Origin of the sequence: Pseudomonas sp. SbOxS1, from assembly GCF_013416725.1 — a bacterium.
GTDB lineage: Bacteria > Pseudomonadota > Gammaproteobacteria > Pseudomonadales > Pseudomonadaceae > Aquipseudomonas.
This window is the reverse complement of sequence record NZ_JAAVXC010000033.1, coordinates 1-207,194: the sequence shown is the minus strand read 5'-3', so window position 1 is coordinate 207,194 and position 207,194 is coordinate 1. Positions and strand designations below refer to the sequence as shown.

The 207,194-nt window shown below is 60.4% G+C and carries 182 protein-coding genes, 3 tRNA genes and 3 pseudogenes; 102 read left to right on the top strand and 86 right to left on the bottom strand.

What is annotated here, in order from left to right; translation table 11 throughout:
• Positions 1–230: 230 nt before the first annotated feature.
• The 3 genes from HFK74_RS26525 to HFK74_RS26515 all read right to left on the bottom strand — a co-directional run bounded on the left by HFK74_RS26525 (position 231) and on the right by HFK74_RS26515 (position 3,623).
• Positions 231–1,481, bottom strand: coding sequence for an OprD family porin (locus HFK74_RS26525; RefSeq protein ID WP_180206052.1), 1,251 nt, complete (start codon positions 1,479–1,481; stop codon positions 231–233).
• Positions 1,482–1,647: 166 nt separating this feature from the next.
• The gene (locus tag HFK74_RS26520; RefSeq protein ID WP_180206051.1) at positions 1,648–3,297 is read right to left on the bottom strand and encodes a cation acetate symporter; all 1,650 of its coding nucleotides are present in this window, start codon (positions 3,295–3,297) and stop codon (positions 1,648–1,650) included.
• The gene (locus HFK74_RS26515) at positions 3,294–3,623 is read right to left on the bottom strand and encodes a DUF485 domain-containing protein (protein ID WP_008063274.1); all 330 of its coding nucleotides are present in this window, start codon (positions 3,621–3,623) and stop codon (positions 3,294–3,296) included. Before HFK74_RS26515 ends, HFK74_RS26520 begins: the two co-directional genes overlap by 4 nt.
• 391 nt (positions 3,624–4,014) lie before the next feature.
• On the opposite strand from HFK74_RS26515, the gene HFK74_RS26510 reads away from it, so the two are divergent.
• Positions 4,015–4,971 carry a LysR family transcriptional regulator gene (locus tag HFK74_RS26510; RefSeq protein ID WP_180206050.1) on the top strand — a complete coding sequence of 319 codons (957 nt, stop codon included), beginning with the start codon at positions 4,015–4,017 and terminating at the stop codon, positions 4,969–4,971.
• Between the two features lie 51 nt (positions 4,972–5,022).
• The gene (locus HFK74_RS26505) at positions 5,023–6,051 is read left to right on the top strand and encodes an AraC family transcriptional regulator (RefSeq protein WP_180206049.1); all 1,029 of its coding nucleotides are present in this window, start codon (positions 5,023–5,025) and stop codon (positions 6,049–6,051) included.
• Positions 6,052–6,133: 82 nt separating this feature from the next.
• Here the strand turns inward: HFK74_RS26505 and HFK74_RS26500 are convergent, their stop codons facing one another.
• Positions 6,134–7,006 (bottom strand): transporter, encoded by an 873-nt coding sequence (locus HFK74_RS26500; RefSeq protein WP_257230428.1) that lies wholly within the window; start codon positions 7,004–7,006, stop codon positions 6,134–6,136.
• A 105-nt stretch (positions 7,007–7,111) separates the two neighbouring features.
• Positions 7,112–8,296 carry a serine hydrolase gene (locus HFK74_RS26495; RefSeq protein WP_180206047.1) on the bottom strand — a complete coding sequence of 395 codons (1,185 nt, stop codon included), beginning with the start codon at positions 8,294–8,296 and terminating at the stop codon, positions 7,112–7,114.
• A gap of 391 nt (positions 8,297–8,687) precedes the next feature.
• On the opposite strand from HFK74_RS26495, the gene HFK74_RS26490 reads away from it, so the two are divergent.
• The 5 genes from HFK74_RS26490 (at position 8,688) to HFK74_RS26470 (ending at position 14,788) form a co-directional block, all read left to right on the top strand.
• Positions 8,688–9,929: an OprD family outer membrane porin gene (locus HFK74_RS26490; protein ID WP_180206046.1), complete on the top strand. Its 1,242-nt coding sequence runs from the start codon at positions 8,688–8,690 to the stop codon at positions 9,927–9,929.
• Positions 9,930–10,077: 148 nt separating this feature from the next.
• Complete coding sequence (locus HFK74_RS26485) at positions 10,078–11,439, top strand: MFS transporter (RefSeq protein ID WP_180206045.1); 1,362 nt, start codon at positions 10,078–10,080, stop codon at positions 11,437–11,439.
• 173 nt (positions 11,440–11,612) lie between these two features.
• Complete coding sequence (locus HFK74_RS26480; protein WP_180206044.1) at positions 11,613–12,587, top strand: AraC family transcriptional regulator; 975 nt, start codon at positions 11,613–11,615, stop codon at positions 12,585–12,587.
• Positions 12,588–12,683: 96 nt separating this feature from the next.
• On the top strand, positions 12,684–13,790 hold the full coding sequence (locus tag HFK74_RS26475; protein WP_180206043.1) for an NAD/NADP-dependent octopine/nopaline dehydrogenase family protein: 1,107 nt from the start codon (positions 12,684–12,686) through the stop codon (positions 13,788–13,790).
• The gene (locus HFK74_RS26470; RefSeq protein ID WP_180206042.1) at positions 13,790–14,788 is read left to right on the top strand and encodes a 3-hydroxybutyryl-CoA dehydrogenase; all 999 of its coding nucleotides are present in this window, start codon (positions 13,790–13,792) and stop codon (positions 14,786–14,788) included. Before HFK74_RS26475 ends, HFK74_RS26470 begins: the two co-directional genes overlap by 1 nt.
• A gap of 37 nt (positions 14,789–14,825) precedes the next feature.
• On the opposite strand, the gene gudD is transcribed toward HFK74_RS26470, so the two are convergent.
• From gudD to HFK74_RS33305, 3 genes and pseudogenes are all read right to left on the bottom strand, one after another.
• Positions 14,826–16,178, bottom strand: a complete 1,353-nt coding sequence (gene gudD / locus HFK74_RS26465) for a glucarate dehydratase (protein WP_180206041.1) — start codon at positions 16,176–16,178, stop codon at positions 14,826–14,828.
• A gap of 42 nt (positions 16,179–16,220) precedes the next feature.
• Positions 16,221–17,585, bottom strand: coding sequence for an MFS transporter (locus HFK74_RS26460; RefSeq protein ID WP_180206040.1), 1,365 nt, complete (start codon positions 17,583–17,585; stop codon positions 16,221–16,223).
• Between the two features lie 104 nt (positions 17,586–17,689).
• Positions 17,690–17,800, bottom strand: a pseudogene (locus HFK74_RS33305) (5-dehydro-4-deoxyglucarate dehydratase); the annotation flags it as partial.
• Between the two features lie 373 nt (positions 17,801–18,173).
• Between HFK74_RS33305 and HFK74_RS26455 the strand changes: the two are divergent.
• Complete coding sequence (locus tag HFK74_RS26455; RefSeq protein WP_180206063.1) at positions 18,174–18,884, top strand: FadR/GntR family transcriptional regulator; 711 nt, start codon at positions 18,174–18,176, stop codon at positions 18,882–18,884.
• A 49-nt stretch (positions 18,885–18,933) separates the two neighbouring features.
• Here the strand turns inward: HFK74_RS26455 and HFK74_RS26450 are convergent, their stop codons facing one another.
• The 3 genes from HFK74_RS26450 to HFK74_RS26440 are packed head-to-tail and all read right to left on the bottom strand — an operon-like array spanning position 18,934 to position 20,702.
• Positions 18,934–19,605, bottom strand: coding sequence for a GNAT family N-acetyltransferase (locus tag HFK74_RS26450; protein ID WP_180206039.1), 672 nt, complete (start codon positions 19,603–19,605; stop codon positions 18,934–18,936).
• Positions 19,606–19,622: 17 nt separating this feature from the next.
• Entirely contained in the window at positions 19,623–20,069 is a 447-nt protein-coding gene (locus tag HFK74_RS26445) for a GNAT family N-acetyltransferase (protein ID WP_180206038.1), read from the bottom strand.
• A 9-nt stretch (positions 20,070–20,078) separates the two neighbouring features.
• Positions 20,079–20,702 carry an FMN-binding negative transcriptional regulator gene (locus HFK74_RS26440; RefSeq protein ID WP_180206037.1) on the bottom strand — a complete coding sequence of 208 codons (624 nt, stop codon included), beginning with the start codon at positions 20,700–20,702 and terminating at the stop codon, positions 20,079–20,081.
• A gap of 90 nt (positions 20,703–20,792) precedes the next feature.
• Between HFK74_RS26440 and HFK74_RS26435 the strand changes: the two genes are divergently transcribed.
• Entirely contained in the window at positions 20,793–22,322 is a 1,530-nt protein-coding gene (locus tag HFK74_RS26435) for a PLP-dependent aminotransferase family protein (RefSeq protein ID WP_180206036.1), read from the top strand.
• Between the two features lie 31 nt (positions 22,323–22,353).
• Here the strand turns inward: HFK74_RS26435 and HFK74_RS26430 are convergent, their stop codons facing one another.
• The 8 genes and pseudogenes from HFK74_RS26430 to HFK74_RS26400 form a co-directional block, all read right to left on the bottom strand.
• A complete protein-coding gene (locus HFK74_RS26430) occupies positions 22,354–26,931 on the bottom strand; it encodes a DUF6543 domain-containing protein (protein WP_180206035.1) in 4,578 nt (1,525 codons plus the stop codon).
• Between the two features lie 217 nt (positions 26,932–27,148).
• Positions 27,149–27,229 (bottom strand): annotated as a pseudogene (locus tag HFK74_RS33300) (outer membrane lipoprotein carrier protein LolA); the annotation flags it as partial.
• A gap of 57 nt (positions 27,230–27,286) precedes the next feature.
• The gene (locus tag HFK74_RS26425) at positions 27,287–28,387 is read right to left on the bottom strand and encodes a polyamine ABC transporter substrate-binding protein (RefSeq protein WP_180206034.1); all 1,101 of its coding nucleotides are present in this window, start codon (positions 28,385–28,387) and stop codon (positions 27,287–27,289) included.
• 17 nt (positions 28,388–28,404) lie between these two features.
• Complete coding sequence (locus tag HFK74_RS26420; RefSeq protein ID WP_180206033.1) at positions 28,405–29,433, bottom strand: histone deacetylase family protein; 1,029 nt, start codon at positions 29,431–29,433, stop codon at positions 28,405–28,407.
• A 406-nt stretch (positions 29,434–29,839) separates the two neighbouring features.
• The gene (locus tag HFK74_RS26415) at positions 29,840–30,832 is read right to left on the bottom strand and encodes an AraC family transcriptional regulator (RefSeq protein ID WP_180206032.1); all 993 of its coding nucleotides are present in this window, start codon (positions 30,830–30,832) and stop codon (positions 29,840–29,842) included.
• A 64-nt stretch (positions 30,833–30,896) separates the two neighbouring features.
• Positions 30,897–31,526: a LysE family translocator gene (locus tag HFK74_RS26410; protein ID WP_180206031.1), complete on the bottom strand. Its 630-nt coding sequence runs from the start codon at positions 31,524–31,526 to the stop codon at positions 30,897–30,899.
• A 71-nt stretch (positions 31,527–31,597) separates the two neighbouring features.
• A complete protein-coding gene (locus HFK74_RS26405; protein WP_218953831.1) occupies positions 31,598–32,917 on the bottom strand; it encodes an NCS2 family permease in 1,320 nt (439 codons plus the stop codon).
• 328 nt (positions 32,918–33,245) lie between these two features.
• Positions 33,246–33,689: a MarR family winged helix-turn-helix transcriptional regulator gene (locus HFK74_RS26400; RefSeq protein ID WP_180206030.1), complete on the bottom strand. Its 444-nt coding sequence runs from the start codon at positions 33,687–33,689 to the stop codon at positions 33,246–33,248.
• An 82-nt stretch (positions 33,690–33,771) separates the two neighbouring features.
• On the opposite strand from HFK74_RS26400, the gene HFK74_RS26395 reads away from it, so the two are divergent.
• Positions 33,772–34,938 carry a PLP-dependent aminotransferase family protein gene (locus HFK74_RS26395; RefSeq protein ID WP_180206029.1) on the top strand — a complete coding sequence of 389 codons (1,167 nt, stop codon included), beginning with the start codon at positions 33,772–33,774 and terminating at the stop codon, positions 34,936–34,938.
• Positions 34,939–35,103: 165 nt separating this feature from the next.
• Here HFK74_RS26395 and HFK74_RS26390 read toward each other — a convergent pair whose 3' ends face one another.
• The 5 genes from HFK74_RS26390 to HFK74_RS26370 form a co-directional block, all read right to left on the bottom strand.
• Complete coding sequence (locus tag HFK74_RS26390; RefSeq protein ID WP_180206028.1) at positions 35,104–35,475, bottom strand: glutathione S-transferase N-terminal domain-containing protein; 372 nt, start codon at positions 35,473–35,475, stop codon at positions 35,104–35,106.
• Positions 35,476–35,579: 104 nt separating this feature from the next.
• Positions 35,580–36,125 (bottom strand): GTP cyclohydrolase I FolE, encoded by a 546-nt coding sequence (gene folE / locus HFK74_RS26385; RefSeq protein WP_008057275.1) that lies wholly within the window; start codon positions 36,123–36,125, stop codon positions 35,580–35,582.
• Positions 36,126–36,202: 77 nt separating this feature from the next.
• The gene (locus HFK74_RS26380) at positions 36,203–36,760 is read right to left on the bottom strand and encodes a Smr/MutS family protein (protein ID WP_180206027.1); all 558 of its coding nucleotides are present in this window, start codon (positions 36,758–36,760) and stop codon (positions 36,203–36,205) included.
• Between the two features lie 87 nt (positions 36,761–36,847).
• Positions 36,848–37,168, bottom strand: coding sequence for a hypothetical protein (locus HFK74_RS26375; RefSeq protein ID WP_180206026.1), 321 nt, complete (start codon positions 37,166–37,168; stop codon positions 36,848–36,850).
• Between the two features lie 131 nt (positions 37,169–37,299).
• Entirely contained in the window at positions 37,300–37,890 is a 591-nt protein-coding gene (locus tag HFK74_RS26370) for a cysteine hydrolase family protein (RefSeq protein ID WP_180206025.1), read from the bottom strand.
• Positions 37,891–38,129: 239 nt separating this feature from the next.
• Here HFK74_RS26370 and prmB point away from each other — a divergent pair, with 239 nt between their 5' ends.
• A complete protein-coding gene (gene prmB / locus HFK74_RS26365; RefSeq protein ID WP_175390601.1) occupies positions 38,130–39,038 on the top strand; it encodes a 50S ribosomal protein L3 N(5)-glutamine methyltransferase in 909 nt (302 codons plus the stop codon).
• A gap of 125 nt (positions 39,039–39,163) precedes the next feature.
• Here prmB and HFK74_RS26360 read toward each other — a convergent pair whose 3' ends face one another.
• Together HFK74_RS26360 and HFK74_RS26355 are read right to left on the bottom strand one after the other, a co-directional pair.
• A complete protein-coding gene (locus HFK74_RS26360) occupies positions 39,164–39,955 on the bottom strand; it encodes a hypothetical protein (protein ID WP_180206024.1) in 792 nt (263 codons plus the stop codon).
• A 93-nt stretch (positions 39,956–40,048) separates the two neighbouring features.
• Positions 40,049–41,047: an alpha/beta hydrolase gene (locus HFK74_RS26355; protein ID WP_180206023.1), complete on the bottom strand. Its 999-nt coding sequence runs from the start codon at positions 41,045–41,047 to the stop codon at positions 40,049–40,051.
• Positions 41,048–41,130: 83 nt separating this feature from the next.
• On the opposite strand from HFK74_RS26355, the gene aroC reads away from it, so the two are divergent.
• The 3 genes from aroC to HFK74_RS26340 are packed head-to-tail and all read left to right on the top strand — an operon-like array spanning position 41,131 to position 43,951.
• Entirely contained in the window at positions 41,131–42,222 is a 1,092-nt protein-coding gene (gene aroC, locus HFK74_RS26350; protein WP_008057266.1) for a chorismate synthase, read from the top strand.
• 7 nt (positions 42,223–42,229) lie between these two features.
• On the top strand, positions 42,230–43,393 hold the full coding sequence (locus tag HFK74_RS26345; RefSeq protein WP_180206022.1) for an MFS transporter: 1,164 nt from the start codon (positions 42,230–42,232) through the stop codon (positions 43,391–43,393).
• Between the two features lie 12 nt (positions 43,394–43,405).
• Complete coding sequence (locus HFK74_RS26340; RefSeq protein WP_180206021.1) at positions 43,406–43,951, top strand: acireductone dioxygenase; 546 nt, start codon at positions 43,406–43,408, stop codon at positions 43,949–43,951.
• A gap of 68 nt (positions 43,952–44,019) precedes the next feature.
• On the opposite strand, the gene HFK74_RS26335 is transcribed toward HFK74_RS26340, so the two are convergent.
• Positions 44,020–44,295: a DUF3509 domain-containing protein gene (locus tag HFK74_RS26335; protein ID WP_180206020.1), complete on the bottom strand. Its 276-nt coding sequence runs from the start codon at positions 44,293–44,295 to the stop codon at positions 44,020–44,022.
• Positions 44,296–44,639: 344 nt separating this feature from the next.
• Between HFK74_RS26335 and HFK74_RS26330 the strand changes: the two genes are divergently transcribed.
• Positions 44,640–46,478, top strand: coding sequence for a long-chain-acyl-CoA synthetase (locus tag HFK74_RS26330; RefSeq protein ID WP_180206019.1), 1,839 nt, complete (start codon positions 44,640–44,642; stop codon positions 46,476–46,478).
• Positions 46,479–46,574: 96 nt separating this feature from the next.
• The gene (locus tag HFK74_RS26325; RefSeq protein WP_180206018.1) at positions 46,575–47,093 is read left to right on the top strand and encodes an ankyrin repeat domain-containing protein; all 519 of its coding nucleotides are present in this window, start codon (positions 46,575–46,577) and stop codon (positions 47,091–47,093) included.
• 41 nt (positions 47,094–47,134) lie between these two features.
• Here the strand turns inward: HFK74_RS26325 and HFK74_RS26320 are convergent, their stop codons facing one another.
• The 3 genes from HFK74_RS26320 to HFK74_RS26310 form a co-directional block, all read right to left on the bottom strand.
• The gene (locus HFK74_RS26320) at positions 47,135–48,475 is read right to left on the bottom strand and encodes a phosphate ABC transporter substrate-binding/OmpA family protein (protein WP_180206017.1); all 1,341 of its coding nucleotides are present in this window, start codon (positions 48,473–48,475) and stop codon (positions 47,135–47,137) included.
• A gap of 245 nt (positions 48,476–48,720) precedes the next feature.
• Positions 48,721–49,533 carry an exodeoxyribonuclease III gene (xthA, locus tag HFK74_RS26315; RefSeq protein ID WP_180206016.1) on the bottom strand — a complete coding sequence of 271 codons (813 nt, stop codon included), beginning with the start codon at positions 49,531–49,533 and terminating at the stop codon, positions 48,721–48,723.
• A 254-nt stretch (positions 49,534–49,787) separates the two neighbouring features.
• Positions 49,788–50,867, bottom strand: coding sequence for an RHS repeat-associated core domain-containing protein (locus HFK74_RS26310; protein WP_180206015.1), 1,080 nt, complete (start codon positions 50,865–50,867; stop codon positions 49,788–49,790).
• Positions 50,868–51,217: 350 nt separating this feature from the next.
• Between HFK74_RS26310 and HFK74_RS26305 the strand changes: the two genes are divergently transcribed.
• From HFK74_RS26305 to HFK74_RS26295, 3 genes are all read left to right on the top strand, one after another.
• Positions 51,218–51,868: an N-acetyltransferase gene (locus HFK74_RS26305; protein ID WP_008057251.1), complete on the top strand. Its 651-nt coding sequence runs from the start codon at positions 51,218–51,220 to the stop codon at positions 51,866–51,868.
• A 63-nt stretch (positions 51,869–51,931) separates the two neighbouring features.
• Positions 51,932–53,659, top strand: a complete 1,728-nt coding sequence (locus HFK74_RS26300) for an autotransporter assembly complex family protein (RefSeq protein ID WP_180206014.1) — start codon at positions 51,932–51,934, stop codon at positions 53,657–53,659.
• A complete protein-coding gene (locus HFK74_RS26295; RefSeq protein ID WP_180206013.1) occupies positions 53,656–57,330 on the top strand; it encodes a translocation/assembly module TamB domain-containing protein in 3,675 nt (1,224 codons plus the stop codon). The genes HFK74_RS26300 and HFK74_RS26295 overlap by 4 nt, the downstream gene beginning before the upstream one ends.
• 157 nt (positions 57,331–57,487) lie before the next feature.
• On the opposite strand, the gene HFK74_RS26290 is transcribed toward HFK74_RS26295, so the two are convergent.
• Positions 57,488–58,240 (bottom strand): anti-sigma factor, encoded by a 753-nt coding sequence (locus tag HFK74_RS26290; RefSeq protein WP_180206012.1) that lies wholly within the window; start codon positions 58,238–58,240, stop codon positions 57,488–57,490.
• The gene (locus tag HFK74_RS26285; RefSeq protein WP_180206011.1) at positions 58,237–58,743 is read right to left on the bottom strand and encodes an RNA polymerase sigma factor; all 507 of its coding nucleotides are present in this window, start codon (positions 58,741–58,743) and stop codon (positions 58,237–58,239) included. The genes HFK74_RS26290 and HFK74_RS26285 overlap by 4 nt, the downstream gene beginning before the upstream one ends.
• Positions 58,744–58,901: 158 nt before the next feature.
• Between HFK74_RS26285 and HFK74_RS26280 the strand changes: the two genes are divergently transcribed.
• Complete coding sequence (locus tag HFK74_RS26280; protein ID WP_180206010.1) at positions 58,902–59,978, top strand: catalase family peroxidase; 1,077 nt, start codon at positions 58,902–58,904, stop codon at positions 59,976–59,978.
• Positions 59,975–60,520, top strand: a complete 546-nt coding sequence (locus tag HFK74_RS26275) for a cytochrome b (RefSeq protein WP_180206009.1) — start codon at positions 59,975–59,977, stop codon at positions 60,518–60,520. Before HFK74_RS26280 ends, HFK74_RS26275 begins: the two co-directional genes overlap by 4 nt.
• A 175-nt stretch (positions 60,521–60,695) precedes the next feature.
• On the opposite strand, the gene HFK74_RS26270 is transcribed toward HFK74_RS26275, so the two are convergent.
• Both HFK74_RS26270 and HFK74_RS26265 read right to left on the bottom strand, forming a co-directional pair.
• Positions 60,696–61,844, bottom strand: coding sequence for a carboxypeptidase family protein (locus HFK74_RS26270; protein WP_180206062.1), 1,149 nt, complete (start codon positions 61,842–61,844; stop codon positions 60,696–60,698).
• A 564-nt stretch (positions 61,845–62,408) separates the two neighbouring features.
• The gene (locus HFK74_RS26265) at positions 62,409–62,750 is read right to left on the bottom strand and encodes a DUF3077 domain-containing protein (protein WP_180206061.1); all 342 of its coding nucleotides are present in this window, start codon (positions 62,748–62,750) and stop codon (positions 62,409–62,411) included.
• A gap of 129 nt (positions 62,751–62,879) precedes the next feature.
• Between HFK74_RS26265 and HFK74_RS26260 the strand changes: the two genes are divergently transcribed.
• Positions 62,880–63,518, top strand: coding sequence for a LexA family transcriptional regulator (locus tag HFK74_RS26260; RefSeq protein WP_180206008.1), 639 nt, complete (start codon positions 62,880–62,882; stop codon positions 63,516–63,518).
• Positions 63,519–63,557: 39 nt separating this feature from the next.
• Here the strand turns inward: HFK74_RS26260 and HFK74_RS26255 are convergent, their stop codons facing one another.
• From HFK74_RS26255 to HFK74_RS26240, 4 genes are all read right to left on the bottom strand, one after another.
• Positions 63,558–65,513, bottom strand: coding sequence for an acetyl/propionyl/methylcrotonyl-CoA carboxylase subunit alpha (locus HFK74_RS26255; RefSeq protein WP_180206007.1), 1,956 nt, complete (start codon positions 65,511–65,513; stop codon positions 63,558–63,560).
• Positions 65,513–66,328, bottom strand: coding sequence for a gamma-carboxygeranoyl-CoA hydratase (locus HFK74_RS26250; protein ID WP_180206006.1), 816 nt, complete (start codon positions 66,326–66,328; stop codon positions 65,513–65,515). The genes HFK74_RS26255 and HFK74_RS26250 overlap by 1 nt, the downstream gene beginning before the upstream one ends.
• Positions 66,329–66,443: 115 nt before the next feature.
• On the bottom strand, positions 66,444–68,051 hold the full coding sequence (locus HFK74_RS26245; protein WP_180206005.1) for a carboxyl transferase domain-containing protein: 1,608 nt from the start codon (positions 68,049–68,051) through the stop codon (positions 66,444–66,446).
• 12 nt (positions 68,052–68,063) lie between these two features.
• On the bottom strand, positions 68,064–69,227 hold the full coding sequence (locus tag HFK74_RS26240; RefSeq protein WP_008031893.1) for an isovaleryl-CoA dehydrogenase: 1,164 nt from the start codon (positions 69,225–69,227) through the stop codon (positions 68,064–68,066).
• Between the two features lie 274 nt (positions 69,228–69,501).
• On the opposite strand from HFK74_RS26240, the gene HFK74_RS26235 reads away from it, so the two are divergent.
• Positions 69,502–71,196: an AMP-binding protein gene (locus HFK74_RS26235; protein WP_180206004.1), complete on the top strand. Its 1,695-nt coding sequence runs from the start codon at positions 69,502–69,504 to the stop codon at positions 71,194–71,196.
• A 682-nt stretch (positions 71,197–71,878) separates the two neighbouring features.
• On the opposite strand, the gene HFK74_RS26230 is transcribed toward HFK74_RS26235, so the two are convergent.
• The 3 genes from HFK74_RS26230 to HFK74_RS26220 all read right to left on the bottom strand — a co-directional run bounded on the left by HFK74_RS26230 (position 71,879) and on the right by HFK74_RS26220 (position 74,431).
• Entirely contained in the window at positions 71,879–72,778 is a 900-nt protein-coding gene (locus HFK74_RS26230) for a hydroxymethylglutaryl-CoA lyase (protein WP_180206003.1), read from the bottom strand.
• Positions 72,779–72,925: 147 nt separating this feature from the next.
• Positions 72,926–73,324, bottom strand: coding sequence for a MerR family DNA-binding transcriptional regulator (locus tag HFK74_RS26225; RefSeq protein ID WP_180206002.1), 399 nt, complete (start codon positions 73,322–73,324; stop codon positions 72,926–72,928).
• 177 nt (positions 73,325–73,501) lie between these two features.
• The gene (locus HFK74_RS26220; protein ID WP_180206001.1) at positions 73,502–74,431 is read right to left on the bottom strand and encodes a LysR family transcriptional regulator; all 930 of its coding nucleotides are present in this window, start codon (positions 74,429–74,431) and stop codon (positions 73,502–73,504) included.
• A gap of 154 nt (positions 74,432–74,585) precedes the next feature.
• Between HFK74_RS26220 and HFK74_RS26215 the strand changes: the two genes are divergently transcribed.
• On the top strand, positions 74,586–75,815 hold the full coding sequence (locus HFK74_RS26215; protein WP_008057192.1) for an acyl-CoA dehydrogenase: 1,230 nt from the start codon (positions 74,586–74,588) through the stop codon (positions 75,813–75,815).
• A 38-nt stretch (positions 75,816–75,853) separates the two neighbouring features.
• Here the strand turns inward: HFK74_RS26215 and HFK74_RS26210 are convergent, their stop codons facing one another.
• Positions 75,854–76,660, bottom strand: coding sequence for a TatD family hydrolase (locus tag HFK74_RS26210; protein WP_180206000.1), 807 nt, complete (start codon positions 76,658–76,660; stop codon positions 75,854–75,856).
• Between the two features lie 236 nt (positions 76,661–76,896).
• Between HFK74_RS26210 and HFK74_RS26205 the strand changes: the two genes are divergently transcribed.
• Together HFK74_RS26205 and HFK74_RS26200 are read left to right on the top strand one after the other, a co-directional pair.
• Complete coding sequence (locus tag HFK74_RS26205) at positions 76,897–78,318, top strand: transglycosylase SLT domain-containing protein (RefSeq protein WP_180205999.1); 1,422 nt, start codon at positions 76,897–76,899, stop codon at positions 78,316–78,318.
• 103 nt (positions 78,319–78,421) lie between these two features.
• Entirely contained in the window at positions 78,422–78,856 is a 435-nt protein-coding gene (locus tag HFK74_RS26200; protein ID WP_046815536.1) for a DoxX family protein, read from the top strand.
• 62 nt (positions 78,857–78,918) lie between these two features.
• On the opposite strand, the gene HFK74_RS26195 is transcribed toward HFK74_RS26200, so the two are convergent.
• Positions 78,919–80,202: an FAD-binding oxidoreductase gene (locus HFK74_RS26195; protein WP_180205998.1), complete on the bottom strand. Its 1,284-nt coding sequence runs from the start codon at positions 80,200–80,202 to the stop codon at positions 78,919–78,921.
• A gap of 183 nt (positions 80,203–80,385) precedes the next feature.
• Between HFK74_RS26195 and HFK74_RS26190 the strand changes: the two genes are divergently transcribed.
• From HFK74_RS26190 to HFK74_RS26175, 4 genes are all read left to right on the top strand, one after another.
• A tRNA-Val gene (locus HFK74_RS26190) sits at positions 80,386–80,462 on the top strand.
• A 186-nt stretch (positions 80,463–80,648) separates the two neighbouring features.
• The gene (locus HFK74_RS26185) at positions 80,649–81,041 is read left to right on the top strand and encodes a hypothetical protein (RefSeq protein WP_180205997.1); all 393 of its coding nucleotides are present in this window, start codon (positions 80,649–80,651) and stop codon (positions 81,039–81,041) included.
• A 175-nt stretch (positions 81,042–81,216) separates the two neighbouring features.
• Positions 81,217–81,293, top strand: a tRNA-Val gene (locus HFK74_RS26180).
• Between the two features lie 294 nt (positions 81,294–81,587).
• Positions 81,588–81,827, top strand: a complete 240-nt coding sequence (locus HFK74_RS26175; RefSeq protein ID WP_180205996.1) for a hypothetical protein — start codon at positions 81,588–81,590, stop codon at positions 81,825–81,827.
• A gap of 110 nt (positions 81,828–81,937) precedes the next feature.
• Here HFK74_RS26175 and HFK74_RS26170 read toward each other — a convergent pair whose 3' ends face one another.
• Positions 81,938–82,234 (bottom strand): hypothetical protein, encoded by a 297-nt coding sequence (locus HFK74_RS26170; protein ID WP_180205995.1) that lies wholly within the window; start codon positions 82,232–82,234, stop codon positions 81,938–81,940.
• 62 nt (positions 82,235–82,296) lie between these two features.
• Between HFK74_RS26170 and HFK74_RS26165 the strand changes: the two genes are divergently transcribed.
• On the top strand, positions 82,297–82,461 hold the full coding sequence (locus tag HFK74_RS26165; RefSeq protein ID WP_180205994.1) for a hypothetical protein: 165 nt from the start codon (positions 82,297–82,299) through the stop codon (positions 82,459–82,461).
• 150 nt (positions 82,462–82,611) lie between these two features.
• The gene (locus HFK74_RS26160; protein WP_008057177.1) at positions 82,612–82,806 is read left to right on the top strand and encodes a hypothetical protein; all 195 of its coding nucleotides are present in this window, start codon (positions 82,612–82,614) and stop codon (positions 82,804–82,806) included.
• Positions 82,807–82,869: 63 nt separating this feature from the next.
• On the opposite strand, the gene HFK74_RS26155 is transcribed toward HFK74_RS26160, so the two are convergent.
• The gene (locus HFK74_RS26155; RefSeq protein WP_180206060.1) at positions 82,870–83,622 is read right to left on the bottom strand and encodes a carbonic anhydrase; all 753 of its coding nucleotides are present in this window, start codon (positions 83,620–83,622) and stop codon (positions 82,870–82,872) included.
• Between the two features lie 180 nt (positions 83,623–83,802).
• Here HFK74_RS26155 and HFK74_RS26150 point away from each other — a divergent pair, with 180 nt between their 5' ends.
• Positions 83,803–84,258 carry a DUF2214 family protein gene (locus HFK74_RS26150; protein ID WP_180205993.1) on the top strand — a complete coding sequence of 152 codons (456 nt, stop codon included), beginning with the start codon at positions 83,803–83,805 and terminating at the stop codon, positions 84,256–84,258.
• Positions 84,259–84,358: 100 nt separating this feature from the next.
• Here HFK74_RS26150 and csrA read toward each other — a convergent pair whose 3' ends face one another.
• Complete coding sequence (csrA, locus tag HFK74_RS26145) at positions 84,359–84,550, bottom strand: carbon storage regulator CsrA (RefSeq protein WP_008057174.1); 192 nt, start codon at positions 84,548–84,550, stop codon at positions 84,359–84,361.
• 251 nt (positions 84,551–84,801) lie between these two features.
• On the opposite strand from csrA, the gene HFK74_RS26140 reads away from it, so the two are divergent.
• Positions 84,802–85,167 carry an SPOR domain-containing protein gene (locus HFK74_RS26140; protein ID WP_180206059.1) on the top strand — a complete coding sequence of 122 codons (366 nt, stop codon included), beginning with the start codon at positions 84,802–84,804 and terminating at the stop codon, positions 85,165–85,167.
• A 72-nt stretch (positions 85,168–85,239) separates the two neighbouring features.
• Here the strand turns inward: HFK74_RS26140 and HFK74_RS26135 are convergent, their stop codons facing one another.
• The 3 genes from HFK74_RS26135 to HFK74_RS26125 all read right to left on the bottom strand — a co-directional run bounded on the left by HFK74_RS26135 (position 85,240) and on the right by HFK74_RS26125 (position 87,446).
• On the bottom strand, positions 85,240–85,929 hold the full coding sequence (locus tag HFK74_RS26135) for an endonuclease (RefSeq protein WP_180205992.1): 690 nt from the start codon (positions 85,927–85,929) through the stop codon (positions 85,240–85,242).
• A gap of 4 nt (positions 85,930–85,933) precedes the next feature.
• Positions 85,934–86,224, bottom strand: a complete 291-nt coding sequence (locus HFK74_RS26130) for a DUF1654 domain-containing protein (RefSeq protein WP_180205991.1) — start codon at positions 86,222–86,224, stop codon at positions 85,934–85,936.
• 133 nt (positions 86,225–86,357) lie between these two features.
• Positions 86,358–87,446, bottom strand: a complete 1,089-nt coding sequence (locus HFK74_RS26125) for an asparaginase (protein WP_180205990.1) — start codon at positions 87,444–87,446, stop codon at positions 86,358–86,360.
• A 325-nt stretch (positions 87,447–87,771) separates the two neighbouring features.
• On the opposite strand from HFK74_RS26125, the pseudogene HFK74_RS26120 reads away from it, so the two are divergent.
• From HFK74_RS26120 to HFK74_RS26085, 8 genes and pseudogenes are all read left to right on the top strand, one after another.
• Positions 87,772–88,202 (top strand): annotated as a pseudogene (locus HFK74_RS26120) (hypothetical protein).
• Between the two features lie 160 nt (positions 88,203–88,362).
• A complete protein-coding gene (locus tag HFK74_RS26115) occupies positions 88,363–89,319 on the top strand; it encodes a sugar ABC transporter substrate-binding protein (RefSeq protein ID WP_180205989.1) in 957 nt (318 codons plus the stop codon).
• 54 nt (positions 89,320–89,373) lie between these two features.
• The gene (locus tag HFK74_RS26110) at positions 89,374–90,927 is read left to right on the top strand and encodes a sugar ABC transporter ATP-binding protein (RefSeq protein ID WP_180205988.1); all 1,554 of its coding nucleotides are present in this window, start codon (positions 89,374–89,376) and stop codon (positions 90,925–90,927) included.
• Positions 90,924–91,901 carry an ABC transporter permease gene (locus tag HFK74_RS26105; protein WP_180205987.1) on the top strand — a complete coding sequence of 326 codons (978 nt, stop codon included), beginning with the start codon at positions 90,924–90,926 and terminating at the stop codon, positions 91,899–91,901. The genes HFK74_RS26110 and HFK74_RS26105 overlap by 4 nt, the downstream gene beginning before the upstream one ends.
• Positions 91,902–91,904: 3 nt before the next feature.
• Positions 91,905–92,924, top strand: a complete 1,020-nt coding sequence (locus tag HFK74_RS26100) for a LacI family DNA-binding transcriptional regulator (protein ID WP_180205986.1) — start codon at positions 91,905–91,907, stop codon at positions 92,922–92,924.
• 58 nt (positions 92,925–92,982) lie between these two features.
• Positions 92,983–93,900: a ribokinase gene (rbsK, locus tag HFK74_RS26095; protein WP_180205985.1), complete on the top strand. Its 918-nt coding sequence runs from the start codon at positions 92,983–92,985 to the stop codon at positions 93,898–93,900.
• The gene (gene rbsD, locus HFK74_RS26090; protein WP_180205984.1) at positions 93,897–94,301 is read left to right on the top strand and encodes a D-ribose pyranase; all 405 of its coding nucleotides are present in this window, start codon (positions 93,897–93,899) and stop codon (positions 94,299–94,301) included. Before rbsK ends, rbsD begins: the two co-directional genes overlap by 4 nt.
• Positions 94,301–95,260 (top strand): nucleoside hydrolase, encoded by a 960-nt coding sequence (locus HFK74_RS26085; RefSeq protein WP_180205983.1) that lies wholly within the window; start codon positions 94,301–94,303, stop codon positions 95,258–95,260. Before rbsD ends, HFK74_RS26085 begins: the two co-directional genes overlap by 1 nt.
• A gap of 203 nt (positions 95,261–95,463) precedes the next feature.
• Here HFK74_RS26085 and HFK74_RS26080 read toward each other — a convergent pair whose 3' ends face one another.
• Positions 95,464–95,658, bottom strand: coding sequence for a hypothetical protein (locus HFK74_RS26080; RefSeq protein WP_180205982.1), 195 nt, complete (start codon positions 95,656–95,658; stop codon positions 95,464–95,466).
• A gap of 133 nt (positions 95,659–95,791) precedes the next feature.
• Between HFK74_RS26080 and HFK74_RS26075 the strand changes: the two genes are divergently transcribed.
• Both HFK74_RS26075 and HFK74_RS26070 read left to right on the top strand, forming a co-directional pair.
• Entirely contained in the window at positions 95,792–96,097 is a 306-nt protein-coding gene (locus HFK74_RS26075; protein WP_180205981.1) for a hypothetical protein, read from the top strand.
• Between the two features lie 166 nt (positions 96,098–96,263).
• Positions 96,264–96,581 carry an I78 family peptidase inhibitor gene (locus tag HFK74_RS26070; protein ID WP_180205980.1) on the top strand — a complete coding sequence of 106 codons (318 nt, stop codon included), beginning with the start codon at positions 96,264–96,266 and terminating at the stop codon, positions 96,579–96,581.
• Positions 96,582–96,652: 71 nt separating this feature from the next.
• Here HFK74_RS26070 and HFK74_RS26065 read toward each other — a convergent pair whose 3' ends face one another.
• Both HFK74_RS26065 and HFK74_RS26060 read right to left on the bottom strand, forming a co-directional pair.
• A complete protein-coding gene (locus HFK74_RS26065; protein WP_003179963.1) occupies positions 96,653–96,865 on the bottom strand; it encodes a cold-shock protein in 213 nt (70 codons plus the stop codon).
• 292 nt (positions 96,866–97,157) lie between these two features.
• A complete protein-coding gene (locus tag HFK74_RS26060; protein ID WP_180205979.1) occupies positions 97,158–97,457 on the bottom strand; it encodes a hypothetical protein in 300 nt (99 codons plus the stop codon).
• A gap of 373 nt (positions 97,458–97,830) precedes the next feature.
• Between HFK74_RS26060 and thrS the strand changes: the two genes are divergently transcribed.
• From thrS to HFK74_RS26015, 9 genes are all read left to right on the top strand, one after another.
• Positions 97,831–99,753, top strand: a complete 1,923-nt coding sequence (gene thrS / locus HFK74_RS26055; protein ID WP_046815517.1) for a threonine--tRNA ligase — start codon at positions 97,831–97,833, stop codon at positions 99,751–99,753.
• Positions 99,753–100,304: a translation initiation factor IF-3 gene (gene infC, locus HFK74_RS26050; protein ID WP_172435703.1), complete on the top strand. Its 552-nt coding sequence runs from the start codon at positions 99,753–99,755 to the stop codon at positions 100,302–100,304. Before thrS ends, infC begins: the two co-directional genes overlap by 1 nt.
• 60 nt (positions 100,305–100,364) lie before the next feature.
• Complete coding sequence (rpmI, locus tag HFK74_RS26045) at positions 100,365–100,559, top strand: 50S ribosomal protein L35 (protein WP_002553160.1); 195 nt, start codon at positions 100,365–100,367, stop codon at positions 100,557–100,559.
• A 28-nt stretch (positions 100,560–100,587) separates the two neighbouring features.
• Entirely contained in the window at positions 100,588–100,944 is a 357-nt protein-coding gene (gene rplT, locus HFK74_RS26040) for a 50S ribosomal protein L20 (protein WP_007905879.1), read from the top strand.
• Positions 100,945–101,053: 109 nt separating this feature from the next.
• Positions 101,054–102,070, top strand: a complete 1,017-nt coding sequence (gene pheS / locus HFK74_RS26035) for a phenylalanine--tRNA ligase subunit alpha (protein ID WP_180205978.1) — start codon at positions 101,054–101,056, stop codon at positions 102,068–102,070.
• A 26-nt stretch (positions 102,071–102,096) separates the two neighbouring features.
• Complete coding sequence (pheT, locus tag HFK74_RS26030) at positions 102,097–104,478, top strand: phenylalanine--tRNA ligase subunit beta (RefSeq protein WP_180205977.1); 2,382 nt, start codon at positions 102,097–102,099, stop codon at positions 104,476–104,478.
• A 3-nt stretch (positions 104,479–104,481) separates the two neighbouring features.
• The gene (gene ihfA / locus HFK74_RS26025; protein ID WP_002553164.1) at positions 104,482–104,784 is read left to right on the top strand and encodes an integration host factor subunit alpha; all 303 of its coding nucleotides are present in this window, start codon (positions 104,482–104,484) and stop codon (positions 104,782–104,784) included.
• Positions 104,765–105,121: a MerR family transcriptional regulator gene (locus tag HFK74_RS26020; RefSeq protein ID WP_003179985.1), complete on the top strand. Its 357-nt coding sequence runs from the start codon at positions 104,765–104,767 to the stop codon at positions 105,119–105,121. Before ihfA ends, HFK74_RS26020 begins: the two co-directional genes overlap by 20 nt.
• A gap of 89 nt (positions 105,122–105,210) precedes the next feature.
• Positions 105,211–105,287 (top strand) — tRNA-Pro (locus tag HFK74_RS26015).
• Positions 105,288–105,448: 161 nt separating this feature from the next.
• Here HFK74_RS26015 and HFK74_RS26010 read toward each other — a convergent pair.
• Both HFK74_RS26010 and HFK74_RS26005 read right to left on the bottom strand, forming a co-directional pair.
• Positions 105,449–106,408, bottom strand: a complete 960-nt coding sequence (locus HFK74_RS26010) for a zinc-binding alcohol dehydrogenase family protein (RefSeq protein WP_180205976.1) — start codon at positions 106,406–106,408, stop codon at positions 105,449–105,451.
• Positions 106,409–106,503: 95 nt separating this feature from the next.
• The gene (locus HFK74_RS26005) at positions 106,504–107,241 is read right to left on the bottom strand and encodes a TetR/AcrR family transcriptional regulator (RefSeq protein WP_368738180.1); all 738 of its coding nucleotides are present in this window, start codon (positions 107,239–107,241) and stop codon (positions 106,504–106,506) included.
• Positions 107,242–107,689: 448 nt separating this feature from the next.
• On the opposite strand from HFK74_RS26005, the gene HFK74_RS26000 reads away from it, so the two are divergent.
• From HFK74_RS26000 to HFK74_RS25965, 8 genes are all read left to right on the top strand, one after another.
• Positions 107,690–108,916: an acyl-CoA dehydrogenase family protein gene (locus HFK74_RS26000; protein ID WP_180205975.1), complete on the top strand. Its 1,227-nt coding sequence runs from the start codon at positions 107,690–107,692 to the stop codon at positions 108,914–108,916.
• A 25-nt stretch (positions 108,917–108,941) separates the two neighbouring features.
• The gene (locus HFK74_RS25995; RefSeq protein WP_180205974.1) at positions 108,942–109,448 is read left to right on the top strand and encodes a flavin reductase family protein; all 507 of its coding nucleotides are present in this window, start codon (positions 108,942–108,944) and stop codon (positions 109,446–109,448) included.
• A 109-nt stretch (positions 109,449–109,557) separates the two neighbouring features.
• The gene (mdeB, locus tag HFK74_RS25990; protein ID WP_180205973.1) at positions 109,558–112,221 is read left to right on the top strand and encodes an alpha-ketoglutarate dehydrogenase; all 2,664 of its coding nucleotides are present in this window, start codon (positions 109,558–109,560) and stop codon (positions 112,219–112,221) included.
• Between the two features lie 22 nt (positions 112,222–112,243).
• Positions 112,244–113,533 carry a dihydrolipoyllysine-residue acetyltransferase gene (locus HFK74_RS25985; RefSeq protein ID WP_180205972.1) on the top strand — a complete coding sequence of 430 codons (1,290 nt, stop codon included), beginning with the start codon at positions 112,244–112,246 and terminating at the stop codon, positions 113,531–113,533.
• A 30-nt stretch (positions 113,534–113,563) separates the two neighbouring features.
• Entirely contained in the window at positions 113,564–114,160 is a 597-nt protein-coding gene (locus HFK74_RS25980; protein WP_180205971.1) for a VOC family protein, read from the top strand.
• Between the two features lie 5 nt (positions 114,161–114,165).
• A complete protein-coding gene (locus HFK74_RS25975; protein ID WP_180205970.1) occupies positions 114,166–115,035 on the top strand; it encodes a fumarylacetoacetate hydrolase family protein in 870 nt (289 codons plus the stop codon).
• 131 nt (positions 115,036–115,166) lie between these two features.
• A complete protein-coding gene (locus HFK74_RS25970; RefSeq protein WP_180205969.1) occupies positions 115,167–116,075 on the top strand; it encodes a transporter in 909 nt (302 codons plus the stop codon).
• A gap of 123 nt (positions 116,076–116,198) precedes the next feature.
• The gene (locus tag HFK74_RS25965; RefSeq protein WP_180205968.1) at positions 116,199–116,576 is read left to right on the top strand and encodes a nuclear transport factor 2 family protein; all 378 of its coding nucleotides are present in this window, start codon (positions 116,199–116,201) and stop codon (positions 116,574–116,576) included.
• A gap of 50 nt (positions 116,577–116,626) precedes the next feature.
• Here the strand turns inward: HFK74_RS25965 and HFK74_RS25960 are convergent, their stop codons facing one another.
• The 4 genes from HFK74_RS25960 to HFK74_RS25945 form a co-directional block, all read right to left on the bottom strand.
• Positions 116,627–117,523 (bottom strand): alpha/beta hydrolase, encoded by an 897-nt coding sequence (locus tag HFK74_RS25960; RefSeq protein ID WP_180205967.1) that lies wholly within the window; start codon positions 117,521–117,523, stop codon positions 116,627–116,629.
• An 83-nt stretch (positions 117,524–117,606) separates the two neighbouring features.
• Positions 117,607–118,965 carry an outer membrane beta-barrel protein gene (locus HFK74_RS25955; RefSeq protein WP_180205966.1) on the bottom strand — a complete coding sequence of 453 codons (1,359 nt, stop codon included), beginning with the start codon at positions 118,963–118,965 and terminating at the stop codon, positions 117,607–117,609.
• 58 nt (positions 118,966–119,023) lie between these two features.
• Entirely contained in the window at positions 119,024–120,358 is a 1,335-nt protein-coding gene (locus tag HFK74_RS25950) for an MFS transporter (protein ID WP_180205965.1), read from the bottom strand.
• A 109-nt stretch (positions 120,359–120,467) separates the two neighbouring features.
• Positions 120,468–121,043 carry a nuclear transport factor 2 family protein gene (locus tag HFK74_RS25945; RefSeq protein WP_180205964.1) on the bottom strand — a complete coding sequence of 192 codons (576 nt, stop codon included), beginning with the start codon at positions 121,041–121,043 and terminating at the stop codon, positions 120,468–120,470.
• A 112-nt stretch (positions 121,044–121,155) separates the two neighbouring features.
• Here HFK74_RS25945 and HFK74_RS25940 point away from each other — a divergent pair, with 112 nt between their 5' ends.
• Positions 121,156–122,064, top strand: a complete 909-nt coding sequence (locus HFK74_RS25940; RefSeq protein WP_180205963.1) for a LysR substrate-binding domain-containing protein — start codon at positions 121,156–121,158, stop codon at positions 122,062–122,064.
• 16 nt (positions 122,065–122,080) lie between these two features.
• On the opposite strand, the gene HFK74_RS25935 is transcribed toward HFK74_RS25940, so the two are convergent.
• The 6 genes from HFK74_RS25935 to HFK74_RS25910 form a co-directional block, all read right to left on the bottom strand.
• A complete protein-coding gene (locus HFK74_RS25935) occupies positions 122,081–122,854 on the bottom strand; it encodes an ABC transporter ATP-binding protein (RefSeq protein WP_180206057.1) in 774 nt (257 codons plus the stop codon).
• Positions 122,855–123,266: 412 nt separating this feature from the next.
• The gene (locus tag HFK74_RS25930; protein WP_180205962.1) at positions 123,267–124,523 is read right to left on the bottom strand and encodes an MFS transporter; all 1,257 of its coding nucleotides are present in this window, start codon (positions 124,521–124,523) and stop codon (positions 123,267–123,269) included.
• 54 nt (positions 124,524–124,577) lie between these two features.
• A complete protein-coding gene (locus HFK74_RS25925) occupies positions 124,578–125,939 on the bottom strand; it encodes an outer membrane beta-barrel protein (protein ID WP_180205961.1) in 1,362 nt (453 codons plus the stop codon).
• Positions 125,940–126,007: 68 nt separating this feature from the next.
• Positions 126,008–127,615 (bottom strand): bifunctional 3-(3-hydroxy-phenyl)propionate/3-hydroxycinnamic acid hydroxylase, encoded by a 1,608-nt coding sequence (locus tag HFK74_RS25920; protein WP_180205960.1) that lies wholly within the window; start codon positions 127,613–127,615, stop codon positions 126,008–126,010.
• A gap of 112 nt (positions 127,616–127,727) precedes the next feature.
• On the bottom strand, positions 127,728–128,648 hold the full coding sequence (locus tag HFK74_RS25915; RefSeq protein WP_180205959.1) for a VOC family protein: 921 nt from the start codon (positions 128,646–128,648) through the stop codon (positions 127,728–127,730).
• 80 nt (positions 128,649–128,728) lie between these two features.
• Positions 128,729–129,562, bottom strand: a complete 834-nt coding sequence (locus HFK74_RS25910; protein ID WP_180205958.1) for a fumarylacetoacetate hydrolase family protein — start codon at positions 129,560–129,562, stop codon at positions 128,729–128,731.
• Positions 129,563–129,738: 176 nt separating this feature from the next.
• Between HFK74_RS25910 and HFK74_RS25905 the strand changes: the two genes are divergently transcribed.
• Entirely contained in the window at positions 129,739–130,446 is a 708-nt protein-coding gene (locus tag HFK74_RS25905; RefSeq protein ID WP_368738179.1) for a GntR family transcriptional regulator, read from the top strand.
• Here HFK74_RS25905 and HFK74_RS25900 read toward each other — a convergent pair.
• On the bottom strand, positions 130,378–131,061 hold the full coding sequence (locus HFK74_RS25900; protein WP_180205957.1) for a TetR family transcriptional regulator: 684 nt from the start codon (positions 131,059–131,061) through the stop codon (positions 130,378–130,380). The two genes, HFK74_RS25905 and HFK74_RS25900, sit on opposite strands and share 69 nt — an antisense overlap.
• A gap of 12 nt (positions 131,062–131,073) precedes the next feature.
• Positions 131,074–131,850: an IclR family transcriptional regulator gene (locus tag HFK74_RS25895; RefSeq protein ID WP_180205956.1), complete on the bottom strand. Its 777-nt coding sequence runs from the start codon at positions 131,848–131,850 to the stop codon at positions 131,074–131,076.
• A gap of 233 nt (positions 131,851–132,083) precedes the next feature.
• On the opposite strand from HFK74_RS25895, the gene HFK74_RS25890 reads away from it, so the two are divergent.
• Genes HFK74_RS25890 through HFK74_RS25880 form a run of 3 tightly spaced genes read left to right on the top strand, consistent with a single transcriptional unit; the run spans position 132,084 to position 137,799 of the window.
• Complete coding sequence (locus HFK74_RS25890) at positions 132,084–133,214, top strand: efflux RND transporter periplasmic adaptor subunit (protein ID WP_180205955.1); 1,131 nt, start codon at positions 132,084–132,086, stop codon at positions 133,212–133,214.
• A 32-nt stretch (positions 133,215–133,246) separates the two neighbouring features.
• Positions 133,247–136,387, top strand: a complete 3,141-nt coding sequence (locus HFK74_RS25885) for an efflux RND transporter permease subunit (protein WP_180205954.1) — start codon at positions 133,247–133,249, stop codon at positions 136,385–136,387.
• Positions 136,384–137,799: an efflux transporter outer membrane subunit gene (locus tag HFK74_RS25880; RefSeq protein WP_180205953.1), complete on the top strand. Its 1,416-nt coding sequence runs from the start codon at positions 136,384–136,386 to the stop codon at positions 137,797–137,799. The genes HFK74_RS25885 and HFK74_RS25880 overlap by 4 nt, the downstream gene beginning before the upstream one ends.
• A gap of 230 nt (positions 137,800–138,029) precedes the next feature.
• Here the strand turns inward: HFK74_RS25880 and HFK74_RS25875 are convergent, their stop codons facing one another.
• From HFK74_RS25875 to HFK74_RS25865, 3 genes are all read right to left on the bottom strand, one after another.
• On the bottom strand, positions 138,030–139,361 hold the full coding sequence (locus HFK74_RS25875) for an OprD family porin (RefSeq protein WP_180205952.1): 1,332 nt from the start codon (positions 139,359–139,361) through the stop codon (positions 138,030–138,032).
• Positions 139,362–139,424: 63 nt separating this feature from the next.
• Positions 139,425–140,969 carry an MFS transporter gene (locus tag HFK74_RS25870; protein WP_180205951.1) on the bottom strand — a complete coding sequence of 515 codons (1,545 nt, stop codon included), beginning with the start codon at positions 140,967–140,969 and terminating at the stop codon, positions 139,425–139,427.
• Positions 140,970–140,978: 9 nt separating this feature from the next.
• Positions 140,979–142,187 carry an aspartate transaminase gene (locus HFK74_RS25865; protein WP_180205950.1) on the bottom strand — a complete coding sequence of 403 codons (1,209 nt, stop codon included), beginning with the start codon at positions 142,185–142,187 and terminating at the stop codon, positions 140,979–140,981.
• Between the two features lie 399 nt (positions 142,188–142,586).
• Between HFK74_RS25865 and nac the strand changes: the two genes are divergently transcribed.
• From nac to HFK74_RS25805, 12 genes are all read left to right on the top strand, one after another.
• A complete protein-coding gene (gene nac / locus HFK74_RS25860) occupies positions 142,587–143,492 on the top strand; it encodes a nitrogen assimilation transcriptional regulator NAC (RefSeq protein WP_180205949.1) in 906 nt (301 codons plus the stop codon).
• A gap of 114 nt (positions 143,493–143,606) precedes the next feature.
• The gene (locus HFK74_RS25855; RefSeq protein WP_180205948.1) at positions 143,607–144,035 is read left to right on the top strand and encodes an acetyl-CoA carboxylase biotin carboxyl carrier protein subunit; all 429 of its coding nucleotides are present in this window, start codon (positions 143,607–143,609) and stop codon (positions 144,033–144,035) included.
• Between the two features lie 31 nt (positions 144,036–144,066).
• The gene (accC, locus tag HFK74_RS25850) at positions 144,067–145,419 is read left to right on the top strand and encodes an acetyl-CoA carboxylase biotin carboxylase subunit (RefSeq protein ID WP_180205947.1); all 1,353 of its coding nucleotides are present in this window, start codon (positions 144,067–144,069) and stop codon (positions 145,417–145,419) included.
• Positions 145,416–146,087 carry a 5-oxoprolinase subunit PxpB gene (gene pxpB / locus HFK74_RS25845; RefSeq protein ID WP_180205946.1) on the top strand — a complete coding sequence of 224 codons (672 nt, stop codon included), beginning with the start codon at positions 145,416–145,418 and terminating at the stop codon, positions 146,085–146,087. Before accC ends, pxpB begins: the two co-directional genes overlap by 4 nt.
• Entirely contained in the window at positions 146,084–147,055 is a 972-nt protein-coding gene (locus tag HFK74_RS25840) for a biotin-dependent carboxyltransferase family protein (protein WP_180205945.1), read from the top strand. Before pxpB ends, HFK74_RS25840 begins: the two co-directional genes overlap by 4 nt.
• Positions 147,056–147,067: 12 nt before the next feature.
• Complete coding sequence (locus HFK74_RS25835) at positions 147,068–147,472, top strand: biotin/lipoyl-containing protein (protein WP_180205944.1); 405 nt, start codon at positions 147,068–147,070, stop codon at positions 147,470–147,472.
• A 19-nt stretch (positions 147,473–147,491) separates the two neighbouring features.
• A complete protein-coding gene (locus tag HFK74_RS25830; protein WP_180205943.1) occupies positions 147,492–148,259 on the top strand; it encodes a LamB/YcsF family protein in 768 nt (255 codons plus the stop codon).
• Between the two features lie 157 nt (positions 148,260–148,416).
• A complete protein-coding gene (locus tag HFK74_RS25825; RefSeq protein WP_180205942.1) occupies positions 148,417–149,169 on the top strand; it encodes an SDR family oxidoreductase in 753 nt (250 codons plus the stop codon).
• A gap of 117 nt (positions 149,170–149,286) precedes the next feature.
• A complete protein-coding gene (locus tag HFK74_RS25820; RefSeq protein WP_180205941.1) occupies positions 149,287–149,988 on the top strand; it encodes an amino acid ABC transporter permease in 702 nt (233 codons plus the stop codon).
• A 6-nt stretch (positions 149,989–149,994) separates the two neighbouring features.
• Positions 149,995–150,738: an amino acid ABC transporter permease gene (locus HFK74_RS25815; RefSeq protein ID WP_180205940.1), complete on the top strand. Its 744-nt coding sequence runs from the start codon at positions 149,995–149,997 to the stop codon at positions 150,736–150,738.
• Between the two features lie 23 nt (positions 150,739–150,761).
• The gene (locus HFK74_RS25810; RefSeq protein ID WP_180206055.1) at positions 150,762–151,490 is read left to right on the top strand and encodes an amino acid ABC transporter ATP-binding protein; all 729 of its coding nucleotides are present in this window, start codon (positions 150,762–150,764) and stop codon (positions 151,488–151,490) included.
• 56 nt (positions 151,491–151,546) lie between these two features.
• A complete protein-coding gene (locus tag HFK74_RS25805) occupies positions 151,547–152,380 on the top strand; it encodes an ABC transporter substrate-binding protein (protein ID WP_180205939.1) in 834 nt (277 codons plus the stop codon).
• A 121-nt stretch (positions 152,381–152,501) separates the two neighbouring features.
• Here the strand turns inward: HFK74_RS25805 and bamA are convergent, their stop codons facing one another.
• The gene (bamA, locus tag HFK74_RS25800) at positions 152,502–154,868 is read right to left on the bottom strand and encodes an outer membrane protein assembly factor BamA (protein WP_180205938.1); all 2,367 of its coding nucleotides are present in this window, start codon (positions 154,866–154,868) and stop codon (positions 152,502–152,504) included.
• Between the two features lie 225 nt (positions 154,869–155,093).
• Between bamA and HFK74_RS25795 the strand changes: the two genes are divergently transcribed.
• From HFK74_RS25795 to HFK74_RS25785, 3 genes are all read left to right on the top strand, one after another.
• Complete coding sequence (locus HFK74_RS25795; protein WP_180205937.1) at positions 155,094–155,777, top strand: response regulator transcription factor; 684 nt, start codon at positions 155,094–155,096, stop codon at positions 155,775–155,777.
• A complete protein-coding gene (locus HFK74_RS25790) occupies positions 155,774–157,063 on the top strand; it encodes an ATP-binding protein (protein ID WP_180205936.1) in 1,290 nt (429 codons plus the stop codon). The genes HFK74_RS25795 and HFK74_RS25790 overlap by 4 nt, the downstream gene beginning before the upstream one ends.
• Before the next feature lie 91 nt (positions 157,064–157,154).
• A complete protein-coding gene (locus HFK74_RS25785) occupies positions 157,155–157,604 on the top strand; it encodes a hypothetical protein (protein WP_180205935.1) in 450 nt (149 codons plus the stop codon).
• Here the strand turns inward: HFK74_RS25785 and HFK74_RS25780 are convergent.
• Complete coding sequence (locus tag HFK74_RS25780) at positions 157,582–158,277, bottom strand: response regulator (protein ID WP_180205934.1); 696 nt, start codon at positions 158,275–158,277, stop codon at positions 157,582–157,584. The genes HFK74_RS25785 and HFK74_RS25780 overlap by 23 nt on opposite strands.
• A gap of 3 nt (positions 158,278–158,280) precedes the next feature.
• Positions 158,281–159,699: an ATP-binding protein gene (locus tag HFK74_RS25775; protein WP_180205933.1), complete on the bottom strand. Its 1,419-nt coding sequence runs from the start codon at positions 159,697–159,699 to the stop codon at positions 158,281–158,283.
• Between the two features lie 113 nt (positions 159,700–159,812).
• On the opposite strand from HFK74_RS25775, the gene HFK74_RS25770 reads away from it, so the two are divergent.
• Genes HFK74_RS25770 through HFK74_RS25760 form a run of 3 tightly spaced genes read left to right on the top strand, consistent with a single transcriptional unit; the run spans position 159,813 to position 165,549 of the window.
• On the top strand, positions 159,813–161,009 hold the full coding sequence (locus HFK74_RS25770; RefSeq protein WP_180205932.1) for an efflux RND transporter periplasmic adaptor subunit: 1,197 nt from the start codon (positions 159,813–159,815) through the stop codon (positions 161,007–161,009).
• Positions 161,010–161,011: 2 nt separating this feature from the next.
• Positions 161,012–164,158 (top strand): efflux RND transporter permease subunit, encoded by a 3,147-nt coding sequence (locus HFK74_RS25765; RefSeq protein ID WP_180205931.1) that lies wholly within the window; start codon positions 161,012–161,014, stop codon positions 164,156–164,158.
• Entirely contained in the window at positions 164,155–165,549 is a 1,395-nt protein-coding gene (locus tag HFK74_RS25760) for an efflux transporter outer membrane subunit (protein ID WP_180205930.1), read from the top strand. The genes HFK74_RS25765 and HFK74_RS25760 overlap by 4 nt, the downstream gene beginning before the upstream one ends.
• Positions 165,550–165,598: 49 nt before the next feature.
• On the opposite strand, the gene HFK74_RS25755 is transcribed toward HFK74_RS25760, so the two are convergent.
• Positions 165,599–166,501 carry a LysR substrate-binding domain-containing protein gene (locus HFK74_RS25755; RefSeq protein WP_180205929.1) on the bottom strand — a complete coding sequence of 301 codons (903 nt, stop codon included), beginning with the start codon at positions 166,499–166,501 and terminating at the stop codon, positions 165,599–165,601.
• Positions 166,502–166,658: 157 nt separating this feature from the next.
• Between HFK74_RS25755 and HFK74_RS25750 the strand changes: the two genes are divergently transcribed.
• Positions 166,659–169,712: an FAD-binding and (Fe-S)-binding domain-containing protein gene (locus tag HFK74_RS25750; protein WP_180205928.1), complete on the top strand. Its 3,054-nt coding sequence runs from the start codon at positions 166,659–166,661 to the stop codon at positions 169,710–169,712.
• A gap of 64 nt (positions 169,713–169,776) precedes the next feature.
• Here the strand turns inward: HFK74_RS25750 and HFK74_RS25745 are convergent, their stop codons facing one another.
• Genes HFK74_RS25745 through pchA form a run of 5 tightly spaced genes read right to left on the bottom strand, consistent with a single transcriptional unit; the run spans position 169,777 to position 174,359 of the window.
• The gene (locus tag HFK74_RS25745; RefSeq protein ID WP_180205927.1) at positions 169,777–170,148 is read right to left on the bottom strand and encodes a cytochrome c family protein; all 372 of its coding nucleotides are present in this window, start codon (positions 170,146–170,148) and stop codon (positions 169,777–169,779) included.
• 59 nt (positions 170,149–170,207) lie between these two features.
• On the bottom strand, positions 170,208–171,776 hold the full coding sequence (locus HFK74_RS25740) for an FAD-binding oxidoreductase (RefSeq protein WP_180205926.1): 1,569 nt from the start codon (positions 171,774–171,776) through the stop codon (positions 170,208–170,210).
• 13 nt (positions 171,777–171,789) lie between these two features.
• Entirely contained in the window at positions 171,790–172,482 is a 693-nt protein-coding gene (locus tag HFK74_RS25735; protein ID WP_180205925.1) for a hypothetical protein, read from the bottom strand.
• Between the two features lie 10 nt (positions 172,483–172,492).
• The gene (locus HFK74_RS25730; RefSeq protein ID WP_180206054.1) at positions 172,493–172,828 is read right to left on the bottom strand and encodes a cytochrome c; all 336 of its coding nucleotides are present in this window, start codon (positions 172,826–172,828) and stop codon (positions 172,493–172,495) included.
• A gap of 46 nt (positions 172,829–172,874) precedes the next feature.
• A complete protein-coding gene (gene pchA, locus HFK74_RS25725) occupies positions 172,875–174,359 on the bottom strand; it encodes a 4-hydroxybenzaldehyde dehydrogenase (RefSeq protein WP_180205924.1) in 1,485 nt (494 codons plus the stop codon).
• Positions 174,360–174,702: 343 nt separating this feature from the next.
• Between pchA and HFK74_RS25720 the strand changes: the two genes are divergently transcribed.
• Complete coding sequence (locus HFK74_RS25720) at positions 174,703–176,559, top strand: sigma-54-dependent Fis family transcriptional regulator (protein WP_180205923.1); 1,857 nt, start codon at positions 174,703–174,705, stop codon at positions 176,557–176,559.
• A gap of 62 nt (positions 176,560–176,621) precedes the next feature.
• On the opposite strand, the gene HFK74_RS25715 is transcribed toward HFK74_RS25720, so the two are convergent.
• Entirely contained in the window at positions 176,622–177,557 is a 936-nt protein-coding gene (locus tag HFK74_RS25715) for a transporter (protein ID WP_180205922.1), read from the bottom strand.
• Between the two features lie 201 nt (positions 177,558–177,758).
• Positions 177,759–178,643: a helix-turn-helix domain-containing protein gene (locus HFK74_RS25710; RefSeq protein ID WP_180205921.1), complete on the bottom strand. Its 885-nt coding sequence runs from the start codon at positions 178,641–178,643 to the stop codon at positions 177,759–177,761.
• A gap of 201 nt (positions 178,644–178,844) precedes the next feature.
• Between HFK74_RS25710 and pobA the strand changes: the two genes are divergently transcribed.
• Together pobA and HFK74_RS25700 are read left to right on the top strand one after the other, a co-directional pair.
• A complete protein-coding gene (gene pobA / locus HFK74_RS25705; protein WP_180205920.1) occupies positions 178,845–180,032 on the top strand; it encodes a 4-hydroxybenzoate 3-monooxygenase in 1,188 nt (395 codons plus the stop codon).
• A 125-nt stretch (positions 180,033–180,157) separates the two neighbouring features.
• Positions 180,158–181,435, top strand: coding sequence for an OprD family porin (locus HFK74_RS25700; RefSeq protein WP_180206053.1), 1,278 nt, complete (start codon positions 180,158–180,160; stop codon positions 181,433–181,435).
• A 77-nt stretch (positions 181,436–181,512) separates the two neighbouring features.
• Here the strand turns inward: HFK74_RS25700 and HFK74_RS25695 are convergent, their stop codons facing one another.
• Complete coding sequence (locus HFK74_RS25695) at positions 181,513–182,526, bottom strand: AraC family transcriptional regulator (RefSeq protein WP_180205919.1); 1,014 nt, start codon at positions 182,524–182,526, stop codon at positions 181,513–181,515.
• A 244-nt stretch (positions 182,527–182,770) separates the two neighbouring features.
• On the opposite strand from HFK74_RS25695, the gene HFK74_RS25690 reads away from it, so the two are divergent.
• The gene (locus HFK74_RS25690; RefSeq protein WP_180205918.1) at positions 182,771–184,450 is read left to right on the top strand and encodes an arylsulfatase; all 1,680 of its coding nucleotides are present in this window, start codon (positions 182,771–182,773) and stop codon (positions 184,448–184,450) included.
• A gap of 158 nt (positions 184,451–184,608) precedes the next feature.
• Complete coding sequence (locus HFK74_RS25685) at positions 184,609–185,430, top strand: MinD/ParA family protein (protein ID WP_180205917.1); 822 nt, start codon at positions 184,609–184,611, stop codon at positions 185,428–185,430.
• A gap of 102 nt (positions 185,431–185,532) precedes the next feature.
• Here HFK74_RS25685 and HFK74_RS25680 read toward each other — a convergent pair whose 3' ends face one another.
• From HFK74_RS25680 to HFK74_RS25670, 3 genes are read right to left on the bottom strand one after another with little or no spacing between them, the layout of a single operon-like run.
• The gene (locus tag HFK74_RS25680) at positions 185,533–186,456 is read right to left on the bottom strand and encodes a sugar ABC transporter substrate-binding protein (protein WP_180205916.1); all 924 of its coding nucleotides are present in this window, start codon (positions 186,454–186,456) and stop codon (positions 185,533–185,535) included.
• Positions 186,457–186,504: 48 nt separating this feature from the next.
• Positions 186,505–187,659, bottom strand: a complete 1,155-nt coding sequence (locus tag HFK74_RS25675; RefSeq protein WP_180205915.1) for a phytanoyl-CoA dioxygenase family protein — start codon at positions 187,657–187,659, stop codon at positions 186,505–186,507.
• The gene (locus tag HFK74_RS25670; RefSeq protein WP_180205914.1) at positions 187,656–188,504 is read right to left on the bottom strand and encodes an SDR family oxidoreductase; all 849 of its coding nucleotides are present in this window, start codon (positions 188,502–188,504) and stop codon (positions 187,656–187,658) included. Before HFK74_RS25670 ends, HFK74_RS25675 begins: the two co-directional genes overlap by 4 nt.
• A gap of 119 nt (positions 188,505–188,623) precedes the next feature.
• Here HFK74_RS25670 and HFK74_RS25665 point away from each other — a divergent pair, with 119 nt between their 5' ends.
• Positions 188,624–189,649, top strand: coding sequence for a LacI family DNA-binding transcriptional regulator (locus tag HFK74_RS25665; RefSeq protein ID WP_180205913.1), 1,026 nt, complete (start codon positions 188,624–188,626; stop codon positions 189,647–189,649).
• Here HFK74_RS25665 and HFK74_RS25660 read toward each other — a convergent pair.
• Both HFK74_RS25660 and HFK74_RS25655 read right to left on the bottom strand, forming a co-directional pair.
• Entirely contained in the window at positions 189,633–190,760 is a 1,128-nt protein-coding gene (locus HFK74_RS25660) for a Gfo/Idh/MocA family protein (protein WP_180205912.1), read from the bottom strand. The two genes, HFK74_RS25665 and HFK74_RS25660, sit on opposite strands and share 17 nt — an antisense overlap.
• Positions 190,761–190,850: 90 nt before the next feature.
• Positions 190,851–191,771, bottom strand: coding sequence for a MurR/RpiR family transcriptional regulator (locus tag HFK74_RS25655; RefSeq protein ID WP_008065817.1), 921 nt, complete (start codon positions 191,769–191,771; stop codon positions 190,851–190,853).
• Positions 191,772–192,082: 311 nt separating this feature from the next.
• Between HFK74_RS25655 and iolC the strand changes: the two genes are divergently transcribed.
• The 11 genes from iolC to HFK74_RS25600 all read left to right on the top strand — a co-directional run bounded on the left by iolC (position 192,083) and on the right by HFK74_RS25600 (position 206,369).
• Entirely contained in the window at positions 192,083–194,020 is a 1,938-nt protein-coding gene (gene iolC / locus HFK74_RS25650; RefSeq protein ID WP_180205911.1) for a 5-dehydro-2-deoxygluconokinase, read from the top strand.
• Between the two features lie 159 nt (positions 194,021–194,179).
• Positions 194,180–195,073, top strand: a complete 894-nt coding sequence (gene iolE / locus HFK74_RS25645) for a myo-inosose-2 dehydratase (protein ID WP_180205910.1) — start codon at positions 194,180–194,182, stop codon at positions 195,071–195,073.
• Positions 195,070–195,879 (top strand): 5-deoxy-glucuronate isomerase, encoded by an 810-nt coding sequence (iolB, locus tag HFK74_RS25640; protein ID WP_180205909.1) that lies wholly within the window; start codon positions 195,070–195,072, stop codon positions 195,877–195,879. Before iolE ends, iolB begins: the two co-directional genes overlap by 4 nt.
• A 30-nt stretch (positions 195,880–195,909) precedes the next feature.
• Complete coding sequence (locus tag HFK74_RS25635) at positions 195,910–197,412, top strand: CoA-acylating methylmalonate-semialdehyde dehydrogenase (protein ID WP_180205908.1); 1,503 nt, start codon at positions 195,910–195,912, stop codon at positions 197,410–197,412.
• A gap of 26 nt (positions 197,413–197,438) precedes the next feature.
• Positions 197,439–198,260: a TIM barrel protein gene (locus HFK74_RS25630; RefSeq protein WP_180205907.1), complete on the top strand. Its 822-nt coding sequence runs from the start codon at positions 197,439–197,441 to the stop codon at positions 198,258–198,260.
• 151 nt (positions 198,261–198,411) lie between these two features.
• Positions 198,412–200,343, top strand: a complete 1,932-nt coding sequence (gene iolD / locus HFK74_RS25625; protein ID WP_180205906.1) for a 3D-(3,5/4)-trihydroxycyclohexane-1,2-dione acylhydrolase (decyclizing) — start codon at positions 198,412–198,414, stop codon at positions 200,341–200,343.
• A 42-nt stretch (positions 200,344–200,385) separates the two neighbouring features.
• On the top strand, positions 200,386–201,411 hold the full coding sequence (locus tag HFK74_RS25620) for a Gfo/Idh/MocA family protein (RefSeq protein ID WP_180205905.1): 1,026 nt from the start codon (positions 200,386–200,388) through the stop codon (positions 201,409–201,411).
• A 108-nt stretch (positions 201,412–201,519) separates the two neighbouring features.
• Positions 201,520–202,569, top strand: a complete 1,050-nt coding sequence (locus HFK74_RS25615; protein ID WP_180205904.1) for a Gfo/Idh/MocA family oxidoreductase — start codon at positions 201,520–201,522, stop codon at positions 202,567–202,569.
• Positions 202,570–202,728: 159 nt separating this feature from the next.
• A complete protein-coding gene (locus HFK74_RS25610) occupies positions 202,729–203,655 on the top strand; it encodes a sugar ABC transporter substrate-binding protein (protein ID WP_180205903.1) in 927 nt (308 codons plus the stop codon).
• Positions 203,656–203,724: 69 nt separating this feature from the next.
• Entirely contained in the window at positions 203,725–205,290 is a 1,566-nt protein-coding gene (locus tag HFK74_RS25605) for a sugar ABC transporter ATP-binding protein (RefSeq protein ID WP_008063529.1), read from the top strand.
• 56 nt (positions 205,291–205,346) lie between these two features.
• The gene (locus HFK74_RS25600; RefSeq protein ID WP_008063531.1) at positions 205,347–206,369 is read left to right on the top strand and encodes an ABC transporter permease; all 1,023 of its coding nucleotides are present in this window, start codon (positions 205,347–205,349) and stop codon (positions 206,367–206,369) included.
• Positions 206,370–207,194 lie beyond the last annotated feature (825 nt).

Sequence of the window (207,194 nt, the reverse complement as noted above, 5' to 3'; positions counted from 1 at the left end):
TCGCGGCGACCCACGGAGCAATGCCGGAGTGAGGGCATGCCGAGCCCTAGCGAGGCACCAAGTGGTGGGGCAAAGCCTTTTGGTTCCTTTTTGGCGTTTGAAAAAGGGACTCGCCGTAAGGGCGAAACCATAAGTGGCCGTTACCGCAGCAATGGATATGCCCCCCCAAAATCTCAATACAACCCCATGCTTAAGTGAACACCATTACCTTTTTTGGCGGGGGGGGCGATTTACCAGAGTGCCAAGGTATAGCTGAGGATCAGGCGGTTCTCATCCAGATCACTGCCGAAATGGCTCGAACGCACCGTCGCGTTACGCCACTTCACCCCGACATTCTTCAGCGGCCCGCTCTGCACGACATAACCAATGTCGGTATCCCGTTCCCATTCCTTGCCCTCCGGACGATTGCCACCCAGATCGATGTTGTCGCCGGTGAGGTAGCGCGTCATGAAGGTCAGGCCCGGTACGCCAATGGCCGCAAAGTTGTAGTCGTAGCGCGCCTGCCAGGACTTTTCGTCCTTGCTGGCGAAGTCGCCGATCTGCACGAAGTTCACCAGGAAGGCGTCGGTGCCGTTGACGTAGGCGTAGCCGGTGTCGCCGCTCATGCCTTGATAACCCAGGCCCAACGCATGCCCGCCGAGGTTGTAGGTGAACATCGCGCCGATGGCGTTGTTATCGACATTGCTGCCGCCATCGTCCGTGGAGCGGGCGAAGCGCAGATCCGTCTTCAACGACTGGCCGGTCGTGACTGGCAAAAGGTAGGTCAGGTTGACCAAGTGCTGGCTGTAGAAGTTGTCGAGGTGGCCGTAGCTGTAGCCGGTGGCGAGGTTGCTGGTCCATTTGTAGTTCAGGCTGGCGAAATCCAGGCGGTCGCTGTCGACCTGACGTGTGGTGATGCCCTTGGCGCCGGTCCGGGTGATGCCCATGTCCTCGTAGTCCGAGGAGTCGCGCTGATTGACTTGCGACAGTCGTCCGGCATCCACGGTCAGGCCTTCGATTTCCAGCGACGTCAACTGACCGCCCTTGAAGGTTTGTGGCAACAGCCGTGAATCGTTGGCCAGTACCGTCGGCACTTTCGGCAGCAGCGTGCCGAGTTTCAGCGTGCTTTTGGAGGCGCGCACCTTGGCGGTCAGGCCCAGTTCGCCGTACTCGTCCTGCGCGCCTTTGCTCGTGTCGCGATGGCGTTTGAGCAAGCCGGAGCCTGCGCGATCAGGGCTGGAGTCGAGCTTGACGCCGAGCAGCCCGATGGTATCGAAACCGACACCGATCAACCCTTCGGTGAAGCCCGATTCGTAGCGCAGCAGGAAGCCCTGGGCCCATTCCTCTTGTTTGGATTGGGCGGCATTGGCCTGGCGATAATCCCGGTTGAAGTAAAAGTTGCGCAGTTCCAGGCTGGCCTTGCTGTCCTTGATGAAGTCCGCATGGGCCTGGGTGGCAAGGCTGCTGCCGGCGAGGAATAAACTGAAAAGGGTAGGTTTCATGTTTGTCTCTTGTTGTTATGGGCAAGCCGATCCCGCACTGGCCGGGGCCAGTGGAGGGACGACTGGTTGACGTTGCCCTGGCCGGGCGGCGCAGGGCGGGCATAAAAAGCGCGAAGCCAAGGGGCGCACTCGCGCTCGGGGCCGTTGACCCCGCAAAACTGCAGCCTTAGTGACTGCTGGCCATGGCGGCGCCCAGGCCGGTCTGGGCGCGGACGAACTGATCGGCATAGGCCGCGCGTTCACGGTCGGCGCGCTCGCTGCGGTCCAGCCTGGACACGACCACGATGACCAGGAAGGCCAGCGGCATGGAGAACAGTGCCGGCTGATCGTAGGGGAAGATCGCCTGGGCATGGCCCAGTACACCGACCCACACCGACGGCGAACCGATGACCAGCGCCAGGGCGCTGACCAGGCCGGTCAAGCCGCCGTAGAGGGCGCCGCGGGTGGTCAGGCCACCCCAGTACATGGCCATGATCAATACCGGGAAGTTTGCCGAGGCGGCAATGCCGAACGTCAGGCCGACCAGGAAGGCGATGTTCTGGCCCTCGAACAGAATGCCCAGGGCGATCGCGACAATGCCCAGGCCGATGGTGGCGATGCGCGACACGCGCATTTCCTGCTTCTCGTCGGCCTTGCCCTTCTTGAAGACTGAGGCATAAAGGTCATGGGAGATGGCCGAGGCGCCAGCCAGGGCCAGGCCGGCCACCACTGCAAGGATCGTGGCGAAGGCAACGGCGGACAGGAATCCGAGAAACAGGTTACCGCCCACCGCCTTGGCCAGGTGCATAGCCACCATGTTGCCGCCGCCGATCATCGCACCGCCGAGCTTACCGTCGACGTAGTACTGCGGGTCTGTGCCGACGATGACGATCGCGGTGTAGCCCAGGATGCAGACCACAAGGAAAAAGAAGCCGATGAACACCGTGGCGAACAGCACCGACTTGCGCGCTTCCTTGGCATTGGGCACGGTGAAGAAACGCATCAGGATGTGCGGCAGGCCGGCGATGCCGAAGACCAGGCCCAGGGACAATGACACCGCGTTGACCGGATCGGCCAGCAAGGTGCCCGGGCCCATGATCTGCACGCCGCTGGCATGCACTGCCACGGCCTGGGCCGACAGCGTCTCGAAGCTGAAGCCGAAGCGGCTCAGGGCCATCAGCATCAGGGTCGTGCCGCCCGCCAACAGCAGGACCGCCTTGGTGATCTGCACCCAGGTGGTCGCCAGCATGCCGCCGAAGATCACGTAGACCAGCATCAGCAGGCCGACCACCACCACCGCCGTGCGATAGTCGAGGCCGAACAGCAGCTTGATCAGCTGGCCGGCGCCGACCATCTGCACCACCAGGTAGCAACACACCACCGTCAGCGAACCGAGGGCGGCGAAGCTGCGCACGCGAGTCTGATCCAGGCGCAGTGACACGATGTCGGCGAAGGTGTAGCGGCCCAGGTTGCGCAGGCGCTCGGCCATCAGGAAGGTGACGATGGGCCAGCCGACGAAGAAGCCGATGATGTAGATGAAGCCGTCATAGCCCTTGGTGAACACCAGGCTCGAAAGGCCTAGCAACGTGGCTGCAGACATGTAGTCGCCGGCGATCGCCAGGCCGTTCTGGAAGCCTGTGATACCGCCTCCGGCGCTGTAGAAATCGGCAGCGGAACGCGTGCGGCGGGACGCCCACCAGGTGATCAGCAACGTGGCGAGGACGAAGACGAAGAACATGCCGATGGCATGCACGTTGAGCGGTTGTTTCTCGGCGGTGAGGGGGGCGGCGTTGGCCAGCAGGGGGCTGAGGGCGAGCAGGGCAGCCAGGCGTTTCATGCGCGGGTCTCCTGCAGGATCTGCGCGCTGAGCGCGTCGAAGCGGGTATTGGCGGTGTGCACATACCAGGCGGTCAGCAACCAGGACAGCAGGATGATTGCCACGCCAATCGGTATGCCGAGGCTCAGGTGACTGCCGTCGTACAGCGGCAGGTGCAGCCAGGCAGGTGCGAAGGCCACCACCATGATGAAGCTGTAATAGACGGCCAGGACCGCGGCGCTCAGTGACCAGGCCAGCAGCGAACGTTGGCGGGTGAGGCGCTGGAAGTTGGGATTGGCCCTGACCAGGGCGCAGATCTGGACATGGTTCGGATGGTCAGTCGTCATGGTGAGGCTCCGCTTTTTTAATTGTTGTTGTATGTCGGCCTTTTGAGGGGCGTACGGGTACCCGGGCGACGTTCCGAAGCGGAGCGTCACCTGAATGCTGTTGGAGTCGTTGCTGCCCTGGCGATCTTCCGGAGGCGAGGGGCGTTGATGGCACTCATCGGGTGCCGACAGGGTGCCCGCCGCATGAGTCCACGACGGGCGCGAATGCGACAGATTGCGTTGTCGCGCAGCTGCCTTTTTTCGCCTTGAAAACAGGCTTTTCAACCTGTATCCAGGCCGTCAGCCCTGATTGAAAAAAGGGCCTTTCCGGTTGCGAAACGTTGCTGGTAAAACCAGGCTGGATGCGAGTATATGTTGGCTAATTTCCAATAAGAATCGGCAGAAAAGCCTGATGAATATGCAAAATCGCACAACGAAGAATCATGTGAATTGGGACGATATGCGCTTCTTCCTCGAGGTCGCCCGTGCACGCACCGCCAGTGGTGCTGCACGCCGTCTGGGGGTGGACTACACCACGGTGTCGCGGCGCATCCGCGCCCTTGAACAAAGCCTTGGCGCACTGCTTTTCGAGAAGTCCCGCACGTCGGGTTTTGTCATGACGGTCGAAGGGCAGCGCCTGATCAGTCACGCTGAAGCTTTGGAAAGTACGTTGCTGGCAGCCTGCGAGCAGGTATCGGGAACCACCGGGGGGCTCGCCGGGCACCTGCGCATCGGCTGTACCGAGGCCTTCGGCTCCTGCTTCATCACCACGCAGATGAGCCATTTCATCATTCACTATCCGCACATCTCGGTGGACATCCTGCCGGTCCCGCACTTCATCAACCTGTCACGGCGCGAGGCGGACATTGCCATCACCCTGGAGCGTCCCGAGCGGGGGCCCTACGTGTGCTCGCGCCTGTGCGACTACCGCTTGCGCCTGTATGCGACACCTGCGTACCTGGCCAATCATCCTCCGATTACCCGTAGCGAGGACTTGCCGAACCACCCGTTCGTGACCTATGTCGAGGACCTGGCCTTCAGCTTCAAGCTGCTCTACCTGAACGACCTGCTGCCCGGCGCGCACAGCCGCCTGCGCAGCACCAGCGTGGTTTCCCAGTATCATGCGGCGCTGGAAGGGCGCGCGTTGGCGATTCTGCCGTGCTTCCTTGCAGGTCCCGATCCGCGCTTGTGTGAAGTGCTGCCGGATGAGGTAGAGGTCACTCGACAGTTCTGGATGTACTACAGCGAGGATCTGCGCAAGCTCAAGCGCATCACCCTGGTCGCCGATTACCTGCGCGCCTGCGCAGAACTCAATCAGCCGCTGCTGATGGGCGAGTCCCGCGCGATGGCGTACCTGCCGTCGCCCTGAGTTGCATCACTGATCCGCGGTTCACCCAAAAAAATAAAAACAGGTGTCTCCATGCTTCTCGACCATGCGTTGTTAACCGATGTCAGCGGCAAGCCTATACGCCAGCCCCATAAAGTTTTTTCAACCGAGTGGGATGAAATCAGCAACTGGTCCGATCGCGTCTACATGCCCTATCGTGTCTCCCCCAAAGGGCAAGCCATCAAGCCTCATGCGACCATGCATTCATCCAGGATCGGCGAGTTGACGCTGACTCGTTTTGCCTACGGCGTGGCGGTGAGCGTCGATGATTTTTCGCCTGAAGCGGGGAATGCATTACTGCTCACGACCATTCGCGGCAATGCCCGGCACTGGACGCAGCGTTCAGACACCGAAGATACGGCAGTGGGTGAATCCTTCATTGCCGATTGCAGTCGTGTCGATTACCGGATCGACCTCGATCCGGATCACCTGCAGCTGAACCTGACCATCCCTCATGCACTTTTGGAACGGATGGCGCAGCAGTGGTTTGGGTTCGTACCCGATGATCGGTTCTGGAGACACAAGTGCGTCATCGGCGGGGTCGGTTCGAGCTGGCTAAGTCTGCTGGAGTACACGGTGCGGTGTGTTGCCGAGGCCGGCGAACACATGGCTGAGGGACGCATGGGGGCTCATCTGGAGCAAATCCTGTGCGTTCATCTGTTGCGAGAATGGGCTGACCGCGCCGCGCAGGCTGGGCTTGATTTCAATAGTCCGATGAACCGGATTGCGCCCCGTCATGTCAGGGCCGCCGAAGCGTTCATGAGTGCCAATGCAGCGAGCCTGCCGACGCTGGCAGAGGTTGCCAGTGCGGTCGGGACCAGTGTGCGGGCATTGAGCGGGGCCTTCTCGCGCTTTCGCGGCATGACGCCCGGTGCCTTCTTGCGCGAGCAGCGGCTACAGGGGGCGCGCCGCGATTTATTGGCAACGGATCCGGAGTCGGGTACGACAGTTTCTGCCATCGCCTTTCGGTGGGGCTATCTGAACCTGGGTGAATTCGCGGGAACCTATCGCAAGCGCTTCAGTGAACTGCCATCGCAAACCTTGCAGCGCCGACAGCGCTAGCGGGTTGACGCAAAAAAAGGGCACCGAGCGTGACGTCCAAGTCACCCTCGGTGCCCCCAGAAACCCAGCCATTCGCTGCGGGTCAGAACACCCACAAGAGCCGTAGGTTGACCCGCTGTTCTTCCCTGAAGCCGTTGTCGACCGATACGTCCTGGCCATAGTTGAGCAGGGCCTGGAACGTAGGGGTCATCCAGTAGGATCCTCCGACACGGTACTTGCTGGTACCGGGTTCATCGCCCTGGTCCTGACCGTCAATGCGCGACTCGCCGCCCCAGAGTTGAGACGCACCGACGTGCACCGACAGCTTGGGTGTCACGGCGTACCTCAGGTAGGTCTGGGCTTGCCATAGCGGTTTCTGGCGCAATGTCAGGCCTTGACTGGTGAAGTCGTCATTCTTGCCAAACACGGTGACATCAGCGGTGAGGTCCAGGGACAACTTTTCAGTGAGGCCGGTCACGTAACCGGTCTGCAACGTCATCTTCCAACGGTTTTCACCGAGGTTGAGTATATCGTTGTGGTCGTAGCTACCGGTCGGTACGAACAGGTAGGGCGCAATGCCCCAGTAACGGTTTTTCACCGGATCATTCACGAGCCACAGGGTCGACGCCAGAATCAAATCACCCGTGCCAGTGGTTTTTCCCAACGCGTCGTTGTCGCGTGTTCCTTCCAGGCGGCCGAAGGGCAACAGGAACTGCGTATTGATCGTGTAGTCACCCAGCTGCTGGTAGTTGGCGACGCGCAATATGCCGATGTCCGAGTCGAGTCCCGCCTTGATCGCAACCTTGTGGCCGTCACTGTACAGCGACCGCCGTTCGGCATGCTGCAGGTAGAGCAAGGCGATATTGCTGCCGGCTGGAAGTGCAGCGGCGTATTCGCCGGCGTCTACATCGATGGCTTGGGCGTTACCCGCCAGAGTGGCGAGCAGGACACCGGCACCGATCGTTGAGGCATCCAATGCGCATGCTGTGAAGCGAGCGCGCGCAGGGGTACGCGTGGAGATCTCCATGAGTCACCTGTTTTGTTTTTGTTGGTTTTAGAGAGGGGTGAATCAGGAGCCGGCTCAGCTGGTCAGGTTGCGGTAGGCCGCCGTTTCGAAGTCCAGGTAGGCATGGGTCGATACGGGGTCTACGAATGGCAAGATCTGAGTGGCCCAAAAACCACCGATGCCATTCTTGCGATCGATCCAGTAGAAGAGATTGGCCAGTCCAGCCCACGCCAAAGAGCCCGCGGGGCGACCGGTGGGGGCGTCCTGTTCGTTGATCATGAAACTCAACGCCCACGACTTTGGCATGCCGGGGAAGAATTCCGCCGTGTGGGAAATACTTGGATTCACGCAGGGAAGGGCTTTTATTTTGAGGTTGTCGAGCCCGTTTTTTTCGGCGAAACGAATCGTCTCAGGCTTCAGGATCCGTCCGTGGTCACCCTGTCCATCGTTAAGCCAGGCGCGGATGAACAGGCAGTAATCCTTGACTGTCGAGAACAGGCCATGGCCTCCCATGTGCACTTCGGGTTCCGGCGGGAGGAGGGAGCCTTCGATTGCGCTCAGCGATCCATCCTCCTCACGCTGATGCATGCCAGCCCGCCGCTGGAACATCGACGGGGTCATGGTAAAGGCGGTATCGGTCATGCCCAGAGGCTCGAAAATACGCTGCTGCATGACGTCGCCCAGACGCTTGCCGGTAACGGCCTCGACCACAAGGCCAGCCCAATCCAGGTTGGAACCGTATTCCCACTGCTCACCAGGCTCAAACAGCAAGGGCGTCTTGAGTGCAGCCAACGACGCGCTGATGATGCTGGGTTGTCGTTGTTCCTGAACCAGCCTGTTGTAATGTTCGTTGAAAAACTCGTACCCAAGGCCTGCCGTATGAAGCAGGAGCATTCGGGTGGTGATGTGTTTTTTGGCAGGGCGAAGCCGTGGGGTGCCGTCGCTATCAAATCCGTCGAGCACCTTGAGTTCACCGATCAAAGGCAGGTAGTCCCTGGCGGGCGCATCGAGATCCAGTCGGCCTTCCTCGACCAACTGAAGCACAGCCGTGGCGGTTATCGCTTTAGTCGTGGAAAACATCGCGAAAACACTGTCGGTGGTCATTGCATCCGTTTGACCGAGCGTTCGTAGCCCCGAAGCCCCCTCGTAGAGCAAACCGTCTCGCCCGGTTATTGCCGCGACTACACCTGGGACACGTTGCGCTCCAGCGGTGACGGTATCGAGCAGTTGATTGAATGATGAAGTTGAGCCTGGATTCATTATTGTTGTTCTCCTTAAACCCCACCCTTGTGCACTTGGCGAGTGACTAGTCGGGATGTGCAGTGACAGGACTGATTGGGCCGACGTGAAGCGATGAACGTCGGGCCAGTGGAGAGTAAAAAAATAAAACCAGAGGGTTTGTCGGCCGCCGGCAGAGGGTGTCGGAATCCGGCATTTATCCAGTTACCGCACAGGTGAGCACGATATGAACGACGGCGTTCCAAAGCGCTGACCCGCACTGTTCCCGGCAGAAAAACCGGCGCCGCGACTAAGGGAAACCTTTAGCCGCACTGGAGATTTCCCCCTTTCGGATGCTGTTCATCTTGATACCGGCGCGGCGTCTACTGGCTTACCTTGCGCCTACCCATAAAAATAAGAATGGAGATGTCAGGTGAAGCAATCTTGCCGTGGGCTCGGTATTGCCAGTGTGATCGGGGTTATCTGTTCGCCATTGGCAGCGCATGCCGATGTGATTGATGACAGTCACTTCAAAGTGGATACGCGTAACTTCTATTTGCACCGCAACTACACCAACACCAATGCCCCCGTGTCTGAAGTGCACAGTTGGTCCCAGGGTTTCGATGCGCAGTTCACCTCCGGCTACACCGACACGGCCTTGGCCATCGGCCTGGATGTGGATGCGCAATACGCCGTGCGCCTGGATTCCTCGGGCAACGACGGTTCGCTGCCCTACAGCGTGAGCGATCAACAGACGGCCGATGAGTACAGCCGCGCCGGTGCGACCTTCAAGATGCGCTACAGCAAGACCGAGTTGAAGGTCGGTGACCTGCGCCCGCAATTGCCAGTGGCATTCGATGACCCCAGTCGGCAACTGGATACCATCTACCAGGGGGCCGTGGTCGAGTCCAAGGAAGTGGACGGATTGACCGTGACCGGTGGCCGATTCTGGTCTGCCGTGACGCGGGAATCTTCCAATCACGAGAAATTCTACAAGTTTGGCTCCACCGATAATCTCGACAGTGACGGCCTGGATTTTGGCGGCGTGACTTACGACTTCAGCAAGACGTTGCAAGCCAGTTATTTCTACGGCGTCTTGCACGATATTTATCAGCAGCACTATTTCGGCCTGATGCACATGGCTGACCTGGGCAATGGCTACAAACTCAAGACCGACTTGCGCTACTTCAATAACAACGAAGATGGCAACGCCTTGAACGGTCCAATCGACAACCGCTCCTACGGTGCCTTGTTCAGCCTGCTCAAGGGCGCGCACATGTTTGGCCTCAGTTACCAGCGCATGCTCGGTGACAGCGTGTTCCCGACCATGAACGGCTTTATCCCGCAACCTTACCTGGTGCACTGGTCGTCCCTGGGGTTTGTCCGCCCGGATGAAAAGTCCTGGGGCGCGCGCTACAGCTATGACTTTGCCGGGATGGGCGTGCCGGGGCTGAAGTTCTTTACCCGCTACATCAAGGGCACGAACTGGGACCGCGGCGGCAACCTGAGCGACAACCAGGAAAGCGAACGCTACCTGGGCCTCAACTACGTGGTGCAGAGCGGGGCGCTGCAAGGCCTTGGGCTGGATGTGCGCAACATCGATGTGAAACAGAAGTACGGCTACGACTACAACGAGTTCCGTGTCGCCACGACCTACACCTGGAAGTTCTGGTAAGTGCGTTTTACCCCATAACAATAAGAGGCCTGACCATGATCGAACCCTTCGTCCTTTACATCTGCCCACCCACTTGTCAGTCGGCGCCTTGTGCACCGTCACCCGACGTACTGCGCGCATGAGCGGATTCCAGAAGGAGCAAACACTAGTGAATATCCAGGTCGATAACGCGGTCCTGCAGCAGCAGAAGAAGAAAACCTACATTTACGAGTGGTACGTGGTCGGCCTGTGCATGATCGCCTACATCTTTTCATTCGTGGATCGGCAGATCCTGGCGCTGATGATCGAACCGATCAAAGCCGACTTGCAGATCAGCGACACCCAGTTCAGCTTGTTGCACGGGCTGGCCTTTTCGTTGTTCTACGCCTTCATGGGCATGCCCATCGCCTACCTGGCCGACCGCTTCAGCAGACCGAAGATCATCGCCGTCGGCGTGGTGTTCTGGAGCCTGGCGACGGCTGCCTGCGGCCTGAGCAAGAACTTCCTGCACATGTTCCTCGCGCGCATTGGCGTCGGTGTCGGCGAGGCGGCCCTGTCGCCCTCGGCCTACTCGATGTTCAGCGACATGTTCCCCAAGGAGAAGCTCGGCCGCGCCGTGGGCATCTACTCGATCGGCTCGTTCGTCGGTGGCGGCCTGGCCTTCCTGGTGGGCGGCTATGTGATCGCCATGCTCAAGGACATGAACACCATCGAGGTCGCCTTTCTCGGCGCGATGAAAGCCTGGCAACTGGCGTTCTTCATTGTCGGCCTGCCCGGCATCGTGGTCGGCCTGCTGATCTGGCTCACCGTGCGCGACCCGGCGCGCAAAGGCCTGCAGGTCGATGCCCAGGGGCGGGCCAAGAAGGTCGCGATGAGCGATGGCTTGCGCTTTTTGGCTCGCCACCGTGCCACCTTCACCTGCCACTACCTGGGCTTTTCGTTCTACGCCATGGTGCTGTTCTGCATGATGAGCTGGAGCCCGGCGCTGTATATCCGCAAGTTCGGCCTGTCGCCCATGGAGGCGGGCTACATGCTCGGCACCGTGCTGTTGCTGGCCAACACTACCGGAGTACTGTTTGGCGGATGGCTCACCGACTACCTGGCCAAGAAAGGCCATCAGGACGCCGCGATGCGCACTGGCGTGATCGGTGCCCTGGGCATGGTGGTACCCGCCGTGCTGTTCCCGCAAGTCGATCAACTGTGGCTGTCGGTGACCCTGTTGGTGCCGGCGATGTTCTTCGCTTCGTTCCCGATGCCGGCATCCACCGCGGCGATGCAGATCCTCGCGCCGAACCAGGTGCGCGCACAGGTCTCGGCGGTGTTCCTGCTGATCAGCAATCTGCTGGGGTTGGGCCTGGGCACCACGCTGGTGGCGCTGTTGACCGACCGGTACTTCGGATCGCCGGCGGCGGTGGGCTCGTCGATGTCGTTGGTGATCGCCGGGGCGTCGGTGTTGACGGTGTTCCTGCTTTGGCGTGGTTGCCGCCGTTTCCGCGAAAGCTATGCTCGGGAATATCCGACCCAGGCATGACATAAACCTTGTCCATTTGTGGCGAGGGGATTCATCCCCGTTGGGCTGCGAAGCGGCCCTCAGCGTCCGTTCAAACAGACCGAGTTGTTCGGATTTACGACTGCTCTGCAGCCGAACGGGGATAAATCCCCTCACCACAGGGGCCGAGCCGCTTCAGGTCAGGAGAGCCTCTGATGTTGAATGACGTACACCTGCTGGAACGGCACAGCCTGCTCAGCTCGGCCGATTACCGCGAGATCAAGGACAAGGTCAGCCATTACCTGTGTCCCCACAGCTTCAACGTGCTGCGTGACGAGCCGATCCATACCCGGCTCAACGGCGTCTTCTTCGGCACGTCGGCGCTGCTCGACCTGCGCTATGGCGCGCCGGTGGAGATCAGCATCGGCGACATTGCCGATCAGTACCTGTTTCGCATCACCTTGCAGGGGCAATGCGAAGTGGCCCACGGGCGGCGCAGCGCGGCGATGCAGTCGGGCTGCCTGAGCGTTTCCTCGCCGTTCGCGCAAAGTCGCATCGTCACCGACGGGCAGTGCCGCAACCTGATCCTGCGCGTCGACCGCGATGCCCTGCAGCTGCAACTGCAACGCCTGCTCGGCCGCAGCCTGCGCCAGTCGGTGATCTTCGATGTCAGCGTCGATCCCCTGGGCGCCGGCGTCGTCAGTCTCTATCACACCCTGGACTACATCTGCCGGTTGTACGGCAGCGGCGTGGACGGTTCGCGCCTCGCCAGCGGCCTGTCCGACTACCTGATGCAACTGCTGCTCACCCAGCTGCCGCATAACCACTCGGCGGACCTGTTGATCGATTCGCACGCGCCGCTGCCGCACCACGTGAAGAAGGCCCGTGACTACATCGAGGAGCACCTGGGCGAGCCGATCAACCTGGCGACCCTCAGCGAGCTCTGTGGCGTCTCGGCCCGCACCCTGCAGAACGGCTTCAAGCAGTTTCTCCAGCAAGCGCCGGTCGAGTACATCCGTGACCGTCGCCTGGCGGTGATCCACGCCTCGCTGCAGCAGGGCAATGCCGGCGATAGCGTCACCGATATCCTGTTGCGGCACGGCATCAACAGCTTCGGGCATTTCTCCAGTGCCTATCGGCAACGCTATGGCTGCCTGCCGTCGGACACGCTGCGCCGACATCAGCATTGAGACTTGTGCGCAATCGGTCAGTCGGCTGCGCAATCGGAGGAGTCCGGGGCGGTGCCGCCCGATAGCATCGAGTCTCTTACAAGAAGGAGCAACTCGATGAAGATTACCGTGCTGGGTGGGGGACATGGCTGCTACGCCGCTGCTGTCGAGATGGCTGAAAAGGGGCATCAGGTCCGCCTGTGGCGCCGCGATTCGGCCGCGCTCAAGGAACTGCTGGCCATCGGCAGCCTGACCATCAAGGACTATCGGGGCACTCGCCAATTGTCCGTCGGCCAGCAGGGCGACAAACTGTCGTTCACCGACGATCTCGCCGAAGCCCTGGGCGACGCGCAACTGGTGATCATCCCGCTGCCGTCGACTTCCCACGAAGACCTGGCCCGGCACGTGGCGCCGCATCTGCGCGACGGCCAGGTGGTGTTCCTGCCGCCAGGCACCTTTGGCAGCTACGTGTTCGCCAAGGCCATGGCCGACGCGGGCAACCAGAGCAAGGTCGCCTTCGCCGAAACCGGCACGCTGCCATATCTGGTGCGCAAGCATGGCGCCAGCGATCTGGTGATCAGTTGCTACGCCACCCGCCTGCCGACCGGCGTATTACCCAGCAATTTGTCCGAGCATGCGTTTGCGGTGTTGCGCGAGGCCTACCCGAGCGTCGAGCCGATCGAAGACGCCCTCAGCGGTGCGCTGATGAACGCAGGTCCCATCATCCACCCGCCACTGATCATGATGAACGCCGGTCCCCTGGAGCATTTCGAAGCCTGGGACATTCACAACGAAGGCACCCAGCCGTCGATTCGTCGCGTGACCAACCAGCTGGATGCCGAGCGCATGGCCGTGCGCGAAGCACTGACCTACGGCGCTCCGCACTTTCCCCTGGCCGATCACTACAACACCAGCGAAGGCGAGGAGTGGATGTACGGTCGCGGTGCCCATGGCAAGCTGACCGACAGCGGCGACTGGCGCGAAGACATCGACCTGCAGAAACATCGCTACATGCTCGAAGACACCCGTCTGGGCCTGTCCTTCCTGGTTTCGGTCGGGCGCTGGGCCGGTGTGCCAACCCCGGTTGCCCAGGGCCTGCTGAGCATTGCTTCGGTCGTCGCCGAACGTGACCTCTACGCCGAGGGTCGTACCCTGGAGAACCTTGGCCTGGCCGATCTCGACCGGGTGCAGATGAGCGAACTCCTGACCAGGGGATTGAACTGATGAACGCCGCGCTGCCCCCTGTCAGCGTGGTCGGCGCCGGGCGGATGGGCGAGGGCATTGCCCTGGCCTTCATCCATGCCGGCCTGCCGGTGACCCTCATCGACATCAAGGATCGCGCCGAGGAAGAGCGCCACGGCTACTTCGAGCGCGTGCGCAATAACATCCGCAGCGAACTGCAGATGCTGGTACGCCTCGGCATGCTCCAGCCGGAACAGGCAGACATCGCGCTATCGCGCCTGACCCTGCAATCCCGATCCCAGGCCGCCGGGACATTGAGACAGTGCGAGCTGGTGTTCGAAGCCGTGCCGGAAGTCATCGAGGTCAAGCAGCAGACCTTCGCCTGGGTCAGCGAGCATGTCCCGGCGTCGGCGATCATCGCATCGACCACCTCGACCTTCCTGGTCACCGAGTTGAGCGAAATGGTCAGCACACCTGCGCGCTTCGTCAACGCGCACTGGCTCAATCCCGCGCACTTGATGCCGCTGGTGGAGGTCAGCCGCAGCGCAGTGACCTGCCCACAGGTGGTCGAGCGCCTGCTGCAACTGCTCAAGCGCATCGGCAAGGTGCCTGTGGTGTGCAATCCGGTGGCTGGCTACATCGTGCCGCGCATCCAGGCGCTGGCGATGAATGAAGCCGCGCGGATGGTGGAAGAGGGCGTGGCCAGCGCCGAAGATATCGACACCGCGGTACGCGTGGGCTTCGGCTTGCGCTTCTCGGTGCTGGGCCTGCTCGAGTTCATCGACTGGGGTGGCGGCGATATTCTCTACTACGCCTCGCGTTACCTCAGTGGCGCGCTGGCACCGCGTTTCGAGTCGCCACAGGTGATCGCCGACAACATGCAAAACGGCCGCAACGGCTTGCGCGATGGCCAGGGTTTCTACGATTACCGTGAGCTGGACGTGGACGCCTACAAGCAGCAGCGTATCGGCGCCTTTGTGAGCAAGCTGGCGTCGTCGGGGTTGACGCCAGCGTTCGATGGGGCGTTGCGGCAGGGCTGAGCAGCAGGGCCCGGATGCCGGGCCCTGACTGTCTGGATCAGCGCACCAGGCAAGGTTGCTTGTTGTTGAAGCTCCAGCCTGGAATCAGGAACTGCATCGCAACGCTGTCATCCCGCGCGCCGAGCCCCATGCCCTTGTAGACTTCGTGGGCCTTGGCCACCGCGTCCATGTCGATGTCTACACCCAGGCCATGCCTGGTCGGAACCTTGACGTAGCCGCCTTCGATTTTCAGCGGCTCCTTGGTCAGGTGCTGGCCGTCCTGCCAGATCCAATGGGTGTCGATCGCAGTGATTTCTCCCGGCGCGGCGGCTGCGACTTGAGTGAACATGGCCAGGGAGATATCGAAGTGGTTGTTGGAATGAGAACCCCAGGTCAGGCCCCATTCGTGACACATCTGGGCAACACGGACGGAGCCCTGCATCGTCCAGAAGTGCGGGTCGGCAAGCGGGATGTCGACCGATTGTAATTGAATGGCGTGGCCCATTTCGCGCCAGTCGGTCGCGATCATGTTGGTGGCGGTCTTCAGTCCTGTGGCGCGGCGGAATTCGGCCATGACTTCGCGGCCCGAGTAACCGTTTTCCGCACCGCACGGGTCTTCGGCGTAGGCCAGGACATGATGCTGATCGCGGCACAAGCGGATGGCCTCTTTGAGCGACCAGGCGCCATTGGGGTCAAGGGTGATGCGTGCATCGGGAAAGCGCTCGGCCAGTGCCGTCACCGCTTCGATTTCTTCATCGCCGCTGAGCACACCGCCCTTGAGCTTGAAGTCGTTGAAGCCGTATTTGGCTTTTGCCGCTTCGGCCAGGCGTACGACCGCCTCGGCGGTCATGGCTTTCTCGTGACGCAACCGGAACCAGTCATCATCGGCGTCGGACTCGTTTCGGTAGGCCAGGTTCGTGGCATGGCGATCACCGACGTAGAACAGGTAGCCAAGCATTTTCACCGCATCGCGTTGCTGCCCTTCGCCCAACAAGGCCGCCACCGGAACCTCGAGGAATTGACCCAGCAAATCGAGCAGGGCGGCTTCCATGGCGGTCACGGCATGAATGGTGATCCGCAGGTCGAAGGTTTGCAGGCCGCGGCCGCCTGCATCACGGGAGGCGAAGGTGGTACGCATCTGGTTGAGGATGCGTTGGTACTGGCCGATGGGTTGGCCGATCACCAGGCTACGAGCGTCTTCGAGGGTCTCACGGATGCGTTCGCCACCCGGTACTTCGCCCACGCCGGTATTACCGGCGCTGTCCTTGAGAATGACGATGTTGCGAGTGAAGAACGGGCCGTGGGCGCCGCTCAGGTTCAGTAGCATGCTGTCGTGGCCCGCAACGGGTACCACTTGAAAACTGGTGACGACAGGCGACTTGGTGGCGTTGGCAGTATGTTCAGCGTTCATGGCAAGTTCCTATGAATAGAGGTCGTTCAGCGATCAATGGGGTCAGTGCGCCTTGACTGTCGCACCCGTTGGAGCAGCGTTCGGCGATTCCGGCAGCGGGGATGGCTTGGGTGAAGTCCTGGCAAAAAACACCAGTATCGCGGCGAGTACCGAGGTGCCGGCCAGGCCATAGAGGCCGCCTTGAATCGAGCCGGTGGTCTGCTCCAGGAAGCCGAAAGTCGTCGGTGCCACGAAACCACCCAGGTTGCCGATCGAGTTGATCAGCGCGATGACGGCGGCGGCGATACGGGCATCCAGGTAGCCCTGGGGAATCGGCCAGAACAATGAGGACGCGGACTTGAAGCCGATGGCAGCGAAGCAGATGGCGACAAAGGCGAAGATCGGTCCGCCGGTGGTGGACAAGAACATGCCGGCAGCGGCAATCAACAGGGCGGTGGCGACCCAGGCCTGCTGGAATTTGAACTTGCCCGACAGCGCCGCAAAGGAGTACATGGCGATGATGGAGATCAGCCAGGGAATCGAGTTGAAAAACCCGACCTGCACGTCACTCAGGTCACCCATCTTCTTGATGATGCTGGGAAGCCAGAAGGTTGCCGCGTAGATCGTCAGCTGAATGCAGAAGTACAGGGCGCAAAACAGCAGGATCTGACGATCCTTGAGAAGCTTGCCGATGGTTGGCTTGATGGTGGTCAGGGCTTCACGCTCACGCTGCTCCTGATCGATAGCGCTGACCAGTGCATCTTGCTCTTCACGCGTCAGCCACTTGGCGTCGTGGGGTTTGGAGTCCAGCCAGAACCAGACAAAACCGCCGATAACGACAGAGGCCAGGCCTTCGATGGCGAACATCCACTGCCAGCCGTGAAAACCAAAGCCTTCAATCTGCAGCAGGACACCCGACAGCGGGCCTGAAATCAGCGACGCAACGGCTGAACCACTGAGAAAAATGGCAATAGCCTTACCGCGCTCGACACCTGGCAACCAGCGGGTGAAATAGTAGATCACGCCAGGAAAGAAGCCTGCTTCGGCCACGCCGAGCAAGAACCGCAGAATGTAGAAGTGGGTTTCGTTCTGGATGAACGCCATCATCGTCGCGACGATGCCCCAGGTGAACATGATGCGCGTCAGCCAGATACGGGCTCCGACTTTTTGCAGCAGCATGTTGGAAGGTACTTCGAAGAGGGCGTAGCCGATGAAAAACAGGCCGGCACCCAGCCCGTAGGCGGCAGCACCGATACCGAGGTCATGTTCCATGTGCGTGCGCACGAAACCGATATTGACCCGGTCGATGTAGTTGAGGATGAACATGATCACGAAAAGCGGGAGTACATGTCTCTTCACTTTACTCACGGCGCGCGCGAGAACCGAATCATCTTCTGCAACGACAGATGCATTGTTTGAATTGTTCACAATTCAAATCTCCCACTGATTATTTTTGTGCGGGTTTGAGCGTGTCGCCGGCGGCTTGGCCGCCGGTTGTAGCGGAGCGAATTACTGGACGCCAGGCATGGTCATTCAAGGGCCTTGGCATAGGTGCCAGGAGGCAAATCGCCGGCCGCGTCGAAGTCGGTCAAGGGAAAAGACAGGAGGTCTTTCGGGAGGATGGACTTGAGTTGTTGATTCATCTGATTCGCCTGCATCGCTGGTTTTTGTTGTGATGTCTGGTGCGCTCTAGTTGATAGACATCATACAAGTGGTTTTTCTTTGCTGCAATGCGATGGTCGGTGTTTTATTTCATAACGAGGGCGTAATAACCGCTTTTTCGATTATTTCTATCAGTGTTTGCTGGGGTTTTTGGGCGGTCATGGGCGGGGCGACGCGGCATTGGCGTCTCGATCGCGTGTTGGTGAGGGGCGCTCAATTTGAGGGTTATAGGTGTGTTGTCATACAAGATATGGCCGTTTTGTAATTCAACACAGCAGTGTACGTTCGCATTTCGCCAGAGACTCCCTGGTGGGTGTTAAGCTCTCTGAAGCGAAAATCTGTGGACTCAAACCTATGCAAATTGAAAGCGGAACCCCTGTCCGTAGACGATCCAGTAATCTGGCTCAGGGCGTGGTGGAAGCACTGACCCAGCGCATCTTGCTCGGACAATTGAAGCCAGGCGAAAAGCTGCCCTCGGAATCGACCATCGTTCTCGAGCATGGCGTGAGTCGTACCGTTGTCCGGGAGGCTATCTCCAAGCTGCAGGCTTCAGGTCTGGTGGAAACACGCCACGGCATCGGCACATTTGTGCTGGAGCAACCCTCCCAGCCAGGGCTGCGCCTGCATGTGGATACGGTTGCAAAAGTCAGGAGCATGCTGGAACTGAGATTGGGCCTGGAGGTGCAGGCCGTTGCGCTGGCAGCCGTTCGCCGCACGGACGATCAGCTCGCGCGCATGCGCCAGGCCTTGAGTGATTACCAGGCTTCGTTGGCCAACAACGACAGTTGCGTCGAGGAGGACAAGCGCTTTCACCAGATCATTGCCGAGGCGACCGGCAATACGTTTTTCACGGAAATCATGCAGCACTTGGGCAATGCCATGATTCCCCGTACCCAGGTGAAGGTCGACGAGCGCGGAGGCGCCGACTTTGCGCAATTGGGGCACCTGGCGAACCTGGAGCATGAAGCGATTTTCAACGCGATCAAGCGCCAGGATCCCGATGCGGCTCGAGCGGCGATGGTGCTGCACCTGACGAACAGCCGGGATCGGTTTTCGGGAGATTGAAGTGGCTCTGAAGCCGCAATGAGGGAGCCTCCACTCCCTCACCGATGTTTTACCCTCGACACTCCGCCAACCCTTTCACCTGCCCCGAATCCGTCTGGTTTTCATCACTCAACCAGCGTTCGAACCCGGCGCCAATCGCCGGCCATTCCGAGTCGATGATCGAATACCAGGCGGTATCGCGGTTCTGTCCCTTGACCACCATATGCTGGCGGAACACGCCTTCGAAGCTGAAGCCCAGGCGCTCGGCCGCGTACTTGGAGCGGGCGTTGTCGTTGTTGCATTTCCACTCGAGGCGCCGGTAGCCGAGGGCGAACGATTCCTTGGCCAGCAGGTAGACGGCCTCGGTGCTCCTGGGTGAGCGTTGCATCGGCGCGCCGAAGGTGACGTGGCCAATTTCGATGCGGCCCTGGGCCGGGACGATCGACATCAGGCTGAGGATGCCTTGGACTTCGCCGCTGGCGCGGTCGATCACGCTGAAAAAGTAGGGGTCGCTGCTGGCGGCGTGGTTGTCCAGCCAGTCGTTGAATGCGCTGCGTTCCGGGAAGGGGCCGTAAGGCAGGTAATCCCAAAGTTTCGGATCGGCACCTGGACCTTGCAGGGCGTTGAACAAGTCGTCGCCGTGGCGCGCCGGGTCGAGTTTTTCCAGGCGGATGAAACGCCCTTCGATCAGTTGGACTGTCGGGGAAGGGACGCCTTTCCAGTCGGCGAGTGAAGTCGGCATGCTGTTCTCCTTGAACCTTAGATGGCTTTGCGAAACTGGATGAAACCCGGACGCTCGGCAATGCGCTCGTAGAGCTGGATCGCGGTGGCGTTGGTTTCGTGGGTCAGCCAATGCACCTTGTTGCAGCCGTCGGTCTTGGCCGTGGCGTAGACGAATTCGATCAGCTGGCGACCAACGCCGGTGCCACGGGATTCGGGTGTCACCAGCAGATCCTGCAGGTAGCAGGCGTTTTCAATGCTCCAGTTGGAACGATGGTAGATGAAATGCACCATGCCCACCGCCTTGCCGTCGGCCCAGGCGAGGGCGGCGTGGGTGGGTTCGTTCGAGTCGAGCAGGCGCTGCCAGGTGCTTTGGCTGACGGTGTCTGGCAGTTCGGTGTTGTAGAAACGCAGGTAGGCGTGCCACAGCGGCAGCCATGCGGCGTGGTCGTCGGCGCTGACCTGGCGGATGTCGATCTGGCTCATGTTCATTCCTTAGGGCATCAAGTGGGCGAGGGCCTGGTCGTGTGCATCAGGGCTGGCGGCCAGCCCTGCGCGCACGCCTGCGATGTCGGCGGCGTTGCGGTTCTGGCTGAGCTTGCGTTTGCCTTCCAGGCGCTGGATCGGCAGGGCGAAACCGACGATGGCCTTGAGCATGCCGTCGATGTAATCGGCGGGGGCATCGGCGACTTTCCACGGTTGCACGCGACCGGCTTCATGGCGATCGGTCAAGGCGCCGACCAGTGAGCGCAGACGCTCGGCATCGGTGAACACTTCAGCGCTGCCATAGGCATGCACGGCCACGTAGTTCCAGGTTGGCACGACTTTGCCGTCCTCTGCTTTGCTCGGGTAGAACCCGGGGCTCACATAGGCATCGGCGCCGGCAAAAATGACCAGTGCTTCGGCGCCGTCCTGCAGTGCCTTCCACTGTGGGTTGGCCTTGGCGAAATGGCCATACAGGGTGCCGTTCGGACCCTCGTCGGTTTTGAGCAGCAAGGGCAGATGACTGGCTTGCAGGCCCTGTTCGCCATGGGTAACCAGCACGGCGAGGCGGGTGCCGAGGATCTGTTGCTGCAGTTCATGCAAATCGTTGAAGGCAAAGGCGCGGGGCGTATACATGGAAATATTCCTTGGCGAATGTCTGCATCCTAGGCAGGCTATTGGTCTGTTGTAAGAGCCATTAATGACAAATTTCATAGGTCCATTACCATGACGGATGCGCCGCTGTCCCTGTCCTTCAACCCGGCAGGTATCGAGCTTGATCGCCGCCAGGGCTTGAGTCGCCAGCTCTATCAGGCCTTGCGGGTACGGGTGCTCGACGGGCGCCTGGCCAGCGGTACGCGATTGCCGGCGAGTCGGGATCTGGCGGCGGCCCTGGCGATTTCCCGTAATAGCGTGGTGCGGGCCTACGACCAGCTCTACGCCGAAGGGTTTATCGAAGGGCGGGTGGGTGACGGGACCTATGTCGCGCAATTGCCCCAGGCGCCGTTGCCGGGCAGGAAAGCAGCGCCGAAAGTGCCGCCCGGCGCCTCTGCCAAGGGGCTGGAAGTGCCAGCAGCGACCGCTAAAGTCGCTCGCAGCGGCGCATTGGCGCGGGTGGAAAACAACCATTTGCCGACGCCTCCGAGTGGTCCGCCCCGTGCCTTTCGGGTCGGCGTACCGGCATTCGATCTGTTTCCGTTCGAGGTGTGGGCCAAGCTGAACGCGGCGTTCTGGCGCAAACCGGATCTGCAGCAGCTGTGTTACGGCGCGCCCCAGGGCGATGCGCGATTGCGCGGCATGATCGCGGCGTACTTGCGCAGTTCTCGCGGCATGCAGTGCACGGCGGAGCAAATTGTCGTGACCAGCGGCGCGCAGCAAGGCATCAGCCTGTGCGCGCAGTTGCTGGTGGAGCCGGGGGATGGGGTGGCGGTTGAAAACCCCGGGTATCGGGCGGCCGGTCATGCGTTTGCGGTGGCCGGTGGGCGATTGCACGGCATCGCGGTGGACAGCGAGGGCATTGACTGCAGCGAACTGGCGCGCCTGGACGATTGTCGCCTGGCCTACGTGACGCCCTCGCATCAATACCCCTTGGGCGTGGTGATGAGCCTGGCCCGACGCCTGGAGTTGCTGGCCTGGGCCGAGCGCAGCCAGGGCTGGATCGTCGAGGACGATTATGACGGTGAGTACCGATACAGCGGCGCACCGCTGGCACCCCTGGCGGCGCTCGATCGGCATGGGCGGGTACTCTATGTCGGTACGTTCGGCAAAGTGGCCTTTCCGGCCCTGCGCCTGGGTTACCTGGTGCTGCCGCCGGCATTGGTCGAGGCGTTTGCCCAGCGGCGGGCGGTGGATGTCCGGCACTCCGAGGTGAGCACCCAGGCGGTGATGGCCGAGTTCATGGCCGCCGGACATTTTCAGCGCCACGTGCGGCGCATGCGTCGTGCCGCGTTGAGCCGGCGCAACACGCTATTGGCCCATTGGCCCGCGGACATTGCCGGTGTCGGCCAACTGCCCAGCGTGGCAGCCGGATTGCACATGACGGTGGCGGTCGACACTCAAGCCCGCGAACAAGAACTGATAGCGGCCGCGGCCAGCGTCGATGTCGAGATCAATGGCCTGAGCAACTACTGGCTGGCGGATTCGAACAACACTCCCGATCAACGCGCGGGACTTGTATTGGGGTTTGCCGCGGTGCCGGAGGAGGCGATCAGCGCGGCACTTGAACGATTGAACAAGGTCTGGCGCAGGACTCGCTGAAGGCGCGAGTCCTGGCAAGCAGGGGTGCCGTTCAGGACCCCGAAGCGGGTTGTTCGTTTGTTGACAAGAACAACTCATCCGCCAGATCTGATCTTATTTCACTGCGATAAATATTGATCAACTCATTATTGGAGACAGCTGCGCGCTTATCCACTGCACCACCGAGCAGACGTTGGGATTCAGTTTTCAGATGGGCTGCGGTCCAGGTTTTAGGAGCAGTGTCCGGGCCCGAATAGTGAAAGTGGGCGTACCAAAGCACCTTTGCCGTGCCATGTTCGCGTATCTCGTATTCTTCGAGATAATCGTTCTTGTGCCCCTTGAGTCGACGCCGGCCGGATGTCTTGGCGATGCTGATCAGTTTTTTGCTCATCAGCCATTTCACGCGAGCCGCGGTGGGGGGCTGTTCCTTGGTCATGCGGATTCGGGCCAAGCGACCTTTTTCAAAGAGCTCGGTCGCGCGCTCGGTGAGCTGTTTGGCCAGCAATGCGCCTGATGGCAGCCCGTCATCAGTCGCGTTGTTATCGGTGAGGGCGTCTTCGATCGTATCGGCCGCTTTTCGCAGGCGACCGGCTTGCTGTTGAAACATTTCCTCGATTTCCGTGGGATTGCGTCCCGCCACCTTTGAGTGACCCTCGGTTCGTTGGATGAACGACTGCAAATTATCCAGCAGCATCTGTCCCTTCTGGACGCTGGTTTGCAGATCGGGTCGCACCTGGGCAGGGGCCTGTTCTGGTGCGAGTTCATGCTCGAGCCAGGCCCCGGGTGTTTTCCTGTGGAATGTCGCGGTGACCTTGTTGGTCAGTGGCGATATCACATCGACCCATTCGGTGTTGTCGGCCGCCGTGTGGGCACGGGGTTTGCCAACCACCGTGCCTTTGTAACGGGTCTTGATGATGCGCTTTGAGGCAGGGGCAGGGCGAGAAGGGCCCGGTGTCGGTTCAAGTGACTTGCGCTCATGCAGAAGCCCGCCGAGCTGTTTCACGCTCTGCTCCTTGAATACTTCGATGCGCTGGCGCATGAGGTCCAGTGGTGTTTGCAGCAACTGCCGCGGATATTCATCAGGCAGGTCGAGTATCCGCAGGTCGAGGATGGCGAACTGTTCCACCAAATCATTGAAGCCGTCGATCCGCTCAAGCAGCGGCAGTGCATCGTCCTGCTTGGCGAGCTCCAGCGAAGACTGAATGGTCAAGCCCGTGTCCTCGGCAAGTTGTTTCATGGCTTGTCGGGCTGGTGCCGTGTCCACCGTGGCGCTGTCACTCAGGCAGAGTTCCTGGGCAAGGCTGATCTGGAACAGTTTCAGATCCTGCAGCGCAAAACGGGGCAGCGCTGCCTGGCTCTTTCGGGCCACTTCGGCCCCGGCCTTGCCCAGCCGTTTCAGCTCTTCGATGCGTGCCTGGGCAAACTCGATCTTGTCGATAAAACCCTGGGTCAGGTCACTGGTGAGCTGGTGAGTCTGGCGCGGTGTGTGTGTGCCGTCGACCGGTTCGTTGGCCTGCAACGCGAAGGATCGACGTATGCGTTCGCCAAACACGCCGTCTTGATGATCGAACCACGTCTGCGTCAGATACAACTGGTGTTCCAGGCAGTCGACCAGGACCGCGCGGTAGTTGGTGATCGATTCAATGCTGTTGTAGGTCTTGAGCTGTTCGATGAAAGTGCCGAACTCGGCCAGATGTGCATCCAGTGTCTCGATCAGGCGTTGCCGATGGGGGTCGGCCACGTCCGTGGCGGGCGCCTTCACGGCCTTCTGCGCGGCATCGAGCGCCTGCATCAGCTGGGTTTTGCGACTTTCAAACGTTGTCAGTTGCAGTTTCAGCGAGGCCTTGCGTTGCTGGTTTTGCAGTACGAGCGCTTTTCGACTGCGGCCTCCGCCGCGCAGTCGCAAACGCGTATCGATGAACCATTGTCCCTGCGCAGAATGAATCAGCAGGGGACCTGTGCGTGACGGTGTGATGCGCGAGTCGATGATTTGCACATCGCCATCGTCGTTGAGCCAGACCTCGAACCAGCGCTGGCCGACCTGGGCATACCACTTTTGCCTGAGCGGGCTCAGATAGCGGTAGGGGCCGGGTGCGCTCGACGGGTTTTCGATCCCGGAGGGCTTGGCGATCGCCAGACGGTCCAGCACGGTTGCCAGGCTCGCTTGCGGCAAAGCGCCGATGGTGTGCAGGGGTGTCGGATGGTTGTCGGGCAACTGGGGAGCGACGATATCGGGCATTTGCGTGATGGTGAGGGTCGCGACCGGTTTTTCAGGCGCTGGCGCGGCGCTCTCAAGGCGCGGGGTGCGTGGTTTGTTGCGCGTGGCGGCGTAGTGCGCCAGGACCATGCCCAGGGTCAGGAACAGGTCGGTCAGAGCGGTCCATTCATGCTCGGAATCATCCGCTTCCCGGGCCTCACTCGCCTGGTCCAGGTCGTCCATGATCTGCCAGATCCAGGCGGCAGCCGCCGTCGCTCGTCCGAGAAAGGGCAAGGTCACATTGAACAGCATCCAGGCCGCTTGTTTGAGGGTCGCCCAGCGGTTTTGCGCATTGGACACCGACTGCCGGTCGGCCAGGGTGATCAAGGCGTTGGCGTTGGCGTTGAACAGTGCCGGCAAGGCGGGTTGCGGTACCGGCGACGAGCCCAGGGTCACTGCGCCCATCATCCCCAGCACCGAGCCTGGTTCGACCAGCCATTGGGACAAGGTCCAGACGGAGGGCAACTCGCCCGGGAACACGTATTGCGAGTAGTTAAAGCGAACGTCATCGGCCAACCAGGCCAGGACCGACTGGCGCAACGCCTTGTCGTGCTTGATGGCGTACAGCAGGTTCGCTTCGCCGGGGTATTGCAACAGCGGCTGATCGAGCAGTGGCCGATATAGCAGGCATGGACCTTTTTCCACGTGTCGCGGCCCGATCACGAACATGTTGGCAACTTCGTCAGCCTGGCCGCCGTTGCGTCCGCCTGGAATGAAAGCCAGTGGACGGATGATGATTTCCAGCCCCTCGACATATCGATCCGCGGCGCTCTCCTGCAAGGCCGCGACGACATACCGATAACCCAGGTCATCGATGCCGGCTTCGCCACGGATCTTCGATTGCAGCGTTTGCAGCGGGAGTTGGATGCGCAGGTCCTCGGCGTAGAGTTGCCCGCGGCGGGCCTTTTCCTTCGGGTCGTCGAGCAGTGTGCGCTTGATCAGGCCGGGGTAGGTTTCGCCGATGTTCACGGCGCTCACCAGGCTGTCCAGATAGGCCGGCGTCAACCATGGCGCCACCGTCGAGCCGTCACTGTATTGCACGGTTTTGTTACCCCAGGGCAGGGCTGACAGGTTCTGCAACGCCAGGTCGACGAGTGTCAGCGTGACGGTTTCGGTCTTGCCCGGCACCGCGAATGTCCCGAAGATCACCGGGCGTGTGCTGCTGATTTCAACGTCTTCCAGGCGCGGCAGGGAGGCTTGTGGATGATCCTTTGTCATCTGATCTCGCAAGGCCTCAAGGGTGAATTCGCGCAGCGTAGCAATGCCATCGTTGAACGACTTTCCTGCATGCTGCTCGCGTAACAACGCCAGGTCCATCAAGTGCCGACTGTAGCGAGTGAGGTCTACCGCCGAGGCATCGAGCAGCCAGTCCTGTAGCTGATGCCGGACCTGGCTGAAACGTGTGGGCTGCTGTTGCACGAGCTTTTCGAAATGTCCGGGTGCCGCTGCGACCCGTGGGGCCAGTGTCGGTATCGCCTTCTCAGTGAGCGAGCCGATGGCCCGGATTTCCAGTGCGATCAACGCACAGGCCTGCTGGTCGAAAAAGTTCCCGGTGGGTTCGTAAAGGCGCCACTGCAGCCGTTGAGCATATGCCGATGAAGTGACACGCCCGCGAAGGGCTTCGCCCAATGCCGCCAACGAGTCGTAGTGACCGAATCCTTCGGTGATCGAATGCGTAACGACCAGCGTGCGTTCTCCCAGCGTGCCGACAATGACGGCGGTGTCCATCAGGTGCCGGTGCTCGCTGCGCTGTTGATCGAGGTCGTCGATGTCGATCAGGCAAGCCCGTGTCTGGTATTTGTCGTGGGCCTGGCGAACGGCCTGTTGCGGGTAGTCGTAGACGGTCTGGGCCAGGGCCCGTTGGTCTTCGTCCCAGTCATTGGGTTTGTCATCGTTCCACACGCCGTGCAGGGCTTCGCTGATCTGATGCCAGCGCGGTTTTTCGAGGGCGACGGTTTCATTCCAGTAGTCCAGTTGCTGCTCCTGATAGGCCACGAAAAACAGCCGGGCCAGGCGATTGAGCAGGCAGCCGATGGCATCGATCTTTACCGGGAGCTTGGTGCCCGGCTCGACACCCGGTTGCCGGGTCAGGAAGTGTTCCCCGTCGATGTAGGTGGCTGTCGCGCCGGACAGGACGAGCCGTACCAGGGCGTCGGTCAGGGATTCGAACCGGGTGCTGCCGGGCAAGACCTGGTTATCGGTGATGGTCCAGGCGGGTGTAGCCACCATGGTCAGGTTTGGATCGATGTGCAGTTGCGGATACTCGGTGTCGAGGGCGGTGCGGATCGATGTCGAGGCGACTTCCCTGATCGAGGGGCCGGTCACCAGTTGAGTCAGTATGTCGTCGGGATTGCTGGGGGGCGTATCGGGCATGGCCGTTTCCTGTGTCCGGTGAAGCGCTGACGGGACAGCGCGGGGTTCGGGCACGGTAGAGGGCGGGCGAGGGTGGGAGGTGGTAGATAGTTATTGCAGGTAAAAAAGAAGCTTGTGGGGGCCGGCTTGTTCGGGGCGCACCGACCTACTGTAGGGAGCTGGCTTGCCAGCGAAGGCGGTCTCATAGCCAACCATTCGCTTGCGGATGTACCTGATCCACTGTGGGAGCGAGCCTGCTCGCGATGAACCTGAGAGCACCGAGGGGTGTCAGGTGACCAGCATCATCGTTGACGACCATCGCGAGCAGGCTCGCTCCCACAGGATTCTGCGTTTTTTCAGTTCCCTACGTATCGTTTCAAGTCCCCGACTTGATCTTGGTCCAGGCCCGGGTGCGTGCGCGTTCGGCATCGCGCGGCAGCGGTTGCAGGGTGTAGAGCGTGCCCATCGCCGCTTCGGTCGGGTACAGGTTCGGGTTGTTGCGAATCGCCGGGTCGACCAGTTCCGTGGCGTCCTTGTTCGGGTTTGGATAACCCACGAAGTCGCTGACCGGCGCGATCACCTGGGGTTGCAGCAGGTAGTTGATGAAGGTGTAGGCGTCTTCCGGGTTCTTCGCGCCTTTGGGGATGGAGAGCATGTCGAACCAGATCGGCGCGCCTTCCTTGGGCAGGCGCATGTCGACGACCACACCGTTCTTGGCTTCCTTGGCGCGGTTGGCGGCCTGGGAGAAGCTGCCGGAATATCCGACGGCGACGCAGATGTCACCGTTGGCGATGTCGGCCATGTACTTGGACGAGTGGAAGTAGGTGATGTGCGGCCGGATCTTCATCAGCAGCGCTTCAGCCTTGTCGTAGTCCGCAGGCTTTTTGCTGTTGGGGTCCAGGCCCAGGTGTTGCAGGGCCAGGGGCAGGATCTCCGACGGCGAGTCGAGCAGGGCGACGCCGCACTGCTTGAGCTTGCTGATGTTCTCTTCCTTGAAGATCAGGTCCCAGCTATCCACCGGTGCGTTTTCACCGAGTGCGGCCTTGACCTTGTCCGGGTTGAAACCGATCAGGATGGTGCCGTACATGTACGGGACGGCGAACTTGTTGCCCGGGTCGTTGGCCTCGATCAGCTTCATCAGCTTCGGATCGAGGTGGTTCCAGTTCGGCAGCTTGCTGCGATCCAGTGGCTGGAACACGCCGGCTTCGATTTGCTTGGCCAGGAACACGTTGGATGGTACCACCACGTCGTAGCCAGAGTTGCCGGTCAATAGCTTGGCTTCCAGTGCTTCGTTGGTGTCGAAGATGTCATAGACCAGTTTGGTCTGGGGGTTCTGGGTCTTGAAATCTTCCAGGGCCTTGGGGGTGATGTAGTCGAACCAGTTGTACACGCGCAACGTTCGTTCTTCTGCGTGAGCGCCGCTACCGAGCACCGTGGCGCACAGGGCCGGAACGATAAACCGCTTGAGATTTTTCATGGTTTTGCGATTCCTTGTTAAGCGTTTTCAAAGCCTTCAAGAACGTTGACGGCGTTGATGCCGATCTCTTCTACCGCGTAACCGCCTTCCATCACGAACAGGGTCGGCACGCCAAGTTTGGCGATGCGTTTGCCCATGGCCAGGTAGTCGGGGCTGTCGAGCTTGAATTGGGAGATCGGGTCGTCCTTGAACGTATCCACGCCCAGGGACACGACGACGATGTCGGCGCCATAGGTTTCGATCTCGTTGCAGGCTTGCTCCAGCGCGGCGCTCCAGGTATCCCAGCCGCTGCCGGCGGACAAAGGATAGTTGAAGTTGAAGCCTTCACCGGCGCCTTCGCCGCGCTCGTCCTCATAGCCGAGGAAGAACGGGAACTCGGCTTCCGGGTGGCCATGGATCGAGGTGAACAGCACGTCGCTGCGCTCGTAGAAAATCGACTGGGTGCCGTTGCCATGGTGGTAGTCGACGTCGAGAATCGCGACTTTCTTGTGGCCCTGGTCGAGAAAGGCTTGCGCTGCGATGGCCGCGTTGTTGAGGTAGCAATAGCCACCCATCAAGTCGCTGGCGGCATGGTGTCCTGGTGGACGGCACAGGGCGAAGGCACTGCGGGCGCCGCGCTGGATTTCTGCTTGCGCGGTGAGCGCGACTTGCGCCGCGCTGTACGCGGCTTGCCAGGTGCCGGCGGTGATCGGCGCGCCGCCGTCGAAGCTGTAGTAGCCCAGTTCGCCGTGCAGGCTGGTGGGCTTGACGCGACGCAAGGTGCGGGCCGGCCAGGTGTAGGGCAGCAAGTCACCGTCGGTGTTGAATGCGGTCCAGCGCGCCCAGGCGCCTTTGAAAAAGTCGAGGTAGTCGCGGCTGTGAATGCGCTCGATGGGTCCCAGGCCAAAATCCTTCGGCGCTTCTACCGGGCCCAGGTTCTGCTTTTGCACACGTGACAACACATGGTCGGCACGCGAAGGCATTTCAAAGCAGGGCTTGAGTTGCCCGTCGATGAGTTCGCATCGGCCGTGGTGCAGGTGGTGATCGTCCGAGTAGATCGTCAGCATTTTATTGTTCTCCGCAGCGGGTTCGGTTGCACACAGTCTTGCGGCGCGGACGATTTCCGAGAACGGCAGGAAAGGCCAAAAGGGGATTAATGTGGCCAAAATATTTGACCGAAATTCGCCCCTTGATGATGGAATGCTGTTCGCTTTAGACAATGTTCAGGCGAACAAGAATCCTGTGGCGAGGGGATTTGTGATCGTTCCCATGCTCCGCGTGGGAATGCCGCCAGGGACGCTCCGCGTTCCACTGACGACGCATGACGTGAGCCGAGCGCAATGGTGACGCGGAGCGTCACAGGATGCATTCCCACGCAGAGCGTGGGAATGATCGGCGTATTCACTTCAAGCGTTAAACCACAATGGCCGAACGCAGGCATTGCGAAGTAGGTAAACCGGCAGGACGTGCTCTTCAGGGCCGGAACTGACTCGGCGCCACGCCACTCCAGCGCACAAACGCATGGCGAAAACTCGCGGTCTCGCTGAAACCCAATGCTTCGGCGATCCGGTAGATCGGCATCTGGTCTTCACAGAGCAACAGCTTGGCCTGCTCGAACCTGAGCTCATCGAGCAATTCCTGATAGCTGCAACCCAGATCCTTGAGATGCCGGCGCAAGGTGCGTGCTGAACAATTCATCTGCCCGGCCAATCCTTCGAGCCCCGGTGCCGCATGCAATTGTGTACTGAGCAACTGGCGGATCCGCCCCAGCCAAGCCTGGCGCCCGGTAAACTCGGTATTCTGCTTGCGGCAACGCTCGGCCATGGCCTGGTGGGTGATGGCATCGGCCAGGGGCAAAGGTTGGTCCAGCCAGCGCTTGTCGAACGCGATGGCGTTGTCCTGCGCCCCGAAATGCAGGGGGCAGTTGAAGTGATCGTAATAGGACGCTTCATAGTCGGGCGCTGCATGCTCGAAGCGTGCGGCCAACAGCGGCAGTGGGTGACCGAGCAGGTCATCGCAGGTGACCTTCAGCGATACCAGGCAGAATTCGGCGTTGAACGCCGCCAGCGCCGGACTCTCTCGATAATCAGCAGCGACAAACCAGACACGCTCGTCGTCCTCTTCCAGGCTCAGTTCGAAAAGTGTTCCCAACAGCGCCGGATAACGCATCGCCAGGCGCAATGCGTCACCGAAGGTGGCACTGGTGAGCAAGGCGTAGCCGAGCATGCCGTAGGACGAAACGTGCATGCGTCGACCCAGTTCCAGGCCGATATCGTGCTTGAGGGCGACGGCGTTGGCGCAGACCTGCATCTCTTGATTGGTGGTGATACGCGTGTCCGCCCGGGCCAGATCCGCGGCGCAGATGCCACTGCCGGCGAGCAGGGTGTCGCTGGGCAGGCCTTGGGCCTTGAAGGTGTCGAGCACCAGGGAAACGGCGTTGAGGGTGGTGAGGTGGGAGTGGAGCATGCTCGATTCCGGCGTGGGGGTGCCAGAACCGAGCAACTTGTGTGCCGCTTTGCCTCAGCAGGCTTTAATGGCTACTGAGCAGGGACGCAGCCCCGGCACCACCGAACAGCCCGGCACTGACCCGGTTGAACCAGCTCTGGCCCTTGCCACTGCGCAGATACCGCGCCGCACCATGGGCACCGAGGCCGTAGGCCAGCTTGCACAGCAGGTCGAGTACGGTCCAGGTGGCGATCATCACCAGCAGTTGCGGCAGGAACGCTTGCTCGGCGCTCAAAAATTGCGGCAGGAACGCGGCGAAGAACAGGATGTCCTTCGGATTGCTCGCGCCCAGCATGAAGGCGCGCCCGAACAGGGCGCGAAAGCGTGGCACCGCTGCGGCCTGAGGCACTTCGGCCCCGTGGGACGGTTGGCGCGACTGCTGCCAGCTCTGCCAGGCGAGGTAGAACAGGTACAGCGCGCCGACGATTTTCAGGGCGCTGAACAACTGTTCCGATGCCAGCAGCAGGGCGCCCAGGCCCAAGGCCGAAGCGCTCAACAGGCAGATCGAGGCGATCACGCCGCCGAGAAACGCCGGGTATGAACGGACCAGGCCGTAATTCAAACTGTTGCTGATCATCAGCAAAGACAGTGGCCCCGGGATCAGGATCACCATCAGCGCAGCGCCGCTGAACAGCAGCCAGGTTTCCAGACTCATCACTTTCCTCCATTTGCACAAAAGCCTCACCCGACGGGGTGAGGCTGGTTTGACGCGCGTACCGCCGAGATTTACAGGAAGATGAACTTGGCAATGAAAATTGCGCAGAGCACCCACAGGCTGACGGAGATTTCCTTGTACTTGCCGGTGCCGGCCTTCAACGCCACGTAGGTGATGAAGCCCAACGCGATGCCGTCGGCGACCGAGAAGGTCAGGGGCATCATGATTGCCGTGACGATCGCCGGAATGCTGTCGGTTGCTTCGTCCCATTCGATGTGGGCCATGCCGCCCATCATCAGCATGGCCACATAGATCAACGCACCGGCCGTTGCATAGGCGGGGATCATCCCGGCCAGCGGAGCGAAGAACATGGCTGCAATAAATAACACACCTACGGTCACTGCGGTAAGACCAGTCCGACCACCTGCCGCCACGCCAGCGGCACTTTCCACGTAGCTGGTGACGGGTGGAACGCCCACTACAGCACCAAAAACACTGGACGCACTGTCGGCTTTCATGGCACGCGAGAGGTTTTCGATGCGACCGTCAGCGCCCACCAGGTTGGCGCGCTGGGCCACACCCATCAAGGTGCCGGCGGTGTCGAACATGTGCACGAAGAGGAAGGCCAGCACCACGCTGATCATGCTGACGTTGAACACGCCGGCAACGTTCATGGCCATCCAGGTCGGGGCCAGGCTCGGTGGGGCGGACATGATGCCCTCGTAGTGCACCAGGCCCAGGCCCCAACCGGCCAGGGTCACGGTGATGATGCTGATGAGGATCGCGCCGAACACCTTGTGGTAGCTGAGGATGGCGATCATCAGGAAGCACACGGCGGCGAGCAGCGGACCAGGCTCGCGCAGGGAACCGAGCTTGATCAGGGTGGCTGGGCTATCGACGACGATACCCGCGGTTTTCAAGCCGATCAGCCCGAGGAACAGGCCCACGCCGGCGCCCATGGCGTAGCGCAGGCTGACCGGGATGCTGTTGAGCAGCCATTCGCGGATTCGCGAGAAGGTCAGGATCATGAACAGCACGCCGGACACGAACACCGCACCCAACGCGGTTTCCCAGTTGTAACCCATGGTGCCGACCACGGTGTAGGTGAAGAAAGCGTTCAGGCCCATGCCCGGTGCCAGGCCGACCGGCCAGTTGGCGTACAGGCCCATCAACAGGCAGCCCAACGCTGCGGCAATGCAGGTGGCGACGAATGCCGCGCCATGGTCGATCCCGGCGTCCGCCATGATGTTGGGGTTGACGAAGATGATGTAGGCCATGGTGATGAAGGTTGTCAGACCGGCAATCAACTCGGTCTTCACCGTGGTGCCATGCAAGCTGAGTTTAAAGATGCGCTCCAGCCAGCCATTGCGTATAGGCGGCGAGAGATCCAGCGTCGATGCTTCGGATTTGCGGCTTTCCACAGCGAGGTACTCCTCAAGAGTTTTATTTTTATTTCCAGGGCCGGACCCATGAGGGTGGCAGCGGCCCTTTGAGGCACTTGCGAATTTGTTGACCGTTAGGTCAGGAACTCGCACGAGGTGGATTATGCTTTTGTATACAAATAAAGCAAATAATGTTTTTGATTTTGTGGACGAAAAGTTTGGCAATCGGGATATATCGCCTTCGCGGGCCTCATCACCAGCAGGCTGGCTCCCACAGGTTTTGTGTACACCACAGCTCATTGTGGGAGCCAGCTTGCTGGCGATAGGGGCAGAACACTCAATCAACAGTCTGACTTTTCCCCAGTGCCAGATTCACCGCCAACCACCCATTCACCGCCGTTTCCCCAGCCTCGGCAAACACCCGCTCAAGCAATTTCACCTGCTCACGGCGCAACGACTGTTCAAAGCGCGTGCCTTCGGCGGTCAATTCCAGCAGCCGTTTACGCTTGTCGGTCTCGGACGCCACGCTGTCGACCAGATGCATTTCCAGCAGTTGGCGCAACGGCATGTTCAGTGCCTGTTTGCTTACACCGAGCAATGCCAGCAGCTCCTTGACGCTGAGGTTCGGGTAACGGGCGATGAAAAACACGATGCGCTGGTGCACGCGACTCAGGCCGCGCCGCTCGAGCATTTCATCGGCCTTGGCGGTGAAGGCCTGGTAGCCGAAGAAAAACGCTTCCATGGCCTGTTGCTGGGAAATCGGGTTTTTAAGGTCAATCATATTGACGTATCCGTTCGAGCTGTCGTAATTTCGGTCAACAAGTTTGACTCATTTTCCTCTGGCCCCGCTACCGGTGACTCCCATGGCTTTTTCCGAACGTGTCTCGCGCCTTAAAAGTTCCTTGATCCGTGAAATCCTCGCGGCTGCCCAGCGTCCGCAAGTGATGTCGTTCGCCGGGGGGCTGCCGGCCGAAGTCATGCTGCCGAAGGTCGAGTGGGACCGGATGCCGGTGACCATGGGCCAATACGGCACGAGTGAAGGCGAGCCGGCCTTGCGTGAAGCCCTAGCGGCACAGGCGCGAGCGCTGGGTGTGCCGTGCGAGGCGAGTCAGGTACTGGTGGTCAGTGGTTCCCAGCAAACCCTTGATCTGGCCGCCAAGCTCTATATCGACAAAGGCACCGAGGTGCTGCTCGAAGCACCGACCTACCTGGCGGCCCTGCAGATCTTCCAGCTGTTCGGCGCCGATTGCCTCACTGTGCCGCTGGAAGCAGATGGCCCGAACCTGGCGCACCTGCGTTCGCGCCTGGAAAAACATCGCCCGGCGTTCATCTACCTGATCCCGACCTTCCAGAATCCTTCGGCGGTGCGTTACAGCGAAGCCAAGCGCGAAGCGGTCGCGGCATTGCTGGATGAGTTCGGCGTGACCCTGATTGAAGACGAGCCTTACCGTGAGCTGACCTTTGATGGTGGCAGCGCCAAACCGATCGCCGGGCGCCTGAAAAAAGCCAGCTGGATCTACACCGGCACGGTGTCGAAAACGCTGCTGCCGGGTTTGCGCGTGGGTTATCTGATCGCCAGTGCCGACCTGTTCCCGCACCTGCTCAAGCTCAAGCAGTCGGCGGACCTGCACACCAATCGCGTCGGCCAGTGGCAAGCGCTGCAATGGATCGGCAGCGAGCCCTACCAGCAGCACCTGAGTGAGTTGCGTGGTTTTTACCGGGTGCGTCGCGACGCCTTCCAGGCCGCGCTGCAAACGCACTTTGCCGACCTGGCGGATTGGAATGTGCCCCAGGGCGGGCTGTTTTTCTGGCTGACGCTCAAGCAGCCGCTGGACACCCGTACGCTACTCGATGCGGCGTTGGCCAATGATGTGGCGTTCATGCCGGGCGAGCCGTTCTTCCCTGAGCCGGATAATCATCACGGGCATTTGCGGCTGAATTTCAGTCACATTGACCCGGCGCGGCTGGAGGAGGGGGTCAAGCGGTTGGCGGCGGTGGTGCGGCAGGCGCAGGCGGCGCTAGCGGCCTGAAGAAAAAAACCGGCTCAAGGGCCGGTTTTTTTTTGTTTGAAATTTGCAGTGTTTATGCCGGCCTCATCGCCAGCAGGCTGGCTCCCACAGGTTTTGTGAACACCACAAGTCCCCTGTGGGAGCCAGCCTGCTGGCGATAGGGCCATCCATCACACCACAAATAAATCAGGCTGCCGCGAACCGCTTATCCAGATAATCAATGATCACCTTGGACTCATACATCCACGTCGTCTGGCCATTCTCTTCGATGCGCAGGCACGGCACCTTGATCTTGCCGCCGTGCTCGAGCAGGGCCTGGCGATCCTGTTCGTTGTTTTTCGCGTCGCGCAGGGCCACCGGTACGTTCAGGCGGCGCAGGGTGCGGCGGGTTTTCACGCAGAACGGGCAGGCATGGAACTGATACAGGGTCAGGCCCTTGGCGGCGGTTTCGACCTGGGCCTGGGCGGCGGCAGGGCGCTGCTTCTTGCCTGGACGGGTGATGAAGTCGATGAAGATGATCAGTTGGCCAAGGCCAACACGAAGCGCTTTTACGAACACGTTGAAAGCCTCACGGTGCTAATGAAGAAAGGCGCGCAGCTTACCTGATTTTTCCAGGGCGAAAAAAAACCGGCGATGAATGCCGGTTCTTTTCGTGCCGCGAATTACTTGATCAAGCTGAGAAACTCGCTGCGAGTCGCGGCGTTCTCACGGAATTCGCCGAGCATCACCGAGGTGATCATCGTCGAATTCTGCTTTTCCACACCGCGCATCATCATGCACATGTGCTTGGCCTCGATCACCACGGCAACGCCCAGGGCGCCGGTGACCTGCTGGACGGCATCGGCAATCTGGCGGCTGAGGTTTTCCTGGATCTGCAGGCGGCGGGCGTACATATCGACGATCCGCGCGACTTTCGACAAGCCCAGCACTTTGCCGCTCGGGATGTAGGCCACATGGGCCTTACCGATGAACGGCAGCAGGTGGTGTTCGCACAACGAGTACAACTCGATGTCCTTGACCAGCACCATTTCGCTGTTGTCGGAGCTGAACAAGGCACCGTTGGTGACCTCTTCCAGAGACTGTTCATAACCGCGGCAGAGATACTGCATGGCTTTGGCGGCACGTTTTGGCGTGTCGAGCAGGCCCTCGCGGGAGGGATCCTCGCCCAGTTGGCCTAGGATCGCGGTGTAATTCTGTTCCAGGGACATGAAACTACCTGTGGGATTTTACGCAAAGGGCAAGGGTACGGTGGCGGACACGGCGCTGCAAGCGCGGCGCATCAGGTTTACTCGTCGCGGCCTTCCATCATGGTCCGTTTGAGCATCACATAAACGGCTCCGGCACCGCCATGCCTGGCCTGGCACGAAGTGAAGCCAAGTACCTGTGGATGCTGGCGCAGCCAGGTGTTGACGTGGCTTTTGATCATCGGCCGCTTGCCGTCCAGGCGCACGGCCTTGCCGTGGGTGACGCGCACGCAGCGAATTTCGAATTTGGTCGCTTCGGCGAGGAATGCCCAGAGGGTTTCCCGGGCTTTTTCCACGCTCATGCCGTGCAGGTCGAGGCTGCCTTCGAACGGGATCTGCCCGATCTTGAGCTTGCGCATCTGGCTTTCCTGCACACCGTCGCGCGCCCACATCAGTTCGTCTTCCGGGCCGACGTCGATGACGAACTGATCGGACAGCCCGTCAACAGTGGTGGCATCGGTGCGCACGGTGGCGGCCTGGCGCAACGTGGCGATCTGCGCGCGGTCAGCCTTGGGTTTGCCGGTTTCGGCGCGATCGTGCTTGATCGGCTTGACGCCTTGGATCGCACTTTTGAACAGGGAAAAATCGTCGTCTTGCATGTCAGCCTCCGCGAAGGGCGGCCAGTTTACCCAACTCGAGGCGAATCGGGCGCGAGAAAACGCGCGGCGTTGCGCTGCGACTTGCGCTTAGTCGTGTTTTTTCATCAGGTGCGGGGACATGGCCAGCGCGTTCGACTGGCGCGAGCGCCGGCGGCAGCGACGCCACAGCCAAATGCCCAGGTACAGCACGAACAGGCCCAAGACCAGAATCACGGCCGCGCCCGCCCGGTTGGTGTTCAACTCGCCCAGGGCCGGAACGTGGCCGAACAGGCTGGCGGCACCGGCCATCGCCAGCAGCACGCCACAGGTCGCCAGCAAGGCAGCAAAGGCTGCGCCGATTCGAAAACGCCAGTTGCTCTGGCCTTTGGGCCGCAAACGGCGAGCGTCAAAACCATCGGATAACTTCATTCCGACCTTCCTCAATGGGTATCGGCCCTTCGACCGGAAGTTGACCGGGATGTTCCTGAGGCTAAGACATTTACGGCATATGAGAGGCTTTTGCGGATGAGCGGCGGTCTAGACCGCTCATGAGCCGCCGATCAGACCAGGTCGTTGGTCAGGGCGAGGGCGGCAAAGTTGTCCGCCATGATCGCCATTTCGGTCTGCTGCACATGCTCGGCGCTCAGGACGCCGCCTTTGTACGGCAGATCGCGGGTGGCGCAGGCGTCTTCCACCAGGGTGCAGCGGAAACCCAGGTTCTTTGCCGCGCGTACGGTGGTGCTGACACTGGAATGGCTCATGAAGCCACACACCACCAGGTCCACCGAGCCCAGGTCTTCCAGGCGTTTTTTCAGGTCCGTGCCATGGAACGCACTGGGCAGGATTTTTTCGATCTTGATTTCGCCGGCCTGCGGCTCAAGCCCTGGAATGAACTGGCCACGCTCGCCGCGGGGGTCGAACAGCCCACCGACGGTGCCGAGGTGGCTGACATGCACGATCGGCCGGCCGGCCGCACGGGCGGCAGTCACCAATTTCTTGATGTTCGCAACCGCCGCATCCATGCCGCTCAGGGCCAGGGGACCGCTGAGGTACTCTTTCTGGGCATCGATGATGATCAGGGTCGCATGACTCAGTTTGGCTGCTGCATAACCGCGGCCGCTGAGTTGAAACATCGTTTGTGGAACGGACATTCTGGGGCTCCTTCGAGTGGGGCTTTTGCGACATTGTCCTCTGGCTGAGCGCTTCTGTGAATCGCTACCATCGTAGGCACCGTCGTTACTGGCGTGCAGCGTTGTCAAGTATTGAGTTTTGTTCAATAGCCAGTGAAAAATCCAGAAGAATCCTACATTGACCCCGGTGTTTTTCCTGCGTCGTCGTGACGTCGTTTGACTGGTAGAATCGCCCGTCGATTTTTCTGGAGTTTACCGTCGTGATCACTTCCCGCCTTCGTACCCTGCGTGACCATATCCGTTGGGCCGTCAGCCGCTTCCATGGGGAGGATCTGTTTTTCGGCCATGGCACCGACAACGCCTGGGACGAAGCCCGTCAACTGGTGTTGGGTGCGCTGCACTTGCCGTGGGAAATTTCCGACAGTTACCTGGACTGCAATCTGGAAGAAGACGAGTTGGTCCACCTGCAGCAGCTGCTCAAGCGCCGCATCGAAGAGCGCGTGCCAACCGCCTATCTGCTGGGTGAAGCCTGGTTTTGCGGCATGTCCTTCATCGTCGATGAGCGCGTGCTGATCCCGCGTTCACCGATTGGCGAGCTGATCGAAAACCGTTTCACACCGTGGCTGGGCACCGAGCCTGCGCGGATTCTCGACCTGTGCACCGGCTCCGGCTGCATCGGTATCGCCTGCGCCTACGAGTTCCAGAACGCTGAAGTGGTGCTGGCCGACCTGTCGTTCGAAGCGCTGGAAGTGGCGAACCAGAACATCGAGCGCCACGGCGTCGACGAGCGCGTCTACACCGTGCAGGGCGATGGTTTCGATGGCCTGCCGGGGCAGCGTTTCGACTTGATCGTGTCGAACCCGCCGTACGTGGATGCCGAGGATTTCGCCGACATGCCGGACGAATACCAGCACGAACCGGAACTGGGCCTGGCCTGCGGCGATGACGGCCTGAACCTGGTGCGCCGCATGCTCGCAGAAGCGGCGGATCACCTGACCGAGAAGGGTTTGTTGATTGTCGAGGTGGGCAACAGCCAGGTGCACGTCGAGGCGTTGTACCCGGAAGTCGATTTCGCCTGGCTGGAATTCGAGCGTGGCGGGCATGGCGTGTTCATGTTGACGGCCGAGCAGTGCCGGGATCATCAGGCCCTGTTCGCCTCCCGCGTCTGACCTGATCGCTGTGGCGAGGGGATTTATCCCCGCTGGGCTGCGAAGCGGCCCCAAAAAGAGGGACTGCTGCGCAGTCCAACGGGGCGGTGCGACGTTTCGCTGAATCCCCTCGCCACAAAAGATCGTTACCGGTGTGTCGCAATCCAGATCAGCAATCCCGCCTGAAACACCGCAAACGCCACCAAACAGGTAATGGTGAAGCGCAAACCGGCGTCTTCACGCTTGTATTTGCTGACCTTCTCTTCGTGTTTCTTCAGTTTGACTTCCTGCTCGGCCAGGTTCTGCTCGGCTTGCTGGAGCATCTGCGCGGCTTCAAGAATTTCCACGACTTGCAGTTTTTCCGTGTTCCAGTCACTCAGCAGGTCGCCGACCCGCACTTCCTTGACGCTACCCTTCAAATGTTGGGCATCGGCGTAGGCCACGTCGAAACCGTGCACGCGCAAAAAGTGATCGCGGCGCAGGCGCGTGTCTTCGTTCAGCGCGTCCTTGTTGTTGAGGTCGGTGCCGTCGACGGTGTAGCCCGGCCACCTTTTCTTCGCCCAGTTGATGCCCTGGGCGGCCATGAAGCGGCCGATGCCGCGGTTCAGCGGTTCGATTTGCAGGCCGCTGTCGGGTCCGAAATGCACGCGTTTTTCGGCGTGGTCGACCCACACGTCCAGATGATTCTGTTCCTTGCGCACGCGTTGGCCGGGCAGGGAAATGGTCATGCGCATCAGGCTGCGCAACTTGTCGTTGCGTTCGGCATAACCGAACTCGACAAAGCGCAGGGGTCGACCACCGGTATTGCGGTCAGTCTGCAACGGTGCCAGGCGGAGCATCTTGTGGTGCTCGACGTGAACGTCCGCCCAGGGCAGCTCGACCGCTGGCGGTACGTCCTTTTCAGCGGTGGTGTCGGGTGAAGTCTGGGTATCGGTCATAACGGCGAGATCCTGTCCAAGCTCAACGTGCCGCCAGCCAGTACGCTGGCGACAATGGCTTATCGGCCGTTTTCGACAAGACTGGAGCGCAAATTAACTGGAACGAAGCCCGTCGATGAATCCGAGGATGCGCGCGCCCAGTTCCGCCGCCAGTGGCAAATTCGGATCCTTGTAGGAGGCCAGCTGGCGCTTGACGTCGTTGGGCACGATGCGCATGACGTGGTTCATGCCTTCGATCAGCGCCAGTTCCGCGTCCGGTTTTGCCGCCTTGAGCAAACGGGCGTCATTGACCCCGACCTGGATGTCATTGCTGCCCTGGATGATCAGCGCCGGCATTTTCAACTTCGCGAACGCCGCAGCGGGGTCTTGGCGGAACAGGGAGATCAGGTACGGCTGCACACTCGGGCGGAAAATCACCTGCAATTGCGGTGGCACGTTGTCGTCGGTTTTCCCGGCCTTGAGGCTGTCGAGCAGCTCATTGCTGCGCTGCATCAGCGGGGGCGGCAGGCGATTGCCCAGTTGCTGGCGCAGGACCTGGTCGATCGGCCGGGCGCTGCCGGACATGGAAATCACCGCCGCCGCATCGACGCTCGGCGCCGCGAGGCTGGCGATCAACGCGCCTTCGCTGTGGCCCAGCAGGATCAGCTGGCTGAAGCGCGGATCGGTCTTGAGTTTTCGCCCCCAGGCTTCGGTGTCGGCCACATAGGCCTCCACCGACAGGTTGCGTTCGTCAGGAGTGGCCGCCAGGCTCGCCGCCACGCCGCGCTTGTCGTAGCGCACGCTGGCGATGTTGTGTTTGGCCAGCACCCATGCCAGGCGCTTGAGGCTGTCATTGCGTCCGCCTTCAGGGTTGTTGCCGTCACGATCGGTCGGGCCGGAGCCGGAAATGATCAGGACCACCGGCACCGGCGTGTCGGATTTTGGCAGCAGCATCGAGCCGAAAAGCTCACCGGTGCCAGTGTCCAGGGTAATCGGCCGTTGCAGGACGGTGGCCTGGGCGAAGCCGGAAATCAGGGTAAGGCTCAAGGCTAGAACTCGCAGCATTGTCGGGCCATCATCATCAAGGTGCCGGTTGGACTCACGCACACCCATAAGGTTCGAGGATGAACTAGTTGGATAGCCTGCGTATACTGGCGCGCATTACGTATTAAGGTTCATTTCACGGAGCGTCCTGCATGTCCGGCAATACCTACGGCAAGCTGTTCACTGTCACCACCGCTGGCGAAAGCCATGGCCCGGCGTTGGTCGCCATTGTCGATGGCTGCCCGCCGGGGCTGGAGATTTCCCTGGAGGATCTGCAGCGCGACCTGGATCGCCGCAAGCCCGGCACCAGCCGCCACACCACCCAGCGCCAGGAAGCCGACGAAGTCGAAATCCTCTCGGGCGTGTTCGAAGGTCGCACCACCGGCTGCGCCATCGGCCTGCTGATCCGCAACACCGACCAGAAGTCCAAGGACTACTCGGCGATCAAGGACTTGTTCCGTCCGGCCCATGCCGACTACACCTACCACCACAAATACGGCGAGCGCGATTATCGCGGCGGCGGCCGCAGCTCGGCCCGGGAAACCGCGATGCGCGTGGCGGCCGGCGCGATTGCCAAGAAGTACCTGGCGACCCAGGGTATTGTCATTCGCGGCTACATGAGCCAGCTCGGCCCGATCGAAATTCCGTTCAAGACCTGGGACTCGGTGGAGCAGAACGCGTTTTTCAGCCCCGATCCGGACAAAGTGCCGGAGTTGGAAGCCTATATGGACCAGTTGCGCCGTGACCAGGATTCGGTTGGCGCGAAGATCACCGTGGTCGCCGAAGGCGTGATGCCGGGCCTGGGCGAGCCGATTTTCGACCGTCTCGATGCGGAACTGGCCCATGCGCTGATGAGCATCAACGCGGTCAAGGGCGTGGAAATCGGCGCCGGTTTCGCCAGCGTCGCCCAGCGCGGCACCGAGCACCGCGATGAGATGACGCCGGAAGGTTTCCTCAGCAACAACGCGGGCGGCATTCTCGGCGGTATCTCGTCCGGCCAGCCGATCGTCGCGCACCTGGCGTTGAAGCCAACGTCCAGCATCACCACGCCGGGTCGTTCCATCGATATCCATGGCAACCCGGTGGACGTCATCACCAAAGGTCGTCACGACCCGTGCGTCGGTATCCGTGCCACGCCGATCGCCGAAGCGATGATGGCCATCGTGCTGATGGACCACCTGCTGCGTCACCGTGGCCAGAACGCCGATGTGCGTGTGAGCACGCCGGTGCTGGGCCAGATCTAACCTGACGGTGGCGGCGCTCCCGTACTGGCGGCTGTCCAGCTTTTATCTGTTCTATTTCGCCTTGCTCGGTTCGACAGCGCCTTTCCTGGCGCTGTACTTCGATCACCTGGGGTTCTCCGCGGCGCGCATCGGCGAGCTGGTGGCCATCCCGATGCTGATGCGTTGCGTGGCGCCGAACCTCTGGGGCTGGCTCGGCGACTACACCGGGCGGCGGCTGGCCATCGTACGCTTGGGCGCCGTGTGCACATTGCTCACGTTTTCGCTGATTTTCGTCAGCCAGACCTATGCCTGGCTGGCGATGGTCATGGCCTTGCACGCGTTCTTCTGGCACGCGGTGCTGCCGCAGTTCGAAGTCATCACCCTGGCGCACCTGCAAGGCCAGGCCTCGCGCTACAGCCAGATTCGCCTCTGGGGCTCGATCGGCTTCATCATCACCGTGGTTGCGCTCGGGCGCCTGTTCGAATGGCTCAGCCTGGACATCTACCCCGCAGCGCTGGTGCTGATCATGGCCGCGATTGTGCTCAGCAGCCTGTGGGTGCCGAACGCCCAACCGGTGCAGGGCGAGCGGTTGACCGGCGATGGTTTCCTCGCGCAACTGCGCAGCCCCGGGGTGTTGGCGTTCTACGCCTGCGTGGCGCTGATGCAGATGAGTCACGGGCCCTATTACACCTTTCTCACCCTGCACCTTGAGCGACTGGGCTACAGCCGTGGCGTGATCGGCATGCTCTGGGCCGTCGGCGTGGTCGCTGAAGTGCTGATGTTCATGGCCATGAGCCGGATCCTCGCGCGGTTCTCGGTTCGGCGCGTGCTGCTGGCGAGTTTTCTGTTGGCGGCGTTGCGTTGGCTGTTGCTCGGTTCGCTGGCCGAATTCCTCTGGGTGTTGTTGTTTGCCCAGGTGCTGCACGCGGCGACGTTCGGCAGCTTTCACGCCGCGGCCATCCAGTTCGTGCAGCGCAGCTTCGGCCCACGCCAGCAAGGGCAGGGCCAGGCGTTGTACGCCGCGCTCGCCGGCACCGGTGGCGCAATGGGCGCGTTGTATTCCGGCTACAGCTGGACGGCCCTCGGCGCGCCCTTAACCTTTAGTATTGCCAGCCTCGCAGCGCTGGCGGCAGCCGTTATCATTGCCACACGAATGCAAGAGGACACGCGCTCCTCCCTCTTGAACCCTTAAGGAGTTGTCCTGATGAGCAGCCTGTCCGTTTATCACGTTTCCAGTCCCGACGTACCCAACAAGGTGCTGACTCATTTCGAAGACATTGCCTCGACCCTCGCCGAGCAGGGCATACGCTTCGACCGCTGGCAGGCCGAGGCGAGGGTCCGTCCCGGTGCCAGCCACGAAGATGTCATCAGCGCCTGCCAGGCGCCCATCGACACGCTGATGACCGGGCACGGGTTGCGCGCGGTGGATGTCATCAGCCTCGACCGCGATCACCCGCAAAAAGAGTCGATACGCGCGAGCTACTTCGCCGAGCACCGCCAGGAAGAAGCCGAAGTTTTACTGTTCGCCGCGGGCAGTGCGTTGTTGTCGGTGCACATCGACGATTACGTCTATGCCGTGCTATGCGAGAAAGGCGACCTGATGGTGCTGCCGGCGGGCACCCGGCAGTGGCTGGACATCGGCGAGCAGCCCTTCGTGGTTGCTCTTCGTCTGTCCGGGACCCAGCCTTGGGTGGCCCATTTCACCGGCGACGACAGCGCTGCTCGATTCCTGGCAATGGACGACTGCTGAACAGCCCACACAACTCACGCCGTGAAGCGCAAGCTTGCACGGCCTGATGATTTACCGCGGCGCGACACTTACAGCGAATGGTAGGTCGGCAGGGCAAAGCGTTGCTGGCTTTGCAGCAGGGAAATTTGCGGCAATTCGCTGGCCTGTTCCGCCACATCGCGGCGAATGGCGCTGATGACCCACGACAGTTGATCGCCATTGTGCAGTTGCTGGTAGGAGATCGAGCGTTTGAATTCCTTACCCTCGCTGCGCAGGGTGAGCAGGATCCCGCCGTCAGGCCGGTCCTGGGTGGTGACATCGAAGTTGGAGAACAAGGAGGTAAATTTTTCTTGGATCAGGCTCATGTCTGTCAGCTCCGTTAGCTCTTGAATGGCAAGCATGGGGAGGTTGTTGCAGTGATTGTGCCAGTATTCCTCTCTATAAAATTCTTATATAAAACAACGACATATGATTTATGACGATTTTCGTATTCGTGCAATCTGCATGAATGGCTATCGTGCATCCTGCATTTTGCGGGGTCGTCGGCGCTTCGATGGAACCATTTGGCGTGCGCGCGCTCACGATTTCAAACGTCGTTGTCGCGGATACAAAACATTGCAAAAACCGCGTGTACAGCTGCAGAACCGTTGACGTATTTTCGGGGTCGATCAACGCCGGCCGACAATAAGAAAAGCCCACGGGAACAGCCATGCGCCGCACGCAGCACGACACGATCACCTGGGGCATGATGCTCCGCAAGCTGCCTTCCATTGGCAAGGCCATTCCTCGCGTGGTCAAGGGCATGAAGGTCGCCAACGTCAAGGATCCGCGCCAAACGTGTGGCCTGGGCTGGTGTTTCGAACAGGCAACCCTGCGTAACCCCGAAGGTCCGGCCTTGCTGTACGGCGAGGTGCAGTTGACGTACGCCCAGGTCAACCGTTGGGCCAATCGCCTCGCCCATCACCTGATCGAGCAAGGCATCGGCAAGGGCGACGTGGTGGCGGTCTTCATCGAGAACCGCCCGGAATTGCTGGTGACTCTCCTGGCGCTGGCCAAGGTCGGCGCCATCAGTGCCTTGCTCAATACCTCGCAAACCCGCGACGCCCTGGCCCATAGCCTGAACCTGGTGACCCCCGCAGCCATTGTCGTCGGCGCGGAGTTGGTGCCGGCCTACCTGACGGTACGCGATCGGGTGTCGATCGAGGTGGCGCGCACCTGGTTCGTCGCCGATCAGGACACCTACAGCCACCCGGGCATCGCGCCCGACGGGTTCGTCAACCTGATGACGGCCAGCATCGACGCCTGTAGCGACAATCCCGCCAGCAGCCGGCAGGTCTTTTTCGACGATCCCTGTTTCTACATCTATACCTCGGGCACCACCGGCTTGCCCAAGGCCGGGGTGTTCAAGCACGGGCGCTGGATGCGCAGTTACGCAAGCTTCGGCATGATCGCTCTGGATATGCGCCCCGAGGACATCGTCTATTGCACGTTGCCGCTGTATCACGCCACCGGCCTGTGCGTGTGCTGGGGCTCGGCCATCAGTGGGGCGTCGGGGTTCGCCATCCGCCGCAAGTTCAGCGCCAGCCAGTTCTGGAGCGATGTGCGCAAGTACCGGGCGACCACCCTGGGCTACGTCGGTGAATTGTGCCGCTACCTGGTCGACCAGCCTGCCAGCGCCGACGACAGCCAGCACGGCGTGACCAAGATGATCGGCAACGGTTTGCGTCCCGGGGCATGGGGCGAATTCAAGACGCGCTTCGCAGTCCAGCACATCTGCGAACTGTACGCCGCCAGTGACGGCAATATCGGCTTCACCAACATCCTCAATTTCGACAATACCGTGGGCTTTTCCCTGATGTCCTGGGAGTTGGCGGCGTATGACCACGACAGCGGTGCGCCGCTGCGTGGCACCAATGGCTTCATGCGCAAGGTCGGCAAGGGCGAGCAGGGGCTGCTGCTCGCCAGGATCGACGACAAGGCACCGCTGGACGGTTACACCGATCCGCACACGACTGAAAAAGTCGTGCTGCACGACGTGTTCGTCAAGGGCGATCGCTACCTCAACACCGGTGACCTGTTGCGCAACATCGGGTTCGGTCATGCGCAGTTTGTCGATCGCCTGGGCGATACCTTCCGCTGGAAGGGGGAAAACGTGTCGACCACCGAGGTCGAGAACATCCTGCTGCAGCACCCGAACATTTCCGAGGCCGTGGCCTATGGCGTGGAGGTGCGCAACACCAACGGCCGTGCCGGGATGGCCGCGATCACCCCCGCGGAATCCCTGGCAACCCTGGACTTCGGCGAGTTGCTGGCCTTCGTCCGGCAACACCTGCCGGCCTACGCGGTGCCGCTGTTCCTGCGGGTGAAAGTGAAAATGGACATCACCGGGACCTTCAAATACCAGAAGACCCGGCTCAAGGACGAAGCCTTCGACCCCGGCCGGACCGGCGATGACCCGATCTACGCCTGGTTGCCGGGCACCGACACCTACGTGCAGGTTACCGGGCAGGTGCTGGCGGACATCCAGGGTGGCAAGCACCGTTATTGAAAAGGACTATGGCCGCGCATCAGAAAAAACAAGTGACAGTGGCGCGCACCCTCGGGAAACTGTCGACTTTGCGAAAAACTGAAAGTGGAGCGTTCAATGACAGACAAAAGCCGCCAGATGACCCCGGAAGAAGCTGCCGAGTTTGCCGAACAGGTCTTCAACAAGGCGCGCGAGGGCGATGCGGCCATGATGGCTGCGCTGCTGAGCAAGGGCCTGCCGCCGAACCTGCGTAATCACAAGGGCGACACCCTGCTGATGCTGGCCGCCTACCACGGTCACGTGGACACGGTAAAAGTCCTGCTCGAACACAAGGCGGACCCGGAAATCCGCAACGACAACGGCCAGAGCCCGATTGCCGGCGCGGCATTCAAGGGCGACCTGGCCGTGATCAAGGCCTTGGTCGAAGGGGGCGCGCAGGTCGAGGGTTCGTCATTCGACGGCCGCACCGCGTTGATGATGGCCGCGATGTTCAACCGCGTCGAAGTCGTCGACTACCTGATTGGCAAGGGTGCCGACCCGAAGGCCAAGGACGCCAACGGCATTACCGCGCTGGACGCCGCCAAAACCATGGGCGCCGTCGATACCGTTGCACAACTGGAAAAACTGCTCGGCTGAAGTCGTTTCGGGCCAGGTCTGAACGGCCTGGCCTGACAGATTCAGTAAACCCAGACCTCGACCCGCCGATTGCGTATCCGTCCCTCATCCTCGCTATTGGCCGCCACCGGCATCTCGGCGCCGAAACCGCGAACGTCACGCAGCACCACGCCACTTTTCACCAGTTCGCGGCGCACGGCCATGGCTCGCAGCTTTGAAAGCAGGTCGGCGCGTGCCGGATCGAGCTTGGCGTCGCCGAACCCGACCAGCGTTACCTGGCGATCGGTTTTGTCGTGCTGCTTCATATAGTCGAGCACCCGTGACAGGTCCTGGCGGGCCTTGTTGTCCAGGCTGGCGCTGCCTTCTTCGAAACGAAAGTTCACCGTCAGGCGCATGGCGTGGCGGCTCAGTGCCTGGTAGCCCTCGGGCATCAACGCATTCGGCGAAACCGTCATGGCCTGGATCGTCTGGGCGATGAAGCCGTTGGCCGCGACGATCGCCTGGCCCTGCCGGCTTTGCGCGAAGGCCACCAGCGCTTCGGCCCAAGGGTTGTTGCGCTTGGGTGGCAGGTAAAAGAACAAACGCCGGGACAGTGGGTAGTCTTCCGTGGCAATCAGGCTGTTGAGCGGCAGCATGGCCATGGACTGGCCGTCGGCAATCGCCACGGCCTTGGCCGAGCGCACGTAGGGCAGTCCGATGAAGCCGATGCCGTGCGGGTCCTGGCTGACGGCGTCGGACAATTGTTCGCTGGACTCGAAACGGCTTGCGCTGCCGCTCAGGGTCTTGCCATGGCCACTGAGCACCAGTTCCCTGAAGGTGTCGTAGGTGCCGGACTGATCATCGCGGGCATAAAGATGGATGGCCCCGCCGTGGCCACCGAGCTCTTCCCAGGTTTTCATCTCGCCACTGAAAATGCGCGCCAGCTGCACCGTGTCGAGTGTGTTCAACGGGTTTTGCGGATGCAGGATGATTGCCAGCCCGTCGATGGCGATGACCTGTTCGGCGGCGGCGCTTTTCAGGTCGCCTAATGCTTGCAGGCTGACCAGCTCGCTGTCCTTGATCGGCCTGGAGGAGGCGGCAAGATCGGCACTTGCCGCTTTCAGCGCGGTGAAGCCGGTACTTGTGCCGTGGGCCGCCAGCTCCACTTCGACCCTGCGGCCTTGTTCGGTTTCACCGACGATACGTGATTCGTTGGGCTGCTCCGTCGCTTCGCGGTGCACCTTGAGCAAACCCTGCTCGCGCATCAATCCCTCGACCAGCGCCGGCCCCAGTGCCGCGCCAATGGTGTTGGAACCCTGGATACGCAGCACCGGACCTTGCCCGGGAATAGGCAAGGCGCTGGCCGCTACCGACAGCGGCAGCCCGGCGCAGAGTATCCACAGAAACCACCCGCGCAGCGACATGCCGGCACCTTTCAAGACCAGGGGAAGTGCCGGGAGAATAAGTCAGAAAGATTTCCGAAAGATGACAGCCCTGTAGGAGCGAGGGTGGCTGATTGATCGTTCCCACGCTCCGCGTGGGAATGCATCCTGTGACGCTCCGCGTCACCATTGCGCACGGCTCACGTCATGCGTCGTCAGCGGAACGCGGAGCGTCCCTGGCGGCATTCCCACGCAGAGCGTGGGAACGATCATCAGGCAGCGGTTTCTTAACTCAACTCCAACCAGATCGGCGCATGATCCGAAGGTTTTTCCATGCCGCGCAGTTCATAGTCCACGCCCGCGTCCTTGATTCGTGGCAGCAGGGCGTGGGACGCCAGGATCAGGTCGATCCGCAGCCCGCGCTTGGGTTCGTCTTCGAATCCGCGGCTTCGGTAGTCGAACCAGCTGAAGCGATCGGCGACATCCGGGTTGAGGTGACGGAAGCTGTCCACCAGGCCCCAGTTTTTCAACCGGGCCATCCACTCGCGCTCTTCCGGCAGGAAGCTGCACTTACCGGTCTTCAGCCAGCGTTTCATGTTGTCCGGGCCGATGCCGATGTCGCAGTCTTCCGGGGAAATGTTCACGTCGCCCATCACCACCAGCGGCTGGTCGTTCTTGAACTGGCTCTCCAGCAGCGCCTGCAGGTCGCTGTAGAAGCGCTGCTTGGCCGGGAACTTGGTCGGGTGGTCGCGGTTTTCACCCTGGGGAAAGTAACCGTTCATGATGGTCACGGGCACACCGTTGGCGTCGGCAAAGGTACCCCAGATAAAGCGGCGCTGAGCGTCTTCTTCATCGGTGGTGAAGCCTTTGTGCAGCGCCAGCGGCTCTTGGCGCGAAAGCAGGGCGACGCCGTAGTGACCCTTTTGCCCATGGAAATACACGTGGTAGCCCAGGGCCTTGATTTCATCGAGTGGAAACTGGTCGTCATGAACCTTGGTTTCCTGCAGCCCGATCACATCGGGCTGATGCTTTTCGATCAGCGCCGCCAGCTGATGCGGGCGAGCGCGCAGCCCGTTGATGTTGAAGGAGACGATCTTCATGGTCGGCAGTCCTGGCAAAAGGGCGATGCTAGCTGACATGCCGACGGGGGGCTAGTGCGCAAGCGTAATCCAGTGTGGTCTAACCTTACTCACGATAACTGACTGTCATCCAACATTGATCTTAGTGACACTCCATAATCGCGAGCAGGGTTCTACAGGTGTTATTGCCAACCTAGAACATCTAACTTGAGGCGTTCGATGTGGGGTGCACTGGTTTGTGTGGGTAAAGAAAATTAATTTTCAAAACTACAGATTTAATATTCGAAAGCTTTCTGGCTTTCATTCCTTCGAATTGAGCGATGGTGATCGTTGTACAGCTTGGTATAAAACATGGTCTTCTCCGGTTCGCGATTAAATATTTCATGTGCGATTTTGAATTGTTTATGCAATTCATAAGTCCTCTGAAAGGTAGTGCCTAATTCTTCATTAATAGTTCTCATGCTCGAGTTGATATTGATACGAGATTCATATGCTTTTTCAGGAAGACTCTGAATGTACTTGTTGAATTTACTGAGTGCGTCGCGGTCTTCGGGGAATTTCTGCTCCATCCCCTTATAAAAAACTTTCTTGCTGGTAAGGTTCGCCCTTCCATCTTCTAGGTATTTTACTGCTTCTCGGTGAATCTTAATTAGGCTTTTTCTAGAATGGTTGGAAAGGTCCATAGTTTGGAGGGTGTTGGTGGATTGATTACGAAATACTTGATTGCGGTTCGTGATGGTTGGATTGTTGTTGAGGAGTTCTGCTACAAGTTGATTTGCTTCTTTGGTCGAAATATCAATCTTTCCAAATCCAAGAAAACGGACACTGCCATTGGGGTCTATCCAGTTCACTGGGTCATTCCCACAATACGCATATGCATTAATCCCCCCTTTCCCAAACGGGCTCAATTTATCCGGGCTGTTAAATCGCATCAACACCGGATTGAACTGCCGATACCCATGACCCAAATGATAATGCCCGGTCACCAAATCCGGCCGTTCACCGTTAAACCCGAGCAGGCTCAACAAACCGCTCTCGAGCGACCGATGCCCAAACGGTGTGTAGGCAATGCGATGAGCCTGGACCGAGTCCGCCGCTGTCAACACTGAACGTTGTTGATCGGTTGCCAGCAGCGTGGTGTCCACCTTGTCGCCCCAACGATTTTGTTGCGCCAGCACATGCTCATCTTGCTGGAAGATGCTGCGTTGCGCGGCGTTCTGGATTTCCGTGGCCAGACGGTCTTTGCAGAAAAAACGCTGGAGTCCGGCCTGCCGGTCTGGTGTCCAGGTGATGGAGCGATCCAGCGCATCGTAGCGGTAGTGACACAATACTGTTTGAAGAGGTGTTGTTGTCATGGCCTGATCTCCGGGCAAGGCTCAAGAAACTGTGATGTGAGCATCGGCTAGTTTTCAGGTTCTGCCTACTATCAGAACTGCTAGTACGGTGGGTGTCATGGCAGCGCTATCGCTTCGTCGCCAGCATTGGCGGGGCGCACTTCAGGACGCCTTCGCCGGCAAGTCGGATCGCCGCACCGCGGGCTCCTACAGGTTGCGACTTGTTTAACTCAGCCGAAAGTTGGTCTATACCTTGGTAGACCCAGCAAAACCGCTGTTTTGAAATCAACAAGGAACTGTGCGCGCACCCAGAGGCTCGTACCAACAAGAGCGCCTCCGTTTTGAGCGGCGCCCCGGGGAGATAGTCCGTCATGCCCGAAACCTCGACCGCCATTGCCGATATCCACATGCTCGACAGTGGCTACTCCCGTGAAGCCCGCTCGCTGTTGTACCAGGCCTATCGCCACGAGCCGACGTTCAGCTACCTGTTCGAAGCCGAGCGTCCCGGCTATGAACAACGGGTGCGTGCCACCGTGCGTGAGTTGGTCAAGCAGCACTTTTTCCAGGAGTTGCCGGCCATCGGCTTGCTGGTCAACGACCGGCTGATCGGCATCGCCCTGATCGCGCCGCCGCAACGGCGTCTGGGCGTGACTGAAAGTTGGGCCTGGCGCCTGCGCATGGTGCTCAGTACCGGTTTTCGCTGCACCCGTCGCTACCTGGAATATCACGACGCCGTCGCTGCCTGCGTGCCGAACGACTCGGTGCACGTGCTGCCGTTGCTGGGGGTTCACCCGCAATTCCAGGGCAAGCACTTTGGCGAGCAGCTGTTGCAGGCGGTGCACAACTGGTGCGCGGTGGATGAAAACTCCCAGGGCGTGATTCTCGACACCGGCAACCCTCGTTACCTGGACTTCTATAAGCGCCAGGGCTATGAGGAAATCGGCGAGGTGGCCGTGGGGCCGATTCGCGAACACGTGTTTTTTCACGCCAATCCGCAGGTATTACATACAGCAACAGCTTGAGGTCGAACTTTCCGTGCACGCCAGGCTCTATCACGCTCCACGCTCGTGATAGCATCCGCGCCTATGAAGTTTCCAGGAAGAATTACCAGTGGCGTGCTGATGCTGATTACCAGCTGCACGGCGCTGGCGCAAAGTGAATTGGATGTGCGGATCAAACCGTCCAACGATGCACTGAAGGCCAATATAGAGGGCTATATCGGCAGTCTCGGCGATCGTGACGAAGAAGCCTTGCTGCGCTTCAGTCGTGGCGCCGAGGAACAGGCGCGCAAGGCCGCCCAGGCCTTGGGTTACTACCAGCCGCACATCGACAGCGAGGTGAAGGCGGGCAAGACGCCGCGCCTGGTGCTGACCATCGAGCCCGGCGAGCCGGTGCGTTTGCGCAACATCACGATCCGCGTCGACGGGCCGGCGGCCAGCCTCAAAGCCTTTCGTGTGCCCAAAAGCAAGGCGCTGCAAACCGGTGCGGTGCTCAACCACGGTCAGTACGAGGACGCCAAGCGTCTGATCCAGAACCAGGCCTCGCGCTATGGCTTTTTCAGTGGCCACTTTACCCGCCAGAAGTTGTCGGTCGACCCGCGGGCCGGCGTGGCCGATATCGAGCTGATCTACGACAGCGGCCCGCGCTATTCGCTGGGCAAGGTCAGTTTCGAAGGCGACACGCCGTTCGACGAAGACCTGCTGCAACGTATGGTGCCGTTCAAGGCCGGTACGCCGTATGACTCCGAACTGATCGCCGAACTCAACCAGGCGCTGCAGTCGAGTGGCTATTTCGAAGGCGTGCGGGTCGACGCGGCGCCAACCGCGTCCAAGGACGATGTTATCCCGGTGGACGTCAAGCTCGAAACCCGCAAGCCACGCACCATGGGCCTGGGCCTTGGCTACTCCACCGACGTTGGCCCACGGGTCAAGGCCAACTGGACCCGGCACTGGGTCAACCCCCAGGGCCACAGTTATGGCTGGGAGACCGAAATCTCGGCGCCACGGCAAAACGTCGGGGTGTTCTACGACATTCCCCTGGACCCGCCGCTGACCGACAAACTGCGCTTCGCCGGTGGTTATCAGAACGAAGAAATCGCCGACAAGGACAGCCTCAGCAAGTTGCTGACCGTCGGCCCTGAGTGGCACAGCAAGTTGCCCAGCGGCTGGCAGCGGGTGGTGTCGCTGAAGTGGCAGCGCGAGGAATACCGACTGGGCGACGACTCCGGCCTCAGTACGCTGCTGATGCCCGGTGTGAGCTATTCGTACCTCAAAAGCGACAACCGCATCGACCCACATAACGGTTATCGCCTGCAGTTCGAAAGCAAGGTCGCCAAGGAAGGCCTGGGTTCCGATAACAACCTGCTGTACGGCACCGCGCTGGTCAAAGGCCTGACCACGGTGTTCGACAAACACCGCTTGCTCGGTCGGGTGCAGGTCGGCGGCAGCGCCACCAACGGCTACAAGTCGATACCGCCATCGTTGCGCTTCTTCGCCGGTGGTGACCAGAGTGTGCGCGGTTACGACTACCAGAGCCTGTCCCCGGAAAACAACCAGGGTGACCGCATCGGTGGTCGCTACATGGTCACCGCCAGCGCCGAATACCAGTATTCCGTTGCAGAAAAATGGCGCGTGGCGACTTTCGTCGACCAGGGCAACTCCTTTAATACACTTGAACTGCCGAACCTCAAGACCGGGGTCGGTATCGGCGTGCGCTGGATCTCTCCGGTGGGGCCGATTCGCCTCGACCTGGCCCATGCGCTGGACGACGATGGCGGCATTCGATTGCACTTTTCCATGGGACCTGAGCTGTGAAGCGTGGCTTGAAAGTAACGCTGTTGGCCGTTCTGGCGCTGTTGATGCTGGTGGTTTTGACCCTGGCCACAGTGTTGGGCACGGCGCCGGGTAGTCGCTGGGCGCTCGGGTTTGTGCCGGGCTTGAACCTGGACAATTTCCAGGGGCGCCTGGGCGGACAGTGGAGCGCCGACCATGTGCGGTGGCAGCAGGACGCCAGCCGGGTCGAACTCGATAAGGTCATCTTCGCCTGGTCGCCGCTGTGCCTGACGCGCATGACCCTGTGCATCGAGCAATTGCAGGCTGATCGGGTCAGCCTGCAATTGCCGCCTGGCGAGGAGGAAGAGAGCAGTGGGCCGATCAGTCTTCCTGACTTGAAACTGCCCCTGGCGCTCGAACTGGGGGATATCCGGGTTGGCAGCCTGCTGTTCAACGGCAGCGAACAACTCAAGGGCTTGCAACTGGCGGCGCACTGGACCGCCAACGGCTTGCAGATCGACTCGGTGCAATTGCAGCGCGATGAGTTGAGCCTGCACCTGTCCGGCCTGCTGCAACCAACCGGCAATTGGCCGCTCAAGGCCGAAGGTAAGCTGACCCTGCCCGCACCCGGTAGCGGACCTTGGGCGCTAGCGCTGAAGGTTGACGGCGACCTGCTCAAGACCCTGAACCTGAAAGCCGACAGCAGCGGTTACCTCAATGGGCAACTCACCGGCCAGCTGCAACCCCTGGTGGAAAACCTGCCGGCCACGCTGCGCATCACCGCTGACGGCTTCAAGCCCAGCGCCGATTTACCCGACACCCTGACACTCAACCAGCTTGAGCTGACGGGCACCGGTGACCTGAAAAATGGCTATCAATTAGTCGGCAAGGCCACGCTGCCTGCCGAGCAGGGCCCGGTCGCGCTGGCGCTGCAAGGCAAGGTCGACGCCAGCGGTGCGCAGATCGCCGCGCTGGACCTGACCGCCAACGACAAGCAAAGCCTCAAGCTCACGGGGCAACTGGACTGGAGCAAGGGCCTGAGTGCTGATGCCAAAATCGCCTGGCTGGATTTCCCGTGGCACCGTCTCTATCCGCTGATCGACGAACCGCAAGTGGCCCTGCGCAGCTTCAACGGTGACGTCTCCTACACCGACGGCAAATACCTGGGGCACTTCGACGCCGCGCTGGATGGCCCGGCCGGGGCGTTCAGCCTGGCCAGCCCGTTCGCCGGCGACCTGACGAAAATCTACCTGCAACAGATCCAGCTCGTCGCCGGGCAGGGCAAGGCCGAAGGGCACCTGAACCTGCAATTCGCCGACGGCATCGCCTGGGACACTGCACTGGATCTTTCCGCGATCGACCCGGCGTACTGGGTCGCGGAACTGCCGGGCACCCTGGCCGGCCCGTTGCGCAGCAAAGGCGAGATGAAGAATGAAAAGCTCAGCCTGAGCGCCGACCTGGATCTGAAAGGCAAGCTGCGTGGCCAGCCGGCCGTCCTGCAAGCCAAGGCCGATGGCAGTGGCGAGCAATGGAATCTGAACGCCCTGCAGATTCGCCTCGGCGACAACAGCATCAATGGCAAGGGCAGCCTGCAACAAAAACTCACCGGGCAGATCGACATCAAGCTGCTGCGCCTGGCCCAGCTCTGGCCGCAATTGCGCGGCCAGGTCAATGGCCGGGTCGATGTCGCCGGCACGCTCAAGGCACCGCAAGGCAAGCTCGGGTTGCAGGGCACGCAACTGGCTTTCCAGGACAATCGCCTGCAAAGCCTGAACCTGGACGCGACACTCGACAGCGCGCAACGGGCGAAAATCGATCTCAAGGGCAGCGGCATCCAGGCGGGTGATACCTCGCTGGGCACCCTGACCGCCAGCGGGCAGGGCGACATCAGGAACCAGAAACTGAACCTCGACCTGCAAGGGCCCAAGCTCAAGCTCGCGCTCGGCCTCGATGGTGCGCTGGACAAAGGCAACTGGCGCGGGCGCCTGGCCAGCGGCGACATCCAGGCCGGCGGCCAGGACTGGAAGCTGCAGGGGCCGGCGAAATTGGAGCGCCTGGCGGACGGCAAAATCAATTTCGGCGCCCATTGCTGGGCGTCTGGCCCGGCCAGTCTGTGCGGTGAAGACCAGCGCCTGATGCCCGAGCCGAAGCTGCGTTATCACCTCAAGCAATTCCCCATCGACAGCCTCGCCCAGTGGTTGCCCAAGGATTTTGCCTGGCAAGGCCGGCTCAATGCCGACGTGCAACTGGACTTGCCAGCCAGCGGCCCGAACGGCGTGATCAGCATCGATGCCAGCGGCGGCACGTTGCGCGTGCGCGAGAAAGATCAGTGGCTGGATTTCCCCTACCAAACCCTGAAACTCACCAGCCAGCTGACGCCCAAGCGCATCGATAGCGAGCTGAATTTCGTCGGCGGCAAACTCGGCGAATTGAACGTGCAGGCACAGCTCAACCCGTTGCCGAAGAACAAGCCGCTGACCGGTACCTTTCGCTTGAATGGCCTGGATTTGTCAGTAGCACGGCCGTTTGTGCCCATGGTCGAGAAACTGTCCGGTCGCTTGAATGGCAGCGGCACGATTGCTGGTGGCCTGCTGGCGCCGCAGGTCAATGGCAATCTGTTGCTCAGCGACGGCGAGGTTTCCGGCGCCGAGTTGCCGATGGAGATTCAAGCGTTGCAATTGCAGGCGCTGATCGCCGGTGAATCCGTGCAGCTCAACGGCGGCTGGAAAAGCGGCAAGACCGGGCAGGGTAGCTTGAACGGCAACATCGCCTGGGGCCAGGCGCTGGTGGTGGACCTGGCGCTCAAGGGCTCGCAGTTGCCGGTCAGCGTCGAACCTTACGCCAAGGTCGAAGTGGCGCCGGACCTGAAAATCTCGATGAAGGGTGATGAACTGGCCATCGCTGGCAAAGTGCAGGTGCCCAAGGGCGACATCACCATTCGCGAGTTGCCGCCCTCGACGGTCAAGGTGTCCGATGACACGGTGATCGTCGGGCAGCAGACCGAGGCGGGCAAACCGCCCCTGGCGATGAAAATGGACATCGATGTGGTGGTCGGTGAAGACAAGCTGAGCTTTGCCGGGTTTGGCCTGACCGCCAAAGTGCAGGGGCATGTGCACATCGGTGACAACATGGACACCCGTGGTGAGCTATGGCTCAACGACGGCCGGTACCGTGCCTACGGCCAGCGGCTGACGGTGCGCCGGGCGCGGTTGCTGTTCGCAGGTCCCATCGACCAGCCGTACCTGGACATCGAGGCGATCCGCCAGACCGACGATGTGATCGCCGGCATCCGCTTGAGCGGCAGTGCCGAGCAACCGACCACGCAGATTTTCTCGGAACCGGCCCTGGCACAGGAGCAGGCGTTGTCCTACCTGGTGCTGGGGCGTCCGCTGAGTACCAACGGTGAAGACAACAACATGCTCGCCCAGGCCGCGCTTGGCCTGGGCCTGATGGGCAGCTCCGGCGTGACCGGCAGCCTGGCGAAAAACCTGGGCATCGATGATTTCCAGCTTGATACCGAGGGCAGTGGCAACACCACCAGCGTGGTCGCCAGCGGCAACCTTTCGGAGAAGCTCAGCCTGCGTTATGGCGTCGGTGTGTTCGAGCCGGCCAATACCATTGCCTTGCGCTACAAGCTGAGCAAAAAGGTTTACCTTGAAGCCGCCGGTGGCGTGGCCAGCTCGTTGGATATCTTTTATAAGCGGGATTTCTGATCCGGTGTAAATCCTGTGCGCCGGCCTTCGCGGTGTCAGGGCGTACGCGAACCCTGTAGGAGCTGGCTTGCCAGCGAAGGCGGCCTTCCTGTCGACAACAATGTTGCCTGACCTACCGCTTTCGCTGGCAAGCCAGCTCCTACAGGGATTGGTGGTGTCAGAATTGGGTGGTTTGCCTGAGCATCTGCGCCGTCGGCGTATTTGCCGGGCTGACCATTGCGTAGTTGTACCCACCCCCGGACCAGTACTCGGCCTGCAAGCCTCCATCACTACGGCTGCCCCTGGGCAGCAGGAAGTTCTTCGGTCCTGGCGGGCGCACGTAGAAGCTGATTTTTTGCCCGCCCTGATCCTCGTAGACCACCATCGCCGCCGGTCCTTGCTCGGTGCTGAGCAAGCGCCCGCTGGCTGGTTTGAAACCTGCGCCCGACAAGTCAGGCAGGCGATTGGCCTGGGTGAAATAACGGTCGAGCCAGCCCTGCATGTCACCGTCGTCGCCCGCGTTGTAGTCGGCCGGCAGGATGCCTTGCTGGGCAATCAGACGGTAAGCCTGCATGGCATCGGCCATCGGTTGCGCTGCGCTGAGGAGGGTCATTTCCCGGGCCTGCCAGCCGCTGACCCCACCGATGCTGACAGCGATCAGCAATACCGCGGCGCTGGCCAGGTGGCGACGGGACTGGCGCTGGAGACGCTGGCGAATGACAGTCGGGTCCAGATCGGGGTTGGCCGGCTGCTGCAAGGCGCCGCCGAGGGCTGCGCGCAGGTGCTGGGCATCCTGCTGCCAACCGCGAACCTGCGCGGCCACCTGCGTGTTGCTGGCCAGGAAAGTCTCTACCAGACGCCGGTCTTCCTCGCCGAGCTGATGGTCGACGTAAGCGTGCAGGTCGCGCTCGCTGGGGGGCATGCTGATCATTTGAGTCTCCGCAGGGAAGGGCGGTTGATTTCGCCATCGCTGAGTTGGCGCAGGGCCTGGCGGGCCCGGGACAGGCGGGACATCACGGTGCCGGTGGGCACGTCGAGAATCTCGGCGACCTCTTTGTAACTCAGGCCCTCAACCGACACCCACAGCAGCAACGCGCGCTGTTCGGTGGGCAGTCGATCGAAGGCGTTGAGGGTCGACTGGGCGATCACGGTACGCTCCACCGAAGGCTGCGCATCGTCGCGCCCGGTAAAGAATTCGAGCATTCGCGCGTAGCGGCGGGTACGGCGGTGAGCATCGAGAAACTGTCGATACAGAATCGAGAACAACCAGGCGCGCAAGTCGCCCTCGACGCGCTTGTCGCCCCAACTCGACAGCGCACGCTCCAGACACGACTGCACCAGATCGTCGGCGCTGCTCGGATTACGCGTGAGCGATACGGCGAAGCGGCGCAATCTGGGAATGATTTCTCTCAGTTGTTCGTCGATATCGTTCATGAATTTCTGGTTACTCACTACGCTTTGAACCAGGAAGACGCTTGGCGTGGGAGGTTATTCCACGCCCGGAAAAATAAATACCGGGCGATGGAATAAATCGCCGTGGGGTTCGTCTGCCTGATTCTTCTCACTTGTGGCCGATGGCCCTGGAGTCTTTCATGGTAGATCGATCATCACCGCCACCCTTGAGTGCCGCGAGCCTGACATTGCGTCTGGCCGGCATTGCCGTGGTTGTGGCCGCAGTGGCCGGGGCGTTTGCCTACGTCAACGGCACCTTTGACCCACAGCGCCTGACCCCGAAAAAACTGGTCAATGTGCTGGAAACCAACAACGGCGTGCATCCTGGGTTTCGCCGCAACCACGCCAAAGGCGTGTGCGTGATTGGCCATTTCGAGAGCAGTGGCGAGGCTCGCAGTTATTCCACCGCGCAGGTATTCAACGAGGCGCGCACGCCGGTGGTTGGCCGTTTCGCCTTGCCGGCCGGTAATCCTTACGCGCCAGACAGCGCCGTGCCGATCCGCAGCCTGGCGTTGCGCTTCACCCAGGCCAACGGGCAGCAATGGCGTACCGGAATGAACAGCATGCCGGTGTTCCCGGTGGGTACGCCCGAGGCGTTCTACCAATTGCAGCAAGCCCAGTCGCCGGTGCCTGCTACCGGCAAACCGGACCCGGCGGCGGTGCCGGCGTTCTTCGGCTCGCACCCGGAAGCCGCTCCGTTCCTGGCCTGGATCAAGACCGCTAAACCCTCGGCCAGTTATGTGACGGAAACCTACAACAGCGTCAACGCGTTTTATCTGGTTAACGCGGCCGGACAACGGCAAGCGGTGCGCTGGAGCATGGTGCCGGTGGCTCAGGACGCGCCTGGCGCCGCAGCCCCGGAAGGCAGCGATTTCCTCGAGAAAGACCTGGTTCAGCGCATCGCCGCTGGCCCGTTGCGCTTTCAGCTGAACATCACCCTGGGCAACCCCGGCGATCCGGTCAATGACGCCAGCAAAGCCTGGCCTGAGGGGCGCAAGGTATTAAACGCCGGTACCCTCGTGCTGGAAAGCACCCAGCCGCAACTCAGCGGCGAGTGCCGCGACATCAACTATGACCCGCTGGTGCTCCCTGCCGGCATCGAAGGTTCCGACGACCCGCTGCTCGCTGCTCGTTCAGCCGGTTACGCCAATTCCTACCTGCGTCGCACCAGCGAAGTCAGCCAGTTGCCCGCCGCCAAACAGGAGGCCCAGCAATGAGCACCCAACCGAACCACTTCGCTCCATTGGCGCGCCTGCTGCACTGGCTGATGGCGCTGATGATCATCGCCATGCTGTTTATCGGCGCAGGCATGGTCGCCTCGGTGTCCGAGCGTCATGAATGGCTGATTCACCTGCACAAGCCGTTGGGCGTGGCGATTCTGTTGCTGGTGATTGTGCGACTGGTCGTGCGCTTCTCCACGCAGCAGCCACCGCTGCCCGCCGACCTGCCGGGTTGGCAAGCGCTGGCGGCCAAGGCGTCCCATGTGCTGCTGTACGCCTTGATGCTGGTTTTGCCGTTATTGGGCTGGGCAATGATTTCTGCGTCGGGCGAACCGGTGATGCTCAGCAGTTCGTTGCAGTTGCCATCGATCGTGCCGGCGAATGCGCAGGTGTTCGCGTTCCTGCGCAAGGCTCATGGGTATCTGGCGTATCTGCTGTTCCTGACCGTGCTGCTGCATCTGGCCGCGGCGTTGTTTCATGGCTGGGTGCGGCGCGATGAGGTGCTGGACAGTATGTTGCGAGGCAAAGACCGCGGTTGATCCATAGAACGCAAAACCTGTGGGAGCGAGCCTGCTCGCGATGAGGGCGTCACATTCAACATACCTGCCGACTGCTACGCCGCCATCGCGAGCAGGCTCGCTCCCACAGGTTGCGTGGCTTGCACTGAAATCAAGGGGATGGCTGCACACCCGGCATGCAGCCATCCGCGATAGATCAGCGCAAGGTATCGACCATATCGGCAACGGTGGTCAACACATCCTTGGCCAACTGCTTCGAACGCTTGCCCGACCAGCCGGTCAACGGGTTCGGATGGTCGTCGTGGTCCTTGAATGGCATTTCCAGGGTCAGCGACAGGCAGTCGTACTTCTGTCCCACACTGTTGCACGCCAGGGTCATGTTCGCCTGGCCCGGTTCGTCGCGGGTGTAGCCGTGCTTGGTCTGGAAGTCCTTGGTGGTGTGTTTCAGGTGGCTGCGGAAGTGTTCCTCGAGTTCGGCGATCCGTGGCGTGTAACCCGGGTTGCCTTCGCAGCCGGCGGTGAACACGTGGGGGATTTCCTCGTCACCGTGAACGTCGAGGAACAGGTCGACGCCGTATTTTTCCATCTGCTGCTGGACGAAAAAGACTTCCGGGCTGATCTCCTGGCTGGCGCTCTGCCAGGCGCGATTCAGGTCCTGGCCCATGGCATTGGTGCGCAGGTGACCATGGAAGGCACCGTCCGGGTTCATGTTCGGCACCAGGTACAGGTCGGCGCTGGCCAGCAACTTGTTCAGCACCGGGTCGTCGTGATTTTCCAGGCGCTCGATCACACCCTCCATGAACCACTCTGCCATGTGTTCGCCGGGATGTTGCTGGGCAATGATCCACACTTTGCGCTGGCCTTCGGCACCGGTGCCCTTGCGCAGCAGCTGGATGTCGCGACCTTCGACGCTCTTGCCGGTGGCCAGCAGTTCAGTGCCAGCCTTGCTCAGTGCCTGCTCGATCAGCCAGTCATGGCGGCCACGGCTATAGGGTTCGAAGTAGGCGAACCAGGCGTGGGTCTGCGTGGCTTCGAGGCAAAAGCGCAGGCAGTCGCCTTCGAAGATGGTCGGTACCTGGAACCAGTTGACGTGATCGTAGGAGGCTCTGGCCTGATAACCATCCCAGGCCTTGTTGTACGAGGACTGGCTGGCATTGTTCAGGCGAAACCAGTGCTCCTGGCCGACATGCAGGCCGCTGGCCTTGAAGTGGAACCATTGGAAGTGGTTGCTTTTGGTATCGGGGCGGATAGCCAGCAGGGGTTTGAGCGGGTCGCTGACATCGATGACCTGGATGTTGCCGCTGTCGAAGTTGGCACTGATGTCGAGAGTTTTAGCCACGGTCAGGGTTCCTGATTGAGATTTTTATGGCGGCTACTTTACACGCAAGCGTCGAGGGCTGGCAGCGCAGATAAAACGTTTCACCGACCGCCAGGAAATCCCGGGCGATGTTGTTCGACGAGCGATCTCGGTTTCGGTTGCGGCGGGGAGATAACTTGGGGGAGTGTGGGGGGGGGCGTCTTCCTTGACGCCGTCGCAGCTTAGAGATTATGCGATTGATTCTCAAGTGCTATTTGCCATTAGTTTGCCCCAATGACTTAAGGCTTCTCTTGCCAACTAATATTGTTTTGATATGATCCGCGCCATCGAATTTGCGACACATCAAGACTTCATTAGCCTGAAGCCATAAGCCAGAAAACTGGCAAAAAAAAGACCCGGCAAAAAGCCGGGTCAAAAACCGTGATTAGCCTGATGAGGAGATAGTCCAGGAGACCGACCTAAGGTCACCTGGTCCATCGACTGATCTCGCGACCAGCTGATGCAATAATAATCATTCTCGTTTGCAAGTCAAACGATTTTGTCTGCGCGTCGGGAAAATTCTTTCCTGTCCTTCTGTCCAGCACTCTCCAATTAGCCTTTCTGGTCGCCCTCCAGGGAGCGGTTCACCATGGCCTTTGCCATGTCGATCATATGCACGGTCGAGAGCGCCAAATCCCGATCCGCACCGTGCAGGTGGCTGGCTGACTCGTAGGCGGTGGCGGCAGCACACCGTAGCAGTCCCGAAGCATGCACCAGGGCTTCCTCGATGCTGATGTTACGGTTTACGTCAAAGAGAGGCTCCTGTCCCACCTCCTCTGAAACAGCTGGTTTCAAGTAATAATCCAGTGCCCGCTGTGCGGCGGCAGAGCCTTGGGGTGAGTGGAGGGACGTATCGATTTGTATGTCGGGCAAGTCATTGCTGGGTGGATTCATGGTCAAGGCGAACTCCGTGATAAATTCAGATCCGTGAATCCATCCTAATACGTTACGTATTTATGACAATTGTATTAATACTACATTTTGTGTTTTGTCGGGCGAGGCCCGCCACGTATCGTGCCGCACATGGATAAATGGATCGCCTTGGTCAAGGCCAAGATGAGTGAGCTCAAGATCACTCAGGAAATACTCGCCGACCGCCTCGGGATGTCCCAGGGTGGCATCGGGCATTGGCTGACGAAACGCCGTCAGCCCGGCATCGACGACATGAATCGTGTGCTGCAGGCCCTGGGCCTGGACTTTCTCGAAGTGGCGCTGGTGATTCGCGAGCCTGCGCAGGAACAGGACGACGAGGTTTGCATGACGCAAAAGTACAACCCGTACTTTCGCTACCCCGTCAGTGACTGGCGGGACACCGCGCAGGTGCGCGATGGAGAGCGGGCGCCGTACCGTTTCGAACTGTCGGACTACCACGCCCGAGGCGCGGCGTTCTGGCTGACAGTGGTTGGCGATGCCATGACCGCACCCAGCGGCCCAAGCGTAGCCGAGGGCATGTTGATCCTGGTGGACCCGGATGTGGACGCGGTGCCGGGCAAGCTGGTGATCGCGCAATGGCCCGACAGCAGCGAAGCGATTTTCCGCAAGTTGAGCGAAGAGGGCGGGCAGCGTTACCTGGTCCCGCTCAATCCGACTTATCCGAAAAGCCTGTTCACCGACGAGTGCCGAATCATCGGCGTGGTGGTCCAGGCGACCGTGAAGTTCTAGCCAGGCCGGCCCGCGCCATGCGCAGGACCGGCCTTGTTATCAGGCTTCTTCCAGTTCGACCAGCGCACTGCCTTCGCCGACCATCTCGCCTTCCTGGCAATACAGCGCCTTGATCACACCGGCGTGGGGCGCGCGGATGCTGTGTTCCATCTTCATGGCCTCCAGCACCACCAGTTGCGCCCCGGCCTCAACCGTTTGCCCGGCCTCCACCAGCACCCGCACGATGCTGCCGTTCATGGGGGCGGTGAGCCCGCCGTGATGGGCGTGGCTGGCTTCAACGGCGGTAATAGGGTCGTAGGTCTCGATGCGCCGCAGTTCGCCTTCCCATTGCAGGTAGACAAAGTCGCCACGACGGATCGCCCGGTGCTGGCGACGCACACCCTCGTGCTCGGTCAGCAAGTGCTCGCCTGTGAGTCGAGCGCTGTGGGACTGGGGGTTGCCCAGCGTCAACGCACGGTCCTGGCCCTCGCAACTCAGGTGCAGGGTGATTTGCGCTGGCAAGCCGGCGCGCAGGCCGTTGCCGGTGGCCCAAGGCGAACTCGGGTCATCGCTACGCGACGTTGTGTGCAGGCTCTGGGCGAAGGCTTGGGCGGCGGCTTGCCAGAATTCGTCGCTGAGCGTCGCAGGTTGTGGCAGCAACTGTTCCTGGTAGCGGGGAATGAACCCGGTATCGAGCTCGGCCTGGGCAAACGCCGGATGGCCGATGATGCGCCGCAGGAAATTGATGTTGGTCTTGAGCCCGCCGATAGCGAACTCATCGAGCATGGCCAAGAGGCGCAAGCGTGCCTGTTCGCGGTCCTCGCCCCAGGCAATCAGCTTGCCAAGCATCGGGTCGTAGAACGGCGAAATCTCATCGCTTTCTTCGACGCCGCTGTCCACCCGGCGACCTGCACCCGGCGCGGATTCGCGATACAACTCCAGGCGACCGGTCGCCGGCAGGAAGTCGTTGCCAGGATCTTCGGCATAGAGCCGCACTTCAATCGCATGGCCATTCAGCGGCACCTGGTCCTGGGTCATCGGCAAGGCTTCGCCGCGGGCCACGCGGATCTGCCAGGCCACCAGGTCGAGGCCGGTGATGGCTTCGGTCACCGGGTGTTCGACCTGCAGGCGGGTGTTCATTTCCATGAAGAAGAATTCACCGCGCGCATCCAGCAGGAACTCCACGGTGCCGGCACCGACGTAGCCGATGGCCTGTGCCGAACGCACGGCCGCTTCGCCCATGGCGCGACGCAGCTCAGGGCTCAGGCCAGGCGCCGGCGCTTCTTCGACGACTTTCTGGTGCCGACGCTGAATCGAGCAGTCGCGTTCGTTGAGGTACAGGCAGTTGCCGTGTTGATCGGCGAACACCTGGATCTCCACGTGACGGGGTTTGAGCAGGTACTTCTCCACCAGCATCCGCGAATCGCCGAACGACGATTGTGCCTCACGCTGTGCCGAGGCCAGGGCTTCGGCCAGTTGGCTGACGTCCTCGACCACTTTCATGCCCTTGCCGCCGCCACCGGCCGTGGCCTTGAGCAGCACCGGGTAGCCGATGCGCTCGCAGGCATCGCGGAAGGTCTCGAGGTCCTGGGCTTCACCGTGATAGCCCGGTACCAACGGCACACCGGCGGTTTCCATCAAGGCCTTGGCCGCGGATTTGCTGCCCATGGCGTCGATGGCCGAGGCGGGTGGACCGAGAAAGATCAGGCCGGCGGCTTCGATGGCGCGGGCGAACCCGGCGTTTTCGGAGAGGAAACCGTAGCCGGGATGGATCGCCTGGGCACCGCTGGCCTTGGCGGCAGCGATCAGCTTGTCGATTTGCAGGTAACTGTCAGCGGCTTTGCTGCCGCCGAGGTCAACACGGATATCAGCTTCACGGCTGTGCCGGGCATCACGGTCGGTGGCGCTGTGGACGGCCACGGTGGTCAGGCCCAGGGCCTTGGCGGTGCGCATCACCCGGCAGGCGATTTCGCCGCGGTTGGCCACCAGCAGGGTAGTGAGGACAGGTGCGCTCATCAACGCGGCTCCTTGGTGGTGGTTGCGGCTTGCCAGCTCGGCGGACGTTTTTGCAGAAAGGCGCGCAGGCCTTCCTGGCCTTCGGGACTGACGCGGATGCGGGCGATGGCGTTCTCGGTGTAGCGACGCAGGGACGGGGTCAGCGTGCCGTCACCGACTTCACGCAGCAAGTCCTTGCTGGCGCGCATGGCAGCCGGGCTGTTGAGCAGCAGGTTGTCGATCCACTGTTCGATTTTCTGCTCCAGTTCGGCCGTCGGGTAACTCTCCGACAACAGGCCGAGTTCCCGGGCCCGTTGCCCGCCGAAACGCTCGGCGGTCAAGGCATAGCGTCGTGCGGCGCGCTCGCCCATGGCTTGCACCACGAACGGGCTGATTACGGCCGGCGCCAGGCCGATGCGTACTTCCGACAGGCAGAACTGCGCGTCATCGGTGCCGATGGCCATGTCACAGCAACTGATCAGGCCCAGGGCACCACCAAACGCCGCGCCTTGCACCACCGCCAGGGTCGGGATTTTCAGCTTGGCGAGGTTGTACATCAATTCCGCCAGTTCACGGGCGTCGTCGAGGTTGGTGGCGTAATCGAGTTCGGCCGATTGCTGCATCCAGGCCAGGTCGGCGCCCGCGCTGAAGTGCTTGCCGCGGCCACGCACCAACAGGAAACGCAGGTTGGCATCGCTCGCGACCTTGTCCAGGGCGAGGATCAGTTCGCGGATCATCTGGGCATTGAACGCGTTGTTCTTTTCTTCACGGCTGAGCCACAGCGTGGCAAAGCCACGGGGGTCGGTCAGCAGTTCGAGGGTATTGAAGTCGCTCATATTCATCCGTCTCCACGGTCCTTGTGGGAACTGGCTCACTTACGATTGGTGGCGATTGCTGCGCAATCGAACGGGGATAAATCCCCTCGCCACAAAAGCCCGTTCCCACAAAAAATCACATCCGGAACACGCCGAAGCGGCTCGGTTCGATTGGCGCGTTCAACGACGCGGACAAGGCCAGTGCCAGGACATCGCGGGTCTGGGCCGGGTCGATGACGCCGTCGTCCCACAAGCGAGCGCTGGAATAGTAGGGGTGGCCCTGTTCTTCATACTGGTCGAGGATCGGTTGCTTGATCTCGGCTTCCTGCTCGGCAGTGAAGCCATGACCACCGCGCTCGGCCTGCTCGCGCTTGACCTGCACCAGCACGCCGGCCGCCTGTTCGGCACCCATCACGCCGATGCGCGCGTTCGGCCACATCCACAGGAAGCGCGGATCGTAGGCCCGGCCACACATGCCGTAGTTGCCGGCACCGAAACTGCCGCCGATGATCACGGTGAACTTCGGCACCTTGGCGCAGGCCACGGCGGTCACCAGTTTCGCGCCGTGCTTGGCGATGCCGCCGGCTTCGTACTTCTGGCCGACCATGAAGCCGGTGATGTTCTGCAGGAACAGCAGCGGGATGCCGCGCTGACAGGCCAGCTCGATGAAGTGCGCGCCTTTCTGTGCCGCTTCGGCGAACAGGATGCCGTTGTTGGCGAGGATGGCGATCGGATAGCCGTGCAGGTAGGCAAAACCGCACACCAATGTGGTCCCGAACAAGGCCTTGAACTCGTCGAACACCGAACCGTCCACCAGCCGCGCGATGACTTCGCGCACGTCGAACGGTTGCTTGGCATCGGCCGGCACGACGCCGTACAGCTCGTCGCTGGCATAGATCGGGGCGATCGGCGTGCGTTGCTGCACTTCACCCTGCTTGCGCCAGTTGAGATTGGCGACGCTGCGGCGGGCGATGGCCAGGGCATGTTCATCGCTTTCGGCGTAATGGTCGGCCACACCGGAAATCTTGCAATGCACATCGGCACCGCCAAGGTCTTCGGCGCTGACCACTTCGCCCGTGGCGGCTTTCACCAGCGGTGGGCCGGCGAGGAAGATAGTCGCTTGCTCGCGCACCATGATGGCCTCGTCGGCCATGGCCGGCACATAAGCGCCGCCCGCGGTGCAGGAGCCCATGACCACGGCAATTTGCGGGATGCCCTGGGCGCTCATGTTGGCCTGGTTGAAGAAGATCCGCCCGAAGTGCTCACGGTCCGGGAACACTTCATCCTGGCGCGGCAGGTTGGCGCCGCCGGAATCCACCAGGTAGATGCACGGCAGGCGATTCTGCTGGGCGATGGTCTGGGCGCGCAGGTGCTTTTTCACCGTCAGCGGGTAGTAGGAACCGCCTTTCACCGTGGCATCGTTGGCGACGATCATGCATTCGACGCCTTCCACGCGGCCGATCCCGGCAATCACGCCAGCGGCGGGAACGTCTTCGCCGTACACCTCGTAGGCCGCCAGCTGGCTGATCTCCAGGAACGGCGAACCCGGGTCGAGCAGGCGGTTGATGCGCTCGCGGGGCAGCAGTTTGCCCCGGGAGGTGTGGCGTTCCTGGGCTTTCGGGCCGCCACCTTGTGCCACTTGGGCCAGCAGGGTGTGCAGGGCGTCGACCTGTTTGAGCATCGCCGCGCTGTTGGTCGCGAACTCCGCCGAACGGGGGTTGAGCTGGGTATGCAGGATAGCCATGGACAGCTCCGTTTAGCGGGTTTCGTTGAACAGTTCGCGACCGATCAGCATGCGACGGATCTCACTGGTGCCCGCGCCGATTTCGTACAGCTTGGCGTCACGCAGCAGGCGACCGGCCGGGAATTCGTTGATGTAGCCGTTGCCACCGAGAATCTGGATCGCGTCGAGGGCCATTTGCGTGGCGCGCTCGGCGCTGTAGAGGATCACGCCGGCGGCGTCCTTGCGCGTGGTTTCGCCGCGCTCGCAGGCCTGGGCCACGGCGTACAGGTAAGCGCGGCTGGCATTGAGTTGGGTGTACATGTCGGCGACCTTGCCCTGGATCAGCTGGAACTCGCCGATGCTCTGGCCGAACTGCTTGCGGTCGTGGATGTACGGCACGATCAGGTCCATGCAGGCCTGCATGATCCCGGTCGGGCCGCCGGAGAGGACGACGCGCTCATAGTCGAGGCCGCTCATCAGCACCTTCACGCCGCCGTTGAGCACGCCGAGGATGTTCTCTTCCGGCACTTCGACGTCGTCGAAGAACAGCTCGCAGGTGTTCGAGCCGCGCATGCCGAGCTTGTCGAACTTGTTGCTGCGGCTGAAGCCTTTCCAGTCGCGCTCGACGATGAAGGCGGTGATGCCGTGCGGGCCTTTTTCCAGGTCGGTCTTGGCGTAGATCACGTAGGTGTTGGCGTCCGGACCGTTGGTGATCCAGGTCTTGCTGCCGTTGAGCACGTAGTGATCGCCGCGTTTGTCGGCACGCAACTTCATCGACACCACGTCGGAACCGGCGTTCGGCTCACTCATGGCCAGGGCGCCGATGTGTTCGCCGCTGATCAGCTTCGGCAGGTATTTGGATTTCTGTTCGTGGTTGCCATTGCGGTTGATCTGGTTGACGCAGAGGTTGGAGTGCGCGCCATAGGACAGGGCCACGGAGGCCGAGCCACGGCTGATTTCTTCCATCGCGACCACATGCGCCAGGTAACCCAGGCCGGCACCGCCGTACTCTTCCGGCACGGTAATGCCCAGCAGGCCCATGTCGCCGAATTTGCGCCACAGGTCAGCGGGGAACAGGTTGTCGATGTCGATCTGGGCGGCGCGCGGGGCGATCTCCTTGGCGACGAAGGACTGAACCTGATCGCGCAGCATGTCGATGGTTTCACCGAGGGCAAAGTTCAGGGATGGGTAGCTCATGGGTCACCTTTTGGCTTTTTTGTTGGGCGGGGAGGGCAGTGGTTCGGCTCTCACCTTTACGTTAACGTAAACCTGTGACGAAAGGCTGTCAATCGCCCTTTACGTTAACGTCAACTTGAGCGAGAGTAGAGTCAATGAATCCTGTAGGAGTGGGCTTGCCCGCGAAGGCGTCGCTGCTGTAGACATCAATGTTGAATGTGCTGGCCCCTTCGCTGGCAAGCCAGCTCCTACAGGGACCATTTATAGCCCATCAATAAAGACAATAGGGGTCGTCATGGATCAACCCAGTGCAAGCCCGCAACGCAGTTACACCCGTGGATCCCAGGACAAAGCCTTGCTGGCGATGACCATTGGCCAGGCGTTCGACAATACGGTCGCGCAGTACCCGGCCGGGGAGGCGCTGGTGGTGCGCCATCAACAGCTGCGCTACACCTGGCGGCAACTGGCGGATGCCGTAGACCTGCATGCCAGGGCGCTGCTGGCGCTGGGCCTGCAGGCCGGCGACCGCCTCGGCATCTGGGCGCCTAACTGTGCCCAATGGTGTATTACGCAGGTCGCGACCGCGAAGATCGGTGTGATACTGGTCAACATCAACCCGGCCTACCGCAGTTCCGAACTCGAATACGTGTTGAAGCAGTCCGGCTGCCAATGGCTGGTCAGCGCCGGGGCTTTCAAGACCTCCGACTATCACGCCATGCTGCAGGGCCTGGTGCCGGAGCTGGCAGAGCAATCCGTCGGCAAATTGCACAGCGAGCGCCTGCCGGAACTGCGCGGGGTGATCAGCCTCGACGCGCAGCCGCCGAAAGGTTTCCTGCCCTGGTCGCAACTGACCGAGCTGGCGGGCAGCGTATCGGTCGAGCAACTGCAGGAGCGCCAGGGCAGCCTGCACTTCGATCAGGCGGTAAACATCCAGTACACCTCCGGCACCACTGGCTTCCCCAAGGGCGCGACCCTGAGCCACTACAACATTCTCAATAATGGCTACATGGTCGGCGAAAGCCTGGGCCTGGGCGCCATCGACCGTCTGGTGATCCCGGTGCCGCTGTACCACTGCTTCGGCATGGTCATGGGTAACCTCGGTTGCATCACCCACGGCAGCACCATGATTTACCCCAACGACGCGTTCGATCCGCTGCTGACCCTCAGCACCGTCGCCGAAGAAAAGGCTACCGCGCTCTACGGTGTGCCGACCATGTTCATCGCCATGCTCGATCAGCCGCAACGCGCCGAGTTCGACCTGTCGAGCCTGCGCACCGGCATCATGGCCGGGGCGACGTGCCCGATCGAGGTGATGCGCCGGGTCATCAATGAAATGCACATGAGCGAAGTGCAGATCGCCTACGGCATGACGGAAACCAGCCCGGTGTCGTTGCAGACCGGCCCCTCGGACGACCTGGAGTTGCGCGTGACCACCGTCGGCCGTACCCAGCCGCAGCTGGAAAGCAAGATCATCGACGAAGCGGGCAACCCGGTGCCCCGTGGCACCATCGGTGAGCTCTGCACTCGCGGTTACAGTGTGATGCTCGGTTACTGGAATAACCCGCAAGGCACGGCAGAGGCCATCGACCAGGCCGGCTGGATGCACACCGGTGACCTGGCCAGCATGAATGACGAGGGGTACGTGTGTATTGCCGGGCGCAACAAGGACATGATCATTCGCGGCGGCGAGAACATTTATCCGCGCGAACTGGAAGAATTCTTCTTCACCCACCCGGCGGTGGCCGACGTGCAGGTGATCGGTATTCCATGCTCGCGTTATGGCGAGGAGATCGTTGCCTGGATCAAGTTCCACCCCGGCCATAGTGCCACCGAGCAGGAGCTGCAAGCCTGGTGCAAGGAGCGCATCGCGCACTTCAAGACACCGCGTTACTTCAAGTTCGTGGAGGAGTTTCCAATGACCGTGACCGGCAAGATCCGGAAATTCCGGATGCGCGAGATCAGCATCGAGGAGCTCAAAGCGAAGCTGTAGGAGCTGGCTTGCCAGCGAAGGCGTCGTCTCAGTCGAGACATGTATTGACTGGCACACCGCCTTCGCGAGCAAGCTCGCTCCTACAGGGGGGGGGGGGGCGGTGTTCTGAATATTTCATGAATCGCAGACAGCACAAAGGGGAGCCGAAGCTCCCCTTTAATTTTCGTTGCGCGTGCTCTTTTTTTATTATTGAGGGGCGGTCTGTTGTTGTTTTTGGTGACCGTGGCCCTTTACCGCTGTTTTTTTGTCGATCCCCATCCGGGATCAAGAGCAAACGTATTTTTTTGAGCGCTGATCTACTTTTTCGCTGAGCGATCCAACCAGTTCGGGAGCTACCTGAAGGTAGTTTTATTGTTCTCTGCCCGGTTGCGGGTAACTCCGAAAAGCACCCTGAAAAGCACATCCTCTCCAAAAAAATCTGTTAGCTGCGTCTCTGCCGTGTTGTTTTTGTTATGTCAGAGTCGTTACGTCTTGTTTTTATTGGGTTTGCCGCAATTTTTTTATTCTTGTTATGCGATAGATATAGCAGAAGCCGTGCCAACTTTTAAAAAGCCTTTAAAAACAAGCACTTATGTTTTTGTAAGGTTTTCTGCCTCAGGGAAAACCCTACATTTTGTTTCCGTGTTACTCGCATGTGCCCACATTTCCGTGTCTGCGGTAACACCCCGACACACCCGCACACTCAGTGTGCGCTGCGGGCCTTCGCCACACGGGAACCTGTGGGGCGTCCCAGCACGCTACAAATTTGCTGGCCGGCCAGGATCAACGCATCCAGGTTGATTCCGGTGTCGATCCCGAGGCCGTTGAGCAGGTAGACCACGTCCTCGGTGGCGACGTTGCCACTGGCGCCCTTGGCGTAAGGGCATCCACCGAGACCGGCGATGGAGCTGTCGAACACCGAGATGCCTTCCAGCAGGCTGGCGTAGATGTTGGCCATGGCCTGGCCGTAGGTGTCGTGGAAGTGCCCGGCCAGTTTTTCCCGTGGCACATCGGCGGACACCACCTCGAACATCTTGCGCGTGGCGCCCGCGGTGCCGGTGCCGATGGTGTCGCCCAGCGACACCTCGTAGCAGCCCATGGCATAGAGCTCCCGTGCGACCCGGGCGACTTGCTCGGGTGCGACGTCACCTTCATAGGGGCAGCCCAGCACACAGGACACGTAGCCGCGCACGCTGACGCCATGCTGTTTGGCGGCCTCCATGATGGGAACGAAGCGCTCCAGGCTTTCGCTGATCGAGCAATTGATATTGCGCTGGGAAAACGCTTCCGATGCCGCGGCGAACACCGCGACTTCCTTGACCCCGCTGGCCAGGGCATCTTCAAAGCCGCGCAGGTTGGGGGCGAGGGCGCCGTATGTCACGCCGTGTTTGCGCTGGATCTGCGCGAACACCTCGGCGGAACCCGCCATCTGTGGCACCCACTTGGGCGAGACGAAACTGCCGACTTCTATATAGCCGAGGCCCGCCGCCGTCAGTGCATCGACCAGTTGCACCTTGTCGGCGACGCTGATGGGTTGGGCTTCGTTCTGCAGACCGTCGCGGGGGCCGACTTCGACAATGCGTACATGGGTGGGGAGGGACATGGGATTCGACCTGTGCTGATTGTCTGAATACGCTGGGAACCCTGTGGGAGCGAGCCTGCTCGCGATGGCGCCGGGTCAATCGACCTCAGTGTTGAATGTGCTACCGCCATCGCGAGCAGGCTCGCTCCCACAGGGGATTGTGTAGATCTACTGAATCGCTTGGTTCTTGATGGTTTGTTCCAGCGCCTGAACACAGCGCTCTTCCGCCGTATCAAGCTCCAGTTTCATCTGTTCGATGTCCAGCATCTGCTGTTCCAGCTGTTCCCGGCGCTCGCTGATTTTCGCCAGCATGCTGTGCAGTTGCTTGGTGTTACCGCTGGAGGGATCGTAGAGCTCGATCAGCTCGCGGCACTCGGCCAGGGAAAAGCCGATGCGCTTGCCCCGCAGGATCAGCTTCAGGCTGACCTTGTCGCGGGGTGAGTAGATGCGTTCCTGGCCACGCCGCTCGGGGCTGAGCAGGCCTTGTTCTTCGTAGAAGCGAATGGCCCGGGTGGTGATGTCGAGCTCGCGGGCGAGGTCGGAAATGCTGTAGGTCTGGCTGCTCATGGGCGCGCTCGCAAAGGGTCATGGCGCTAAGCTAATGGCAGGTTGACGTTTACGTCAAGGGGCAGGTTTTTTGTTGTCATTGCGGGCCTCTTCGCGGGCAAGCCGCGCTCCTACAGGTTCTCGGTGATCTGTAGGAGCGAGGCTTGCCCGCGAAGAACGATGACGCGGTGTTAAGTCCTATACCTTCTCCAGCCTCTTCTCCTGCGCCGTCACCTGCTGGCACAACTCGATCATCTGCTCGCGCATCCAACGGTTCGCCGGGTCCTGGTCGGTGCTTTCGTGCCAGTAGAGGTGGGTTTCCACCGGTGGCACATCGTTGACCGGCAGATAAAAGGCGTGCAAATCGTTGCGACGGGCGAAGCGTTCCGGCACGGTCATGACCATGTCGGTTTGCTGCAGCACTTGCGAGGCCATCAGGTAATGCTGGGAGCGCAGGGCGATCTTGCGCTGGATGCCCATTTTGCCCAGGGCCAGGTCGACATAACCCAGGCCGCTGCGACGGCTGGAAATGTGGATGTGGGTCAGGCCCAGGTAATCATCGAGGGTGAGTTTCTCCTTGCCCGCCAGCGGGTGCCCCTTGCGCATGGCGCACACGTAACGGTCTTCCATCAACTTGACGTGGCGCACCTGCGGGTCGGTGTTGAGCGGTGCATCCACGGCGAAGTCGAGCCGGCCGGCGGCCAGCTCCTTGGTGGTCTCGCGGCGCTTGGACAGGAAACTTTCGATGATCACCGTCGGCGCAAGGCGGCGCAGGCGCTGGAACAGCGGTGGCAGGATCACCGCTTCAGTGAGGTCGGTCATGCTGATGCGGTAGGTCTTGACCGCCTGTAATGGATTGAATATACGGCTTTCCTGCACCGAAACACGCAGCAGCGACAGCGCGTTGCGCACCGGGCCGATGATGTTTTGCGCCATGGGCGTTGGCACCATGCCCTGGGCGGTGCGCACGAACAAGGGATCGTTGAAGGTCTCGCGCAGGCGGGCCAGCGCGTTGGACACCGCAGGTTGGGTAATCCCCACAATCTGCCCGGCGCGGGTCAGGTTGGCCTCGGTGTAGATCGCGTCGAAGACGATGAAAAGGTTGAGGTCGACCTTGCTCAGATTCATTACGCGGCTCTCTTGTTTTAGGTGGGCTCGATCAGTCGATCATATATCGGTGATGAATGTTTATACACGCCGAGAATAGGCTAGGTAAATTTTCATGGCTGTTCTAGCATCGATTGCATGACCTAAACAACCTCCCGCAAGAAGGTAGCTGCCCATGGATTTCGCTTATTCGCCCAAGGTGCAAGAACTGCGTGAGCGCGTGACCGCGTTCATGGACACCTATGTCTATCCCGCCGAAGCGGTATTCGAGCGCCAGGTCGCCGAGGGCGACCGCTGGCAGCCGACGGCGATCATGGAAGAACTCAAACTCAAGGCCAAGGCTGAAGGCCTGTGGAATTTGTTTCTGCCTGAGTCCGAGCTCGGCGCCGGGCTGACCAACCTCGAATACGCTCCGCTGGCGGAAATCATGGGGCGTTCGCTGCTGGGGCCTGAGCCGTTCAACTGCTCGGCGCCGGACACCGGGAACATGGAAGTACTGGTGCGCTACGCCAACGAAGAACAGAAACAACGCTGGCTCGAACCCTTGCTGCGCGGCGAGATTCGCTCGGCGTTCGCCATGACCGAACCGGACGTGGCGTCCTCCGACGCCACCAACATGGCCGCCCGTGCCGTGCGCGACGGTGACGAGTGGGTGATCAACGGCAAGAAATGGTGGACCTCCGGTGCCTGCGATCCACGCTGCAAGATCCTGATCTTCATGGGCCTGAGCAATCCCGACGCACCACGCCATGCGCAGCACTCGATGATTCTGGTGCCGGTGGATACCCCCGGCGTGAAAATCCTGCGTCCGTTGCCGGTGTTCGGTTACGACGACGCGCCCCACGGTCACGCCGAAGTGTTGTTTGAAAATGTTCGGGTGCCGTACGAAAACGTCCTGTTGGGTGAAGGACGCGGCTTCGAAATTGCCCAGGGTCGTCTGGGCCCGGGGCGGATTCACCACTGCATGCGTTCAATCGGCATGGCCGAGCGTGCGCTGGAGCTGATGTGCAAACGCTCGGTGAACCGCACCGCGTTCGGCAAACCCCTGGCGCGCCTGGGCGGTAACATCGACAAGATCGCCGATTCGCGGATGGAGATCGACATGGCTCGCCTGCTGACACTCAAGGCGGCGTACATGATGGACACTGTCGGCAACAAAGTGGCGAAGAGTGAAATCGCGCAGATCAAGGTGGTGGCGCCGAACGTGGCCTTGCGCGTGATCGACCGGGCGATCCAGATCCATGGCGGGGCAGGGGTGTCCAACGATTTCCCGCTGGCCTACATGTATGCCATGCAACGCACCCTGCGCCTGGCTGACGGCCCGGATGAAGTACACCGCGCGGCGATCGGCAAGTTCGAGATCGGCAAGTACGTGCCTAAAGAGATGTTGCGCAGCAGTCACTAAGACGGCATGCGTTGCGCGGGCCCGAGCCGGGCCCGCGTTCAATCCACGCTGGGCAACCCGTAGAACGCCCGTGCGCAAGCCGTGGTGTGGGCCGCCAGGTCTTCCTGGCTTTCGCCGCGGTGCAAGGCCACCTCACGCAACACTTCCGTCAGGTACGCCGGCTCGTTGCGCCCGTTTTTCGGTTTGGGGCGCAGGCTGCGCGGTAACAGGTACGGCGCATCGCTCTCCAGCATCAAGCGCCCGCGCTTGATCTCCTTGACCAGCGGGTGCAAATGCGTGCCCCGGCGCTCATCGCAAATCCAGCCGGTAATGCCGATGTGCAAATCCAGGTCCAGGTAACTGAACAGGGCGTTCTTTTCGCCGGTGAAGCAGTGCACCACGGCGGCCGGCAACTGATCGCGGTAGTCGCGCAGGATGTCCAGCAGGCGCTGGCTGGCATCGCGTTCGTGCAGGAACACCGGCATTTGCAGTTCGACCGCCAGCGCCAGGTGTTCTTCGAGGACTTTCTCCTGTTGCGCCCGCGGTGAAAAATCGCGGTTGAAATCCAGGCCGCATTCACCGACCGCCACGATGTTGGTTTCCTTCAGCAGGCTGCGCAGGCGACGTGCGCTATCGGCATTCCAGTCGCTGGCTGCATGGGGGTGCACACCGGCGGTGGCGAACAGCCGCTGCGCTGTTTCGTCCAGTTGTTGGCACAACTCCAGCGCCTGCTCGCTGCCCTCGACATTGGTGCCGGTGAGCACCAATTGGCAGACCCCGGCGGCATAGGCGCGGTCCAGTACAGCCTGGTGCTTGTCGGCAAAACTGGGGTTGGTCAGGTTGACGCCGATATCGATGAGTTGCATGGTGCTACCTCGGGCCCAGGGCTGCAAAGCATACCAGAGCGCCTGATTTATAAGAAAAGCCAAGAACTACAACAGGTTATCGCTGTCTCTTAATGCCGCGAACACGTCTGGGTGGTGGTGTTGCCATCATTGTGCCAGTCTTTCGCGCGTTGCCAGCGCTTCAGGGCGCTCTGTTTCTGTCGCTTGATTGCGTGAAGCCATTCATGTGATTGACCTGAATTCTTTGCGGAGAGTGGATGATTCGTCCCTCGGTTTTGCTACTGCTGTGTTGCTCGCTGCTGCTGCCGATGCCGGCGGTTGCGCGGCTGCCCGGGCCGCTGCAAGCCGTACCGGCGGCCAAGGTCCGTGACCTCACGGATATCCGCAGCAGTCGCGTGCTGCGCGTGCTGGTCAACCAGAGCCGCAACAGCTCCGGCGAAGTCCAGGGCCAGGCCATCGGTGTCGAATACCATCGCTTGCGCGCTTTCGAGCAATACCTCAACGGCCACGCCCGCGACGGCCAGGAAATCACCCTCAAGATCATTCCCAGGGCCAAGGATCAACTGCTCGGTGCGTTGCAGCGCGGGGAGGGCGATCTGGTAGCCCCCGGCGAACTGCTCGACCTGCAGCCGGGCTTTGCCGTCAGCAGCAGTGAACCGGTTGCCAGTAACATCCCGTTGGTGCTGGTGGGGATCAAGGGCGAGCGTCGTTACACCCGTCTCGAACAACTGTCGGGTAAAACCCTGGCGTTGCCCAACGGCAGCGCCGCCGGTGACGCCATCAGCCAGATCAATCAAAAGCTGGCGTTGCACAAGCTGCCTCCCGTCAAGATCGAGTGGGTCGACCCGAGCCTGGCAGTCGAGGACGTGCTGGAGATGGTCCAGGGCGGGATCTTCCACCTGACCATCGTCGAACAACCGATTGCCGAGCGCTGGGGCAAGATCCTGCCGAAATTGCGTGTCGATCGCCAGGTGCTCATCAGCGAGCCAGGCGAAGAGTTCTGGTTCGTGCGCCGCGACGCGTCGATGTTGCGGGCCAGTATCGATCGTTTCCTGGCGGGCTATAAAAAGCCGTCGGACCAGGATGCCGCGTTTCTGCGCATCTATCGACGCCAGTACCAGGTCCACTATCCCCTGGCCAAGGCTGACCGCCAGCGTCTGGAAAAGCTGCGGCCGGTGCTGCAAAAGCACGCGAGCGCCCAGGACATGGACTGGCTGAACCTCGCGGCGCTGGCGTTCAAGGAGTCCGGCCTGCAGCCCTCGGCCCGCAGTGGCGGTGCGCCGACCGGGCTGATGCAGATCACACCATCAGCGGCGCAACGTGTGGGCGTGAGCAACATTCACGAGCTGGATGCCAACGTGCAGGCCGGCGCCAAGTACCTGGCGATGATTCGCCGCAAGTTCTTTGCCAGCCCCAAGCTCAATGAGCGCGAGCGCATGGCTTTTGTGCTGGCGGCCTACAACATCGGCCCGGAGCGGGTGCAAGGGATGCGCGCAGAAGCCCGGCGCCGCGGGTTGAACCCCAACCAGTGGTTTTTCCAGGTGGAACGCATCGCCATGGAGCAGGTGGGAATGGGACCTGTCAGCTATGTTAATAGCGTGAACAAGTATTACTTGGCGTTCGATCGGGAGCGGGAGTCGTTGGAGCCCCAGGGGCAAAAAGTTGCCCTTCGTAAATGATCGAATAAACTGATTGTTATGGCGGACTTTTTGCGCTTTTAACATGATATTTACTGATTAATATAGCGGCCAACCAACACACACTCTCTAGGGACGACACAACATGAGCACACTGATCAACAAGGTATTGTTTACCCGCGCTGGCTACGGCCTGACCGTTTTGCGAATTTTCGTCGGCATCATCTTCGCTGCCCACGGTTCGCAAAAACTCTTCGGGGCTTTCGGAGGCTATGGCCTGGCGGGCACCGCGCAGTACATGGAAAGCATCGGCCTGGCGCCGGGCTACCTGATGGCGACGCTGGCGGGCGGTACCGAGTTCTTTGCCGGCCTGGCATTGATCATCGGCTTGCTGGTACGTCCGGCGGCACTGGGCCTGACCTTCCTTTCGCTGGTGGCGATCTTTACCGTTCACATCAGCAACGGCCTGTTCATGGCCAACAACGGCTATGAATTCGCTCTGGCGTTGCTCGGCGGCAGCATCGCGGTGCTGATCGAAGGGGCTGGCAAGCTGTCGGCGGACCGCGCCATCGCCGGCTGAAGGCTTTCCAGGTAGACAAAAAAATGCCCGTATCATTGGATACGGGCATTTTTGTTTGTGCATCAGAACCCGAGTTTGTCGCGCAATCCGTAGTACCACGCACCCAATGCAGCAAAGGGGGTACGCAGCATTTGCCCGCCGGGGAACGGGTAGTGGGGCAGGTCGGCAAAGGCGTCGAAACGTTCCGCCTGACCGCGCAATGCCTCGGCCAGGACCTTGCCCGCCAGGTGCGTGTAGGTGACGCCGTGGCCGCTGCAGCCCTGGGAGTAGTAAATGTTGTCGCCCAATCGCCCGACCTGAGGAAGACGTGACAGGGTCAGCAGGAAATTTCCGGTCCAGGCGTAGTCGATTTTCACATCCTTGAGCTGCGGGAACGCCTTGAGCATCTTCGGACGGATGATCGCTTCGATGTTCGCCGGGTCCCGTGCGCCATACACCACGCCGCCGCCGAAGATCAGGCGCTTGTCGCCGCTCAGGCGGTAGTAGTCGAGCAGGTAGTTGCAGTCTTCGATGCAGTAGTCCTGGGGCAGCAGGCTTTTCGCCAACTCATCGCCCAGGGGCTCGGTGGTGATCACCTGCGTGCCGCAAGGCATCGATTTGGCCGCCAGCTCCGGCACCAGGTTGCCCAGGTAGGCGTTGCCCGCCACGATAACAAACTTGGCCTTGACCTTGCCCTGTGGCGTGTGGACGACCGGGCTGGCGCCGCGCTCGATCCGCACCGCTGGCGACTGCTCATGAATGGTGCCGCCCAAGGACTCCACGGCCGCCGCTTCGCCCAGCGCCAGGTTGAGCGGATGCATATGCCCGCCGCTCATATCGAGCGTGCCACCGATGTATTGATCGCACGCCACGACCTCGCGGATGCGGCGCTGGTCCAGCAACTCCAGCTGCGTATGCCCGAAACGCTCCCATAGGCGCTTCTGGGATTCCAGGTGGTCCATCTGTTTGGCCGTGATGGCGGCAAACACGCCGCCGTCCTTCAAGTCGCATTGAATGTTGTACCTGGCCACCCGATCACGAATGATCCGGCCGCCTTCGAACGCCATCTGCCCCAGCAACTGTGCCTGCCGGGGGCCGACACTGCGCTCGATCACATCGATATCGCGGCTGTAGCTGTTGACGATCTGGCCGCCATTGCGCCCCGACGCACCGAAACCCACCCGGGCCGCTTCCAGCACCGTCACCCGAAAGCCGTGCTCCAGCAGGAACAGGGCCGAGGACAGCCCGGTATAACCGGCGCCGATCACGCAGACATCAGTTTCCACCTCACCCTGCAAGGACGGACGCGGCGGTACCGCATTGGCCGATGCGGCGTAATAGGACTCTGGGTAAGGGGTGTTCGCCATCCTGCAGCCTCTGTTTAATAAATTTAACGAGTGTGTCGATCCTACCCGAGTTGAAAAAACGCCGCCAGCCACCGGAAAATCTTCTTCCCCACAGAAAAATTAAATATTTTGCATTTTCATAGGGTTAGCTCGAAAAAAGGTGTTGACACCCCCCCTGAATTCCGTAGAATGCCGCCTCACAGCAGGCACGTAGCTCAGTTGGTTAGAGCACCACCTTGACATGGTGGGGGTCGTTGGTTCGAGTCCAATCGCGCCTACCAAACAAAATCCGCTCTGCTGGGCGGTCTGGAAGGGCTCACCGAAAGGTGAGCCCTTTTTTGTTGCTTTGAATTTTTGCATAACGTTCACAAAGTATCGGGTTCGTTCACACTGGGCATTGTGCATGCCTTGGGCTAACTGATACCTCCCCAGTATCGAACACGTACTCGCACTCCAAGAGAATCGTCATGAAGACAGGGATAGCGGCAGTGATCGCACTGACGGCGACAACGAATGCATGGGCAGCGCAGGACTACCGTTGCACGATTGAAAGCACCGTCGCCGCAAAAGAAAAGCCGATAAACCGAATCTACATCGGCAAACAGTTCACCGTAGAACGGCGGACGGGATTAATGGCGGGTGGCCTGAAGAACTCCTACGTCACCGACCCGCAAGTCATTGACTACGGATCGACTCAGAATAGCTACAAGGCTGTAGCAACCATGCGCAAGGACCAGGGGGCTGGAGTCGGCTCAAGCATCTATGCCTTGACCGTCAACGAGTACGAAGAGGATGCCAGAAAACCATTCATCTTCCTCAGTAATGACGAAGCATTCCTGGGTTGGTGCGAGCACTTCTGACGACATAAGCATTTGCGGCTTGCTGTTCCCGACCTCTCCCACTGAATGCACGAGAGAAAAAGGGAGCTGATTTATTTTCCATTCAGTCCAAAAAAGGGAAGGAAAAATAAATCCGCCCCCTTCTCACTTTTCAGTAGACACCCTCCCGGAATTCCGTAAAATGCCGCCTCACAGCAGGCACGTAGCTCAGTTGGTTAGAGCACCACCTTGACATGGTGGGGGTCGTTGGTTCGAGTCCAATCGCGCCTACCAAACAAAATCCGCTCTGCTGGGCGGTCTGGAAGGGCTCACCGAAAGGTGGGCCCTTTTTTGTTGTCTGGTGTTTGGGGAAACTTTGGGAATATTCATCCCGCCTTTACTTCTCCTACCGCTTCGCCTTCCTCAATCCGTCGAGCCAGTCCACCGCGATCCGGCGTTCAGTCTCGCACTGGAACGGCTCGGCCGCTTTGTTTTCTGTAGGCACGGGGCGTCCTGTACCGGGTCAAGCCTCGGTGGTTGAGGGGTGGAAATCGTCTACAGTTAGGTGTTGTGCCAATGGAGGTAGATATGGAATGCCTAATTTGCGATGAGCCTGCTTCCGACATCGATGTTGGTGATGATTATCAGGAAAGATCCTGCGCGAAATGCGGACACTATCGAATTACCCATACAGCGCTTGTCTGGATGGAAACCCATGGTTGGCGATTCGACGTGAAGCTGACTCGGGCCTGGCTTGCACATCAGCAGGGCTCGGGTCTGATCCCGATTATTGATTCGCGGCAGGCTAGCATTCTGATCCAGGTTTAAGATGCCGTCATCACCTCGAAGCTGAAGGTTCAGCGTTGCTGAGGCACGTCGAGATCGGCGCAATCGGCCACATGCAAAACGCCAATTCGACGCTGTACCCCCACCTCGCATCAATGGATCTGTTTCAACCCCACCGCCTTCCTGGCCAATTTGGCGCGCTCGCTCCAGGCGATGGTGTGACTGGCCTTGTTCCATCGTACTTTTTCGATCGCGCGGCCTGTGGCTTTCTCAATGGCCTGCGCGATGAGCCGGATATTGAGCGTGCTGCCTGCGCACTCTCCGTGATGCAGCAGGGCCGCCTTCCAGGCTTCAAGGTCGCACATGCGCGAGCGCTCGATGATGATGACTTCCTTGGCTCCGCTGGCCACAAAATGGATCTCGTAACGTTCCCTCATTGATTTCGGCATCCCCGCCATTCATCTTTACATGAGAAATATTATCATTTGAGAATGCTGTTCGGGCAAGTCAAATGAAAATCAGTTCGTCCTGGGTTGAACTGCAGGCCGTCAACTGCATCAAAGCAGGACAGGCAACCGGACGTTTCGTGGATTCATTGAGGTGGGAGGTTGATGATGGGGAGGCGGGCGATGATCAAGTTCTTTGCGGCTTACCTGTCCATTTGCCTTTTGCTTGAGTGGACGGTGGTCGAGGCGTCTCCCTGGATTGCCAGCCATGTGTTGCTGCGGTGGATTTTGTAGCGGCGCATCTGCAAGTGGCGGCCGTGCCTTGATACGGTAATTGAGGCGTAAAATAGGCAGTGTTACCTCATCTGAAGGAGTCGCATATGATCTCCGACCAAATGAACAGGCAGGCATCCGATCACAAGGCTGTGTGGGATCAATATTTCTGCGCCGCGTTGATTGCCGAAAGCAATCTGACGGCACCCGTCGTAGGCGGGGCCACCCATGAAGACCGGCAGAATCTGTTGATTGAAAGGGCCAAGGCGCTCGCGGACAAGATGATGGAATGCAGGAAATAACCAGAGCCCAGCCTTCGCGCTGGGCTCTTCACATCGGCGGCGTGGCAACCGTAGCTGGATAATTCAGGCAACCAGCTCGACTTTACCTGTCGCCAGGCGATAAATGCCCCCCACTATTTTCAACTGCCCCTTGCTGAGTGCGTCAGTCAGCAAGGGCGTGGCTTGCTTGAGGCGTTCGATCGAGTTCTTGATGTTTTGCACGGTCGCGTTTTCCACCAGGTCGCCTGGCTGACTGCTGACCTGCTCGATAGCGGATTTGAGTGCATCCGTCAGTTTTGGGATTTTGCCGGGGAACACCGTGTGATCCTTGACGGCTTTCACGCCAGCCTCGATGGCGCCGCAGCGCTCATGGCCCAATACCAGGATGAGCGGTGCGCCGAGCACGGCCACGCCGTATTCAAGGCTTGCAAGGCCTTCGTCGGTGACGAAGTTGCCGGCCAGGCGTACGGCGAAAAGATCACCCCGTGCGGTATCGAAAGCGTATTCCGGGGCGATGCGCGAGTCAGAGCAACTCAGCACTGCCACGAAAGGATTCTGGCCGGAAACCAATGCTTCTCGTTCATCCTTGAAGTCGTGCGTTTCGGAGTTACCGCTGACATAGCGTTCGTTGCCCGCCATCAACCTTTTCAGGGCCTCATCCGGGCTGATGACGTTTTTGGGTTTTGGCGGCGCGGAGGTTGTCTCGGCTGCCTGGATTATTCGGCTCGGCAGGGCGCCCGCCAATAGCAGGGCACCTGCTCCCAATCCGGCAAGGCGAAGGAAACGACGACGCTCATGGATAGTTGTTGCGGAGTTTGAATCACATGATTCACACATGATTTGTGTACTCAGGTCAATTCGGTGGGAATGACTGCTTGGGGGTAGTGCCTCGAAGAGCTTCGGCACTGGAGTGATGGAGTCTAGTAGGTCTGTAACATTATGTTTTGCGGGCAAACCCTTGGTTCATGGACTACTACTGACAGGCTGATTCGACTTCGTCCTTACAGGAGTTTCCCGATGCTGGCTCATTGGTTGCTTGCAGCGATTCATCTTTTGGCGTTTGCGCTTGGGTTCTGGGCTGTCCTGGTGCGTGGCACGGCCTTTCGGCGCCTGGCTGTCGGCGCGGGAGAGGCTCGCGATGTATTGGTCGCAGACAATATATGGGGCATTTCTGCCCTTGTGCTGCTGGTTACCGGTGGCATGCGCGCCTTTGGCGGTTTCGAAAAAGGCACGGACTACTACCTGCACCAGCCGTTGTTCCATCTCAAGATGACGTTGTTGGTCCTTATCCTGCTACTGGAAATCGCGCCCATGGTGACGTTGATCAAATGGCGGGTTGCACGGTCGCGTGGCGCGGCTATCGATACCTGGCGCGCAACGCTGTTTTCACGCATCAGTCATATTGAAGCGGGGCTGGTGTTGCTGATGATGGTGGCGGCCAGCGGGATGGCGCGCGGCATCACATTTGGTTGACGGCGGGGGTGTCGGGGGAAGACGCAGGCAATAGTGCGCTGGAATCTTTAGCCAGCCGTCGTTGCGGGGCGAACGGGCTGGCTACTGACTGCGACAGGCTTCAGGTTTGTGGCTTTTCCGGAGCGGTCAGGCCGGCCTGAATGCGCTGATAGATTTCTTCGCGATGTACTGCGACGTCTTTCGGGGCGTTGATGCCAATCCGGACTTGCTGGCCGCTTACGCCCAGGATGGTGATCGTAATGTCATCACCAATGTTTATGCTTTCACCGACTTTGCGGGTGAGTATCAGCATGGTCTTCTCCTTGATTGCTTCGTGGGGCACCTGATTCGGACAGTGCAGAGGTCGGTGTTATGTATAGATTAGTGCGAAGTCTCACGCTTTGGGTGCCTCTTTCTGACGCGCAGATACAGCATTAATTCCCAAGGCGTAACTATACAGAGGCCGCCATCATGATTCTCGTTGTTTTGCGCCCATTTTGTGGCACTCGCGAAGTATTCATGAATGCTAAAATCCCCCGCTTTAAGCATTCAGAGGGAAACGCTGTGCGCAAAATGGTCTTGGCAATCGCGGTATTGGCGCTGGCGGGATGCGGTGAAGGCAAGCGCGAGGAGGCATCCAAGCCGCAGCCTGCAGCGGCGGCGACGTCGACACAGGTCACGGGACCACAGTGGGATCTCGAAGTGCGGGGTGAAACGCCCCAGGCCGTCAGCGATCTCAGCGGCTGGCTGATCGAGCACAGCTTCATGTCCAACGTGATCAGGGAAAATGGCAAGACCCGGATCCTGATGGGGCCATACAGCTCCAAACAAGAAGCCGATGCCAAGCAGGCGCAGGTGAATGCCGCACTGATCAAGGCGAAGAAGCAGAACATTGAAGTGCTGGTGCTGGAGCGCCCGACGGTTCAGTAAAGGCATAAGTGTGTGGCTGAAAAAAGAAGGCTTGGGGTGTGCAGCCCCAGGCCTTCTTTTTTCAGCGGGCGATCAACCGCAGGCTTTCATGTCGACCGGACCGACGAACTCGTTGCCACGCCCCATGACACACGCCACGCTCTGGTTGCGTTGGCGTTCCCAGGCTTGCACCGGGTAGGTCTTGTCCCAAGCCTGGTATAGCTGCTGGTCCTGTTTCGACAGGCGCAAGCCATATTGCTTGCTCATGTAGAAATAGGTCCGGGCGATCATGCCGCGGATGGAAGGGCGGGGCATGACTTTTTTCGCCTTGAAGTCGACCTGGGTCAAGCACGAGCCGTATTGGCCCGATTGCACCGGCAGCCAGCCGAAACTGAAATTGCTGCGGTCACCATTGACTTCGCCAATGCTGGGCACCAGGTTGTGCAGGTCGGCTTCGGCCTTCTGGTAGGTCGGGTCGTATCGCGTACAGTTTTTTCGCCCGCCCTCCTGCCAGCACTGGCGCTGATGCCCGATTTGCCAGGCCGGAACAATGTGTTCCCACTCGATGCGTTCGGCGCGCTTGGCGTTTTTGCGCGGCACATAACCACACGCCGCGAGATTCACCTTGTTTCCGGTGTATTTGCAGCCGCAGTAAAACTCGGTGGATTGCGGTGCATACAGCTTCCAGGCGACTTTCTTGGCTTCACTGAACGTGCGCGGCGCATCAGCTTGGGCGCCCATGGCAAACAACAGGAACAGCAAGGCAAAACAACGGACACTCATCGACTCAGTCTTCCTTCGGCACTACCCAGAAAATCTGCACGCCACCGTCGTCGCGATAGGCGAGGGTGACGTTGTCGTTCTCGTCGATTTCTTCGAGCAGGCGTTCCCATTCATCCACGGGCTCGTCCGGCAGGCGGAAGATCAGGGCCGCCCTGGCTTTTTGCGCGGTCGGGCTGTTGATGATTTTCTGTACGCGCAGGCCCATGCGCAGGTAGGTGTCTGGTGAGGCGGAAGTAGTGTCCACAGGATTATCCTTATTAAGCTGTACGTGCATACAGTATTTAACTGTAGGCATTTTCGCAACTGCTTAAAATTCAAGAGAATCGTCTGACAGTGGTTTTTGCAGATTGGTGTAGGGCGAAGTGAGTTTTTTGTAAGGCGGGAGCGGCGAGGGGTGCCCGACCGGAGTCGGTCGGGCGAGGGGCGAATCAATATTCCCAGAACATCCGTTGCAGCTCTTTGCTGTCGTTGGTCTTGGTCAGTGCGACCATCGCCAGGATCCGGGCTTTCTGCGGGTTCAGGTCATGCGCCACCACCCAGTCGTATTTGTCGTCAGGCTGTTCGGCGTTACGCAGGACAAAACCACCGGCGTTGACATGGGAAGAGCGGATGATCTGCACCCCGTCCTTGCGCAGGGTTTGCAAGGCGGGAACGACCCGGGAAGAGACCGAGCCATTGCCGGTACCGGCATGGATGATGGCCTTGGCGCCCGACTGGGCCAGTGCCTTGTAGGCGGTGTCGCCGACGTTGCCGTAGGAGTAGGCGATTTCGACGTCAGGCAGGCTCTGGATGGTCTTGATGTCGAATTCCGAGTCCGTGGTGTGGCGCTTGACTGGCTGGCGGAACCAGTAGGATTTGCCTTCGACCACCATCCCGAGGGGGCCCCAGGCGCTTTTAAACGCTTCGGTCTTGATGTTGATCATTTTGCTGACGTCGCGACCTGACTGGATTTCATCATTCATGGTCACCAGCACACCTTTGCCGCGCGCGTCTTTGCTGCTGGCAACGGCGACAGCGTTGTACAGGTTCAACATGCCGTCGGCCGACATGGCCGTGCCTGGGCGCATGGAGCCCACGACAATGATCGGCTTGTCGGTTTTTTCCACCAGGTTGAGGAAATAGGCGGTTTCTTCCAGGGTGTCGGTGCCGTGGGTGATCACGATGCCATCGACGTCCTTGCTGTCCGCCAGTTCGGCGACGCGACGGCCCAGTTGCAGCAGGTTGTCGTTGGTGATGCTTTCGGAGGCGATCTGCATGACCTGTTCGCCGCGGACATTGGCCAGTTGGCTGAGTTGCGGCACCGCGGCGATCAATTGTTCGATGCCGACTTTTGCCGCTTGATAGGTGGCGCTGTTGGCGGCGCTGGCGCCTGCACCGGCGATGGTGCCGCCGGTCGCCAGGACCACGACATTCGCCAGTTTCTGTTGGGTTTCGACTTCTTTTGCCTGAAGGGCGGCGGGCAGGAGCAGCAGGAGGGCCAAGGTGCCCGGGATAAGGTTTTTCAAAGCAGATGTCATTATTTTTCTCTCTAGTGGTGACGGTGCCGATGCAAGTTCATCTAGATGCGCCCCAAACGGATCTGAACCTTTGGGGTGCTGGAGAAAGAGCAGGACTCGTACCAGTTACAACCAGAATCATAAAAAACACTTAACCTATTGAATTGTTTAGTTATTTAAACGCTCTGTTGATCGGTGATCATCTTGTTTTGTCCGGCTTTCCGACTCTCCGTGAATTTTTCATTCGGCTTTCCGAAAGGATTACGAATCCCATTTAAATATCGGCATTAAAGAAACCTGCTGGCAGGTCGATGCTTCAGTGAAGAATCATCTACAGGGAGTTCACATGTCGTTGACGGTCGGTTTGGCGCATTCAGCGGTTGTTAATATCGGCGGGAAATCTGCGGTTGCCGTCGACACCTTGAGCGACGCGGTATCGGCGCAACAGCCCGGTGCGCCGGAGCAGGGTGAAAAGTCTGTCCGAATGGGGCGGGCGCGCAGGCGGGTGAAAGCGCCGAAGGCGCGGGTAGCCAGCAAAGCGTTGCGGTGCAATTGCTGCTCAAACGCATGCAGGAACTGCAAGAGCAACTGCGTGAGCAACAGCAACAACTGGCGGCTGCGCAAGCCGCGTCCTATCAGTCTGAGGAGGCCAAGGCCATGGCCGTGATGGCGCTCCAGTCACAGATTGCCGATACGTCATCGGCATTGATGCAGGTGGCCGCCAGCCTGGCGAAAGAGTTGACCGGTTCCGGCAGTATTGTCAGCACCTCGGCGTGACCTGGCCTTCTAATGCGTGCGCGCGCAACCTGCGAACGGGGTATGACGGTCGTTGACAAAATCCGGCAAGATTCGCATAGTCAGGGTTCGCAAACGTTTGCGACACCTCTGGATGCCGCCGCGACGTTGCTCACAATAATCATAAGATCGGAGTGAACCCATGAAGCTGCCATTCGCTGGACGTCTTCTTGCTGTCGCAATACTGGCTGGCGCGACCTCCGCGCTGCCTGTTTCTTCGGCGCTCGCCCAGACGCCTGAAAAACCTAAGGTCGCGCTGGTGATGAAGTCCCTGGCCAACGAATTCTTCCTGACCATGGAAGACGGCGCCAAGGCCTACCAGAAAGACCACTCCGGCGAGTTCGAGCTCATCTCCAACGGCATCAAGGACGAAACCGATACGGCCAACCAGATCCGCATCGTCGAGCAAATGATCGTTTCCAGGGTCGATGCGCTGGTGATCGCGCCCGCTGATTCCAAGGCCATGGTGCCGGTGATCAAAAAAGCCGTCGACGCCGGCATCACCGTGATCAACATCGACAATCAGCTCGACCCGGCCGTGGTCAAGAGCAAGAACATCAACGTACCGTTCGTAGGCCCGGATAACCGCAAGGGCGCGCGCCTGGTGGGTGAGTACCTGGCCAAGCAGCTCAAGGCCGGTGATGAAGTCGGCATCATCGAAGGCGTGTCCACCACCACCAACGCCCAGGCCCGCACCGCAGGTTTCAAGGATGCGATGGAGGCGGCGCAGATCAAGGTCGTGTCCGTGCAATCGGGAGACTGGGAAATCAACAAGGGCAATCAGGTGGCCTCCTCGATGCTCAGCGAATACCCAAACATCAAGGCCCTGCTGGCCGGCAACGACAGCATGGCGGTGGGCGTGGTGTCTGCCGTACGTGCCGCGGGCAAGGCCGGTCAGGTCCAGGTGGTCGGTTACGACAACATCAACGCCATCAAGCCGATGCTCAAGGATGGCCGCGTCCTGGCCACCGCCGATCAGTTTGCCGCCAAGCAGGCGGTATTCGGCATCGAGACCGCGCTGAAGATCATCAAGGGCGAGAAAGTCGACAGCGGCACCAACGGCGTGATCGAAACTCCGGTAGAGCTGGTTACACAGTAATTTTCCGGCGACACAATGACGCTCGCCCGTCCCGGCGAGCGCATGGAGAGATTTATGTCTGTTAGCGCCCCGCACGCTGTCCTCTCGGTCAGCGGCATTGGCAAGACTTACGCGCAGCCGGTCCTGGCCGGCATCAACCTCACGCTCATGCGCGGCGAGGTGCTGGCACTGACCGGCGAGAACGGCGCTGGTAAAAGCACACTGTCGAAAATTATCGGTGGGTTGGTTACGCCGACCACCGGCCAGATGCAGTTTCAGGGGCAGGATTACCGCCCGGGCAGTCGCACCCAGGCCGAAGACCTGGGGATCCGCATGGTGATGCAGGAGCTCAATCTGTTGCCGACCCTGTCGGTGGCGGAAAACCTGTTCCTGCATAAGCTGCCCAGCAGCGGCGGCTGGATCAAGCGCAAGCAACTGCGCAAGGCGGCGATCGAGGCCATGGCCCAGGTCGGGCTCGACGCGATCGATCCGGACACGCTGGTGGGCGAGCTGGGCATCGGCCATCAGCAGATGGTCGAGATCGCGCGCAACCTGATCGGCGATTGCCACGTGCTGATCCTCGATGAGCCGACCGCGATGCTCACCGCCCGCGAAGTCGAAATGCTGTTCGAGCAGATCACGCGCCTGCAGGCCCGTGGCGTATCGATCATCTATATCTCCCACCGCCTCGAAGAGCTGGCACGGGTGGCCCAGCGCATTGCGGTCCTGCGGGACGGCAACCTGGTGTGTGTCGAGCCCATGGCCAACTACAACAGCGAGCAACTGGTCACGCTGATGGTCGGGCGCGAACTGGGCGAACACATCGACATGGGGCCGCGCGACATTGGCGCAGCGGCATTGACGGTCAAGGGGCTGAGCCGCGCCGACAAGGTGCGTGATGTGTCCTTCGAGGTGCGTGCTGGCGAGATCTTCGGCATTTCCGGTTTGATCGGGGCAGGGCGTACCGAGTTGCTGCGCTTGATCTTCGGTGCCGACACCGCGGACAGCGGTACGGTGGCGCTGGGTTCACCGGCGAAGGTGGTGAGTATCCGTTCTCCCGTGGACGCGGTCGGGCATGGCATCGCCCTGATCACCGAGGACCGCAAGGGCGAGGGCCTGCTGCTGACGCAATCGATCAGCGCGAACATTGCGCTGGGTAACATGCCCGATATTTCCAGTGGTGGCCTGGTCAACCCTGGCGATGAGGCGAAACTGGCCCAGCGGCAGATCGATGCCATGCGCATCCGCAGTTCCGGGCCGGCGCAGTTGGTGTCCGAGTTGTCCGGTGGCAATCAGCAGAAGGTGGTCATCGGTCGCTGGCTGGAGCGTGATTGCTCGGTGCTGCTGTTCGACGAGCCTACGCGCGGCATCGATGTCGGCGCCAAGTTCGACATTTACGCGCTGCTCGGCCAGCTGACGCGCCAGGGCAAGGCGTTGGTGGTGGTGTCCAGCGACCTGCGCGAATTGATGTTGATCTGCGACCGCATCGGCGTGCTCTCGGCAGGGCGCCTGATCGACACCTTCGAGCGCGACAGCTGGACCCAGGATGATTTGCTTGCCGCCGCGTTCGCCGGCTACCAAAAACGTGATGCGCAGCTCAAAGCAGCGGCGCCTAGGGATCTTCAATGAAAACCGCATCTTCAGCCGGCCAACGCAGCGGCAATTTCTACGGGCTGGGCACGTATCTGGGGTTGGCCGGTGCGTTGCTGGCCATGATCGTGCTGTTCTCGGTCTTGAGCAGTCACTTCCTCTCCTACAACACCTTCAGCACCCTGGCCAACCAGATTCCGGACCTGATGGTCCTGGCGGTCGGGATGACCTTCGTGCTGATCATCGGCGGCATCGATCTGTCGGTGGGGTCGGTGCTGGCGCTGGCCGCGTCGACCGTCAGCGTGGCGATTCTCGGCTGGGGCTGGAGCGTGCTGCCCGCGGCATTGCTCGGCATGGCGGCTGCCGCGCTGGCGGGGACCGTCACCGGTTCGATCACCGTGGCCTGGCGCATTCCTTCGTTCATCGTGTCCCTGGGCGTGCTGGAAATGGCCCGCGGCGTGGCGTACCAGATGACCGGTTCGCGCACGGCCTACATCGGCGATGCCTTTGCCTGGTTGTCGAATCCGATCGCCTTCGGGATTTCGCCATCGTTCATCATCGCTTTGCTGATCATTTTCATCGCCCAGGCGGTGTTGACCCGTACCGTGTTCGGTCGCTACCTGATCGGCATCGGCACCAACGAGGAAGCGGTGCGCCTGGCGGGAATCAACCCCAAGCCCTACAAGATCCTGGTGTTCAGCCTGATGGGGTTGCTGGCCGGTATTGCCGCGTTGTTCCAGATTTCTCGCCTGGAAGCGGCGGACCCCAATGCCGGCTCCGGCCTGGAACTGCAAGTGATCGCTGCCGTGGTGATTGGCGGCACCAGCCTGATGGGCGGGCGCGGCTCGGTCATCAGCACCTTCTTCGGCGTGCTGATCATTTCGGTGTTGGCGGCCGGTCTGGCGCAGATCGGCGCCACCGAGCCGACCAAGCGCATCATCACTGGCGCGGTGATCGTGGTGGCGGTGGTGCTGGATACTTATCGCAGTCAGCGCGCAAGCCGGCGGACCTGAGTCATGGCAACGATCAAGGATGTAGCAGCACTGGCGGGGATCTCCTACACCACGGTGTCCCATGTGGTGAACAAGACCCGGCCGGTCAGTGAAGAGGTGCGGGTCAAGGTCGAGGCGGCGATCAAGACCCTCGACTACGTGCCCAGCGCCGTGGCCCGGTCCCTCAAGGCCAAGACCACGGCGACCATCGGCCTGCTGGTGCCCAACAGTCTCAACCCGTACTTCGCCGAACTGGCGCGGGGCATCGAGGATTACTGTGAGCGCAATGGCTACTGCGTGATCCTGTGCAATTCCGACGACAACCCGGACAAGCAGCGCAGCTACCTGCGGGTACTGCTGGAGAAACGCATCGACGGGCTGATCGTCGCCTCGGCCGGGGGTGACAGCGGGCTGGCCGAGGGCCTGGCGGGCGTGCGCACGCCGATGGTGATCGTCGACCGCGGGCTCGAAGGTGTCGATGCCGACCTGGTGCGCATCGATCATGAGTACGGCGCTTACCTCGCGACCCGGCATCTGCTGGAGTTGGGGCATCGGGACATCGCCACCATCAGCGGCCCGGCGACTACCAGCGTGGCACAGATGCGCCTGGCCGGGTTTCGCCGGGCCCTTGAAGAGGCGGGCATCCGTGTGGCGCACGGGCGCATGCTGGAAAGCGATTTCACCAGCACTGGCGGCTACAGCGCCGCCGCGATGCTGCTGGAAAAAAATCCGCCCAGCGCGATTTTCGCCGCCAACGACATGATCGGCATCGGCGTGCTGCGTGCCGCCGCCGAACGCAATATCCGCGTGCCGACGGACCTGTCGGTCATCGGTTTCGACGACATACAGATGAGCCGCTATGTCTATCCGGCATTGACCACCGTCGGCCAGTCGATCCTGCAACTGGGCGAAATGGCGGCCGGGGTGCTGCTGCGGCGGATTGCCAGGCCGGACGTGGCGACCGAGCAGCGGATCGTCACCCCCAGCATCGTCATGCGCGAATCGACCGCGCCGTTGGCCGGGGTGTTTGACCAATTTCGTTAAGCAAAAAGCAGCGCTGAATCACAAGCAGCGCAGAAACCGTCTTGATGAGTAGTAACGTATGTCAGCAAAAGTAGTGGTAGTCGGCAGCTTGAACATGGACCTGGTGACCCGGGCACCGCGCCTGCCCCGTGGTGGAGAAACACTGATCGGCCAGTCGTTCACGACGGTCTGTGGTGGCAAAGGCGCGAACCAGGCCGTGGCGGCCGCGCGCCTCGGTGCGCAGGTGTTGATGGTGGGCTGCGTGGGCAGCGATGCCTACGGCCAGGTGTTGCGCCAGGCGTTGCTGGACGAGGGCATCGATTGTCGGGCGGTCAGTGCCGTGGAGGGTAGCAGTGGCGTGGCGTTGATCGTGGTCGACGACAACAGCCAGAACGCCATCGTGATCGTCGCCGGGGCCAACGGTGCACTGACGCCGGCGGTGCTCGGCTGTTTCGATGCCGTGCTGCAGGAGGCGGATGTGATCATCTGTCAGCTGGAAGTGCCGGACGCCACGGTTGGCCATGCGCTCAAGCGCGGACGTGAGCTGGGCAAGACCGTGATCCTCAACCCCGCGCCGGCCAGTCGACCGTTGCCACAGGACTGGTTTGCGTCCATCGACTACCTGATCCCCAACGAGAGTGAAGCGGCAACGCTCAGCGGCTTGCCGGTGGACTCTCTGCAGACGGCGCAGATCGCCGCCACTCGACTGATCGAGATGGGGGCCGGCAAGGTCATCATCACCCTCGGCGCCCAGGGATCATTGTTTGCCGATGGCAAGGGCTTCGAACATTTCCCGGCGCCGAGCGTGAAGGCGCTCGACACCACGGCGGCCGGCGATACCTTCGTTGGCGGTTTCGCCGCAGCCTTGGTGGCCGGGATGAATGAAGCGCAGGCGATACGATTCGGCCAGGTCGCTGCGGCGTTGTCGGTCACCCGGGCTGGCGCGCAACCCTCGATTCCCACCCTGGCCGATGTACAGGCGTTTAAAACACCATGAAAAAGACCCCTTTGCTCAATGTCGCGCTGTCGCGGCTGATTGCCTCCCTGGGCCATGGCGACATGGTGGTGATCGGCGACGCGGGCCTGCCGGTGCCGCCAGGTGTCGAACTGATCGACCTGGCCTTGACCCAGGGCATTCCGGATTTCGTCAGCACCCTGAAAGTGGTGCTCAGCGAAATGCAGGTCGAAAGCCATGTGCTGGCGCAGGAGATCCTGGAGAAGCGGCCACCGGCACTGGCGACCCTTGACGCGCTGGAGGCCGAGGGTGCTTTGGGGCGGCGCGAACTGCTCAGCCATGAGCAGTTCAAGGTGCTCAGTCGAGAAGCCAGGGCAATCGTGCGCACCGGCGAATGCCAGCCTTACTGCAATATCGTGCTGGTGGCTGGGGTAACGTTCTGATGGGTGCCCAGTCGGCACAACCGATCGACTTGATCATTGACACCGATCCGGGTGCAGATGATGTGATTGCCTTGCTGTTTGCCCTGGCGTCGCCGCAGGAATTGAACGTGCGCGCATTGACCACCGTCGCCGGCAACGTGCGCTTGGACAAAACCTCGCGCAATGCGCGGCTGGCCCTTGAGTGGGCCGGCCGCGAAGAGGTGCCAGTGTACGCCGGGGCATCGAAACCGCTGGTGCGCACGCCCATCTATGCCGAGCACGTCCACGGCGAGGAAGGTTTGCCGGGTGTCACGGTGTATGAGCCCAGGCAAGGCCTGGCTGAGGGCAGTGCGATCGACTTCCTGATCGACACGTTGCTGGCTGCCACGCCCCATAGCGTGACCATCGCCATGCTGGGGCCGCAGACCAACCTTGCCCTGGCGCTGATGCGCGAGCCGCAAATCGTTCGGGGCATCAAGCAGGTGGTGATCATGGGCGGCGCGCACTTCAACGGCGGTAATATCACCCCGGTGGCCGAATTCAACCTGTTCGCCGATCCGCACGGGGCCGAGGTGGTGCTCAAGAGTGGCGTGGACCTGGTCTACCTGCCGCTGGACGTGACCCACAAGATCCTCACCAGTGACGCGCGCCTCGAGCAGATAGCGGCGTTGAACAACAAGGCCAGCAAACTGGTGGGCGATATCCTGCAAGAGTGCATCGGCGGTGACATGGAGCGCTACGGCATTGCCGGTGGCCCGGTGCATGACGCCACGGTCATCGCCTACCTGCTCAAGCCGACGCTGTTCAGCGGTCGTTCGGTCAATGTGGTGGTCGACAGCCGCGAAGGTCCGACCTTTGGCCAGACCATCGTCGACTGGTATGACAGTCTCAAGGCGCCGAAGAATGCCTTCTGGGTTGAAAGTGGTGACGCTCAGGGCTTCTTCGATCTGTTGACCGAGCGCCTGGCGCGTCTGCAATAGCGCTCGCCCCCAAGGGCCTTTGAATGCATTCCCCTGTAGGAGCGAGCCTGCTCGCGATGGACGACAACGATAACGCGCCCTATCTGGATGTGCGCGTTGTCTGGACGTTCATCGCGAGCAGGCTCGCTCCCACAGGGAAACGAGTACATCCGCGAAGTCAGGCTGCTTTCACGTCCAAAGGCTACGCCCAGTCATAGAGTCGCTCACTGCGAATGCCCGGCACGCGAGTGTTTTTCGAAGAGCTGGTCGATGAAAGAACGTGCCGCTTGGGTGCCCAGGTCCTTGACCAGCAGGTCAACGCCGATGATGGCCAGCTCTTCCGGGCTGCCGGGGCTGTAGGACTTATGGCCATCAGGCCACGTGATCTTGATGTCGGCTTCGATGCTAACGCTGGTCATGACAGGGCTCGGGAGTCAGGGAGAATGGTGAGTGTCGAGTTAATCACTTTACGACGCTTTTGGCACTGCGACTTAGGCATGAACCCGGGGCTGTGCGACACTTGGTCTTTGATGGCTATTGCAGGATCGTGCTGTGCAGATCGATTTGAACACTCAAGGCGCCCTGACCCTTGATGCGGTGCGCCAGCTGTTGGCTGCAGCCAGCGACGATGAACACACGCAATTGCGCGTGACCAAGGGCGGCATCGCCTATATTTCATCGGGGGTCGTGGGAGGCACCGATATCGACGGCTTGCTGTTTCGCCTCGAAACCTGGGCGAAGGGTTCCGGTTATGTTGGGCGGGTGGCGGCCAGTGACGAAGTCTGGGTCATGCAGATCTTCAATGCGTTGAAGCAGAACTGGCCAAAACCGGCCTTTGACTACATCGACGTCTACTGAATGCCGTTCATATTCAGTCACGATTGAAAGATGAAGGGTAGGGCGCAGCTCAGGCAAACTTACCGTTTGTCCGTTGTGAAGGACGGGGTGCCTGGGTTCCCCGTGAAACCAAACGCCAGAATGGCGGTCGCAAGAATTCAGCTAAATCATCGAATAAGGAGGCGTCATGCCTTGGAAGCTCGCGTCATTGGGTACTGTGCTGGCTGCTGCCATGCTGGCCGGTTGCAGCACGGGAACCACCGAGCCGACTGACCCGGCCACTACCACTGAGTCAGGTCATAGCCGTTGCGAGGCCAAAGCGGCCGAATTTGCCATTGGCAAGCAGGCTTCGCCCCAGTTGCTGGAGCAGGCACGCACCCGTGCTGGCGCGCAAAACGCACGATTCCTGCAGCCAAACGACATGGTGACGCTGGAGTACCGCTCGGACCGCCTGAACCTCAACACCGATGCCAGTCGGGTCGTCACCCGCGTCAACTGCGGCTAACCGACCAGGCTTTTGTAGCGCCCACAAAAAACCCCGTCACATGGACGGGGTTTTTTTAGTGCGCCTGGATATTACTCTGGGCGAACTTGAGCAGCTTGCATACCCTTTTGGCCTTTCTCAGCCACGAAGGAAACAGTCTGGCCTTCTTTCAGGCTTTTGAAACCGTCGCTTTCGATAGCTTTGAAGTGTACGAACAGGTCGTCACCGCCACCTTGAGGAGTGATGAAGCCGAAGCCTTTTTCATCGTTGAACCATTTAACGGTGCCGGTTTGGCGATTAGACATGGTGTATCTCCAAGAAACATATATTTTCAGTAGTACTGTGCTGCTCAGGCCAACTGGGCACACCCGAGTATCATAGTCGAAATGTTCGCTTTGGGAGCCCCCCACAGCGGTTGTTTGCCCTACAGTCGCACATTCTTTGTTCGCTGATTGGGCTGAAAGCCCCGTATTTAAAGGCTTTCAGTCCAAAGTAAAGGTGAGAAAAAAACCTGTAAAACCTGCACGATTTGTAGGAAAAAGCGTTTTCCGGAGGGTTTTCACCGGTTGAAAACGCTTTTACAGCACGTTTTTGGGCTTACTTTTTCGCCGGAGCAGCCTTGCACTTGGCTATCTTGCCCAAGGCCTCTTGTTTCAGCGCATCACTGGCCTGGTTGTTCATCAGCGCCTGCAAATCCTTGGCCGGGTAAGATTTGATCGCTTCGGCTCCGCAGGCGCAGTGGGATTTTGCCGCTGCGGCGCCGATCTGTTGTGCGGCGGCCTGGGTGCACTGTGCCATGTACTTCTCGCGTTCACCCTTCGGCCAATCGGCGTGGGCGGCCAGCGGAAGCAGCAGGACGATGGGTGCGACTACAGCGAATAAACGATTCAGACGCATGCCGGGATGCTCCTTATGGGAAATGTCTTGTTATCTGAGGGGTAAAACGCGGTTCAAGTTCAGCACTCTGGCACAAAAACGCCAGAATCGCCTCGGCGCAAGGCCTCGACGCCGCCACGACCGTTCATCTGTGCTAGCATGCCTGGCTCGGGCGTTCGCAGGCGCCGGTCGACCTTCAGTCCCGGCCGCGGCAGATGCCCGAATAACCCTGATTTGAATCCCAGTCACTCTGGTTCGATTTTCCGGTTGGCCGCAAGGCTCCTGCCGCTGTAAGGCAGGCGTTCGTCATTGAATGGCCTGGATCGGATCTTGTACTGGCTCATCCCAACCCACGTGACCTTTGGTAGGGGTCACCACTAGGAGAGGAGGCGCCATGCCAACTATTACTCTTCCCGACGGCAGTCAACGTTCATTCGATCACCCGGTTTCCGTAGCCGAGGTCGCCGCATCCATTGGTGCCGGCCTGGCCAAGGCCACCGTAGCGGGCAAGGTCGATGGCAAGCTGGTCGACGCCAGCGACACCATCAGCAGCGACGCCACGCTGCAAATCATCACGCCAAAGGATGAAGAGGGGCTGGAGATCATTCGCCACTCTTGCGCCCACCTGGTCGGTCATGCGGTCAAGCAGCTGTACCCGACGGCCAAGATGGTCATCGGCCCGGTCATTGACGAAGGCTTCTACTACGACATCGCCTTCGAGCGTCCTTTCACCCCGGACGACCTGGCCGCCATCGAACAGCGCATGCAGCAGCTGATCGAAAAAGATTACGACGTGATCAAGAAAGTCACTCCGCGCGCCGAAGTGATCGAAGTGTTCAAGGCTCGCGGCGAAGACTACAAGTTGCGCCTGGTCGAGGACATGCCGAACGAGCAGGCCATGGGCCTGTACTATCACGAAGAATATGTCGACATGTGCCGCGGTCCGCACGTGCCGAACACGCGTTTCCTGAAATCCTTCAAGCTGACCAAGTTGTCCGGCGCCTACTGGCGTGGCGATGCCAAGAACGAGCAGCTGCAGCGCGTCTACGGCACCGCATGGGCGGACAAGAAGCAGCTGGCGGCCTACATCCAGCGCATCGAAGAAGCCGAAAAACGCGATCACCGCAAGATCGGCAAGCGCCTGGGCCTGTTCCACACCCAGGAAGAGTCGCCGGGCATGGTGTTCTGGCACCCGAACGGCTGGACCCTGTACCAGGTGCTCGAGCAATACATGCGCAAGGTGCAGCGCGACAACGGTTATCTGGAAATCAAGACCCCCCAGGTCGTTGACCGCAGCCTGTGGGAGAAATCCGGGCACTGGGCCAATTACGCCGACAACATGTTCACCACCCAGTCGGAAAACCGCGACTACGCCATCAAGCCGATGAACTGCCCTTGCCACGTGCAGGTGTTCAACCAGGGGCTGAAGAGCTACCGCGAGTTGCCGATGCGCCTGGCCGAGTTCGGTGCCTGCCACCGTAACGAGCCATCGGGTGCACTGCACGGCATCATGCGCGTGCGTGCGTTCACCCAGGACGACGCCCACATCTTCTGCACCGAAGAGCAGATGCAGGCTGAATCCGCCGCGTTCATCAAGCTGACCATGGACGTCTACGCCGATTTCGGCTTCAAAGACGTCGAGATGAAGCTGTCCACTCGTCCGGAAAAACGCGTCGGTTCCGATGAGCTTTGGGATCGCGCCGAAGCGGCATTGGCTGCAGCCCTTGATAGTGCTGGCCTGCCGTACGATCTGCAGCCGGGGGAGGGGGCGTTCTACGGTCCGAAGATCGAATTCTCGCTGAAAGATTGCCTTGGCCGTGTCTGGCAGTGTGGTACCCTGCAGCTCGATTTTAACCTGCCTGTGCGTCTGGGTGCCGAATTTGTCTCCGAAGACAACAGCCGCAAGCATCCGGTGATGTTGCACCGGGCGATCCTGGGCTCCTTCGAACGTTTCGTCGGAATCCTGATCGAGCACTACGAGGGTGCATTCCCTGCGTGGCTGGCTCCGACCCAGGCAGTGATCATGAATATCACTGATAAACAGGCAGATTTTGCCGCCGAAGTGGAAAAAACTCTCAACGAAAGCGGGTTTCGTGCCAAGTCTGACTTGAGAAATGAAAAGATCGGCTTTAAAATCCGCGAGCATACCTTGCTCAAGGTTCCCTATCTCTTGGTTATCGGAGATCGGGAAGTCGAGATGCAGACTGTCGCTGTGCGTACTCGTGAAGGTGCTGACCTGGGCTCGATGCCCGTCGCCCAGTTCGCTGAGTTCCTCGCGCAAGCGGTTTCCCGGCGTGGTCGCCAAGATTCGGAGTAATTATTATTAAGCGTGAAATGAGACAAGATAAACGAACTGCACCGAAAGCCCCGATCAACGAGAATATCTCGGCACGCGAGGTTCGGTTAATTGGGGCTGAAGGTGAACAGCTCGGGATTGTGTCAATTGAAGACGCGCTTCTTAAGGCTGAAGAGGCCAAGCTGGATCTGGTGGAGATTTCCGCCGATGCAGTACCACCTGTTTGCAAACTGATGGACTACGGCAAATCGATCTTCGAAAAGAAGAAGCAGATTGCTGCGGCCAAGAAAAACCAGAAGCAGATCCAGGTTAAAGAAATCAAGTTTCGTCCAGGGACGGAGGAAGGGGATTACCAGGTAAAACTGCGCAACCTGGTACGTTTCCTGAGTGACGGGGACAGGGCCAAGGTATCCTTGCGATTCCGCGGCCGTGAGATGGCCCACCAGGAGCTGGGGATGGAACTCCTCAAGCGAGTTGAAGGTGACTTGCTCGAGTACGGTTCGGTCGAACAGCATCCTAAGATGGAAGGACGCCAGCTGATCATGGTCATCGCCCCGAAAAAGAAGAAGTAATCAACAGGGCACGGCAGGCCTTCTGATTATGTTTATCAACTGAATGCGGAGTATCCGAACATGCCAAAAATGAAGACCAAAAGTGGTGCTGCTAAGCGGTTTCTGAAAACTGCTAACGGTATCAAGCACAAGCACGCTTTCAAGAGCCACATCCTGACCAAAATGTCGACCAAGCGTAAGCGTCAACTGCGCGGTAGCAGCTTGCTGCATCCGTCTGACGTGGCAAAAGTCGAGCGCATGCTGCGCCTTCGTTAATTTTAGTCAAGAATAGAGGAAGTAACTCATGGCTCGTGTAAAGCGTGGCGTCATTGCCCGTAAGCGTCACAAAAAAATTCTGAAACTTGCTAAAGGCTACTACGGCGCACGCTCCCGCGTATTCCGTGTTGCCAAGCAAGCGGTAATCAAGGCAGGCCAATACGCCTACCGTGACCGTCGTCAGAAAAAACGTCAGTTCCGCGCTCTGTGGATCGCTCGTATCAACGCTGGTGCTCGTATCAACGGTCTGTCCTACAGCCGTTTCATCGCCGGCCTGAAAAAAGCGTCCATCGAGATCGACCGTAAGGTTCTGGCTGATCTGGCAGTGAACGAAAAAGCGGCGTTTGCTGCGATTGTCGAGAAAGCTAAAGCCACCTTGGCTTAAGTACCCCCGACAGTCACCCGGCCTCACCTCTGTGGGGCCAGGTGTTAAACGTCATAAATAGGGGAAGAGCCTTCAAGCTCTTCCCCTATTTTGTATCTGGAGTCTGTACATGGAAAACCTGGATGCGCTCGTCTCTCAAGCACTAGAGGCTGTGCAAAGCGCTGAAGATATCAATGCCCTGGAGCAAATCCGGGTTCACTACCTTGGCAAGAAGGGCGAGTTGACTCAGGTGATGAAGACCCTGGGGAATTTGCCGGCAGAAGAGCGTCCGCAAGTCGGCGCCCTGATCAACGTTGCCAAGGAGCGTGTCACAGAGGTCCTCAATGCCCGCAAGGCACTGTTTGAAGAGGCCGAAATGGCCGCCAAACTGTCTGCCGAGTCCATTGACGTGACCCTGCCTGGCCGTGGCCAGACCTCGGGTGGTCTGCATCCGGTTACGCGCACTCTGGAACGTATCGAACAGTTCTTCACCCACATCGGCTACGGCATTGCCGAAGGCCCTGAGGTCGAAGACGACTACCACAACTTCGAAGCGCTCAACATCCCAGGCCATCACCCGGCCCGGTCGATGCATGACACCTTCTATTTCAACGCCAACATGTTGCTGCGCACCCATACCTCGCCGGTACAGGTCCGCACCATGGAGTCGAAACAGCCGCCGATCCGCATCGTCTGCCCAGGCCGTGTGTACCGTAGCGACTCTGATATCACCCACTCGCCGATGTTCCACCAGGTCGAAGGCCTGCTGGTCGATCGCGACATCAATTTCGCCGACCTCAAGGGCACCATCGAAGAATTCCTGCGGGTGTTCTTCGAGAAAGAACTGGCCGTGCGTTTCCGTCCTTCCTACTTCCCGTTCACCGAGCCGTCGGCCGAAGTCGACATGGAATGCGTGATGTGCAGCGGTAAAGGCTGCCGCGTCTGCAAGCAGACCGGCTGGCTGGAAGTGATGGGCTGCGGCATGGTTCACCCGAACGTGCTGCGCATGTCCGGGATCGACCCGGAAGAGTTTTCGGGCTTCGCCTTCGGCATGGGCGTCGAGCGTCTGGCCATGCTGCGTTACGGCGTGAACGACTTGCGTCTGTTCTTCGACAACGACTTGCGGTTCCTCGCGCAATTTCGCTAGTCGTAACGAATTCTTAGGAGAGCAGGATGAAATTCAGTGAACAATGGCTGCGTGGCTGGGTAAGCCCGCAGGTAAGTCGCGACGAGCTGGTTGCCCGTCTGTCGATGGCCGGTCTTGAGGTCGATAGCGTGACGCCGGCCGCCGGCGAATTCACCGGCGTGATCGTCGGCGAGGTGCTGAGCACCGAACAGCACCCGGACGCGGACAAGCTGCGCGTTTGCCAGGTCAGCAATGGCTCGGAGACCTTCCAGGTGGTTTGCGGCGCGCCAAACGTGCGCCCTGGCCTGAAGATCCCGTTCGCCACCCTCGGCGCCGAGTTGCCGGGCGATTTCAAGATCAAGAAAGCCAAGCTGCGTGGCGTCGAGTCCAACGGCATGCTGTGCTCGCAAGCCGAGCTGCAAGTGGGCGAAGGCAACGATGGCCTGATGGAATTGCCGGCTGATGCGCCGGTAGGCCAGGACATTCGTGAATACTTGAAACTGGACGACGCCAGCATCGAAGTCGACCTGACGCCGAACCGTGGTGACTGCCTGTCCCTGGCCGGCCTGGCCCGTGAAGTCGGCGCGCTGTATGCCGCACCGGTTACTCGTCCAGTGGTTGCTGCCGTTCCAGCCGTGCACGATGAAGTGCGTTCGGTTGAAGTGCTGGCCCCTGCCGCCTGCCCACGTTACCTGGGTCGTGTGATCCGTAACGTCGACCTGTCCAGGCCTACGCCGCTGTGGATGGTCGAGCGCCTGCGTCGCGCCGACGTGCGCAGCATCGATGCTGCCGTCGACATTACCAACTACGTGATGCTGGAGCTGGGTCAACCGCTGCACGCCTTCGATCTCGCCGAAATCAATGGCGGCATCCGCGTGCGCATGGCCGAAGAAGGCGAGAAGCTGGTCTTGCTCGACGGTCAGGAAGTCAGCCTGCGTAGCGATACGCTGGTGATCGCCGACCACACCCGTGCCCTGGCAATTGCCGGCGTCATGGGCGGCGAGCACAGCGGCGTCAACACCGCGACCACTCGCGATATATTCCTGGAAAGCGCGTTCTTCGATCAGATCGCTGTCGCTGGCAAGGCCCGTTCCTATGGCCTGCACACCGACGCATCGCACCGCTACGAGCGCGGTGTGGACTGGCAACTGGCCCGTGAAGCCATGGAGCGCGCCACAGGCCTGTTGCTGGAAATCACCGGTGGCGAAGCCGGCCCGATCATCGAGACCGTCAGCGAACAGCACCTGCCGAAGATTGCCCCGGTCACCCTGCGTGCCCAGCGCATCACCCAGATGCTGGGCATGGAAATGGATTCGGCCGAAGTCGAGCGCCTGCTCAACGCCTTGGGCCTGACCGTGACTGCCGATGGGGCAGGGCAGTGGCGCGTGGAAGTGCCAAGCCACCGCTTCGATATCAGCCTGGAAGTCGACCTGATCGAAGAACTGGCTCGCCTGTACGGCTACAACCGCCTGCCGGTTCGTTACCCGCAAGCGCGCCTGGCGCCGCAAGCCAAGGGTGAAGCCCGTAGCGAGCTGCCTGAATTGCGTCGACTGCTGGTAGCCCGTGGTTACCAGGAAGCGATCACCTACAGCTTCATCGATCCGAAACAGTTCGAGCTGTTCAATCCAGGTGTCGAGCCGTTGCTGCTGGCCAACCCGATCTCGAACGACATGGCTGCCATGCGCTCGTCCCTGTGGCCAGGCCTGGTCAAGGCGCTTTCGCACAACCTGAACCGTCAGCAGGATCGCGTTCGTCTGTTCGAAAGCGGCCTGCGTTTCGTCGGCCAGCTCGAAGGCCTCAAGCAAGAGCCGATGCTGGCCGGTGTCGTCTGTGGCAGCCGTCTGCCGGAAGGCTGGGCGCAGGGTCGCGATACGGTCGACTTCTTCGACGTCAAGGCTGACGTGGAAGCGGTGCTGGGCTTTGCCGGTGCGCTGGATGCCTTCAGTTTCGTGCCGGGCAAACACCCAGCGTTGCACCCGGGTCAAACCGCGCGCATCGAGCGTGAAGGTCGCCTGGTCGGTTTCGTCGGCGCCATCCACCCTGAACTTTCGAAAACCCTGGGCCTGGATCGTCCAGTCTTCGTTTTCGAGCTGGTCCTGGCGGAAGTGGCCTCGGGCAAAATGCCTAAATTCCACGAGTTGTCGCGCTTTCCTGAAGTGCGTCGTGATCTTGCACTGATTGCGCACAAAGACGTCGCCGCCGCGGCAGTACTGGACGTAATCCGTGAAAATGCAGGCGAATGGCTGACAGACCTCAGGCTATTTGACGTGTATCAGGGTAAAGGCATTGATCCTGATAGAAAAAGCCTTGCAGTTGGCTTGACCTGGCAGCATCCATCGCGCACTCTTAATGACGATGAGGTGAATTCCACGACGCAAAACATCCTCACCTCGCTCGAACAAAGGTTGGACGCCACGTTAAGGAAGTGACGTATGGGGGCTTTGACGAAAGCTGAGATGGCGGAACGTCTGTATGAAGAGCTGGGCCTGAACAAGCGGGAAGCCAAGGAATTGGTCGAACTGTTTTTCGAGGAAATCAGGCACGCTCTTGAAGACAACGAGCAGGTCAAATTGTCCGGTTTCGGCAATTTCGACCTCCGGGACAAACGCCAGCGGCCTGGCCGCAACCCGAAAACGGGGGAAGAAATCCCGATCACGGCTCGCCGTGTGGTCACCTTTCGTCCAGGGCAGAAGTTGAAGGCCCGAGTTGAGGCTTATGCTGGAACCAAGTCATAACGACGAGCTTCCCGTCATACCAGGCAAACGCTACTTCACCATTGGTGAAGTCAGCGAGCTGTGTGCGGTAAAACCACACGTGCTGCGCTACTGGGAGCAGGAGTTTCCTCAACTCAACCCCGTCAAACGCCGCGGAAACCGCCGGTATTATCAGCGCCAGGACGTGCTGATGATCCGGCAGATCCGCGCGCTGCTGTACGATCAGGGGTTCACCATCGGCGGCGCACGCCTGCGCCTGTCCGGCGATGAAGCCAAAGACGACACCACCCAGTACAAACAGATGATCCGGCAGATGATTGCCGAGCTCGAAGATGTGCTGGTTGTCCTCAAGAAATAAATTCCTGCATTTAAATACTTCCAGTTTTCAAAAGCTTGCGATATATTCTTGAGCGTCCCTCGAGATGAGGAACGAGTAACACGCCTAGTCGGGGCGTAGCGCAGTCCGGTAGCGCACTAGCATGGGGTGCTAGGGGTCGAGTGTTCGAATCACTCCGTCCCGACCATTTATTCTTAAAAAATCCAGTCACTTAGCGGTGACTGGATTTTTTTATGGCTCATCGTTTTTTCGCGGAGCTGATTTTCTCCCCACTTTGGGTGCTGCTGCGGTTGGAGAGTATTCTGGAACAGTTGCTGTCTGTTTGATCCCTCCTTGGATTCCCGACCATTACAAAGTGAACACCAGTCGGGATGCACCTTCACGCTGCCAGGTGCTTTGCACGGCATCCAAAGGCACCGCTTCAGTCGCAATCGACAGGCCTGCGCTGCCGACAGCACGCAATACCCCACCCACGGCGCGAACCAGGCCCGCATGAGAAACGCTTCCCAAACCGCTGCCCATCAGTTCCAGTCCGGAACTGCGCAACAGTGATCCGGGCAAGCTGATGTTGTTGCCCGTCAAAGAACCTATCTGCACGAATCGTATCTGCGGTTCGCCCAAGTGCCCCGCGTTGCCAGTAGCGCAGTGCAGCAAACATTCGGCAGAGGGTCCCCATAGGTAATCGAGGACCACGCTTGCCTGATGCTGGTGAAATGCTTCGCGGAACGCGTCCTTCAACGCGTCGGCAGGCAAGTCGAGAGGAATCGTGATGTCGGCACCCAAAGCCTCTAACCCCAGGATGGTCTGCTTATTACGGCCGGTGGCAATCACCTTGGCTGCCCCCAGATGTTTTGCGATCTGAATAGCCAGGCGCCCGGAAACGCCGGTGGCGCCATTGATCAGTACGGTCTCGCCGGGAACGAATTTCGCCCGATCCAGCAGCGCTGCCCAGGACGACATGCCGGGGTTCGCAATCGCTGCTGCCGTTACATCGTCCACGTCATCAGGGATGTCTACACAGTTCTCCCGCTGTACAACACTTGTCTGCGCCATGGAGCCAAACAGCTTTCGCGGGAAGGCGAAGTACACACGACGGCCATCGGGCAGCAGGCCGACGCCATCCACACCAGGAACCAGAGGCAATGTCTTGCCACTACTGTAATGACGACCCGAGGCTTGCGCCTTGACCAATTGGCTGAGCGCTGCTGCTCGGACTTGAATAATGGTTTCGCCTGGTTCTGCGACAGGCGTAATGAAATCGCCGAAGCGGGGTGGTGCATTAAAGTCGTGAACTACCGCGGCTTTCATGAAAGGGTCCCAATTGGTGTTTGAAGGAGGTGCATACGATCGGGACAGGACATCTTCAGGCGCGCTGCCCCAATCAAGAAACGGACGTTGTGCGATCAGTCGTAAGCCAAAAGCTGCCGAGCGCCGTCCGAATCCATATCCATTGCCCAGGCAGGGCGGGTAGCCGTCAGCTCTCCGTTGGCCCATGACCTGAGATACGTCACGGAAAACGCCACCCCTTCATCGCACGCTTGCGCGTTGCAACCCAGGCTGGACAGCATCATCCGCACGCTGGCATTCATGTAGCGATTGGGAGAGTCCACGCCTTGACGGATAGCCTGGATGCCATGGGCCGAGGCGCCCATGAGGAAGTCGGTAGCGGCATCGATAAGATCAATCCGGAAGTCGCCACTGTCGTGGCCGTTCTGAAGGTCCCTGGCCATGTACTCCGCGACCAGGGTGGTATGTGGCCAGGCATCGACCCTGGTGACGAACCCGGCCCACTGCGGATCCAGCAACGCGCGAACCATGAACAGCCGGAACGCGACGGCGACGCGTTGGCGGGGCTGGGTCAGGACGTCGTAAACCGGAAGGATGTCGGTAGTCATCTGGTTGTTGAGCTCCTGTCCGATGGCAATGAGCACTTCATCCAGTGAATTGAAGTAGTTATAGAACGTGCCTCGGGATACGTTCGCCTCGTGTATCACATCATCAATCACGGGGGCGGTGGCCCCGCTGACGGCAAATACGCGCATGGCGGCGTCGAGCAGTTTCCCGCGCATGATCTGGCGCTTCTTGAGCGCGACCTTGGGGCGGTGATCGACGATGGAGGTGGCTGGATCGGGGTTTTGCACTGCATGCCCTCGAGTAAATGACACGGCGTCAGAGTGACACTTTAAGACGAAATTATCAGAATGACAAATATGTTCAAAAACCTCTTGCGCCGGTCAAATTGTTGTCCTACATTCAACTCAATTGTCGGAATGACAATATCGTCATAAAAATAAATAGGAGACGAAAATGTTCAGCCCCAACCATCCCGCCTCAAGACCTCATCCAACCTCACCGAGTGCACGTTCGAACTGGCACGCCTGCGTTTTCAAACTGCATCGCGCAAATCCTTTCTTTCGCTGATATCCGTCAGGGCCGTGCCCGCTTGGCACTTGGCTTCAGACTGCAAAGGAACCTGAATACCTGGTCGCATCACCGTCTCCTGTAAACGCGTTTAAAACGCACAGGGAGCTTTCGCGCACCCGGCGTTTATAAATGACAAATATGTTCATTATGAAATTCGAGGTTGGTATGAGCACAGATCTGAATTTGAAGAGCGTCAGCGCTTTCGCCGAATTTGCACCGCAGCCTGGTTTGCCCCAGCTGATCGAGCGTGCTCGCGCGCTGCAACCGCTGCTACGCAAGAACGCCATGGAAAATGAGAAGAATCGGCGCACCTGCGATGAAAATATCGAAGCCATTCGTGAAGCCGGCCTGTTCCGGTTGATGGTGCCCAAGCGTTTGGGCGGCTACGAAGAGTCGTTGCGGGCTCATCTCGAAATCTCGGCGGCCCTGGGTGAGGCGTGTGGCGGCACCGCGTGGGTCGTCGCGCTGACCAACGTCTGCGCATGGTTCACCGGCCTGTTTTGCGAGCAGGCACAAAATGAAGTGTTTGGCGCCAATCCGGATGCTCGTGTCGCTGGTGTTTTCAATGCGTCGCCGACGACACGTCGAGTCGAAGGCGGGCTGATTGTCAGCGGCAAATGGTATTCGTCCTCGGGCAGCCTGCACGCCGATTGGGCGGTAGTGGGGGCCGAGGAGCGAGACGCCAATGGCGCGGTGATCGCGCAGTATCTGGCGTTGATGCCGAAGTCCGAATACACCATCGAAGACACCTGGTTCACCGCCGGGATGCGCGCCTCCGGCAGCAATTGCGTGGTTGCCGACGAAGTGTTTGTGCCCAACCACCGCTTGCTGAACATGGGTAGTGCCCTGGAAGGCGAATACGCTACCGAATTCAAGGATGAAACGGCCTATCGCAGCCTGTTCGTACCTTTTGCCTCGCTGATCCTCAATGGTCCGCAACTGGGGTTGGGGCGCGCCGCATTGAAGTACGTTATCGACAACGCGCCGCGTCGCGCCATCGCTTACACCTCCTTCGAAAAGCAGACTGACTCAGTCGTGTTCCAGACCCAGATTGCCGAAGCCGCTCTGAAAATCGATACCGCGCACCTGCGAGCGTTCCGCGCCGCTGATGAAGTAGATGAAGCCTCGCGGCAAGGGATCAAGTTGGATGCTGTGACGCGCGCGCGCATCCGGGCTGATGTCGGCTTCAACAACACCCTGATCACCGACGCGATCAACATCCTGCTGTCCGCGCACGGTGCCGGCAGTTTCTCGGAAGCCAGCCCGATGCAGCGCTGGTGGCGAGATTCCAATACGGCGGCTCGCCATGCCGTGGCCCTCCCGGCAGTGGGCAACGAGCTGTATGGCAAGGCGCTGCTGGGCGTCGAGAACACCGTCACGCCATTGGTTTAACCGCAATCAAACAGAGGATTGTCCAATGGATGCCAAACTCCTGCGCTCAGTGATGGGCCAGTTCGCCACGGGTGTGACGGTGGTGACCTTTTCTGCCGATGGCCAACCTGCCGGCATGACTGCGAATGCATTCATGTCGGTGTCACTGGACCCACCGTTGATCCTGGTGTCAGTGCGAAATGAATCCAGCTTCAAACAGTTCGTCAGGGAAGAGGTTCGTTACGGGGTCAACTTCCTTGCCGAGAGCCAGCGCTGGCTGAGCGGGCACTTTGGTGGGCGCCCGGAGCAGGGGGCTGACTTGCCGTTCATGTATCACAACGACACACCACTGCTGGAAGGCAGCCTGGTGCAGCTCGTGGCGCGTACCGTCGACGTGCATCCGGCGGGAGATCACCTGCTGTACATCGGCGAAATCGAGCATGTGAGCATCGGCGCACAGCGCAAGCCCCTGCTGTTCTTTGGCGGCCGCTACCACCAGATGCATGCCCGTTCTCCGGGAAACGAGTGGAGCGGTTGCATCGACGGCTGGTAATCGCGCCCCGACAAGAATGAAAAGGCGCATGGGTCTTCATTTCAGGCACTCCTTCAAGGAGGTGCCAGGGACGACTCATGCCAATTAAAAGTGAATCGAGTGTTTTGCCATGACCGTCAATATCCAGGATGTGTCTGTCAAGTCCGACAGCGATATCGATAAACAGGAAACTCAAGACTGGCTTGAAGCGTTGGAAGCCGTGGTCCGCAGTGATGGAAATTCGCGGGTCGAATACCTGCTGCGCCGGCTGGAAGAGCATGCCAGTCATCTTGGCGTGCGCCGCAACGTACATCCTTACTCGCAATACCAGAACACGATTGCACTGGAGAAACAGCCGGCTTTCCCGGGTGACCTGGCGATGGAAGAACGGCTGACGTCGATCATCCGCTGGAACGCGCTGGCGATGGTCGCACGGGCCAACAAAGCCTACGGCGAGCTGGGTGGACACATTTCCAGCTACGCCTCGGCCGCCGAAATATTCGAGGTGGGTTTCAACCATTTCTTCCGCGCCGACAATGATGATTCCAAGGGCGATCTGGTGTATTTCCAGCCACACTCGGCACCGGGCGTGTATGCGCGTGCGTACCTTGAAGGACATCTGGATGAGGCGCAGTTGGCGCGCTACCGTCAGGAAGTGGATGGCGGTGGCCTGTGCTCCTATCCACACCCGTGGCTGATGCCGGACTTCTGGCAATTTCCGACAGGTTCCATGGGCATTGGTCCGATCAGTTCGATCTATCAGGCGCGCTTCCTGCGTTACCTCGAACATCGGGGAATCTCGGACACTTCCAGCCGCCACGTCTGGGGCGTATTCGGTGATGGAGAGATGGACGAGCCGGAATCCATCGCCGCGCTGTCGCTCGCCGCACGGGAAAACCTCGACAACCTGACCTTCATCGTCAACTGCAATCTGCAGCGGCTCGACGGTCCCGTACGCGGCAATGGCCAGATCATCCAGGAACTCGAAGCGCTGTTCAGCGGCGCGGGATGGAACGTGATCAAGGTGGTCTGGGGCTCGGACTGGGATGCGCTGTTTGCCCGCGATCACAACCATGTGTTGCTGCGTCGTTTTGCCTACACCGTCGATGGGCAATACCAGACGTTGGGCGCCAACGATGGTGCCTATAACCTCGAACACTTTTTTGATCAGGACCCGGAGCTTCAGGCACTTGTCTCGCACATGACGCCACAGGAGATTGATGGCTTGCGTCGCGGCGGTCATGACTTGCGTAAACTCTACGCTGCGTTCGCCGCCGCCCGGCAGCACAACGGTCAGCCTACGGTGATTCTGGCCAAGACCAAGAAGGGGTATGGCATGGGGCTGGCCGGTGAGTCGCGCAACACCACTCACCTGCAGAAAAAACTCGACGTCGATGCATTGAAGGCGTTCCGCGATCGTTTCGCGATTCCGCTGGACGACGCCGCACTCGAGGAAATGCGCTTCTACAAACCCGCCGATGACAGCGCTGAAATGCGCTACCTGCATGAACGGCGCAGCGCGCTGGGCGGTTACCTGCCGCGTCGACAAAACCGTGCCGACTCACTGCCGGTACCGGCGCTGGACAGCTACGCGCAGTTCGCCCTTGCACCGGATGACCGCGAGACTTCGACGACTACGGCGGTCGTGCGGTTGTTCACCAACCTGCTCAAGGACAAAACGCTGGGGCCGCGGATCGTGCCTATCGTCGCTGACGAAGCGCGTACCTTCGGCATGGCGAACCTGTTCCGGCAGATCGGCATTTACTCGCCTGTAGGCCAGCTTTATGAGCCGGAAGATGCCGGCGCGATGCTTTATTACAAAGAGTCCCGTGACGGTCAGTTGCTCGAGGAAGGCATCACCGAAGCAGGCGCCATTTCTTCCTGGGTGGCCGCGGCAACGTCGTACAGCGTGAACGGCGTGGCCATGTTGCCTTTTTACATTTACTACTCGATGTTCGGCTTCCAGCGCATCGGCGACCTGATCTGGGCTGCCGCCGACCAGCGCGCACGGGGTTTCCTGATCGGTGCCACGGCAGGGCGTACCACCCTGGCTGGTGAAGGGCTGCAACACCAGGACGGCACCAGCCAGTTGATCGCCTCGACGGTGCCGAACTGTCGTGCCTATGACCCGGCGTTCGCCAGCGAAGTGGCCGTCATCATTGACCACGGCAGCCGGCGCATGCTCGAAGGGCAGCACGACGAGTTCTACTACCTCACCGTGACCAATGAAAACTACGCCCAGGCGTCGCTGGACGCCACCGATCATGACGCGGTGATCAAAGGCATGCGCCGATTCGGTACCCGGGGCGAGGAGGGGGCTGCCCCCGCAATACGACTGCTGGGGTCGGGTTCGATCCTGCGTGAAGTCATCGCCGCCGCCGACCTGCTGGCCGAGGACTGGGGTATCGCCAGCGAAATCTGGAGCGTGACCAGCTTCAGTGAATTGGCCCGGGACGCGCGTGAGGTGCAACGCACGGCGCTGTTCGGCGAGGCCGGTCAGGCGCGGAGCCATGTGCAGCAGTGCCTGGCCGGAGACTGCCCGATCGTGGCTGCCACCGACTACGTGCGCAGCTACGCCGACCTGATTGCACCGTACATCCGTGCTTCCTACACCACCCTGGGAACCGATGGCTTTGGCCGCAGCGATACGCGTCCTGCGCTACGCCGATTCTTCGAGATGGATCGCCAGCACATTGCCGTCGCGGCACTGGCAGCCATCGATCCGCAAAAGGCCGCGCAAGCCCGTCAACGTTACGCCATAGACGTCGCCCTCGACGCTCCATGGAACCGTTGAGTCGAGACAAGGAGACTGAACAATGCAACAACTCATGGTTCCTGATATCGGCGATTTCCAGGATTTGCCGGTCATCGAAGTATTCATCAAGGCGGGCGATACCGTATCCGTCGAGCAATCGCTGATCACGCTCGAATCCGACAAGGCGGTGATGGATGTTCCCAGCACCGCTGCGTGCACGATTCGTGAAGTGTTGATCAAACCGGGCGATGTCGTCTCCAAAGGCAGTTTGATCGCCCATGTGGAATACGCCGATGCAGTGGTGAACAGCGCATCGGCGCCTGTTGCTTCAATCGCCGTGGCGACGCCTGTCGTCGAGGCGGTTGTCGCGCCCAAGGCAGACGTTGTCGCTGCACCTGCACCCCAGGTTCGAGCCGAGCCACCTCCGATGGCTACGTCATCACCTGGCCCACTGGTTTTGGCAGGTCCAGCAGTGCGCAAGCTGGCGCGAGAGCTGGGTGTCGACCTGAACCAGGTCAAGTCCAGCGACACACGCGGCCGCATTCAACGTGAAGACGTCAAGGCATTCGTCAAGGCGCAGCGCGAGCCAATGGCGTCTACGGCTGGCAAGGGCGGTGCGCTGGATGTGCTGCCCTGGCCGGACATCGACTTCGCAAAATTCGGCCCGATAGAGCGTCGCTCCATGTCGCGTGTCAAGCGTCTGTCCGCAGCCAATCTGCATCGCAACTGGGTGACGATCCCCCACGTGACCAACCACAGTCAGGCGGATATCACTGATCTGGAAGCGTTGCGCGTTCAGCTCAACCGCGAAGCTCGCGAGGGTGACGCGAAGACCACCCTGCTGGCGTTTCTGATCAAGGCGAGCGTCGCGGCGCTGCAACGCTTCCCGCAGTTCAACGTCAGCCTGCAAGGCGAGGAAATCGTGCGCAAGCAGTACTTCCATATCGGTTTTGCTGCCGACACGCCCAACGGGCTGGTGGTCCCGGTGATTCGCGATGCCGACCGCAAGGGGATCGCAGCCATTGCCACTGAGATGGGCGAGCTGTCGCAACTGGCCCGTAGCGGCAAGCTTGGCGCGGAGCAGATGCGCGGCGGCTGCTTCACCGTCTCGTCCCTGGGAGGCATTGGGGGAGGGCATTTCACCCCGATCATCAATGCACCGGAGGTGGCGATTCTCGGCGTCGGCAAGGCGGCAATCGAGCCGTCGTGGGATGGCGCAGCCTTTGTGCCGCGCCTGCAACTGCCGCTCTCGCTGTCGTGGGACCACCGGGCCGTCGACGGCGCTGAGGCAGGGCGTTTCCTCGCATACCTGGTATCGCTGTTGGCGGACTTCCGCCGTGTTTCGATCTGACGCGCCCAACAATAAAAATGGAGTACGAACATGACTGCTCAGCAATCAACCGGCCCTGAAACCAACACGCAACCCATTGTGCCGGCCAAGATGGCTCATCTGGTCTATCGCTGTGCCGACCGCGCCGCCATGGTCGACTGGTATCGCAAAGTATTCGAGGCCAGGCTGGTGTTCGAAGACGACGTGCTGTCGTTCATCAGCTTCGACGAAGAGCACCACCGCCTGGCGTTCTTCAACATGCCGCAGTTGCCGAAGAAAACCGACGACATGGTCGGCGTCCATCACGTCGCCTACAGCTACAACTCGATCGCGCAAGTCCTGGGTACCTACGAGCGACTCAAGGGCCTCGACATCCTGCCGTCCTGGACGATCAACCACGGGCCGACCACCTCGTTGTACTACCGCGATCCGGAGGGCAATGACATCGAACTGCAGGTCGACAACTTCACCGATCCGGCTGACGCAGCCGCGGTCTTCAAGTCGGAAATCTTCAAGCAGAACCCCATCGGCGTGGAGTTCGATGCCGACGCCCTGGTTGCGAAATGGCGTGCAGGTGCCAGCGATGCGCAACTGTGCGCGCTCGGTACATGTGCCACTGGTAAAGCCCTTGGTCCTCAATACAGGTAAGCAACATGAAACTATGTACATTCCAGGCTCGCGCCAGCGCCATTGCCGTTGTTGGCCTGGTCATCGGCGACCGGGTGATCGCGATTCGCGATCATTTCGACGATGCCCCCAAGACCATGATCGAGTTGATCACCGAGTGGGATCTCTGGCAAAAATCCTTGATCGAGCTGGCGGCAAGTGACGTCGTCGGCGTCCCGCTGGATCAAGTCACGCTGCTGGCTCCCGTGCCACGCCCTGGCAAGATCCTCGGCATCGGGCTCAACTATGCCGATCACGTCGAAGAGTCCGGCATGGAGATGCCCGCCGATCAGCTGTGGTTCGCCATGATGAACACCGCGGCAAATGGTCCGTACGCGCCTGTGGACTTGCCCAAGGTGTCGGAGACACTCGACTACGAAGCCGAAATGGTCTTCATCGTCGGCAAGCGCGCTCGTCATCTTTCCCCTGAAAAAGCCAAGGATGCGATCTTCGGTTACTGCGTTGGCAACGACGTGAGCGTACGTGACTGGCAACTGCGCACCTCGCAATTCATCCTCGGTAAATCCTTCGATACCCATGCGCCATTCGGGCCGTGGATCGTGACCGCAGATGAGATCGATGATCCTCATCGGCTGGCTATTCGCTGCTTCGTCAACGACGAGAAGCGCCAGGACTCGAACACGGATCAGCTCATCTTCGACTGTTACCGGCAGATTGAGCATTTGTCGAAGGTCATGACGCTGGAACCGGGCGACGTGATCTTTACCGGGACGCCCGGCGGCATCGGCGGTGGTTTCAAACCGCCGCGCTGGTTGCGTGAAGGCGATCGGGTACGGGTTGAAATCGATGCGCTGGGCGTCATCGAAAACATCGTGCGCCAGGAGCCACAAGCCTAAAGACGCGCGAGCCCTTCGTGCATCCTGGCCAGAGCCAGCCTGCACGAAGGGTTTATCAACTTCCTTTATCAAACCTTTGCGCTGTACCCAAAGCACGACTTATTAAAATAAAAACAAAAGGTAAATATGGTATGTGCAAATCCAGTGCCTCAATTCGTGCGGCCATTGCAATGGCCTGTGGCTTTTCGATGGCAACTTACGCAAGTGAAAACGGCCAGGCCAGTTACCCGGTTGGTGTTAATACGGTATTGAACGGAATACTTCCTGCACCTGGCCAGACGTATTACTACGATTACTTTCAGGTTTATCACGCCGGGCAGTTCAATGATGAACATGGTAACAGCGCGCTACCCGCTTTTAGGGCGCAAGTTATTGTGAACTCCTCGAGAATCGTGCATGCCTGGGAAACACCCGTCGGGCCATTTCTGGCGGCCTCCGGCTTAGTGTTGCCACTGATCAATATCAATAATGCCATTGCCGGAAATCATGAACATAACACCGCGCAGGGTGACATGATCGTCCACTCGCTGTTGTTGGGGTACGCCAACGAGCAACACACCAACTTCGGTTTTTTTGCCCCATTGGATGTGCTGTTGCCTACCGGGGATTACAACAGGAACAATATTGCCAGCACCGGGCTCAATCATTACACCTGGATGCCCAGTTGGCAGAATACCTGGTTCCCAACCCGCAATATCGAGATTTCCACCGGGCTTACGGCCGAAATAAATGCGAGAAACCCCGACACCGACTACCGCTCCGGCAACTCCGCCACTTTCGACTGGATGGTGGGGTATTCGCTGGACGATAAATGGCAAGTTGGAGTGCAGGGTTATTATTCAAAACAGTTCACGGATGACAAAATAAACGGCGATACCGTGCTGGATGGCTTTCGTGGTCAGAGCACCGCTATGGGGCCGCAAGTTCGCTACACGTTAAGTCCTGGCGTTGCCGTGGCATTGAAGTGGCAACATGAAATGGCCGTGGACAATCGTCCGGCAGGCGACCGGGTGTGGTTTCAGTTTGCTTTGCCGCTTTGACTGATTGCTGCACAAGTTAATAGTAATAAAGAAAGTTTTATCTGCTCGCGGCAGTCGCGATGCTATGCGCTCGCGGCTGCTCCGTGTTTCTTATAAACGGTCTGTAAAATTGAGGAAGTATCAATGAGTGAGCAACAGGCGATAACCGCCATTATCGAACGTGAAAACTTGCGGTGCCGCGTATTAGTGGCAGGGGACATCGCGCAGTTGAGCGAGTTGGTGGATGACCAGGTGGTGCATATCCACGCAACTGGCCAAACTGACGATAAGCCCGCGTATCTCAAACTGGTCAGCGAGGCGATACGTTTTCTGCGGGTAGAGCGCAAAGGCCTTGAGGTGCGCGTCTATGGCGACCTCGCCATTGCAACGGGCAGGCTGGTTCAGGATATCGAGTTGCGCGCCAGCGGCGAACGGCGGGAAATGGATGTCGTGACGACACAAGTGTGGTCATGCCGCCAGGGCGTTTGGCGCCAGGTGAGTTTTCAGGCGACGAATCTTTAACACCCGAACCACTCGGTGGTAGTGGTACCACCGAGTGGTTTGCATATGGACTAGCTGCGCTCGGCGCAACGTTTGGAGAACGCCAGTTGCTCAAGCTGGAATTGTTCACCTGCCCGGTGAAAGTCGACACAGTGGCCTGCATTCGCCAGCAGGGCGGCATCTACCTCGGGGCTGTTGCTGAATGCGCTGGCAAACTGGCTCACCAGTTCCTCGGAAATGGGCCAGAGTTTTTCGAATTCCGGTTGCCGATAGTGAACGGGGACCGTGACCTTCGCTGCGAGTTTCGCCACCATTTTCGGCCAGCCCAGGCTGATATCGATCAGCTCACTACGCGGTGCCGGCGCACCGGCGCTGTAACTGGCCTGCGGCATCACGCTGCCGTCATAGCTCGCTTCAGGTCCAAAGAAAAAACCGTTCATGGCCTCCATCGGTACGTTGACCAACGTCTGCGTGGGCGCAATCGCGCTCCATTTGTCCTTGGACTCGGGCACCGGGTCCAGGCCGACACCGGACACCGCGATTCCCAGCAGCGGCCAGGTCGGTTGGCGCGCGGCCAGGGCGATGCTGATCGCGCCACCAATGGAATGGCCGATCAACACGACGCCACAGGCCTGATGCTGGTAGCTGCTCCAGATTTCATCAATGGCGGACTCAAGAATTTCCGCGTTGTCGATAATGCCGGGGGCCTTCGCGGCATAGTCCGCGCTGTGGCCATAACCGGGTCGGTCAATGGCAAAGACAGGGAGACTCTGTGCCAGAGCCCGGTCCAGCAATGAATAACCAGGGATATCGAAGTACTTCGAAGAGTAGGTGCCGCCGTGGATGGCGATGATCAGAGGTCGTTTGGTATTGTCGGATTCGGGCATCGAGCCCCGTCCCGAGAGGGCTATGCCCAGGCCGTGGACAACAATATCCAGGTGGGTGGATTGGGTGCTGGCGTCATTCATGGTGGTCATTCCCTGTTTTTATGATTGTCGAGTTGACTGAAGGCGCCCGGGCATCGCGAGCCTCAGGCGGTGTTCAGTCCCATTCAAAAGTACACAAGTGCTTCCACGGTAGCGGTCAACTGGTTGCGTGCATCACCCTGGCCGAAAGGCTTGGCGTTGTCACGGGCGTCGAACCAGTCGTAGCGCAGTTCCGGGCGCAGCGACAAATACTTGTTGGCGTCGTAGCGCAGGCCCATGGTCAGCGCATTGAACGCGCCGGGAGCCGTAGAGGAGGGGAACAGGATGAAACCGTCCGGGTCGTCGAAATGTTCGGCTCGCACCGAGAACGACAAGTCCTTGCGTTGCTGGTAAGTCACCACAACGTTGGCTCCCCACCAGCGCGCCCCATCAAAACCGGGTCCGGTCACGATGTCGACGGTGGACGCCTTGCCATCGCCGTCCTGATGGCCGTAAACCATTTCCCCACCCATCGACCATTGCTCGTTGAAGCGGTGCCAGCCGTTGAGTGAATGTTGCTGTTTGAATTGGCCGTCTTGCGAGACAACGCGACCGCGTGGTGTCTGCACATCATCACTGTCGCTTTGTGAGTCGCCGACCAGAAACTCATAGTCAATCCAGGTGCGCATGTCTGGCGTACGCCAGCGCAGTGCGCCCAGCAGCGCCTTGCGGTCGTTGTTGTCGCGCAGGTTGCCCTGGCCCTGAATCACGCCCAGTTCGGCGCCCAGCAACATGCTTTGGTTGCTGACCAGTCGTTTGCCCAAAAGAAAACCCGAAACCGCGCCCGACTCGGTCGTGAACGCGTAGGAGCGACTGGCAAACGGATTTCGCGCAGCACGTATGTTGGGTGGAATTTCGTAACCCAGCCCTGAGCCAAAAATGCCGGCGATGGCGGTAAAGCCACCTGCGTAAGGCAGGTAAGCCGTCGCGGCGATGTTGGGCACGGCGAGAAAGTTCTGTTTATCGCGGCGTGCCTTGTCCGGGTCATCATCACCTGGCGAATTGATCCCCCAATGCATGTCCCAGCCATAAGTTCGCGCTTGCTGGGCGTTGCGTCCGTAGGCTGCTTCAAGGGTAAAACCGAAGGAGGCTTCGCTGGGCGCAGGTCCTGGCAAGGGTGTTATGCGCGGGATGAAATTGGCTTTCAACGCCTTATCGACAAACAGGTGGAGGGTCGCCAGTTCGAAACCTTCATCGGAGAAGCCGGCGACCGGCGTGTTGGTTTGTCCGGATTTTCGATCATCATGGGAGGAGTTGTCGTTGCGTGAGAAACCGGCGTCCAGCAGACCGGAGACTGTGATGCCATAGTCGCGCTCCAGCGAGTTGCCGAACAGGCTGCGAAAGACCGTGCCTTCGCCGACATCGGCGAATTGGCCGGCCTGGCATTGACCCGTTGCGCAGACGAGCAGAGCCGCACCAAACGTTTTGACGTTGATGTTCTTCATGGGTGTTCTCTTGTTTTTATCAGGGAAGCGGCCATCCACCGGCCGCTGAGCGTGACCGTCAGTTGGTTATCGGTAATCCGACCAATCGGTTCAATCGCCAGAAAACAATGATGCCTAAGGCCGTGATGCCGGCGGGAATGGCGGCAGCCACCAACAGATCACTCGTCGACCATTGCAAGTGCAGCAATGTGGCGCCAATGAACGGGCCACATATGCCACCCAGGCGGCCAAGCCCCAGCGTCCAGCCCGTGCCGGTGGCGCGCAATGCGGTCGGATAAAAAGTGGAGGTCATGGCGTTCAATGCCGCTTGGCCGCCGAGAATGCCGAAACCTGCGACAGCGATCGTCAGGTAAGCCAGATTGATCGAGGCGTAGAAGTGGCTGAACAGGACAATGGCCAGCGCAGAAACGATGAAGGTGGGAACCAGCACCGCACCGAAGCCGCGACGATCGACAAACCAGCCCAATAACCAGCCGCCCGCCAAACCACCGAGCCACATGGATGTACCAGCCAGTACTGCCTGTGACGGTGAATGACCGGCACCACTCATCAGCACGGGAGTCCATGACGCGAGGAAATAGACACAGAGCATGTTCATGAAGTTGATCAGCCACAGCAACAGCGTTCCGCACATCCGGCCATCGGCGAACAACAGGGAAAACGCCAGGCCTTGCTTGCGTGGCTCACCGATGATCAGGGTCGTTTGTGCATCGATCTGCAGGTGCGGCTCGATGCGCAGGAGTATGACCCTGACGCGGTCGATTTTGCGTCCTCGCAACACACTCCATTGCAGTGATTCGGGAAGTGCAAAAAACATCAGCAGACCTACACACAAGGGTGCAATGGCGCCTAGATAGAACACCGCTTGCCAGCCGTACAGCGGAATCAGGGTTGCCGCGATGGCACCGCCCACCAGGCCTCCGACAACCATGCCCGACGCCACCAGCGTCAACAGCATTACCCGGTTTTGCCGAGGGACATATTCGGTTACCAGTGTCGCCACGTTGGGCACGATTGCACCCATGGCGATTCCGGTAAAAAAGCGCAGCGCAAGCAGGCTATCAACCGTCGTCGCGTGGGCGGTGAAGTACATCAGGGCAGCCATGACCAGCGAGGCGGTCACCAGTACGGGACGTCGACCGACACGGTCGGCTACCGAGCCCAGGGCGAGCGAACCGATCAACATGCCGAGCATGCTGATACTGAACACCGGACCCAGGTCGGCTTTGGGAATGCCCCAATCGGCGATGAGGCTGGGCGCGGCATAGGCCATGGCTTGTATGTCGAAGCCATCGACGACCATGCACAGGAAGCATTGAACAAGCACTAATAGTTGAAAGGCCCCCAAACGGCTTCTTTCGACTATCGTGCAGATGTCGAGTTGATTGTTCACAGGCAAATACCTCTGTTGTAATTATTTTCGGTAATAGCGGTGTTCGGATTGCGATGTCGAAGTTCGGTGTATTCATGGCCTCGTCGGTGAAGGCCGTGATAGCGGGATATCAGTCAGCGAGCCACGCGCTCGCTTCGGTGCGCATGCCTTGTTCAAGCTCACTGCCGCGAGTGGCGAACAGACGACTCAGTGGAAAGCCACTCTTGTCCAGCAGATAGGCCAGAGGCGCGTATTCACGCGGATAGCGCGCCACGAGGTCACGGTCGATTTCGACCAGGCCTTGCGGGAAAGTGAAGCTACCCATGTCATAGATGCTCTGGCGCTTGACCAGCTTCCACAGGCCATCGCGTTTTTCAGCCAGATCATAGAAACGGTTGTGCACGCTGCATCCCAAACCCAGCCTGACGTTTTCAGCCACGATCACCGCGTTGGTTTCGACGATCGCCTTGTTGCCGTTGATGCTGACCACCGGTGTGCCGATCAGATGTTTGGTGCGCAAGTCAGACTTGCCCATGCGCTTGGAGCCTTCGACAAATTCGGCGAACGGCCCTTCGAACCAAGTGATTTCAATGATCCCGTCAGGATGAGCGAGCTTGGCCAACTCGTCCCATTGGCCCAAATCGCGATGAATCCAGCCGGTCATCAGGTCGCTGATTTGAAGACGGTCTTCCAGGTAAGTCTGCATACGGTGTCCTTGGTTGATGTTGAAGTGTCGAAACCAGCATCTTCCACTGGACAGGTAACTTCAAATAGATTGATATGAACGATCAATCATAAAAACTGATGGGGTGTGGGCGTTGGATCTGCGGCATTTACGGTATTTTCTGGCAGTTGCCGAAGAGGGGCATTTCGGACGTGCCGCCGAGCGACTGCACATCGTTCAGTCTGCATTGAGCATGCAGATCCGTGCGCTCGAAGAGGAACTCGGTGGTCCGCTGTTCTTGCGCACCAGTCGTCGCGTGGAACTCACCGAAGCTGGCGTTCTATTGCGTGCCGAAGCACAACGCACCCTCGACCAGGCGGCATACGCCCAACAAGTCGTGCAGCGGTCTTTACGCGGGGAAATGGGCACGGTTCGGATTGGCTTTGCCGGCAATGCCGTGTTTAGCGGCAGATTGATGGCCGACGTACGCGCATTTCGGACGGCTTACCCGGACGCACAAGTCATCCTTCGCGAGCTGGCGCCGCATCTGCAGGTCGAAGCCATCCAGAATGCGCAGCTGGATCTGGGCTACGCGCCGAGTCATGGTGGGCAGGCACTCGACAGCGCTCTGCTGTTTGAACGGATTGGCACGTGGCCGTTGGTCGTAGCGATGCCTGAGGATCATCCATTGGCGAATCAGCAGCCCTTGCGCGTGCCAATGCTGGGTGCCGAGTCGTTGATCGTCTATGCCGCCCACGGCGCGGATGAACATATGCTGGCTGCGCTTCGTAAAGCATTGGGGCGTGAGCCCAAGGTAGAGCGAACCAGCAGCACGTTAAGTGTGCTGGCTTTGGTGGCCTCTGGAATGGGGGTAGCCCTGGTTCCCGCGCCCTTGAAACAAGTCATGATTCCCGGTGTGATCTATCGGACATTCGATGACGTCGAACCCCAGGCAGATCTGTTGCTCATCAGCCGCGTGAGAGAAACTGCGGGTGCGGTGCATGCGTTTCTGAAGGTTGCACGTCAAGGTAAAATGACCGCTGTCACCGCAAGAGACTCTTGAGACGGACAAGCTGCTGTCAGTCGTGCCAACAGCGGTACCAGCCATTTTTCTCGCTGATGTGCAGCGGGGTCTGATACAGGTCCGATAGAGTGGCGCTGGTCAATAGTTCGGACTTGGAACCATCGGCGACAATCTGCCCCTGCTTGATCAACACCACGCGCTCGATTTCCGGAATGATCTCGTCAACATGGTGGGTGGTGATGAGCAACGACCGACCCTCACTGCAGAAACTGCGCAGCAGCGTCAGCATGGCCAGGCTGGCACCCATGTCGAGACCGTTGGCCGGCTCATCGAAAATCAGCGCCTCGGGATGATGCACCAGCGCTCGGGCCAGCAACAGGCGTCTTTTCTGGCCGGTGGAAAGGCGTTGGAACATGCAGGATTCATCCTGCGAAATCCCCAGGCTAGCCATCATGGCGCGTGCCTGCTCGAGCTGAAACTCGGTCGGTTGCAGGTGTTCATGGCGGCCGATGGCGCCGAAAAAACCGGAAACCACAACGTCCAATGCGCTGGTGTAGGGCGTGTAATCCTCTTGCAGGTCCTGTGACACGAAGCCGATCCTGTTCCGCAGTTGCCATAGATTCAGGCTCTCGCTGCCGAACAGCTTCAGAGAACTGCCTTCCTGAGCCACCGGGTAAAGTTCCCGGTTGATCAGCTTGAGCAGGGTGCTTTTACCCGCACCGTTAGGGCCGAGAATGGCAACGCGCTCCTGTGGCCCGATCTTCAAGGACAACTGGTCGAGCACTCGGGTCTGTTGCTGATACGCGGTGACGTTATGGAATTCGATCATTTGAAAAACCTTGCAGAAGGAAAGCCCGTGCTGGATGCGAAACCTGTCGATGTGCCCGCGCTGTCCGGCGGCCAATAGCGACAGTTCTTCGCTGGTCGAGTGTATCTGTACCGCGCCCGCCGAGGTTTGTGCGGACAGATCACGAATACTCATCAAACTCCGGTCGATCTCTCGGGAGGCACAGGCACCCCGAAAGAGCAGGCGTACTGTCATATCGAACATTAAACGAACCGGCGCCAGCTTGTGGCCGGCGCCGTTATTTCAATGAAACGCTTGAGGGATGGTTCAGTGCCGGGCGGTCGTGGCGCTTGGCACTGGCATGCACATCTTGTGCATGACGGGGCGTGTCGTCGTTGCTCATCAACACGCCCATTCCGACATCCTGTCGCTCCCCGAATGGAGAGTGAATGCTTTACACGCTGTCGATGCCCTCGGCGGCCGGCGCAGAAACCCTCGCCGGGGCGGTTTCGCGCAAGCATGTTGCGACCAGCAATCCGGTCAACACCGCGCCGAGTGCCAGGTACATCGTGTTTTCGATGCCGTGGTGCTGGGCGATGTACCCCGCGATGGCGGGCGCGACGCCACCCCCGAAAATCTCGCCGATACCCACCACCAGGCCGGTCGCAGTGGAGGTCAGCGCCGCTGGAACGGATTCACTGGTGAGCGGCCCGACCGTCATGCAGATCATGCTGAAGTTGAAAAAGATGGTCAGGAACAGCAAGGCGAACAATTTCATTGGTTCCGCGCCAGTACCCATCAGCAACCAGAGGAACACGCCGGTGGCGACGAACGAAATCAGCACCACCGGTTTACGGCCGATGCGATCGGACACGGCTGGCATGATCAACTGCCCGAGAAAACCACCCAGGCCGATCGCCGACATCACAAAGCCCATCTGCTGCACGTCCAGGCGCAGATAGTCCATCAGGTAGTTGGGCATCATCACGCTGATCACGAACAGGCAGGTCAGCATGCAGAACATGCCGACGATGTTCAGCCACACGTTGCGAAAGCGCAGGGCATCCAGCCAGCGTGATTGGTCGGCGACGGTATGGGTTTCGATTTTATGTGTGGTAACGGCGCGGGTTTCCCGCAGGTAGCGATACATCGCCAATGCCAGCAGGAAGCCCGGCAGCGAGACAATCACGAATACCCAGCGCCATGACGGCACCACGAGCAACAGTTGTGTGGCGAGAATCGGCGCGAGTCCAAGGCCCAGGATCGGGAAAAAGGCCTGCTGGATGCCGATGTTCATCCCGCGCCGGGCAGGATGCGAGGACTCCGCGGTGGCCGCCAGGGCTGTCGGGGTAAAGGCGCCTTCGGAGATGCCCATGATCGCGCGGATCAGCAGCAATCCGCCGATACCGGTCGCCAGACCCGAGAGGCCCGCCAGCAGAGAAAATACCAGTACTGCCGGAATCAGCACTTTGCGTCGACCGATACGGTCGGACAGGCGACCCATGAAGATCGAGGAAATACCCCAGGCCAGCCCCAGGATGGCGGTCACATTACCCAGGTCCTGATAGTCCAGGCCGAGGTCTTTCATCATCACCGGGAACAGCGGCAGGATGATGAAGCGGTCCAGGCCCACCAGGCCGAAACCCAGGGCCAGCAAGGCCACCGCTTTGAACTCGTATCGAACATCCCACGCATGCTTATTGTTGTTCATGGTTGTCACTCGGATGGAGTAGAGGAGGGCAGCCATGGCCTGGCTGCCAGGGGCTTAGAAATAAATCAGCGCCTCGACCAGGCCGGTCAGCTGTGTACGGTCGCGCCCGGCCCCGAACGGGTGATCGTCGGCGTTGCCATCGAACACGTCGTATCGCACTTCGGGGCGCAACGAGATGTACTTGTTCAGGTCGTACCGCAGGCCCGCGGTGACGGCGTTGAAGTTGCCGCGCGCGGTGGAGGCGGGCAGCAGGATGAAACCGTCGGGGTCGGCGAAATGCTCGGCCCGTACCGAGTAAGAAAGATCGGGCCTTTGCTGATAGGTCAGCACCGCGTTGGCACCCCACCAGTGCGCGCCGTCGAAGCCGGGGCCGTTGATGATGTCGACGGTGCTGGCCTTGCCGTCACCGTCCTGGTGGCCGTACACCACCTCGGCGCCCATCGACCAGTGCGCATCAAACCGATGCCAGCCGTTGAGCGAGTGCTGCTGCTTGAACTGTCCATCCGGCGAGACCAGGCGCGAGGTCGGTGCCTGCACGTCGCTGAAACTGTCGTTCTGCTCATCGCCGAGGATGAACTCGTAGTCGATCCAGGTCTGCATGTCGGCGGTACGCCAACGCACGGCACCGATCACCGATTTGCTGTCGTTGTTGTCGCGCAGGTTGTTCCAGCCCTGGACCACGCCCAGTTCCACGCCGAGAATGCCTGACTCGCCGTTGTACAGGCGTGAACCCAACTGGACGCCGCCAACGGTGCCGGGTTCGCTGACAAAGGCGTAGGTCTTGCTGGCAAACGGGTTGCGCGCGGCGCGGATGTTCGGCGGGATTTCATAACCCAACGCCGGGCCGAAAACCCCGGCCATGGCGGTGATGCCGGGACCGTAGGGCAGATAGGCGGTGGCGGCGATGTTCGGCACGGCAAGGAATTTCTGTTTGTCGCGCTGGGCCTTGGCCAGGTCGTCGTCACCGGGTGAGTTGATCCCCCAATGCATGTCCCAGCCTTGGGTGCGGGCGAACTGGGCGTTGCGGCCGTAGTTCATTTCAAAGGTAAAACCAAAGGCGGCTTCAGTGGGTTGCGGGCCGGGCAGCGGCGTGATGCGCGGCACCATGTCGCCTTTGAGCGCCTTGTCGACAAACAGATGCAGGCCGCCCCATTCCAGGCCTTCATCGGCGAAACCCACCAGCGGCAGATTGCTCAAGCCGTCCTGGCGTTCGTCGTGGGTCGAGCGGTTGTTGCGCGAGTAACCCGTGTCGAATAATCCCGAGACCGTGATCCCGTAATCCTTTTCCAGCGAGTCTCCAAACAGGCTGCGAAACAGCGTGCCTTCGCCTTTGTCGGTGTTATCGGCGGCGTGGGTATTGAGCGTCGCGAAGGCGGCCAGAACCGCACCAAGCGCTTTCACCTTGATGTTGTGCATTGTCTGTCTCTTGTTTTTGTTGTCAGAGTCTTGAAGGGTGGGGCGTCCGTGCCCCCTGGAACTCGGTGTCAGACGTGGCAGGCCCTGGCCTCATTGACGACGGCGTTTTGCTGTAATTGCTGGCGCAGGGAATTGAGCAGTTTCGGCAGCGCCGACAGCTCGGCCACCCCGCCGTAGCAGTAGTAGTCCGGGCGCACCACCAGGACCTTGAGGCCGGCCTCGGCCATGAACTGCAAGTACTTGCCGGAGACATCGCGGTAAATGCCCTTGGCGCTGTCAGCGACCGGCGCAAGCCGAACCACTTGCAGGCCGTAGTCGCGGATGAAGCCCAACTGCTGCGCATCGAGCAGCGCCAACGGGTCTTCGTCACCGCGCACCAACAGATGGAAACCGCGTCCGATGACATCGTCGTAGCGACTGACCTGGCCATCGATTTCAATCGAGCCGTGTACCCCGAGAATGCCGCGCAATTGACCGTCCTCTTGCAAAAGTCCATCGGTCAGACCGGGGAACGGCGGAAGTGGTGCAACGTTGCCGCTCAAATACGCCGCGTCACGCTCGGCGGCTTTCACGGGGTCAGACACGCAGACCACTTTGCCCATGGCCATGGAGGCTTCGATCACCGCGCGGATCTGCGGTTTGCGCTCCAGGGTGTAGCTGTCCAGCAGGCTGTTGTCGGCCAGGCCGCGCAGCAGCAGGTCCAGGCGCCAGGACAGATTCCACGCATCGCGAATGCCTGAGCACATACCCTGGCCCATGAACGGTGGCATCACGTGGGCGGCGTCACCGGCCAGCATCACCCGGCCGCTGTTCCAGTTGGAGGCAATGCGCGAGCGGAACTGATAGACCGCGTGGCGCACCAGGTCAGCGGTGTCCGGGGTAACCCAGCGCGACAGCAGCGACCAGACCTTGTCGGTGTCTTGCAGGTCTTCGAGGGTTTCGTGGGGCAGGCGCATGAACTCCCAGCGCCGATAACCGGGACCGCCGGGGACCATGGTGGTCGGGCGCTCGGGGTTGCACCACTGGCCGATGTCCGGCACATCCAGTTCCACGCCGGGCTTGGGTTGCAGGTCGACCACCAGCCAGTCTTCCTGGAAGCCCAGGTCTTGCCATTCGATGCCCAGCGATTGACGGACGAAACTGTTGGCGCCGTCAGCGCCGATGACATAACGAGCACGGACGCTTTGCTGTTCCTGGCCCAGTGAAAACTTGCCGTCTTCACGAATCACCCGGTTGAGCAGCATGTCGCAGCCTGTGGCGTCCTGCTTGAGCGCAGTGGCTTCCCAGCCCTGATGGATCTGCACGTTGCCGATGCTCTTGGCTTTGCGATCGAGGATGGCCTCCAGTGACGGCTGGTTGAACAGGTAGCCGAAGGGGCCATCGCTGATGGACTCGGCCGACCAGTCGATCTCTACCAGTACCTTCCAGTCGGCGTTGAACCACTGGTAGCGTGCCGACGGCTGGGAGATTTTTTCAAGCTCTTCACCCAGCCCCATGGAGAGGAATACACGGCGAATTTCATGATCGTAGAAAACGGCGCGCGGGAGCGGATAGAGCGCTGGCCAACGCTCGAAGACGGCGACCGTGTAACCCATCTGGCCCAACAGAATGGCCAGGGTCTGGCCGACAGGACCGTAACCGGCGATGGCAACATCGACTGTGGTGTGCTGATTCATGACTGTGCCTCGTGTACTTCTCAATGATTTCCGGACGTGGCCGGGCCCGTAGCGCGATCAGGAGGACTCGCGCCATGCAGGAATTTCAGGTGTCTTGGAGGGGCAGGGAGACTCAGGACGGGGCCGGAGTACCCGCTTCAGTGTTGAAAATGAAGTTGTCCGGGACATCCGGGCCCCACAGGTACAGGGAGTTTTCCGGTGGGTAATCGCCGGCAGGCCATTCACTGCCTTCGCTGATGTAATCCATATCTGCCGAGTACTCGCAGAAGGAGCCCCACGGGTCCTGCACATAGTGGAAGTAGTTCGAGCCCAGGCAATGACGACCCGTACCCCAGCCTTTGACGTGTCCCGCCGCGGCCATCTGCGAGGCTCCGGCGCCGACTTCGTCAATGCTGTCGACTTCCCAGGCTGCGTGGTGCCAGCCCTTGGCACTGCTCTTGGCGAACGCCACCAAATGATGATCGCAGCCGTGGGAGGCGTGACTGAAGGCGATGATGTCCATCGACTTGTCGGAGAGCTTCAGCCCCAGCGCCTGTTCATAGAAATGCAGGGCGCCGAGCACGTCCGGGGTGAACAACAGCACATGGGACAAGCGCCGTGGGCGAACTTGCGCCAGGCCATCGCGGGTCGTCGCGCCACGGCGATTGGCCGGTGTATCGCTGCTGTGGTGGGCGGTCTTCTGGTCGGGCATGGTTTTGTCGCCGACTTTGACTTGCAACAGATTGCCGTCCGGATCGCGGAACCAGATGCCGGCGCCTGGACGATCTTCAAAGTGCCCACCGGCGGCTTCGATCTGCTGGCGTAGCGCGGCGAAGTCCTGTTCGTAGCAGTTGAAGCTCAGGTACGCCAGGGACTTGGAAGCGGCCGGCAGGATTTTCGCCCACACATGCCCATCGGCCGCCCGCAGCAGGAGTTGGTCCGCACCATGCTCTACATCCAGGCCGAAGCTTTCAAAGAATTGGCAGGCTTCGTCCAGGGACGGAACGTTCAGCGCGTAATGATCAATTGAATGCACACCATGGGACACGCTCATGATTGCCTCCATTTTTAATTATTGTAGTTATTGCACGCAGGGCCTGGGGGCGGCCCTGCGCCACATTTCAAACGGTGTTGTCAGGCTTCGTCGACCACCGGGTTGACCAGCTTGCCGATGCCCTCGATGGACACTTCGACGATATCGCCAGCCTTCAGGTAGACCTTCGGATTCATGCCGAAACCGACGCCGGCCGGGGTCCCGCTGACAATCACGTCACCGGCTTCCAGGGTCACCGCTTCACTGAGCGTCGAGATGATGGTGGCCACGTCAAACAGCATGTCGTCGGTGTTGGCCGATTGTACGACCTTGCCATTGACGCGGGTTTCCAGCAGCAGGCCCTTGCCGCCAGCTGGCAGTTCGTCGGCAGTCACCAGCACCGGCCCGAACGCGCCGGTGTCATCGAAGTTCTTGCCGACCGTCCATTGCGGCGAAATGAACTGGTAGTCACGCACCGACCCTTCGTTGAACAACGCGTAGCCGGCGACGTGCTGCAGTGCATCTTCCTTGCGAATGTGACGACCACCGCTTTTGAGTACCACGGCCATTTCGCCTTCGTAGTCGAGGGTGTCGGAAACACGCGGGCGAATCAGCGGTTTGTTGTGGGCGGTCAGGCTGGAGTTCCAGCGCGGGAACAGGGTCGGGTAGCTCGGCTGGGCGTACGGCGACTCCTTGGTGTGGTCGGCGTAGTTCAGGCCCACGCAGACGATCTTGGTCGGGCGCGACATCAAGGGCAGGTAAGCGTCTTCGGCGATCTCGACCAGCGCACCGTTGGCACTGGCGCCGTGAGTGGTCAGGTCGACGCCGCGGGCCAGCAGCGACTCAAGGGATTCGGCGCCCAGTACACGCACACCTTCGGCGGTGACGACACCCAGGACAGGTTGACCTTGATTCAAGAAGCGAACGTAGCGCATGACGGTTTCTCTTGTTGGCTTGAAAGGGGTCGGTGTGGAAGGGCAGCCGACCGCGTAGTCACTAAGCTAGGCTCAATAAAATATATCGTCAACAAAAAATATATATTTTTCAAAATATGAGAAATTTCTCGATCTGTGTATGATTCGAGCAGACAACGCGTAAAAAGGAGTCAACCGTGAATTCCCCCCAGATCAACTGGCAATCTTCGGAACCCGCTGAAAAGCGCACCATGGCCTCGCAACTCGAAGCCCGAATTCGCCAGGACATCATCAATGGCCAACTGGCACCGGGCAGTCGCCTGCGCCTCAAGGAGCTGGCCGACGCCTACGACGTTGGGGTGATTCCACTGCGCGAAGCCTTGTCGCGCCTGGCCAGCAGCGGTTTCGTCTCGGCGGCGGATCAGAAGGGCTTCAGCGTCGGGCAGATTTCCGCAGCGGAAATCGCCGACATCACGGCCGCACGGCTGCATATCGAGTGCAAAGCCCTGGCTGACTCCATTCGCCAAGGGGACGTGGAGTGGGAGAGTCGCGTGCTTGCCGCCCATCACCGGCTTGACCGCCTGACCATCGTCGAAGGCCCTGAGCGCTTGCTCAAACCGGAATGGGAGAACGCACACGAACTGTTTCACCAGGCGCTTATCTCCAGCTGCAACTCTCCAACGTTGCTGCGCTTGTGTGCGTCCCTGCGGGATCAAACCGCGCGCTATCGCTTTCTGTCGATGCACTACGCCGACAGCGCCAAGCGCGATGTGCCCCATGAGCATCGACAACTGATGGATGCCGCCTTGGCCAAGGACATCGACAGGGCGTGCGAGCTACTGGCCGCTCACTACCAGACCACCACCGACTCGGTGCTCAAGCACGCACTCTTGATTCAGGGCTGATGTTTTTCCCTGCAAGGGGGAGATCAACGCCTCGACGGTGGCAGGGATGTGCTTGAGTTCGATTTCTGCCTGATTGAGCAGCCACTCATAGATGGAACCGGTCAGCAGCGCCTTGATCGATGTCGCAATCGCTGGAATGCCTGTGCAAGGCGTGCCGTCAGCCTCCTTGAAGCGCATGTTCAATGCTGCGATCACGTAGGTCTTGATTCGATTGAATATGCGCGTCAGCCGGCTATACACCTGGTCATTTTCAACGATCAGTTCGGTGCGATGCAGCAGGATCAATGTGACCCGGTGCAAGCGTGGATCGCTGACAATTTCTTGCAACCCATCTCCCAAGGCCCTGGACAGCTGCGCGACCGTCGGTGTCTGACTCAAGCAGCTGAAGCGCTCGGGCAGTTGATCCCATGGCAATCGGGCACGGTCGAGCACTGCATCGAGCAACTCGGATTTATCCTTGAAGTGCCAATAGATCGCTCCGCGCGACAACCCGGCTCGCTCGGCGATTTCCTGAAAGGTGGCTTGGGCGTAACCACGATGACTGAACACTTCTTCAGCCGCCTCGAGCAACAGATGGCGGGTGATTTCCACATCTTCTTTACGTTTTCTGACCATCGTCGTTTCTCATCAATATTCGCCCGCCAGCCTGGAAATCGAGGCTCGGCAGGCCTCCAGTGCCTGGCGGAATTCTTCGGCGCGCATCTGAAAGCGTGAGGTGGGTGCCACGACGGCGACGGCGTGGGGGCCCATGAACGTCGGGATCAGGATGCTGCAGGCACTGATACCCACCGTGTGTTCCTGGTGATCGGTGGCAAAACCGCTTTCACGTATCGACACCATTTCGCCAAGCAGCGATTGGATGCCATGGGTCGAATCCGTCAGTTTTTCCGGGGATTGGCCCAATACTTCCAGGATCTGTTCGTCGCTCAAGGTCGAGAGCAAAACTTTGCCATCCGCTGTCGCGTGCATTGGCATCGAACGGCCCATGGGGAACACCACGCGCAATTCGCGCTCGGCGATGACCCGGTCAATGACGTTGGTCTGCTGTCCGCTGATGCACGACAGGGTGACGCTCTCGTTCAGCTCCTGTGACAACTCCTCAAGGGACTTGCGAGCGATCGAGATGATGTCGGTGTGGGTCTGGTGAATCAGCTGGGCGAGGGCCGGGCCGAGGCGAAATCCGCTGCCGGGACGAATGGGTTCGACCATGGCCTCGGATTCCAGGGCACTGACGATCCGTTGCACGGTTGAACGCGCCAACCCGACTTCCTGGGCAATCGCCCCCAGGCTCAAGCCTCGCGGATGGCTACCCAGCACGCGCATCACTGAACAGGCACGGGCGATGACCTGAATCCCGCCGCTGCGACTGTCGTCCATTTCGTTTTTTTCTTTCGACTCACTCATTTCCTACCTCGAGACCGGCGCGCCTGGTTTGTGGGCTGAAGCCCTGCAGCAGTTTACAGGTTGGACGGGGGTGTACCGCAATGCGGGTGCTTGCACCACGATGTGGATCGCATTACGATACACCGCATCGCATCGCGGGTCACTCGTTATGTGATCAACCCCTCTCGACTGCCAATCCCCTTGCCTGCCTCGTGCAATGCAAGGCGTTGGGCGAGCTTTCAAAGGAGTATCAAATGAATTTCAGACCCTCCCGGCGCCTTGGCTACGCGCTGCCGCTGGCCGCGTTGATCGTGGCTGGCTGCCAGGAACCACAGGACACCGTGGTCCATAAGGTGCCCGACGTCGGGGTCGTGACCCTCCAGAATGAAGATGTCCTGCTCAGCAGTGATCTTCCGGGGCGAACCAGTGCCTATCGCGTGGCCGAGGTCCGACCGCAGGTCAGCGGGATCATCCAGAAGCGTTTTTTCAACGAGGGCGCGCAGGTCAGCAAAGGTCAGCAGCTCTATCAGATCGACCCCGCCAGTTACCAGGCGGCCGTCGAAAAGGCCCAGGCGAACCTCGACACCACGCGTAACCTGGCTGAACGCTACAAGCGCCTGGTGGAGAGCAAGGCAATCAGTCGCCAGCAATACGACGATGCCGACGCCAATTTCAGGCAGGCCGCGGCGGAGTTGAAGATGGCCCGGATCAATCTGGAGTACACCCGCGTCCTGGCGCCGATCAGCGGGCGCATCAGTCGCTCGAACATCACCGAAGGGGCGCTGGTCACCACGGGTCAGGTCGATGCACTGGCGTCGATCAATCAACTGGACCCGATCTACGTTGACGTGACCCAGGCGTCCACAGAAATGCTCAAGCTGCGGCGCGAACTGGCGTCGGGTCAGTTGACCATGGCCGGGCCGGACCAGGTGCAGATCCAGCTCACGCTCGAAGATGGCTCGGCCTACGCGTTGCCGGGTGCGCTGAAATTTTCCGAGGTAACGGTCGACCCGGGCACCGGGGCTGTCACCTTGCGTGCTGCGTTTGCCAACCCGAACGGCATTCTGCTGCCGGGCATGTTCGTCCATGCCCGCCTCACCGAAGGTGTGCGCCAGCAAGCGATCCTGGTGCCGCAACAAGGCATCACCCGCGACCTGAAAGGGCAGGCTACTGCGCTGGTGATCGGTGCTGAAAACAAGGCCGAGCTGCGGGAGGTCAAGACCCAGCGCACCCTGGGTAACAAATGGTTGATCGAATCCGGCCTGAAGGCGGGCGACCGGGTAATCACCGAGGGCGTGCAACTGGCCCGGCCCGGTATGTCGATCAATCCCGTCCCCGCGAAAAACCTCGACGCCAACTCCGCTGTGGTCAGCGCCACCGAGTAGCGCATGCGCTGCTCACGTTCAAGGTAATACCTATGGCTAACTTCTTTATCAACCGGCCGATTTTTGCCTGGGTGATCGCTATCGTGATCATGCTTGCCGGCGCGTTGTCGATCCTCAAACTGCCGGTCAACCAGTACCCGAACATTGCCGCCCCGGCGGTGATCATCACCGTGACTTACCCGGGTGCATCGGCGCAAACGGTGCAAGACACCGTGGTGCAGGTGATCGAGCAGCAACTCAACAACCTGGATGGCCTGCGCTACCTCTCTTCGGAAAGCAACAGCGATGGCAGCACCAACATCATCGTGACCTTCGATCAGGGCACCAATGCCGATATTGCCCAGGTGCAAGTGCAGAACAAACTGCAACTGGCGACACCGCTCTTGCCGCAAGAGGTGCAGAAGCAGGGGCTGCGGGTCGCCAAATACCAGGTCAATTTCATGCTGATCGTTGGACTCTATTCCGAAGACGGGTCCATGGATGACTTCGACATCGGCAACTACATCGTCTCCAACATGAAAGACCCGATCACCCGCACCAAGGGCGTCGGTGACTTCCTGATGCTGGGTGCCCAGTACGCCATGCGTATTTGGGTTGATCCGCAAAAACTGAACAGCTACCAATTGACGTCCCAGGATGTCATCGACGCGGTACAAGCGGAAAACGTGCAGATTTCCTCTGGCTCGCTCGGCGGATTGCCCACCCATAAAGGGGTACAGCTGAACGCGACGATTCTCGGGAAATCCCGAATGAAAACCGCCGAGGAGTTCCGCGAGATCCTGCTCAAGGTCAATCCGGATGGTTCACAAGTGCGGGTCAAGGACGTGGCGCAGGTTGGGCTCGGCTCCGAAAACTTCTCGATCTCCGGCACCTACAACGGCAAGCCGGCCGCCGCACTGGCATTGCGCCTGGCAACCGGTGCCAACTTGCTGGATACGGTCAAGGGCGTGCGGCAAACCGTCGCCGAACTGGAACCGTACTTTCCCAAGGGCTTGAAGGTGGTGTTCCCCTATGACACCTCGCCTGTGGTGGGCGCGTCTATTCACGAGGTCGTGAAGACCCTGTTCGAAGGCATCCTGCTGGTGTTCTTGGTGATGTACCTGTTCATGCAGAACATCCGCGCCACGCTGATTCCGACCCTGGCTGTGCCGGTGGTATTGCTGGGGACGTTCGGCATCCTCGCGGCCTTTGGTTTCACCATCAACACCCTGACGATGTTCGGCATGGTGTTGGCGATTGGCCTGCTGGTGGACGACGCCATTGTCGTGGTGGAGAACGTTGAGCGGGTGATGTCCGAAGAGGGGTTGTCACCCAGGGAGGCCACGCGCAAATCCATGGTGCAGATCCAGGGCGCATTGGTAGGCATTGCGCTGGTGTTGAGCGCGGTGTTTGTACCGATGGCCTTCTTCGGCGGCGCGACCGGCATCATCTATCGTCAGTTCTCGGTGACCATTGTGTCGGCCATGGCGCTCTCGGTACTGGTGGCGCTGGTGTTTACCCCGGCCTTGTGCGCAACCATTCTCAAGCCCATCGATGCTGATCACCATCACAAGAAAGGCTTCTTCGGCTGGTTCAACCGCAGCTTCGATCGCGGTGCCGAACGCTACAAAAACGGTGTCGCAACCATCGCCCGGCGCAAAGGGCTGTTCCTGGTGATTTACCTGCTGATCGTCGGTGCCATGGCCTGGCTGTTCCCACAGATTCCAACGGCGTTCCTGCCGGACGAGGATCAAGGCACGATGGTGGTACAGGTGCAAATGCCGCCCAACACCAGCGCCGGCAGAACGCAAGCGGTGCTCGATGAAATACGCGGCTACCTGATGGAGCATGAAGGTGACGTCCTGGAGTCGGCGTACACGGTCAACGGCTTCAACTTTGCGGGGCGCGGGCAGAACTCCGGCATGTTGTTCATCGGCTTGAAGCCCTGGGAAGAGCGGGAAGGGAGCGACACCTCGATCTTTTCCTTCACCCAGCGTTTGCAGGCGCGTATTTCGCAAATCAAGGACGGTACGGCGATCGCAATCGTACCCCCTGCCATCCTTGAAATGGGTAACGCCAAAGGCTTCGACATGTTCCTCCAGGATCGTACGGGCCTGGGCCACGAGACCCTGATGGCGGCGCGTAACCAGTTTTTGGAACTGGCTGCCCGAGACCCTGTGCTGATGAACGTGCGGCCCAACGGATTGAATGACGAACCGCAGTATCAGGTGGTCATCGACAACGAAAAGGCCCGTGCGCTGCAGGTCAGTATCAGCGACATCAACAACACCATGAGTACGGCGTGGGGTTCTGCCTATGTGAATGACTTCATTGATCGAGGTCGGGTCAAGAAGGTGTACGTGCAAGGCGAAATCGATTCGAGGATCTCTCCTGAAGATTTCGAGAAGTGGTACGTGCGCAATGCCCGTGGCGAAATGGTGAAATTCTCGTCGTTTGCCAGTGGCTACTGGACTTACGGCTCACCGAAACTTGAGCGCTACAACGGTATTCCCGCGGTGGAAATAATGGGCGAGCCGGCGAACGGCTACAGCTCCGGAGACGCGATGCAGGCGGTGGAACGGATCGTGAAGCAACTGCCTGACGGTATCGGTGTGCAGTTCACCGGTATTTCCTATGAGGAGCGCCTCTCCGGTTCGCAGGCGCCGGCGCTCTACGCCATTTCGGTATTGATCGTTTTCCTGTGCCTGGCCGCGCTCTATGAGAGTTGGTCGGTGCCGGTCTCGGTGATCATGGTCGTGCCCCTGGGTGTGATTGGCGCCGTGTTGGCGACGCTGATGCGGGGGCTGTCCAATGACGTGTTCTTCCAGGTCGGACTGCTGACCACCGTGGGGTTGTCGGCGAAAAACGCGATTCTCATCGTCGAGTTCGCCAAGGCCTTGCACGAAGAGCATGGAAAACCCCTGGTGGAAGCGGCAGTAGAGGCTGCGCGCCTGCGCTTGCGGCCAATCATCATGACGTCGCTGGCATTCATGCTCGGTGTATTGCCCCTGGCTATCTCCAATGGCGCCGGCTCTGGCAGCCAGCACTCGATCGGCACTGGTGTTATCGGCGGGATGATCACGGCGACGTTCCTGGCGGTCTTTTTCGTGCCGATGTTTTACGTGGTGATCTGCCGGCTGTTCGCCCCCAAAAAACCTGGCCCGGTGGAAATGCCTGAAGGAGAGCGAGCATGAAAACGTTTCGTCGCAATGCTGCGCTTTCATTGGTCCTGATGAGTGTGGGCGGCTGCTCGCTGATTCCCCACTATCAGCGGCCTGAGGCGCCGGTGGACAGTGCCTGGGCGACGCCTGTCGAAAAGCGGGCAACCGGTGGGGAGCGGGTGACCTGGCAGGCCTTTTTCCATGATGAACCTTTGCGCCAGTTGATTACACAAGCGTTGGACAATAACCGCGATGTGCGCGTGGCGGCGTTGAACATCGAGAAAGCCCAGGCGCAGTACCGGATCAGTCGGTCGCAAACGCTGCCCTCCATCGACGCCTCCGGATCCGGCACCGCGCAGCGCTTGCCCGGTGACGTGGCGCCCGACGGCTCGACCGGCACCAGCCATCAATACAACGCGGGCATCGGGTTTACCGCCTATGAACTGGATTTCTTTGGTCGGGTCGACAGCCTCAAACAACAGGCCCTGGAAAGCTACCTAAGCACTATCGAGGCGCAGCGCAGTGTCAGGCTGGCCCTGATTGCCCAGGTCGCGACGGCGTATTACCAGTTACAGGCTGACCAGCAACTGTTGGCGATTGCCCGGCAGACGTTGGCGAGCCAGCAGAGCAGTTATGAGCTGGTTCGCAACAGTTACCGCATGGACGTCGCCACCGAGCTGGACTTGAGTCAGGCAGAAAGCACGGTGCGTACTGCCGAGGCCAGTCAGGCGCAGTATTCCAGGGCAGTGGAGCAGGACAAGAATGCGTTGGTGCTGCTGGTGGGCAAGCCGTTGTCGGTACCCTTATTCTCGGCCGTCCAGCTTGATGCCTTGAATGTGGAGAGCGACCTGGCGGTGGGCATCCCGTCCGATCTGTTGACGTGGCGACCGGACATCCTCGCCGCCGAGCACGCCTTGAAAGCAGCCAATGCCAACATTGGCGCGGCAAGGGCTGCATTCTTTCCGAGCATACAACTGACCGCGTCGACCGGTTCCGCCAGCGCCGATCTCGGTCAGCTGTTTGCAGGCGGGCAGGGTGCCTGGACGTTTGTGCCGTCGATCAACCTGCCGATTTTCAACTACGGGCGCAACCAGGCCAATCTCGATGTCGCCAAGGTGCAAGCGTCGATCGAGGTGGCCAATTACCAGAAGGCCATCCAGGTGGCATTCCGGGAGGTGTCCGATACCTTGGTCGCGCGCGAGTCACTCGACATCCAGGTCAAGGCCGAAAGCCAATTGGTCCAGGCCAATGCCCGCAGCTATCGCCTGGCTGAAAGCCGATATCAGGAAGGCGTGGACACCTACCTGAACGCTCTGGATTCCCAGCGCAACCTCTACAGTGCCCAGCAGACGCTGGTACTGACCAAGTTGTCGCGCATCAACAACCTGGTTTCACTGTACAAGGCGCTGGGTGGCGGGGAAGAGGTGGGAAGCAGCTCACGATAGCGACTGATTCAGCACTCGGTTTCCTCCTTGGCCCATGAGCGTTTTTTTGTCATGGGCCTTTTTTTGTTCGGATGCCAAAAAGCGTGGGATTGAGTTGACCAACAACGGGTACGACCGAGGGAATGGGTAACCTCGTATTGAAATCGCAGGGTGCTTGTCCTGTTGTGCGGACATCTGTATCGCCAGGGCGCCCTGGATGACGATGCGCATCACCCAGTACGCCCCCTCTTTTACAGGATGTTCAGCGGATAGCTGATGATCACCCGGTGCTCATCGCTGTCCCGTTGCGTGGACACTTCTGTGCGTAGCGAGGCGTGGCGCAGGGCAATGCTCAGGTCCTTCAGCGGCCCCTGTTGAATGACATAGCTCACCGTCAGGTTGCGTTCCCACTCACTTTTGTCACCTGTGGGGGTGCGGATGTTCGAGCCGCTTTCGTACATGCCCATGAAACTCAAGCCAGGTACGCCGACCCGGGCGAAGTCATAGCCGTAACGCACCTGCCAGGTAGTTTCCCCGGCGCGCTGAAACTTGCCGATCATCGATTCAGTCATGAAGTAGGCGGTAGAGCCATCCCCCTGGTTCAACCAGACCGCATCACTGTCGCCACTGACCTGCTGCAGGCCGGCGGCGAAGGTGTGGCCATTGAGCAGGTAGGTGAATTGCGCACTGCTCAGGCGGCTGTCGACCTTGCCTTTGGTCACGCCGTTGCCGTAGTAGCCAAACGTGAAAAAATCCGGGTCATGGCCATTGGCGCCATCGGAGCGGTTGTCGAAGTGCCGCAGATCGGTGCGCAGGATACCGGCGCCAAGCTGCCAGTCGTATTTGAGTCCCAGGAAGTTCTGTTTGTAGAAGTCCTGCAGGTTGCCGTAGTAGTACTGCAAGGTCAGGTCTTTGGTCGGCTTGTAGTCCACGCCGCCGTAATAGAACTTGTTGACGAATTCGCCCGTCTGCGGGTTGTTTGCGCCAGGGATGGACATGCCCATCTGGTTGCTTGAACCGCGACCTTTCACATGTTCCAGCTGACCGAGGATGAAGGTGAAATTGTCCAGGTCCCTGGACTGAACCTGCCCGCCATTGAACGTCTGCTGCAGCATGCGATCAGTGGACATCACCACCGGCAACATCGGCACCAGCGTGCCGTATTTCAGTTCGGTGTTGGAGAACTTCGCCTTGGCCGTCAGGCCCAGGCTGCCGAATTCATCCACTGCCCGGCCATCGCTGTCGGTGGGGAAGATATTGCCGTTGAAGGCAGTGCTCTGGGGGTTGTAGTGCCGGCCCTTGCCGGAATCCAGCCGGATGCCGTACATGCCAATGGCGTCGACACCGAACCCGACGGTACCCTGGGTGTAGCCGGACTGAAAGTTGGCGATGAAACCCTGGCCCCATTCCTGAGTGTAATTGGGGTCGGCCGCGCCGCTGCGGTTATCGGCATTACTGAAAAAGTTGCGGGCCAGCACGCTGAGCTTGCTGTCTTCCACCAGGCCGGCGGCAAACCCCTGTTGAGCGATGATCAGGCCGCAAATGCCGGCCGCTACTTTTGGTGCGCGATTGAAAAGCTCCATCGGAGTCATCCCCATGAGTTGTCGAAAGGTGTGAGAGGCAGTCAAAAGCGGCAGCAGAGGTTTTTATTGTTTTTCAGGCACAGCGACGGCCGGAGGGACGTTCAATCTCACGGGCGCCAGGCGGTACAGGATGAACAGCGCGAGCACGCCGATGCCTGCGCAGAGCAACAGACCGACACCCACTGACTGGGCCAGGGCGTCGCGGGCCAGGTTCAGCCACTGCGCGTGCTCGAGCGGCGCGGAGTCGGGACGCAGAAGGACCTGCGGATCGGCATACACGGCCAGTCCGTCAGCGTGCCCATGGGCGATAAACAGGCGCTGAAGGTTGGCGCTGTAAAGCAGGTTGACCAGTACGCCCATCCCGGCTGTCCCCAGCAGTCCTCCGACCAGGCGCAACGATTGGGTCAGCGCGGTGGCGATCCCGAGGAACTGGCGGTCGGCGAGTGTCTGGGTAAAGACGGTCAGGTTCAGCAGGATGAATCCCAGGCCAAGACCCGCCAGCAGGATCAGCCCGAGCAACGCATTGAATGAAGCGCTGCGCCCGACGAGGGCCAGCCCAAGGCATGCCAGCAGCAATGCCCCGAACCCGCACAATGGCAACAGGTTCGGATTACGCAAGCGGGTCATGATGCGGCTGTTGACGATCGCCCCCAGGGTGATGCTCAACGCCAGCGGCGTGATCAACAGGCCGGCATCCTGCGGCGAATAGCCATAACTGCCTTGCAGCAACAACGGCAGATAGAACAGCAGCGAAAACATGATCGCACCGGCCGCCATCGACAGCAGGAACAGCAGGCGCATCCCGGGCAAGCGCAGCAATGCCGAAGGCAGCAGTGCGTGCGTGCAGCGACGCTCCCAAACGCACAGCGCCACCGTCGCTGCCACGCAGCCGAAGCCCAGCGCCGCACTCAACATCAGGCTGGAATGCCCCAGCCATTCGACGAACAACTGCAGGCTGCCCAACGCCAGGGCGATCAGCAGCGCGCCCGGCCAATCGAGGCTGATCTTCGTCAGTTGCTGCGGGCGGTAATAAGGCAGGTAGCGCCAGGCGAAGAACAGCGCCAGGCAACCCAGCGGCAGATTGAGATAGAACACCGAACGCCAACCGAACGCCCCGGTTAGATAACCACCCAAGCCAGGACCGATGGCGTTAACCACGCTGAACAGGGCGCTGAGCAGCATCTGCCAGCGCAGGCGTTGCCGGGTGTCGGGGAACAGTTCCGGGATGCAGGCGAACGCCGTGCCGATCAACATGCCGCCACCAACGCCCTGCAAGACGCGACCGATCACCAGCAACAGCATGTCGGTGGCCAGTGCGCAGGCCAGTGAAGCCAGGGTGAAAATCAGCGTGGCGGCGATCACGAATGGCTTGCGCCCGTAATAATCCCCCAGTCGGCCGAAGATCGGGATGGTGACGATAGACGCCAGCATGTAGCCCGTGGCGACCCACGCGTAAAGTTCAAAGCCCTTGAGTTCGGCGACGATGCTGGGCAAGGCATTGCCTATCACCGTCTGGTCGAGTGCCGAGAGCATCAACACCAGCGAGATGCCCAGGATCGCCAGCAAGGCCTGTTTGAAGCTCAGGGGAGGGTGGGTCGCCACGGCCATCGTCGTTCCTCAGCCCAAGGCCGCAACGGCGGCAGCAATGCGCGAGCAACCTTCGTCGAGGGTCTTGATGTCGGTGGCGATCGACATCCGGAAGAACGGCGCCAGGCCATAGGCGGTGCCTGCCACCACGGCCACACCCTGGCTTTCCAGCAGGTACATGACCACGTCGTAGTCGCTGTCCAGCTGCTTGCCCTGGGCCGTGGTTTTGCCGAGCAACCCTTTGCAGTTCACATAGAGATAGAACGCCCCGTCGGGCTTGCGGCAACTCAAGCCATCAATGGCGTTGAGCAGTTCCAGGCAGCGATCCCGGCGTTGCTGATAGACCGCCACGCTGTCCTTGACGAATGCCTGCTCGCCATTGAGCGCTTCGACAGCGGCTGCCTGGCTGACCGAGCAGGCGTTGCTGGTCGATTGCGATTGCAGGGTCGCCATGGCACCGATCAAGTCGGCAGGGCCTGCCGCGTAGCCAATCCGCCAGCCGGTCATGGCATAGGTCTTGGACACGCCGTTGACCACCAGGGTGCGCTCGGTCAGCGCCGGTTCGATGGCGAGGATGTGCGGGTTGTCCAGGCCTTCGTAGCGGATGTGCTCGTAGATGTCGTCGGTCATCAGCAACACCTGCGGATGATCGAGCAGCACATCGGCCAGGGCGCGCAGTTCGGCGGCGCTGTAGCTGGCGCCGGTCGGGTTGCTGGGCGAATTGAGCAGCAGCCAGCGAGTGCGCTCGGTGATCGCGTCGCGCAGTTGCTCCGGAGTCAGCTTGAAGGCGTGTTCTTCCGGGCAGGCGAGGGCGACGGGTTCACCTTCGCAGGCCAGCACCATGTCGGGGTACGACACCCAGTACGGCGCCGGAATCAGCACTTCATCGCCGGCGCCGAGGGTGGCGGCAAAGGCATTGAAAATTGCACTCTTCGCACCGCTGGTGACCAGGATCTGATTGGCGCCGTAGGCCAGGCCGTTTTCCCGGGCCAGTTTGGCGACGATGGCCTGGCGCAGCTCCTGGGTGCCGGCATTTTGCGTGTAGCGGGTTTCGCCGCGCTCGATGGCGGCGCTGGCCGCTTGCCGAATGTGTACCGGGGTATCGAAGTCCGGTTCGCCGACGACCAGGTTGATGATGGACTTGCCTTGCCGGCGCAGTTCGTTCGCACGGTCGGAAGCGGCGCTGCTGGGCGATGGTTTGATACGTTGCACACGGGCTGCGATGCGGGAGGCGGTCACGTGTCGTTCCTCGTTGATGGCGTTGACGAGGCCCTACAGTACGAGTCGCCACAGGGGCCGCCATAAGACGAGATCGTTCTGGTCGGATAGGCATCGCTTATGACTGGAACTGAACAGTGCTTGCACTAATACGGTGCGCTCAAGCCTGTATGCCTTTGGCGGGTATCAACGCCGGCAGCAACGATCACGCCATAGCAAAGGCTTATGGTTGAGACGCAGGAACCTGTAGGAGCGTGGCTTGCCCGCGAAGGATGCACCGCGGTTTTTCAGGTATTACGCGTCATCGTTCTTCGCGGGCAAGCCACGCTCCTACAGGTTCTGCGCCTTGCCACACATGGCTGGCCTGGCTCTTGCTAATGAGTGTGTGATGCCCCCTTTTTTTGCAAGAGCACCACCGCCGTGAACCTGCGCCGTTTGAAGTATTTCGTGAAGCTCGTCGATATCGGCAGCATGACCCAGGCTGCCGATGTGCTGCATGTCGCCCAACCGGCCCTCAGTCAGCAACTGGCCACGCTGGAGGCCGAACTGCAGCAACAATTACTGATCCGCACCAAGCGTGGTGTCACACCGACCGAGGCGGGGAAGGTGCTCTATGGCCATGCGCAGATCATTTTGCGCCAGTGCGAGCAAGCCCAGAGTGACATCAACGCCACGGGACAGGCCTTGTCCGGGCAAGTGTCGGTCGGGTTGGCGCCAGGCACTGCCGCATCGACGCTATCCCTGCCGCTTTTGCGCAGGGTGCGCGAGCGTCATCCGGGCATTCTGCTGTACCTCAATGAAAACTTCGGCACCACCTTGAGCGAGTTGATCATGAACGGCCGGATGGATATGGCCGTGCTCTATGGCGGGCGTGAGGTCCATGGCTTGAGCTTTGTCTCGCTGCTGCGCGAGCCTCTCTATCTGGTGACCGCCGATCCTGCGATCAGCACACTCGAAGAGATCCCCCTGGCTGAGCTGGCGGATATGGACATGCTCCTGCCGCGCCCCTACAACGTCATGCGTCGACTGGTGGATGAGGCCTTCGTGCGTATTGGCTTGAGCGCAAGGGTGGTGGCTGAAATCGAGTCGTCGATCACCCTGACCGCCGCGGTCGCCGAACACTTCGGCTCGACGATCCTGCCCGAATCCTCGGCGCGGGTGATGGTTGACGCCACTTCGATGCACATGTGCCGCATTGTCGAGCCGCAAGTCGAGGCACCGCTGGCGCTGTGCTTGTCCGGTCACCTGCCGCTGTCCGTGCCGGCCCAGGCGGTCAAGGCGATCCTGCTGGAACTGGTCGCCGAGATGCGCGGCAGCCTGATCTGAGTGGTCATAAGGACGGCTTATCACGCCAAAGCCAAAGCGTCTTGGTCGACTTTCGGCGTGCTCGTTACATTGAGCCCATCCACTCAAGACAGCTCGACAGGCAGGGGCCCACACATGGATTCAGAACGCATCAAGGGGTTGATCGATTTGCTCGCCGAATCCGATTTGCTCGAACTGAGTCTGACTGAAGGCGACAGCACGGTTCGTCTTTTCAAGCAGGCCGGGAAGGTGTCGGCCGCCGAGCCGGTGGCCGGCATTGCGCCGATACCCGTCGCGGACTTACCCGAGGTCGTTACCCCGACGGTGCAGGCCGTTGACGTCAAGGCCAGTCTGTACGGCGTGCTGCACCTGACGCCCGCTGCCGGGGAAGCGCCGTTTGTCACGGTCGGCGAGCAGATCGAAGCAGGGCAGACCCTGGCGGTTATCGAGGCGATGAAAATGTTCCACCCGGTCAAGGCCAAGGCCGCCGGACGGATCGCCGCGATCCTTGCCCAGAGTGGCGCCGAAGTCGAAGCCGGTCAGGCGTTGTTCCGTCTCGACTGATCCCAAGCCCATCCTCCTTCAGGTGAATTCAATGTTCGACAAAGTGCTGATCGCCAACCGTGGCGAAATCGCCCTGCGCATTCAGCGTGCCTGCCGTGGCCTGGGGTTGCAGACCGTGGTCGTGCACTCCGAGGCCGACCGCCAGGCCCAGTATGTGCAAGACGCCGATCAGGCCCTGTGCATCGGGCCGGCGGCGCCTGGCCAGAGTTATCTGAACCAGGCTGCGTTGCTGTTCGCGGCCAAGGTCAGCGGCGCCCAGGCGATACATCCAGGTTATGGCTTTCTCTCGGAGAACGCCGGGTTCGCTGAACGTATCGAAGCGGCTGGCTTGACCTTTATCGGGCCGAGTGCGGCGTGCATACGCACCATGGGCGACAAGGTCGCCGCCAAGCGGGCGATGCGCGAAGCCGGCGTACCCTGCGTGCCGGGTCCGGACTCGGTGATGCCAACCGATGACGAAAGTATTGAGGCCATTGCACGTGAAATCGGTTACCCGGTGATCGTCAAGGCGGCCGGCGGTGGCGGAGGACGCGGTATGCGCGTTGTCAATGAACAGAGCGAGTTGCTTGAAGCCATCGCATTGACCCGTGAAGAGGCGCGGCTGGCCTTTGGCAATCCGCAGCTCTACATCGAGAAGTTTCTCGGCCATCCACGGCATGTGGAAATCCAGGTGCTGTGCGACGCCCATGGCCATGCGATCTGGCTGGGTTGCCGCGATTGCTCCTTGCAGCGCCGGCACCAAAAGGTATTGGAAGAAGCGCCGGCACCGGGCATTGATCCCGAATTGATTGCCCAGGTCGGTGAACGCTGTGCCGCTGCTTGCCGACAGATCGGCTATCGCGGCGTCGGTACCTTCGAGTTTCTGTACGAGGACGGTGAGTTTTTCTTCATCGAGATGAATACCCGGCTGCAAGTCGAACACCCGGTGACCGAGATGACCACCGGCATCGACATCGTCCAGCAGCAATTGCGCATGGCCCGAGGCGAAGTGCTTCAGCTGCGTCAGCAGGACGTGCAGCTCAACGGCCACTCGCTGGAATGCCGGATCAATGCCGAAGACCCGGTCACGTTCATGCCGACGCCCGGGCTGATCCAGCGCTGGGAAGTCCCCGGGGGCTTTGGTGTGCGGGTCGACTCCCATGTCACCACAGGCTATCGGGTGCCGCCGTATTACGACTCGATGGTGGCCAAGGTCATCACCCACGGCGCGACGCGCGATGAAGCCATGGCCCGTATGCGCCTGGCCCTGAGTGAACTGCGCGTGGAAGGCATCTCGACCAATATCCCCTTGCATCGCGACATGCTCGACGACCCGGCGTTCCGTGCCGGTGGCGTGGACATTCATCACCTGGAGCGCTGGTTGCAACAACGGAGTCCGACATGAGTACTGCAACTGTATCGCAGCGTCCGCACATCAGCCTGCTGGGGTCCACGGCCCTGCTGTTCGAAGCCCCCGGCGAGCTGGACCTGGCGCCGCAACAACGCATCTGGAGCCTGGCTTTGCAGGTCGGGCAATGGGCCGACATACACGAAGCGGTCCCCGGCATGAACAACTTGATGCTGACCTTCATCAAGCCGCCGCGCGACCTGAACGGATTGTGCGAGCGATTGCTTGAGGCCTGGGAGCAGAGTCAGCCGCTTGCGCTCGAAGGGCGCATTGTCGACTTGCCAGTGGTGTATGGCGGTGAATTCGGTCCGCACATGGCTGATGTGGTGGCGCACACCGGGCTGGACATCGACACCATCGCCAACCTGCATTGCGAACCGCTGTATCCGGTGTACGCCTTGGGCAGCCATCCGGGTTATTGCTATCTCGGTGGCATGGACCCGCGTCTGGCCACACCACGACGCCAGGTGCCGGTGATCAGCATCGCTGCCGGCTCGGTGTCGATCGGCGGGGTGCAGACCGGTGTCTCCGCCTCCGCCGGTCCCAGCGGATGGAACACCATCGGCCGCACCGAAATGGCATTTTTCGACCCGACCCAAAACCCTCCGGCCATGTTGAGGCCGGGCGATATGTTGCGCTTGCGTATCGAGAGGATCATTCGATGATCGAGATTTTATCGGCCACGGCACTGGCCACCGTGCAGGACTTCGGCCGCTTCGGCAGCCTCGGTTACGGGGTGGGCACCTCGGGTGCCATGGACCATTTGGCGCTGGCGTTGGGCAACATTCTGTTGGGCAATCCCGAGGACGCGGCGGCGATTGAGATTCCGCTGTTTCCGTTCGAGGTGCGGTTTGTTCACGACTGTGCTTTCGCGGTAACCGGTGCCGCTTGCGAAGCCACCCTCGACGGGCAGCCTTTGCCGCCGTACTGGGTGACGCAGGCCAGGGAAGGCCAGGTGCTTGGCCTCGGTTATCCGACGTCCGGGAGTCGGGCCTACCTGTGCCTGGCCGGTGGTGTCGACGTACCGCAGGTGCTTGGCTCGCGCAGCACGCAGTTGCGTGGAGAGTTCGGTGGTTGGCAAGGGCGGGCATTGCAGCAGGGCGATCGGCTTTCGGCACTGCGGCCGGGCGTGAGTGCGTTGCCCACTGATTTCGGGGTTGTGCCGCCGAGCCAGGCGTTGCCATTGCAGTGTGATGGCCTGCCGGCCATGCGCGTACTTCCCGCGGCCGAGTACGAGTGCTTCATGGATGAGTCCCGTGCGGCGTTCTGGGCCGGCGAGTGGAAGGTCACGACCCAGAGCAACCGTTATGGCTACCGGCTCGAAGGCACACCGATCCTGCCCAAAGCCGCCATGGAAGTCCGCTCCCACGGCATCGTCCCCGGCGTGATCCAGGTGCCCCACGGTGGCCAGCCCATCATCCAGATGCGCGACGCACAACCCAGTGGCGGTTATCCGAAATTCGGCACGGTGATCGAGGCGGACCTGTGGCGGCTGGGCCAGGCACCGATCGGCAGCAAGGTGCGTTTCATCGAGTGCAGCTACACCGACGCCGTTGCGGCCCTGGAAGACAATCAGCGCTATCTCGAGGAGGTTCGCCGTTTGGTCGAGCTTCACGGGCTGGCCTCGCGCTAAGGATATTTGAACATGACAAATCAGGACATTCGCCAGTTGGCGGTGTGGCTCAAGGAGACCCACCTGGCTGGCGCGGAAATACGGCGTCCGGGTCTGCATCTGCTGCTCAAGCGCAGTGTTGACGAAGTCGCTGTAGCGGCCCAGATCGCGGTGCCGAAGACATCCAAGTCAACCGATGAACCGCTATTGAAAACCCCGGGCCTGGGCCGGTTGCTGCTCACGCACCCTGAGCAGAGTGACGTGTTGGTGTCGGTCGGCAGTCGGGTGGCGCCAGGGCAACTGATTGCCTTGCTGCAAGTCGGCGACCTGCTGCTGCCGGTGCGCAGCCAAAAAGCTGGGCGGGTGTCCTCGGTGTTGGTGCCTTGTGGCACGACGGTTGGGTACGGCGAGGCGTTCATGCGCCTGGATGCGGCATGAACGGGCGAGGACAGCAGTGATGAAAATTGATTTGAACGCAGACCTCGGTGAGGGCTTCGGTCCGTGGCGCATGGGCGAGGATGAGGCGTTGATGAGCCTGATCTCCTCGGCGAACGTGGCGTGCGGTTTCCATGCCGGTGATCCGCTGATCATGGACACCACCGTACGCCAGGCCAAGGCAGGGGGCATTGATCTGGGCGCCCATGTCGGCTTCCCCGACCTGATGGGTTTCGGTCGGCGGCAGATGAATATCGAGCTCAAGGAACTGGCGACCCATGTGGTTTACCAGCTCGGCGCGCTGGCCGGGATGGCGGCAGTCAATGGCCACCGCATGACCCACATGAGCTTCCACGGTGCGCTGGGCAACATGGTCGCGGCCGACGCGGCGCTGGCGGGGCCCTTGGTCTGTGCGGTGGCCGCGTTCGACCCGACGCTGATCATCAGCTCGTCGAGCAGCCGCGCCATCGAAAGCGCTGCTGAAAAATGCGGGCTGCGGGTCGCCACGACCTTTCTCGCCGATCGCGCCTACGACGATGACTGCCTGCTGGTGCCGCGCAAGGTTGCAGGCTCCGTGATCAAGGAACCGGCGGCGGTGCTGCAGCGGGTTCGCCAGTTGCTGGAGGAGGGCACGGTGACCAGCCTCAATGGCAAGCGCATTGAAGTGCCGGCGCACTCGATCCTGCTGCACGGCGACACGCCTGGAGCCGTGGAGCTGGCGCGCACGATTCGTCGTGAAATCGAGGCGTTCGGTGGCTGTATCACACCGATTTCGCAGTTGCTGGCGTAACGGTCGCAGGGTCATAAGCAGGGCTTATTGCCACACAGTCATTCCGTCTTGGTCCAGCGCTTCAGGGCTGGATAGAGTCGAAGCCATTGCGATCAGAACCACACATGAAACGGTCGACGCACCTTACGCGGTCGGCCCGTAACACGAGGACAGGTGCATGCCATTTTCAGATTACAAAACCGCGCTGGTCACCGGCGCTTCTTCCGGAATCGGTGCCGCAGTCGTCGAGCGTCTTTGCCAGGAAGGCGTAGAGGTGCATGCCTTGGCCCGCAGCGCCGACAAGCTGCAGGAACTGGCCGCCAAAACCGGCTGTATCGCGCATGCCATCGATGTCACCGACCTGGCCGGGCTGACGCGCCTGTTCCAGGCGCATCAATTCGACATCCTGGTGAACAATGCCGGTGTCGACAAACCGGGCTCGATTCTCAAGGCCGACGCCGAAGGCATCGACCTGCTGATCGACGTCAACCTGCGTGCGGTATTGCACCTGGCGCGCCTGGCGTTGCCGGGGATGGTCGAGCGCGATTGCGGCCACATCATCAACATCAGTTCGATTGCCGCGGCCTACAACTTCGGCGGCAACTCGACGTATCACGCGACCAAGGCAGCAGTGAGCATGCTGTCGCGGCAGTTGCGCATCGATGCCTTCGGCAAGCGGGTGCGGGTCACCGAGATTTGTCCGGGCCGTGTGGCCACCGACATCTTCGCCCACGTCCACGGTGATTCCGAAGAGACCTACAAGCGCTTTGTCGAAGGGTTCGAACTGCCCGAGGCCAAGGACATCGCCGACGCCATCGCGTTTGCCATTGCCGCACCGATTGCAGTCAACGTCGGGCACATGGAGATCACCCCGACCCTGCAAGTGCCTGGTGGCCTTTCCACCGCCCGGCCGCAGGATTACCAGGGCTGAGTTCCCCGACACGAAACGCTACAGAAGAACGGATCGATCCGTCATCGCGGTACCCACGCCAAGCCTGAGCCTGGCGTCTTATCCCTGCCCTTATCCCAATGCCGATGGGGATTGACCATGAAGCATGACTTCGATTTGGCCGCGGTTCTGCAAGGCGAATATGCCGAGCTGATCGTCAAGGGCATCGAAACAACCCTGCAGCTGGCGCTGTTCGCCTGGCTGCTGGCAATGGCCCTCGCGCTATTGCTGGTGACCGTACGCCTGACCGGCAACAAATATGCCGATCGCCTGGTGGCCGGTTACGTGTCCTACCATCGCAACGTGCCGACACTGGTGCAGTTGATGCTCTGGTATTTCGGTGTACCGACCTTGCTCAGCGAGTCCACGCAACTGTGGCTGGCGAACTACAGCACTGAATACCTGTTCTCGGTGATTGCCTTGGGGCTGTGCCAGGCAGCGTACTTCTGTGAGGACATCCGCAGTGGCCTGCGCGCCATTCCGGCCGGGCAAACGGAAGCCTCCAGGGCGCTCGGGTTGGGTTATGTGCGTTCGATGCGCTACGTGATCCTGCCGCAAGGCGTGCGCAACTGCCTGCCGTCCTTGATCAACCACACCGTGTTGCTGTTCAAGAACACCAGCCTGGCCATGGCCATCGGCGTGGTGGAGCTGACCTACGCCACCCGCGAGGTGGAGAACTACACCTTTCGCACGTTCGAGTCCTATCTGGTCGCCACGGTGTTCTACCTGGTCTTTTCACTGCTGTTGATGGGGCTCGGCGCGTTGTTGGCGCGGCGCTTCAACAAAGCGTTGGCGAGGTAGACGACCATGTTCGATATCTTCTCGATCTTGCAGCAGAACTGGACCTTGTTTCTGATCGGCCAGTACCCGCACGGCCCTTTGGGCGGCTTGGCGAGTACCTTGATTCTGGCGGCACTGGCGCTGTTGCTGGCGTTCCCTTTCGGCTTGCTGCTGGCGTTGGCCCGGGTTTCACCGTGGACCGGGCTGCGCTGGGCCGCCACTGTCTGGGTGTATGTGCTGCGGGGCATCCCGCTGTTGATGGTGATCTTCTGGACCTACTTCCTGGTGCCGTTGCTGATCGGTCATAACATCACCGGGTTCGTGACCATGCTCTGCACGCTGGTGATCTACCAGAGCGCCTACCTGTGCGAAATCATTCGCGGCGGTATCCAGGCTTTGCCGGCGGGGCAGTACGAAGCGTCCCGGGCCCTGGGCCTGGGTTACCTGCGCACGACGTTCTGGGTGATCTTGCCGCAGGCTTTATACAACGCGCTGCCCAGCCTGATCAGTCAGTTCATCTCGATCATCAAGGAAACCTCCCTGGGCTATGTGATCAACGTCCAGGAAGTGACCTTCGCCGCCAACCAGGTCAACAACCAGCTGCTGACCAAGCCATTCCAGGTGTTTTTCATCCTGGCGATCATCTACTACCTGCTCTGTTTCGGCCTGACCCATCTGGCCGGCTGGGTGGAGCGGCGTATCGCTCGCAAGCGCCTGGGCAACAGCAAGGCGGCCGTGGCGAGCGACCCTTTGCTGGTCACCGATAATTGAAGAGGGTTGCATCCATGCATCCAATGATCATGTTTTCCAGCATCAACAAATGGTACGGCGAGTACCACGCGCTGACCGATATCACCGCCGAAGTGAAACCCGGTGAAGTGGTGGTGTTGTGCGGCCCGTCGGGCTCCGGCAAGTCAACGTTGATCCGCACGGTCAATCGCCTGGAAGACATCCAGAAAGGCCAGATCCTGTTCGACGGCCAGGACGTGCACGGCACGGATGCCCACGTCAATCGGCTGCGCAGCCGAGTGGGTTTCGTGTTCCAGAGCTTCAATCTTTTTCCGCACTTGTCGGTGCTGGAAAACATCACCCTGGCACCCAGCAAGATTCGCGGTCTGAAAGGCTCGGCCGCGAAGCAGCAAGCCATGCAATTGCTCGACCGGGTAGGGCTGGCTCACAAGGCCGGCGCCTATCCGGCGCAGTTGTCCGGCGGCCAGCAACAACGGGTGGCGATTGCCCGGGCGCTGGCGATGGAACCGCCGGTGATGTTGTTCGATGAGCCCACCAGTGCCCTCGACCCGGAAATGGTCGGTGAAGTGCTCAACGTCATGAAGAGTTTGGCCAAGGATGGAATGACCATGATGTGCGTGACCCACGAGATGAATTTTGCCCGTGAAGTCGCTGACACCATCTGGTTCATGGACGCGGGGCAGATTCTGGAAAAGAACACCCCCGAGCGCTTTTTCAACCAGCCCTCGCACCCGCGCGCGCAACGCTTTATCGCCGACCTGCGTGCTCATTGAGCCGCAGTGATTTTGCGCCTTCTGCCATCTGACTTTCCAATCCCAGGAGTTTTTCCATGCGTATGAAGCATCTGTTTGTCACGCTGGCGTTAGGTCCTCTGGCTGTTGCGGTAGCGCAGGCCGATCAATTGAGCGACATCATGGCCAGGAAGTCGTTGAGCTGCGGTGTGTACGCCGACGTGCCGCCATTTTCCGCCCCGGACCCGAAAACCCGTGAGCTGGTGGGCATGGACGTCGACCTGTGCAAGGCCTTGGCCAAGACCATGGGCGTCGAACTGGAGCTCAAGCCGCTGTCGGTCGAAGCACGGATTCCTGAGGTGAAAATGGGCCGCGTTGACTTGATTTTCGCCAACCTGGCCTACACCAAAACCCGGGCTGACCAGATCCAATTCAGCGATCCGTACTACATCGCCAAGGAAACCCTGGTGGTGCGCGCCGTCAATGCGGATAAGCCAAAAAGCTTTTTCCAGGACAAGCGCATCAGCTCCACCAAAGGCTCGACGTCCGAGCAATCGATTCGTATCGCCGGGGCCACGCCGGTGACGTTCCAGGACACAGGCTCAGCCTATATGGCCTTGCAGCAGAACAAGGTCGTGGGCCTGGTGACCAACACCATGACCGCCTTGAAACTGGTCAACCAGGCCAAGGCCAGCGGTGTCGAATTGGCGCTCGCCAAGGAGCCGATGGCGCTCGAGCCGATTGGTGCTGGCATGCGACGGGACGAGCCGGCCTTCCTCGCCAAGGTCAACGAGTCGTTGGTCGCGATGGAAAATGCTGGCGAGATCGACGCGATCTGGGATCGCTGGATCGGCCCGAACACCGAATACAAAATGGTTCGCGAGGACAAAGTACAGCGTCTGAGCGATTTGAAATTCGATCCCCTGCCATAGATTTGATACACCGCGATGAACGGGTTTTTCCAAACCCGTTTTTGCGTTTTTACGTCAGCAAAGGCCGGCGTGAAGGACAGGTCATGGCCGGCTTGATTCGTGGAGGCGGCTGGAAGTGGAGTCAAAAGGTTTGCCCCATGGAGAACTGGAACACTTGTGTGTCGGCCTCCTCAGGCTTTCGAATCGGGAACGCCAGGTTGGCGCTCAAGGGACCCAGCGGGCTGTACCAGGTAACGCCAATACCTACGGAACTGGCCATCTGGTCGAGGTCGACACCGTCGCAACCCTGGGTGGTGCTCAGGTAGCACTTGTTGGAATAGACGCTGCCGACGTCCCAGAACACCGAGGTGCGCAGGGATTTGTTGTCTTTGATGAAGGGCATCGGGAACAGGTATTCCGCTCCGCCGGTGATGAGGATGTTGCCGCCCAAGGCGTCGGTGTCTCGGTCTGAGTAATACGCTTGCCCGGCACTGGCATAGGTACCGGTGGCCGGGGTGTTGCGCGGGCCGAGGGTGCCGCTGGTAAAGCCGCGCACCGAACCCTCGCCACCGGCGGTGTAGTTTTCATAGAACGGCAGGCCGTCGGTCGAGCCGTAGCTGTTGCCGTAGCCGAGCTTGGTATGGAAACGCAGCGAGGTGGATTCGCTGACGGGCAGGAAAGCCTGCCCGGTGTAATCGATCTTGTAGAAGCTCAGGTCACTGCCGGGCACCGTCACCATGAGGTTCAGGTTTTGCGAATGCCCGCGGGTGGCCAGTACGCCGCGGTTCAGGGTCGACTCCGACCAGCCGAGGCTGGCCTTGAAGTTGGTGAATTGCTTGCCCTCACGTTCGATAAAGTCGTAGATCTCATCGGCGCTGTAGGTCCCTGGCTCGAGACTGTCATGTTGCGCGCTCAGGCCGAAACTCATCCGTGACGTTTCATTGATGGGGTAGCCGAACGTGGTACCGGCGCCATAGCTGTTGATGGCGTAGTACGAAACGCCATTATCGTAGTAGTCGCTGTAATCGGTCGCGCTGTAGAACAGGTTGTAGCCCAGGCTCACCCCGTCGGGGGTGAAGTAGGGGTTGGTAAAACCGAAGTTGTACTTGCTTTGGTATTGCGAACGGGTAAGGCCGACGCTGGCATAGTTGCCGGTCCCCAGGAAGTTGCTCTGGGTGATCGACCCCCCAAGGATCAGGCCCGCGCTCTGGGCGAAACCGACGCTGGCGGTGATCGAACCGGACGCCTGCTCTTCAACGCCGTAGTTCACGTCCACCTGGTCATCGACACCCACCACCGCCGGGGTTTCGACGTTGACTTCCTTGAAGAAACCCAGCCGCTCCAGGCGGGTCTTGGACTGGTCGATCAGGTAGGTCGACGCCCAGCCACCTTCCATCTGGCGCATTTCACGGCGCAATACCTTGTCGTCGGTCTTGGTGTTGCCACGGAAGTTGATGCGGTTGACGTAGGCACGCTTGCCTGGATCGACGGCGAAGGTAATATCAACCGTTTGGTCGTCATCGTGGGGCTGGGGCACGCCGTTGACGTTGGCGAAGGTGTAACCCTCGTTACCCAGGCGACGGGTGATCAGGTCGGACGTGCTGGTCATCAGCTTGCGCGAGAACACCTGGCCTTTCTGCACCAGCAGCAGGGACTTGATCTGCTCTTCAGGGACTTTCAGGTCGCCGCTGAGCTTGATCTCACCAACCCTGTACTTATGGCCTTCGTTGATGTTGACGGTGATGTAGATGTGTTTCTTGTCCGGTGTGATCGACACCTGGGTCGAGGTGATGTCCATGTTGATGTAACCGCGGTCCAGGTAATAGGAGCGCAGGCGCTCCAGGTCGCCAGAGAGTTTTTCGCGGGCGTACTTGTCGTCGTTCTTGAAGAACGACAGCCAGTTGCTGGTCTTGAGGGTGAACTGATCGGTCAATTGCTCGTCGCTGAAGACGGTATTGCCCACCACGTTGATGTGCTGGATGGTCGCGACAGAGCCTTCATCTATGTTGATTTTCAGGCCCACACGGTTGCGCGGTTGTGCGATGACCTCGGCGTCGACCGATGCCGAGTAACGGCCCTGGGCGACGTACTGGCGCTGCAGTTCGTTACGCACGCCTTCGAGGGTGGCGCGCTGGAAGATCTCGCCTTCGGCCAGGCCGGATTGCTTGAGGCCCTTCATCAGGTCTTCGGTGGAGATCGCCTTGTTGCCCTCGATCTCGATACTGGCAACTGACGGGCGTTCGACCACGGTGATGATCAGGACATCACCGTCACGGCCCAGCTGGATATCCTGGAAGAAACCGGTTTTGAACAATGCGCGGGTGGACTCCACCAATCGCTGATTGTCTGCGTCATCGCCGACGTTCAACGGCAATGCGCCGAACACGCTGCCAGCAGAGACCCGTTGCAGGCCGTTGATGCGAATATCGGAGATTTTGAAGCCTTGGGCGTGCGCAAGTGTGGCATTTAGCAAGAGGGCAACCGAGCAGAGCAGACGCGAAAAATTCATCAAGATCTTTTTCCAGGACACATCGACAAGCAGCGTAGGCGGGCGCGGATATCTCAAGACAAGACGAGGTACCGCTGTGCGGGCAGGCTGGTGGAGCGCAAGCATAAAAGCTCGGTGCGTTTGGTGCGGTTAACCAAGTGTCAAGTTAGGTAAAGGTTTGTGTAAGGCCATGACGCTGCGCGGTGCGCGGGCGATAATGGGCTGATACCCACTCAAGAGCTCTCCATGATTTGCGTATTGCTAGTTGACGACGACCAGGAACTGACTGGAATGCTCAGCCAATATCTGGAGCGCGAAGGCTTCGAGGCGACGGCGGTGCACTCGGGCGAGGAGGGTGAAATTCAGGCGCTTTCCGGGCGCTACAGCATCGTGGTGCTGGACGTGATGCTGCCCCGCCTGTCGGGCATCGAGGTGCTCAGGCGCATTCGGGCCGTCAGCCAGGTGCCGGTGGTGTTGCTGACGGCCCGTGGCGACAACATCGACAGGATCACCGGCCTGGAACTGGGCGCCGATGACTATGTGCCCAAGCCCAGCTCGCCGGGTGAACTGGTAGCGCGGTTGCGGGCGATCATGCGCAGGGTGCAGCCGGCAGACCAACCCGCCACGGAAGTGATCAGGACCGGCCCGCTGGTGTTGTGGCCCGGCAAGCGCCAGGCCCATTGGCAGGGGAGCGAGCTGGGCGTGACCAGCACCGAATTCAGCTTGCTTGAAGAACTGGCGCGAAACGCCGGGCAGGTCGTGAGCAAACAGGATCTGTCGCTCAATGCGCTGGGCTGTCCCTTGACCCGCTACGACCGGCGCATTGACGTGCACATCAGCAGCATTCGCCAGAAGCTGGGCCCGCGCCCCGACGCCAAGGCCTGGATCCAGAGCGTGCGTGGCCTCGGCTACCTGTTGATTGCCGAATGATGAAGCCGGGTCGCCTGTTCTGGAAACTGTTCCTGGCATTCTGGCTGGCTACCAGCCTGACGTTCCTGGTCGGGCTGGGCATTCTGGTGCTGGGAAATTTCGGCCCTGGGGATCCTCATCTGGAGGCGATCCTGGCCAGCGAAAAACAGCTGCTTGAGCAATTTGGCGTCGAGTCGGGCCGACAGTTGCTGACGGTGTGGGAGCACCCGGATGACCAGGCGATTGGCGTGTACGATCCGGCAGGTCAACTGCTGGCAGGATCGCCGGTTCCAAATCCGGCCTATGAACGATCGGTCATCAGCAAGGAAGGTGTCGCGCTGTCGCTCAGATCCTCACAGTCTCCCGGCAATGACGGTGACAGAGGGCCCGGGCGCTCGATCCCGTTGATCATCGGCACGGTGATGAGTGCCCTGTTCAGCGGGTACCTGGCCTACTACCTGGCGTGGCCGCTGGCCTATCTGAGGCGGGCGATGAGCGACGTGGCGCAGGGGCGTTTCGAAACCCGGGTCAAGCCGATGATGGGCGGGCGCCGCGATGAAATCGTCGATCTGGCCGAGGACTGCGACCGCATGGCCAATCAGCTGAAACTGCTGGTGCAGGCCCAGCAACACCTGTTGCACGACATCTCTCACGAACTGCGTTCACCCTTGACGCGCATGCAAGCGGCCATCGGGTTGTTACAGCAAGACCCGGCACGCCAGGAAATGGTGGAGCGCATCGAGCGTGAGTCGGTGCGCATGGACACGTTGATTGAGGCATTGCTGACCCTGGCACGCGTGCAGGGCCGCCCCGACAGTATCGAGCGCGAGCCACTCGATATCATTGAACTGCTGGTGGTGATTGTCGAGGACGCTCAATTCGAGGCCGCCATGAAAGGCTGCCGGGTCAGCCTGCAAGCGTGTCCAGCCTTTGTCAGTCGCGTCAGTGGCGAGCTGTTGTACCGGTGTTTCGAGAACGTCATCCGAAACGCCGTGCGTTATACCCGGCCCGGAACGACGGTTGTCGTGTCGGCCGAGGTCAATCCCGACACACACTGCCTGAGGGTCTGGATCACCGATCAGGGGCCGGGTGTTGAAAGCGAACGGCTGCAGAGCATTTTTCATCCGTTCGAACGCGGTGTGAACGAAGCGTGTGCCGGTTTCGGACTGGGCCTGGCGATCGCCGCAAGATCCGTGGAAATGCATGGAGGCACGATCAACGCACGTAACGAGCCAGCCGGGGGCCTGACCGTGGAAGTCAGCCTGCCCGGCCTGGTCTGGTCTTTACACGAAATTACATTGGCTTGACGGCCCTGAACGCATCACCTCAGTAGACTTCCCGCTCAAACTTACTCAGCGTTTGCTGATGTGCTAGTGAAGTCATTGAGCGGAGGTGGTGATGTTTCTGGTCCATAAAAAGGGATTCGTGTCCGGCAAGAAAATGGTCGACGGGCTGGTGCCCTATGACTTTTTTTGCGAAGACAACCCGGCCATCAACCTGTTCGTGTTTACTGGTTCTGCCACGCCGGGCAACGCGGTGGAGGAACAGACGCTCTGGGGCTTTACCCGCCTGGAGCGTTTCGAGGCGTTGACCGGCACGCTGGTGTCGAACAAAAAAAATGCCGGCTGGTTTCAAAAGGTCAATGTGCTCACCGGGCCGGCCCAGAACGGCACCCAGGGCGTGAAGTTCCAGCGGGTGCTGAAAATCATCAAGCATATCGGTGTGTCGGATCGCGTCGCCAACAAGGCGCATTACGAGATCCAGACGGACGAAGGCGACACCTACTTCACCCGCCCGCCTGCTGCGTCAGACAGCGCGCAAACCATCATCTATGCGGCGGATCAGTAACGAGCTGAAACCGGTAGCCCACGCCATACAACGACTCGATGGGATTCTCCCCCGGGCAGGCCTGTTCGAGCTTGCGCCGCAGATTGCGAATATGGCTGTCGACCGTGCGATCGGTCACCACTCGATGATCGGAGTAGATCTTGTCGAGCAACTGATCCCGGGAAAACACGCGCCCTGGCGAGCGGGCGAGGGTGCTGAGCAATCGCAGTTCCAGGGGCGTCAGGTCCAGTGCGATACCGTCGAGGACGGCCTTGTACTGCTCTTCATCAATCTGCAGGCGCGATGGCGCAGACGCCAGAAGGTGTGGGCTGCGTCGCAGGATGGCCTTGACCCGGGCGACCACTTCACGCGGGCTGAAAGGTTTACAGATGTAGTCGTCGGCACCCAGGTCCAGTCCTAGCAAGCGATCCACTTCCTCGACCCGGGCGGTGATCATGATGATGGGCACCGCACTGAAGCTGCGCAGTTCCTTGCACACTTGCAGGCCATCACGACCGGGCAGCATCAGGTCGAGCAAAATCAGTCGGGGCTCACGGGCACGCACCACCGGCACCACGTCCAACCCGTTGTCCAGACACTGGGTCGGGTAACCGGCAGCGCTCAGGTAGTCGCGCATCAGCGCGGCCAGTTTGGGTTCATCTTCAACGATGAGAATCGGCGTGTCGTTGACCATGGTTCAGGCATTCCGTGGCAAGCGCAGGGTCAGCCAGAGGCCACCCAGGGGCGAGTGATCGGCCGTCAGGCTGCCGCCGTGGGCCAGGGCGATGCTATGACAGATTGCCAAGCCAAGGCCGGCGCCGCCACTGGCACGGTTGCGCGAGGCTTCGCCGCGGTAGAAGCGCTCAAACAGCCGGGGCAATTGTTGCGCTTCAACCCCGGGGCCGGAATCAAGGAACTCGATGCGTACGCTGTCGCCCTCGATTGCAGCGCTGATGCGCAATACGCCACCTGGGTCGGTATACCGCACAGCGTTCTCCAGCAGGTTGCCAAACAGCTGTTGCAGGCGCTTCGGGTCGGCCTCCAACCGCAGCGGTTGCGCCGGCAGGTCCAGCTCCAGACGCAGCTGCGCAGCGTTGCAGCGCTCCTGAAACATGGCCGCGCTGTTTGCCAGCAAGTCGTTGAGCACGCATTCGCTCTTGCGATAGTTCAGGGCACCGACGTCCGCCAACGACAGCTCGTACAGGTCGTCCACCAGTTTACTGAGCATGCCGACTTCACCCTGCAGCGACTTCATGGAGGCTTGATCGAGGGTGCGTACACCGTCCTCAATGGCCTCCAGTTCACCGCGCAGCACGGACAGCGGGGTGCGCAGTTCGTGGGAGACATCGGCCATGAATTCCCGGCGCATCTGTTCGTTGCGCTCCAGCGTGTAGGCAAGCTGGTTGAAGTCGCGCGCCAGTTGGCCCACTTCGTCGCTGGACGACACGGTCACTCGGTTGCTGTATTCCCCGGCGGCCAGTCGATGGGTGGCCGCAGCCACCCGTTTGACCGGATCGAGCAGGGTGCGGGCGATCCACCAGGCGATCAGCATCGCCAACATCAACGAGAGCACACCCATTCCCAGGCTGGCCCGCAATTGATACTGCTGAAACCGTTCGCCCCCTGCTTCCGTTACGCTCTGGAAGGGGGTAACGGCCAGCCAGCCGACGGTTTTGCCGGCCACTTCGATCGGGCGCAGCAGGGCGTCATCACCGATCGCGGGGTAGCCGGTCACGCGTTTTTTTTGCTGATCGAGCAGGGCAATGCGGAACAATGCACCTGTCAGATCGGAGGATGAGGGAATCCTCAGTTCGTGGAACACCTCTTCGTCCCTGGGCTCCGGCCGCATGATGTCGAACCAGCGATCGGGCTGGTGCCGCAGGAATTCCCAGCTGCCCTCGCGCTCGTAGGCGCTGGCCAGGCGAGGCAGGACCGGGGCCATGCGCTCCAGGGCCTGTTCATTGAGGTAGCCGAGAAAACCCCGGCCAAAGCTCCAGCTTGTGGCCAGGCCCATGCTCAGGATGACGAACAGCACGCTGGCCAGTACGGCTACAAACAGCTTGGTGGAGATGCTCAGTTTCATGGGCTCGGGCAGGTCGGTGGATGGCCCGGTCATTTAGGCCCTGACGCGACGAAGATTCAAGCTCGGCAGGCAATCTTCAATTTTCCTGCACATTTGCCTCGCAGTATGGCGCATGGCTCAAGCCACCCCGTCTTGCAGAGGCAGATATGTCGACCAAACTTTTCGCCAAATCCCTGGTAACCGCCGCCGTTGTCCTTTCCCTGATCATTTTGTTCGTGCTGAGCGGCTGCTCGGCGGGCGACGCCACGCCGGTCGCCGTCGTGCCCAAGGTGTCGGTGATGGTCGTGCAACCTCAGAGCCAGGCGCTGACGACTGAGCTGGCCGGGCGCACCCAGGCGCTCACGGTCGCCGAAATCCGCCCTCAGGTCGGCGGTATCGTCCAGCAGCGCTTGTTTGTCGAAGGCGCCGACGTCAAGGCCGGGCAGGCGCTGTATCAATTGGATGCGGCGCCATACAAAGCCGCATTGGCTGAAGCCCAGGCGACCGTAGCAAAAGCGCGCGCCACGCTGAAATCAGCCCAGGCCACCGCCAGGCGCAATGCCCAACTGGCGAAGATCGATGCCATCAGTCAGCAAGACAACGAAGACGCCCAGGCCAGCCTGCTGACCGCCGAGGCGGAACTGCAAGTGGCGCAGGCCGGAGCGGATACCGCGCGCATCAACTTGGCGTACACCCGCATCAGCTCGCCCGTCGGCGGGCGCATCGAAACATCGACCGTCACCCCTGGCGCACTGGTCGTGGCCAATCAGGACAGCGCACTGACCACCGTGCAGCAGCTGGACCCGATCTACGTGGATGTCACGCAATCGACCAGCGAGCTGTTGCGTCTCAAGCGCGATCTGGCCAGCGGTGCGTTGCAAGGCAACGCTGAGGGCGAAGCGCGGATCAGCCTGAAGCTTGACGATGGCAGCACCTACAACCACGAAGGCCGCTTGAAATTCAGCGGGGTCAGCGTGAACCAAGGCACCGGCACCGTGACCCTGCGTGCCGAGTTCGACAATCCGGAGCATCTGTTGCTGCCGGGCATGTATGTGCGGGCGGTAGTGGAGCAGGCCTGGAATGACCAGGCGATCCTGATTCCGCAGCAGGCCGTGAGCCGCGACGCCAGCGGTGTGACCTCGGTGTTGCTGGTGGTCAACGGCAAGGTGGAGCAGCGTGTGCTGACCATCGATCGCGCCGTCGGCAATCAGTGGTGGGTCACCGCCGGCCTCAAGGCAGGTGAGCAGGTGATCGTCGAAGGAGGGCAGAAAGTCCGGGTAGGCGCCGAGGTGTTGGCGCAGAACACCGGCACCCGTGGGCGGGCATTGCAAGCCGCCCCGACGGCCATTGCGCAGGAGGGTTGAACATGGCGCGCTTCTTCATTGATCGACCGATTTTTGCCTGGGTCATCGCCATCGTCATCATGCTCGCCGGGGCGTTGTCCATCAGCCGGCTACCGCTGGAGCAATACCCGGATATCGCGCCACCGACGGTGCGGATTTCCGCGACTTACACCGGTGCGTCGGCCAAGACCGTGGAAGACTCGGTGACCCAGGTGATCGAGCAGCAGATGACGGGGCTGGACAACCTGACCTACATGTCGGCCTCCAGCAGCTCGGCAGGTAGTGCCGAAATCAACCTGACGTTTGACGCCGGCACCGATCCCGACGTCGCGCAGATGCAGGTGCAGAACAAGCTGCAGCAAGTCGAGTCGAGACTGCCGCAGTCTGTGCAAAGTGAAGGCCTGACGGTCACCAAGGGTGGTTCGGATTTCCTGATGATTGCCGCGCTGGCCTCCGATAACGAAGCCGTGACCGGCACCCAGATCGGCGATTACATCTCCAGCACCTTGCTCGATTCCATCAGCCGCATCGACGGTGTAGGCGATGTGCAGACGCTGGGTTCGGGATATGCCATGCGCATATGGCTGGACCCGTCCCTGCTGGAAAAGTACGCACTGATGCCCTCCGATATCAGCGCCGCCCTCGAGGCGCAAAACACTGAAGTGTCCGCCGGTCAGCTCGGCGCCTTGCCAGCGGTGAAGGGGCAGCAGTTGAATGCCACGATCAGTGCTCGCAGCAAGCTGCAAACCGCCGAAGAGTTTCGCAACGTCGTGGTCAAGTCCTCAAGTGACGGGGCCGTGGTGTTGCTGGGGGATGTCGCGCAGGTCGAGCTTGGCAGTGAAAGCTATGACGTGAATTCCGCGCTCAATGGCAAGCCCGCTGCCGCCATGGGCGTGCAGTTGGCCGCGGGCGCCAATGCCCTGACCGTCGGTGAGGCGGTGAAGGCCAAGCTCAAGGAACTGGAACCGTTCTACCCGACGCAAATGCAGCTGAAAAACGTCATTGCCTATGACACGACGCCCTTTGTCAGCCTGTCCATCGAGGAGGTGGTCAAGTCCCTGGGCGAAGCCATTGTCCTGGTGGTGTTGATCATGTTCCTGTTCCTGCAGAACCTGCGGGCCACCCTGATCCCCGCGATCACAGTGCCGGTGGTGCTGTTGGGCACGTTCGGCGTGTTGGCGCTGTTTGGTTATTCGATCAACACGCTGACCATGTTCGCCATGGTCCTGGCCATCGGCCTGTTGGTGGACGACGCGATCGTGGTGGTGGAGAACGTCGAGCGGGTAATGGGCGAGCAGGGGCTTGGTGCCCTGGCCGCCACGCGCCAATCGATGGATGAAATCACCAGCGCCCTGATCGGCATCGCCCTGGTGCTGAGCGCCGTGTTCATTCCCATGGCGTTTTTTGGTGGCTCCACGGGGATTATCTACCGGCAGTTCTCGGTGACCATCGTTTCGGCCATGGTGCTCTCGGTGTTGGTGGCGATGACGCTGACGCCGGCCTTGTGCGCGACCTTGCTCAAGCCTGCCGACGCCCAGGGCCATGGTACCCAAGGCGGGTTTTTCGCCTGGTTCAATCGCACCTTTGAACGCAGCGCTGAGGCCTATCGAGGTCTGGTGGGCGGTATTTTGCAGCGCGGGCACCGCAGCCTGCTGGTGTATGGGCTGGTGGTACTGGCCATGGCGGCGGGGTACGCCAGCCTGCCGACCTCGTTCGTGCCGGACGAAGACCAGGGCATTCTCATGGCTCAGGTGCAACTGCCGGTAGGCGCCACCGACAGCCGTACTCAAGCGGTGATGCAGCAGTTCGAGCGCTACATGCTCGAACAACCTGAAGTCGAGGCGCTGATCAGCATTACCGGCCTGGGCATGGGCGGCAACAGCCAGAACACCGCACGTGCCTTTGTCCGGCTCAAGGACTGGAGCGAGCGGTCGGGGGCCGGGCAGGATTCGGCGTCCATCGCCCGGCGCGCGACCCAGGCGCTGGCGGGCATCGGCGATGCCAACGTGTTTGTCATGCAGCCACCGGCCGTGCGCGGCCTGGGGCAGAGTTCCGGTTTCGACCTGCAACTCAAGGATCTCGGTGGGCTGGGGCACGACGCCCTGGTAGCGGCTCGCGAGCAGTTCATCGACCTGGCGAAAAAAGACCCGCGACTGCAGGGTGTGCGCAGTAACGGTCTGGACGACACACCTCAGCTCAAGGTCCATATCGATGATCGCAAGGCCGGCGCCCTGAGCCTGAGCACCAGTGATATCAACGCCACCTTGTCGACGGCCCTGGGCGGCAGCTACGTCAACGATTTCCTCAACCAGGGGCGGGTCAAGAAGGTTTATGTCCAGGGCCAGGCGTCAGCGCGCATGCAGGCTGCGGACCTGGATCATTGGTTCGTGCGCAACAGCAACGACGAGATGGTGCCGTTTTCCTCCTTCGCCAGCAGCTCGTGGAGTTATGGCTCGCCGTTGCTGGAGCGCTACAACGGCAGCGCTTCTTTGGAGATCGTTGGCGATCCGGCGTCGGGCGTGAGTTCCGGCGCGGCGATGGACGCGGTGGAAGCGATCATCAGGCAATTGCCCGAAGGCATCGGTTACGAGTGGACCGGGCAGTCGTATCAACTGCGCCTGTCCGGTTCCCAGGCACCGCTGCTGTACGGGATTTCGGTGCTGTTCGTGTTTCTGTGCCTGGCCGCCCTTTACGAGAGTTGGTCGGTGCCGTTCTCGGTGATGCTGGTGGTGCCCTTGGGTGTGGTCGGCGCGGTGTTGGCGACCCGTTTCACGGGCTTGAGCAATGACGTGTACTTCCAGGTGGGACTGTTGACCACCGTGGGACTGGCGGCCAAGAACGCGATTCTGATCGTCGAGTTCGCCAAGCATCTGCAAGAGCAGGGCAACAGCCTACGGGAGGCGACGTTGATAGCCGTGCGCCAACGACTACGGCCCATTCTCATGACATCCCTGGCCTTCATGTTCGGTGTACTGCCACTGGCATTGAGTTCCGGCGCCGGTTCCGCCGGACGCCAAGCCATCGGCACCGGCGTGCTGGGCGGCATGTTCAGCGCCACGGTACTGGGGATCTTCTTCGTACCGTTGTTCTTCGTGTTGATCCGCCGCCGTTTCGGTCGCGTTTCCACGGTTTCGACCTCCGTCCAATCCGCCCAGGCAGGTGACGCATGATCAAGTTTCACTGGCCACTGCTGGCCGTTCTCGCGCTCGGCGGCTGCGTCAATCTGGCGCCTCGGTATGAGCGCCCTGAAGCGCCTGTCGCCGAGCACTGGCTGCCTGCTGCCAGCACCCCCAAGGGGCAGGTGGCCGCCGACATCGAGTGGCAGCAGTTTTTCACCGACAGCCGTCTGGCGCGCTTGCAGTCCCTGGCGCTGGCCAACAATCGTGACTTGCGCCTGGCCAGCCTGAACATCGAAAAGGCCCAGGCGCAGTACCGCATCCAGCGAGCCGCAGCCTGGCCCTCAATCGATGCGGGCGTCAGCGGCACTCACAGCCGTACACCGGGTTCCTTGTCCAGCAGCGGCACGGCGGCCAGCAGTCATGACTACAGCGCGCAACTGGGCCTGAGCAGTTATGAAGTGGATGTGTTCGGGCGGGTACAGAACCTTCAGGACGAAGCGCTGGAAGCCTATCTGGCGCTGACCGAAACCCGGCGCAGTACACAGATCAGCCTGGTGGCCGAAGTAGCCACGGCGTGGCTGACCCTGGCGGCGGACAACGAACTGTTAGAGCTGGCCCAGGAGACCTTGCGCAGTCAGCAGGCGACCTACGAATTGACCCAGCGCAGCCACGCGTTGGGCGGCTCTTCCGGCCTGGCCCTGGCGCAGGCGCAAACCACCGTGGAGTCGGCACGGGGCGACGTGGCGGTCTTTGCAAGCCAGATTCTCCAGGACCGCAATGCCTTGCGCCTGCTGGTCGGCAGCGACATTCCCGAGGATCTACTACCCGGCACGCGCCTGCAATCGGCCGCGCTGTTGGTTGAGGTACCGGCTGAGCTGCCATCCAGCCTGTTGCAACGCCGCCCGGATGTGCTGGCGGCCGAGCACACGCTCAAGTCGGCCAATATCGACATTGGTGCGGCTCGCGCGGCATTCTTTCCCAGCATCAGCCTGACGGCGAATGCCGGTTCCGCGAGTTCGGCCTTGTCCGGCCTGTTCAAGTCCGGCAGCGGCGCGTGGACGTTTGCCCCGAGCGTCAGCCTGCCGATCTTCGATGCCGGCAGTAACCGCGCGACACTGGACGCGGCCAAGGTCGAACGCGAGATTCAGGTACAAACCTACCAGCAAACCCTGCAGACGGCGTTCAAGGAGGTGGCGGATGCCTTGGCGGTGCGCAGCACCCTGGATCAACGCCTGGCGGCCCAGCAAGCGCTGACCGACGCCAGCCGCAAAAGCTTCGAACTGGCCGACGCGCTTTACCGCGGCGGCTCGCAAAGTTACCTCGAAGCCCTGGATGCCCAGCGTTCGCTCTACAGCGCGCAGCAGGACCTGATCACCCTGCGCCTGGCCGAGCAAAGCAACCGGGTGAACTTGTACAAGGTGTTGGGTGGCGGCTGGAATTAACGGCTGATACCCGCCAAGGGCTTGTGGGGTGTAGAGGTTTGCGAGTGAGTCATTTGTCTGGAAACGGCAGTGATAGAAGCCAGGCGCTGAAAGCATTCAAGGAGGGCAGGTGCTGGTATCGGGTCGCGTAGATCAGGTAGTAGCTACGGCCGCTTTTCATCGGTTCGAAGAGTGCGACGAGGTCTCCGCTCTTGAGTTCATCCTGCACAAGAATTTCTGGAATGAGGCCGATACCAATCCCGGCTGACACCGCTTGAATGAGGTGACCCGTGAACTCAAAGCTCGGGCCCGCACGCATGTGTCTGTGGTCAAGGTGATGGTGATCGAACCAGTCAGACCAGGCGCTCGGCCTTGACACGACATTCAACAGCACCTGCTCGGCAACGTTCGCGGGCGACATCGAACGGTACTCGGGCAATGCAGCAGGGCTGGCCACAACCACCAGTTTTTCCGTGAGCAATTTATGCGAAATGTAGCCCGGCCACTCCCCGGAGCCCACGCAGATGATTGCGTTCATGTCATGTGTTGAGGATTGAACGTCTTCCCGGATGATCCTTGAGTGAATGTGAACCAGTATGTCCGGGTGTTTTGCGTAGAACTCATGCATCCGTGGCAGCAGCCATTTCGTACCGAGTGTTGGCAATACCGCCAGGTTCAATGGACCGCCTTCATTCTTGTACGAAATGGTCTGCAACGTGGCGCTTCGAATGCGACCCAAGGCTGCCGCCAGCTCGTGTTGATAAAGCGCGCCGGCAGCCGTCAATTCAATCTTTCGTCCTTCACGCCTGAAGAGCTCGATTTCCAGTTGAGCCTCCAACGTCTGTACCTGCCGGCTGACGGCGCTCTGGGTCAATGCCAGTTCTTCTGCAGCCTTGGTGAAGCTGCAGTGGCGAGCGGCGGCTTCAAAGGCTACCAGCAGTGACATTGAGGGGGTCAGTCTTCTAGGATTCATTCATAAAACTCATGCAAAATCAGCAGGAATTACGTTTGTTACAAACGGTTGTAGGCATAAGAATCAGGTAAACCACATTTAACTACTCGGTATGTCTCGTACTGAGCATACGTAATGTGAATGCATAGATTACTTTTTAGCCTGCAGGAACTCCATCATGATTGCGCGGTTGTCGCCCCCTGACGCCCAGAAAACAACCTATGACGCTTTTCTCAACGCGCTCCAGGCATCGGGGTTTCGAGGAGAGATTGCCCGTAATTATGGCGACCGAACGGTATTGGCGACCGACAACTCCATTTACCAACGTCTACCCCAGGCGGCGGTGTTTCCCGTTGATGAACAGGATGTGGCGATTTTGTCGCGGCTCGTCGTTGAGCCTCGGTACAGTGGGGTAGTGCTGACCCCACGCGGTGGAGGTACGGGCACCAACGGGCAATCGCTTACCGAGGGTGTGGTGGTTGACCTGTCCCGCCATCTGAACAACATCCTGGAAATCAACGTCGAGGAGCGCTGGGTCAGGGTACAGAGTGGTGTGGTCAAGGATCAGCTGAACGCCGCACTCAAACCTCACGGTCTGTTCTTTGCGCCAGAACTTTCAACATCGAATCGCGCCACTATTGGCGGAATGATCAACACCGATGCGAGCGGTCAGGGCAGCTGTACTTATGGCAAGACGCGCGATCATGTGCTCGAGCTTTCCACCGTATTGCTTGGTGGTGATCGCCTCACCAGCTCGGCTGTCGACGCCGGGCATTTGCCCGCGCTGACCAGCCGCGAGGATCGGGTGGGTGAGGTCTACCGGTGCGCAGCGGATATAGCCGACACCCACGCCCAATTGATCAAGGACACCTTCCCCAAGCTCAATCGTTGCCTGACCGGCTATGACCTGGCCCATTTGCGTGAAGCCGATGGGCGCTTCAACCTCAATAGCGTGCTGTGCGGTTCGGAAGGCTCCCTCGGCTTCATCGTTGAAGCCCGGCTCAACGTATTACCGATCCCCAAGTATTCGATCCTGGTGAACGTTCGGTATGCGGGGTTCATGGATGCTTTGAGGGACGCCAAGGCGTTGATGCTGTTGAAGCCTTTGTCTATCGAGACAGTCGATTCCAAAGTGCTCATGCTGGCCATGAAAGACATCGTCTGGCACGGCGTCGCAGAGTATTTTCCCGAAGACCCGTACGTACCGACACTCGGAATCAATCTGGTTGAATTTAGCGGCGACGATGAAGCGGCCGTCCAGCAGCGTGTTCATGAGTTTGTCTTGCACCTGCAGCGCGACACGAGCGTCGTGCGATTGGGGCACACGCTTGCAATAGGTGCTGATGCCCTCAAGCGCGTTTATGCGATGCGCAAGCGAGCGGTCGGGCTGCTCGGCAACGTCAAGGGAGAGGCCCGGCCGCAACCCTTTGTCGAAGACACCGCCGTTGCGCCTGAAAATCTGGCTGACTTCATCCTGGAGTTTCGAGCGCTTCTGGACAGCTATCACCTGGAGTACGGAATGTTCGGGCACGTCGATGCGGGTGTTCTCCATGTGCGCCCGATCCTGGACATGAAAGACCCTGTCCAGGCGGCCCTGATCCAGCCGATTTCCGATGCTGTCGCCGTGTTGACGCAAAAGCATGGCGGCTTGTTGTGGGGAGAGCATGGAAAGGGCTTGAGATCCCAGTATGTGCCCGATTATTTCGGCGAACTGTATCCGGCGTTGCAGGCACTCAAGGCTGCTTTTGATCCACACAACCAACTCAACCCCGGCAAGATCGCCACGCCAAAGACTGTGCCTGGTGCTCGGCTGACGCGCGTTGACGAGGTCAAGTTGCGGGGCGAGCTTGATCGGACAATCGATGAGCGGGTTTGGAAAAGCTATGACACGGCCGTCCACTGCAACGGCAATGGCGCCTGCTACAATTTCGATCCTGATGACGCCATGTGTCCTTCCTGGAAAGGTACTCGAAGCCGCGTCCATTCACCCAAGGGCCGCGCTTCGCTCATCCGCGAATGGCTGAGGTTGCAGGGCCAGCAAGGCATCGATGTACTGGCAACCAGTGATCGGCTGCGCTCGACGTTCAACCTGTCCAGTCTTGCCAGGCGAGCTGCCAATACAGTCGCGCAAAAGTTGGGGCAACAGGATTTTTCCCATGAGGTTTATGAGGCCATGGCGGGGTGCCTCGCCTGTAAATCCTGTGTTGGCCAGTGTCCGGTGAAGGTCAATGTGCCGGAGTTCCGGTCGCGATTCCTGGAGCTGTACCACAGCCGGTATCTGCGCCCCTTGAAGGACTACCTCATCGGCTCGCTTGAGTACACCCTCCCGTACATCGCGCGCGCTCCGCGTTTGTACAACTTCGTCATGGGTGCTCGACCGGTGCGTGTGCTTCTTGAGCGTGTCGCCGGAATGGTCGACAGCCCATTGCTGAGCTTGATGGACTTCAACGCTGTCTGCCGTCGCTGGAACGTGCAGATGGCCACGCCGCAGCGTTTGGCTGCATTGGGGGAGGGGGAGCGCAAGCGCAGCGTGATTCTCGTGCAGGATGCCTTTACCCGCTACTTCGAAACCCCCGTGCTGGCTGATTGGGTCGAGCTGATCACCAGGCTTGGTTTTCAGGTGTACATCGCTCCGTTCTCTGCGAACGGTAAACCCTTGCAGGTTCAGGGCTTCCTCAAGGCGTTCGAAAAAGCCGCGCATTCCAGCGCCGAATCGCTGCGTAAGCTTCACCAATACCAGGTTCCGTTGGTTGGCCTGGATCCGGCGATGACCTTGGTGTATCGCCAGGAGTACGCGAAGACACTTGGCAGCGATCAGATCCCGAGCGTCTTGTTGCCCCAGGAGTGGCTTGCGGATGTGCTCCCGTCATCGAACGCTATCAAGGAGACGGGCACCTACTACTTCCTCCCTCACTGCACCGAGAAAACCAACGAACCGGGCAGCATCGGCCTTTGGCAGCAAATTTACGCGCGGATGGGGTTGAAGCTGCAGGTTCAAGCGAGTGGTTGCTGCGGCATGTCTGGCACCTATGGACATGAAGCACAAAACGCCAGGACTTCAGACGTTATCTACAGTCAGTCCTGGGGGCCGCTGGTGGAGAAGTTCAACCGTTCAGGTCGCTTGTTGGCGGATGGGTACTCTTGTCGAAGCCAGGTCAAGCGCAAGGAGGGTGAGACGATTTTGCATCCGCTACAGGCTTTGCTGGCAGAAGTACGGGGTGTTGCCGGGTAACCGTTTTCATATCGCCTGCTCATGAGATGCTGCTCTCACAGGCAGGGTTACGCCGGCAAGGTGCTCACTTCAAACTTTTCAGGTAAGCAATGAGGTGCTGTCGACTCTGCGTATCGGCCTGCCCCGCAAACATCATCATGTTGCCCGGCACCAGGCTGGCAGGGCTTGTCAGCCACTGGTCCAGATTCGCGTCGTTCCACTTCAGCCTGGCGCCCTGCAGGGCGGCGGAATAGGTAAAGGCCGGAGCCTGGGCGCTGGCGCGATCGAACACGCCGTGCAGGCTCGGCCCCATCAGGTTCTTGCCCGCTTCGGGGCTGTGACAGAAGCCGCATTGGGTGCTGAAAAGGGCTTGGCCCTGTTTGACGTCGCCTTGGGCCAGCGCCAGGGGAGCGGCCAGCAGCAGGGCGCCGGCAGCCAGAAATTGTGTATGCGTCATTGTGTTCCCTACCAATAAAAAGCCCCGCCAGGACCGTCCTGGCGGAGCGTCAAGCGCAATCAGAATGAGTTGGCGAGGTCGATGCCCGACTTGCCGGGTGCCAGGATGTTGTTCGGGTCCAGCGCACGCTTGATGGCATGTTCAAGCTTGCGTTTGACCGGGCCGTAGCTCTGTGCAACCCGCTCCTGGAAGGCGGTGTTGACGCGGTATACGGCGTAGCCTTCCTTCTCGAACACGTCCAGCAATTCGGCAAAGCAGGCGTTGGCGCGCAGGGTCTCTTCAGGGTTGGTGCGGTCATACAACACGTCGATGACGTGGTGCATGTCGCGCCAGCCGACGATGAACTCGCCGACATAGTCCAGGCCGTGCTTGTTGAGGGTTTTCCTGGCCAACGCCTGCTGTTTGTCGCACTCGCTGCCCCGGGCCTGGCTCACCGGTGCGAACCACATCGAGCCACCGCCGCCACGCCAGTTGTACAGGCCGAACTCCTGCAGGTTGGGCACACCGGACATCAATTGGGCGCGGTACTTGAACGGCTGGGTGTCACCGGCCTCTTCCTGGGTGACGATCCGGCCCTTGCCCAGTTGCTTCAGGGCGGCGGTGACGATGTTCCAGTTCACGTCGACCTGCTCCTGGGTGCCGTACAGCGCGGCGTAGACGTTCCAGGCGCCCAGGTTCTTGTCTTTCTGGATCTGCTTGAGGATCGCGTCGGAGGTCGCGCCCGGCTCGCTGGTGTAGTCGGAGCGGCGGGTGTTGCAGGTTGAGGCTTCCCACAGCACGCCAGCGATCACCACCGAATTGGGAATGACCTGGGCGATGCGCAGTGGACGGATGAATTCGACGATCTCGGCAATGTCCGATTCGTTCTCGAACTTGATCTCGAAGGGTTTGAATACCGGAGGTTTTGGCATCAGCCAGAAGCCCATCTTCGTGCAGATACCGTAGTTGGCCTGGGTGAACATGCCGTCCAGGGTCGGACCATAGCCCCACTTGAATACCTGCCAGGCGTTGTCACCTTTCACGCCGCCCATGCCGGTGCGGTGCACATCACCGTTGGCCAGCACCACTTCCATGCCGCACTGCATCAGGAAGTGTTCGCCGTAGGGTGTGTAACCCACACCGCGATCCATGGTGTTGCCCAAGGGGCCGGCGATGGCCGACGGCGCGGAGAACGACAGCATCAACGGCAGGTTGTGTTCCTGGATGTAGTCGTAAAGCTGCTGGTAGGTCACGCCCGGCTCGACCAGGGCGGTACAGAGTTCAGGGTCGACGTGGAGGATCTTGTTCATCTTCTTCAGGTCGAGAATGATCTGCCCGCGTTGGCCAGGGGCTGCGGAGCCGTACCCGAAGTTGCGACCGGTGGAGATGGTCCACACCGGGATCTTGTATTCGTTGCAGATCTTCACCACGCCTTGCACCTGCTCGACGGTGGTGGCGGTGACGGCGGCAGACGGCATGTGCCCGGCATTGTCCACGGCCATCATGATCTTGGAGTAGGGGATCAGTTGATCGTCTTTGACCAGGACGTTGTCATCGCCCAGCAGTTTGCGAAACCTGGCGATGGCTTGTTCGAAGTTTGCGCTGTCGACGCCGCGCGGGAGCAGGGTCTTGTTGATTTGCTCAGTCATTGGGTTAGCTCCTTCAAGCTTCGATCGAAAACGAAACGAAATTACCGGTCAGCGGCGACGGTCGGCGGGCGATCAGCGGTGCTTGCCCGGCGCTGGTGGTGCCCAGGGCGGCGAGGGTGTAGCCCAGCGTGGCGGCCCATTGGTCTGAGCCGACGCTGTTGCGGGCCGCCGCGGACACTTGCAACGGCGCTTGCAGGCCATGCATACGCTGTTCGGTCAGGCTGAAGCCGGTGCCGCAGGCGTTCAGGCTCAGGCCCAGTTGCGGGGCGCAACCGCTTGCGGCTTCGGCGCTGAGCAGGCGGTGCTGTGAAGCGAGGGGCGTGGCGCGGTGCTGGCCGAGCCACTGCACGCGCGCGCCAGCGCTGCGCGCCAGGTCGACAATCAGTGCGGCACTGGCATCGTCGACCAGGCCGATGATCCGTTGCGGTTGCCCGCTGCGCAGGCGTTTTTCAAAACCCAGGATGAAGTCCAGGCTGAGGTCGGTGCGCTGCACCTTGACCTGCTTGCCCGCCGGGCTGGCGTTGACGCCCTGGAGGAAGACCGACTCGGCCATCTTATGGCTGACCAGGGCCAGGGTCGGCAAAGCCGGCTGGGTCCGGGCGCCCAGCACGCTATGGGCCATGCCCAGGCCGGAGCTGCCCATGGCGATACCGGCCAGGCTGCTCAAGGCCAAACCCTTCAGTACCGTGCGACGTTCGACGTTCATGGCTGGCTCCTCAAGGCTTGGTCGCCGGGGCAGGCGATTTGGAAATGTACTCAGCGACCTGTTGCAGCGCGTTATCGTCGATGAATGAGGCAGGGAACGCCGGCATGGCGCGAAATCCATTGCGCACAATTGCACTGATGTACTGTGCTGGCAGCTGGCGGCCGGTGATTGGCGGGCCGACCTGTTTTTCGTGGCAGTGACCGCACACCTTGGCATAGACGTTTTCGCCGCCTTTCCAGACGCCGTCGCCATCGGCGGCGGCGTTGCCCGCCAGCACGATGAAGGGCAGGGCAAGGCAGGCAGACAGGGTCCGTTTCACAGCTTGGCTGTTGAGGAGTGAAGACATTTCGTACTCCATTTTCTTATTGGCAGGTAGGTTGATGGGGTCCAGCTCAGAACGGATACGCCCTTGGCGCATGTTGCAGGGTGATCCAGTGGTCAGTGGTGAACTCGTCGATCGCCCAGTCGCCGTTGAAGCGCCCGAGACCGGAGTTCTTCTCACCGCCGAATGGCGCGTTGGGTTCGTCATTGACCGGGATGTCGTTGACATGGGTCATGCCGGCGTGGATGCGTTGGGCGAACTGCACGCCGCGTTCCAGGCTGGAGGTGAATACAGCGCTGGAGAGTCCGTATTCACTGCTGTTGGCCAGTTCAAGGGCATGCTCGGCGTCACGGGCAGACTGAATGCCGACCAGGGGGCCAAAGATTTCTTCACGGGCGATGTCCATGTCGGCGGTGACGTTGCCGAACACGTGCGGCGGCAGAACGTTGCCCTGGGCTTCACCACCAGACAGCAATGTGGCGCCTTCGGCCCGGGCCGTGGCGATCTTCTCTAGCAGTCCAGCCAGTTGCTTGTTGTTGATCACCGGACCGATCACGGTTTCAGCTTTGTTCGGGTCGCCGTAGGGCAGTGCCTTGACGCGCTCGACGAATCGCCGGGTGAAGGTTTCCAGCAGCGGCTGCTCGACGATGATGCGGTTGATCGCCATGCAGATTTGCCCCTGGTGGAGGAATTTGCCCACCACGGCGGCATTCACGGCCTGCTCGACGTCGGCATCGGCCAGGACCACGAACGGGCTGTTCCCACCCAGCTCCAGGGCAACGTGCTTGAGGTGCTCGCCGCCGCTGGCGATGCGGCCGATGTTGCGCCCGACCTGGGTCGAGCCGGTGAAGGAGATGAACGCCGGGACCGGGTGCTCGACGAAGGCGTCGCCGATTTCCGCGCCGGAACCGACCACCACACTGAGCACGCCTGATGGCAAGCCGGCTTCCTCGAAGATGCGCGCCAGCAACAGGCCGCCGGTGACGGGGGTGTCGCTGGCGGGCTTGACCACGACGGCGTTGCCTAGCGCCAGGGCTGGTGCCAGGGAACGGGCGGTCAGGTGCAAGGGGAAGTTCCATGGGCTGATCACACCGATCACGCCCAGGGGCGTGCGGTAGACGCGGCTTTCCTTGCCCGGGATGTTGGAGGCCAGGATGCGCCCATGCACGCGGCTGGGCAGGCTGGCCGACTCCAGGGTGATGGCGCGGGCGGCGCCCCATTCGATCTGCGCCTTGATGCGCGTACTGCCGGACTCGCGGATGATCCAGTCGATGATTTCTTCACGACGCTCGTCGAAGATTTTCACCGCGTTGAGCAACACCTGGCCACGTGCGGCCGGCCCCTTGCTGGCCCAATCGACCTGGGTGACGCGCGCCGTGCGGTAGGCCGCATCGAGGTCTTCGCGATTGGCCTGGGTGATCTGCAGCAAGCGCGACTGAGTGAAGGGGTCGAACACTTCCAGAGTGCGACCGGCACTGCCGGCCCGCCATTGGCCGGCGAGTGGCTGCAATTCAAGGCTCTGGTAGGCAGGGCGAACGGAAGGGGTAGCGGTCATGTCGAGGTCACCTCTGTTTTTATTAACGTGCAGAGGTGCCTGTTAACATTTATCGTGCCATGTCTGTTTTACTGATTAATTACCTTTAAAAACAATTAGTTGAGATGATTTGCAGTCGCACTGAAGCCTGCCTCCGGCGCGGACTGGAATGACGTTGTGCGTAAATTTATGCAGAGAAATCGCCCGCTGTTGAAAGCTCGACGCCAAGTGGGAGGTGGGCAGAAGTTGTGCGGTTACCGGACAGTTGGCCAGCAGGGGGAGTGGAGTCGATCGCTAGCGGATTGACCCGGCGGGAGGGCTGGGCATACTCACAGGTTACCTACCTGCCTCTTGTTGACTGCCCATGACTCGTACTACCTCTACCAAGACTGGTCGTTCTGCCGGTGAGGATTTCCTCAAGCAGATGCTAGGCCGGCAGAAGCGCCTGATCGTCGACCGTGCCAGCCAGTTCGGCACCAGCGGCCTGCCATCGGCTGAGCAGCTGGCGGAAACGGTGGCCTTCGCCCCGCAGGACGGCAGCGTCTGGTTGTGTGGCCAGCGCATGATGCTGCTGCAAGGCTCTGCGTTCGGGGCCATCCGCCGCGAGCTGATCGAGGCGCTGGGGCTGGACAAGGCACGTGGACTGCTCACGCGCATTGGCTGGCAAGCCGGCGCGCGTGACGCAGCCCAGGTCAGCGAGCAGTGGCCGGAAGGGGATGACACCAGTCTGTATAGCGCCGGACCACGGCTGCACATGCTCGAAGGCATGGTCAATGTCGAGGTGGTGCGTTTCGAAATCGACTCTGGCATCGGTCACTTCTATTCCGAATTCCTCTGGCACAACTCACTCGAAGACGACGAGCACATCGCCGCCTATGGCCTGGGCGGCGAACCGGCCTGTTGGATGGAGATCGGTTATGCCAGCGGGTACGCCTCGTCGCTGCTCGGCCGCCTGGTCGTCTTTCGCGAGCAGGAGTGCCGCTCGATGGGCCATCCGGCCTGCCGAATCGTTGGCAAGCCGGCCGATCAGTGGGACGACATCGATGTCGATCTGGCCTATCTGGACCCGGGCGACTTCCTCAGTCGCAGCACCTACGCCTCGGGCACCGAGACCACCGTTGCCGAGCTGGAGGAGCCGGCCGACGGCAAACCGCTGGTGGGCATTTCGGCGGCGTTCGTCGTTGCCACTCAATTGCTGCAACGCGTCGCACCGACCCAGGCGACGGTGCTCTTGATCGGTGAATCAGGGGTCGGTAAAGAGTTGTTCGCCCGCTCGCTGTACCAATCCAGTTCCCGCCAGCATAAGCCGCTGGTGGCACTCAACTGCGCGACCTTGCCGGAGAACCTGGTGGAAGCCGAACTGTTCGGGGTCGAGCGTGGCGCCTTTACCGGTGCCGAGCGTTCGCGTCCCGGTCGTTTCGAACGGGCCCATGGCGGGACCTTGTTCCTCGACGAAATAGCGACCCTGAGTTTCAGCGCGCAGAGCAAGATCCTGCGTGCCTTGCAGGAAGGTGAAATCGAGCGCGTCGGTGGCACGGCGCCGATCCGGGTGGATGTACGGGTCATCGCCGCGACTAACCTGGACCTGCGTCGCGAGGTCGAGGCGGGACGTTTCCGTGAAGACCTGTTCTACCGACTGAATGTGTTCCCGATTCATCTGCCACCGTTGCGCGAGCGCCGCGAAGATATCCCGTTGCTGATGAGTTACTTCCTGCGTCATTTCAGCCAGCGCCACGGGCGTCGGCTGGCTGGTTTCAGCACGAGGCTGGTCAATGCACTGCTCACTTATCGGTTTCCCGGCAATATTCGTGAACTGCAGAACCTGATCGAGCGTGGCGTGATTAGCGCCGGTGATGGCGAGGTCATCGATATCGTGCATCTGGCCGAGATGGGCGCGCCGTTGATGGCAACGGCGATCGGCCTGACCCCTGAGGGGCGCTTGTCGGCTGGCGAGCGACGTGAGGAGGGAGCCGGCAAGGCGCGGGCAGCCGCTGCGTCAACCGAAGAGGAGGGTGGGGCAGACAAACTCCGCGAGCCGGTACTGGAAGGTCTGCAGGCTTTCGTTTCCGGGAGCCAACGGGTGTTGAATACACCCCTGGCGGAAATCGAGCTGCATTTGGTGCGCCTGGCCATGGAGCGCTCCGGTGGCAACATCACGGCGGCGGCGCAGATGCTCGGCATGAGTCGCGCCCAGGTCAGTTATCGCCTCAAGGGAAGCTAGCGCCGGATGCGACGATGCCCCGTGGACCGATGCCCGCGGGGCATTTTCGTGGGCGGCGCCGCTTAGAGCGGGACCGTGAACTTCAGCCAATAGGCCTGGCCATCGGTACGGTTGCGTACGCCGGATTCGTCTTGCCATTTGGCGCTGAGGAACCAGCCGTCCTGGCTGGCGTATTGCACGGCCGGGCCGATGGAGTAGGAGCTGCCACGGTTGCCATCGGCGGCATCGACCTGGGCTGCGGCGGCGCAATGGGAGGCGCTGCACTGGTCATCGCTCACCTGCTTGTACGCGTGGCCACCGACGCCGAGTACCCAGCCATTGCCCAGGCCCCAGCCAAGGGTGTAGTCGGCATGCAGCTCGCGGCCGGACTGGTAGTGGGTGGCCCGGTTTTCGAAGTTGTAATCGTACATCAGGCGCACATCGGCGTTGAAACCCTCGGGGTCCATGTAGGTCATGGCATACACCGCTTGTGCGGTGTAATAGTTGGTGCCGAGGTTGATCAGGTCGTTCTTGTCATACTCGCTGGCGGTGGGCAGTACGAAGTCGATACCCATGGCGGTGTGAAACTTGTCACTGTGGTGGAAGCCGACCACCGGGCCGAGGTGAGCGTCGCCGATGCCGCGCTTGTGGTCGTGCGGGCCGTTCTTGATGTTCAGTCGCATGTCATTGAGCGGCAGCAGTGCGTGGAAGCCCAGGCTGCCACCCAGTACCTGTTGTTCGGTGACCCAGATGAACCGAGGCACGATAGTGGTGACGCGCAGGTCGATGTCGGCCGCCTTGTCACCCGCGTTATCGCGAAGGGTATCGGCCAGGTAGTCGCCGACGAAAACCTGACCATAGGTACCAGGCGGCGGCAGGATACCCATGCCGTAGATTTCAATGCCCAGCGGCCAGGACGACACACCGCCTTCGGTAGCCTGGGCCAGTGAGGTGCTGCCGGCCAGCAACAGGGCAGTGCTGAGCGAAAGGGGCGTGCAGCGGGGGAGTCTGTGGTGCATGTGAGGACAACCTTATTGTTATGAGTGGCGGACCGCAGTTTTCGCCTGCGCAAGGTTGTCCTTCTCAACTATTGTGCCAGCCTGAACATTTTTATTAATCCTTTTAAATCAATAAGTTAAGTTATTGCCGTTAATGGTTGCAGGGACTTGTGACGGTTCTTGTTAAGAAAATTCGACTGTATGCGCAAAGTTCGTGAGCCTTCACGCGCCGCTTTGCCCGACACCATGGCGAAAGGCATTCGGTGTCTGGCCAGCGAGGCGGCGAAAGAAGCGTGAAAAATAAGTCGGGTCGCTGAAGCCCAGGCTGTCGGACAACTGGTTGATGCTCATGTTGGTGTAAGTCAGATTGCGCCTGGCTTCCAGCAGCAGGCGTTGGTGAATGACCTGCAACGCGGTTTGTCCGGCCAGCTCGCGGCACAGGGCGTTCAGGTGCACGCTGGAAACGCCGATGCGCTGGGCGAACACTTCCACCGACAGGTGTTCGCGGTAGTGCTGCTCGACCAACTTGATGAAGTGGCTGAGCAAATGCTGGTCGCGTTCACCACGGTTGCTCGGCGGAGTGCTGAGTTGACGATGGCGACTGATCCACACCATCAGCACACTGACCAGCGAGTGCATCAGCACGTCGCGCGCCGGTGCGCTGCTTTCGTATTCCTGCAGCAGGGCGGCAAACAGGGTGTTGATATAGCGACGATCACGCCCGACCGGGTAGCACCCGCAAGACGCCAGGACGGTCAGCGGTGCGCCCAGTTGCGACTCCAGCCGGGCCACCAGCGGTGCGCCGAGTGTCAGCACATAACCCTCGATTTTTTCCGAGAACTGAAAGCCATGCACGGTCAGCGGGGGAACGACCTGGATGGCCGCTTCCAGCACGTCAATGCGCTTGCCCTCGATCTCGACCACCGCCTGGCCGCGTTGCACATAGAGCAGCTGGAACAGGTCGGCGTGACGGTGAGGCTTGATCTCCCAATGGTGCAGGCTGCTGCGTTTGGGGATGGATTCACAGTGCAGCAAGTCCGGGGTAGACCACGCCTTGTTTTCACCATACAGCTTGAACACCGGGATGTTATTGACGCTGGGTTTCATCGTGCTCGGCGACCTCGAAAATGGAAATGCATCGTGTGTCGAGTCGTTCGATAATCGAACCAAATTTGTAAAAGTGCATTTTTCCTCTGAAAAATCACCTTTTATTCCAGGTTTCGTCAGTAAAAATGCAGGAGAGAAATATAACAACTAAATCCGATCGCCGTTCGCCAGCGGTTGGAGCGCACATCAGAGATTAAAATAATGAAAACTCAGGTTGCTATCATCGGCGCCGGCCCTTCCGGACTCCTGCTCGGCCAGTTGCTGCATAACGCCGGCATCGACAACGTCATTCTCGAACGCCAGACACCGGATTACGTCCTCAGCCGCATTCGCGCCGGAGTGCTGGAGCAAGGCACCGTCGACCTGCTGCGCGAAGCGGGTGTATCCGAACGCATGGATGCCGAAGGCCTGGTCCACGAAGGTGTCGAGTTGCAGGTGGCGGGCAAGCGCATTCATGTCGACCTCAAGGCACTGACCGGTGGCAAGACCGTCATGGTCTACGGGCAGACCGAAGTCACGCGCGATCTGATGGAGGCCCGCAGCGCCCAGGGCGCCCCGATCGTTTATTCGGTCGACAACGTGCAGCCCCACGACATGAAGGGCGACAGCCCTTACGTCACCTACGAGAAAGATGGCCAGACCCACCGCATCGACTGCGATTACATCGCCGGGTGTGACGGTTTCCATGGGGTCGCCCGCAAGAGCATTCCCGACGAGGTGCTCACCCACTACGAGCGCGTGTATCCCTTCGGCTGGCTGGGCCTGCTGTCCGACACGCCACCGGTCAACCACGAATTGATCTATGCCCACCACGACCGTGGTTTCGTGTTGTGCAGCCAGCGCTCGCTGACCCGTAGCCGTTACTACTTGCAAGTGCCGCTGACCGACAAGGTCGAAGAATGGTCCGACGAGCGTTTCTGGGGGGAACTCAAGGCACGCCTGCCACAGGACGTGGCGGACAAGCTGGTGACCGGCCCGTCGCTGGAGAAGAGCATCGCGCCGCTGCGCAGCTTCGTGGTCGAGCCGATGCAGTATGGCAAGTTGTTCCTGCTCGGCGACGCCGCCCACATCGTGCCGCCCACCGGGGCCAAGGGCTTGAATCTGGCGGCCTCGGACGTGTGCTACCTGTATCGCATCCTGGTCAAGGTGTACCAGGAGGGGCGTACCGACCTGTTGGAAAAATACTCCGAACTGGCACTGCGCCGCGTCTGGAAGGGTGAGCGTTTCAGCTGGTTCATGACCAACCTGCTGCACGACTTCGGCGAGCACAAGGACGCGTGGGACCAGAAGATGCAGCAAGCCGACCGCGAATATTTCTTCAACTCCCACGCAGGCCTGGTCAACATCGCCGAGAACTACGTGGGCCTGCCCTACGAAGCGATCGAGTAGACCGCTTCCAATACTTGCGCTGCGCCGCCAGTCATTACGCGCAGACGATAACGGCCTTTGAGCGGGCTGCGGATACTGAACTTCTACAACAACAATAAAAATGTGTAGAGGTATCCATGAATCCTATGTACGCGGCTGTGCCGCGGTCCGCTTACTCTGCTGCAAAAAACCTGAAGGCCATGGGGCTGATCGGGGTGATGGTGCCGCTGGCCGCGCAAGCCGACTTTGTCGAAGACAGCCAGTTGAACCTGGGTTTGCGCAATTTTTATGTCGACCGCGACTTCAAGGGCGATAACCCGAAGACTTCGCGCGATGGCAGTTGGAGCCAAGGCTTCGATCTGCGCTTTACCTCCGGTTATACCCAGGGCCCGCTGGCGTTCGGTCTCGATGCGGCGGCGCAATACGCCTATCGCCTTGACGGTGGCGGCGGTCGTGGTCCGGACAGTGTCTTGCCCTATAGCCAAAGCAGGCGGGAGCAGGCCAAGGATTACGGCCGGGCGGCGCTGACCGGCAAAGTTCGCTTGTCGAAGACCGAGCTGAAAATCGGTGAGCATCGACCGACGTTGCCGGTGGCCTTCCAGGACGACTCACGGCAGCTGGTGACGACCTTCCAGGGTGTTCTGGTCAAGTCCAACGAGATAGACAACCTGACGCTGACTGGCGGGCGATTCACCGAGATCAGCAGCCGTGAATCCTCCAACAGAGAAAAGATGTACCTGTTCACCAAACCTGGCGGGCCGCGTTACACCAGCGATGGGCTGGACTTTGCCGGCGCGACCTACGTCTTCAGTCCTGAACTTTCGGCCAGCTACTTTTATGGGCAGTTGGAGGATATTTATCGGCAACATTATCTCGGCCTGACGCTCAACTCCGACCTGGGTGGTGGCTACCGCCTGAAGACCGATCTACGCTACTTCAACAACAAGCAAGCGGGTGAGGCTCTGTACGGCAATATCGACAACCGTTCCTACGGCGCCATGACCACCTTGAAGCAGGGTGGGCATAGCGTTGGCGTGGGTTATCAACGCATGCTGGGTGACAGCACGTTCCCGACCCTGAACGGCTTCGCGCCGCAACCTTATCTGGTGAACTGGTCGGCCGTGGCCTTCATCAAGCCCAATGAAAGTTCCTGGCAGGCGCGCTACGACTATGACTTCGCGGCCATGGCCATGCCCGGGCTGACCCTGACCACCCGTTACCTGCGCGGCACGGGCATTGATCGTGGTGGCGACCTCAGCGACAGCGCTGAAAGCGAGCGCGACCTGTTTCTGGCTTATGTGATACAGAGTGGCCCCTTGAAGGGCGTGGGCATGGAATGGCGGAACATCAACGCGCAGTTCAAGCATGGCAATGACTACGATGAAAACCGGGTGATGACCACCTACACCTGGACGTTCTGGTAAGCCGTGGTGGCGGCGGTCGCCCTGTCTGGAGCGACCTGGCCGCCATGATCACGTGTAGAAACGGTCGATAAAAAACCTCAAGGCGGCCTGGCCAGCGTTTGCGATGGCAACTCACCGAAGGCCTGCTTGTAGGCGGCGGTGAAGTGGCTGGGTTGCGCAAAGCCCCAGTGAAACGCCAACGCCGATAACTGCAACTCGCCCGGTTGATGGCTGAGCAAGACCTTGCGGATCGCCTGCAGCCGGCATTGCTGGATATAGCGTTGCGGGCTGGTACCCAGAGCGTTGCGGAACGCCTGCTCCAGACTGCGTCGGCTAGCGCCGCTGATGCTCACCAGCTCGGTGATACCCAGCGGCTGGTCGAGATGGGCATGAATAAAATCGACCACCCGCTTCACTGTGCCCGGCAGCAGGCGGCGTTGTGGCTCGGCGTGCAGGCTGGGGATCAGTTGCAGCAGGTTCTCGCAAAACAGGTGCTGCACATGGGCCTGGCTGGTTGGAGTTGCCAGCAAGCCCGAGGTATTGCCGGTTTCGCTGTCTACCAGGCGCAGCAGGCTGCCCAGGCTGTGCATGGCGCGATGGCTGCCATCAAACAGCAGTGTCCGGGAAGGGCGCTGAAGCTCGTGGGTCTGATGATGGCGCTCCAGGTGATCGAGCAACAAAGCAGCATCCAGGGCAATGACGATCGCCTTGGCCCCCTCATGCCAGATCACATCCACCTCATGCCCGGGGCTGAATACCAGGAGCTCTCCCGAGTTCGCTTGCAGGCCATCCGGGCGACTGCTGATCGTGCCCTGCAAGGGCAAGATCCCATGCCAGCTGGTCAAGGGACTTGAACTCACGCGCACCTCACGGCCCCACTGCGCCCCGAACAACTTCAACTGTGGCAAGGACTGCAAGGTGAAATCAATGTCCAGGGTTCCTCGTCCCCCGAGGCTGATCCGACGTTCTTCAAGATGGTTGTTGAGCAGCGCCTCGGCATCTTCGATATTGCGCGAACGCAGCAACGGCTCCGCGGCAAAAGGAAAATTCCTGGCAGGGCAGGCGTCGCCCCGTGAAGGAGGGGGCAGGCCGCTGATAGAGGGCGTATTCATCACCGTAACCTTTGTTCTTGTTTGTCTGGGTTGATCCGTCTGGTCGTTGAGCGCTGCTCGACAGTTAGTGCCCCGTGCCCCCGCAAATGCAGGCCATGATGAACGAAGAGTAACCGGTTCCCCAGCTGTTCGGGTAAATAACGACGCAGGTGAATAAGTGCTTGCGCACCCGCGTTATCGGCCCGCGTCGGGTCCTGCGCATACTGGTGGCTCAGCCAATAATAACAACTGAGGAACCGCCCCCATGCGCTGGATGACCAAACTCATGCTTGCCCTGATGGTTGCCGTGTGCAGCCACGCGGCCATGGCCGCAGATGAGCGCCCGAACTTCCTGATAATTGTTGCCGATGACCTGGGGTACAGCGACCTGGGCAGCTTCGGCGGCGAAATCAGCACCCCGAGTATCGACTCGCTTGCCCGGGACGGTGTGCGCCTGACCAACTTCCACACCGCCCCCACCTGCTCGCCGACCCGGGCGATGATGCTCTCCGGTGCCGACAGCCATGTGGCTGGCCTGGGCAACATGGGCGAGTTGCTTCAACCGTTCCAGCAAGGCAGGCCGGGTTATGAAGGTTACTTGAACGAACGCATGGTTACGGTCGGGCAAGTGCTCCAGGACGCTGGCTACAACACCTACACCACCGGTAAATGGCACCTGGGTCGCACTGAAGAAACCAGCCCGAAGGCCCGGGGTTTTGACCGTTCCTTCATCCTGGTTCAAGGGGGCGCCAGTCACTTCGACGACCAGCACGCCATCATTGCCAGGGATCCGAAAGCGATCTATCGCGAAGACGGCAAACAGGTCGAAGTGCCCAAGGGCTTTTTCTCCAGCGAGTTTTATACGGATCGGCTGATTGACTACATCGATGCCGACAAAGAGAGTAACAAGCCGTTCATGGCTGTCTTGTCCTACACCGCGCCGCATTGGCCTCTGCATGCTCCGGATGACTGGCTGGATAAATACAAGGGTCGTTACGCCGCAGGCTACGAGCCGATCCGCCAGGCACGCCTGGAACAGCAGAAACGGCTCGGTATCGTCGCGGCGGATACGGCACCCAACACACCAATGGCCAAAAGCCTTCCAGACTGGAACCAGTTGAGCGATGAGCAGCGTCAGCGCGAGGCGCGCAACATGGAGATCTATGCCGCGATGGTGTCCAACATGGACTACCACATCGGTCGACTGCTCCAGTACCTGGAGAAAGTCGGCAAACTGGATAACACCTTCATCGTGTTTATCTCCGACAACGGTGCCGACGGCAACAGCCCGATTGACCTGCCCGGTAACAAGGAGTGGCTCGCCAGCGACTTCGATAACAGCCTGAAAAATCTTGGTCACAAAGGCTCGTATGCCGACTATGGCGCGCAGTGGGCCCAAGTCAGTTCCACCCCGTACCCGCTGTTCAAGGGCTTCACCAACGAGGGCGGGATTCGTGCGCCGGCCATCATCAGCGCAAAAATGCTCAAGAAGGCGCACCTGCAAGGCACCCTCAATAATGACGTGGTCCATGTGATGGACCTGATGCCGACCCTGCTGGACCTCGCCGGCGTCCCTGCACTGGGCAAGACATTCCACGGTCGCCCGGTGCAAACCATCAGCGGCAAGAGCATGCGCCCGTTGCTGGAAGGTCAAGCGATGGCTGAACGTCAGATTGGCTGGGAGTTGTTCGGCCGCAAGGCGCTGCGCAAGGGGGATTGGAAAATCACCTTGGTCAACCCACCTTACGGCAACGGCAACTGGCAACTGTTTAATCTGAAGAGTGATCCTGTCGAACGCCGCGACCTGGCCCAGGCCGAGCCGGCAAAAATGAAGGAAATGCTGGTGGCGTGGGACCAGTACGCCAAGGAAAACAACGTGCTCGATGGCAAGTTCGACCTCAAGTATGGGTTCCAGACCTGCCTCTATGAATATTGTTTCAAGTAAGAGGGCGCCCGATAACGCCACTATCCCTGAGGTTACTGCGTTTCTGGTGATCCTGTGATGCGCCTGGAGCTACGAGTCTGCACTTTTCAGTTACCATTGCGTTCCGGGAATAGATTGCGACTACTCGCACGCGTTGCACAGGGAAGGGAATCAGTAACATGGATAGTGTGCGTTCTGTGCAAGTTATCGCCGTGACCGGTGGAAAGGGCGGCGTCGGCAAGACGACGGTGGCTGTGAATCTTTCATTGGCGCTGGCGAAACTTGGAAGGCAAGTTGTATTGCTTGATGGCGATCTTGGCTTGGCGAATATCGATGTCCTGTTGGGGCTTTCCCCGCAGTACACGCTGGTCGACTTGATCGAAGGTCGCTGTGAGCTGTCCGATGTACTTTTGCGCGGTCCGGGCGGGATACGAATCGTCCCCGCGGCTTCAGGCATCCAGAGCATGGCGCATTTGTCCGCGGCTCAGCACGCAGGCCTGATCCAGGCCTTCAGTGAAATCGGAGACAGTCTCGATGTGCTGGTGATTGACACAGCGGCGGGCATCGGCTCCTCGGTGATCAATTTCGTCCGGGCGGCCCACGAAGTCTTGCTGGTGGTCTGCGATGAACCGAGTTCCATCGCCGATGCCTACGCACTCATCAAGCTGCTTAATCGTGATTACGCAATGGATCGTTTCCGGGTGCTGGTCAACATGGCGCAGAGCCCGAACGAAGGTCGCGCGCTGTTCGCTAAATTGTCCAAAGTCACCGATCGCTTCCTCAATGTAACCCTGCGGTATGTGGGAGCGATTCCGTACGATGAATGTGCGCGTAGGGCAGTGCAGAAGCAGCGAGCGCTCTACGAACACTTTCCGCGCTCCAAGAGTGCCCAGGCATTCGAGGAAATCGCTTTAAAGGTCGACGCCTGGCCTTTGCTGGCTTCCCCCAGGGGGCATTTGGAGTTCTTCGTTGATCGACTTGTCCATAATTCGAGAAGGTGACATTGCGGCCATATTTTTCAAGAGGATACTCAGCGCTCCGAGATCTGGTACAGCTAGACCAGCTCTCGGGATGACGCTACCAAACCCGGTGATCTGGCCGAATCAAGGATTCAGAAACTCCTGATAGTTAGCCTTGGTAATCAGCTGATAGGGAATGGTCAACTCTGCTGCAATGGGTTCTTTGCGGATCATCTTCAGTGCCAGGTCGATGGACCCGACGGCCTGGCCCTTGTTGTCCTGATAGACAGTCACCAGCAACTGCTCCTTCTTGATCGCGTCCAGGCCGGCGGGGCCGCCGTCGCTGCCGCCGACCAGGATGTCCTGGCCTGGGCGCATTCCGGCCTGGGTGATGGCCATGGCTGCGCCAATGGCCATTTCATCGGCGTTGGCGACCACCGCATCAATTTTTTTGCCTGAGAGAATCCAGTTGTTCATCAGGTCCATGGCCTTGCTGCGTTGCCACTCGGCGCTTTGTTCTTCAACCACGTGGATGTCCGGATAGCTCTTGAGCACTTCCTTCACGCCTTGGGTGCGATTGTGGGTGGCGTTGTTGGAGAGCAGGCCAAGCATGATCGCCAGATTGCCCTTGCCACCCATTTTTTCCGCCAGGTAGCGCATTTGCATTTCGCCGGCCTTGATCTCATCCGAACCCACATAGCCGACGCCGGGCGGCAGTTCGGCCTGGTCGGGGCGGCGATTGACATAGACCAGGGGAACGCTGGCCTTCTGCGCCTCATTGGTCATCCTTTGCGTCGCAGCGGTATCGACCGGGTTGACGATGATCGCGTCCATGCCCTGGGCGGTGAAGTTCTGCACCTGGTTGAGCTGGCGCACCACATCGCCCTGGGCATCTTCGAATTGCAACGTCACTCCCGGCAGATCCTTGGCGTGGGCGGCCATGTAGTCGCGCATCTGCGCCAGGAATACATCGTCCACCTGGGCGATGCTGACACCGATACGGGTGTCGGCCAGTGCCAAGGGGGTAAAGAGGGCGGCAAAGAAGTAGGTCAGGAGTCTTTTTTTCATGGTTTCAGTCCGGTTTTGTTGTTGTTCTTGAACAGTTTCGAAATGGAGTCATGCCTGGCGTTTGGCGCTCATCTGCGCTACGCGATCGGCAAAGGTTGCGTAGGTCCAGCGTTCCCTCAGCGCCTGCCGCATCAGTTGCTGACCGGTCTGTGGGGCCAGGCCATGCAGGGGCGGGTCGGTGTCCAGGTTGGTGGGAAAGGAGTAGCCGTCGGCGGTGCAGGCAATCACCGCGTCCAGCTCTTGCGCGTCCAATACCTGATCCGCTAACCGCTGCAACAGGCAGGGGTAGAGGGCCAGCATCATGCGTTCGCGGTCCACGCTTTCCATCGGCTTGCCGAATGCCGAGGAAATTTGCAGCAGGTTGGCCATGCGCTGGCGGTCCGGCGTTTGATTGGTGCCGGCGGCGTGAAACAGTGCCGGGTTGAAAAACAGCAGGTCGCCCTTGTTCAACGGCAGCTGTACTGCGTGCTGTTGGAAGTAGTCGATGAATTCCGGGCGGCGCCAGGCCAGGTAACCCTGAGCGTATTGCTGGGAAAATGGCAGCAGCAGGGTCGGGCCGGTTTCCAGCGGCATATCGGAGTGGGCCACGGCTCCTTGCAATGTCAGGTACTGCGACAGCGCATGCAGGGGCAACGGGAAGCGCTCGACGACGTCCTCGGTCTGGAAGCCCAAGTGGTAGTCACGATGGGGCTGTTGGGCCTGCCCTCCCGGGTGCACCACGTTGACCTGGGCCGTCACCTGAAAGCCGGGGCCCAGCCAGGCTTCGGCAACCAGCCCCAATAGCGGGTTGGCGTAGTACTCGACAAAAGACGACGGCGATTGCAGCGCCGCCTTCTGCAACGAATTCCAGATGCGCCCGTTGCTGCCGGCCTTGGCGAAATGATCGGCGGTGAGGCCCTGGGCGGCTTCCTTGGCGAAGATGGCGTCGAACACCTGGCTGTGGCGATCCACCACATTCAGGTCGGCATAACCCTGGCGTACGACCATGACCCCGGGACCGTCGCGAAATAGTCGATGCAATTCATCCAGCACCTGCCCGCGATCGCCTTCGCGTAAAGCCTGCGCCTGATAGATCGGCACGTTGCCTTGCACTTCACTGCAGTGGGGGTAGTCCTGGGGATTGGCGTGTTGCCCGCAGAGTCTGGCGAAGTCCTGCAACTGCACTGAATCGGCACGCACAAACACGGTTAGCGGCTGGTTCATAGCGCTTCACCCGTCAGGCTCAGTGGGCTGGCGGGGCGTGGGGCGGTGTCGTCGCCGCAGCCGATCACACCTTGTTCCAGGTCGATGACGGTGCCGGTCATCATGCCCGATTCGCGCGATAGCAGGAACGCAACGCTCTGCGCCACTTCCTCGGGCTTGAGCAGGCGGCCAAAGGGCTGCGCGCGCTCGACAGTCGCCAGCCAGCCATCCTCGGCACCATGGTAGCGGCGCTGGATTTCGTCTTCATGGGGCGTGTCCATCCAGCCGATGTTCAGGCCGTTGACCCGAATGCGGTTGTGCAGGGCGCTGAAGGCCACGTTTTTGGTCAGGATCGACAAGGCGCCCTTGGACGCCGAGTAAGCGCTCAGATAGGCCGGCCCACCATGGCTAACGATGCTTTGGATGTTGACGATGGCACCTTCCACGCCTTGGCTGATCATCAGTTTCAACGCTTCCTGCATGAGGAAAAACGGTGCTCGAACATTGACCGCGAACAGGCGATCGAACAGTTCAGGGTCGGTGTCGAGGATGCTGCCGCGATCAGACATGCCAGCGCAGTTGACCAAGCCGTGGAGGGTACCGAAGCGCGTGCGGGCGGCGTCGATCACCGCTCGGCAATCCTCGACTCGCTCCAGGTCGGCCTCGACGAAAAATGCCTGGCAATCGAGCTCCGCCAACTGGCGCACCTGGGCCTGGCCCTGATCTGCGCGGCGCCCGCAAATGATCAGGCCGGCGGCGCCCCGGCGCGCCAGGGTGTGGGCCACCGCTGCACCCAGGCCTTGGGTGCTGCCGGTGACGACGAAGTACTGGCCACTGAACGAGGTAGTGAGGTCGGTTTGAGGCATGGGGGGTTCTCCTGGATTCTTGTTGTTGTCCGGCTCGACGCCTGGCGAAACAGAGACTAGCATCGGCAAAACCTCAGTAATGCCCAAAAAGACCTCAAGAAAACCTCAGGCTTAATACGATGCTCGAACGTGCCAAACACTTTTCCATGAAGCAGATCGCCACCCAGGCGGGGGTCAGCAAGGCGACGGTCGATCGCGTGCTGCACCAGCGCGGCAGCGTGCACTATCAGACCCAGCGCCGCATTGAGCAGGCCCTGAGCGAACTTGAGGCTCAGGAGAAAAATGGCTTGGCGGCCGGGCGAACATTTCACGTCGATGTGATCATGCACACGCCACAACGCTTCAGTGCCGCGGTGCAGGCAGCCATGACCGCGCAATTAAGCAGCCTGGCGCCGTTTCGCATCGCGCCGCGGTTTCACTTGTTTGAAGAAATCGAGCCACAGGCGATGCACGACCAGTTGCTGCGCTGCGCAAGCACCGGCAGCCAGGGCGTGGTGCTCAAGGCCGCCGACGAGCCGGCGGTGAACCTGGCAATCAAGCAGTTGGCCGCAGCCGGAATTCCGGTGGTCACGCTGGTCACTGACTTGCCGCACAGCGAGCGCATCGGCTATGTCGGCATGGACAATCGCACGGCCGGGCAGACCGCCGCCTATCTGCTGTCGCGATGGCTGGCACCACACCCGCAGGACGTTGCCGTGGTCATCGGTAGCGAGCTGTTTCGCGGTGAGGAAGAGCGGGAAATGGGCTTTCGCATGTGGCTGCGCAACCGTGCCGCGCATTTACGGGTGCTGGACATCAGCGGTGGCTACGGCGTTTACGAACGCACCTTTGAACGCGTGATCGAGGCGCTGAAACAGCACCCCGAGCTAAAGGCGGTCTACAGCGTGGGCGGGGGCAACCTGGCGATTGTCGATGCGTTCGCCGCAATGGATCGGCCACTTGAGGTGTTCATCGGCCACGACCTGGACGAGGAAAATCGCCAATTGCTGGCCGAGGAAAAAATCGCCGCGATCATCGATCACAACCTGCAGATCGATGCTCGCCACGTGTTCCTGCATATCCTGCAATTTCATCGGCTGTGGAAGGCCGGGCCGATTGCGTCGTCACAGGTGCAGATCGTCACACCGTTCAATCTGCCGTACTGACCTCACTGACGTTGACCCAACGCTGTTCCCGCGCCGCCAACCGAATCGCCGTCGCCAGCCGCTCCACTTCCAGGGCTTGCGCGAAATCGGTGCCGGCTTGCCCTTGGCCGGCCAGGGCCATGATCAATTCATGCACTTCCAGCGTCTTCAACTCGTTGTAGCCCAGCTGATGCCCCGGCGCTGGACTGAACGCGGCATACCCGGGCAGGTTCGGCCCGGCCAGTAAACGCTGGAAACCCTCCTGGCCGGCGCGGCACAGGCGTAGCTCATTCAAACGCTCCTGATCGAATGACAGGGTGCCTTGGGTGCCACTGATCTCGAAACTCAGGTGATTCTTGTAGCCGTGCTTGAGCCAACTGCTGCTGAAGGTGCCGCGCGCGCCGCTGGCGAAGCGCAGCAATGCATGGGCCTGATCGTCGACGGCAATGCTGCGTTGTTCCTGGCTACCGGCAGTGGCGGGGCGCTGGCGGTGGACGGTCTGGGTATCGGCGCATACCGCTTCGACATTGCCGAGCAGATAGCGCGCCATGCCCAGCAAGTGACTGCCCAGGTCCGCCAGCGCGCCACCGGCATGCTCGGCCTCGCAGCGCCACGACCAGGGGGACGCTGGATCGGCCATGAAGTCTTCGCTGAATTCGCCTTGGAAGCTGATGATTTCGCCGAGCTTGCCGCTGTGAATCAACTCCCGCGCCAGGCCGATGATCGGGTTGTGCTGGTAGTTGTAGCCGACACGGGTGACCACGCCGGCATCCTTGGCCGCCAGGTGCATGGCGTTGGCCTGTTCAAGGCTCACCGCCAGCGGTTTTTCGCAGTACACCGACTTGCCAGCGGCAATGGCGGCCATGGCCATGGGGTAGTGCAGGTGGTTGGGGGTGGTGATGGCGATCAGGGTGACCTTGGGGTCGTCGATCAATTGCTGCCAGTCGCCATAGGCCTGCTCAAAGCCCCAGGCGGTGGCGCAGGCTTGGGCGCGAGCGGGATCGGCGTCGGCCAGGGCGGCGAGGCGAAGCGTGAAGGGCAGCTCGAATGCCGCGCTGACGTTGCGAAAGGCCAGGGCATGGGCACGGCCCATGAAGCCCGTGCCGATGAGTCCGATTCCGAGTTCGCGCATGACAGGATCCTTTGGTTTTTGTTTTCAGGAAGCCTGTTTATAGAATAAAAATTCCTTTTTATCAATTATGGAATAAATATTTACACGCGGTCAGTCTTCGAAGCCGACCTGTTCGTGAATCTCATCGACCTTCAACTCCAGTCGATAGGCCACGGCGATAAACAGCGCCTGGCACAGGCACAGGGTCGCGCTCAACGAACGGAACGCAAACGAACTGCCTTCGTTGACCAGCAATACGGTGTTGGCGCGCTTGGCCAGGGGCGAGAGATTGCTGTCGGTGATGATCAGGGTTTTCGCCTGGTGATGCTGGGCGATGCGCAGGCAGTGCTGGGTTTCCTTGCCGTACGGCGTGAAGCTGATGGCGATCACTAGGTCGTTGGCGCGCACACTGCGCATCTGCTCGCGGTAGCTGCCGCCGAGCCCCGAGACCAGATGGATGCGCTTGTTGGTGTGTTGCAGGTTGTACACCAGGTAATCGGCCACCGCGAACGAACGGCGCACGCCGACCACGTAGATGTTGTCGGCATTCACCACCAGGTCCACGGCCTTGTCGAAGGCCTGGTCATCGAGCTCCAGCCCCAGCCGTTCGATGCCCGACAGGGTGGCGTTGATGCATTCGCGCGCCAGGTCGCCGCCGCTGGCTTTCTGCGACTTGTTGCTGATCATGCTGCGAATGCGCTGCTGGTAGTTCTGTACCGGCGTGGTCTTGTGGGTGTAGGCCTCACGGAACAGGGCCTGCATTTCGCTGAAGCCGCTGAAGCCGAAACGCTGGGAAAACCGCACGATGGCCGACGGATGCACTTCGCACTCGCTGGCGATGTCGCTGATGCGGTCGACCATGATCCGGTCGCTTTGCTGGCTCATGTAGCTGGCGATGCGTTTGAGCTGGCGCGGCAGGCTTTCGTATTCATTGGTGATGAGCTGCAGCAGGCGCTCGGCATTGATCGGGGGGGTGACGAGGTCGCTCTCGGGCGTGCTCTCGGTCGTATCCGGCTGATCGGTGCGGGACATTGGGAAATCCTTCTGGCTTGTTCTTATAGGGACGATCTTTCACCTCGTCCCCCGACAATAGGTGGGCTGAGCGCAGTCTACAGGGTCGGCCCGGATAAAATCTTGAGCTTGCAGCAGTGTGAAGCCTGCTGAAACGATGCACTGCATCTGGAACGCTTGTACTAAAGCTTATTGGAAAAAATATTCCACGTAAAAAATATTTGGAATAATTATTGATTGTTCGGTCCCGGTCGTTTTAGTCTGCCTCCACCAAGAGTGTTCGGCGCGGTCATCGCTTCGAGCGCAGGCTGATAAAAATAACAGGAGCCAGCATGGGCCAGACTCGTTTTGCCAGTGGGCGTCAATTGGATCTGATTTGCCTGGGGCGCCTAGGCGTCGACCTCTATGCGCAGCAAGTCGGGGCGCGGCTGGAGGATGTAAGCAGCTTTGCCAAGTACCTCGGTGGCTCGTCCGCCAACATCGCCTTCGGCACCGCGCGGTTGGGGCTCAAGTCGGCGATGCTGAGCCGGGTGGGGGACGACCATATGGGGCGCTTCCTCGTTGAATCCCTGACCCGTGAAGGCTGCGATGTCAGTGGCATCAAGGTCGACCCGGAACGCCTGACGGCGATGGTGCTGCTGGGTCTCAAGGACCGCGAAACCTTTCCCTTGGTGTTCTACCGCGAAAACTGCGCCGACATGGCGCTGCGGGCCGAAGACATCAGTGAAGCCTTCATCGCTTCCAGCAAGGCCTTGCTGATCACCGGCACCCATTTCTCCACCGATGGCGTGTACAAGGCGAGCATCCAGGCCCTGGACTATGCCCACAAGCACAACGTCAAACGGGTGCTGGACATCGACTACCGCCCGGTACTCTGGGGTCTTGCCGGCAAGGCGGACGGTGAAACCCGTTTCGTCGCCGACCAGAACGTCAGCCAGCATGTGCAGGAAATCCTCCCGCGTTTCGATCTCATCGTCGGCACCGAAGAAGAGTTTCTGATTGCCGGTGGTTCCGAGGACTTGCTCACCGCGCTGCGCAATGTGCGGCGAGTGAGCGACGCGACCCTGGTGGTCAAGCTCGGCCCGCAAGGCTGCACAGTGATTCATGGCGAGATCCCGGCCCGTCTCGAAGACGGTGCGATTTATCCCGGTGTGCGTGTGGAAGTGCTCAACGTGCTGGGGGCAGGCGACGCCTTCATGTCGGGCTTCCTCAGTGGCTGGCTGGAGGACGCCAGCGATGAGCGTTGCTGCCAGTTGGCCAATGCCTGTGGCGGCCTGGTGGTCTCGCGCCATGCCTGCGCCCCGGCGATGCCGACCCGCGCCGAACTCGATTACCTGTTCAACAGCCCGGTGCCGATTACCCGGCCGGATCAGGACGCGGTGTTGCAGCGCCTGCATCAGGTCAGCGTGGCGCGCAAACAGTGGAAGCAACTGTTCATCTTTGCCTTCGACCATCGCTGGCAACTGGTGGAACTGGCCCAGGCGGGTGGTCGTGACCTCAACGCCATCAGCCAACTCAAGCAACTGTTCATCCGGGCCGTGGAACGGGTCGAAGCCGATTTGCAAAAGCAAGGTATCGAGGCCGATGTCGGGCTGCTGGCCGATCAACGTTTCGGCCAGGACTCACTGAACGCCGCCACGGGTCGCGGCTGGTGGGTGGCGCGGCCGGTAGAAGTGCAGGGCTCGCGGCCATTGGCCTTCGAACATGGTCGCTCCATCGGCAGCAACCTGATCGCCTGGCCACAAGAGCAAATCATCAAGTGCCTGGTGCAATTCCACCCGGACGACGAGCCCATGCTGCGCCTGGAGCAGGAAGCGCAGATCAAGGGTTTGTACCAGGCATCGCAAGTCAGCGGTCATGAACTGCTGCTGGAAATCATCCCGCCCAAGGATCACCCCTCGACCCACCCGGACGTGTTGTATCGCGCTCTCAAGCGCCTTTACAACCTGGGCATCTACCCGGCGTGGTGGAAGATCGAAGCGCAAAGTGCCGAGGAGTGGAAGCAACTCGACGAATTGATCCAGGAACGCGATCCGTATTGCCGAGGCGTGGTGCTGCTGGGCTTGAATGCCCCGGCATCGGCGTTGGCCGAAGGCTTTCAACAGGCCAGCCAGAGCCAGACCTGCCGCGGGTTCGCCGTGGGGCGGACGATTTTCCAGGAGCCGAGTCGCGCGTGGTTGGCCGGGGAAATTGACGATGAGGCGCTGATTCAGCAGGTGCAGGGCACATTCGTCGAGCTGATCGAAGCCTGGCGTACTGCCCGCGCCTGACGAAACACCGCGCGATCCTGTAGGAGCGAGCCTGCTCGCGATAGCGGACTGACAGTCAACATTAACGTCGCCTGATACACCGCTATCGCGAGCAGGCTCGCTCCTACAGGGTTTTGTGTCGTTCTTAGTGATTTGTGTAAAACAATAAAAGGTGCAGCCATGCCCGCTATTCGAATTGGCATCAACCCGATTTCCTGGAGCAACGACGACCTGCCGTCCCTTGGTGGCGAGACGCCATTGAGCACCGCCCTGAGCGAAGGCAAGGAAATCGGTTACGAAGGTTTTGAACTCAACGGCAAATTCCCCAAGGACGCCAAAGGCGTCGGCGATGTGTTGCGGCCCTATGAGCTGGCGTTGATATCGGGCTGGTACTCCAGTCGTCTGGCCCGACGCTCGGTGGCCGAGGAAATCGACGCCATCGGCAGCCATGTCGAGCTGCTCGCCAGCAACGGCGCCAAGGTGCTGGTTTACGGAGAAGTCGCCGACTCGATCCAGGGTCAACGCATTCCACTGGTGGAACGCCCGCGTTTCCACACCGAACAGGCCTGGCAGGAGTACGCCGACAAGCTCACCGAGCTTGCGCGTTTCACCCTGTCCCGGGGCGTGCGCCTGGCCTATCACCATCACATGGGGGCTTACGTCGAATCCCCGGCCGACATCGACAAGCTGATGGCCTTGACCGGCAGTGAGGTCGGCCTGCTGTTCGATTCGGGTCATTGCTACATGGGCGGGGGCGAACCGTTGCAGGTGCTGCGCAAGCACATCGATCGCATCTGCCACGTGCATTTCAAGGACGTGCGCAAACCGGTGGTGCAGCTGGCGCGCAACAACCTGTGGAGCTTCCCGGACTGCATCATCAACGGCACCTTCACCGTGCCGGGGGATGGCGACATCGACTTCGCTGAACTGCTGGACGTGCTGCTGGCGGCCGATTACCACGGCTGGCTGGTGGTCGAGGCCGAGCAGGACCCGGCGGTGGCGCCGAGTTATGTCTACGCGAAAAAAGGCTACGACACCTTGCGCGCGCTGCTCGACGAGAGGACTGCACGATGAGCCTGCTGGTCAAAAGCAATGCCCGTGGCCGGACCATGGTCGAGCTGGGCAAAGGTGAGCTGGAATACGTCGGCTTCGCCGCTTACCGCTTGAGCCTGGGCGAAAGCCTGCCGGTCTCGGCCGGTGACAAGGAACTGTGCCTGGTGCTGCTCAGCGGTCGGGCCAGCATCAAGGGTGAAGCACCGGTGCACGGTGCGTTCGACTGGGACAACCTTGGGGATCGCCAGTCGGTTTTCGAAGACAAATCCCCCTTCGCCGCGTACTTGCCGCCTGGCAGTCAGGCCCAGGTGGTGGCGTTGAGTGATGTGCAAATTGCCGTTTGCGCCGCGCCCGGTTCGACCACCCGTGATTTCGGTCCACGCCTGATCAAACCTGAAACCATGAAACGCAGTGTGCGCGGCAAGGGTGCCAACACCCGTTACGTCTGCGACATCCTGCCGGACACCGAGCCCGCCCATTCACTGCTTGTGGTTGAAGTGCGCACGCCGTCCGGACACTCCTCGAGCTATCCACCGCACAAGCACGACACCGACGACCTGCCGCACCAGAGCTTTCTCGAAGAAACCTATTACCACCAGATCAACCCGCCCCAGGGCTTCGTGTTCCAGCGGGTGTACACCGACGATCGCAGCATCGACCAGGCCATGGCCGTGGAAAACAGCGACCTGGTGGTCGTGCCCAAGGGTTATCACCCGGTCAGTGTGCCGTACGGCTACGAGTCGTATTACCTGAACGTGATGGCCGGTCCGAAACGCGTCTGGCAGTTCCATAACGATCCGCAGCACAGCTGGCTGCTGGATCTCTGAATTCCACTATCTGCAGGGAGAACAATAACGATGAGCGACGTCCAGGTTGTAGGCCACTACATCGACGGTCAAGTGCAAGACACTGGCAGTGAGCGGTTCAGCAATGTTTTCAACCCCGCCACCGGCAGCGTGCAGGCCCGGGTCGGGCTGGCCAGCGAGAAGACCGTGGACGAGGCAGTGGCATCGGCCCTCAAGGCATTCCCGGCCTGGTCGGAGCAATCTTCCCTGCGTCGTTCGCGGGTGATGTTCAAGTTCAAGGAATTGCTCGACCGCCATCACGACGAACTGGCAGAAATCATCAGCCGCGAACACGGCAAGGTGTTTTCCGACGCCAAGGGCGAAGTCACCCGTGGCATCGAAATCGTCGAGTACGCCTGCGGTGCGCCGAACCTGTTGAAAACCGAATTCAGCGACAACATCGGCGGCGGCATCGACAACTGGAACCTGCGCCAGCCCCTGGGCGTCTGCGCCGGGGTCACGCCGTTCAACTTCCCGGTGATGGTGCCGCTGTGGATGATCCCGCTGGCGCTGGTGACCGGTAACTGCTTCATCCTCAAGCCGTCCGAGCGCGACCCGTCCGCCAGTTTGCTGATGGCGCGGTTGCTGACTGAAGCCGGTCTGCCGGATGGCGTGTTCAACGTGGTGCAGGGCGACAAGGCGGCGGTCGATGCGCTGCTGCAACACCCGGACATCGAAGCGATTTCCTTTGTCGGTTCGACGCCGATTGCCGAATACATCCACCAGCAAGCCACCTCCCGCGGCAAGCGCGTGCAGGCCCTGGGCGGGGCGAAGAACCACATGATCGTCATGCCCGATGCGGATCTGGATCAAGCGGCGGATGCCTTGATCGGCGCGGCGTACGGCTCGGCCGGTGAGCGCTGCATGGCGATCTCGATTGCCGTGGCGGTCGGCGATGTCGGCGACCGGTTGATTGCCAAACTGCTGCCGCGCATCGATCAGCTCAAGGTCGGCAACGGCCTGCAGGGCGACACCGACATGGGGCCTTTGGTGACGGCCGAGCACAAGGCCAAGGTGGAAGGTTTCATTGACCAGGGTGTGGCCCAGGGCGCGCAGCTGATTGTCGACGGTCGCCACTTCAAGGTGCCGGGTGCCGAGAATGGCTTCTTCGTCGGCGCGACGCTGTTCGACAAGGTCACGACCGAGATGAGCATCTACCAGCAAGAGATTTTCGGCCCGGTGCTGGGCATCGTGCGGGTGCCGGATTTCGCCAGCGCCGTGGCACTGATCAACGCCCATGAATTTGGCAACGGCGTGTCCTGCTTCACCAGCGACGGCGGCATCGCTCGCGCGTTTGCCCGCAACATCAAGGTCGGCATGGTCGGCATCAACGTGCCGATTCCGGTGCCCATGGCCTGGCACTCGTTCGGCGGCTGGAAGCGCTCGCTGTTCGGCGACCACCATGCCTACGGCGAAGAAGGTATTCGTTTCTACAGCCGCTACAAAAGCGTGATGCAGCGCTGGCCCGACAGCATCGCCAAGGGCCCTGAATTCAGCATGCCGACCGCCAAATAATTCACGTATACGGAGAACAACAAAAAATGAGCAAACCCCTGCGTTTCGCCCTCAACCGTATGGTCGCACCCCGTTTGTCACTGCCGGCGTTCATCGAATTGGCGGTGACCCTCAAGGCCGACGCCATCGAGATCCGCAACGATCTCAAGGGCGTTGAAATTGAAGACGGCACCGCGCCCGAGCATGTGCGCGAGTTGTGCGCGGCCAAGGGCATCACCGTGTTGTCGATCAACGCGCTTTATCCGTTCGATGTGTGGAATGACGAGCGCCGTGCACAGGCCCTGAAGCTTGCCGCCTATGCCCGCGATTGCGGTGCGCAGGGTTTGGTCATGTGCCCGCTGAACGAGCGCGCTGATCCACGTACCGAGGCGCAGCGTGCGTCCGGCCTGCGCACGGCGTTGAGTGAACTGGCGCCGATCCTGCGCGATCACGGCATCCTTGGCTTCATCGAGCCGCTGGGTTTCGAAGAGTGCTCGCTGCGGCGCAAACGCACGGCGGTGGATGCGATCAAGGCCATCGGCGGGCTGGATGTGTTCCGCCTGGTGCATGACACCTTCCACCATCATCTGGCCAGCGAACAAGAATTTTTCCCTGAGCTGACCGGGCTGGTGCACATCTCCGGGGTCGAAGATGCCGAGGCGCCGCTGGCGACCATTCGTGACGGCCATCGGGTGCTGGTGGGCGAGGGCGACATCCTCGGCAATGCGGCGCAGATCGATACCTTGCTCGGTACCGGCTACAGCGGCTACCTGTCGTTCGAACCGTTTGCCGACAGTGTGCATGGGCTGGCGGATATCGAACGGGCGATCGGCGCGAGCATGGATCACCTGCAGAAATCCCTGGCCTGAGGCCAACGGGGATCAAATGTGGGAGCGAGCCGGCTCCGGGCGGCGTTCCGACGAAAGCGCTGTGTCAGGCGACATCAATATTGACTGTGCCGCCGCCTTCGCGAGCAGGCTCGCTCCCACAGGGTTTTCTTCGTGTATTGAAGGATCAGATATGACCACAACAAGACTGACCATGGCCCAGGCCCTGGTGAAATTCCTCGATAACCAGTACATCGAGGTCGATGGGGTCCAGAGCAAATTCGTCGCCGGGATCTTCACCATCTTCGGCCACGGCAACGTGCTGGGCCTGGGGCAGGCCCTGGAGCAGGACAGTGGCGACCTGATCGTCCATCAGGGCCGCAATGAGCAAGGCATGGCCCATGCCGCCATCGGGTTCGCCAAGCAGCACCTGCGACGCAAGATCTACGCCTGCACTTCATCCGTGGGGCCGGGCGCTGCGAACATGCTGACCGCTGCCGCCACCGCGACAGCCAACCGCATTCCATTGCTGCTGCTGCCTGGTGATGTCTATGCCTGCCGCCAGCCCGACCCGGTGCTGCAACAGATCGAGCAGTTCCATGACCTGAGCATCAGCACCAACGATGCATTCAAGGCGGTCAGTAAATACTGGGACCGCATCAACCGTCCCGAACAGTTGATGACGGCAGCGATCCACGCCATGCGTGTGCTCACCGACCCTGCGGAAACCGGCGCCGTGACCCTGGCCCTGCCGCAGGACGTGCAGGCCGAGGCTTACGATTATCCCGATTATTTCCTGCAAAAACGCGTGCACCGCATCGAGCGTCGCCCAGCCACCGAAGCCATGCTCGGCGATGCACTGGCGTTGTTCAAAGGCAAGCGCAAACCGCTGATCATCTGCGGTGGCGGAGTCAAGTATTCGGGGGCCAACGCCGCATTGCAGGCCTTCGCCGAGCGCTTCGACATTCCGTTCGCCGAAACCCAGGCCGGCAAGAGCGCGGTGGTGTCCAGCCATCCGCTGAATGTGGGCGGCATCGGTGAAACAGGTTGCCTGGCGGCGAACCTGCTGGCCAGGGACGCTGACCTGATCATCGGCATCGGCACCCGCTACAGCGACTTCACCACCGCGTCGAAGTCCTTGTTTGCGCACCCCGGGGTGCAGTTTATCAACCTCAATATCAGCCCCTGCGACGCGCTGAAACTCGACGGCGTGCAATTGCTGGCGGACGCCAGGACCGGTTTGCAGGCGTTGGGCGAAGCACTGGGGGATTATCGCTCGAGCTGGGGCGATCAACCCCGCCAGGCCAAGGCGCAACTGGATGAGGAAGTCGATCGCCTTTATCAGCTGCAATACGAGGCCAAGGATTTCGTCCCGGAAATCAACGACCACCTGGACCCGGCCGTCCTGCGTGAATTCATCGAGCTGACCGGTTCGTGCCTGACCCAGAGCCGCGTGCTCGGCGTGCTCAACGAAACCCTGGCCGACGACGCCGTGATCGTCGCAGCAGCCGGGAGCCTGCCTGGCGACTTGCAGCGCAGTTGGCGCAGCAAGGGCGTGAACACCTACCACGTCGAGTACGGCTATTCCTGCATGGGTTACGAGGTCAACGCTGCGTTGGGCGTGAAACTCGCCGAGCCGGATCGTGAGGTCTATGCGCTGGTGGGCGACGGCTCCTACATGATGCTGCACTCGGAGCTGGCGACCTCGATTCAGGAGCGACGCAAGATCAACGTGGTGCTGCTCGACAACATGACCTTCGGCTGCATCAACAACTTGCAGATGGGCAACGGCATGGACAGCTTCGGCACCGAGTTCCGCTTCCGCAACCCGCAAACCGGCAAGCTCGATGGCGGCTTTGTACCGGTGGATTTCGCCATGAGCGCGGCGGCCTATGGCTGCAAGACATACAAAGTGACCACCGTTGAAGAGCTGCAGGCTGCACTGGCGGATGCGCGCTTGCAGACGGTGTCGACGCTGATCGATATCAAGGTCCTGCCCAAGACCATGATTCACGGCTACCTGTCCTGGTGGCGGGTCGGCGTGGCGCAGGTTTCCACCAGCGCCCGTACCGATGCGGTGGCCAAGACCCTGAACGAGCGACTGGCCAAGGCCCGTCAGTACTGATTGCCCCTGAAACCAACAACAAGTCTTCACAGGAGAATGTTCATGTCATTGCTCTCTAATTCACTGCGGATTGGCGTTATCGGCACCGGGGCCATCGGCCAGGACCATATCCGTCGTTGCAGCCAGACCCTGCTCAATAGCCAGGTCGTGGCGGTCACCGACATCAACTTGCAGCAAGCGGCCAAGGTCGTAGCCGATTTGAAGCTGACCGCCGAGGTTTATCCCGACGGCCATGCGCTGATCAATGCACCGGAAGTCGAGGCGATCCTCGTGACCTCCTGGGGCCCGAGTCACGAGGAGTTCGTGCTGGCAGCGATCGCCGCCGGTAAGCCGGTCTTCTGCGAGAAACCGCTGGCGGTCACTGCACAAGGTTGCCGCAAGATCGTCGAAGCCGAAGTGGCCCACGGCAAGCGGCTGGTACAGGTCGGTTTCATGCGTCCGTACGACGAGGGGTATCGGGCACTCAAATCAGTGATCGACAGTGGCCAGATCGGTGAGCCGTTGATGCTGCATTGCGCCCACCGTAACCCGACCGTGGGCGAGAACTACAAGACCGACATGGCGATCACCGACACCCTGATCCATGAGCTGGACGTGTTGCGCTGGTTGCTCGACGACGACTACGTGTCGGTGCAGGTGGTGTTCCCGCGCAAGACCAGCAAGGCCCTCGCGCATTTGAAAGACCCGCAGATCGTGCTGCTGGAAACCGCCAAGGGCACGCGCATCGATGTGGAAGTCTTCGTCAATTGCCAGTACGGCTACGACATCCAGTGCGAAGTGGTCGGGGAGACCGGCATCGCCAAACTGCCGGAGCCGTCCCAGGTTCAATTGCGCAGCGGGGCGAAGCTGTCCAACGCGATTCTGATGGACTGGAAGGATCGGTTCATCGCCGCGTATGACGTTGAGTTGCAGGCGTTCATCGATGGCGTGCGCGCCGGGCAGGTTGGCGGGCCTTCGGCGTGGGATGGTTTTGCGGCGGCGGTGGCGGCGGATGCCTGTATCGAAGCACAAAATAGCGGCCAGATCGTAAAAGTCGGCCTGCCAGACCGCCCGCACTTCTACGGCTAACCCCCCCCTTGTAGGAGCGAGGCTTGCCCGCGAAGGGGCCCTTAAGATCGCTAAAAGCTTCGCGGGCAAGCCACGCTCCTACCGATCATGCGAACACAGGTATAAATGATGCGCATCGGACTCGTCGGATACGGCCATGGCGGCCGGTTTTTCCATGCCCCACTGATCAGCAGCTTGCCGGGTGCAACCTTCGTCGGTGTGGTCACCCGTTCAACGGAGCGGCGCCAGTTGCTGGCGGCAGAACACCCCGGTGTGCCGGCCTTCGACAGCATCGGCCAACTGGTCGAAGTCGGGGTCGATGTACTGGTGGTGTCCACGCCGCTCAAAGGGCGTCCGGCGCTGGTGCTCGACGCCATTGAACACAATGTGGCGGTGGTCAGCGACAAGCCGTTCGCCGCCGACGCGCAACAGGCGCAAACCCTGATCACCATGGCCGAGCGTCAGGGTGTGCAATTGAGCGTCTACCAGAACCGGCGCTGGGACTCGGACTTTCTCACCGTGCGCAAACTCATCGAGTCCGGTGCGCTGGGCCAGGTCAGCCGTTTCGAATCACGGATCGAGCGCTATTCACCACAGTCGGTGAACAACGGCAGCGGCGGTGGTTGGCTGCGCGACCTGGGCAGCCATCTGGTGGATCAGGCGCTGTTGCTGTTCGGTCCTGTCACCCGGGTTTACGCCGAGCTGGAGTATCTGGAAAAAGGCCAGGCTTTCGACAACGGTTTCTTCATGTCCCTGACCCATGCCAATGGCGTGATCTCGCATCTGGGCGGTAGTTGCCTGCAAAACACGCCCGGCCCGCGCTTTCGCGTAACCGGCACCCAGGGCTGCTACAGCGTCGACGGCCTGGACGGTCAGGAGGCGTCGGCCCTTGCCGGGCTCACACCGAAATCCGAAGGTGAACGCTGGGGCGTGGAGGAGCACCGGCGCTGGGGCTGGTTCGAGCAGGGCGAAGTGCGCGAAAGAATTTCCTCCGAGCGTGGTTGCTGGAATCAGTTCTATTTACAGCTACAAAGCGCGTTGCAGAGCGGTGGACCACTGCCGGTGGACGCCCGTGATGCACTGGCGACCACCCGCGTGCTAGACGCTGCGCGGCTGAGTTCCGAGCGCCATCAGGTGGTGCAACTAAGCCCCTTCGAGAGCCATCGAACAAAATCATAATAAAATTCTAAAATCTGTTGATGTGGAAAATATTTTCCAATAAAGTCATTTCCAGCGAACTGCCTCGCACCCGGCCCCAACTCTTTTCCCGCTTGTCCGCTTACTGAAATCGTCACGCCTTATCCATAAAACCAACAAAAATGTGGAGAAAGACCTTTCATGAAGACCAAGATCCGTTTCGCCTCACTCGCCTTGTCCCTGATGTTCGCCAGCGGCGCTGCACTCGCTGACATGAAGATCGGCGTCAGCATGTCGCAGTTCGATGACACCTGGCTGACCTACCTGCGCGAGTCCATGGACACGAAAGCCAAGTCCTATCCCGATGGCGTCAAGCTGCAGTTCGAAGACGCCCGCAGCGACGTGGTCAAGCAACTGAGCCAGGTCGAAAGCTTCATCAGCCAGAAAGTCGATGCCATCGTGGTCAATCCGGTGGATACGGCCGCGACCAAAAAAATCACTGAAGCTGCCGTGAAGGCCGGCATCCCGCTGGTCTACGTCAACCGTCGTCCCGATGACCTAAACCTGCCCAAAGGCGTGGTCACTGTCGCCTCCAACGACCTGGAGGCCGGGCAAATGCAAATGCAATACCTGGCCGACAAAATGGGCGGCAAGGGTGACATCGTGATCCTGCTGGGTGACCTGGCGAACAACTCCACCACCAACCGTACCAAGGGCGTCAAGGAGGTGCTGGCCAAGTACCCGAACATCAAGATCGAGCAAGAGCAAACCGGCATCTGGTCGCGGGACAAGGGCATGACCCTGGTCAACGACTGGCTGACCCAGGGCCGCAAGTTTGACGCGGTCGTCTCCAACAACGACGAGATGGCCATTGGTGCCGCAATGGCCCTGCAACAGGCCGGCGTGGAAAAGGGCAGCATCCTGATCGCCGGTGTCGACGGTACGCCTGACGGGTTGAACGCGGTGAAGAAGGGGGCTCTGGTGGTGTCGGTGTTCCAGGACGCCAAGGGTCAGGCAGACGGTTCGATCGAGACGGCAGTGAAAATGGCCAAGAACGAAGCGGTAGAGCCGGCCGTATGGGTGCCGTATCGCTTGATCACGCTGCAAAACGTTGACCAGTTCAAATAGTCCGTCCGTTCAATAACAACAATAAACACGCAAGGTGGCACCGCGACCTTGCTGATGGAGTACCTGATCATGTTCGCTTCAGCGACTGCTTCGAGCACCCCGTTGATGGGTGTGCAGCCAACCGCAACACCTGTCGATGAGCCGTACCTGTTGGAGATCGTCAACGTCAGCAAGGGTTTCCCCGGTGTGGTGGCCTTGTCCGACGTACAACTGCGGGTACGCCCTGGTTCCGTGTTGGCCCTGATGGGCGAGAACGGCGCGGGCAAATCCACCTTGATGAAAATCATCGCCGGCATCTACCAGCCCGACGCCGGCGAACTGCGCCTGCGGGGCAAGCCGGTGGTCTTCGAAACGCCCCTGGCGGCGCTGCAGGCCGGGATTGCGATGATCCACCAGGAACTCAACCTGATGCCGCACATGAGCATCGCCGAGAACATCTGGATTGGTCGTGAGCAGCTCAACGGTTTCCACATGATCGACCACCGGGAAATGCACCGCTGCACGGCGAAGCTGTTGGAGCGCCTGCGCATCAACCTTGATCCAGAGGAACTGGTCGGCAACCTGAGCATCGCCGAACGGCAGATGGTCGAGATCGCCAAGGCGGTGTCCTACGATTCCGACATCCTGATCATGGACGAACCCACCTCGGCCATCACCGACAAGGAGGTCGCCCACCTGTTTTCGATCATTGCCGACCTCAAGAGCCAGGGCAAAGGCATCATCTACATCACCCACAAAATGAATGAAGTGTTCAGCATCGCCGACGAAGTGGCAGTGTTCCGCGACGGCGCCTACATCGGCCTGCAACGCGCCGACAGCATGGACGGCGACAGCCTGATTTCGATGATGGTCGGGCGTGAACTGAACCAGTTGTTCCCGCTGCGCGAGACGCCGATCGGCGATCTGTTGCTGTCAGTGCGCGATCTCAAGCTCGACGGCATTTTCAAGGACGTGTCCTTCGATCTGCACGCCGGCGAGATCCTCGGCATTGCCGGGTTGATGGGCTCGGGGCGGACCAACGTCGCCGAGGCGATCTTTGGCATCACCCCGAGCGACGGTGGCGAGATTCGTCTCGACGGAGAAGTGGTGCGCATTACCGATCCGCACATGGCCATCGAGAAGGGCTTCGCCTTGTTGACCGAGGATCGCAAGCTCAGCGGCTTGTTCCCGTGCCTGTCGGTGCTGGAGAACATGGAGATGGCAGTGCTGCCACATTACGCCGGCCACGGTTTCATCCAGCAAAAAGCCCTGCGCGCCCTGTGCGAAGACATGTGCAAGAAGCTGCGGGTGAAAACCCCGTCGCTCGAGCAATGCATCGACACGCTGTCCGGCGGTAACCAGCAAAAGGCCTTGCTGGCGCGCTGGCTGATGACCAACCCACGAATCCTGATTCTCGACGAGCCGACCCGCGGCATCGATGTCGGTGCCAAGGCCGAGATCTACCGGCTTATCTCCTACCTCGCCAGCGAAGGCATGGCGGTGATCATGATTTCCTCGGAGCTGCCGGAAGTGCTCGGCATGAGCGATCGGGTCATGGTCATGCACGAGGGCGACCTGATGGGCACCCTCGACCGCAGCGAAGCGACCCAGGAACGAGTGATGCAACTGGCCTCGGGCATGTCCGCGGTTCACTAATGGATGCCGGCGCTGGCGCGGCCAGCGTCGACGACGCGATAGAAGGGTGAGTGGTTATGAATGCGATACTGGAAAACAAGCCAGCAACGGTACCGGTCAAGAGTCGCCGGCGCTTTCCGACGGAACTGAGTATTTTCCTGGTGCTGATCGGCATCGGCCTGGTGTTCGAGGTGTTCGGCTGGATCGTGCGCGACCAGAGTTTCCTGATGAACTCCCAGCGGCTGGTATTGATGATCCTGCAAGTGTCGATCATCGGCCTGCTGGCGATTGGCGTGACCCAGGTGATCATTACGACCGGCATCGACCTGTCGTCCGGCTCGGTGTTGGCGTTGTCGGCAATGATCGCCGCCAGCCTGGCACAGACCTCGGACTTCGCCCGGGCGGTCTTCCCGTCGCTGACTGACTTGCCGGTGTGGATCCCCGTCATCGTCGGGCTCGGCGTCGGGCTGCTGGCAGGAGCAATCAACGGCAGCATCATTGCGATTACCGGGATCCCTCCGTTCATTGCCACCCTGGGCATGATGGTCTCGGCCCGTGGCCTGGCGCGTTACTACACCGAAGGCCAGCCGGTGAGCATGCTCTCGGACTCCTACACGGCCATCGGTCACGGCGCGATGCCGGTGATCATTTTCCTGGTGGTGGCGGTGATCTTCCATATCGCGTTGCGCTACACCAAGTACGGTAAATACACCTACGCCATTGGCGGCAACATGCAGGCGGCGCGTACCTCCGGGATCAACGTCAAGCGCCACCTGGTCATCGTCTACAGTATCGCCGGGTTGCTGGCGGGACTGGCAGGCGTGGTGGCTTCGGCCCGTGCCGCCACCGGCCAGGCCGGTATGGGCATGTCCTATGAGCTGGATGCGATTGCCGCCGCGGTCATCGGCGGCACCAGCCTGGCGGGCGGGGTAGGGCGCATCACCGGCACGGTCATCGGTGCGCTGATCCTTGGGGTGATGGCCAGCGGGTTTACGTTCGTTGGGGTCGATGCCTATATCCAGGACATCATCAAAGGCTTGATCATCGTAGTCGCGGTGGTCATCGACCAATACCGCAACAAGCGCAAACTCAAGCGCTGAATTTGACTGCAATACAGCGAGGGCCTGTTCTGGCCCTCGCTTCGCCATACCTCCCTCCTGCAAAGCAAAATCTGCTTCTTATCGATTCCAGGCAATCAACTGGTGCATCCCGGAGCGGGCTGCAGGTGCGTATTTGGATTGGGTGTATATCCGTTGCTGCGGTCTCGGCCACTTATGGTTTCGCTCCTACTGTAGGAGCCCGGCTTGCCGGCGAAGGCGTCCTGGCAGACGATAATTGTCTTTCCGGCGTACATATCCATTCCTGCGGTAACGGCCACCTAGGGTTTCGCTCTTACAGCGAGTCACTTGGAAGAGCCCCAAGTAACCAAGGGCTCTTGCCCCTGGCGTTCGGTGCCTCGCTAATGCTCGGCATGCCCTCGCTCCGGTCCTGCTCCGTGGGTCGCCGCGCTGGGCCATCCATGGCCCAGCGCGGCTAAACCGGCATCCTGCCGGTTTACCCACTGCGCAGAACCGGAACGAAGCCTCTCGATGGGGCAAGAAAATCAAAAGCCAGATCAAGATCAAACGCGAAAGCGAGGCGGCCTTAAAGCCGACCTGATCGGGAGCCGTACGCATTGTGATCGTTCCCACGCTCTGCGTGGGAATGCCGCCAGGGACGCTCCGCGTTCCGCTGTCGACGCATGACATGAGCCTTGCGCAACGGTGACGCGGAGCGTCACAGGATGCATTCCCACGCAGAGCGTGGGAACGATCAGGTTGGGGGTAACCGGAAAAGTCAGGTCGGCGTTAAGGCCGCCTCGCTTTTGTTTTTGATCTGGGTGCCCCGTTAACCACGATGGCCGAACGCAGGCATTGCGCAGTGGG

Coding starts and splice junctions, on each gene's coding strand:
- HFK74_RS26525 (WP_180206052.1), bottom strand. CDS start 1,481: ATGAAACCTACCCTTTTCAGTTTATTCCTCGCCGGCAGCAGCCTTGCC.
- HFK74_RS26520 (WP_180206051.1), bottom strand. CDS start 3,297: ATGAAACGCCTGGCTGCCCTGCTCGCCCTCAGCCCCCTGCTGGCCAAC.
- HFK74_RS26515 (WP_008063274.1), bottom strand. CDS start 3,623: ATGACGACTGACCATCCGAACCATGTCCAGATCTGCGCCCTGGTCAGG.
- HFK74_RS26510 (WP_180206050.1), top strand. CDS start 4,015: ATGAATATGCAAAATCGCACAACGAAGAATCATGTGAATTGGGACGAT.
- HFK74_RS26505 (WP_180206049.1), top strand. CDS start 5,023: ATGCTTCTCGACCATGCGTTGTTAACCGATGTCAGCGGCAAGCCTATA.
- HFK74_RS26495 (WP_180206047.1), bottom strand. CDS start 8,296: ATGAATCCAGGCTCAACTTCATCATTCAATCAACTGCTCGATACCGTC.
- HFK74_RS26480 (WP_180206044.1), top strand. CDS start 11,613: ATGTTGAATGACGTACACCTGCTGGAACGGCACAGCCTGCTCAGCTCG.
- HFK74_RS26475 (WP_180206043.1), top strand. CDS start 12,684: ATGAAGATTACCGTGCTGGGTGGGGGACATGGCTGCTACGCCGCTGCT.
- HFK74_RS26470 (WP_180206042.1), top strand. CDS start 13,790: ATGAACGCCGCGCTGCCCCCTGTCAGCGTGGTCGGCGCCGGGCGGATG.
- gudD (WP_180206041.1), bottom strand. CDS start 16,178: ATGAACGCTGAACATACTGCCAACGCCACCAAGTCGCCTGTCGTCACC.
- HFK74_RS26455 (WP_180206063.1), top strand. CDS start 18,174: ATGCAAATTGAAAGCGGAACCCCTGTCCGTAGACGATCCAGTAATCTG.
- HFK74_RS26450 (WP_180206039.1), bottom strand. CDS start 19,605: ATGCCGACTTCACTCGCCGACTGGAAAGGCGTCCCTTCCCCGACAGTC.
- HFK74_RS26445 (WP_180206038.1), bottom strand. CDS start 20,069: ATGAGCCAGATCGACATCCGCCAGGTCAGCGCCGACGACCACGCCGCA.
- HFK74_RS26440 (WP_180206037.1), bottom strand. CDS start 20,702: ATGTATACGCCCCGCGCCTTTGCCTTCAACGATTTGCATGAACTGCAG.
- HFK74_RS26435 (WP_180206036.1), top strand. CDS start 20,793: ATGACGGATGCGCCGCTGTCCCTGTCCTTCAACCCGGCAGGTATCGAG.
- HFK74_RS26430 (WP_180206035.1), bottom strand. CDS start 26,931: ATGCCCGATACGCCCCCCAGCAATCCCGACGACATACTGACTCAACTG.
- HFK74_RS26425 (WP_180206034.1), bottom strand. CDS start 28,387: ATGAAAAATCTCAAGCGGTTTATCGTTCCGGCCCTGTGCGCCACGGTG.
- HFK74_RS26420 (WP_180206033.1), bottom strand. CDS start 29,433: ATGCTGACGATCTACTCGGACGATCACCACCTGCACCACGGCCGATGC.
- HFK74_RS26415 (WP_180206032.1), bottom strand. CDS start 30,832: ATGCTCCACTCCCACCTCACCACCCTCAACGCCGTTTCCCTGGTGCTC.
- HFK74_RS26410 (WP_180206031.1), bottom strand. CDS start 31,526: ATGAGTCTGGAAACCTGGCTGCTGTTCAGCGGCGCTGCGCTGATGGTG.
- HFK74_RS26400 (WP_180206030.1), bottom strand. CDS start 33,689: ATGATTGACCTTAAAAACCCGATTTCCCAGCAACAGGCCATGGAAGCG.
- HFK74_RS26395 (WP_180206029.1), top strand. CDS start 33,772: ATGGCTTTTTCCGAACGTGTCTCGCGCCTTAAAAGTTCCTTGATCCGT.
- folE (WP_008057275.1), bottom strand. CDS start 36,125: ATGTCCCTGGAACAGAATTACACCGCGATCCTAGGCCAACTGGGCGAG.
- HFK74_RS26380 (WP_180206027.1), bottom strand. CDS start 36,760: ATGCAAGACGACGATTTTTCCCTGTTCAAAAGTGCGATCCAAGGCGTC.
- HFK74_RS26375 (WP_180206026.1), bottom strand. CDS start 37,168: ATGAAGTTATCCGATGGTTTTGACGCTCGCCGTTTGCGGCCCAAAGGC.
- HFK74_RS26370 (WP_180206025.1), bottom strand. CDS start 37,890: ATGTCCGTTCCACAAACGATGTTTCAACTCAGCGGCCGCGGTTATGCA.
- HFK74_RS26360 (WP_180206024.1), bottom strand. CDS start 39,955: ATGACCGATACCCAGACTTCACCCGACACCACCGCTGAAAAGGACGTA.
- HFK74_RS26355 (WP_180206023.1), bottom strand. CDS start 41,047: ATGGGTGTGCGTGAGTCCAACCGGCACCTTGATGATGATGGCCCGACA.
- aroC (WP_008057266.1), top strand. CDS start 41,131: ATGTCCGGCAATACCTACGGCAAGCTGTTCACTGTCACCACCGCTGGC.
- HFK74_RS26340 (WP_180206021.1), top strand. CDS start 43,406: ATGAGCAGCCTGTCCGTTTATCACGTTTCCAGTCCCGACGTACCCAAC.
- HFK74_RS26335 (WP_180206020.1), bottom strand. CDS start 44,295: ATGAGCCTGATCCAAGAAAAATTTACCTCCTTGTTCTCCAACTTCGAT.
- HFK74_RS26330 (WP_180206019.1), top strand. CDS start 44,640: ATGCGCCGCACGCAGCACGACACGATCACCTGGGGCATGATGCTCCGC.
- HFK74_RS26325 (WP_180206018.1), top strand. CDS start 46,575: ATGACAGACAAAAGCCGCCAGATGACCCCGGAAGAAGCTGCCGAGTTT.
- HFK74_RS26320 (WP_180206017.1), bottom strand. CDS start 48,475: ATGTCGCTGCGCGGGTGGTTTCTGTGGATACTCTGCGCCGGGCTGCCG.
- xthA (WP_180206016.1), bottom strand. CDS start 49,533: ATGAAGATCGTCTCCTTCAACATCAACGGGCTGCGCGCTCGCCCGCAT.
- HFK74_RS26310 (WP_180206015.1), bottom strand. CDS start 50,867: ATGACAACAACACCTCTTCAAACAGTATTGTGTCACTACCGCTACGAT.
- HFK74_RS26305 (WP_008057251.1), top strand. CDS start 51,218: ATGCCCGAAACCTCGACCGCCATTGCCGATATCCACATGCTCGACAGT.
- HFK74_RS26300 (WP_180206014.1), top strand. CDS start 51,932: ATGAAGTTTCCAGGAAGAATTACCAGTGGCGTGCTGATGCTGATTACC.
- HFK74_RS26290 (WP_180206012.1), bottom strand. CDS start 58,240: ATGATCAGCATGCCCCCCAGCGAGCGCGACCTGCACGCTTACGTCGAC.
- HFK74_RS26285 (WP_180206011.1), bottom strand. CDS start 58,743: ATGAACGATATCGACGAACAACTGAGAGAAATCATTCCCAGATTGCGC.
- HFK74_RS26280 (WP_180206010.1), top strand. CDS start 58,902: ATGGTAGATCGATCATCACCGCCACCCTTGAGTGCCGCGAGCCTGACA.
- HFK74_RS26275 (WP_180206009.1), top strand. CDS start 59,975: ATGAGCACCCAACCGAACCACTTCGCTCCATTGGCGCGCCTGCTGCAC.
- HFK74_RS26265 (WP_180206061.1), bottom strand. CDS start 62,750: ATGAATCCACCCAGCAATGACTTGCCCGACATACAAATCGATACGTCC.
- HFK74_RS26260 (WP_180206008.1), top strand. CDS start 62,880: ATGGATAAATGGATCGCCTTGGTCAAGGCCAAGATGAGTGAGCTCAAG.
- HFK74_RS26255 (WP_180206007.1), bottom strand. CDS start 65,513: ATGAGCGCACCTGTCCTCACTACCCTGCTGGTGGCCAACCGCGGCGAA.
- HFK74_RS26250 (WP_180206006.1), bottom strand. CDS start 66,328: ATGAGCGACTTCAATACCCTCGAACTGCTGACCGACCCCCGTGGCTTT.
- HFK74_RS26245 (WP_180206005.1), bottom strand. CDS start 68,051: ATGGCTATCCTGCATACCCAGCTCAACCCCCGTTCGGCGGAGTTCGCG.
- HFK74_RS26240 (WP_008031893.1), bottom strand. CDS start 69,227: ATGAGCTACCCATCCCTGAACTTTGCCCTCGGTGAAACCATCGACATG.
- HFK74_RS26235 (WP_180206004.1), top strand. CDS start 69,502: ATGGATCAACCCAGTGCAAGCCCGCAACGCAGTTACACCCGTGGATCC.
- HFK74_RS26230 (WP_180206003.1), bottom strand. CDS start 72,778: ATGTCCCTCCCCACCCATGTACGCATTGTCGAAGTCGGCCCCCGCGAC.
- HFK74_RS26225 (WP_180206002.1), bottom strand. CDS start 73,324: ATGAGCAGCCAGACCTACAGCATTTCCGACCTCGCCCGCGAGCTCGAC.
- HFK74_RS26220 (WP_180206001.1), bottom strand. CDS start 74,431: ATGAATCTGAGCAAGGTCGACCTCAACCTTTTCATCGTCTTCGACGCG.
- HFK74_RS26215 (WP_008057192.1), top strand. CDS start 74,586: ATGGATTTCGCTTATTCGCCCAAGGTGCAAGAACTGCGTGAGCGCGTG.
- HFK74_RS26210 (WP_180206000.1), bottom strand. CDS start 76,660: ATGCAACTCATCGATATCGGCGTCAACCTGACCAACCCCAGTTTTGCC.
- HFK74_RS26205 (WP_180205999.1), top strand. CDS start 76,897: ATGATTCGTCCCTCGGTTTTGCTACTGCTGTGTTGCTCGCTGCTGCTG.
- HFK74_RS26200 (WP_046815536.1), top strand. CDS start 78,422: ATGAGCACACTGATCAACAAGGTATTGTTTACCCGCGCTGGCTACGGC.
- HFK74_RS26195 (WP_180205998.1), bottom strand. CDS start 80,202: ATGGCGAACACCCCTTACCCAGAGTCCTATTACGCCGCATCGGCCAAT.
- HFK74_RS26185 (WP_180205997.1), top strand. CDS start 80,649: ATGAAGACAGGGATAGCGGCAGTGATCGCACTGACGGCGACAACGAAT.
- HFK74_RS26175 (WP_180205996.1), top strand. CDS start 81,588: ATGGAATGCCTAATTTGCGATGAGCCTGCTTCCGACATCGATGTTGGT.
- HFK74_RS26170 (WP_180205995.1), bottom strand. CDS start 82,234: ATGCCGAAATCAATGAGGGAACGTTACGAGATCCATTTTGTGGCCAGC.
- HFK74_RS26165 (WP_180205994.1), top strand. CDS start 82,297: ATGAAAATCAGTTCGTCCTGGGTTGAACTGCAGGCCGTCAACTGCATC.
- HFK74_RS26160 (WP_008057177.1), top strand. CDS start 82,612: ATGATCTCCGACCAAATGAACAGGCAGGCATCCGATCACAAGGCTGTG.
- HFK74_RS26155 (WP_180206060.1), bottom strand. CDS start 83,622: ATGTGTGAATCATGTGATTCAAACTCCGCAACAACTATCCATGAGCGT.
- HFK74_RS26150 (WP_180205993.1), top strand. CDS start 83,803: ATGCTGGCTCATTGGTTGCTTGCAGCGATTCATCTTTTGGCGTTTGCG.
- csrA (WP_008057174.1), bottom strand. CDS start 84,550: ATGCTGATACTCACCCGCAAAGTCGGTGAAAGCATAAACATTGGTGAT.
- HFK74_RS26135 (WP_180205992.1), bottom strand. CDS start 85,929: ATGAGTGTCCGTTGTTTTGCCTTGCTGTTCCTGTTGTTTGCCATGGGC.
- HFK74_RS26130 (WP_180205991.1), bottom strand. CDS start 86,224: ATGCCTACAGTTAAATACTGTATGCACGTACAGCTTAATAAGGATAAT.
- HFK74_RS26125 (WP_180205990.1), bottom strand. CDS start 87,446: ATGACATCTGCTTTGAAAAACCTTATCCCGGGCACCTTGGCCCTCCTG.
- HFK74_RS26115 (WP_180205989.1), top strand. CDS start 88,363: ATGAAGCTGCCATTCGCTGGACGTCTTCTTGCTGTCGCAATACTGGCT.
- HFK74_RS26110 (WP_180205988.1), top strand. CDS start 89,374: ATGTCTGTTAGCGCCCCGCACGCTGTCCTCTCGGTCAGCGGCATTGGC.
- HFK74_RS26105 (WP_180205987.1), top strand. CDS start 90,924: ATGAAAACCGCATCTTCAGCCGGCCAACGCAGCGGCAATTTCTACGGG.
- HFK74_RS26100 (WP_180205986.1), top strand. CDS start 91,905: ATGGCAACGATCAAGGATGTAGCAGCACTGGCGGGGATCTCCTACACC.
- rbsK (WP_180205985.1), top strand. CDS start 92,983: ATGTCAGCAAAAGTAGTGGTAGTCGGCAGCTTGAACATGGACCTGGTG.
- rbsD (WP_180205984.1), top strand. CDS start 93,897: ATGAAAAAGACCCCTTTGCTCAATGTCGCGCTGTCGCGGCTGATTGCC.
- HFK74_RS26085 (WP_180205983.1), top strand. CDS start 94,301: ATGGGTGCCCAGTCGGCACAACCGATCGACTTGATCATTGACACCGAT.
- HFK74_RS26080 (WP_180205982.1), bottom strand. CDS start 95,658: ATGACCAGCGTTAGCATCGAAGCCGACATCAAGATCACGTGGCCTGAT.
- HFK74_RS26070 (WP_180205980.1), top strand. CDS start 96,264: ATGCCTTGGAAGCTCGCGTCATTGGGTACTGTGCTGGCTGCTGCCATG.
- HFK74_RS26065 (WP_003179963.1), bottom strand. CDS start 96,865: ATGTCTAATCGCCAAACCGGCACCGTTAAATGGTTCAACGATGAAAAA.
- HFK74_RS26060 (WP_180205979.1), bottom strand. CDS start 97,457: ATGCGTCTGAATCGTTTATTCGCTGTAGTCGCACCCATCGTCCTGCTG.
- thrS (WP_046815517.1), top strand. CDS start 97,831: ATGCCAACTATTACTCTTCCCGACGGCAGTCAACGTTCATTCGATCAC.
- rpmI (WP_002553160.1), top strand. CDS start 100,365: ATGCCAAAAATGAAGACCAAAAGTGGTGCTGCTAAGCGGTTTCTGAAA.
- rplT (WP_007905879.1), top strand. CDS start 100,588: ATGGCTCGTGTAAAGCGTGGCGTCATTGCCCGTAAGCGTCACAAAAAA.
- pheS (WP_180205978.1), top strand. CDS start 101,054: ATGGAAAACCTGGATGCGCTCGTCTCTCAAGCACTAGAGGCTGTGCAA.
- pheT (WP_180205977.1), top strand. CDS start 102,097: ATGAAATTCAGTGAACAATGGCTGCGTGGCTGGGTAAGCCCGCAGGTA.
- ihfA (WP_002553164.1), top strand. CDS start 104,482: ATGGGGGCTTTGACGAAAGCTGAGATGGCGGAACGTCTGTATGAAGAG.
- HFK74_RS26020 (WP_003179985.1), top strand. CDS start 104,765: ATGCTGGAACCAAGTCATAACGACGAGCTTCCCGTCATACCAGGCAAA.
- HFK74_RS26010 (WP_180205976.1), bottom strand. CDS start 106,408: ATGAAAGCCGCGGTAGTTCACGACTTTAATGCACCACCCCGCTTCGGC.
- HFK74_RS26000 (WP_180205975.1), top strand. CDS start 107,690: ATGAGCACAGATCTGAATTTGAAGAGCGTCAGCGCTTTCGCCGAATTT.
- HFK74_RS25995 (WP_180205974.1), top strand. CDS start 108,942: ATGGATGCCAAACTCCTGCGCTCAGTGATGGGCCAGTTCGCCACGGGT.
- mdeB (WP_180205973.1), top strand. CDS start 109,558: ATGACCGTCAATATCCAGGATGTGTCTGTCAAGTCCGACAGCGATATC.
- HFK74_RS25985 (WP_180205972.1), top strand. CDS start 112,244: ATGCAACAACTCATGGTTCCTGATATCGGCGATTTCCAGGATTTGCCG.
- HFK74_RS25980 (WP_180205971.1), top strand. CDS start 113,564: ATGACTGCTCAGCAATCAACCGGCCCTGAAACCAACACGCAACCCATT.
- HFK74_RS25975 (WP_180205970.1), top strand. CDS start 114,166: ATGAAACTATGTACATTCCAGGCTCGCGCCAGCGCCATTGCCGTTGTT.
- HFK74_RS25970 (WP_180205969.1), top strand. CDS start 115,167: ATGTGCAAATCCAGTGCCTCAATTCGTGCGGCCATTGCAATGGCCTGT.
- HFK74_RS25965 (WP_180205968.1), top strand. CDS start 116,199: ATGAGTGAGCAACAGGCGATAACCGCCATTATCGAACGTGAAAACTTG.
- HFK74_RS25960 (WP_180205967.1), bottom strand. CDS start 117,523: ATGAATGACGCCAGCACCCAATCCACCCACCTGGATATTGTTGTCCAC.
- HFK74_RS25955 (WP_180205966.1), bottom strand. CDS start 118,965: ATGAAGAACATCAACGTCAAAACGTTTGGTGCGGCTCTGCTCGTCTGC.
- HFK74_RS25945 (WP_180205964.1), bottom strand. CDS start 121,043: ATGCAGACTTACCTGGAAGACCGTCTTCAAATCAGCGACCTGATGACC.
- HFK74_RS25935 (WP_180206057.1), bottom strand. CDS start 122,854: ATGATCGAATTCCATAACGTCACCGCGTATCAGCAACAGACCCGAGTG.
- HFK74_RS25930 (WP_180205962.1), bottom strand. CDS start 124,523: ATGAACAACAATAAGCATGCGTGGGATGTTCGATACGAGTTCAAAGCG.
- HFK74_RS25925 (WP_180205961.1), bottom strand. CDS start 125,939: ATGCACAACATCAAGGTGAAAGCGCTTGGTGCGGTTCTGGCCGCCTTC.
- HFK74_RS25920 (WP_180205960.1), bottom strand. CDS start 127,615: ATGAATCAGCACACCACAGTCGATGTTGCCATCGCCGGTTACGGTCCT.
- HFK74_RS25915 (WP_180205959.1), bottom strand. CDS start 128,648: ATGAGCGTGTCCCATGGTGTGCATTCAATTGATCATTACGCGCTGAAC.
- HFK74_RS25910 (WP_180205958.1), bottom strand. CDS start 129,562: ATGCGCTACGTTCGCTTCTTGAATCAAGGTCAACCTGTCCTGGGTGTC.
- HFK74_RS25900 (WP_180205957.1), bottom strand. CDS start 131,061: ATGGTCAGAAAACGTAAAGAAGATGTGGAAATCACCCGCCATCTGTTG.
- HFK74_RS25895 (WP_180205956.1), bottom strand. CDS start 131,850: ATGAGTGAGTCGAAAGAAAAAAACGAAATGGACGACAGTCGCAGCGGC.
- HFK74_RS25890 (WP_180205955.1), top strand. CDS start 132,084: ATGAATTTCAGACCCTCCCGGCGCCTTGGCTACGCGCTGCCGCTGGCC.
- HFK74_RS25885 (WP_180205954.1), top strand. CDS start 133,247: ATGGCTAACTTCTTTATCAACCGGCCGATTTTTGCCTGGGTGATCGCT.
- HFK74_RS25880 (WP_180205953.1), top strand. CDS start 136,384: ATGAAAACGTTTCGTCGCAATGCTGCGCTTTCATTGGTCCTGATGAGT.
- HFK74_RS25875 (WP_180205952.1), bottom strand. CDS start 139,361: ATGGAGCTTTTCAATCGCGCACCAAAAGTAGCGGCCGGCATTTGCGGC.
- HFK74_RS25870 (WP_180205951.1), bottom strand. CDS start 140,969: ATGGCCGTGGCGACCCACCCTCCCCTGAGCTTCAAACAGGCCTTGCTG.
- HFK74_RS25855 (WP_180205948.1), top strand. CDS start 143,607: ATGGATTCAGAACGCATCAAGGGGTTGATCGATTTGCTCGCCGAATCC.
- accC (WP_180205947.1), top strand. CDS start 144,067: ATGTTCGACAAAGTGCTGATCGCCAACCGTGGCGAAATCGCCCTGCGC.
- pxpB (WP_180205946.1), top strand. CDS start 145,416: ATGAGTACTGCAACTGTATCGCAGCGTCCGCACATCAGCCTGCTGGGG.
- HFK74_RS25840 (WP_180205945.1), top strand. CDS start 146,084: ATGATCGAGATTTTATCGGCCACGGCACTGGCCACCGTGCAGGACTTC.
- HFK74_RS25835 (WP_180205944.1), top strand. CDS start 147,068: ATGACAAATCAGGACATTCGCCAGTTGGCGGTGTGGCTCAAGGAGACC.
- HFK74_RS25830 (WP_180205943.1), top strand. CDS start 147,492: ATGAAAATTGATTTGAACGCAGACCTCGGTGAGGGCTTCGGTCCGTGG.
- HFK74_RS25825 (WP_180205942.1), top strand. CDS start 148,417: ATGCCATTTTCAGATTACAAAACCGCGCTGGTCACCGGCGCTTCTTCC.
- HFK74_RS25820 (WP_180205941.1), top strand. CDS start 149,287: ATGAAGCATGACTTCGATTTGGCCGCGGTTCTGCAAGGCGAATATGCC.
- HFK74_RS25815 (WP_180205940.1), top strand. CDS start 149,995: ATGTTCGATATCTTCTCGATCTTGCAGCAGAACTGGACCTTGTTTCTG.
- HFK74_RS25810 (WP_180206055.1), top strand. CDS start 150,762: ATGATCATGTTTTCCAGCATCAACAAATGGTACGGCGAGTACCACGCG.
- HFK74_RS25805 (WP_180205939.1), top strand. CDS start 151,547: ATGCGTATGAAGCATCTGTTTGTCACGCTGGCGTTAGGTCCTCTGGCT.
- bamA (WP_180205938.1), bottom strand. CDS start 154,868: ATGAATTTTTCGCGTCTGCTCTGCTCGGTTGCCCTCTTGCTAAATGCC.
- HFK74_RS25795 (WP_180205937.1), top strand. CDS start 155,094: ATGATTTGCGTATTGCTAGTTGACGACGACCAGGAACTGACTGGAATG.
- HFK74_RS25790 (WP_180205936.1), top strand. CDS start 155,774: ATGATGAAGCCGGGTCGCCTGTTCTGGAAACTGTTCCTGGCATTCTGG.
- HFK74_RS25785 (WP_180205935.1), top strand. CDS start 157,155: ATGTTTCTGGTCCATAAAAAGGGATTCGTGTCCGGCAAGAAAATGGTC.
- HFK74_RS25780 (WP_180205934.1), bottom strand. CDS start 158,277: ATGGTCAACGACACGCCGATTCTCATCGTTGAAGATGAACCCAAACTG.
- HFK74_RS25775 (WP_180205933.1), bottom strand. CDS start 159,699: ATGACCGGGCCATCCACCGACCTGCCCGAGCCCATGAAACTGAGCATC.
- HFK74_RS25770 (WP_180205932.1), top strand. CDS start 159,813: ATGTCGACCAAACTTTTCGCCAAATCCCTGGTAACCGCCGCCGTTGTC.
- HFK74_RS25765 (WP_180205931.1), top strand. CDS start 161,012: ATGGCGCGCTTCTTCATTGATCGACCGATTTTTGCCTGGGTCATCGCC.
- HFK74_RS25760 (WP_180205930.1), top strand. CDS start 164,155: ATGATCAAGTTTCACTGGCCACTGCTGGCCGTTCTCGCGCTCGGCGGC.
- HFK74_RS25755 (WP_180205929.1), bottom strand. CDS start 166,501: ATGAATCCTAGAAGACTGACCCCCTCAATGTCACTGCTGGTAGCCTTT.
- HFK74_RS25750 (WP_180205928.1), top strand. CDS start 166,659: ATGATTGCGCGGTTGTCGCCCCCTGACGCCCAGAAAACAACCTATGAC.
- HFK74_RS25745 (WP_180205927.1), bottom strand. CDS start 170,148: ATGACGCATACACAATTTCTGGCTGCCGGCGCCCTGCTGCTGGCCGCT.
- HFK74_RS25740 (WP_180205926.1), bottom strand. CDS start 171,776: ATGACTGAGCAAATCAACAAGACCCTGCTCCCGCGCGGCGTCGACAGC.
- HFK74_RS25735 (WP_180205925.1), bottom strand. CDS start 172,482: ATGAACGTCGAACGTCGCACGGTACTGAAGGGTTTGGCCTTGAGCAGC.
- HFK74_RS25730 (WP_180206054.1), bottom strand. CDS start 172,828: ATGTCTTCACTCCTCAACAGCCAAGCTGTGAAACGGACCCTGTCTGCC.
- pchA (WP_180205924.1), bottom strand. CDS start 174,359: ATGACCGCTACCCCTTCCGTTCGCCCTGCCTACCAGAGCCTTGAATTG.
- HFK74_RS25720 (WP_180205923.1), top strand. CDS start 174,703: ATGACTCGTACTACCTCTACCAAGACTGGTCGTTCTGCCGGTGAGGAT.
- HFK74_RS25715 (WP_180205922.1), bottom strand. CDS start 177,557: ATGCACCACAGACTCCCCCGCTGCACGCCCCTTTCGCTCAGCACTGCC.
- HFK74_RS25710 (WP_180205921.1), bottom strand. CDS start 178,643: ATGAAACCCAGCGTCAATAACATCCCGGTGTTCAAGCTGTATGGTGAA.
- pobA (WP_180205920.1), top strand. CDS start 178,845: ATGAAAACTCAGGTTGCTATCATCGGCGCCGGCCCTTCCGGACTCCTG.
- HFK74_RS25700 (WP_180206053.1), top strand. CDS start 180,158: ATGTACGCGGCTGTGCCGCGGTCCGCTTACTCTGCTGCAAAAAACCTG.
- HFK74_RS25695 (WP_180205919.1), bottom strand. CDS start 182,526: ATGAATACGCCCTCTATCAGCGGCCTGCCCCCTCCTTCACGGGGCGAC.
- HFK74_RS25690 (WP_180205918.1), top strand. CDS start 182,771: ATGCGCTGGATGACCAAACTCATGCTTGCCCTGATGGTTGCCGTGTGC.
- HFK74_RS25685 (WP_180205917.1), top strand. CDS start 184,609: ATGGATAGTGTGCGTTCTGTGCAAGTTATCGCCGTGACCGGTGGAAAG.
- HFK74_RS25680 (WP_180205916.1), bottom strand. CDS start 186,456: ATGAAAAAAAGACTCCTGACCTACTTCTTTGCCGCCCTCTTTACCCCC.
- HFK74_RS25675 (WP_180205915.1), bottom strand. CDS start 187,659: ATGAACCAGCCGCTAACCGTGTTTGTGCGTGCCGATTCAGTGCAGTTG.
- HFK74_RS25670 (WP_180205914.1), bottom strand. CDS start 188,504: ATGCCTCAAACCGACCTCACTACCTCGTTCAGTGGCCAGTACTTCGTC.
- HFK74_RS25665 (WP_180205913.1), top strand. CDS start 188,624: ATGCTCGAACGTGCCAAACACTTTTCCATGAAGCAGATCGCCACCCAG.
- HFK74_RS25660 (WP_180205912.1), bottom strand. CDS start 190,760: ATGCGCGAACTCGGAATCGGACTCATCGGCACGGGCTTCATGGGCCGT.
- HFK74_RS25655 (WP_008065817.1), bottom strand. CDS start 191,771: ATGTCCCGCACCGATCAGCCGGATACGACCGAGAGCACGCCCGAGAGC.
- iolC (WP_180205911.1), top strand. CDS start 192,083: ATGGGCCAGACTCGTTTTGCCAGTGGGCGTCAATTGGATCTGATTTGC.
- iolE (WP_180205910.1), top strand. CDS start 194,180: ATGCCCGCTATTCGAATTGGCATCAACCCGATTTCCTGGAGCAACGAC.
- iolB (WP_180205909.1), top strand. CDS start 195,070: ATGAGCCTGCTGGTCAAAAGCAATGCCCGTGGCCGGACCATGGTCGAG.
- HFK74_RS25635 (WP_180205908.1), top strand. CDS start 195,910: ATGAGCGACGTCCAGGTTGTAGGCCACTACATCGACGGTCAAGTGCAA.
- HFK74_RS25630 (WP_180205907.1), top strand. CDS start 197,439: ATGAGCAAACCCCTGCGTTTCGCCCTCAACCGTATGGTCGCACCCCGT.
- iolD (WP_180205906.1), top strand. CDS start 198,412: ATGACCACAACAAGACTGACCATGGCCCAGGCCCTGGTGAAATTCCTC.
- HFK74_RS25620 (WP_180205905.1), top strand. CDS start 200,386: ATGTCATTGCTCTCTAATTCACTGCGGATTGGCGTTATCGGCACCGGG.
- HFK74_RS25615 (WP_180205904.1), top strand. CDS start 201,520: ATGCGCATCGGACTCGTCGGATACGGCCATGGCGGCCGGTTTTTCCAT.
- HFK74_RS25610 (WP_180205903.1), top strand. CDS start 202,729: ATGAAGACCAAGATCCGTTTCGCCTCACTCGCCTTGTCCCTGATGTTC.
- HFK74_RS25605 (WP_008063529.1), top strand. CDS start 203,725: ATGTTCGCTTCAGCGACTGCTTCGAGCACCCCGTTGATGGGTGTGCAG.
- HFK74_RS25600 (WP_008063531.1), top strand. CDS start 205,347: ATGAATGCGATACTGGAAAACAAGCCAGCAACGGTACCGGTCAAGAGT.